The following is a 226,745-nucleotide window of genomic DNA, read 5'->3' on the forward strand; positions in this document are numbered from 1 at the left end:
CAAGCCCTCGTCTCGCATTCTCAACAGGAGGGATTGGCAAGTTTCTTCACGCGCAACATTGGCGCGTTTCATGAGCTCATATGTTTTGAGCAGCTTCTTACGCAGCCATTTTGAGCGGCTTCTCGCGCAGCGCGCTCAGGATATTTTCTCGATCTTTCGGCAAGACTGTACTCGTCCAACCGCCCTAAATCACTGAGAATACGAAAGCTGATCTTCCGTAACCACTCGCTCAATGTTCCCTGATTTGCTCTTGATGCGGTATCTAAGCCGTCCGTCTGCCTCAATGGGCATGCGTTGAACGATTGTGTAAATCATTGGTGGATCAGTTGCGGCACGACCTTGTGGACCTTGGGGCTGGTGGTGAACGTCTTCATTCAGCTTATAGGCATATGACATTTGTCTACCTCTGAAATTTATGGCTGCTCTAGTGTAGACCATGCTGTGATGCAATGCACGCTGTTGTCCTTCCAGCGCAGGCTCATGCTGCGCCAGCAGCGCGCCCGCCCATGTCACTACGATCGAAGCTGAAGGGATGCAGTCAGGTGCGAGCCGACAGATTCAAGAAGAAGATGATATGCTCGATCGACGATTTCGTCCAATGAGCGGGTGCGTGTGAACATGGCTTGGGCCTGACCGAGTAACTCGTTGCGAGTCGGCATCCTGTTCAGATGAACGGCCGTCAGTGCGTCGCCGATATGGCACTTTGCTTCGTTAAGCGCCCCCCGCAGGCTGGACAATTCGGATGCGTGCATCGCCGATGTAATAGCCAGCGCAATCCGCTCAGGATTGAAATGTTTGGCAAGCTGCTCGGCCGCTCGATTGATGGCCCGCGCTCCGAGTCGATGTTCGTTGCGCCTGACCTGCTCGGGCGGCGCCTTCAGGTCCCAGACGATTCCAAGATAAGATAGCGCCTTCAAGATGTAGAAGGTCATATCAATTTCCCACCAACGAAACCCTTGGCGAACGCTACTTTGGTAGGCGTGATGATTGTTGTGCCACCCCTCACCCATCGTCACCAGCGCCAGCAGCCAGTTGTTGCGAGAATCATCCCCGGTGACATACCGCTTACGTCCGTGAACATGCGCGAGAGAGTTGATGCAAAAGGTCGCATGATAAAGCAGCACCGTGCTCCACAAGAATCCAACCACCAGGCCGGACCAACCTGCGACGAGAAAACAGCAAGCGGCGAGCGCTACCGCGGGCAAGACCTCAAACTTGTGCAACCATCTTAATTCGGGAAACGATGCCAGGTCCGCGACCTTCACCAGATCGGTCGCATCGTGTTTTCGCGCGAAGATCCAGCCAACGTGGCTGTACGCGAAACCTTTGTGCCGCGGCGAATGCACATCGCGATGAGTATCCGAATGCAGATGGTGGTGCCTGTGTTTGGCCGCCCACCACAGAACGCTCTTTTGTGCGCTGCTTTGAGCGAGCGCGGCAAGGATGAATTGAAATAGCCTGCTGGTAGAGTAGGACCGATGCGAGAAGTACCGATGGTACCCCGCGCCGATCGCGAACATGCGTAGCCAGTATATCGCTATGCCGATAACGATTGCCTGCGATGTGATGCCGGACCAGAATGCCGCGGCACATCCCAGATGGATCAATGCAAATGGGAGAGCGGAAGGGTAGACGATGTCATCGTGCTGGTCGTCGACGTCGATGTTGGACATATCAATTATTCTCAGTTCCTCATGGCTTCTATCGGACGCACGAAAGGCGCCCAAGGCCGACTCAAACGTGTTTGCAGGGCGCCAGCATTTGCTCGGCAAAAAGAACCCCGCCGCTGGCGGAGCCAGGTGGCGGGGTTCTCTATCAAAGGCTTTGCCAGTACATCCCTGGTCAAAGCGTTGATGGCGTGTGGGAGGCTTATACCGCGCGCAGATTTTCCGCAGCAGACTTGCCGGTCCGGCGGTCTGCGACGACTTCGAAGGAAACCTTCTGCCCCTCATTGAGGGTGCTCATGCCTGCACGTTCGACCGCGCTGATATGAACGAAGACATCCTGGCTGCCTTGGTCCGGCTGAATAAAGCCGAAGCCCTTTTGGTTGTTGAACCACTTCACTGTTCCCGTAGTCATGGGAGATCGTCCTTCGAGTGTGTGTAGTTGAGATCGCGCCAAACGCGATCGGTTAAGTCGAGATCTGGGGGAGGGTCGTCAGTCAGGCGCGCAATTTGCGGCGAGGCCAAGTCGTTCGGCCGAGGCTCGATGAACAACATATAGTTGTCATGCGATCGTATCGCAAGGAAATGTTTGGTTCCCCGACGAAATCGCGCACATTTGCTCAGGAACCGGACGCCAAAGGAGCCTCCAGAGTCTCGATACCCCCAGGCCCGATATGCCGCGCCACGAAACGAAACCGTTCAAAACCGCACGCATTTCAAGATCAACTTGCCGAAGCAGCAGTCAGGCTCAAGGCGCAAGCAGGCAAGTTACGGCGGGGAAAAAAGCGCGACGACGTACAGAGAACCCGCCTGATGCAGCCTTACTGAGCAGTGGCGTAGCTCCCGCCGCCGCGGTAGAACGTTATGGGGCGTTACAATTGGGGTCTGGGGGACGATGCGTCTGCCGATGCGTCTCAAAACTATTGCGATTGCGCTTGCGGTCCTCGCCGCTTCATTTGTCGTCAGCCTGAAGGTGATGGATTTCGTCGCGCCGCGCGCCACGAACCGGCCGCCGCCGCTTGCCGAATTGCCGCCGCTGCCGCCGGCCGCGCGCGCCTCCACCGTGATGGCCCCGATTGCGATTGCGCTGTCGGCGATCCGTGACGCCGCCGATCGCGGCGCGCCGCGCTCCTTCGCCGGCAAGGCGGACAATCCGGTCCCGCAGATCCTGCAGAACGCCGACATCGGCTGGACTGCCTCGCGCGGGCCGATCAGCGCGACCGGCGCGCAGGATGCACTGTCGCTGACGACGCCGCTGACGGGCACGCTGAACGTGACCGGCTCGCTGTCGGCCAAGGCAACCGACGCCATCGGCGATGCGCTCGGCGGCCTGCTCGGTGGCAATGCCGCCAAGCAGATCGGCAGCGTGAACATCAAGAACCTCAACGCCAGCGCCGAGATCAAGGGCAACGTCGTCATCACCTCACGGCCGCGGATCGCCGCGAACTGGCGCATCGATCCGAACCTCGCAGGCCAGGTCAATCTCGGTGACACCAGCCTCACGGTAGCGGGCGCGCGCGTCAACGTGCCGGCGCAGGTGAAGCCGTTGATCGATCAGAACGTCGCCGAACAGATCGCGCTGGTGCAGGCGCGCATGCGCAACGATCCGACGTTCGAACGCAACGCGCGGGCACAATGGATCAAGGCCTGCCGCTCGATTCCGCTGCAGGGCACGACCGCCGGCTCGACGATGCCGACACTGTGGCTGGAATTGCGCCCGACACGCGCGATTGCCGCGCAGCCGCGCGTCGATGCCGCCAACCTGATACTGACGCTCGGCATTGAAGCAGAGACCCGGATCACCCCTGGCGAAACAAAACCGTCCTGCCCGTTCCCCGCCACGATCGCTATCGTGCCGCCGACGCCTGGGCGGGTCGCGATTGGCGTACCCATCGACATGCCTTTCACCGAGATTACAAAGATCGTGGAGGCGCAGTTCGCCGGAAAGAGGTTTCCGGAGGACGGCTCGGGCGCGGTCGACGTCACCGTCAAGCGCGCCAGCGTCGCCGCATCCGGCAACCGCCTGCTGATTTCGCTGCTGGTGAGCGCCAAGGAGAAGAAGAGTTTTCTCGGCCTCGGTGGCGAGGCCAATGTGCACATCTGGGGCAAACCCGTGCTCGATCAGGCGGAGCAGACGCTGCGGCTCGCCGACGTCGAACTCGCGGTGGAATCGGAAGCCGCCTTCGGGCTGCTAGGGGCCGCGGCACGCGCGGCGATTCCGCATTTGCAGAAGACGCTGGCGGAAAAGGCGACCGTCGACCTCAAGCCGTTTGCGAGCAACGCGCAGAAGAAGATTGCGGCTGTCATCGCCGATCTGCAGAAGAACGAGGATGGCGTGCGGGTCTCCGCCGAGATCAGCAAATTGCAGCTCGCCGACATCGCCTTCGATTCCAAGACGCTGCGCGTGATCGCGGAAGCCGAAGGCGCGATCAACGTCAATGTGACCGCGCTGCCGGCGTTGTGACGACTGCTTCGATGCCGTAGGGTGGGCCAAGCGAAGCGTGCCCACCATCACCCAGCACAGTCTTGAAATGGTGAGGACGGCGCACGCGCGCCTTTGTCCACCCTACGCATCTACGCCCGCCGCTACGAACCCTCGAACTTGAACGAGAGGCTCAGCTTGGCGCGGTAGGCTTCGACCTTGCCACTGGCGTCCAGTTGCAGATCCAGTTTCATGACCTCCGCGACGCGCAGATCGCGCAGCGTCTCTCCCGCGCGGCCGACCGCGCCGGCGGCGGCCTTTTCCCAGGATTCCGTGCTGGTGCCGATCACCTCGATGACCTTGTAGACGCTGTCAGCCATGTCGTCCTCCCTTTGCTGTCAGGCAGGAGGCAGGTGCTCCTGCCGCTTGCAACGTAACATCGTAGGCCGCGCGCTGATAGGATGCGCCGCACCAATACGCAAAGAGACGTCCGCAAAATCAAATGGCCGGGCGGCATCACGCCGTCCGGCCATTTTGAGGAAACTTGACTTAAGGCTGTCAGCCTCAATCGGTCGTGTACTTGAACTCCGGCATCGCCTTCAGCTGATCCTTCGTTGCGCTGAACACGGCGTGATCAGGATACCAGGGATTCTTCTTGGGAGCAGGCGCCGCCGGTGCAGCACCCGTCGTCGTGCCTGTGCCCGTTGTGCCCGTGCCTCCGGGCCGTGCGCCGCCGGTCGCGGGCTGGGTCGAGGCGCCGGTATAGGCAATCGGCTCATCGACGAATTTCACCTTGTCCATCGGCACGGCAACCAGATGTTCGCCGACGCCGAGGAAGCCGCCGACGCCGATCACCACGGCTTTGATGTTGCCGCTCTTGTCGGTCAACAGATCATTGATCGAGCCGAGGCTTTCGTTGCTGTCGTTGTACACGTTCAGGCCGACCAGCTTCGAGGTCCGCCAATTACCCTTGAACGATGAGGGATCGGACGTCGCCGCAGGCGCGGCGGTGGTAGCGCGGTCCGTCGTTGACGACGGAGCTTGCGCAAACGCTACGCTTGCCAGCAGCGCGGAAGCCGCGAGGCCGGCTACGGCAGATTTGATCAACATATCGGTTCTCCTCAGTTCAGAAACGCAATGAGAAAACCCGGCACTTGAACAAGTGTTCCGTGCGTTCCATATGGAACACCCGCTGCGATGCGGTCAGAAGCCGCCCCAGTAGGGAGGCATGCCGTAGTAGCGGTGCAGTTCGGCTTCCTTTGCGCGATCGCCCCAGTCGAAATCCTTGTCCGCACGGAATGACGGTGCGCGCTTCAGCTCTTCATCATCGATGTCGAGCTCGTAGGCCTCGAACTTCGTGCTGTAGCGAAGCCGTCCCCAGGGCAACGGAATCAGGTTGGCTCCGATGCCGAGAAAACCGCCGAAGCTCAGGATTGCATAGGAAACCTTGCCGGTGAGCTTGTCGATCATCAGCCGTTCGATGTGGCCAATCATGTCCCCATTCGGCCGGCGCACCGCAGTCCCCTCGACGCGGTCGCTCGCGATCAGCGGATGAGGCGTGGCCATGACCTCTGCTGCCATCGGTCCCTCCACACGTAGATGGAGGAATCAACGTGCCGGCACGCGGCGGGTTCCCGCCCGGACAACAAGCGACAGCAAGCCTGCCCTATCGGGAAACGGCAAAGGCACCGACGCAACATCCGTCGGCAACGCGGATGGCTCCGCGTCAGATGCCCTTACCTCGAATGAAGATCGTGCGCCTCAAGCCGCGAGCGCGTCGGGATCGGCTTCCTCGTAGATCGCGATCGCTTCGAAGCGATAGTCGCAGGCGCGGCAGTACCAGAGGAAGGACGTCCGGCCCGGACTGCTCTCGACCCAGTCTGGTCTCGCGATCGGCTTGCCGCACTGCGCGCAGGGATTGCCGCGAGGCAGATAGCTGGAGTCAAGTCGAGCCATGGCGCATCTCCCTAGATTTCGGACGTCGCTAAATGACGTCTCGGTTTTTGCAATGTTGTTGAATGGACAGATTTGCTGTCGAAAAGAATTGGTTTTTGTCCCGCCGCCTTCTTTACACCTTGACTGCGTCATTTGCACGACATTCCTTGCGCGGCCGCATGACGCAGATTCGCGCTCGCAGACGCGATGCGTCGCACGCACAACGTCGGCGTCACCGCTGCTGCATTCGCTAACACGCGCATGCGCCGCAGATATCTCGCCGCGATGTCGTCCGTTTTTCGCCACATCTTGGCCCGGCCGCCACAATATCCGGGAACACGAAAATCGTAAACGCGTCCACCCGCCGAGATTGTTTTATGAAAAGTCTTCCGAAATTCGTCTGGCTCGCCGCCGCGGCGGCGCTGCTCGCCTCCTCAGGCGCAAGCGCGCAGAGCCGCGCCCAGTATGAAAGTATGGTTGCAACCCATGCGCGAGCCAATAACGTGCCGGAAGCGCTGGTCCACCGCGTGATCGTGCGCGAGAGCAAGTATCATCCGAACCTCGTCGGGCGCGGCGGCACGATTGGTTTGATGCAGATCAAACTGCCGACTGCGCGTGGCCTCGGCTACACGGGCGACGCCGCTGGCCTGCGCGATCCCGACACCAACCTCGCCTGGGGCATCAAATATCTCGCCGGCGCCTATCGCGCCGCCAATGGCGATCACAGCCGTGCCATGCGTTATTATGCGAGCGGCTATTATTACGCCGCAAAGCGCCAGCGGCAGCAAAAGCCGCTGCAGATCGCGCCGATGCTGGCGAGCGACGCGCCGCCGAAAATCGTCGCCGCGCCAGCAGCCGCCGACGCCAATGCGCTGCAGACTGCAAAATAACGACGCCAAAATAGCTACACCTCGTGTCCCGGGCGCGGTGCGGCGCGCAGCGCTGCTCCGCTGAACCGGGACCCACTAGCCCGTTTAGGCCCCGGCTCGGCAGCGCACCGCCGAGGCGCTGCGCTGCGTCCGGGGCACGAGGGACGCGCATAGTTCCCGCAAAGCGCGTTGACACCTCTCCCCAACCGCCTACATTAGACCTGTTCCGAGGGGTGCTCCGATGAGGAGCTGAGATATCGCAAGCTTGGGCAGTTCGGCCCGAGACCGCGGTGACCCTTTGAACCTGATCCGGGTCATGCCGGCGAAGGGACAGGGATGTACCAAAAGTCAGATTCGAGGGGGGATTCCCCCGTCTCCATCATCGGCGCGGGCATTGCCGGCGCATGGCAAGCGCTGTTGTTCGCACAGGCCGGCCACGCCGTCACTCTGTACGAGCGCAGTGACGCCGATATGACGCTCTCCACCAGTCATTGGGCCGGCGGCATGCTGGCGCCGTACTGCGAGGCCGAGACCTCCGAGCCCGTGATCGGCCGGCTTGGCCTGCGCTCGCTCGATCTCTGGCGCGAGCATTTTCCGAAAACCCCGTTCAACGGATCGCTGGTCGTGGCGCATGCCCGCGACCGCGCTGATTTCGAACGTTTTGCAAAACTCACCACCGGCCATACCAGGCTCGATGCGCGGGGTGTGAGCGATCTCGAACCGTCGCTGGACGGCCGCTTCCGCGAAGGCCTGTTCTATGCCGATGAGGGTCATGTCGAGCCGCGCAAAGTGCTGCCTGAGCTGCACGCGCGCATCCAGGCCGCCGGCGGCACCATCAAGTTCGACAGCGACGCGCGCGCGGAAGATCTCGATGGCATAGTGATCGACTGCCGCGGGCTTTCGGCGCGCGACGAGCAGCTCGAGCTGCGCGGCGTCAAGGGCGAGATGATCATCGTCGAGACGAATGAGGTCGAGCTGTCGCGCCCGGTGCGGCTGATCCATCCGCGCTGGCCGCTCTACGTGATCCCGCGCGGCGACGGCAGGTTCATGCTCGGCGCGACCTCGATCGAGGCCGAGGATACCGGCGTCAGCGTCCGCTCGGCGCTGGAGCTGTTAGGTGCCGCCTATGCCGTGCATCCGGCCTTTGCCGAGGCGCGCATCGTCGAGTTCGGCTCCGGCCTGCGCCCCGCCTATCCCGACAATCTGCCGCGCATCACAATTCAGAACGACAAGATCGCCGTCAACGGGCTCTACCGCCACGGCTTCCTGCTCGCGCCCGCGCTCGCCGAATTGACGCTTGCCTATGTGCAGCGCGGCGCAATTGACAATGAGGTGATGCGATGCGTGTGATGGTCAACGGCGAAGAGCGGGAGATCACCGCCGAGCGCGTCGACGCGCTGCTCGCCGAGCTCGACTACGAGGGCACGCATTTTGCGATCGCGCTGAACTACGACGTGGTGCCGAAAAGCCGCTGGGCCGAGACGCTGCTGAAGGCCGGCGACGAGATCGAGATCATCACGCCGCGGCAGGGAGGGTGAGGATGGGCGCTCCCTCTCTCCACCCGTCGTCCCTGCGAACGCAGGGACCCATAACCACCGGCGGTCGTTTGGAACGACGGCGTCTGCCACTGCCCCAAAAGAAAGATCACGCGGTATGGGTCCCTGCGTTCGCAGGGACGACCAATTGAGAGTTTTGGACACCATGCTCAACTTCTACGGCAAGACCTTCTCCTCCCGCCTCCTGATCGGTACGGCGCTCTATCCCTCGCCCGCGATCATGCAGGACGCGATCCGCGCGTCGGGGGCGGGTATCGTCACCGTGTCGCTGCGGCGCGAGGCCGCCGGCGGCAAGACCGGGGATGCGTTCTGGTCGCTGATCCGCGAGCTCGACGTCACCGTGCTGCCGAACACCGCCGGCTGCCGCACCGTGCGCGAGGCGGTGACCACGGCAAAGCTCGCGCGCGAGCTGTTCAACACGCCCTGGATCAAGCTCGAAGTGATCGCCGATAACGACACGCTGCAGCCAGACGTGGTTGGCCTCGTCGAAGCCGCCGGAATCCTGATCAAGGATGGCTTTGAAGTCTTCCCCTATTGCACCGAGGACCTTTCGGTCGCGATGCGGCTGGTCGATGCGGGGTGCAGGGTGGTGATGCCCTGGGCCGCGCCGATCGGCAGCGCCAAAGGCATCACCAACCGCGACGCGCTAAAACTGATGCGCGAGCGCCTGCCTGATGTCACGCTGGTGGTCGACGCCGGTCTCGGCGCGCCCTCGCATGCGGCCCACGCCCTCGAACTCGGCTACGACGCCGTGCTGCTCAACACCGCGGTCGCAAAGGCCGCCGACCCCGTTGCGATGGCCAATGCCTTCCGCCTCGGCGTCGAAGCCGGCCGCACCGCTTACGAAGCAGGCCTGATGGAAGCCCGCGACTTCGCCTCGCCCTCAACCCCTGTGATCGGGACCCCGTTCTGGCATGCCGTATCCTGATAAATTTTACCCAGTCGTCGACAGCGTCGCCTGGGTGGCGCGGCTTGCCCTGCTCGGCGCCGGCACCATCCAGTTGCGCGCCAAGGATCTCGACGACGCCGAGGCGCTGCAGATCGTGACCGACGCGCTCGAAGCCATCAAGGGCACCGACGCCAAGCTGGTCGTCAACGACTATTGGCGCGCGGCGATCGTCGCCGGCGCCAAGCATCTGCATCTCGGCCAGGAAGATCTCGTCGGCGCCGACCTCGTCGAAATCCGCAAAGCCGGCCTGACGCTCGGCATCTCAACGCACGACGACGAGGAGCTCGCGACCGCGCTTGCCGCCAATCCCGATTACATCGCGCTCGGCCCGATCTTCCCGACCACGCTGAAAGCGATGCGCTTTGCCCCGCAGGGCATTGCAAAGATTACGGAATGGAAGAAGCGCATCGGCTCGATCCCGCTGGTTGCGATCGGCGGCATCAAGTTCGAACAGGCCGCCGAAATCTATGCCGCCGGCGCCGACTCCATCGCCGTCGTCAGCGACGTCACCCAGAACGCCGATCCGGATGCAAGGGTGCGGCAGTGGCTGGGCCAGAGCGCGGAGGCGGCGTGATGGCGGAAGAAATTTCCACCGGCGTCATTCCGGGGCGCGCGCGAGCGCGAACCCGGAATCTCGCTCAACAACCTCGAGGTTCCGGATCGGTCCGCTGCGCGGCCCGTCCGGAACGACGCCCATAAAACGGAGGATACAGTATGAACATTCGCTCCAATCCCGACACCACCCTGCCCGCCGTCACTACCGGCCCGCTGGCCTCGTCGCGCAAAATCTTTTCAACCCCCGACGCCGCGCCCGACCTGCGCGTGCCCTTGCGCGAGATCATCCTCTCCGAAGGCGCAGGTGAGCCGAACCTCCCCGTCTACGATACCTCGGGCCCCTACACCGATCCCTCCGTCGTGATCGACGTCAACGCCGGCCTGCCGCGCAACCGCATGGCCTGGGTGAAGGAGCGCGGCGGTGTCGAAGAATATGAGGGTCGCGCCATCAAGCCGGAAGACAACGGCAATGTCAGCGCCTCGCATGCCGCCAAGACGTTCACCGCGCATCACAAGCCGATCCGCGGCCTCGACGGCCACAAGATCACCCAGCTCGAATTCGCCCGCGCCGGCATCATCACCAAAGAGATGATCTACGTCGCCGAACGCGAAAACCTTGGCCGAAAAGCACAGCTCGAGCGCGCGGAAGCAGCGCTCGCCGACGGCGAAAGCTTCGGCGCCTCGGTGCCCGCCTTCATCACCCCGGAGTTCGTGCGCAGCGAGATCGCGCGCGGCCGCGCCATCATCCCTTCCAACATCAACCACGCCGAACTCGAGCCGATGATCATCGGCCGCAATTTTCTCACCAAGATCAACGCCAATATCGGCAACTCCGCAGTTACCTCCTCGGTGGAGGAGGAAGTCGACAAGATGGTGTGGGCGATCCGCTGGGGCGCCGACACCGTGATGGACCTCTCCACGGGCCGTAACATCCACACCACCCGTGAATGGATCTTGCGCAACTCGCCGGTGCCGATCGGCACCGTGCCGATCTACCAGGCGCTGGAGAAGTGCGACGGCGATCCCGTCAAGCTGACCTGGGAGCTGTACAAGGACACGCTGATCGAGCAGTGCGAACAGGGCGTCGATTATTTTACGATCCACGCCGGCGTCCGCCTGCCCTACATCCACCTCACCGCCAACCGCGTCACCGGCATCGTGTCGCGCGGCGGCTCGATCATGGCGAAGTGGTGTCTGGCGCATCACAAGGAGAGCTTCCTCTATACGCATTTCGAGGAGATCTGCGACCTCATGCGCAAGTATGACGTCTCGTTCTCGCTCGGCGACGGCTTGCGCCCCGGCTCGATCGCCGATGCCAATGACCGCGCGCAGTTTGCCGAGTTGGAAACGCTCGGCGAGTTGACAAAGATCGCGTGGGACAAGGGCTGCCAGGTGATGATCGAAGGCCCCGGCCACGTGCCGATGCACAAGATCAAGATCAACATGGACAAGCAGCTCAAGGAGTGCGGCGAGGCTCCTTTCTATACGCTTGGGCCGCTGACGACCGACATCGCGCCGGGCTACGACCACATCACCTCAGGCATTGGCGCGGCCATGATCGGCTGGTTCGGCTGCGCCATGCTCTGCTACGTCACCCCGAAGGAGCATCTCGGCCTGCCCGACCGCAACGACGTGAAGACCGGCGTCATCACCTACAAGATCGCCGCCCACGCCGCCGACCTCGCCAAGGGCCATCCCGCCGCACAGCTCCGCGACGACGCGCTTTCGCGCGCGAGGTTCGACTTCCGCTGGACCGACCAGTTCAACCTCGGCCTCGATCCGGATACCGCCCGCCTCTTCCACGACGAGACGCTGCCGAAGGAAGCCCACAAGGTCGCCCACTTCTGCTCAATGTGTGGGCCAAAGTTCTGCTCGATGAAGATTACGCAGGACGTGCGCGACTACGCGGCGACGCTGAACGATCCGGCGAGTGTTGGGATGTCGGTAAGCGGTACCATCGAAGATGGCATGGCGGCGATGAGCCAGAAGTTCAAGGAGATGGGCTCAAATGTGTATCTCGATGCGGAGAAGGTGAAGGAGAGCAATCGCGTGTTGTGACGACGGCGCGCGCATCCCGAAAGCAATGACCGACAGCCTGACCGGTGTCTGGGACGGCACCTTCGTTCAGCGGCACGTTGGCATGGTCACGTTTCTTGCAACGCTCATCGAATCCGGTGGCGCGCTCACAGGAAACGTGACCGAACCCTGCACGGTGCCGGGTTGTCCGATAAGCACCCACAACGCGTCGATCGCGGGTCATCGAACCGGCAGCGCCGTCTCATTCATCAAGCGCTACGAGCCACCCGGCCACGGCTATGGCACCGTCGCTTACGAGGGCACGGTCAATGCCGAGGCGACGGAAATCGACGGGCGGTGGAAGCTGCCGGGCACGACGGCGTCGGGGACGTTTTTGATGGTGCGGTCGGGTAAGCCGGCGGAGGCGGTCGTGGTCGAAGAACGGGCGAAGGAGCCGGCGCGGTAGCGAGTAGCAAGTAGCCCGGATGAGCGGAGCGACATCCGGGGTTAGGACGTCCCGCATATCGCTCCGCTCATGCGGGCTACGGCCCTGTGCGGATGCGGCACTCGAGATCATCTGCCTGGTGTTCATACCTCTGGGTGTGCCGAACAGACATCAAGACCTTTCCGTGCCCATTAATCTTCCGTTAACCATTCGCGGCCACGCTTCCCGGCGGCTGGGGGAAGTGATTCCTGATGTTTCTGCTCCGCGTTCCGGAGCAGGCGTCGATCGGGAGGTGTAGATGCCCCGGGAGTATAGTGACCTTTACCTTGGCGTGGACTGTGTCCCCGTCCCCGAGATTCCGCAGTCGGAGTCTCATCCGCCCTCACCCCATGAGATTGTGCCAATGCTGATCGGCTCGACGGTCGAGGCGATCGAGCGCGAACTCGTGCTGCAGACGCTGGCGCGCTGTCACGGCAATCGCACGCACGCCGCGAACATGCTCGGGCTTTCGGTGCGCACGATGCGGAACAAGATCCGGCAGTACGCGACGGATGGGGCCGACATACCCCGACACTCCTAGCTGGTGCAGGACGACAAGCGTCCTTGTCTCGCGGTAGATCGAAGAGCGAAGGCGGAAGCGTGTCCACGATCATGAGCACAGCACATGCTGGGCACGCTTTGCTTTGCCCACCCTACGGGTCCGGACTGATTTGCTTTCGCTCGCAAGCGCAAATTCCCGTGCAACGCTGCGGCATTTCAACGCGACCAGCAAATCACTTCTGATTTTCAGAAATCATGTCAAGCCTCGGAATCAAAAATATTCCGCTTTCGTTCTCACCCAAATCAGCGGCATAACTCCGTCCGTCTCACCGCAAGATGAGGGGCGCTCGCGAACGTCACGAACGCGCAGTGAGATGTGATGGACGCAGATGGCGCGAAAGACGTTGCGCGCCGGAGGCGTACGGCGAAGTCGTGTGGTTCGAATGTCGCGGTGCTGGCATGAAGCCGTCGAGAAGCGAAAGCTTCTCGGGGGCGACGGAGGCAAAAGAGCCGTTCTCCGGGAAGAGCACGAAGTAAGCCGTAAAGCCATTGCGCAGGGAAGGCCGGGATGCTCCCGCCGAACCTGTATGCTCGTGTGCGCGTTCCTTATGCGCACCTGCACACGAGACCGCGGGTGCGGCGCGCACCCGGTCTTCCCTGCGCCCTCTGATTTCGATGAGGGCAAACGAGATGCAAACCTCGGGCAAAGTATGTCGCGAGAATGGAAAGCTGTATCCACCGTCATTGCGAGCGCAGCGAAGCAATCCATCTATCCCGACGCCGAGACGTGGATTGCTTCGCTTCGCTCGCAATGACGCTGATGGGCCGCAGGCGACGGCCCCCTGATGCCATCACAGGCAATGGACTATGTTCTGCGACCGATCCAGCCTCATGATGTTCCAATTGGAAACTCAAATGACCGGGCCACATCAGAACTATTTTAGTGTTTGCTCGTGGAGATTGAAATCGGTTGACTTAATTTCGACGCACAGAACACCAAGAGAAGAGCTGAGATCGCGGGTCGCAACAAAGATAAAGTCCGTGCCAGGGAAGGACGAACGTGGGTGAACTTCTGGGCTCGATAGCCTTCACTTTGATCGTTATCGCCGTGATCGCCGGCGCATGGGCCTGGATTTCCACGCTATTCAGGAAAGGTGTCATGGCGCTGATCGGATTTGACCGGGTCTGCGTCCAGCAGTTCGAGACCGTGCTGCTCTACCGGAGCGGGCGTTTTGAAAAAGCCCTCACCCCCGGCCGGCACCGGATCAGAGCCGGCAGCCGGCAGCTCGCGCGGATTGACTTGCGCCCCGAGGTGTTTCGCTTCAAGCAAGGCGCCGTCTCCGCGGACCGTTTTGCTCTCAACCTCATTTATGTCGTGCGGACCCAGATCATCGACCCCCGCGCCTCGTTCGAAAGCACGCAGAACTACCGCGACGAGATCTGCATGCGCCTGCAATCGGTGGTGAAGGCGATGTGCAGCCGCAAGCCCCGCCTCGAAATTCAGATGGATCACCAAACCTTCGGCCATAACGTTCAGAAGGCGGCCAACCAGGTGTTTCGCTCGATCGGTTGCGAATGCCTGACGTTTGAGCTGATGCAGGTCGATATCGTCGGCCTCGCCGTCGAGCTGGACAACAGGCGAGCGGGCGTTGCGGCGCATGCGCCCGGCGTGGTCGAGAAAGGCGCGTTCGCTGCAATGTGATCACGCCGGGCTCTCAGGCCGATCGGTCGGGCGCGCCGCCGGTCGACACCGGCCGGAATGCCCTGGGCCATCGGGCTACCTGACGGGAGACGGCCCATACTGTGCCGCTCCCGATTTTCGAATAGATCATTCTACGCGGCGCCCCGGCAGCGTAGCGCGACGGCGTCATAAAGCTGGGGCCCGTGCGCAGCTCGTCTGCGCAAGCCGAATGGCTCGGGGATTGCGCAAATGGCGGCAATGCCCAACTGTTCCATCATCATTCACCCGGACCTATCAGACATGAGCCAGACCAGACTGTTCGAGCCCTTCAAGCTTGGCCCGATCACGCTTCCCAACCGCCTCGTGATGGCACCCTTGACCCGCAACCGCGCGGTGCCGCCGGGCATGGTGCCGAGCCCGCTCGCGGTCGACTATTACGGCCAGCGCGCCTCCGCCGGACTATTGATCACCGAAGCCAGCCAGGTCTCGCAGCAAGGCCAGGGCTATCAGGATACGCCCGGCATCTATTCGAAAGAGCAGGTCGAGGGTTGGCGCAAGATCACCGACCGCGTGCATGAAAAAGGCGGCCGCATCTTCATCCAGATCTGGCATGTCGGCCGCGTCTCGCACACCGCGCTGCAGCCCGGCGGCGGCAAGCCGGTCGCCCCAAGCGCGATCCGCGCCAAGGGCAAGACGTTCGTCAACGGCACCTTCACCGAAATCTCCGAGCCGCGCGCGCTGGAGCTCTCGGAGATTCCAGGGATCATCGACGACTTCAAGCGCGGCACGGAGAATGCGCTGGCCGCCGGTTTCGACGGCGTCGAAATTCACGGCGCCAACGGCTATCTGCTCGATCAGTTCGCCAAGGACGGCACCAACAAACGCACCGACGCCTATGGCGGGGGAATCGAGAACCGCGCCAAGCTGATGCTGGAAGTGTCGAAAGCGGTCGCCGCGATCGCAGGCCCCGAACGCACCGGCATCCGCATCTCGCCGGTGACGCCGGCCAATGATGTCTCCGATAGCAATCCGCAGCCGCTGTTCGACTACATCGTGGATGGGCTGAGCGCGCTGAAGCTGACCTACATCCACGTCATCGAGGGCGCCACCGGCGGCCCGCGCGACAACGCGCCGTTCGACTATGCATCCTTGCGCAAGCGCTTTGGCGGAGCCTACGTCGCCAACAACGGCTACGATTTCGATCTCGCGACGAAGGTGCTCGATGCCGGCGCCGCCGATCTCATCGCGTTCGGCAAGCCGTTCATTTCGAATCCCGACCTGGTCGAGCGGTTGAAGAAGGGCGCGCCCTTGAATGAGTGGGATAAGGCCACCTTCTACGGCGGCGGCGCCAAGGGATACACGGACTACCCGACACTGGCAGCCGCGCAGGCGGCGGAGTGAAGGGCGACGCCCTCTCCCCGTCATTGCGAGGAGCAAAGCGACGAAGGAATCCATGCCTCAGCAAGCGGCGAAATGGATTGCTTCGCGGAGCCTGTCATCGGGCGCGCATTCGCGCGACCCGTTGGCTCGCAATGACGGCGGAAAGAAAAAGGCCGGGATCGCTCCCGGCCTTCGTTTTCCCTCGTCATGCCCCGCGAAAGCGGGGCATCCAGTACTCACGGCCATCAGCGATAGAGCCGAGAAGCCGCAGCGTACTGGATCGTCCGGTCAAGCCGGACGATGACGCCGGGGGGTCACTTCGCCTCGGCCCGCTTCGGCGGGGTGGCGGGCCACGACTTGATCAGCGCGTCGTAGTCGACCGTCTCGCCCTTCGGCTTCTCGTTGGCCAGCTTGCGGGCCGGCGCGATGGTCTTGTCCTTCTCGGCCTTGGCGAACCAGAACTCGGCCGTCTCCTTCTTGTTCAGCTTCGGCCCGCAGGCGCCCTGCACGCCGCTCTTCTCGAGACGTTCGAGCACGGAGTCCTGGGCTGCGGCCAGCGCATCCATCGCCTGCTGCGGCGTCTTTGCACCGGACGACGCATCGCCGATGTTCTGCCACCACAATTGAGCCAGCTTCGGATAATCAGGCACGTTGTTGCCGGTCGGGGTCCACTGCACGCGCGCGGGCGAGCGGTAGAACTCGATCAGGCCGCCGAGCTTCGGCGCACGCTCGGTGAACGACTTGTCCCAGATGTCGGATTCACGCACGAAGGTGAGGCCGACATGGCTCTTCTTCAAGCTGACCGTCTTGGAGTTGATGAACTGCAGATACAGCCAGGCCGCCTTGCGGCGATCGGGCGGGGTCGACTTCAGCAGCGTGGCGGAGCCAGCATCCTGGTAGCCGAGCTTCATGCCCTCCTTCCAGTACGAGCCGTGCGGCGACGGCGCCATGCGCCATTTCGGCGTGCCGTCCGCGTTCACGACCGGGATACCGGGCTTCACCATGTCGGCGGTGAAGGCGGTGTACCAGAAGATCTGCTGGGCGATGTTGCCCTGCGCCGGCACCGGGCCTGCCTCGGAGAAGGTCATGCCCTGCGCTTGCGGCGGGGCATATTTCTTCAGCCAGTCGAGATATTTGGTGATGGCATAGACCGAGGCGGGACCGTTGGTGTCGCCGCCACGCTCGACCGAGGAGCCGACCGGACGGCAGCCTTCCATGCGGATGCCCCATTCGTCGACCGGCAGGCCGTTCGGGATGCCCTTGTCGCCGTTGCCGGCCATCGACAGCCAGGCGTCGGTGAACCGCCAGCCGAGCGAGGGATCCTTCTTGCCATAGTCCATGTGGCCATAGACCTTGACGCCGTTGATCTCCTTGATGTCGTTGGTGAAGAACTCGGCGATGTCCTCATACGCCGACCAGTTCACGGGCACGCCGAGCTCATAGCCGTACTTGGCCTTGAACTTGGCTTTGTATTCCGGATTGGAGAACCAGTCGTAGCGGAACCAATAGAGGTTCGCGAACTGCTGGTCGGGAAGCTGATAAAGCTTCTTGTCCGGGCCCGTGGTGAACGACTTGCCGATGAAATCGTCGACGTCGAGTTGCGGATTGGTGACGTCCTTGCCCTCGCCGGCCATGTAATCCGACAGGATCACGGTCTGGCCGTAGCGGAAGTGGGTGCCGATCAGGTCGGAATCGTTGATCCAGCCGTCATAGACGTTCTTGCCGGACTGCATCTGGGTCTGCAGCTTCTCGACCACGTCGCCTTCCTGGATCAGGTCGTGCTTGACCTTGATGCCGGTGATCTCGGTAAAGGCTTTCGCAAGCGTGCGCGCTTCATATTCATGCGTCGTGATCGTTTCCGACACGATGTTGATTTCCATGCCCTTGAAAGGCTCGGCGGCCTTGGCGAACCACTGCAGCTCCTTCATCTGCTCGGCTTTCGACAGGGTCGAGGGCTGGAATTCGCTGTCGATCCAGCGTTGATTGACGGCGTCGTCCGCACGCGCGGGCGCGGCAATGGTCACGGAAGCGGCGATCAGCGCGGCCGCACTGGTCATCGTCAGAAAGCTCTCCTTGGTCAACGGACCATTCCTTCCTCTCAAGCGTCGCATGTTGGATCCTCCGGTTGCAGCGACAGACACATATTTCAGGCCCGGGTTGATCCCGGATCTGCTCTTCTTCGCTCGTCAGACGGTGCGGAAAATCGCAACGGCCGAAACGAGCGAAATCAGGGTTGCGAGCCACAGGCTCGATATTTCAACGCCCTCCTCCCCGATCGGGAGAGTCGCGATCGGGTCGGTGCCGACAAAGGCAATCCACAGCAAATGAATGACGGCAGCGAGCACTAGCGAAATGAACAGCCGGTCGCCGCGCGTGGTCGGAATGCGCAGCACGCCGATACGTTCGGCTTCGGGATAGGCGGCTGCGAGCCACGTCATCACGCCCAAAGTCAGCGCCAGCATCACGAAGAAGATCGCGGTCGGCAGCGTCCAGGCCATCCATGCGATATGTTCCATGCGCGCCCCCTACACCCGGCCGAGCGCGAAACCACGCGCGATGTAGTTGCGGACGAACCAGATGACGAGCGCGCCCGGGATGATCGTGAGCACGCCGGCGGCGGCGAGCAGGCCCCAGTCCATGCCGGCAGCGGAGACGGTGCGCGTCATGATCGCCGAGATCGGCTTGGCGTTGACGGACGTCAGCGTGCGCGCCAGCAACAATTCGACCCAGGAAAACATGAAGCAGAAGAACGCGGCAACGCCGATGCCGCTCGCGATCAACGGCACCAGGATCTTGACGAAGAAGCGCGGGAACGAATAGCCGTCGAGGAACGCGGTCTCATCGATCTCGCGCGGCACGCCGGAGACGAAGCCTTCGAGAATCCACACCGCCAGCGGCACGTTGAAGATGCAGTGCGCCAGCGCGACCGCCCATGGCGTATCGAACAGGTTGATCGCCGAGTAGAGATTGAAGAACGGCAGCGCGAATACCGCGGCCGGCGCCATGCGGTTCGACAACAGCCAGAAGAACAGATGCTTGTCGCCGAGGAAGCGGTAACGCGAGAAGCCGTAGGCGGCCGGCAGAGCCACCGCGATCGAGATCACGGTGTTGATCATGACGTATGTCAGCGAGTTGATGTAGCCGGAATACCAGCTCTCGTCGGTGAAGATGCGCCTGTAGTTCTCCAGCGTCGGCTGATGCGGCCACAGCGTCATCGTGGTGACAATCTCGCTGTTGGTCTTGAAGCTCATGTTTACGAGCCAGTAGATCGGCAACAGCAGGAAGATCAGGAATAGCGAGATGATCAGGCGTCGTCCGGGAATCGAATGCATCAGGCGCCTCCCTGCTTGGCGGGACGCTCAACCCCGGCGTTGGTCATCACGGTGTAGAACACCCAGCACACGATCAGGATGATCAGGTTGTAGACCAGCGACAGCGCGGCGGCCTTGCCGAGGTCGAACTGCCCGAGCGCGATCTTGACCAGCTCGATCGAGACGAAGGTGGTCGAGTTGCCGGGCCCGCCGCCGGTGACGACGAACGGCTCGGTGTAGATCATGAAACTGTCCATGAAGCGCAGCAGCACGGCGATCAGCAGCACGCGATTCATCTTGGGCAGTTGGATCGCCTTGAACACTGCCCAGCGCGAGGCACCGTCGATCTGCGCCGCCTGGTAATAGGCGTCGGGAATCGACTTCAGGCCGGCGTAACAAAGCAGCGCAACGAGGCTGGTCCAGTGCCAGACGTCCATCACGATCACGGTGGCCCAGGCGTCGAACTCGTTGGAGACGTAATTATAGTCAAAGCCGAGGCTGTTGAGCGTATAGCCAAGCAGGCCGATGTCGGGCCGGCCGAAGATCTGCCAGATCGTTCCGACCACGTTCCACGGGATCAGCAGCGGCAATGCCAGGATCACGAGACATACGGCGACTGTCCACCCCTCGCGCGGCATCGATAGCGCCACCACGATGCCGAGCGGCACCTCGATCGCCAGGATGATCGCGGAGAACAACAGGTTGCGGCCGAGCGAAGCTAGGAAACGACTGCCGAGATCGGTAGAGGGATCGAGCAGCTCCTTGAACCAGCCGACGCCATTCCAGAAGAACTGGTTGTTGCCGAAGGTGTCCTGCATCGAATAGTTCACCACCGTCATCAGCGGCAGGATCGCGGAGAATGCGACGACCGCGAACACGGGCAGCACCAGGAACCAGGCTTTTTGGTTGATCGTCTTGTCCATCAGGCAACCCCCTCGACCAGACGGCTGTCGGCGTAGACGTGAACATGGGCGGGATCGAACACGAGCCCGACCATGTTGTCGGGCACGGAAAATCCTGGCGGCACGCGTGCGGCAAACTTGGCATCGCCGACGCGAATGCGTGCGAAGCGGACGCGCCCGAGATCGTCGATGCGCTCGATCGTGGCCGACAGCAGACCGGATGCAGGAGCGGCAACGTTGACGAATTCCGGCCGCACGCCGATCTCGATCTTCGCGCCCGCCGGCAGCACACCGTAATTGCGATGCAGACCAATGATATGACCGTCGATGCGCGCCTCGCGCCCACTGACGACAGCCGGCACAATGTTCATCCCGGGCGAGCCGATGAAGTAACCCACGAAGGTATGCGCGGGCTTGTCGAACAGTTCGGCCGGCGTGCCGCTCTGCACGACTCGGCCGTCATGCATGACGACGACAGTATCAGCAAAGGTCAGCGCCTCGGTCTGGTCATGGGTGACGTAGATCATTGTGAGATCGAGCTCGCGGTGCAGCGCCTTCAGCTTCGAGCGCAACTGCCATTTCAGCTCGGGGTCGATCACCGTCAGCGGCTCGTCGAACAGGACAGCGGCGACGTCGGAGCGGACGAGGCCGCGGCCGAGCGAAATTTTCTGCTTCGCGTCGGCGGTCAGACGCGTTGCCTTGCGGTCGAGATAGAACGTGAGGTCGAGCAGATCGGCGATCTGCCTCACCCGCGCCTCGACCTCGGCCTTCGGCACGCCGCGATTCTGCAGCGGGAATGCGAGATTCTGCCCGACCGTCATGGTGTCGTAGATCACTGGAAACTGAAACACTTGCGCGATATTGCGCTTCTGCGTTGACAGCGGCGTGATGTCGGTGCCGTCGAACAGGATCTTTCCGCGCGACGGCGTGACGATGCCGGAAATCAGGTTCAGCAGCGTGGTCTTGCCGCAACCGGAGGGGCCGAGCAGCGCGTAGGCGCCGCCCTGCCGCCATGTCATGGTTACGGGCTTCAGCGCAAAGGATTCCGCCGGCGCATCATTGCCGCTGTAGGAGTGCGCGAGGTCGACGAGGTCAATGCGGGCCATGGTGCATCTCCCTCAGGCGCTCGATCTTTTTGACGCGTTTTCTTCACGCGAAGGGCGATACACCTCGCTCGAAAGCGCTCTGCCCGGCGCAGCAACCAGACGGTCGGCGGCGTCGAACACGAAAACATTGTCGGGGTCGAGCACGGCATCGAGCGTCTGGCCGGGCTCGTACTCATGCACGCCCTGCAGCACCGCGACCCAGTTGGACGAATCGCGGCTGAGATGAACGAAGCTTTCCGAGCCGGTGATCTCGGTCACGGTGACGGTGGCGTGGAAGGCATGGCGCCCGGCGACACCATTGGCGACTTCGAGCTGATGGGCGCGGAAACCGACGCGATAGGGGCCGTCGGCGAGCGTTGCATAGAGGCCGGTAGCCGGCGCCTTTATGCCGCCGGCATATTGCACGAAGCCGTTCTTCTTCTCGATACCGACGATGTTGAGCGGCGGATCGGAGAATACCTGCGCCACCCGCAGCGTATCAGGCTGGCGATAGACCTTCGAGGTATCGCCGGCCTGCAGGACCTCCCCCTCCCACATGCAGACCGTATTGCCGCCGAGCAGCAGCGCCTCCGACGGTTCGGTCGTTGCGTAGACGAAGATCGCGCCCGACGCTTCGAAGATACGCGGCAGTTCGGCGCGCAACTCCTCGCGCAGCTTGTAATCGAGGTTGGCGAGCGGCTCGTCGAGCAGCACGAGGTCGGCGCCCTTGACCAGCGCCCGTGCGATGGCGGTGCGCTGCTGCTGGCCGCCGGAAAGCTGCAGCGGGGTGCGCTTCAGATAGGGTTCAAGCCGCAGAAGTTTGGCGGCCTCCTGGACGCGCCGGTCGATCTCCTCCCGCGGCCGCCCCTGTACCCGCAGGGGCGAGGCGATGTTCTCATAAACCGTCAGCGAGGGATAATTGATGAACTGTTGATAGACCATGGCCACAGATCGTTGCCGCACGTCGGCGCCGGTAACATCCTTGCCATCGACCAGCACGCGGCCGGTGGTGGGCTTGTCGAGTCCGGCGAGTAGCCGCATGATCGAGGTCTTGCCCGACAGCGTCGGCCCGAGCAGCACGCTCAGCGTGCCGCGCTCGAGCGTCAGCGAGACATCGCGAATGGTCGGGATGCCGTCCACGGATCGCGTGACATGTTCGAGCGTGACGCTCATGGCCGTCCTCCTGCTTCACGCAAGGGACGTTCACCGGAGGTGCGATGGGCTTTCATCCATTCGTCGAGCGCAGCGATTTCATCCGCCGACAGCCGCAAACCGAGCTTGGATCTTCGCCACACCACGTCTTCAGCAGTGCAGGCCCATTCGTTCAACATCAGGTACCGGACCTCGCTCTCGGTCAGGGTAGCGCCAAATGACAGGCCGAGATCGGCCAGTGACTTCGCATTGCCGAGCAATTTTGTCGCACGCGTACCGTAGGCATGCGCGAGCCGGCCCGCATGCGCCCGGCTGAGAAATGGATACTTCCGCGTCAATTCCGTGATCAGCGCGGCGACCGCCGAAACGTCCATGTTGCCACCGGGCAGCGGCGCCTTGCCCGTCCACCCTTCTTTCTCTTTCTCGCTACGAAGGTAGGGCGCGAGCCGCTCCAGCGCTTCTTCCGACAAGCGGCGATAGGTTGTGATCTTGCCGCCATAGATCGACAAGAGCGGCGCGCCGCCAGGCGTATCGAGTTCGAACACGTAATCGCGGGTCGCAGCCTTGGCTTCGCTCGCGCCGTCATCATAGAGCGGCCGCACGCCGGAATAGGTCCACACGACGTCGGTCGGCAGCACCGGCTTTTTCAGATACTCGCTCGCGGAGGCGCAGAGATATTGGATCTCCTCGGGGCTGGCTTTCACCTTGGCCGGGTCGCCGTCGTAATCACGATCGGTGGTGCCGATCAGGGTGAAGTCATCCTGATAGGGAATGACGAAGATGATGCGGCCGTCGGCGTTCTGGAACATGTAGGCGCGATCGTGCTCATAGAGCTTGCGCACCACGATGTGCGAGCCTTGCACGAGCCGGACCTTTGCCCGTGCGTTAACGCCGGAGCCCGACGACAGCACCTGTTCGACCCACGGACCGCCGGCGTTGACCAGCGCGCGGGCCTGAATGGTAGTGCGCGTGCCGCTGATCGTGTTCTCGACCGTGACGTGCCAGATGCCATCGATCTGCCTGATCTCGACTGCCCGCGAACGGGTGTGGATTTCGGCGCCGCGATCGGCAGCGTCGCGCGCGGTCAGCACGACGAGGCGCGCGTCATCGACGAAACAATCGGAATATTCGAAACCGCGTTTGTAGCGGTTGGCGATCAAGGGCTTGCCCACCTCGTCATGGACCAGATCGACCGAACGCGTCGGCGGCAGCAGATGACGGCCGCCGATATGGTCATAGAGAAACAACCCTAGCCTGAGCAGCCAAGCCGGCCGCAGGCCCGAGTGGTGCGGCAAAACGAAACGTAGCGGGCGGATGATATGGGGCGCGATCTGCCAGAGGACTTCGCGCTCGATCAGTGCCTCGCGAACCAGCCGGAACTCATAATATTCGAGGTAGCGCAGCCCACCATGCACGAGCTTGGTCGACCAGGACGACGTCGCGCTCGCTAAATCGTTCATTTCACAAAGGAAAACGGAATTGCCTCGGCCCGCCGCATCGCGCGCGATGCCGCAGCCATTGATGCCGCCTCCGATAATGGCGAGATCGAATACCCTATCCAACGAAACGCATCCCCCGGCGATCGCCTCTTCGCTTCGGCGACTTCGCTTTCGGATGCGGAGTTAAACACAACCAAAAGCGAAAGCAAGCCGAAAGCGAAACGAAAGTGGGAACCGCGTTGCCCGACGGACAGGCCCGACGCCCCGTTGAGGTTGTGGGAATTCAAACGGCAACTCGCGGGCGCCTTTAGGCCGTCGCCTAGGCTGCGGCAACAGCCTCGATTTCGAGAAGCCAAGCTTCATCGAAGATTCCAGCAATGACGACGGTCAGTGCGGTTTCCCGCCCGCCAAGAACTTGATTCCGCACAGCGCGATTGACAGTCGTATAGCGGCGATCGGCGAGATAGGTCCGATGCATCACCAAATTGTCGAGTGTCATGCCGGCTGCGCTAAGCTGCGCTTCGACATTGCTCCATGCGAGCCTGCATTGCGCTTCAAAATCCTCGGGCACGCTGCCGTCAGCCGCGACAGGAATTTGGCCGCTGATGAAAAGCGTGCGTGTATGCCCGTTGACTTCGATCGCCTGGCTGTAGCCAGTCGTCGGCACGAGGGCGGTTTCGGCGTTGATGCGTCGGATCTGCATTCGATTTTCCCTTTCTTGAGGCATCACCTCGTGCATCGCCGCGCTGCTATGGCGCAAACCATTTTTCCTGCAGCATCGCGTTAGATTTTCTAATCCAAGGACGACCTGCTGGCCGCGCATGTCGGCGACAGCGGATGCTGACGTGCGCACGCTGTGGACAGAGGTATCGAGGCTTGGTGTTTCTGCGAAGCGCGCGCTACTTCAGCCGCACCACGGTTGATGCCGTCTCGCCGCCGGGATCGTCGATATCCGTCGTCGGCTTCTCCATCGCCTCGACCACCTCGATGCCGCGATGATGGCAGATATTGGCAAGACCTGCGGGCAATGGCGCATCGGTCACGAAGGTCTGAATCTGGCTGAGATGGGCGATGCGCACCGGCGCGCTGCGCCGAAGCTTGGTCGAGTCCGCGACCAGCATGACGCTACGGGCGTTGGCGATGATCGCCTGCGCCGCCTGCACCTCGCGATAATCGAAGTCGAGCAGCGCGCCCTCCTCGTCGATCGCGGATGCGCCGATGATGGCGTAGTCAACCTTGAATTGGCCGATCAGGCTGATCGCGGTCGAGCCAATTACGGCGCCGTCGGCGCGCCGCACCGCTCCACCGGCCACGATCACCTCGATGCGCGGATGCCGATAGAGCAGCATCGCGACGTTAAGGTTGTTGGTGATGACGAGCAGATCCTCATGCGAGGTCAGCGCGCTCGCGACCTCCTCGGTCGTGGTGCCGATGTTGATGAACAGCGAGCAGCCGTTCGGAATCCTTTGCGCCGCCGCAAGGCCGATCGCCCGTTTCTCCTCGGCCGCCACGAAGCGGCGTGCCTCATAGGCGAGGTTTTCCACGCCGGAGGCGATGATGGCGCCGCCATGAATGCGGGTCAGCGAGCGCTGGTCGCAGAGGTCATTGAGGTCCTTGCGGATGGTTTGCGCCGAAACCTCGAAGCGTTTAGCGAGGTCTTCCACCATCACCCGACCAAAGGCGCGGGCGATATTGAGGATTTCAGTCTGACGGTGAGACAATCCGGCCACGGTGGCACCCTTGCTCTTAGACTTGGGGCACAAAGTTGCCGTTATGGTGCGGCTGATTGGGGCCGCGGTCAACGAGGGAGATCGGGGGCGAGAACGGCTGAAAGGGCGAAACAACGAATCCTGGTTAAGGCGACCGCGCCCGAAACCGTGCGAGCCGCACTACTCGACAAGGCAATTTGTGGCTGCAACACTGTGATCACAACCAGAAACAAATGGAGGAAACCATGAACATCGATCGCCGCCAGCTCGCCTTGCCCGTACTCGCACTTGGGCTCATGAGCGTCGTCCCGGCCTTTGCCGGTGCGGACGAAGATGCCGTCGCAAAAAACGTCGAAGCCTTCCGTGCGGCGCAGGCGGCCGGCAATGCCGAGGGGATCGCCTCACTCTGCGCGGAAGAGCTGAGCTACAGCCACTCGAACGCCAAGGTCGATACCAAGGCGGCACTTCTCGACGGCATCGCCAAGGCCAACTACAAATGGACGTCGCTCGAATACAAGGATCCCACAATCCGCGTCGTCGGCCCGACTGCCATCGTCCGCTTCAACTTCGTCGGCGAGCAGGAGTTCACCGACGGCAAGAAGACGCCACAGAACCTGCACATCCTCATGAACTGGCAGAAGCAGGGCAACGACTGGAAACTGCTGTCGCGGGCCGCCACCAAGCTCTGACCACCGAACGACCGGCGCTGGCGGTCATGCCGCCAGCGTCATCCCGCTGGCGAGCTGCCTGGCGGCGCGTTCGGCCTCGCGTGCATTGCGAAATATCTGTCCTTCCAGACGGTTGAAATGGTGCGAAGCGGCGAAAAACTGGTAGCCGCCGGGGGCGCGCACGATGATCCCAGCCGGCTGCGAGCCGACTTCAATAATGTAGGTGTCCGACATGGCCCAGCCTTTGATTTCTTCCGGGCCTACAACGGGTTGCAGCGCAAATCGTTCCGCGCTTCCACCGTTGCGCCGCAAGGCCAACCTATGTCAAAGCTGGTTCCGGAATACGGCGAATCGCTCAAATGGCTGGAGAAACTGACATGATGCCAAAATTCGCGATCTCGATGCTGGTCGCCCTTGCGGTTTGCGCACCGTTCCAGGAGGCGGCGGCGCAGGAAAGCACCCTTGGGGGCGCGCTGTTCGGCGGCGCCGCCGGCGCCATTGTTGGCGGCGCACTCGGCGGCGGCCGTGGAGCCGCGATCGGCGCCATCGTCGGCGCAGGCACCGGGGCAGCGATCGGCGCCCAGGGCGAACCGCGGCCGGGCGGCTATCGCTGGTATCAGGGCGGCTGCTACATGGAGCAGCCGGAGGGCTGGGTCGCGGTTTCGCCGCGCTACTGCGGTGTTCAGGCGCAATACGCCCCTCCGCCGCCGCGGTATTATGACGATACGCCGCGCTGCATGCGCTCGCCGAGCTATGACCCGCGCCGTGGCACGTTCATCGGCCGCGACGGGTACGAGCGTCCCTGCCCGTAAGCGCTCAGGTCTTGATAACGCCGTCCGGGGTGACCGGCTGCGGACGGCCGTTGTCGTCGATTGAAACGTAGGTGAAGTTGCCGTCGGTCACCAGGATCGACTGCAACTCCCTGCGACGCACGACCCATGCTTCCAGATGTACCGTAATCGAGGTGCGTCCGACCCGCACCAGATTGGCGTAAACGGACACGAGATCGCCGACATAGACGGCTTTCCGGAAATTCATCGCCTCGATCGCAACCGTCACCGTGCGCGACTTGGCGATCTTGGAAGCGAACACACCGCCGCCGATATCCATCTGGCTGAGCAGCCAGCCGCCGAAAATATCGCCATTGGCGTTGGTATCGGCCGGCATGGCCAGCGTGCGGATGCAGAGATCGCCCCGCGGCTCGGTCTCGGTGTTGACCGGCGCGTGCACATGGGTTTCGCTCACTTGAAGTTCTCCCAGCCGGCGTCGGGCGTAAACCGGCCGCCAAATTTGTCGGTCAGGGCATCCAGCGTCGAGACCACGTTCTCAACTCCGCGGGTTCGCGCATAGTTCAAGGGGCCACCACGGAACGGCGCGTAGCCGGTGCCGAAGATCATGGCGCCATCGACCACGTCGGGATTATCGACGATGCCCTCGCGCAGGCAAGCGACACAGACATTCGACATCGGCAGGATCAGCCGGTCGATCATTTCCGCTGACGGCTCCGAGATCGCCGACATGCCGCCGGTGTCGGCCTTGCCGTCCTTCCAGGTGTAAAAGCCCTTTCCGGTCTTGCGGCCGAGTTCGCCCCTGGCGACCTTCTCGCGCAACCAGGCTGGCGTCGATGGCAGCGCAGCGCCAAATTTCGAGCGCAGCATGTCGCCGACGTCGAGGCAAATGTCGAGGCCGACCTGGTCAGCAAGTTCAATCGGGCCCATCGGCATGCCGAATTTTTTCGCAGCGGCGTCGATGACAGTCTTATCGATCTTCTCGTCGAGCATCATCATCGCTTCGAGCATGTAAGGCGTCAGCGCGCGGTTGACGAGGAACCCGGGCGAGGATTTCACCGGCAGCGGCAGGCGATCGATGGCGCCGACGAAGGCGAGCGCCTGCTTCAGCAGCTCAGGCTCGGTGCCGTCATGGCTGACGACTTCGACGAGCTGCAGGCGCGAGACCGGATTGAAGAAATGCAGTCCGAGCAGCCGCTCGGGCCTCGAGAGCGTGGTGCGCAGATCTTGCAGCGGAATGCTTGAGGTGTTGGTCGCAAGGATGGCGCCCGGCTTCATCTTCGGCTCGATGCTGGCATAGACCTTCTGCTTCAGCTCCAGCTTTTCCGGCACGGCCTCGATGATGAGATCGGCGTTGCGGACGCCTTCGGCCTGCATATCCGGCATCAGCCGATCGAGCGCGTCCCGCACCGCGGTGCGCTTGCGCAAGATCTTGCCGTACAGATCGCCGGCGCGTTTGATCGCGCCTGCGATCGGCTCCGGCTTCATGTCGGCGAGCGTCACCCGCAAGTCCTGGCCGGCGCACCAGGCAGCGATGTCGCCGCCCATCGCGCCCGCTCCGATGACATGGATATGCTCGATCTTGTTGCCGCTGCCGGCGAGCTTCTTCATCTGCTCGCGCAGGAAGAACACGCGGATCAGATTCTGCGCGGTCGGCGTCACCATCAACCGCGCAAACGACGCCTTCTCGGCCTTGAGCATCGCGGCGCGGTCGCCACCGTGCTTTTCCCAGAGATCGATCAGCGCGTAAGGCGCGGGATAATTCGCTTCCGGCGCAGCCTTGGCGGCCTCGCTCCTCATCCGCCCGGCGAGGAAGCTCCTGACAGGACCGAGGCTGAAAATATTGTTGAACAACCCGGGCTGCGCGCGCTTGAGACGGCCGGATACGGCGTCCTTGACCGCATTGCGCACGTGGCGCTCCTCTGTCACGGCGTCGACCAGGCCGAGCGATTTAGCCTTGCGCGCATCGATGGTCTTGCCGGTCAGCATCAGCGGCATCGCCTGGATCGGATTGACGAGCTGCGTAAAGCGCGCGGTGCCGCCAAGGCCGGGATGCAGGCCGAGCATGACCTCGGGAAAACCGAACCGCGCGTCCTCGATTGCGATCCGCATCTGGCAGGCGAGCGCGACTTCAAGACCGCCGCCGAGGCAGAAGCCGTGGATTACCGCAACGTTCGGAACGCGTAGCGCCTCGAGGCGGTCGATCACCGCATGCGCGCGGCCGATCTCGATCTCCACTGCCGCCACATCAGTCGCGCCGCGAAAGGCGTTGACGTCGGCGCCGGCAATGAAGCCGGATTTTTTGGCGGAGCGGATGACGAGGCCCGTCGGGCGCTGGGTTTCCAGTTCTGCCAGCACCTTGTCGAGTTCTTCGATCAAGTCGGCCGAAAGCGTATTGGCGCTGGTACCCTCGCGGTCGAACAATAGCCAGGCGACGCCGTCGCTGTCGCGCGTCAGCCTGAAATTCTTGTACGGGCCATCGGCATCCGGCTTGGGCCCGAGTTCGAGCACGCGGTCGCCGAGAACGTTCATGATCTGGCTATCCATGCTCACACCGTCTCTATCAGCATCGCGCCGCCCTGCCCGCCACCGATACATTCGGTGGCGATGCCGCGCCTTGTGCCCAACCGTTTCATGGCGTTGACGAGGTGCAGAACGATGCGGTTGCCGCTGCAGCCCACGGGATGGCCGAGGCTGATCGCGCCGCCGTCGACGTTCAATTTGCTCTGGTCAAGTTCGCCGGCCGCACTGTCGAGACCGAGAATCTCCTTGCAGAATTTCTCGTCTTTCCAGGCGGCAAGGCAGCCCAGCACCTGGGTGGCGAACGCTTCGTTTAGCTCCCAGGTCTCGATATCGGCGAGGGTCAGCTCGTTGCGCTTCAAAAGCTCCGTCGCCGACAGCACCGGCCCCAGGCCCATGATGCCGGGATCGAGCGCGGACCATTGGCTGTCGAGGATCGCCGCCTTGGGCGTCAGCCCGTGTTTAGCAACGGCCTCTTCGGAAGCCAGGATCACCCATGACGCGCCGTCGGTGATCTGCGAGGAATTGCCTGCGGTGACCTTGCCCCAGGGGCGCTCGAACACCGGCTTCAGCTTTGCCAGCGACTCCGGCGTCGAATCCGGCCGCACGCCGTCATCGTGATCGTAGAACTTGCCGTCGCGGGCGAACGCGGTCTCGACCTCGCCCTTGAGCCAGCCTTCGGATTGCGCTTTCGCCAGCCGCCGGTGGCTCTCGGCGGCGTAAGCATCCGACTGCGCGCGCGTGACGCCGAAGAGATGTCCGACCACCTCAGCGGTCTGGCCCATGTTGAGTTCGGTGATGGGATCAGTGAGCCCACGCTCCAGCCCGATGATCGGCTTGAAATAGCCGGGCTTCACTTTCAGCGCGGCCATGATCTTGGCGCCGATGCCCTTGGCGCTGGCAAGACCAGCGAACCAGCGGACGCCTTGTTGCGGCCAGACCAGCGGCGCATGGCTCAGCGCTTCGGCGCCGCCGGCCAGGATCAGATCGGAGATGCCTTCGCGGATGTAGCGGTAACCCGTATCGATCGACTGCATGCCGGAGCCGCAATTGATCTGCATGGTGAAGGCGACCATTTTCTCACCCATGCCGAGCCGCAGCGCGGCGACGCGGGCCGGATTCATCTCGTCGGCAATGACATTGACGCAGCCGAGGATCACCTGATCGAAGGCATCTGGCGCGAAAGGCTGCCGCGCCAATAGCGGCCGGCCGCATTGCACGGCAAGATCGACCGGCGTGAACGGGCCGGGACCGGAGCGCGCTTTCAGGAACGGCGTCCGGCTGCCATCGACGATAAAGACCGGTCTTGCCATCAGCTTGCCGCCCTCTGCTCACCCAGTTCCTGGAAGAACTGATGCACGTCGGCGTCCTTTCTGTAAATCGGCGACAATGCCTCAGGCGCGAAATCATCGACCTCGATCACCTTGGCAACGGCCTCATGCGCGGCCTGAAGCTTCTCGCCATCAGCCTGGGTGATGACGCCCTTTTTCACCGCTTCATTCCAGTCATGCAGCCGCGCGGCACGCATGGTCCTGGCGATGTTCTCGATCTCGGCCACTAGGCGGAAAGCCTTCTCCAGCCGTGCGATGCCGCCATCATCATCGACAGCGGCAAGGTCCGGCGTGAGCCGGTCGCGCGCCGCCGACGGCTCCAGCACGAGTTCGGCGCATTGATGCACGACGCGGTCGGATGGGCCGGTTACCTTTGCGCCGAACGGCTGGATCAGGAATTTGAGGATGACAGCTACAAACCGGTTCGGCAAATTGGCGAGGATTTCTGCAAAGCGATTTTCGATTGTGCGGAAACCACTTGCCATGCACCATTCAAGCGCAGCGAAATCTTCTCGCTGCCGGCCCTCGTCCTGCCAGCGCTTCAGCGCAGCCGACAACAGATAGAGTTCGGACAGGATATCGCCAAACCGCGCCGAGAGCATTTCCTTGCGCTTGAGCGCGCCGCCGAGCGTGAGCAGCGCCATGTCCGCGCACAGCGCAAATGCAGACGAGTAGCGCGAGAGCTGGCGATAGAACCGCGTCGCCTCCCCGGCATCGGGCGCCGGTGCGAACAGGCCGCCGGTCCAGCTACGGCTCCAGGCTCGGAACATGGTTTTGAAGCTGTGGCCGACATGGCTCCAGAACGCCCTGTCAAAGGCATCTAGGCCTTTTGTGCGGTCCGCTTCACCCAACGCATTCATTTCGTCCAGCAGGAATGGATGCGCGCGGATCGCGCCTTGGCCGAACACGATAAGATTTCGCGTGAGGATATTGGCGCCCTCGACGGTGATGCCGACCGGCACCGCACGATAGAGGCTGCCCATGTAATTCTGCGGCCCGTCGATGACAGCCTTGCCGCCATGGATGTCCATGGCGTCGTCGATCACGATCCGCATCCGCTCGGTGGCGTGCAGCTTCATGATTCCGGAAATGACGGCGGGATGATGCCCTTGATTGAGCGCCGCGCAGGTCAGCCGGCGCGCGGCGTCGAGCAGATAGGCGGTGCCTGCGATGCGGGCGAGCGGCTCCTCAATGCCTTCGAACTTGCTAATGGAAATGCCGAACTGCTCGCGGATGCGGGCATAGGCGCCAGTGGTGCGCGCCGCATAGGCCGCACCTGCGGCAGAGAGCGAAGGCAGCGAGATGCCGCGGCCAGCGGCGAGCGCCGTCATCAACATCTTCCAGCCTTGTCCAAGACGCTCCTGGCCGCCGATGATGTAGTCCATCGGGATAAAGACATCGCGGCCCCAGTTCGGGCCATTCTGGAAAACCTGCATCGCCGGCAGATGGCGGCGGCCGATGTCGACGCCGGGCAGATGGGTCGGGACCAAGGCGACCGTGATGCCGAGTTCCTCCTGCTGACCCACGAGATGATCGGGGTCATAGGCCTTGAAGGCCAGACCGAGCAGCGTCGCCACGGGTCCCAGCGTGATGTAGCGCTTGTGCCAGTTCAGCCGCAGGCCGAGCACTTCGCGGCCCTCGAAATCGCCCTTGCAGATGATGCCGGTGTCGACCATCGAGGCGGCATCCGAGCCCGCTTCCGGGCTGGTCAGGCCGAAGCAGGGAATGTCGCGGCCATCGGCAAGGCGCGGCAGCCATTTGTCCTGTTGCTCTTTGGTGCCGAAGCGCATCAGGAGTTCGCCAGGTCCGAGCGAGTTCGGCACCATCACGGTGACAGCCGCGGTCAGCGAACGCGAGGAAAGTTTCCGCACCACTTCCGAATGCGCATAGGGCGAGAAGCCAAGCCCGCCAAACTGCTTTGGGATGATCATGCCGAAGAATTTGTGGCGCTTGATGAAGGACCATGCCTCGGGTGGCAGATCGCGCCATTCCCAATTGATCTTCCACTCGTCGAGCATGGCGCAGAGCTCGTCGACGGGGCCGTTGAGAAAGGCCTTTTCTTCGTCGGTCAAAGTGGCCGGCGCGACGGCCAGCAATTTCGACCAGTCGGGATTGCCGGTGAAGAGGTCGGCGTCCCACCAGACGTCGCCCGCCTCCAGCGCCTCGCGCTCGGTGTCGGACATCGCCGGCATGGCGCCGCGCGCGAACGCGAAGATCGGCTTGCTGATGAAATCGCGGCGGAAGCTCATGGCGACCTCCTCATGATCGGGGCGCGACGTCACGCCTCACCTGTGCCAAACGCTGATATATTCTAGCTGAAAAGCGCGGGATTCGGGGCAGTTCGCGCCGGGAATGAAGCGAAATTGATAAACCGGAATATAACGACAGAAGTCCCCGGCCGTTCCAGTACGGTTGCACTATCCGGCATTTGAGGACGGGCGGTTGAGAGCGAGACGCACGACACGCGGTTCGTGCGGCTCGCCCTGCGCGGCAATGGTCTACGAATAGCGCTTACCGCGTCGTCGTTCGTTCGGAACGAACACAGCGAACACTTCTCTGACGCGAACGGCAGGCGTGACGTCGCGAGTAAAGCGTACTTCCGCTGTCGTGGAAGTTTCTTCCACCCGAGGCGCGTAGAGCGCACTCTCGTACAGCGAACCGTCAAACCGCAGATTGCTGTCGTCGTCAGTGAGGTAAGCGTTTGAAACAATCAAAAATACGAGCAGCGTCGATCCAACGGCGGTAAAGTATTTGAAAATGGACATTGATGGACGAGCCTCCCTTCTTGCAAGGGAGCGTGATCGCTCGCCATAAAGGCTCGGTTTAAGCCCGTCCAGCTTTTGCCGGATCGGTTTTTCGCGGGTTGTCAGTTTGCGACAAATTTTAATGAAAGCTGGCGCGACGGGCTGCAAAGCAATGAAGCGCCGGCGGTTCATGCGGGCGCTTCTACTTATCGCGCGAAGCAGAGGCCGCTAACCAGGCCCTGCCCCTTGCGTGGCCGTATATACGGCGTAAAGCGACTGACTCGCAGCCATGAACAGACGGTTACGCTTGGGGCCGCCGAAGCAGACGTTACCGCACACCTCGGGCAGACGAATGCGGCCGAGCAGCTTGCCCTCCGGCGAGAACACTATCACGCCGCTATAGCCAACCGCGCGGCCGGCGTTGCTCGAACACCACAGGTTTCCATTGACGTCGCAGCGCAGGCCATCGGGTCCGCATTTCACACCATCGATCATGCAATCGCTGAAGCGCTTGTGGTTGGAGAGTTTGTTATCGGTCCCGACATCGAACACGAATATCTCACCCTTGCCACCCGGACCGGTATCGCCCGGTCCCTTGCCGGTGGAGGCGACATACAGCTTCTTGTAATCGGGCGAGAAGCAGAGGCCGTTGGGATCGGGCACCTGCTCTTCCGTCACCACGAGGTCGATACGGCCGGACGGATCGATACGATAGCAATTGGTCGGCAATTCGCGCCTGCCCGGCACGAACCCGGCCGGCTGACCAATCCGCGGGTTGAGCTTGCCGCTGAGATTGCTCGGGCCGCCGGCGACGTCCGGCTCACCCTCATAGAGCATGCCACCATAGGGCGGGTCGGTGAACCAGTAGCTGCCGTCCGGATGCGCGACGACGTCGTTGGGAGAATTGAGCTTCTTGCCGTTGTAGGAATCAGCCAGCACGGTCGCGGTGCCGTCGTGTTCATAGCGCACGACGCGCCGGGTGAGATGTTCGCACGAAAGCTGCCGTCCCTGGAAGTCGAACGAGTTGCCGTTCGAGTTATTGGAGGGCGCGCGGAAGACGCTGACGTGGCCGTCATCCTCCGACCATCGCATCTGCCTGTTGTTGGGGATGTCGCTCCACAGGAGATAACGTCCTTGCGAACTCCAGGCCGGGCCTTCGGCCCACAACAGGCCGGTATGGAGACGCTTGATCGCGGTGTTGGGCTGGGCGAGATCGTTGAAGGAAGGATCGACGGCGATGATGTCGGGGTCCCAGAAGTAGGTGGTCGGCGCGCCGCGCGGACTGAAATCGCGCGGCGGGCTGGTCACTGTGGAGGGAGGCGCCACCGGGCCGCTCTGGGCCAGCGCGCTGCTCACTCCCGCCACGGTGGCGCCGGCGCAGGCGGCCAGGCCATGGACAAGCGTTCGTCGGGAAATCGTGACTTCTGGATCAAGCTGCTGTTCTGGATCGCGCCGCTCTTGGCGTATCATCGCATCCTCCCAATATGTTCGCCGGCCGTTGACCCGGCCTGGCAACTCAAGGTTAATCCGGACGGCGTCCGGTTGCGAGCCGCTTTTCAATTCAGCCCGCGCCTCAAGCTCGCGGTGGAGAATGGCATTGCCTCGTCCAACGCCTGAGGTGTCGCGACACTTCCACATTGCGGCGATTGCCCACGTGGCGACCAGGTAGCTGACATGCTAATCTTTCGCCGGTCGTCAGTTCTTCGGCAAATCAATCAGTCCGCGGGCAAACCAAAAATGAAGACGCCGACTAAACAGATATTGCATCGCACTGCGAGATGGCGCGCCGGAGAACTTTTTGCTGCAGCCTTGTCATTTTCGATTTGGACCAACACGGCCGCGGCCAACCAAGCGGAGAACATTCCCGCCCCCTCTCCGCACAAGCTCGAGCGCATCACGGAGTTCTTCAACAATGAAGTTGCGACCGGGAAATTGCCCGGCGCCGTCGTGCTGATCCAGCAGCACGGCAAGCCAGTCTATCTGAAATGCTTCGGCGTCCAGGACGTTGCGACCAAAGCTCCGATGACGCCGGATACCATCTTTGCGCTTCACTCGATGACGAAGCCGATCACCAGTGTCGCGGCGATGATGCTGATCGACGCCGGCAAGCTTTCGCTCACCGACCCCGCCTCCAAGTTCATTCCGGCGTTTGCCGACGTCAAGGTCGGAGTGCCGTCGACTGCGGCTGATGGAACGCCCTTTCTAAAACTTGTCCCGCCGGACCGGCCGGTGACCATCGAGGATCTGCTGCGCCATACGTCGGGCATCACCTACGACTATATCGGCGGCAAGCTGATCGATAAGGCTTATAAGGACTCTGGCCTTTTCGACGGCAAGTTCCCCAACAAGGTGTTTGCTGAACGCATCGCCAGATTGCCGCTTTCAAGGCAGCCCGGCACGCTTTGGCGCTATGGCCACTCCACCGATGTGATCGGCCGCATCATCGAGATCGTATCCGGACAAACGCTCTATCAATTCGAGAAGCAGCACATCCTGGATCCGCTTCGTATGACCAGCACCAAATACGTTCTGGACAGCGCCGACGAACGGGCGCGGATGGCGGAGCCGCTGCCGAGCGATACCATCCTGCTAGACTCGGAACGTGAACGGCGCGCTCACCCGGAATGGGAATCCGGCGGCGGCGGGCTGGTCTCGACCCTGAATGACTATGCGCGCTTTGCCCAGATGATTCTCAACGGCGGAGAGCTCGACGGCAAACGTTATCTCAGCCCGGCAGCATTCAAGGCGATGACGACAGACCACGTCGGGCCGGGCTCCGGTGTCGCGCGCGATTATTTCTACTTTCCCGGCGACGGCTTCGGCTATGGCTATGGCCTTGCTGTACGCACCGATCCGGGGAACGCCAAACCGCCGCCGCCAGGCTCAATCGGAGAACTCAAATGGGACAGCGGCAGCGGCACCTATTTCGGCGTCGATCCCAGCCTGAACATGATCTACATCATGCTGGAGCAGACCCAGAACGAACGTGGCCGCATCCTGCCCGCCTTCAAGGCGCTGGTTTACGATGCGTTCGCCGCGGATAAATGATCGCTACGTCAAACCTTCATCTGGAATATTCAGCACGGTGCCACAGGCCTTGCAGTGGACCGCATCGCTATCATGGCGCTGGAGTCCACAGGTCGGACAGGAAAACCGCACCTTGGTGGGCGAGAGCAGCGCACGGGCCAGATTGAAGAACAGCGTGACGCCGAAAATCATGATGACAACGGTGATCATGCGGCCGGCTGTCCCTTGCAGGGTGATGTCGCCGAAACCGGTGGTCGTCAGCGCCGTCACCGTGAAATACAGCGCATCGGCATAATTCGAGATCTGCGGATTACGGAATTTCTGGGTCTCATAGACGATTGCGGTCATCACGAAGATGAACACCGCGAGGTTGGTAACGGCGAAGATGACTTCCTCGTTGCGCCGGAAGAACGTAGAATCTTCGCGCATCCGCGCCAGCATCTGGTAGTCGCGCAATAGCCGCAGCGTTCGCAAGATCCGCAGGAAGCCGCCGGCTTCGCCGGCGAGCGGGGCCAAGAACGATATGATCGCGATGACGTCGGTCCAGGTCGAGAAGCGGGTGAACTCGAGCAGGCGGTGTCGGCTGACGAAAAGCCTCGCGGCGAAATCGGCGAGAATGACGACACCAAAAACGACGTCGAGCGCTTCCGTGATGTCGTTGGAAGGCAGGAACGAAGTCGCAATAATAAACAGGACCGTGACGATGTCGAACGCCAGGAGCGCGTAGCGGAAACGAACACCCTCCGGTGTCGCTCCTTCGTACAGCTCCGTGATATTTCTTCGAAGTGAGGCGAACGACATGACACTATATTTGCCGCTCGCACGTCTCATTGCAATCATGGACGTATCCTGGCGCAGGGATGGTGGCCGGCTGTCGCAACGAACTTATTTGCGGTTCGCTGTCGCATGCTCGATGAACGACACCTCCGTCCCCTTCTTCACAAGCTTGGCCAACTTATCGACATCCCAGTTGGTAAGACGGACGCAGCCGTGCGACTCCGCCTTGCTGACTTTCGATGGGTTCGACGTCCCGTGGATGCCATATCCTTCCGCCGAAAGCCCGATCCAATAAGTGCCGGCGGGGTTATTGGGGCCCGGCTTGATGGTGAAAGCTCGCTTGGACCTGACTTCCTTGAACTTGTAATCGGGGTTGTAGCGGTAATGCGGCGAAGCATCGATCGAGGTCACCTTGAGCGTGCCACTTGGAGTCGGCTTTTCCTCGCTGCCGACGGTTGCCGGAAAGAAGACGATCAGTTGGGTATCCGCGAATGCCTTAATCGTTTGCGCCGATTTGTCGACCTCAACGCGCGTCACAGCCGGTTTGGCCCCGTTGGCCTTCGTCTCGTTCACCGCGACGTTTGCCACCGAGATGGTTTGCCCCGCCTCGTCGAATTTCTTGCCAGGGTTTAGCGCGGCGAGAAGCGCCTCGCTCATGTGAAATTTCTCGGCGATGGCTTCGCGCGGACTAGTGTAGCCCAGCGACTTCAAGCCTTTCATGTCCTCCATCTTGGCCGGAAGCTTGTCCAGGAACGGCCCCTTTACGTCCTTTTCGGCGATCTTGTAGTCTACGATGACAGCATCCGCACTGGTCGCGACCAGCGCACCCCAAATTTCGGGCGTGAGGGCCAGCTTGTTCACGGCCAAGCCCTTGGCTTCGGCAAACGCCCTGAGGGCTTTCTCGGCATTCTCGCCAACCTTCCCGTCGATCTCACCGGGCGAGAAATTGGCGCGGTCGAGCAGTACCTGCGCCTTGACGACGGCCGGGTGAATCTTGTCGTCGGTCGGCGGCTTGCCGTTGAACTCCGCGTTGTTGATCGTGGCTGCGTCGGGGCCAGCAATGGCGGGACAGACCGGGCACGCGAGGAAGAATAGTCCGGCAAACAAGCGGATCATCGGCAATCTCCCAAACAACGTTTGATAAAGATTTGGACGGGCCGGAGTTCCGAGAGAGCCGCGTAGCCCGATGATCGCGAGACCCACACCCCGGCCTTCTCTCCCACGAGAGAGGGGCGAAGGAGAAATCCCGTCGATCAATCCGGGCGGATCATCTCGAACATGTTTTCCGGCTTGATCTCGAAATAGTCGCCGCGGCGGCCGGCGCGGACGATCGGGTGGGCGAGCCCGGTCTGATAGACGCCGTCCTTGATGAAGGCCTTGTCGATATGGACGGCAACGACCTCTCCGAAGGTCACCCAAGCCTGCGCTTTCTTGCCGTCAGCGCCCTGCAGCTGGATGATCTGGGTCAGCTTGCACTCGAAGGCGACAGGACTTTCCGCCACGCGAGGCACGTTGACGAGCTTGCAGGGCTCAGCCGTGAGACCTGCGAGCTTGAACTCGTCGACGTCACGCGCGACGTGGGCCGCGGTTGCGTTCATCTGCTTCGCCAGATCCATGGTGGCGAGATTCCAGACGAACTCCCCGGTATCCTGGATGTTGCCGGCGCTGTCCTTCCAGTTCGTCGAGGAGAAGCCGATGATCGGCGGCACATAGCAGAAGGCGTTGAAGAAGCTGTAGGGCGCCAGATTGACGTTGCCCTGACCGTCGCGCGAGGAAATCCAGCCGATCGGGCGCGGCGCGATGATGGCGTTGAAGGGATCGTGCTTAAGGCCGTGGCCGTTCTTCGGCTCGTAGAAATGCAGATCTTTGGTGGTCACGCAGGATTATTCCGTCATTGCGAGGAGCGAAAGTGACTTAGCAATCCATGCCACGTCGCGCGGAACCAATGGATTGCTTCCGCCTTAGCCAAGGCTACGGCGGACAAGTCGCTTCGCTCGCAATGACGGCGGAGTCAAGTGACGAAAGGGTCAATGCGCCTTGGCGCGCGGTGACAGGCCGGCAATGATGAAATCGATCATTTCGTCGATCGTAGGACCCGGCTTGGTGGCGCATTGGGCGATCATTTGCGGATGGAAGAACCGCATCATGCCGGTGCATGTACACATCGCAGCAGTTTGCAAGTCGGCGACCTCGAATTCGCCGCTGGCCGCACCTTGGGCGATCACGCTGCCGATGATCTCAGTGACCAGCTGCATATGGGCGACGCAGACTTCCCAACTCTCTTCCATCGCGATCTCGACCATCTCATGCAATTTGGAATCGCCGACATAGCGCTCCGAATTCATGCGATGAATCGTCTTCATGAGCTCGCGCAGGCGGGGCGCCGCCGGCCCCGGCCGATTTGCGATCGACTGAGCGGCTTCCTCCACCTCGCCCATGAGCGTGCGCGCCACGCCTTCGTGGATCGACTTCTTCGAATCGAAGAAGCGATAGACGTTGGCGGGGCTCATCCGCAGTTCCTTGGCGATGTCGGCGACCGTCGTCTTCTGGTAGCCCATCTGCCTGAACAGACGCTCCGCCACCACGAGAATCTTTTCCCGGGTATCGGTTTCGATGTGTTCTGAGACAAGCGTCATGTCAGCTCTCAATGTTCAATTATTCTGCGGCGTCGGCAAGAGGAATCGCGTGCGGTCCCTTCGGATGCAACTTGGCCTCATGCTGCGCCGCAAGATCGGCCTGATCGGCCTGGCCGCTTTCTTCCAGGCTCTTCCTGAACCACAGGGCATAAAGGCCCGGCAGGTACAGCAAGGTCAGGAAGGTTGCAACAAACAAGCCGCCCATGATGGTGATCGCCATCGGGCCCCAGAAGGCGGAGCGGGACAGCGGGATCATGGCCAGGATCGCCGCCAGCGCGGTCAGTACCACCGGCCGGGCACGGCGGACCGTGGCCTCGACAATGGCTTCCTTCCGCGTCATGCCCTGGGAAACATCGGCCTCGATCTGATCGACCAGGATCACCGTGTTGCGCATGATCATGCCGGCCAGCGCGATCAGGCCGAGCAGCGCCACGAAGCCGAACGGCTGGTTGGCGACGTTGAGGCCGAGCGAGGCGCCGACGATGCCGAGCGGGGCGGTCAGAAACACCAGGATCAGGCGCGAGAAGCTCTGCAACTGGATCATCAGCAGGGTGAGCATCACCAGCGCCATCAGCGGAAACAGCAGGGCGATCGAGGCGTTGCCCTTTTCGGATTCCTCGAACGCGCCGCCCGGCTCGATCCGGTAGGCCGGCTCGAGATGGTCGCGGATTTCCTTCAGTTTCGGCCAGATCTGGTTGGTGACGTCGGGCGCCTGCACGCCGTCGACGACATCGGTCCGCACCGTAATCGCCATATCGCGGTTGCGCCGCCACATGATCGGCTCCTCGTGGGCATATTCGATCTTGGCAATCTGCTGCAACGGCACCGCAACGCCGTTGCGCGACGTCACGGTCAGCTCGCCGACGCGGCCGAGGTCCAACCGTTCCGACGGTACCGCGCGCGCGACCACGCCGACCTTCTCGATGCCGTCGCGGATGGTGGTGACCGGCGCACCGGAGATCAGCATAGCGAGGGATTGCGAGACGTCCTGCGGGGTCAGGCCGAGAGCCCGTGCTCGGTCCTGATCGACCACGAGCTTGAGATAGGGCGACTGCTCGTTCCAGTCGAGCTGCGGCTCCACGACATTGGGATTCTGCTTCATGACGTCGCGAACCTTGTAGGCGATGTCGCGAACGGTATTGGCGTCGGGGCCGATCACGCGGAACTGGACTGGGAAGCCGACCGGCGGACCGAAATTGAAACGGTCAATTCGTACACGCGCTTCCGACAGTTCGCCCTCGGCGACCGCCTTCTCCAGCCGCGCCTTGATGCGCTCGCGCGCCTCGACGTCCTTGGAGACGATCACGATCTCGGCAAAGGCCTCGTTGGGCAGTTGCGGGTTGAGGCCGAGCCAGAAGCGTGGCGAGCCCTGACCGACATAGGCGGTGTAGGTCGCGATATCCTTGTCGTCCTTCAAGAGCGCCTCGGCCTTCTTGACGGACTTTTCCGTGACGTTGAAGGCGGTGCCTTCCGGCAAGCGTAGCTGCAGGAACAACTCCGGTCGCTCCGATAGCGGGAAGAACTGCTGCTGCACATGGCCGAAGCCCACGATCGATAGCGCGAACACGCCAACCGTCGCCGCCACGACTTTGATCCGGTGGTCGACGCACCACTGAATCACGGCGCGCAAGCCCCGATACATCCGCGTCTCGTAGATCGCGTGCGGATCGTGGTTGTGGTGGACGGCAATGTTCGGCAGCAGCTTGACGCCGATATAGGGCGTGAAGATCACCGCCACGAACCAAGAGGCGACCAGCGAGATCGCCACGATCCAGAAAATACCGCCGGCATATTCGCCGACCGCCGAATTGGCAAAGCCGATGGGGAGGAAGCCAGCGGCCGTGACCAGCGTTCCCGTGAGCATCGGAAACGCAGTTGATTCCCAGGCAAAGGCGGCCGCGCGAACGCGGTCCCAGCCCTGTTCCATTTTCACCACCATCATCTCGACGGCTATGATGGCGTCGTCGACCAAGAGGCCAAGCGCAATGATCAGCGCGCCGAGCGTGATGCGGTGCAGGTCGATCGACATCGCATTCATGACGATGAAGACAATGGCGAGCACCAGCGGCACCGATGTTGCCACCACGATGCCGGTGCGCCAGCCGAGCGCCACGAACGAGACGAACAGCACGATCGCCAGCGCTTCGACGAAGGAATGCACGAACTCGCCGACCGCGCGCTCGACCACCTTTGGCTGGTCGGCGATCTGTTCGACCTCGATGCCCTGCGGCACGGCCTTCATGAAATCAGCGGTCGCCTTCTCGACATCCTCGCCGAGCTGGAGGATGTTGGCACCCTTGGTGGTGACGACGCCGATGCCGATCGCGGGCTTGCCTTCCTGGCGGGCAACGAAGGTCGGCGGATCGACGAAGCCGTGGGTGACGGTCGCGATATCGCCGAGCCGGAACACGCGGCCATTGCTTTCGACCGGGGTTTCCGCCACCGCCTTGACGCCGTCAAGCGCGCCGGTGACGCGGAGCGGCACGCGCTGCGAGGAGGTTTCCACCGTGCCTGCCGGCGTAACGTTGTTCTGCTTGGCGAGCGAATCGAACAGCGCCTGCGGCGTAATGCCGAGTGTTGCCAGCTTGGCGTGGGAAAATTCGACGAAGATGCGCTCGTCCTGGGTGCCGTAAAGATTGACCTTGGTGACGCCGTTGACCTTCAACAGCCGCTGGCGCATGCCCTCGGCGGCCTTCTTCAACTGTGCGTAATCGGCGCCGTCGCCGGTCATCATGTAGAGAATGGAATCGACGTCGGAGAATTCGTCGTTGACATTCGGACCGAGCAGACCTGCGGGCAACTGGCCCTGTACGTCTACCAGCTTCTTGCGCAACAGATAGAACAGGTAGGGCACGTCCTTCGGCGGGGTCGAATCCTTGAAGGTAACTTGCAACGCCGTGAACGATGGCTTGGAATAGGTCTGCACCTTCTCGAAGAACGGCAACTCCTGCAGCTTCTTCTCGATGGGGTCAGCGACCTGGGTCTGCATTTCCTGCGCGGTGGCGCCGGGCCATATCGCCGAGACGTTGACCACCTTTACCGTGAAGAACGGGTCCTCGGCGCGGCCGAGCCGCTGGTAGGAGAAGAAGCCGGCGACGCTGAGCGCGATCATCAGAAACAGGACCAGCGTGGGATGGCTCACCGCCCAGCCCGAGAGATTGAAGCGCTTCATGTTACTCTCCAACTTCGAAATTCGTTTGCTTCGTCATTGCGAGCGAAACGAAGCAATCCACCTATCCGATTGAGGCGCTATTGATTGCTTCGTCGCTCCGCTCCTCGCAATGACGGGACCAACTCGCAACGACGGTGGAAAACTCAGAACGACAGCGACGAGACGACGCGGACTTTCTGCGTCGGGTCGAGTTTCTGCACGCCGAGCGCCACGACCTTTGCGCCTTCATCGACGCCGCCTGAAATCACGACGGAATTGCTCTCGTAGGATTTCACGACCACGGGCTTCAGCGTCACCGCACCGGCATCGTCGACGATATAGAGCGAGGGATTGCTGCCCTGGCTGAACAGCGCCGACAGCGGCAGTTTTGCCACGCGCTCGGAGGCGGCATCCGCCAGTGTCAGCGTCGCGGTCATGCCGAGCGAGACCTTGTCGTCGGCTTCCGGCAGCGAGAACTTGGCGAGATAGGTCCGCGTCGCCGGATCGGCGGAAGGTGCGATCTCGCGCAGCTTCGCCGCGTATTTCTTCTCGGCGTCCGACCACAGCGTCACGGAAGCCGTGCCTGATTTGGCGCGGCCGACCAGCGTCTCGGGAATAGCGACTACGGCTTCCTTCTCGGCAAAGCGCGCGACGCGGACCGCAGTCTGGCCGGCGGCGACCACCTGTCCGGGCTCGATCAGGGTGGCGGTGACGACGCCACGGGTATCGGCGACCAGCGTCGCGTAGGAGAGTGAGTTCTTGGTGAGTTCGACCTGCCGCTCGGCGCGGTTAAGGCGTGCGCGCGCTTCATCGGCGGCGGCGCGGCTCTGATCCATCTGGGCGTCGGTGGTCCAGCCCTTGGCGCGCAGATCCTTGGCGCGCTGCTCGGCGGCGCCGGCTTGGGCCAGCACGCCAGTGGCGGCGCGGAATTCGGCCTCCGCCTGCTCGGCCTGCAGCTTCAGATCGACCTCATCAAGGGTGGCCAGCGGCTGGCCGACTTCCACGGTCTGGCCGACCTCGACCAGGCGCCGGGCGACCTTGCCGGGGACCCGGAAGCCCATGTCGGTCTCGATCCGGGGTCGGATCGTGCCGACGAAGCTGCGCTCGGGTGTCTCGGCCGCATAATGAACGGTGGCGATCAGGACCGGACGTCCGGGGGCGGGCGCTTCGGCCGTCTTTTCATTGCAGCCGGCCAAGGCAAACACCGCAAATGCCAGCGACGCTCCCGTCAAGAGCCTGTAATAGCTAGAAAAAATCGAACGGGCAAACATCGAGCTCTCCATCGCAGGTGTGATGAAGAGTATTGAATGGCGACTGACGAATGTCAATAATCGTCAGTGATCATGAATTCGTGAGCGGATACTGGGTTAAGAAGTAATTGCTTTCTGTAAGGAACTGCCCCCTCGGCTCTCGGCCCGGCGCAATCCCGCCGCAAGCTAGGCGTGAGCGAGGACATCGACCGGGCTCTTCCTCACCCATTCGAAGCGGGATCCATCGCGCCCGCTGCCGCGCCGGACTTTGCGGTCAGGTGCGTCGAGCCTTGCGGGTCTTCTTCGGGCTCTTCTTGCTCGCCGCCTTGCTCGTAGCTCTTGATTTCTCGCGGCTCGATTTCGCTGCTGATTTTTTCGCCGTCTTCTTTGCCGATCGGGCCGTTGCAGCTCGCGCTGTTGCAGCCCGAGTCTTGGCAGTTCGAGTGTTGGTAGTTCGAGCCTTGGCAGCTCGAGCATTGGCAGCTCGAACCTTGCCGGTTCGGGCCTCACCCGTTCGGGCAGTTGCGGCTCTAGACATGGCTTTCGCTGTTCGGGCCTTGGCAGCCTCCGCTTTCCTCGGTTCGCCACCGCGTTCCTTCACCGCCCGCTTGCGCCGTTCAGGGGCGGCTGCAACCGGTGGCACCATCTGCGGATCGGAAACGAGGCCGTCGGCAGCAAGCGGCACATAAGCCGCCGCGCGTTCATCAGCCTTCAGGGCTGGTTCGTCCGTCTTCAACGCCTTGCTTGCGGCTTCCGTCGCCGTATTGGCGATCTCCTTCACCGTATCGGTGAACTTCTCCGCGATAGATTTGTCCTTGTCGCTGTCGTCCATGTTGCCCTCCCGAGCTTTGCACACAGAACTAACCGACCCGATGGCGCGGGGTTCCTCGATGGAAACCCTACTCTGCCAGCTGAAACCGCTCGAAGCGGTGTAGCTCTTCCTCGATGCGGCGCTTGTAGTCCTTGCGTGCGCCCTTCGCCGCGCCCTTGCCGACCCAGCTCCATTTCTGCATCAGCAGCTTCTTGTTCTGGCGGTCCGTCTTCAAGTCGATGGCGGCCACGATGTCTTCGCCGACCAGCACCGGCAGCGCGAAATAGCCGAACACGCGTTTTTCCTTCGGCACATAGGCCTCGAAGCGGTGGCCGTAACCGAAAAACAATTCGGTACGCTTGCGCTGGATAATAAGCGGATCGAACGGCGAGAGGATGTGAACCGGCCCCTCGCCCGCCTCTGCCGGTAGGCCGGCCTCCAGCACTTCCGGCCGGGCCCAATGCTCCTGCTTGCCGGCGCCTTCGAGCGCGAGCGGCACCAGTTCCTTGCGCCGCACCCGCCCCTCGATCAGCCGCCGCACCGCCGGCTTGCTCGGCGCATCGAGATGGCAGATCGAATCGAGGCTGACGACGCCTTGCGAGCGCAATGCGCGGTCGAGCAGATAGGCGGTGATGTCAGCCGAACTGGCTGGCTTTGGCGGCTTGTCCCAGCCGAAATGCCGCGTCATCAGCTCATACGTCTTGAGCATGCCGGTGCGTTCGGAGATCGTCACCTCGCCGGTATAGAAGGCAAGTTGCAGCGCCCGTTTCGACGGTTTGCGGCTCTGCCAAAGGTGCTCTTTCTCGGTCAGAACGTCGTCGTCGATGTCGCGGATGGTCAGCGCGCCGCCCTGCCGCAACAGCCGCATGACCTTGCGGGTGTCCTCGGGCTTGACGGAAGCAAACCATTTGTGACCGTTGCGGCGGTGCTCTCGCATCGCCGGAATGAAGAAACGAAAGTCTTTCGCCGGCACGTAGGACAGCGCATGCGTCCAGTATTCGAAGACGCTCTTGTCGACGCTCTGCGCATGCCGCAGGTCGGCGCGGGCGTAGGCAGGGATGCGGCTATACAGAATGTGGTGATGGCAGCGCTCGATGACGTGGATAGTGTCGATCTGGACGTAGCCGAGATGGTCGACCGCCGCCGCGACGGCCTCGGGGCCGGCGCCGAACGGCTCGCTGGTATCGAGCCGCTGGGCCTGCAGCCAAATTCGCCGGGCCTCAGGCTTGGTCAGGGGATAGGAATCAGTCGCACGGGGCATCGCGCGGCAATGTAGCGGGATTCGCGCGTGCTGGGAGTCCCGGTTCCCGGGCCGCCGCCTCGCCGCGAGCTTACCTCACCGCTTCTGCCGCTCGTTGACGCTGCCGGTTGCGATTTCGCCCTCGCAGGAGGCGCGGCCGGGCTGGGGCGCATGACATTTGTAGACCTGGCCGGTAAGCCGATCGACCAGCCACGCGCTCTCCTCTGTCGGGCTTTCGAACCCGACATAGCGGCTGCCGAGCGAGTTGATCAGCGTCGACAGCAAAATTGCAGCGGCGATCATCGCCGCGCCGATCAGTGTTGGCATAGAACTTCCGGAACCGGCTGGCTCCGATGCGCTGGCACGATAGCCTAGATACTCACGCTGACGTTTGACTGACTGTAACACCGCCCCGTCCGTTTGGTTGCCCCGAACGATTTCTTCTTCAGATTTTTTTGTGAATGGTTTTGCTAGAGACGCATCTGGCCGATTTGTTGTCCACACATCGGCACTAGAGCGACGGTCCACTTTTTTCTTTTCTGAAGCAGGGAGCGCGACGACTCTCTGGCCGGATGCGGGCTGTTCGTTCCGTAAAATTACGTGCTGCCATGCTTTGCCGTACAGAGCACGCGCGAATCTCAAATCGACTTGCAGGAAGCTTTCATGCCGAAGTCGGCGCCGATCGGGACGTTCGATGTCGGGGCGCTGGCGCTTGGCCGAGGTCGACGCCCCCAAGTGCTGTCCTTGTAAAAAAGGTTAGGCCATTCCACCCGATCGAGTTCGTGATTCAAATCACGCTAGCAAGGTAGAGCGAAGCAACCTGCCGCCGACATGACGGCGAGCAAAGCGACCTTGCGCGGACTTCAACACCCTGCAGGATCTATTGAAAAGTCCGCTTCGGCGCAAAGCTGGGTCTTCACCAATGTGATTTGAGTCACATTGGTTGCTTTGAACCCGTCCTATCATCGCAGCATCAAAACGTCATGCACGCCGGTTTGCAGGCGTTAACAACTTAAGGAATAGGACAATGACTCGCTATCTTGGACTTTCAATCATGACTGTCGGCACCGCGCTGTCGATGACGGCGGGCCTGGCCGCCGCCGGCGACACCGTTTCGGCCGACAAGATCCTGGACGCCCTGAAGCCGAAGGCTGGCGCGACCCGCGGCCTCTCGACCGGCCCGCAGCAGCCGGTGGATGCCACCGCCAAGGCCAAGGAGATCAACTTCGTCGACTCCTTGCGCAACCGCAAAACCCGATCGCTGTCGCTCGGCGAGCGCCAGGAGATTGCGGAACTTGCCGCGAGCAAGCCGAAGATCGACCTCGAAATCCAGTTCGACTACGACTCGGCCGACATCAGCAAGAGCTCGGTTTCCGCGGTGCAGGAGCTCGGCAAGGCGCTGTCCGATGCGAGCCTGAAGGGTTCGACCTTCGTGGTCGCCGGTCATACCGACGCGATCGGCGGCGAAGCCTATAACCAGGACCTTTCAGAGCGCCGGGCCGATACGATCAAGAAGTATCTGACCGAGAAGTACGGCATTGCCGGTTCCAATCTCGTGACCGTCGGATACGGCGAGAGCCGGCCGAAGGATCCGAACGCGCCGATGGACCCGACCAACCGCCGCGTCCAGGTCGTCAACATGGATAACAAGACCGCCTCGAAGTGAGGCTCTGAATGCCGATCCGCCTGCTGCTTGCGGCAGGCGGATTTTTTTCTGGCGGTGGGTAATGGCTCAGGCGCGGGCCCGTTGCAGTCTAGGCCTCGATGCAACGGCCGCTCAAATCCAGTTCTGGAAGATCATCAGGCGGCTGAACGTCGCCATCGACGTGCCTACGAACGCGGCCGATATCGGCAACATTGCGGCAAAGCCGGCAAAGCCAATTGCGACATAGCCCCATAACAGCCACCCAGGCATGCCGCCGCGTTTCAAGGCATACACCAGTGCAAAGCTCGCCGTAGTCGCCGCCGGCAGATAGTAATAAATGAAGCCGAGCGTTCGCGGCAGCAATGCCCATGCGAGATATGGGCCGAAGTAGAACGCCAGTATCAGGAAGGCATCAACCCGCCGCGTCACGATCCAGTCGCGCAGGCAGATCGCGACCGCAAGCAGCGCCGGCCACAGGATCACAGGATTACCGAGAAAGACCACCGCGGCGATATGGTCTTCGTCGATCTTGTCGAAGAGATACCAGACCGGACGGACCAGGAACGGCCATGACGGCCATGAACTCATATAAGTGTGTCCGGAGATCGCGCTGGTCGTGTTGTCGTTGAAGATCCGCCGTTGCGCTTCCAGGACATCCGAAACGGAAAGTCCGTAGAGCGGAATGAACGTCGCGAGATAGACGGCGGCCGGAATCAGAACAAAGCACACGGCGAAGTGCCAAGCTCTGAAGTCCGGCCAGAGGTCGGGCCGGTACCAATCTTCCGGTCTGGCGTCGGCGAATTGCGTGCGCCAGCTTTGCATCAGGCGGATCGCCGCGATGATAACGATGCAGACGGTGAGCACGAACAGCCCGCTCCACTTGCAGGCGGCGGACAGGCCGAAGCCGACCCCGGCAAGGGCGAACCACAGATGCGGCCGCTGTTTTCGAAAGCCATGTATGAACGCGGCGATGGCAAACAGACTGAAGGCGAGCCCAAAAATATCCAGCATCGCGATCCGCGACTGCACGAACAGCATCTGGTTGAAGAAGGCGAGCAGGCTCGCCGCGATGGCCGGCCCCTGAGCCGCGAACAACGCCACGCCGCACAGATACACCGCGACGACGGCGAACGATCCGAACAAGACGCCCGGATAGCGCCAGCCCAGCGGTCCGTCACCGAACGAATGGATCGACAGTGCGATGAACTGCTTGGCGAGCGGCGGATGCATCGGATTGAGTATCGGCTCGCGCATTACCGGCTCGACCATCTGCCGCGCCGCCGGTACATAATGAACTTCGTCGAAATAGAATTTCTCCGGCGTGGTGACGCCGATCAACAGCGCGAAGTGTGCGAGAACGAAAAGAACTGCCGCAACGATGCCCGTGCGCAACGTCGAGTCGGAAACAGAAACTGATTGGGTTGCTGGCTTCACGGAAGATCTGACAGGAATCAGGGACTAGACGACATTGCGGCAAATTGAGTGTGACGGCTCCAGATTCTTATGTCCATCGCATTGAACGAGCGAGAACTATGCAGTTTGTGGCCGCACCGGTTGGATGAGCCTTCTGTCACCGCGCGATGAGGTGGCGGCTTCCGTCGAGGTCTGGCAGCTATGGCAGCGGGTGAAGGGCGACACGGATCCATCCGTCGCCTTCAATCCGTTCGACGCTTCGATCGGCGATGGCACCGATCGCACCAATCTCGTCAAGATCGGCGGACAATGGACGCATCTGTTCGGCTCAAGTGTTGAAGTCAATATCAACGGCGGATGGGTGCAATCTTTCGGAACGAAATCCGGGATTGTCGCCACGGTGATGGGCGACGACACCATCGTGCCGACCATCGGCAATCAGGGCTGGTTCGAGTATGGCGACCGGCTTGGCTTGCGCATCACCAAGGGCTGGATTGCGGACTTGTTCCTCAACGGCACCGCTGGTCCGCAGCCGGTCGGCAATACGCTTCACGGCGGTGTGGGGCTGCGGATCAGTTATTAGATGGGAATGTAGGGTGCGCAAAGGCGCTTGCGCCGTGCCCACCATCTATCAGCAGACGGTCCTCATGAATGGTGGGCACGCTATCGCTTTGCCCACCCTACATGATCCGCTCGAATGGTCAGGCGCTGGCGGGCTGTGCGGCGGTTGCAGCCGCGACGTCCATCCACATCACTTCCCAATGGTGACCGTCCGGATCTTCGAAGCTGCGGCCATACATGAAGCCATAATCCTGCTTCGGCCCTGGATCGGCGCTGCCGCCCGCGCCTTGGGCTTTGGCAACCATCTCGTCCACGGCGCCGCGGCTGTCGGCGGATAGGCAGAGCAGGACCTGGCTCGTGGCCTTGGCGTCGGCAATCTTCTTCGAGGTGAACTGGCGATATTTTTCGTGGGTCAGCAGCATCGCGTAAATGGTGTCCGAAATCACCATGCAGGACGCCGTGTCATCGGAGAATTGCGGGTTCTTTTCGGCGCCGATCGCCTGATAGAAGGCGGTCGAGCGGGCGAGATCGCTGACCGGCAGGTTGACGAAGATCATTTTGGCCATCTGGGACTCCTTTTTCGCGGGTTCGTGCCAAGGACGAGCGGGCCAAGGCGGACCCGACATCCGGTTTGAATTATTTGAAGCGCGAGTGCCGGCGCCAAAGCGGGTAATTTCGGGAACCAGCCGTCAGCCTACCTGCCCTTGAAGTCTGGCTTGCGCTTTTCGGCGAATGCCTTCACGCCTTCTTTCAGGTCTTCGCTGTCCCTGATGGCATCGAGCATCCTGCGCACCTCGGCGACCGTTTCCAACGGGCCTTTCGGCATGGCGTCGCGGGCAAGCTTCTTCAATGCCCGGACCACCAGGGGCGCATTGGCGGCGATTTTGGCTGCCATCTCCTGGGCGAGTGCGACGTGCTGTCCCTTCGGCACCACCTTGTTGACGAAGCCGATCTGGTACGCGCGCTCCGCCGACATCTCCTCGCCAACGAGAAGAAATTCCATCGCGATCTTGTGGGGCATCCGCGCCATCACCGAGGAGACGCCGCCGGCGGTGGTGCCGATCTTACCCTCGGGATAGATGAAGCGTGTCGTTTCGGATGCCACGCACATATCGGCCATCTGCACCAGCACGAAGGCGCCCCCGACGACCCAGCCTGACGTCGCGGCGATCACCGGCTTGTCGAGCTCGACGCCCAATCCCGGCACGGTATGCCACATGTTGACTGGGAGATCCCTGACGTCGGCGCCGACCGAAAAATACTTCTCTTCGGACGACGCAAGCACCGCAACACGGTCGTCGCTTTCGTGAAAGCGCAGCCACGCTTCGCGCAGCTCATCGCATAGGGCGTTGTTGAGTGCATTGTGCGCGGACGCGCGATCCATCGTGATGGTGGCGACGTGGCCTGCGCTCTCGTAGCGAACAAGCTTCATGGCATTCCCCCGCGACGTCAGCCCGACGGCGACGATTTTCTTCTTTACTTCCTCTCAGCGGGATCGCGGTGCACCGGATCGACCCACAACACCGTCTCCGGCTTCTCCACCGGCTCGATGTCGAGATTGATCGCAACCGCCTCGCCGTCGCTGCGTACCAGCACGCATTCCAGCACCTCGTCGGGGCTGGCGTTGATCTCCTGATGCGGCACATAGGGTGGCACGAAGATGAAGTCGCCAGGGCCGGCTTCGGCGGTGAATTGCAGATGCTCGCCCCAGCGCATCCGCGCCTTGCCTTTCACGACATAGATGATGCTTTCGAGATGGCCGTGATGATGCGCGCCGGTCTTGGCGTCGGGCTTGATCGTCACCGTTCCCGCCCACAATTTCTGCGCGCCGACCCGAGCGAAATTGATCGCGGCCTTGCGGTCCATGCCGGCGGTCGACGGCACGTTAGGATCGAGCTGATTGCCGGGAATGACACGAACGCCGTCATGCTTCCAGCGCTCGTCGTGATCGTGGGCGTGGTGGGAATGGGTGTGGTCGTGGGTGCCGGTCATTGGGCGCCTTCTCGAAAGATCGTTTTTCCGGACGGTATCGAAAAGCAGGGCGACAAACCAGAAGATTAAGGGAGCCTGCGGCGCATGGGCGCCCCGGATTTCGTCATGGCCGGGCGCGTTCCCACCTGCTCAACGCCTTCTCGACATCACATCCGGATTGACGATATTCGTCGGCGTTCCCGCGGCGTAGGCCAGGATCTGATCGAAAATATCGGTGAACTGGATTTCGTATTCGTCGCGCGAGACATAGCCAAGGTGCGGCGTGCAGACCACGTTGTCCATGGTCAAGAGGGGATCATTGACGTCGCGCAGCGGCTCTTTTTCATAGACGTCGACCGCGGCCATGCCGGGACGTCCGGCGCGCAGCGCGCTGACGAGTGCATTCGGCTCGATCAGCGGCGCGCGGCTGGTGTTGACCAGGAGCGCTGTAGGTTTCATGCGCGCGAGATCTTCCGCCTTGACGATGCCTCGCGTGGCATCGACGAGCCGCATGTGCAGCGAAAGCACGTCGCATCGCTCGAAGAAATCGGACTTGCTCGCAGCGGTCTCATAGCCGTCGGCACGCGCCTTCGCCATGGCGGGTTCCCGCGCCCATACCAGCACGTTCATGCCGAACGCCTTGCCGTAGCCGGCAACGACGGCGCCGATGCGGCCGTAGCCATAGATGCCAAGCGTCTTGCCGCGCAGCGTGTGGCCGACGCCGATCTGCCATTTGCCGGCCTTGAGCGCTGCCATCTGCTGCGGGATGGCGCGCATCGCCGCCAGGATCAGGCCCCAGGTGAATTCGGCGGTCGCATAGGAGGGCGTATCGGCATGCTGGCTTGACGACACGACAATGCCGAGCCGGGTGCAGGTGTCGATATCGATATGCGGATAGACGCTGCGCTGACTGATCAATTTCAGCTTCGGCAGGCGTTCCAGAAGCGGTGTGCGGATCTGCGTGCGCTCGCGGATAAGCACCAGCGCCTCCGTATCCTTCAGGCGCTCCGCCAGCGCGTCGACGTCCTGGACGTGATCGTTCCAGATAGTGACGTCGTGGCCGGCAAGCTTGCCAAAACAATCGAGGGTGCGCAGCGTGTCGAAATAGTCGTCGAGGATCGAGACCTTCACGACGCGCCTCCCCCGCTTGCGCCTTACTTCACCGCCAGCAGTTCCACATCGAACATCAGCGTCGCGTTCGGCGGGATGACGCCGCCGGCGCCGCGCGCGCCATAGCCGAGCGCGGGTGGAATGATCAGCGTGCGCTTGCCGCCGACCTTCATCGATGCGACGCCCTCATCCCAGCCGGCGATCACCTGCCGCTGCCCGATCTTGAATTCAAACGGCTCGTTGCGGTCCACGGAGGAATCGAATTTCTTGCCCTTCTGGCCGTTCTCGTAGAGCCAACCGGTATAATGCATGACGCAGGTCTGGCCGGCCGTCGGCGACGCGCCGGTCCCGACCTTGCTGTCGATGATCTGCAAGCCTGAAGCTGTGGTCATGGGTTTTCCTGCAGTCTGGGCCCAAGCCATCCTGGTGGCGATGGGCGTGGCAACCGTGCCTGCCATGGCGGCAAAGGCGGTCCGGAAGATCGTGCGTCGCGAAAAGCGCATCGGTTGAACCTCTTTCTGAAGAGACAGAGCTTCTAGACGCTCAATAGCCCAGCGCGCAACCGTCCTTACGCGGATCGGAGCCGCCGGTGAGCGTGCCCTTTTCCCAGTCGATCCAGATCGCCTGTCCGCCGCCGAGCGGGCCGACTACGCTGGTGGTCTTGTGACCGATCTTCTTCAGGCCCTCGACGATTTCGGCCGGCATGCTGTCCTCGAGCTGGTAGACGCCTTCGTAATGCAGGCCGCGGGGCATATCGATGGCTTCCTGCACGTCGCAGCCATAGTCGAGGATGTTGGTCAGCACATGGGTCTGCCCCACCGGCTGATACTGGCCGCCCATCACACCGAACGGCATCACCGCGCGGCCATTCTTGGTCGCGAGCGAGGGAATGATCGTGTGCAGCGGCCGCTTTCCCGGCGCGATGCAGTTCGGGTGGCCGGGCTGAATGCGGAAGCCGCCGGCGCGGTTCTGCAGCAGGATGCCGGTCTTGTTGGAGACGATCGCCGAGCCGAACGAGTGCGCGATTGAGTTGATGAAGGAGCAGACGTTGCGGTCCTTGTCGACCACGGTGATGTAGACGGTGGACGGATTCATCGGCGGCGCGACGTTGGGCAGTTCGAGCAGCCGGTCCATCCTGATGTTCTTGATGTGCTCCTCAGCGAACTCCTTGGCGAGGATGCCGGCAACATCGACATGCACCTGCTGGGGATCGCCGATATACTGCTCACGCATCATGTAGGCGATGCGGGCGGCCTCGGCTTCGAGGTGGAAGCGCTCGACGCTGAGCGGTGCGAACTTGGCCAGGTCGAAGCGGGAGAGGATGTTCAGCATCACCAGCATGGTGATGCCCGGGCCATTCGGCGGGCACTGCCAGACGTCGTAGCCCTTGTACATGGTGCCGATCGGCGATGTCGTCTCGGTCGTGTGCGCGGCAAAATCTTCCAGCGTGTGCAGGCCACCAATGCCGCGCAGGGTCTCGACCATGTCGGCGGCGATCTCGCCGGTGTAAAACGCATCGCGACCATCCTTGGCGATCGCGCGCAGCGTCTTGCCAAGCTCCGGCTGATGGATCACATCGCCAGCCGCCGCAGGCTTGCCGTGCGGCAAGAGATAGCGCTCTGTATTGGTTCCGTTCTTGAGCTTCTCGAACTGGTTCTTCCAGTCGAAGGCTACACGGGGGGCGACGACATAGCCTTCTTCGGCGGCCTTGATCGCAGGCTGCAGCAGTGTGTCGAGCCCCATCTTGCCGTGGTCGCGCAGGATCGTGTCCCAGGCGTCGATCGCGCCGGGAATGCTCACCGAATGGGCCGAAGTCAGCGGCACCGAGTGGATCTTGCGCTCCAGGTACCATTCCGCCGTAGCGGCCATCGGCGCGCGGCCGGAGCCGTTATACGCAACGATCTTGCCCTCGCCCCTCGGCTGGATCAGAGCAAAACAATCACCACCGATGCCCGTCGATTGCGGCTCGATGACGCCGAGCAGCGCGCAAGCTGCCACCGCGGCATCCACCGCCGTACCGCCTGCCCGCATGACGTCCATCGCGGTCATCGCGGCCGCTGGATGCGACGTCGCCACCATCGCATTCTGGGCATGGACCGTGGAGCGGCCGGCAAAATGGAAATTCCTCATCGCGGGTGCTTTCTTTCAGCGTTTCTTGTCAGCGTTCTAGGGACATCCCGCAAAGAAGGCATCGGGCGGGCTGGCTAGCGTTCTTGGCACATTCATCCCCGGCAGGGCAATGGCTGGCATGCCAATGCAGTGTCAGGGGCAACGCGCGGAATATGCAGGGCTTTGCGGGGTTTTCCCTCCCCGGCCAGCCTGATAAACGATCGCCATGCCGCTCAAGGTCGCCGCCTTCTATCAGTTCGCCGCGCTGCCGGACTTCCGGGAATTGCGCGAGCCGCTGCGCGCGCTCGCCGCTGGCCTCGGGATCAAGGGCAGCGTTCTGCTTGCGCATGAGGGCATCAATGGCACGGTTGCGGGCAGCGATGAGGGTATCGACGCGCTCATCCGGGAGTTGCAGCATGGCGACCTTTTTGCCGGCCGGCTCGACAATCTCGAGCTCAAGTTCTCGCGCGCTGCCGAGATGCCGTTCCAGCGGCTGAAGGTGCGCCTGAAGAAAGAAATCGTCACGCTGGGTGATGCTGCCGTCAATCCGACGCGGCAGGTCGGCATCTATGTCGACCCGTCAGAGTGGAACGAATTGATCGCCGCGCCCGATACGCTTGTCATCGACACCCGCAACGCCTTCGAGGTGGCGATGGGCACGTTCGAAGGTGCAGTCGATCCCGGCCTCAAGAGCTTTGGCCAGTTCAAGGATTTCGCAGCGGAGAAGCTTGACCCGGCCAAGCACAAGAAGATCGCGATGTTCTGTACCGGCGGCATAAGATGCGAAAAAGCCAGCGCCTATCTGCTGGCCCGCGGGTTTGATGAGGTCTATCATCTGAAGGGTGGCATCCTGCGCTATCTGGAAGGCATCCCGGAAGAGGAAAGCCGCTGGCGCGGCGAGTGCTTCGTATTCGACGAGCGCGTGGCGCTGGGGCATGGCCTGCGGGAGCACAAGATGAACGGCGGCTCCGATGAGTGATGTCAACGGCTTAAGCGAACGCATCGATGCGCTGGAGATGCGCCTAGCCTATCAGGATGTGACCATCGAGACGTTAAACCAGACGATCACGGCGCAATGGACCGAGATCGACAGATTGACGCGTCAGGTCGCTGAATTGAAGGAGCGCGTGCGGGAAGCGGAAAGTAACATGCCCGGCCCGGCGAACGAGCCGCCGCCGCACTATTGAGATTTGCGTTAGCGGACGGCGCGGACCTTGCCCCGCAGTGTTTCGTTTGCGTGATCGCCGTCGGGTTTCGACCGCGCCGGCTGTGCGGCGCTCACGGGATCGGATGCCGGGAACGTGTCGACCAGCCCGGCCTCGAGCTTTTCACGGGTTTCCCGATCTGCCTTTAGCGCGTCCCGGGGATCTTCCGCGTGCTTGTCATGCGCCGCGGGATTGAATTTCTTGGGCATATTGTGCCTCCGTCTCTTGAGGTAACGCCGCGGATCTCGGCCAGTTCCACATCTCGCTTGGCCAAGCCGGAACCTGCGTGTATCAGAAGCCCCGAGATCAGCAGCCCGCGCAGGAACTTTTCGATTGCCCCAGAAATCCGCCGTGAAACCTCTTATCGAAGTGCTCTCCGGCCGCAGGCAGGCGGTGCCACCCGTATGGATGATGCGCCAGGCCGGCCGCTATCTCCCCGAATATCGCGAGCTGCGCGCCAAGGCGGGGAGCTTTCTCGATCTCTGCTTCACGCCTGAATATGCCGCCGAGGTGACGCTGCAGCCGATCCGCCGTTTCAACTTCGATGCAGCGATCATTTTTTCCGACATTCTCGTCATCCCCTATGCGCTCGGTCGGTCGGTGCGCTTCGAGGCCGGCGAAGGCCCGCGGCTCGATCCGCTGGACGCGCCGGAGAAGGTGGCGACGCTGGCGCGCAACGCCGATTTTGGAAAGCTCGAGCCGGTTTATGAAGCGCAGCGCCGCGTGCGGCGTGAACTTGCATCCAACATCGCGCTGATCGGTTTCTGTGGCGCGCCATGGACGGTGGCAACTTACATGGTCGCCGGCCAAGGCACGCCGGATCAGGCGCCAGCGCGGATGATGGCCTATCGCCATCCGGAAGCCTTTGCAGAGATCATCGATGTGCTGGTGGAGAATTCGATCCAGTATCTGCTCGGCCAGCTCAAAGCCGGGGCCGATTGCCTGCAAATCTTCGACACCTGGGCCGGCGTGCTGCCGCCGCGCGAATTCGAGCGATGGTCGATCGAACCGGCGAAACGCATCGTCGCCGGCGTGCGCGCGAAAGTGCCCGATGCGAAGATCATCGGCTTTCCCCGCGGCGCGGGCGCATTGCTGCCGGCCTATGTGGAGGCGTCAGGCGTCAACGCCGTCAGCATCGACTGGGCGGCCGAGCCGTCATTGATCCGCGAGCGCGTGCAGAACCGCGTTGCGGTGCAGGGCAATCTCGATCCGCTGGCGCTGATCGCAGGTGGGGCTGCGCTGGATCGCGCCGTCGACGACGTGTTGGCGAATTACGGACAAGGGCGGCTGATCTTCAATCTCGGCCACGGCATTCTGCCGGAAACCCCGATCGCGCATGTCGAACAGATGATCAAGCGGGTGCGGACGTGGAAGGGGTGACCCAGGCCGTCATACCCGCGAAGGCGGGTATCCAGTAATCGCCGGCCTGAGTTTTGAATTGCACCGCCACGGAGTACTGGATCATCCGCCGGAGCCTGTCATCGGGCGCGCATTCGCGCGACCCGTTGGCGGATGATGACATCGGCGTTTGCCGCCGTTGTCTACCTCGCGTCCTCCAGAATCATGTCGGAAGCCTTTTCCGCGATCATGATGGTCGGCGCGTTGGTATTGCCCGACATCAGGTCCGGCATGATGGACGCATCGACCACACGCAAGCCGTCGATACCGCGCACACGCAGCCGCTGGTCGACGACGGCAAGCGGATCGTTGCCCATCCGGCAGGTCGAGGTCGGGTGATAGACGGTGCTGCCGGTACGTCGGCAGAAATCCAGCAGTTCATCGTCGCTCTGCGCCTTCGGACCGGGATCGATCTCCGCGACCGCGTAAGCCTTCAGCGCCGGTGCTGCGAGAATTCTGCGCAGGATGCGGATGCCATCGATGAAGGCACGGCGATCGGTCTCGGTCGCGAGATAATTGATGCGGATTTCCGGCGGCTCGGACGGATCGGCGCTTCTGATGCGCAGTGAGCCGCGGCTCTCGGGACGTAACTGGCAGACCGATGCCGTGAAGCCGGAAAGCGAGTGCAGCTTCTCGCCCATCTTGTCGGTCGAGAACGGCAGGAAGTGAATCTGGATGTCGGGCGAGGCCAGCCGCGGGCTGGTCTTGAAGAATGCACCCGAGGTGCCGGCAGCGATCGTCAGCGGTCCCTTGCGCAAGGCGGCATATTGAATGCCCGCCATCACCCGGCGAACCGGATTGTTGACCACATCATTCAGCGTCACTTTTTGCGCGCAGCGCGTGATCAGTCGGACCTGCATGTGGTCCTGCAGATCATTGCCGACGCCGGGAGCGTCGAGCACGATTTCGATGCCGTGCTGCTTCAGAAGATCCGCCGGTCCGACGCCCGAGAGCTGCAGCAGTTGCGGCGAATTATATGCGCCGCTGGAGACAAGAATCTCCTTGCGCGCCCGTGCGGTGCGCACGCGGCCGTCCTGCTTGTATTCGACCGCCTTGGCCCGACGACTTTCGAACAGGATGCGCTGCGCCAGCGCGGAAGTCTCTATATGCAGGTTAGGCCGTTTCCTGGCGGGCCGCAGGTAGGAGAACGCCGTGCTGGCGCGGCGGCCGCGCCTGGTCGTGGTCTGGAAAAATCCCGCGCCTTCCTGGGTAGCGCCATTGAAATCGGGATTGGTCGGAATACCGACCTCGGCGGCGGCGACCACAAAGGCTTCCGACAAGGGGTCGTGATGCCGCCAGTCGGATACCGGCAGTGGACCGCCGGTGCCGTGATATTTGTCGGCGCCGCGCTGCTGGTTCTCGGCCTTCTTGAAATAGGGCAGCACGTCGTCATAGCCCCAGCCGGCATTGCCGCGCTGGCGCCAGCGGTCGTAGTCCTCATGCTGGCCGCGCACATAGAGCAGACCGTTGATCGAGCTGGAGCCGCCGAGCACCTTGCCGCGAGGTTGGAATACCTGCCTGCCATTCAAACCGGGTTCCGGCTCGGTCTGGTACATCCAGTTGACTGACTTTTCCTTGAACAGCCTTCCGTAGCCGAGCGGCACGTGGATCCAGAGATTGGTATCCTTCGGTCCGGCCTCCAGCAGGAGGACGGAGTGCTTGCCGTCGGCGCTCAAGCGATTGGCGAGCACGCATCCGGCCGAGCCGGCGCCGACGATCACATAGTCGAATTCGGAAGCTTCATTGTTCTTGTTCATTCGTTTCCCCCGCACGCAACCCAAAACAGGTAGCGGGACCGCCACCGGCGGTCAATTGCCTCGCGCTCGCGGGCGGGGAGAAAGCGGTTACGCCGGCTAGCTCGCGAGTTTCAGGAAGTCCGGCGGCCGGCGCTCGGCGAACGCGACGAAAGCCTCGCGCGCCTCGGCGGTCGTCAGGCGTTCCGCGAACTGCTCGCTCTCCGCCATGATCTGCGCCAGCAGCAGTTCGGGGTTGCGCATTAGGCGCTTGGTGATGCTGATGGCACCCGCTGGCTGTCTCGCCAGACGCGAGGCGAGAGCCTTTGCCTCTGCGTCGAGCTTATCCAGCGGCACCACGCGGTTGGCGAGCCCCCAAGCGAAGGCGGATTTGGCGTCCACGGCCTCGCCCAGTGCGAACATTTCATAGGCGCGCGCATAGCCGATGCGGAGCGGCATCAGCAGGCTGGAAGCAGCTTCCGGCACCAAAGCGAGATTGACGAACGGCGTCGACAGCAGCGCGTTCTCGGCCAGCAAGACCAGATCGCAATGAAGCAGCATCGTGGTGCCAATGCCGACAGCGCGTCCCTGTACGGCGGCGACCAGCGGACGGCTGGATTTCGCGAGGGCCTGCACGAAACGGCTGACATGCCGCTCGCCCTGAAATGCGCCCGTCGCCATGGCCGCGAATTCGCCGACGTCGTTGCCGGCGGTGAACATGTCGCCCTCGCCCCTGATCAGCAGCACACGCACGGATGGATCAGTCTCGGCCGCTTCCATCGTATCGGCTAGCACGCCGTACATCGCGTTGGTCAGCGCATTCTTCTTGTCGGGCCGCGCCATCGTCAGGCTTAGGATCCCGTCGCTCTTCTCGATCTTGATATGCTCGGTCATTCGTCTTCTCCTTTGGGAAATTTGCCCTGCAGGCTGGCGAGCCAGCGCGCGACGACATCGATCTCGGCTTCAGTAAATCCGTCCGTGAGGCGCGCATTGATCTCGGCAAGCCCGGCCTTCGACTGCGCCAGCGCGGCGCGCCCGGCCGGCGTCAGCCATAGCCGCCACGCGCGACCGTCATCCGGATCGGCGCGCCGTTTGATCAGGTTCGCTGCCGTCATCCGGTCCACCAGTCCGCTGATCCCGGGCGGGCCGAGATCGAGCGCCGCGCCTGCCTCGCCCATCAGCACGCCATCGCGCTGACCAAGAACGAACAGCAATCCCGACTGCGCCGCTGTAACCCCGTTTCTCTGCGTCTGCGCTGCAATCCAGCGCTGCAGCCGCCGCTGCGCCACGTTGAGCAGGAACACCAGGCGATGTTCGCGGCGCGGGCTCATATCGGCAAAGTCGATTTATTTCGCATGCGAACTATCTATCCAGATGCCGGAGGCTTGTCACGCGGGAAATCACGTCAACCAAGGCATCCTGAAATCCGCATTGGAACAAAGCCTTATCAAAAAAATCGATTTTCGATTGACGGCTTCACCGTCTCTCGCCACTCTGCGCCGCCATGAGCAGTATTGGGTTGAGTTTTAGTGACCGCACCGAAGAACGGCCTCGAAGCCTGACGTCCGCCGTTCAGGAGCGGCTGCGCGCCGACATTCTCTCAACCCGGCTATTGCCCGGCCAAAAGCTGCATATTGCCGGGCTCGCCAAGCAGTTTTCCGTCAGCCTTGCCGCGGTGCGCGAAGCGCTGTCGCGTCTGGTTGCGGACGGATTGGTGCAGGCCTCCGATCAGCGCGGCTTTCGCGTCAGTCCGGTATCATCAGCCGATCTCCGCGACGTGACGCAAACCCGCGTCGACATCGAGGGACTGGCGCTGCGCCGTTCGATCGAGCGCGGCGACGCGGCCTGGCTTGCCTCAGTCGAGAAATCGTTCGCGGCGCTTTGCGCCGTGCCCTACACCTATCCTGACGATCCGACGCATCATTACGAGGAATGGGTGGTGCGGCATCGCGTCTTCCATCGCACACTGGTAAATGCGTGCGGGTCGCAATGGCTGCTCGGCTTCCGCGACGTGCTGCATGAACAGAGCGAGCGCTATCGGCGGCTCTCGATCCGGCGGAACAACGAAAAAACCCGTGATGTCGAAGCTGAACACGCCGCCATCGTGCATGCCACGCTCAAGCGCAATGCCGATGCGGCGGTCGCCGCGCTCTCGAAGCATTTCATGACGACCATGCATCTCGTCGAACTCGCCACACCAAAGGCTGCCGGAGGTCGCGACGTCCTCTGATCGTTCGAAGCCCTAACCAATCAAGAAAAGCAAAGGGAAACGTCACAATGAAAATCACGCGACGCCACATTCTGGCAACGATCACGCTGGCGACCACGCTCGGCGCAACTTCCATGGCGCAGGCCGCCGACAAGGTCCGCATCGGCCTTCCCACCAAGACCTATTGGCCGACCACGATCGCGGAAACCGCAGTGCGGCAGAAGCTGTTTGAGAAGGAAGGCATCGCGGCCGAACTGACGATCTATCGCGGCGGCGCCGAGACGTTCGAGGCGATGGCGGCGGGCGCCGCCGACGTCATTCTCGATGCCACCTCGCTGGTGTCGGCCGGACGCAAGAAGGGCGTGAACTCGAAGGTGCTCGCGAATGCCGCCATGGGCTATTACGGCTGGCAATTGATGACGCTTTCGAAATCGACGCTCGGCGTCAAGGATCTGAACGGCAAGAAGGTCGCCATCACCTCCGCAGGCTCCGGCTCCGATTTGCTGGCGCTGTGGACGCAGCAGGACAAGAAGATCGAATTCACCCGAGTTCCCGTCGGCGGTGGCGGCCTGGTGCCGAACCTGCTGGCCGGGAATGTCGACGCGGCGGTGGTCTATTCGCCGCTGAGCTTCCAGATCTCGAAATCGGGCGAAGCACGCACCATCCTCGACTTCTCCAAGGAAGTGCCGCCGAACCTCGCGGCCGGCTGGATCGCGCTCGACAAATACGTGCAGGAAAAGCCGCAGCTCGTGCAGAAGACGCTGAACGCGCTCTATGGCGCGCTGATGTACATGCGCGCGAACAAGGACGCCTCTGTCAAGCTAATCACCGAGCTCTATGAAATTCCGGCCGAGATCGCGGCGCTGGAGTATGAGACGATCATGAAGCTGGAGACCGACGGCAGCATGGACGGGCCGAAGATTGCGGAGCAGCTTCAGCTCGCGCTCGATATGGCCAAGGCCGGCGGCATGAAGGATCTGGTGCCTGCGGCGGAGATCATCTCGACGCAGTTCAAGCCGGTTCCAACCAAGTTCTAAAGGCTGGCGCGATGCAAAGCGGGCTCGGCGTAAAGGCGGCTCGGGTCGCCATCGTGGTGGCGCTGTTTGCGATATGGGAAATCCTGTCGCAGACCGGCATCGTCAACCCGCGCCTGCTTCCTTCCGCCTCCGACACGCTTGTGACGCTCGGTGACCTCCTGCAGCGGGCGAGCGTGCGCAAGGATCTAGCGGTCACAGCAACTGAGGTGGTGACCGCGTTTGCGCTCGCCGTTCCCGTCGGCGCGATGATCGGCTTTCTCATTGCTGAGAACCGCTACTTTGCCGACGTGGCAAAACCGCTGCTGTTCTTTGCCTTCAGCATTCCGAAATCGATCTTCCTGCCGATGTTCATCCTGGTGTTCGGCGTCGGCTTCTCGCAGAAGGTCGGCTTCGGCTTCTTCTCGACAATCTTTATCGTGATCATGTCAACGACTACCGCGGTGGAGTCGGTCAAGGTCGAGCATCTCACGATCGCCGCTCCTACGGCGCGACGCCGATGCAGACTGCGTTTCGCGTGTACTTGCCGAGCATGCTTCCCGTTCTGCTGGAGGCGCTGCGGATCTCGATGATTTTCAATCTCACCGGCGTAATTCTTGCCGAGATGTATGCCTCGCGCGACGGCATCGGTCATCAGATCGCGACCTGGGGCGAAAACTTCCAGATGAAGCAGTTGCTCGCCGGCGTGGTGATGATCGCCGTGATCGCGATTGCCTTCAACGAGCTGGTCAGATGGGTGGAAACACGATGCAGCCATTGGCGAACATAACCCCGCTGAAGCCGGCCGGCGCGATCGAAGTCCGCAATGTCGGCCAGATCTTCAAGACCACGACGCAAGACGTCGTTGCTCTGGAGAACGTCTCGCTGGACGTTAAACCCGGCCGTTTCGTCGTGCTGGTTGGCCCGAGCGGTTGCGGCAAGTCGACCCTCCTGATGATGATGGCCGGTCTGCGCCAGCAGACTTCCGGCACCATCACCGTCAGCGGCGCGCCGATCCCGGAGCCCGATCCAAATCGCGTCGGCGTCGTGTTTCAGGAAGCGAGCCTGTTTCCCTGGCTGACGGCTGAAGAGAACGTCGAATTTCCGCTGGCGCTCCGCGGCGTCGCGAAAGGCGATCGCCGCGGCCGGGCGCAGGACGCGCTGAAACTCGTTGGCCTCGACGGCTTCGGCAAGCGTCATCCGCACGAATTGTCCGGGGGTATGAAGCAGCGCGTCTCGATCGCGCGTGGTCTGGTGCAGGACCCGCCGGTTCTGCTGATGGACGAGCCGTTCGCGGCGCTGGACGAACAGACCCGCATGACCATGGGCGACGAACTGCTGCGGATCTGGGCCGCCACGGGCAAGACAGTGGTGTTCGTCACCCACAGCCTGACGGAAGCGGTCTATCTTGCCGACGAGGTGATCGTGATGTCGCCGCGGCCCGGCCGCATCGTCGACCATTTGCAGGTCTCGCTGCCCCGTCCGCGCACTTATGAGATGCTGAGCGGCGACACGTTCGGAAGCCTGCGCGACCGCATCTGGCGCCACATTCGCAAATCGGCGTGAGGCTAACATGAGCGCAGCAGCCCTTCGCAGATTGATCGTGATCAGCCTCATCGCCCTGTGGGAGATCCTGCCGCGCGCCGGCTTCATTCCCGAATTGTTCCTGCCATCGCTGTCGTCGACGCTCGCCGCCGGCTGGAACGAGGCCGGCGAGTACGGTCATGCCCTTGCCGTGACGCTCTACGAGATCGCGATCTCGATGGCGTTCGCCTGCGGCGGCGGCATCCTGCTGGGCGCTATCGTCGGCAGCCTGCCGCGGCCGCGCATCCTGATCATGCCGATGGTATCGAGCCTCTATGCGGTGCCGCTGGTCATCCTCTATCCGGTATTCACCGTCTGGCTCGGTATCGGCTCTGAATCCAAGATCGCGTTCGCCTCGATCTATGGCTTCCTGCCGACGATGCTGGCGACCGCCGCCGGGATCCAGACCATCGATCCGCAACTGTTGCTCGCCGCCCGCAGCATGGGCGCGACGCTGAGCCAGCGGCTGGTGCGCGTCATCATCCCGGCCGCGATCCCGACCGTGTTGTCCGGACTGCGCGTCGGCGGCGCGCTTGTCATCGTCGGCGTAGTCGTCTCGGAGATGCTGATTTCGTCCGCCGGGATTGGCTATCTGATTTCGCGCTACCGCACTATTCTGGATAGCCCGCATGTGTTCGCCGGCGTGCTCCTGGTACTGGCGATGGCGGTCGCCTTCAACGCCGCAATCAAGTGGATCGAGCGCAAGGCCGCGATCTGGCAGACCGGCACCCGCGCCGGTCAACGCGCGGCGGAAGAAATCGCGCCCACGGCGCTGCAGCCAGCGACCTGACGGAGTGACGGCGTTGTTCGACCTGACGCTGACATTCGACAATGGTCCCGAGCCGGGCGTGACGCCGCGCGTGCTCGATATCTTGCGCGAACGCGGTATCAAAACGACTTTCTTCGTGATCGGCGAAAAACTTGGCGACGCCGAACGCCGCCGACTTGCCGCGCGGGCGCACGACGAAGGCCACTGGATCGGCAATCACACCTTTACGCACACGGTGCCGCTCGGCCAGCAACGCGACCCGGACGCTGCCCAGAATGAGATCGGGCGCACGCAGGCCGCGATCGGTGAGCTCGCGCACGCCAAGCGCTGGTTCCGGCCGTTCGGCGGCGGCGGCAATCTCGACGAGCGGCTGTTGAAGCCGTCCGTGGTCGACTATCTCACCCGTAACAAGCATAGCTGTGTGCTCTGGAACGCGATTCCGCGCGACTGGGACGATCCTGACGGCTGGGCCGAGCGAGCCCTCGAGCAGTGCCGGTCGCAGCCATGGAGCCTGATGGTTCTGCACGACCTTCCGAGCGGCGCGATGGACCATCTCGAACGGTTTGTCGATTCCGCCGAGAAAGCAGGCGCGCGCTTTCGTCAGGATTTTCCGGCCGAATGCGTCCCGATCCGCTGCGGTGAAATCGTGCGTCCCATCGAATCCTATGTTTCCTCCATCGAAGAAAGTACCAGACAATGAAGATTGCGAGTTTCAAGGCAGGTCAGACGGCAACCTACGGCCTGGTGACCAATGCCGGCATCGTCGACGCCGGCAAGCGACTGAAGCAGTGGCCGACGCTGAAGACGTTGCTGGCGAACGGATCGCTCGACGCCCTGAAAGTGCTGCAAGGCGAACGTCCCGACTATGCGCTGGCCGAAATCGAGTTACTGCCGACCGTCCCCGACCCGGACAAGATCTTCTGCATCGGCGTCAACTACGCCACGCATCTCGCCGAAAGCGGCCACCCCACCCCGCCGCATCCGATGATCTTCACTCGCTTCGCCAACAGCCAGGTCGGCGGCAACCAGCCGATGATCCGGCCGCTGGAGTCCGAGCGGTTCGACTATGAGGGCGAGATGGCGGTCATCATCGGCAAGGCCGGCCGCCGCATCGCGCGCGAGGCGGCGCTCGCGCACGTCGCCGGCTATGCCTGCTATAATGACGGCAGCATCCGCGACTGGCAGCGCCACACCTCGCAATTCGCGCCAGGCAAGAACTTTGTCGGCACCGGCGCCTTCGGCCCGTGGATGGTCACGACCGACGAAATCCCTGATATCAGCAAGCAGACGATCGCGACCCGCCTCAACGGAGTCGAGGTGCAGGCGGCGCCGATCTCGGACCTCGTCTTCGACGTCCCTGCCTTGATCGCCTATTGCTCGACATTCACCGAACTCGTCCCCGGCGACGTCATCGTCACCGGCACCACGGGTGGTGTCGGCGCCTTCCGCACGCCGCCGCTGTGGATGAAGGATGGCGATGTGGTCGAGGTCGAAATTTCCGGCATCGGCGTGCTGCGCAATCCGGTCAAGGACGAGGTTGCGGCGACGGCGACGCGCGCGGCCTGATATTCTTTTTTGACGCGTTTTCTTCACGCGAACCGGTACCCACTTCGCTCGAAAACGCTATCGAAAACGCAATAACAAGAGCACGGAGACGATCATGAACCTGCCGAAGCATCTGCTGCCGACCACCGTTGTCGGCAGCTATCCGCAGCCGGAATGGCTGGTCGATCGTGCGATGCTGTCGAAGGTGGTGCCGCGCACGCGCATGCATGCGATGTGGCGGTTGCCGGCCGAACATCTTGAAGAGGCGCAGGATGACGCCACCATCGTTGCGATCCGGGATATGGAGCGGGCCGGCATCGACATAGTGACTGACGGTGAAATCCGCCGTGAAAGCTATTCCAACCGCTTTGCCACCGCACTGGAAGGCGTCGATGACGAAAACCCGGCGATGATCACCTCGCGCAGCGGGCACCAGACGCCGGTCCCCCGCGTCGTCGGTCCGGTGAAACGCCGCGGCCCGGTCGAGCTACATGACATGGAATTTCTGCGCCAAAACACCGATCGCGCGGCCAAGATCACCCTGCCTGGCCCATTCACGATGAGCCAACAGGCGAAGAACGAGTTCTACAAGGACGACGAGGAGTTGGCGATGGCGTTTGCCGAAGCCGTCAACGCCGAGGCGCTGGATCTGCAGAGGGCCGGCGCCGACGTGATCCAGCTCGACGAGCCCTGGGTGCGTAACAATCCTGATTTGGCCCGGCGCTATGCCGTGAAGGCGATTAACCGCGCGCTGGAAGGCATCAGCGTGCCGACCGTGGTGCATCTGTGCTTCGGCTATGCCGCGGTCGTGCCCGGCTCGACCAAGCCGGCCGGCTATTCCTTCCTCGCCGAACTCGCCGACACCAGGGCCGAGCAGATCTCGATCGAGGCGGCGCAGCCGAAGCTCGATCTCGGCGTGCTCAAGGATCTGTCGTCGAAGAAGATCATGCTCGGCGTGCTCGACCTCGGCAATCCTGAGATCGAACCGGCGGAGGTCGTGGCGGAGCGCATTCGCAACGGGCTGAAGCACGTCGCCGCGGACCGTCTTGTCGTCGCGCCTGACTGCGGCATGAAATACATGCCACGCCATATCGCGTTCGGAAAGCTTAAGGCGATGTGCGAAGCGGCGGCGATCGTTCGCAAGGAGATTAGCTAAGCGGCTCGCCCCGCAGCCATGCCGCGCCCCGCGCGTACAAGGCTTCGACTTCAGGCCCTTTCAGGCCCGGCATGTCGCGCTTCACCGTGTAACCGATGCGGGTTTGCAAATATGCGAGGTGGCGGTAACCCGGCGGAAACTGCTCGAGCAGGGCTTTGTCGAGGACGGGCATCGCGCCGGGCGTGACGGGGTCCATGCGGTCCTTCTCATAGATCGGCTGGCGCAGCACGATGCCCCAGCGTCCGTCGCACTTTTCCAGAAAATCGTAGAACCGGCCGGTGCAGAGCACGTCGCACAGCACGCCTTCGACCTCGGCACGCTGCGAGATCGTCATCTTGGTCTGCGAGATCGCGCGGTGGCCGGCGAGGTCGACCGAGATGCCGCCGAGAAAATGCAGGATGCTGACGCCCTTGGCCCAGGCCTTTTTGCTGATTTCGATGAACTCGTCGCCGGTGCCCTGCGTCCAGGTCGCCATCATGCGGCCGTCCGGATGCCAGACGGTGCGGAATCGCTCCCAGTCGCCGGCATCGCGCCAGATTGCCCAGTTCTGCAACAATTCGCGGATCAGGCGATCGTCTTCAATCTCGGCGTGGCTTGCGGGCATGCGAACGTTTCCTTCGGATGTACTTCTCGAGGCATACCGGCGTCCGGCTCTGCTGCCAAGACGAACCGAGCGGGAGGGGACCGCCGGCGCGATAGCTTCACAACAGCCTGGCGCGGACGAACAGCACCCGTAGTGCGTCGGTCGCCTGCACGGTCAGCATCGCGTTGCCGGCGGCGCGCTGCAGCGAGCTGACGGCATCGGCGTGCAGCGCACGGAATTCGATCCATTCGATCGTACTGAGACTGGTGATGAAGCGATAGGCCTGGCCAACGGTCGTGATCGATACCGACTTACCGTTCAGGTTGATCTGGAAAACCGCGCGCAGTGGCGTGTCGGAATCGGAAACGTCGCCCGCAATCGCGGTCATGACGCAGACGGTGAACGCCGCGACGCGGTGAGGCCTTCGCGCAGGCTCGGCACGACGACGAGACGTTTAACCTCGCCGTTCCGGTAGGCCTGCAAGAATCTGTCATAGTCTTTGATAGAGACGCAGCCGTTGGAATCGCCGTTTGGCCCGAGCAGGTAGCTGTGCACGAGCAGGCCCGTTCGGCCGTGCATCTCGTTGTCGCCCACCGGCGTCATGCGCAGCGCCGCGACACCGTGAAACAGCTTCTCGCGCGGTTTCAGATCATAGACGTTCGGCGGCGTCGCGCCGACCATGCGCCGGTCAACGTGGGCCGGATTGTCCATCAGGCTGCCTAGTCCCGAATGCGCCTCGAGTCGCGTGCCGTTGGGCAGGTACACCGTCCGGGCCGAAATATCGTAGACCGCGGTCTGGCTGTCATAGCCAAGCGCCCCCAGATCCGCGCGCTCGCCGAGTCCGTCGCCCGGCGTCAGCGAGGCCAGCGAGAACTTCATCGGCACGAGATCGGCGAGCTTCTCGAACATCGTGCGATTGTCGGACGAGACAGTCGGTGGCTCGCTCCGCATCGGCTGAAGATTGGCCAGCACCGGCCGGGACCTCGGCAGCGGAATTGCCGCTTCGACCGTCGGGGCGGGCGGCGTGGGCTGAACCTCGTCCTGCGCCTCACGCAATTGCCAGCCCAACTGGTTTTCGATGTGGCCGAATTCCGCATCGAAATCTGCACGCTGCGAACGGGCGGCGGAACGCCAGGGATAGCTGATGGCCAGCGAACGGCGCACCGAGCTTGGCCCGAACCGCTCATCGAATGAGGGTGCGCTGCTGGCGACATTAGCGGATGCGGGATTGATCCAACCGGCCAGATCGAAATCGGTCACCCAGGCAGCAAGCCCCAACGCCATGGCGAGCGCCGCCGTGCCGAACGCCGCCTCGCGGAGCAATCGGCTACCACGGCTCGAAGCAAGCCCGCCTGCGCTGGTCTTCGACCTACCCATCTATCCCCGGCTCGGCGCTTTGGAATCACGTCTGATTCCTAGGATTCGCCGAATAACCCCACCATAATGGAAACCAAAGTAAGGCATAATCGAGACGAGCGGAAGCGGCATCGTAAGAGGCTGAATCCGTGAGACTCCGGCCCAGTCATGCGGCTTTTCCGGCCGCGAAAGGGGGCTGTCAGGGCCGGAGAAGCGGATTGGTATTGGGCACCGGCGCCTGCTCCATCTCGGCATGTTCGGGCAATTTGTCGCCGTGCACGGCGAGCGCCGGCCCGATCCAGATCGGGTCGGCCAGATGGTCCCTCCGCGGATTGGTCGTATTCGGGTGGACCAGAACGCTCAACTTGCCGTGGTTGAGCATGAGCCAGGGCACCAGTTCGGCGAAGATCTCGCGGGCAAAAGCCACCTGGTACATGGCCTGATCATGCGGGCCAACCTTGACGTCGTGCCACCGTCCGAGCGTGACCGAGAAGCGCTCGCCAATCCAGGTACGCAACTGCTCGGCTTCGGCCTTTGTTGTCGCCGGATCATAGTAGATGTGGGCGTGATAGCTGGCGATTTCACGTAGGGGTCGCGGACCGGTCGTTTTCGGCTCATCCGTCATCTCAGGCGCTCCACGCCGATGCCTCTTGGACCGGCGGATGATCGCCGCAACGGGTGGAGCGGTCAATGCGTGCTAGCAGCCCGGGCGCCGCCTCTTCGACGATCTCTACCGCCAGCGTGACGGCCTGAAAAGGACCGGCGATCAGCCCGTTCGCTTTTTGCCACCCTCAAAGACGGTCATCCCGGCGGCGGGGTCGAGGTCCACTTCGGTTGCCTCTGTCAGGCGGGCCATCGTCATGTAGAAGCCGATCGCGAGGATAGACTCAACGATTTCCTGCTCGCTGAAATGCTTGCGCATGGCGGCAAAGACCGGTGCCGAAACGCGCACGTTCTCAATGACCTCGCGGCCGAACGCCAGTAGCGCCATTTCGGCTGCATTGAACGCGGCATCATCGTATCTGCTGTGTTCGATGCAATCGATCTGCCGCTGCGTGACGCCGACGCCGAGCGCGATCGGCACATGCTGCCGCCACTCATATTCGCCATGCTCCCACTGCGCGACCTGGAGGATCAGTAGTTCGCGATTGATGTGACTGAGCTTCTGGCGGTGCAGGATCGAATTGGCGAACCGCATCGCCGGAATGAAATTGGCCTCGGCATGCGCCATCATCCTGAAGATGTTCAGGACGACCGGCATCCTGTCAAAGGAAGCGCGGATGTCGCCGTTGGTTGTCGCCGGGTCGATCAGGGGAAGTCTTGCCATCCGGTTTTCCTTGCATTTGTTGTTTCGTGCCTGCGCGCTGGTTCTATCGCTGCTGATGGCACGCACCGCTCAGCGACCCCCGACTTGGCGGATCGGATCGGAGCCGTCCCAGCTGGCAGCGACCTTGCGGATGTGTTCGAAGAAGCTGCCCTTGCTGCCGCTGATGTCAGAAATCTCCACAACAGTGCCGGGATGAGCCTGTGTGTCGAAATAGGCAAAGCGGCCTTTCTCGCCACCGATCTGTCCCTCGTGGCCCACCTTGTAACCGAGCGACAGCGCGCGGTCATAGAGAGCCTGGTAGTCTCGCGTCCAGTACGACATGTGCTGCAAGCCTTCGCGGCCGGAATCGAGAAACTCCTTGTACATCGAGGGCGCATCGTTGCGCTGCTGGATCAGCTCGATCTGGAGATCCCCGGAATTGGCGAGCGCCACGCTCATCTCCATGGCGGAGTCGTGACCACGGTGGCGGAAGTAATCGGTCTTGACCCTGTCGATATAGTACCAGGGGCCAACGCCCATCACATTGACCCAATGATCCATGGCGGCGCGGATGTCGCGCACGACGTAGCCGTTCTGGCAGACTGCACCAAAGATACGACTCATCACGACCTCCCGTCCGCTTGCCGGCGGCAGATCTTTCCGCCTGTTGTTGTTCCTATCCCGCCGTTCAACCGATCGATCTGCCGCCATCGATCACGAGCTCGGCGCCGGTGACATAGCGGCTTTCATCGCTGGCGAGCCACAGGATTCCATTTCGCGATATGGAGTCTCTGAGTGAGGCCGACATCTCGAAAAACTGCTGGCGCTCGGCATCTACGCGGAGTTCATCGCGGTAGACCAGCAGCGCGACATCAATGCCCGCGACATCGACGCCTCGAAGAAAGTCGCAAGCGACGCGAAGATCGAGATGAAGTAGCAGTGAAACGCGTGTCCCGGATGCGGTGCGGCGCAGCACTTCGTGCCGCGCTGCGTCCGGGACACGACACTATCGACACCGAATGCTCAGTTCGTCTTTCCGAACAGCAGCGGCAACTGACGCGGGCCGCGAACGGTGCCCTCCGACCACGTCACCTTGCCGGCCGGATCGAGCCTGAAATCCGGAATCCGCTTCAGCCACTCCTCGATCGCAACAGTCATTTCCATGCGGGCGAGGTTGGAGCCGACGCAGCGGTGAATGCCGAGGCCGAATGCGGCGTGGCGGTTCTCCTTGCGGTCGATCACCACCTTGTCGGCGTCGGGGAACATCGCAGGATCACGGTTCGCGGCGGGGAAGGACAGCAGAACCATATTGCCGGGCTTGATCGGGCAGCCGCAGACGGTGGTTTCCTTCATCACCTCGCGCGCCATCGTCACCGGCGAATAGGCGCGCAGCAGTTCTTCAACGGCAAGCGGCATCAGTTCGGGCTCCTTGACCAGGCGCTCGCGGTCATCGGGCGTCTTCGCCAGATGCCACAGCGAGGAGCCGATCGCGCTCCACGTGGTGTCGATGCCGGCGATCAGCAACAGCCGCAGCGAACCCAGCACGTGTTCATCCGGCAGCGGATTCCCGTCCTTGTCCCTTGCCTTCATCAAGGTCGAGATCAGATCGTCGGTCGGATCTTTCCTGCGCTGCTCGAGATGAGCGGCGAAGTAGCCGGTCATCTCCCTCACCGCCTCCATCAGCGCATTTTCGTCCTTGATGCCGAGTTCGAGGATGCTGTGAATCCACTTGATGAAGAGATCGCCGTCTTTCTCGGGAATTCCGAGCATATGCGCGATCGCGCGCACCGGCACGTGCTTGGTGTAGCGTGCGGCGGCATCGCATTTGCCGTCGGCAATGAACTCGTCGATCAGCTCGTTGCAGATCGCGCGCACCCGCGGCTCGAGCTTCTTCATCGCGTCCGGCGTGAACGGCGGCAGCAGCAATTGCTTGGCCGGCTTGTGCTCGGGGGGATCGGACGTGATCGGCGGCGCCCGCGCCGTGATCTCCGGCCGCACATCGCGCACGATGACACGCCGGGATGAGAAGTGCTCGGTGTCGTAGGCGATTTCCTTCACCGCCTGGTAGGTGGTCGGCATGTAGCAGCCGAGAAAGCGCTCGGTGTGGACGACCGGGGAAGCTGCCCGCAATTTTTCCCAGATTGGAAACGGGTTCTCCGTCCATGCCGGATCGGTGTGGTCGAAATCGTTGATCCAGTCGGTGACCGGCGGATGTTCAGGCATGATGCTGGCGGAATCGGACATCGGAGCAATTCCTCTGCTGGGTTCGTTCAGATCTACGCGGGCTACATCGATCTCGGAGCGGACTATTCTTCGGTCACCTCGATGGCAATTTCCGGACAGTTACTCTGGGCGAGGTAAGCCTTGTCTTCCAGGCCTGCAGGCACGGTGCCGTCGCCGGCTTCGTGCGCATTGCCGTATTCGTCGAGATCGAATAGTTCGGGTGCCAATGATTTGCAGCGCGCGTGTCCCTGGCATTTGTCCTGGTCGACGCGGATCTTCAGCTTTCCAGCCATCGCAGCGTTTCCCTTTTTGTGGCGCGCATTATCCTGCACTGCCTTGCCTCGGACGCGGCGGATCAATCCCGCCGGCTGAGCGCGAAGTTATATCATATTACATTCGCGTTGCCGTTGTGCTGTCAAGGCAAAAGTTATAGATGGAACCAAATGCCGCCACGACCTGCACGCAAGGCGCTGAACGCCTATCACCATGGGGATCTCCGGGATGCCCTGGTTCAGGCCGCGCTGCACGAAGTCGAGCTCGGCGGACCCGAAGCGGTCAGCATCAGTGCGCTTGCCAAGAAGCTCGGGGTCTCTCAGCCGGCGCCCTACAAGCATTTTGCCGATCGCGAGACGCTGCTGACGGCTGTTACGGCTGAAGCCTTCCGCCAGTTCAGCGCCATGATGCGTGCGGCGATTGAAAAGCCGTCAAAGCAGTCGAAACTGTCGCGCTTCGCGCAGCTCACGCTCGATTTTGGCCTGCGCCGCAACGGCATCTATCGCCTGATGTTCGCGTCGAGAACCATGGCATGCGCACCGAAAGGCAGCGAGCTGCACAGCGCGGCCATGGAGACGTTCGAGCTGCTGGTGGAGGCGCTGGAGGCGCCGGCCGTCGGCCTGTTGCGCGAGCGCAGCGCCCTGAAGATCTGGGCCTCTCTGCATGGTGTCGTCATGCTCGCCGAACAAGGATTGCTCACCGGCCAGGTTGCCCATGTCAGCCGCGAGGAGCTGGTCGAAGACATCGTGCAGGAGACCAAGCTCGCGCTGTCGGTCGCCATCGAAGCGGCCGGCAAGGCCGGCTCGTGATAGCGAAGGCTCCACGAGAGGCTTCTTCCGCCGCCGACAATACAGACCATTAGTCGGCAAGTCGCACAGAACGTACCTCTGGCGACAACACGTCGTGAGACGCACCTCCTCGCTCCCCCCGCACCGCGCAAATGCGCCACACCTGCCACAGGATCGAACGCCCGTCGCGCACGGATGCTTGTATTCTCCATGGCCAAATGGTCATCTCGGCCGATCAAAGGCGGCATTGATTTGAGCACCGGTTTCACCAATTTCCCCGTATCTCGCCGTCTGCCATTCGGGCGGAAGTGGCTCGTCAGAAGCACGGTGCTCGGCGCGCTGTTCACATTGTGCCTATCCGGACTCGCCCTTGGAAACGACGAGACCGACGACGAGGAGGATGAGGCCCCAACCAAGCCGACCCTGCCCAATCTCTACCTCGACATGAGAATCATCTACTCGACGCTACCCGCCGGCTCGCTTTCGATCGGCTTCGCCGCGCCTCCATTACTATCAAGGCTGACGAACCTTTCCTCGCTGCGAACCCAGACCCTGCCGTCCAGCCAAAGCCTCTCGACCGACCTGCCGTTGACCGTCGATGTCAACGACCGGCTCTCGGTCTATGGCGGTGTCAGCGGAGCTACTTCGCAGGCGGGCACCGATCCCTGGACGACGTTCTCGATCTACGCTTTCACTGTCGGATTCCAGGCCGACATCTATCAGCAGAACGGCGGAACGTTTCCGACGATCACCGTTCAAGCGAACGCGACGCGATCGACTTCCGAAGCGCCGCTGGCTACGACCGCTTACAACACCATCCTCGAGGCGAGCTACGCGCTGGATGCGGATGAGACGCGCGGGCTGCTTGCTGGCGCGCAATACACCCGCGTCCTGGTCGATACGCCGCTCGCCCGCGTCAGCCCCGATATCATGGGCTATGTCGGCGGCTATTATCAGTGGGACAACAATTGGAAGTTCACCGGCCGCGTCGGCGTGCAGTCCTTCGGTGGCGCGCAGATTCTGAACCTGACGCCGTTTCCAGCGTTTACGCAGCCGATCCTGCGGCTCGACCTCGACCGGATGGACGACGACGACAATCGCCTGTTCGGTATCACCGCGCAGATCGCCTGGGCACCGAAGCCGTCCTATCAGCTCACGCTGCGAACGCCGCTTTACGCGATCAAGAACTAACAACGAAGCCGGAAAACACCGATCGATCGCTGTGGCCAATGTGACCGTTCAGAACGGCGGACCATTCAGTCTGCCTTCATGCCGGATGCGGGTCGCGCACCGCCGCGCCGCGTAGCAGCTTGCCGATCTCCGGCTTGCAGGCCCCGCAATTGGTGCCGGCCTTCAGGCAGGTGCCGATATCGTCGACACTGGCCGCCCCTTTGCGAATTTCCGCCGAGATCTGATGCTGCCCGACGCCGAAGCACGAGCAGACGATCGGCCCGACGTCCTGGCCGGCATCCAGCGGCTGCCCCGTCAGCAGCGACATCCGCGCATTCGCGGACAAGGCCGGCTCCGCCAACAGGCCCGTCAGCCACGACCGCGAGACCAGCTTGTGATCGGGTGCGATGAAAACGCAGCCCTCCAGCCGGCCGTCGCGAACGGCGGCGTAACGGAAGCGGCCGGCCTTCGGATCGCGATAGGCGATCCATTCGATATCGTGTCCGACGCGAAGCTGCTCCCGCGCCCAGTCGCGCCAGCTCGGCTGCCGCTCGTCGAAGGCCAGCTCCATCCGCCAACAGGTCCCCGAGCGACCACCGACCCAGTACCCCGCGGCGGGACGTTCGATCTCCCGGCGGCTGAGGATGAAGACATGCCATTTCGGCAAATAGGCTGCCGCCCTGACCGGCGTATGCTTGGACTCAGGCTGTCCAGAGATCGGATCAGTCGCCGGATTGACTAGCGCATTGACCCGGCCATCGCCGGCATACTCGCCATTCCAATGCATCGGCACGAACACGCAGCCGCGCCGCTGCTCGGCGGTGACGACAACGCGCGCCACCATCTCGCCCCACGGGCTGGTCAGCCGGGCGAGTGCGCCATTCTCGACGCCGGCCATACGCGCATCGTCAGGATGGAATTCGGCATAAGGCTCGAAAACATGTGCGAGTAGCCGCGGCGATTTTCCAGTCCGCGTCATCGTATGCCATTGATCGCGGACCCGGCCGGTATTGAGCACCAGCGGATAGTCGCGGCTCGTTGCGTTCACGGAGGCGCGCGGCGTCACCGGCACGAAACGGGCCTTTCGATCGGGAGTGAAGAACTCGCGCGTTTCGAACATCCGCGGCGTGCCGGTCGGATACTCCCGCGTCACCGGCCACTGGATCGGGGTCAGCGCATCATAGGCGCGATCATCGAGCGTCCGTAGCGCCGAGAGATCGAAATCACGCGTCCCGTCATTCTCGAAACTGGAAAGGCCCGCGTGCTCGCGGAAGATCGCAGCAGCGTTCGAATAATCGAATCCAGAAAAGCCCATGCGCCGGGCGACGTCGCAGACAACCTGCCAATCGGCCCTTGCAGCACCTGGCGTGGGCAGGAACCGCCGTTGCCGGGAAATGCGGCGTTCGGAATTGGTGACGGTACCGTCCTTTTCGCCCCAGGTGAGCGCGGGCAGCAACACATGGGCATGACGCGTGGTGTCGGTGTGGCGCATGCAATCGGAGACGACAACAAGTTCGCATGCATCTAGTCCGCGGCGCACGCGATCGGCATCCGGCAGGCTGACCAGCGGATTGGTCGACATGATCCAGAGCGCCTTGATGCGCTGGTCGGCGATCGCGTCAAACATGTCGATCGCCTTGAGGCCCTGCTTGTCCGCGACGACAGGCGATTGCCAGAACCGCTGGACGATGTCGCGATGCCGCGAATTCTCGATGTCCATATGCGCGGCGAGCTGATTTGCCAGCCCGCCGACTTCCCGGCCACCCATGGCGTTGGGCTGTCCGGTCAGCGAGAACGGCCCCATGCCGGGCCGCCCGATCCGGCCAGTCAGCAAATGACAGTTGATGATCGAATTGACCTTGTCGACCCCGCTGCTCGACTGATTGATGCCCTGCGAATAAAGCGTGACGACGCGTTCGGTCTTGGCGAACCAGTCGAAGAACAACGCCACGGCGCCTTCGGACAGGCCGCAGATGTCGGCAGTCTGGGCAACCGTCTGGCCGGCGACCTGCTTGAGCGCCGCTTCGGCGCCGGTGGTGCAGCTCTCCACGAATGCGCGGTCGATGGCACCGCGCGACGCAAGATGCGCGAGCAGCCCGTTGAACAGCACCGAGTCGCTGCCCGAGCGAAGCGGCAGGTGTAGATCGGCGCCATCGCATGTAGCCGTGTGCCGCGGATCGATGACAACGATGCGGCACGCGGGATTGCTGGCCTTGGCGGCCATCATGCGCTGATAGAGGATCGGATGGCACCAGGCCGCATTGGAGCCGACAAGGACCAGGAGATCGGCGCTTTCGAGATCCTCATAGCAGCCCGGGACGGTATCGCTGCCGAACGCGCGCTTGTGGCCCGCCACGCTCGAGGCCATGCACAGCCGGGAATTGGTATCGATGTTAGCCGTGCCGATGAAGCCTTTGGCGAGCTTGTTGATGACGTAATAATCCTCGGTGAGGATCTGGCCGGAGACGTAGAAGGCGACCGCGTCAGGCCCATGCTCGCGAATGATCTTGCCAAATCCCTCCGCGACGTGATCGAGCGCAATATCCCAGCTGGTTTCCTGCCCGTTGACGATGGGCGCAAGCAGCCGTCCCTCAAGGCCGACGGTCTCGGCGAGCGCCGATCCCTTCCCACACAGCTTTCCAAAATTAGCGGGATGAAGCGGATCGCCACGGACGGTCACCGCGCCAGTGGCATCCCTGTCAGCGAGAACGCCGCAGCCGACGCCGCAATACGGACAGGTTGTCTTCACGGGCACGGGCGATCACCCTCACTCGGCGGGCACGGTTGCTACCGCCTGCACGCCAAGCCAGACGATGCCGTTCTCCACTTTGGTCGGGTGCGCGCGCGTACATCCCTCATCAGGCGCGACCGCCATGCCGCTTTTGAGCTCAATGACGAAATTGTGCAGCGGACAGGTGACGCGCTTGTTGTGGACGATGCCTTGCGACAACGGCCCGCCCTTGTGCGGGCAGCGATCATCCAGCGCGAATACCTCGTCATCGCTGGTCCGGAATACCGCGATGTTGCCAGAGGCGGTCCGCACCACGCGCGAGCCGAGAACGGGAATATCATTCAGAGTCCCGATTTCGATCCATTTGGTCATGCGAGTTCCAACTCCGCCAGCGGGGTGAATTCGTTGCGATCGACGCCGCGCTCGGCGCGCGCCGCCCAGGGATCGCTCTGCGAGAATTGCTGCGAATGGGCGAAGCGGCTGAACAGCGCCTTGCGGTTGGCGACATCGTCGACCACCTGCTTGCGGATCGCATCGAGACCGACCCGATCGCACCACTTGTACATGCGCTCCAGATACCAGCCCTGCTCGCGATAGAGCTGCGTCAGCGCGGCGATGATTTCGAGCGTCTCCTCTTCAGTCGCCACCTTGGTGAGGAACTCCGTCCCCTTGATGTGCAGGCCGGCCGCGCCAGCGAAATGGATCTCGTAACCGGAATCGACGCAGACGACGCCGACGTCCTTGCAGGTAGCCTCCGCGCAGTTACGCGGACAGCCTGATACCGCGAGCTTCACCTTGGCCGGCGTCCATGAGCCCCACATGAACTTTTCGAGCTTGATGCCGAGGCCGGTGGAGTCCTGCGTGCCGAAGCGGCACCATTCCGAACCGACACAGGTCTTCACCGTGCGCAAGCCCTTGGCATAGGCATGGCCCGATACCATCCCGGCCTTGTTGAGGTCGGCCCACACCGCGGGCAGATCCTCCTTCTTGACGCCGAGCAGATCGATGCGCTGTCCGCCCGTCACCTTGACCGTCGGGATGTTGAACTTGTCTGCAACATCAGCGATGGCGCGGAGTTCATCTGGCGTGGTGACGCCACCCCACATCCGCGGCACGACCGAATAGGTCCCGTCCTTCTGGATGTTGGCGTGGACGCGCTCGTTGATGTAGCGCGACTGCTGATCGTCGCGGTACTCGCCGGGCCAGGTCGCGAGCAGATAATAGTTCAGGGCGGGCCGGCAGGAGTGGCATCCGTTCGCCGTCTTCCAGTCCATGAACTTCATGACGTCGGGGATGGTCTTCAATCCATTCTCGACGATGACACGGCGCGCGTCGTCATGGCTGTGATCGGTGCAGGCGCAGATCGGCTTGACCTTCGGCGCTGCCGAATAGTCGCCGCCGAGCGTGAACGCTAGAACTTGCTCAACGAGGCCGGTACATGAGCCGCACGAGGACGATGCCTTGGTGTGAGCGCGCACATCATCGATCGTAAACAGCTTCTTTTCGCTGATCGCCTTGACGATCGTGCCCTTGCAGACGCCGTTGCATCCGCAGATTTCCGTATCGTCGCTCATGGCGGCGACCGAATTCTTGCCGCTGTGGCCGCCATCGCCGAGATTGGCGGCGCCGAACACCAGCCGCTCGCGCATGTGGGACACGTCGGTGCCGTCGCGCAGATGCTGGAAGTACCACGGGCCGTCGACGGTATCGCCATAGAGCACGGCGCCGACGATTCGCTTGTCGCGCAGGATGATCCGCTTGTAGACGCCGCGCGAGGCGTCCTGCATCACGATCTCTTCCTTGTCCGCGCCTGGCGCGAAGTCGCCGGCGGAGAACAGGTCGATCCCGGTCACCTTCAGCTTGGTCGAAACGACCGAACCGTCATAGGTGGCAAAACCCTTCATGGCGAGATGATTGGCGCAGACCTTAGCCTGGTCGAACAAGGGCGCCACGAGGCCGTAGGTTTGGCGGCGGTGCTGCACGCATTCGCCAACCGCATAGATGCGACCATCGTAAGTCTGCATGGTATCGGAGACGACGATGCCGCGCTCGCAGTAGAGGCCGGCCTTGCGCGCCAACTCGACATTCGGGCGGATACCGACCGCCATTACGACGAGATCCGCCGGAATCTCCTCGCCGTCGGCAAAGCGCACGCCGGTCACGCGATCCGTACCCAGGATCGCTTCGGTCTGCGCAGGCATCTTGAACACCATGCCGCGCTCTTCCAGCGACTTGCGCAAGAGTCCGCCCGCGACCTGATCGAGCTGACGCTCCATCAGCGTGTCGAGCAGATGCACGACGGTGACGTTCATGCCGCGCTTCATCAGGCCGTTGGCCGCCTCGAGACCGAGCAAGCCGCCACCGATCACGACGGCGTTCTTGTAGCTCGTCGACGCCTTGACCATGTGCTCGACGTCCTGAATGTCGCGGAAGCCGATGACACCAGGCAGATCCTTGCCCGGAAGCGGCAGCATGATCGGGTTGGAGCCGGTGGCGATCAGCAGGCGATCATAGGGCACCCGCGCGCCCTCGGCGGTGACGACCTCGCAGGTGCGCCGATCGATCATCTCGATCATCTCGCCCTTGCGCAGCGTGATCCCGTTATCCTCGTACCACTGCTCCGTGTTCAGCATGATGTCGTCAACGGTCTTCTCGCCGGCGAGCACGGGCGACAGCAGAATGCGATTGTAGTTGCCGTATGGCTCGGAGCCGAAGACGGTGATGTCGTAGAGATCAGGCGCGCGATCCAGCAGCACTTCCACGGTGCGAATGCCGGCCATGCCGTTGCCGATCACCACCAACTTGGGCTTATTCACTTTATCGAGCATGCTCTCTGATCCAGGTTCCGACGGCCCCGCTCGGCGACGCAGCCCTGCATCGGCGATCGGCAAATAAGATTGGTTGATTGGGGGTGCCCATCGGCGGGCAGAGACTCGTCGGCTATGACGATCGAGATCTCACGTATTCAAGAGGCGTGCCAACAAGGGATCCGTAATTTTTCGGGCAGAGCGCCCGACTTCGGACGGTGGATCAGTCGGTTGGCTGCTTCAGTGCGTGCATGAATGCCCAAAAATCATCCACGCGGGTTATCCATTGTGCACAGCACCAATACTTAACCATGATTGCGCGCCAACGTGCCCGAGAGATTGGCACGGCAGAGGAAACCGGCCTTTCAAGCGCGCATCCTCAGCACAGCATAATAAAACACCAGTCTGCACGTTCGGGCGGCTGCTTTTGCCAAGAATCGGAGCAGCGGCCGCATTCGCGGCGGCTTCTTGGCCCCCGGCAAGCTACTGCAAAACCTCGCGAAGCGGCGCGTCGGGTTTTTCTGGCACACGAATTGCTGACGTTAAGGGCGAGAGTGCGCCTCAACGACGAGACGACTCGCTTCCCAACATTAACTTCCTCTGTGCCGAGATTGCCGCGCGGCTTGCGTGGTGTCACGCGCCGATGTCCGAGGCTGCTCGATGAAGTTTGCTGAATTCAAGAAGGCTGGCCACTGGCCCACGCTGCTCGCCGCCTTTCTCTACTTCGATATAAGCTTCATGGCTTGGGTCGCGCTCGGTCCGTTGATCGTTTACATCGTGCGCGACATGAACCTTGCGGTCGACGAGAAGTTTACGCTCGTCGCCATCCCGGTTCTGGCTGGCGCGCTGCTGCGGGTGCCGATGGGCCTTCTTGCCGATCTGTTCGGCGCCAAGCGAACCGGAATTGTGGCGCAGCTCATCGTCATCGCTGCGACCTCCTGGGTCTGTTTTTTCGGACTTCCGAGCAAGCTGTCGATTGAGCTGTTCGGCCTCGCGCTCGGCATCGGCGGCGCTTCATTCGCGGTGGCACTGCCGCAGGCGAGCCGGTGGTATCCGCCGCAATATCAGGGCGTGGTGATGGGAATCGCCGGCGCCGGCAACATGGGCGTCGTGCTCGACACGATGTTCGCACCGACAATCGCCGAGCATTGGGGCTGGCAGGCCGTATTCGGCGTGCTGCTCGTTCCGATGGTGCTGATCCTCGCCTACTACATTTATGCCGCCAAGGATGCGCCCGGAGAGCGGAAGCCGGTTTCGCTGAAGGCCTACGGTACGCTGCTGCGCGATCCCGACAGCCGCTGGTTCATGTTCTTCTACTTCATCACCTTCGGCGGCTTCGTTGGTCTCGCCAATGCGTTGCCGCTTTACTTCACGGTGCAGTATCACGTCTCGGGCGTTGCGGCGGGCCTCTTGGTCTCCTTGATCGTCGCTTTCGGTTCCGGTTTCCGCCCCGTCGGCGGCCTGATTGCCGATCGCATCGGCGGCATCCGCTCGCTGTCGATGTTCTTTGGCGTCGTCGTGGCGGCGTATCTCGTCATCGCCTTCATGCCGGAGGGGCCGGCCGCGCCGGCGGCTGCGGGCTGGGCGCTCACCGAGATGCCGCGGATCGCCTGGATGTCGGTTTTGCTGTTCTCGATCGGCGTCCTCGCGCTCGGCATGGGCAATGGCGCCGTGTTCCAGCTAATCCCGCTCCGCTTCCGGCAGGAGATCGGCCTGATGACCGGCATGGTCGGCTGCGCCGGCGGCATAGGCGGTTTCTTCCTTGCCAAGGCGCTCGGCGTCGCGAAGGGAATGACCGGCGGCTTCGGCGCAGGCTTCCTGTTTTTTGGCGTGCTGGCGTTGCTTGGTTTCATCGGACTTGCCATGGTCAAGGTGCGCTGGCGCACCACATGGGGCGCCGCATCGGGAGCGCGGGTCTGACGACCGGCGCTGCCATAGCGTTTTCGAGCGAACTGGTTACCGGTTCGCGTGAAGAAAACGCGTCAGTAGCAAAAGGCTTGGCAGGCTTCGCGGGTGACCATCGGTTCGCAACGTAATCTCGGGGTTCGCGTCGGCTTCGTCAGCGAGACCGGCAAGCGCTCCGCCAATGAGGATTACGTTGGCACCTGCCTCGGCCAGCCCGGTGTGAATAACCGCGACATTGTCGCCGCCGTCGCTGACGGCGTCGGCGGATACAAGGGCGGCCGCGAAGCCGCCGAGCTCGCGGTTCGATGCTTCATCGATGCCTATTATTCCCTCCCCGAGACGCTCGGCGTGCGCCGCCGGGCGTCGCGTTCGCTGGAAGCTGCCAACAGCTGGATCTACACGCAGGGCCGAACCGACCCGCGGCTCAGCGGCATGAGCTGCGCCTTCTCGTCGATCATCCTGTCGCGGCGGCTTTGCCACGTCATTCACATCGGCGACACCCGTGCCTATCGCCTGAGCGAGGGGCGGCTGGAGCGGCTGACCACGGATCACATCGCCGGTCGTGGCGACCTTGCTCACCTGCTCAACCGCGCCATCGGCTTCGAGGACTTCGCCCGCTTCGATTACGCTACAGTTGGATTACGCCAACACGACAGGCTTCTGGTCTGCAGCGACGGCGTTCATGGCGTACTGACCGATCACCGCCTCCAGCTACTCCTAAGCGAGCGCACCTCGCCGGAGGAATCCGCCCGCGCCCTGGTCGACGCGGCGCTCGATGCCGGCTCGACCGACAATATGACCGCGCTGGTGCTCGATGTCGTCGACCTGCCGCCTGCCGATCGCGACGAACTCACTCACTCGATCGCAACGCTTCCGATTCTGGATCTGCCTGAAACCGGTGATGTCATCGACGATTTCACGCTCGGCGAAATCCTGTCGGATGGCCGCTATAGCCGGCTGTTCAAGGCTGTCGACAAGCGGCAGGGCCGCGAAGTCGTGCTGAAGTTTCCGCATCCGCGCGTCGCCAGCGAGGGCTCGTATCGCCTCGCCTTCGTCCGCGAGGCGTGGGTCGCGGCGCGCGTGCGCAGCCTGTGGATCGGCGAGATCATCGAACTGCCCGCCGAGCGGCAGACCCGCCTCTATTCCGTGATGCCGCTTTATGAGGGTGAGACGCTGGAACAGCGGCTCAATCGGCCGCCGCAGCTTTCGCTGGCCGAAGGCATCGGGATCGCGACCAAGCTGGCGCGCGCGGTCGCGACGCTGCACCGGGCCGGTATCATTCATCGCGACATCAAGCCTGACAACGTGATCCTGCTGAAGGGCGGCGGATTGCGGCTGGTCGATCTCGGCGTTGCCCGCGTGCCGCTGCTGGAGGATTTCCCGGCCGAGGATATTCCGGGGACGCCGAGCTACATGGCGCCCGAGCTGTTCGGCGGCCGGCCAGGGGACGAATTTTCCGATCTCTATGCGCTCGGCGTCACCGTGTATCGGATGTTTACCGCCGCCTACCCCTATGGCGAGATCGAGCCGTTCTCGCGCCCCCGCTTCGGCAAGCCTGCCTACCTCTCGCGCTATCGTCCCGACCTGCCGGCATGGCTGGACGCGGTGATCGGCAAGGCGCTCCACGTCGATCGGGCGCAGCGCTACGGCGATGTCATCGAGTTCTCGCACGAGCTCGAGAATGGCGCGATGTGGGCAAAGCCGGCCGTCACGTCACGGCGCTCGCTCTATGATCGCGACCCGCTTGTCTTCTGGAAGAGCCTCTCCGCAGGACTGGTCGTGCTCGTCATCCTGCTTCTCGCATGGATCGTAAAAAGTTAGCCCGACGCTCCCTGGAGCGTCGGGCTATATCACGTGAGCGAAGCAAGCCGCGCCGGCTTCGCTAGTCTGGTTCACACCCCGGTCTGGGTGATGAACTTGGTGTTGAAATAGCCTTCCATCGCCTCGGTGCCGCCTTCCGAGCCGTAGCCGGAATCCTTGACGCCGCCAAATGGCACTTCGGGCAGCGCCAGGCCGAAGCTGTTGATCGAGACCATGCCGGCTTCGATCGCAGCACCGATCGCGGTCGCGGTCTTGGTCGAGCTGGTGAAGGCGTAGGACGCAAGGCCGAAGGGCAAGCGGTTGGCTTCCTCGGCAACCTCGTCGAAGGTGGAGAAACGGGAGATCAGCGCCAGCGGCCCGAACGGCTCCTCATTCATGGCGCGGGCGTCCTTCGGCACGTCGCTGACAACAGTCGGCTCGAAGAAGTAGCCTTTGTTGCCAACCCGGTGGCCACCGGTCTCGAGCTTGGCGCCCTTGCCGACGGCGTCTTGCACCATGCCCTCGATCGCCGTGACGCGGCGCGGATTGGCGAGCGAACCCATCTTCGATTCCGGATCGAGGCCATTGCCGACCTTCATCGACTTGGCGCCCTCGACGAACTTGTCGACGAACTCGCGGAACACGTCATCCTGCACCAGCATGCGGGTCGGGGAAATACAGACCTGGCCGGCATTGCGGTACTTCGCCGCCGCGAGAATTTTCGCCGCCGATGTGACGTCGGCGTCCTTGAACACGATGGCCGGTGCATGGCCGCCGAGCTCCATGGTGGCGCGCTTCATGTGCAGGCCCGCCAATGCGGAGAGCTGCTTGCCGACAGTGGTGGAGCCGGTGAAGGAAATCTTGCGGATCACCGGATGCGGAATGAGATATTCCGAAATTTCCGACGGCACGCCGTAGACCAGGTTGATGACGCCGTCGGGCACGCCTGCATCAGCGAATGCCTTGATGAGCTGCGCGGGCGATGCCGGCGTTTCCTCGGGCGCCTTGACGATGATGGAGCAGCCGGCCGCAAGGCCTGCGGAGAGCTTGCGGACAACCTGGTTGATCGGGAAATTCCACGGCGTGAAGGCCGCGACCGGGCCGACCGGCTCCTTGACCGCGATCTGGTAGATGCCGGGACCACGGGCCGGGATCACTCTTCCATAGGCGCGCTTGGCTTCCTCGGCAAACCACTCGATGATGTCGGCCGCCGCCATCGCTTCGACCTTCGCTTCCGCCAGCGTCTTGCCCTGCTCCATGGTCAGGAGCGGCGCGATCTCCTCATTGCGCTCGCGCATGATCTGAGCCGCCTTGCGCATGATCCGGCAACGGTCGAACGGTGCTACTGCCCGCCAAGCCTTGAAACCCTTGGCGGCGGCTTCCAGCGCCTCGTCGAGATCGGCGCGGTCGGCGTGGGCTACGGTGCCGATTTCCTCTTCGGTCGCCGGGTTGAGCACGGGAATCGTCCTGCCCGACTGGCTCGGGCGCCATTTGCCGTTGATGAAGAGTTGGGTATTCGAATATGCCACGAGACTTTCTCCCTGAGCTTATTGATCGCCAAATGGCGCGCGGCGGAAATTCAGGCGCCTATATGATGGAAGCCTTATCGAATTGCAAAGCCGATTCAGTGGTGTGCGCCTGCGCGACCGACGCATAGCGCCTCCGCGGCCCGCATCATTTCCGGACCCAGATAGCTCTGGAACCTTGGGTGGCCGGTCAGGCTCGCGAAATCCGGATGCCGGGTAACGCCGCCGTCGCCCACCAGTAGGTATTGCTCGGCAATCTCGGTCAGGACTTCCAGGTGCCAAGCCGCGGTCGGATGCAGGCACAGTACCACCAGCCGGCCCTCGGCCCGCAGCTTGCGGAAGAAATCGAGCATGAAGCCGATATAGCCGTCCTGGAGATTGAATTGCGGCTCGTCGAACAGATGCACCATGGGCGCGGCAGTCGGAGACTTCTCGAGCAGCACTGATGGCACCAGCTTGCTGAACCTGCGAACCTGATAGGACTGGTGATAATGGATCGCCAACCGATCGCGCTCGCGATACTTGACCCGGTGGATATCGGCGCCTGCGACATAGACATGGCCAGAAGACGGCGCATTGGATCCGGTCATCATCTCGAACAGCGTGGTCTTGCCGGCTCCGTTCGGGCCGATTACGCCAACGATCGAGGGGTCCTCGATTGCGAGATCGGCTTCGAGGGTGAATGTCGGGCGGCGAACCACGCGCCCGCGTGTGTAGACCTTCCGGACCTGATCAAGAACGAGCAATGGCGCCATCAGTGAACTCCGAGCAGAGTTTGGCGGAGTGCGCGATCTTCGCGCAGCGCGGCAGCGTCTCCACTCCATGCGATCCGGCCGCGGTCGATGACGGCAGCCTGGTCAGCGACCGAGAGCGCGATCTCGGCATTCTGCTCGACCACAAGCGAGGCCACGCCTTCGTCCCGCAACCTGCGGATGGTCGCCAACACGTCGCTGACAATCTTCGGCGCCAGCCCCTGGCTTGGTTCGTCGAACAGGATCAATCCGGGCGCTCCGACCAGCGCGCGGGCGATCGCCACCATCTGCATTTCGCCGCCCGAAAGATTTTCGCACTCGCGCTCCATCAGATATTCGAGCGGCGAGAAGATCTCGCAAGCTTCCTTCACGGTCCAGCTTCGGAATCGCGTACGCTTCTGCGCGATGCCGAGATTGCGGGCTACCGAAAGCGTCGGACACAACCGCCGGTCGTCCGGTACCCAGCCGATGCCGGCGCGGGCGATTTCGTGTGTCGCGCGATGGGTTACGTCGCGGCCGTCAAACCGGACAACGCCGCGCCGCGCCCGCGTCAATCCAAGGATGGAACGCAGCAACGTCGTCTTGCCCGCACCGTTGGGGCCGAGCAAGGCGAAGACCTTGCCGCGCTCGACGGCAAGCGACGCACCAAACAACGCCTGGGTTTCGCCATAGAAAGTATCGACGGCGTCGACTTCGAGAATCATGCGAAACGTCCGAGGTTGGAGCGTTTGACCCATTCGTTCTGCTGCAGTTCCTGCGGCGCGCCGCGCGCAATCACCTGACCCCAGTGGATCACCGAGATTCGATCGGCCAGCGAGAACAGGAATTCCATGTCGTGCTCGATGGCCACGATCGTGAGCTTGCGCTTGAGTTGGCTGACCAATTGAGACAGCCGCTGCACACCATCGGTGCCGAGCCCGGATGTCGGCTCGTCCAGACAAAGCACACGCGGGTTCTGTCCTAGCGCAACGGCGATTTCCAGCGCGCGGCGGTCGCCATAGGAGAGATCCTTGGCGCGGACGTCGGCCCTGTCGGTGAGGCCGACCATCGCGAGTATGTCTGAAGCTTGCTCGGCAAGGTCACTATCTGCCGAGGCCGCGCGATGCATGTCGAAGCCACGGACGCGAAAGGCCGGCAGACCGACCATGATGTTCTCGCGGGCGCTGAAGTCGTCGAACAAGGTCATGATCTGAAAAGAGCGGGCGACGCCCTTAGCGGCGATAAGCTGCGGACGAAGGCCGGTGACGTCCTCGCCGGCAAGCCTGATCGAGCCGCGACTCGGCTTGACGCGGCCGGTCAGTACATTGAAAAAAGTGGTCTTGCCGGCGCCGTTCGGCCCCATCACGCCATGGAATTCGCCCTCCGGTACAGCGAGGTCTATGCTTTCCAGCACGACACGGTCGCCAAAACGGACGTGTACTCCCTCAACCTCGATCAACGCCATCGCCCGCCTCCGAATAACAGACGCAACGCCGAGCCGCCCTGACGCCGCATCGAATACAACGACCGGTTCTGCCAGGCCGCAGCAACGGCTCCGGCCACCCCCTCAGGCCGGAACAGAACGACAGCCATGAACAGCAAGCCGAAATACAGCATCCAGGCGTTGGTGAGCGCGCCGATCACATCGCGCGCGGTCAAGAACAGGAAGACGCCGACCACCGGTCCCCAGAAGCTGACGAGGCCACCGCCGACGAGCGTCATCATCACCACATAGCCGGATTGATGCAGGCTCATGACATCCGGGAACGCCGCGAGCTGCGCCATCGCGAACAGGCCACCAGCAAATCCCGATATGGCTGCCGAGAGCGTGAAGATCGAAGCTTTGTAGAGCCAGACATTGTAGCCGAGATGCGCTGCTCGGGTTTCGCTTTGCTTGATCGCCGCAATCACCCGGCCATAGGGCGAATGCACCAGCCGCCACATCGCAATAACCGCAACGCCGAACACGAGGAGAACGAAGTAGTAGAATGAGACGTTCCCGGCGAGATCGATCGATGCAAATCCGAGATCGGCCGGCAGCCGTGCGATCTTCAACAGCCCATCCTCGCCGCCGGTGACCTTGTGCGACTTGATCGCGACCGTCCAGAAGATCTGCCCGAACGCAATCGTCATGAAGGCATAATAGATTCCGCGCCGGTGCGAGATGAACAACGCCACCAGCGCGCCGGCCAATCCGGCGATGACGAACGCAGCCGCCAGGCAGACCCAGAGATTGGCGACCACATTGAACTGACAGAGGCCAAAAGCATACGCGCCGATGCCGAAGTAAGCTCCGTGCCCGAACGATGGCAGACCTGCCGTCCCCAGCACGAGGTTGAAGGCCAAGGCATAGATCGACCAGATCAGAATCTCGATGCCGAGATAAGGATAGAGTCCGATGCGCGCGATCCACAGTGGCACGGTCGCCAGCGCGAGGAACAGCCACATCATGGTGGGCGTGATCAGCCGCGCGGAGTCGGATTGGTATGTCGCAATCATGCTCAGGCCTCAAGCACGCTTTTCTTGCCCCAGAGGCCCCGTGCTCTGAAGGTTACGACCGCGACCAGCAGCACGTACATCGAAAGCAGCGACCACTCGGAGGCGTAGGCGCCGGACAGACCGACGGCGAGACCAACCAGGAGCCCCGCCACGACGGCGCCCCAAAAGCTGCCGACGCCACCGAGCACGATGACCAGGAATGCCGGAATGACGGCATCGACGCCCATATGGGGGCGAATGCCCCAGATCGGCGCCACGATGATGCCGGCGATTGCTGCCAGCATCGTGCCGAATACGAAGACCAATAGCCGCAGCCGCGTCAGATTGATTCCGAGCGCGCGCACGATCTCGCTGTCATGCGCGCCTGCCTTGACGATCGCGCCAAACGGCGTCTTTTCGATCAGAAGCCAGACCAGTCCGATGATAACAGCGGAGATTCCCGCGGCATAAAAGCGGTACGTCGACCAGATCAGATCGCCGAACAGAACCCCGCCATTGATCGCTTGCGGTACCTGCAGCACGTAGTCGCGTGTGCCCCAGATCAGGCGGATCGTCTCCTCGATCACCATGGCCGCGCCAAAGGTGAGCAGGAGACCGTACAAGGGATCTTTGCCATAGGTTCGCCGCATGCAGAACTCGATCGCGATCCCGATCGCACCGGCCGCCATAGGCGCGATGATTAGCGCCGCGGCATAGCGCCAGCCGAGCGGCAGCGCGAGCCAGGCGCTCGCGATGTCCTGCGGCAACGGTGGACGGGGCCCCATCAGCTGCATGGCGAAATAGGCGCCGAGTGCGAACAGCGAGCCATGCGCCAGGTTGATTTGCTCCATCAGACCGACGATCAGCATGAAGCCGAGCGCGATCAGCGCGAACAGCAGGCCAAGCGTGAGGCCGTTCAGGATGTGGGGTAGGAGATCAAGCAAGCTGAATTCTCCCAACTGGATTGCAAGGCAGCGGGCGCATTCGCGTCCGCTGCTGATTGATTCGAGCCGCGATCAGGAATCCACCGTCGGGATCTGCTCGTAGGGAACGAGCTTGCACTTGGCGGCTGCATCGGTATCGGCGACAGCCTTCGGCTCGGTCCAGCTGATGATCTCATACAGATCGGTGCTATCGGACGGTTTGGCGTTTCGCCGCGCCAGATAGATCGTCTGCTGCATCTGATGCGTCACCGGATCCATGTAGGCATCGAAATGCTGCATGCGGTCGGTTGCCGATACCTTGAGGTTCTCCAGCTCCTTGATGATCTTGACGTTGTTGGTCGAGCCTGCGCGTTCGATCGCGCGCAATAGCTCGCGCGTCGCCATGTAGCCGTTGTAGGAGACATTTCCGGGCACCGGTATCGGGCCCTCCTTGTTGGCGGCTTGCCATTTCTTCACAAAGTCGGCGACGCCGGGCAGCGCCAGCTTGTGATACCAGGTGGTGCCAAACACACCGAACAGGCTGTTCGGTGCGCCCCAGACATCGGGCCAGTCCTGCTGGTTGTTGATCCAGGAAGGCTTGCCGTCGAGCTTGAGCTGGGTGACCTGCTCGCGCAGCGCCTTGATGTCGTCGCCACCGATCGCGGTTGCGACCACATCCGGCTTTGCCTGCTGGATCTTCAGGAGATAGGCGGTGAAGTCGCGGGTATTCTGCGGCACCAGCAGATTGTCAATGATCTTGCCGTCGGACGCTTCGACCTGAGTTTTGGTCGCCGCCGAAGTGGTGTGGCCCCATACATAGTCGTTGGTGAGCAGCATCCAGTTCTTGCCGATGGAACTGACCGCGTTCCGGACTGACGCCTTCGAAAAATTGGTGCCGTTGCCGTCCCAAACGAACTTGATGCGCGAGCAGTTTTCTCCGGCTTCGCTGGGCGCCGAGGAATTGGTGTTGAGATAGATGACGCCGTTCTTGGCGGCGACCTGGGTGATGGCGTTGGCGACGCCGGAATGAACCGCGCCGATCAGGATCGTGCAATCCTCACGCGTGATGAATCGTTCGGCGATGCGGCTGCCGGTAGCCGGCGTGGTTTCCGTGTCAGCCGTGATCCAGGTAATCTTGCGGCCGAGCACACCGCCTTTGGCGTTCGCCTCGTCGATTGCCATCTGAATACCGCGCAGATCGTCCTGGCCGCTGTTGCCGTATTGACCGCTCGCGTCGCAGGTCAGGCCGAGCTTGATCGGCTTGGCGCCCTGCCCCCAGACCCGGTTTTCCGTCCAGGGTCCGAAATAGCTTGCCGTACCCGCCAGGGCGGCGGCCATCAGGCTGCCCTGCAAAACGCTTCGACGCGAGATCTCACGCTGTTTCATGGCTCCCTCCCGAGCAGGCTCGTTTTCTTGTTGCGGCACTTAGAATGAACGTTCTATTATCCCGTGTAAAGTGGAATATTTGAACCGGTCGCAGAACGGCCGCGATGGGATAGAGCTGACGCCATGGACAAACCTGCCGGCACGGCGATGAGTTATGACGAACTGCGCGGCGCGATTGCCCAGCGACATCGCGCTTTATCAGGCCGGCTGCAGCAGATCGCTGAATTCGTCCTGGATCATCCGACCGACGTCGCATTGGGCACGGTCGCCGAGATCGCTGAGCGCTCCGGCGTGCCTCCCTCGGCCATCGTTCGCTTCGCCCATGCTTTGGGCTTTGGCGGCTTCACCCAGATGCAACAGGTGTTTCGAACGCGCCTCGTGGCCGGCGTGGCGCCGAGCTACAAGGCGCGGCTGGCGCGCATGAAGAGCGAGGAAAAATCGGTCCTCGGCCGCAAACCAGCGGCAGTACTGGGCCGCTTCGTCGCGGAAGCCCAATCAAGCCTGGTGGCACTGAGCCAGTCGGCCCATGAACAGCAACTCGAAGCCGCCATCATGATATTGGCGAAGGCGCGCGACATTTATCTCCTGGGACTTGGCGGCTCGTTTCCGGTGGCAACGCATCTGGCCTATGTGCTGCGAAAACTCGGGCGGCGCGTGGTGCTGCTGGACGGCACCGGCGGCAGCATCCACGAACAATCCCATCCGGCGACTTCCGAGGATGCGCTGGTTGCCATCAGCTTCCGCAACTATTACCCTGATACCGCGCGATTGTTTCCCGAATTGGTGGCGCGCAACGTGCCCGCGATATCCATCACCGACAGCCTCTTGAGCCCGGTTGTCGAGGGCGCATCGGTGGTCTTCGAGATCCAGGACATGCCTGAGCCAGCCTTGCGAACGCTGGTTGCGCCGATGTGCCTGGTGCAGGCGCTCGCGATCGGCCTTGATCTTGCCGGCGACTGACACTTTTCGCAAATCAGGAGAACAAACCTCATGGGACAACACGACGCCGTGCGGGTATTGAAGGGCAAGGTTGCGCTGGTGACCGGTGCGGGACGTGGACTCGGACGCGCCTTCGCCGAACGGCTGGCAGCGATGGGCGCCGATGTCGCCCTGCATGGCATGCGGGAAAACGGTCCGGCGGAATATGGCGAGGGATCGACGCTGACGGCGGTCGCGGAGCAGGTCGCAGCGACGCATGGCGTACGCACCATCCGCGTGCTTGGCGATCTCACCAATGGCGCTGATATCGCGCGGGTGGTTGAGACCACGACGCGGGAGTTAGGCCCCATCGACATTCTCGTCCACAACGCCGGCGGCGACATCGCGGCCAAGGGCGGCAAGCCTGATCCGAACGATGCGATCAGTATCCGCGAAGAAGACGTGCGCGCCGTACTCGATCGCAACCTGCTCTCGACCGTCCTGACCTGCCAGGCGGTGGCCAAGGAGATGATGCCGCGCCGTCAGGGCCGCATCGTCACCATCGGCTCGGTTGCGGCCTTCAAGGGCCGGACCAACGGCTCGATCTACGCGGTCGCGAAAGCAGGCATGACGCACTATACGCGCTGCCTCGCCGATCAGCTTCGCTCGTATGAAATCACGGTGAACTGCATCGCGCCGGGCGATACACGCACCGGCCGCTTCATGGGCACCCGTGCGGTCGATCAAAGCCGAATGATCGAAACCGGCACGCTCGATCGAATCGCCACCGTCGACGAGGTGGCGCGCGTCGTGGAAGTGTTCGCGGGCCCGTTGGGCGCGTTCGTCTCAGGGCAGGTGTTGCGCGTCGACGGAGGTGGACAGTGCTGGGCGGCGTGAGGCGCCAACGCCGCTGTTCGGAAAAGCCGGCCTGGCGCTTCCGGCAGTGCTGTCCGCTCGCCGCCACATCCGGAATGGATACCGAACGCGTCGCGGCGTAAGCCCCATTCCGGCTCCACGCTGCGCGATCTCAGCGAGGTGCTCGTCGCCACATACGGGACCGATTACGGGATTCACAACCCCGTCTCGATCTCGAGGTTCACCGACATGACCAGGCAGGCGGCTTCCTATCGCAGGGGACGGGTGCTGCTGGCGGGCGACGCCGCGCACGTGCATTACCCGGCGGGCGGACAGGGCCTCAACATCGGCGTACAGGATGCAGTGAATCTGGGCTGGAAGCTCGCCCAGGTCGTCAAGAAGATTTCGCCAGAAAGCCTGCTCGATACATACCATGCCGAGCGGCACCCGATCGCTGCCGCCGTCTTGCGAAACACGATGGCGCAAGTCGCGCTGCTCCGCCCGGATGACCGCACCAACGCACTTCGCGACGCGATGTCGGAGCTGCTCAAAATGGACCAGCCGCGCAAACGGTTCGCCGCGATGATGTCTGGTCTCGACATTCGTTACGACCTCGGCGAGGGACACGAGCTGATCGGACGTCGCATGCCCGATCTCGAGCTCGTTACCGCCAATGGACCGCTGCGGGTCTTCACCCTGCTGCACCAAGGCCGGCCCGCACTGCTCAACCTCGGTATTACAGGCGGCCTCGATATCACGCCCTGGGCGGACCGGGTGCAGCAGATCGACGCCAGTTATTCCAGTGCGTGGGAGCTTCCGGTTCTCGGCGCGGTCGCTGCTCCCGCGGCGGTATTGATTCGGCCCGACGGATGTGTGGCTTGGGTTGGAGAGCGAACCCAATCGGGGCTCGTTGACGCACTAACCAACTGGTTCGGACCGCCTGCCGCGGCATAGCAAAACGGAGCACGCTGCATCTGCGGAAATAGCGCTGCAGCACTTCTGCGTTCTTATGCAGATGCCTCAGGAGGCAGCGCCTGTCAGCCGTGATACGCAAACAGCTCGATCGGGTCGCTAAAGCCTCGTACCGTATGTTCGCCGACGCGTTCGAGCTCGAAATCGCCTTGAACCAAATCGGCGAAGGCGCGGGATAGCAGCACCTTTCTGCCCAGTTGCTTGGTCAGGGCTTCGAGACGCGAAGCCATATTGACGGCAGGGCCAATGACGGTGAAGTCGAGCCGGGTGCGCGAGCCGATATTGCCGTACATGACGTCTCCGACGTGGACGCCGATGCCGTAATCCAGCGGCGCGCGACCGGTTGCACCATTATTTTCGCTGACAGCAGCCAGTGCCTGACGGGCTTCGGCCACGGCGTGCAGCAGATTTGCGCAGGCCGAGGGCTGGGTGAGCGGAAAAATGGCGAGCAGGCCGTCGCCGATGAATTTCAATATTTCCCCGCCATGTCGCGCGATCGGCTCCGACATCGCGTCAAAATAACTGTTCAGGAGATCAATGACGTCATCGCGCGGCCAATTATCGGAAATTCTGGTGAAGTCACGCAGATCGCAGATCATGATGGCCGCGCTTACCGTCGTCCCGCTTCCGCGCCTGGTGGCGCCGGCCAGGATCATTTCGCCGGCATGTGAGCCGACATAGGTTTCGAGCAGTGTTCGCGCCAGCCGATTCTTGATGCGGATTTCGCTGACCAGCGCCAGAATCGGCACCAATTTTTGCAGGCGCTCGACGTGCGTATCGTCGAAACCGCCGGCTCGATCGGTCGCAAACGTCACAAGGTGCCGCTTGCCGAGCGTGTGGTATAACGGCCACGCCACATAGTCGGTCAGGCCTTTGGCCCGCATCTCGTCATAAATGGCGTGCTTGCGGCCGTGCGACGGATCGCGTTCGAGATTTTCGCGCACCTCGGCGGCACCCTCATGAATTTCGTTGGCGGGGCTGCCGATGTATTCGGATCGCCCTCTGACATCGTAGTCGACCCTGGCAATCTCGGCTTCTCGCATTCCGTCGGCCCATACCATCCGCGCGCCAAGCCATTGCGGATGGTGGATCAGGAAATGAAGCGTCGCCCGCTTGACCGGAATGCCCGCCCGCTGAAGACGTAGGCACAGCTCGGCGAAAATATTGTCGATGAAGCGCTCCTCGCGCGTGCCGTTTGTCAGCCAGTGCACAATGTCGCTGTCGGCATACGCGGTGCCGGGATCGTTTGGCGGCGAGTTCATGTCGTGCTCTCGGAGGTGACGCGGATCGGCGGTACGGGGTATATCGTGTCCCCGCTCGAGAGATTCAATTAGGCCTTTCCGCAATTGCCCCGCCAGACGGCTGGGAGTAGCCTTTGTTGCGAAGGCCATCGCCCTTGATCCCACATCCGCCCATTCGGCCGCAGATTTATGGACAAACTACGGGTTTTCTCCGAGCGCCGGCAGCCGGGACCTGTCTGGCGGCGCGCTAGAGCGAGGTCTTGATGCGATCGCTGATTGCCGCTGTCGAAATTCCATATCTGTCATGGAGGGTCGGCAATGCGCCGGCGGCGAGAAACTCGTCGGGTAATGCAATCTGGCGAAAGGCCGGATGAACGCCGGATCGCATCAACAAGCCGGCGATGGCTTCGCCGAGGCCGCCGATCACCGTGTGGTTCTCGGCAACAACGACCAGGCGGCCTGGCTTGCCGGCTTCGCGCAGGATCGCCTCGGCATCGAGCGGCTTGATCGTGGGAACGTGCAGCACGGCGGTGTCCACGCGGTCACCGACAAGCTTCTTCGCGGCCTCGAGCGCGCGCATGGTCATGAGGCCGGTGGAGATGATCAGGACATCGCTGCCGTCGCGGATCAGGGCCGCCTTGCCGACCTCGAACTTGTAGCCGTACTCGTCCAGCACCACCGGGACCTGGCCGCGCAGCAGCCGCACATACACCGGGCCTTGACGGGCCGCAACAGCAGGCACGACCTGCTCGATCTCGTGCGCGTCGCAGGGATCGATCACCGTCATGTTCGGCATGGCGCGGAAGAGCGCGAGATCCTCGGTCGCCTGATGACTGGGGCCATAGCCAGAGGTCAGGCCGGGCAGCGCGCAGACGATCTTCACGTTGCGGTCTTCCTCCGCAATCGTCTGGTGGATGAAATCGTAGGCGCGACGAGAAGCAAACACCGCATATGTCGTAGCGAAGGGCGTAAAGCCTTCGGCAGCCAGCCCCGAGGCGGCCCCGAACAGCAACTGCTCGGCCATGCCCATCTGATAGTACCGATCCGGGAATGCCGCGGCGAAGATATGCAGGTCGGTGTACTTGCCGAGATCGGCGGTCATGCCAATCACGTCGGCGCGGTTGCGCGCGAGTTCGACGAGCGCGTGCCCGAAGGGTGCAGGCTTCGTCCTTTGTCCTTCGGTCGCGATCGAGGCGATCATGGCCGAGGTGGTCAGGCGCGGCTTGCCGGGCGGCGTTGCTGATACGGTGGGATTCATGACTGCTTCCCCGCTTCAAGCGCGCCAAGCGCAAGTTGCCATTCGTGCGGCTCGACACGGATGAAGTGGTTCTTCTCCCGCTGCTCCAGGAACGGAACGCCTTTGCCCATCAGCGTGTCGGCAACGATGATACGGGGCTTGGCCTGCCCGTGGGACTTGGCGGCATCGAATGCCGCCACCACTGCATCGAGGTCGTTGCCATCCACGCGCTGCACGAACCAACCGAATGCGTTGAGCTTATCCACCAGCGGCTCGAACGCCATCATTTCCGTCGAAGGACCGTCGGCCTGCTGGTTGTTGACGTCGACGATGGCGATCAGGTTGTCGAGCTTGTGGTGAGCTGCGGACATGATCGCTTCCCAGACGGAGCCTTCGTCGAGCTCGCCGTCGGAGAACAGCGTGTAGACCCGCGCGCTGGAATTCTTGCGCTTCAGCCCAAGCGCCATGCCGACGGCGATGCTCATACCGAGCCCGAGCGATCCGCCCGACATCTCCATGCCGGGCGTGTAGGAGGCCATGCCGGACATCGGCAGACGGCTTTCGTCGCTGCCATAGGTACCGAGCTCTGCTTCCGGGATGACGCCGGCCTCGATCAAGGCTGCATAAAGCGCAATCGCATAGTGACCGTTCGAGAGCAGGAAGCGATCCCGTCCGTACCAGGACGGCTCCTCCGGCCGGTAATGCATGGCGTGGAAGTAAGCGACGGCAAGCACGTCGGCGATGTCAAGCGCCTGCGCGATATAGCCCTGGCCCTGGACTTCGCCCATCCGCAGCGCGTTGCGGCGGATGTTGTGGGCACGCTGCGCCAGCGTCGGCGCGTTTGCAATCGTCGGAGCCGTTTCCATGGCGATCTCCTCCTCCCGCGCTCAGTGGATGAGCATGCCGCCGTTGACGTCGATCACTGCGCCCGTGACATAGGCGGAGAGGTCGGAAGCAAGGAACGTGTAGATTCCCGCAACGTCCTCCGCTTGGCCGAGGCGGCCGAGCGGAATGCCCTCGAGTATCTTCGCCTTCATCTCGTCGGTGAGCTTGCCGGCCGTGATGTCGGTTCCGATCAGGCCGGGCGTGACACAATTGACGCGAATGCCATCGGGTCCGAACTCACGGGCCATCGCCTTGGCAAGGCCGAGCACGCCGGCCTTTGCCGCGGAATAATGCGGGCCGCCGAAGATGCCGCCGCCGCGCTGCGCTGAGACCGACGACATACAGGCAATCGAGCCGGACTTGCGCCGGCGCATGTGCGGGATCACCGCCTGGGAGAGAAACAGCACGCCCTTGAGATTGACATCCTGGATGCGCTCCCAGTCCGCGGGCGTGATTTCGAGCAACTTCACCGGCTGGGTAATACCGGCGTTGTTGATCAGGATATCGATCTGGCCGAAGGCGCCGATCACGGCGTCGGTCGCATTCATACAGGATTTCCGGTCGGCGACGTCGCAGGCGAGGCCGAGGTGGGATCCGCCCGAAACGACTTCCAGGCTCTTTGCGGCGAGTTCGGCCGCGGCGCCGTCGATGTCGAGGATCGCGACCCGGGCGCCTTCTGCCGCAAACCGCCCGGCGGTTGCCAGGCCTATTCCGCGCGGCGAGGCCGCGCCCGAAATAACCGCTGTCTTGCCGCGTAGCAGCATGTCTCCTCCTTGGCATTGATCCGAGACGCCGTCGACCGGCACCTGTTTCCTTGATCCTATCGACTATTCCGGGGCCGCGATGGCGACAAACGCGCAGTTGTCGCCCATAGGTGAATCTGGTTCACTTATGGCATGTTGCTGTCCAGTATCCCGATTTCGGCGATCCGCGCCTTCGAGGCGGCCGCGCGCACCGGCTCGTTTCGTGACGCCGCAAACGAACTTCATTTGACGCCGAGCGCCGTCAGTCACGCGATCCGCAAGCTGGAAAGCACGATGAGCACGACGCTGTTCGAGCGCAGCGCCCGATCGATCCGATTGACGCCGGCCGGACAAAACCTGATGCGTCACGCCGGCGCCGCATTCGACAATCTGCGGCGCGGAATCGAGGAAGTGGCCGGCCGCGGGCCGCAACTGCTTCGGGTGCATTGTGCGCCGAGCTTCGCGGCGCAGTGGCTGGCGCCGCGTCTCGGCCAGTTCATTGCCGCCGAACCCAAGCTGGAAGTGCGGCTCGCCGCCAGCACCGAATATGCCCGCTTTGGCAATGACGATTTCGATCTCGACATCGTCTATGGACAGCCGAGGAGCGAGTCTCTGGAAATCATTCCGCTCGGCGAGGAGACCGTTACGCCCCTGTGTACGCCGGCGCTTGCAAAGAAGATCCGCAAACCGAAGGATTTGTTCAGCCACGTGCTTATTCGTTCAGAGGTCAAGCAGGTGCAATGGCACCAATGGTTTGCCGCGAATGGGCTTGAAGCGCCGGCCATTCATGGGATGCGTTTCGACCGCAGCTTCCTGGCGATTGCTATGGCTTCAAGCGGTCTCGGCGTCACCCTGGAATCCACGCGACTTGCCGAGCGCGAAATCGAGACGCGCAGACTGGTCGCTCCGCTCGCCGGCAGGGCGGTCGATATCCGCTATGTCGGCCACCATCTCGTGTTCCCCCGCGCCAACCGGCAGCGCCGCGCGGTAAGGGCGTTCGCCGATTGGATTATGTCGGAGCTTGATCGGACCACACGGCCCTAGGAGCGCTAAATGGACATTCTGCCCCAACATCCAGCCGAAACGCACCAGCGCCGCCCAGCGTGCTCGGCTTCGTTCTCTCGATCACCCGCCGGGCGCAACAACTGGCAGTGCCAGCCTCCGCGCCAGAAAGGTTAACCGCCGAGGCGGCCCGGTCACCGAATTCAAATCGCCGTTGTGTTCAGTCAACATCTGATTATACTACTGTCTCAGCCGCAACCGCTGCTGAGATTTCATTGTTGGTGACCAGGCCCGTCTGCTTAGGCGGGCCGTCGCCGTTTCAGGGTTCGTGGCGATGACTCGTTCCAATCGGATTGATCATATTCGCATTACGTCGCACCCGGCACCGGGTGCCAAGCTGAAATTCCCGATCACCTGGGGCGCAGCCAGCGCCCGCGAACGCGGACCGGTCATTGGCACCGTGTCACGCCCGGCCGACCGTAACGTGATCGGTACGCATGGCGGCTCCTACTCGATCTACCGCGCGCTCGCCGTCTCATCCGGCGCACTCGATCCCCTGAGGCGCCCGAACCTCACGAATACTCACCCCGCCGAAACGATCGGGCCATTTCCACAATGGACCGAGCCGCAGCGGATCGTCTCGCTCGATCCGTGGGGACATCTTGCCGCGGAAAGCTTCGCAACCGAGATCGCCGAAGGCGTCGACATCCGTCCGAGCATTGCCGTCACGCGCGCCCGTCTCGATCTGCCCGAACTGCAAGCCGCGGTCGAAGCCGGACGGCTCAAGCAGGATGGCGAAGTCGTGCATGGAAATGGCAGCGTCTCCGTGGTGAAGATTGCGATCGACCCGGTCTGGTATCTGCCCGGCCTGGCGGCGCGCTTCGCCACCACCGAGAACAATCTGCGTCGACAATTGTTCGAACAGACGGCAGGCATGTTTCCGGAGCTGGTGACACGGCCAGACCTACAGGTTTTTCTGCCGCCGATCGGCGGCACAACAGCCTATCTGTTCGGCGACGTCACCAAACTGCCCGACCACCGAACCGAGATAACGTGCCGTGTACATGACGAATGCAACGGTTCGGACGTATTTGGCTCTGACATCTGCACCTGCCGTCCCTATCTGATTCACGGCATAGAGGAATGCGCACGCGCAGGCCAAAGCGGCGGGCTCGGCGTCATCATCTACAATCGGAAGGAAGGCCGCGCGCTCGGCGAAGTCACGAAGTTTCTCGTCTACAACGCCCGCAAGCGTCAGGAAGGCGGCGATGCCGCGGCCCAGTACTTCGAACGCACCGAATGCGTTGCCGGCGTGCAGGACGCCCGATTCCAGCAACTAATGCCGGATGTGGTGCACTGGCTCGGCCTGAAGCGAATCGACCGCTTCGTTTCCATGAGTGACATGAAACACGATGCGCTGACCGCTCAGGGTATCGAAATCGTCGAGCGCATACCGATTCCCGACGATCTCGTGCCTGCCGACGCGCATGTGGAAATCGCAGCAAAGAAAGCCGCAGGCTATTACACGCCCGAGCCGCAGCGAGACGCGGACAACCCGGTCGGCCGTCCGCTCGAAAATTATTGAGTGAGGTGGCGGCCTTGTCCCTTGCCGACCCCGAGGCGTCAGCCGCTTGGACGTTGTTGAGCGCGAAAGCTGTCCGCGAACGCGCACATCGCCTGCTCGCGATCGGCCTGGACCACCAGCTTCCGAGCTTCCGCATCGACCTCGATCGCCTGGACGGCGCAATCGATCTGGTGCTGGAAACAACGCGCAAGGCCTATCCTTCGCTCGACGTTCCGTTTCATTCGCGCTGGCGTCACTTCGTCGCCAACGGTGACGATCGCTGGGCTGCCGCAGTCGACCAGGCCGATTGGTCCGATCGCGCGGCCCGAGCTAGATCCGAATTCGATCTGGCCATCGTCAGCGTCTTTCTTGATGCCGGCGCCGGTCCATCCTGGCGCTACCGCGATCCTAAAACCGGATCCGCCATCGGCCGTTCGGAAGGGCTGGGGCTGGCCAGCCTTGCCATGTTCACAGGCGGCGCATTCTCCGCCCTCCCCCTTGAGCCCTTGCGAGCCGATGCCGGTGCGCTTGCGAATTTTGGCGTCGCCGACCTCGAGCGCGGCATGCAGGTTTCGGCTGCCAATCCGCTGGTCGGATTGGACGGCCGTGCGGACCTATTGCGTCGCCTGGGCCGGCTGGTGGCCTCGAAGCCGGATGTATTCGGCAGCCGCGACACGCCGCGGCCTGGCGGCCTGTTCGACCGCCTTGAGATGCTGGCAGAAGGTGGAGAGCTGCCCGCCCCGACGATTTTGACGGAATTGCTGCATCAACTCGGGCCAATCTGGCCATCGCGGCTGACGCTGGGAGGGATTTCGCTCGGCGACTGCTGGCGGCATCCGGCATTGATGACTTCGGATGCAACCAGCGGCATGGTGCCACTGCACAAGCTCTCGCAATGGCTGGCGTATTCTCTCATTGAACCGCTGCAAACGTCCGGCATCAGCGTCACCGATATCGATGGCCTCACCGGCCTTGCGGAATATCGCAACGGCGGCCTGTTCGTCGATACTGGCGTGCTCGCGTTTCGCGATGCAGAAGCAGCGCAGCAAGAGCACAAGGTCGCGTCACCGCTTGTCGTGGAATGGCGAGCGCTGACGGTGGCGCTGCTCGACCGCCTCGCTGATGGCTTGCGGCGACGGCTTGGACACGACGCCACGTCGATGCCGCTGGCGAAAATCCTCGAAGGCGGCACGTGGGCTGCGGGCCGACGGCTGGCTCGCGAACGCCGCGCCGACGCGTCGCCTCCGGTGAAAGTCGTCAGCGACGGCACGGTTTTCTAGATCCGAGGTCACAGACATGGACGGCGTTACAATCGTTAGTCACCCGCTGGTACAGCACAAGCTGACGCTCTTGAGAAAGAAAGATATTTCAACCAAGTCGTTTCGCGAACTCCTCAAGGAGACCGGGATGCTGCTGTGTTACGAGGTCACCCGCGATCTGCCGCTGGCCGATATCGAAATCGAAACGCCGCTTGCGCAGATGAAGTCGCCGCAGATCGCGGGCAAGAAGCTGGTGTTCGCACCGGTGCTGCGTGCCGGCGTGACCTTTGCGGAAGGCATGCTCGACCTGGTACCGACTGCACGAATTGCGCATATCGGTCTTTACCGCGAACCGGAAACCTTCACTGCGGTGGAATATTTTTTCAAGGCGCCGAGCGATCTGCACGAGCGGCTGGTGATCGTGATCTCGCCTGTATTGGCGACGGCGAACTTGGCCATCGCCGCGGTCGATCGGCTGAAAGAGCGCGGGGCGAACGATGTTCGACTGGTATGCCTGATCGGCGCGCCGGAAGGCGTCGAACGCATGCGCGGCATTCACCCTGATGTTCCGATCTGGCTCGCGGCGATCGACCAGGGGCTGGACGGCAACGCCTACATCCTGCCGGGCCTTGGTGACGCCGGCGACCGCGCCTACGGCACGAAGTAGGTTGGCGATCGGTTCGGCCGCAGCAATCGCATCCGCGGCGTCTGATCTGAATCGACGACTTGCCGAGGTACATCACGTCGTTTAACCAATCCTCATTTGCGCAGCCGGTGTCCGATCAACCTCGGAAGCAACGTCGGTTATTATCTCGCGCAACCACGCCAGTGCGGGATCCATGTGGAACGATGCCGGCCATTGCAGGGCCTCCCGAAATGCCGGGATGCGGACCGGGGCGCGCAGCAGCTTCAGCGGAAAGTTTCGCGCGAAGATCGCAGCCAGCCGATGATGCATGGTTGCGATACGGTCTGTCCCGATCACCATGGCAGCCATCGCGGTAAAGTTCGGGGCAATCACCTCGATGCGACGCTTATAGCCTAGCTGGACGAGCGCCCGTTCATCAAAGGACGCCCCGCCCATGAGCCCGAGTTGCGCCGTTATATGTCCAACCTGAAGATAGCGCCGGAGTGAGATCGAACGGCCGATCTGCCTGCTTTCCCGCCAGGCAACACAGCAGAATTCGTCCGCGAACAGACGTTGGCTGGGATGGCCATCAATCAGATTCGTATCGGGAATCACGACGAAATCGACCTCCCCCCGCTGAAGCTGGTCGTCGACCCGGTCACTGAAAGGAAGAATTTCAAGGCAAACGCGCGGTGCGGCCGCATAGACGCGCTTCATCACGGCATGCATCAATACAATGCTCGCATAATCGGAAACGACCAGCCGAAAGCGCCGCTCTGAGCTAGCCGGGTCGAACTTCGGGGGCGAGATCAGATTAGCCCGGATACGCAGCAAGATGTCCCGCGTCGGCTTTTCCAGCGATTGCGCCAGTGGCGTCGGCACCAGCTTTCGCTGTGAAATCGTGAAAATCTCGTCATTGAAATACTGACGCAACCTTCCAATGGCGGCGCTCATTGCCGGCTGGCTGAGATGCAGGCGCCGACTGGCTCCCATGACACTGCGCTCTTCAAGGATCGCATCGAGAGCGATCAGGAGATTTAGATCCAGGCCTTCGAACCGCATTGGCCGACATCCATGATGTAAATATCACGGATCAATATAATCGATTTTTCAAATTTCAAAAATTCGGGTAATCGAGAAATGCGCCGCTCAAGAAGCCACCAATCAATAAACATATGCCTTGGGAGAAACACACTTTGATCAAGCCATGGATTTTCGAATTCATGCAAGCCCCACACCCGAGTGATGGGGAGGCTCTCTCCGGCACTGTGTCTGCCGTGTTCAACGAAGGTTATGCATTCTGGCTCGAAGCGGAACGGCTCGGATTCGAAGGAATATTCTTCAGCGAGCATCACTTCGGTCACTCACTGAGCCCCTCGCCCAATCTCCTGATCGCAGCTATCGCTCGACATACCACCCGGCTCCGCCTGGGCACGATGGGCAATGTCGTGCCGTTCTATGAGCCGTGGCGCCTCGTCGAAGAACTGACGATGCTCGATCACCTGACCAATGGCCGCCTCGAGATCGGCTTTGCAGCGGGCGTGCCCCAGGAACTGCAGCGGATAGGCTTAGGGATGGAGGAGGCCCGCGAGCGGTTCAACGAGGCTCTGGAAATACTTGATGCTGCCCTGGTGAACCCCGTCGTCAGCCACAGCGGAAAATACTGGAAGTTCGAAAACCTCAATCTGATGCCAGGCGTCTTCCTGCAGCCTGCGCCGCCGAAATGGACAACCGTCGTAAGCACCGGATCCGCGCAGAAATCAGCCCAAAGGCGATCCAAGATTTGCACCGGCTTCGAATCGGTCTCGCGGATATCGGAAATCTTCGACGTATATCGAAGTGAATGTGACCGATTGGGATTGCCGGCAGGGCCCGATCAGCTCGCCATCCGGCGCAATATCTCCATTTCGCGTGATGCAGCCGAGGCGCGGGAAGAATCTCAGGCCGCAAAGGCGGCGACTCTGAAAATCGTAGCTGGCGATCCGCGCGTCACCGACCGCGCATCATCAACACTCGATGCGCCGAAGGCCGGAGCTGGATTTTCGCTGCATGACGACGACTACATCGCAGGCACGCCGGCGCAAGTCGCGGAGCAAGTCATCGATCAATGCCGCAAATGTGGCGCAGGCCATTCTCTCGCAATGCTGGGCAGGAGCATTTCACCGCGTCGCCGCGAGTCGCTTGCCCTTTTTGGCGAGGAAGTAATTCCGCAGATGCGTCGCGCGCAGATCGGTTCATGAACCCGATCGGATCGGGCGAGCATCAATCGGCTGCACGCGCAACAACAGCGGCATTTCCGAACGGCATGTCCGGCAAGTCGTGAAAGGACGGGTCGCTAGCGGAACAACAGCTGGAGCAGAGGATGATTCAGGATAGACCTCTCATTCTCGGGATTGGCGGCACGCCGCGGCGCGGGTCGTCATCCGAACGCGCGCTCGCGATCAGCCTCAAGGCGGCCGAGGACAGGGGCGCCAGGACAATTCTTCTCTCGGGCGCAGAACTGCTTCTGCCGATGTATATGCCCGGACAGCAGCAGTCCGATCAGGCTTCACGCCTCCTGTCCGCGCTTCGCGAATGCCAAGGCATCATTATCTCGTCGCCTGCTTACCACGGATCAATATCCGGATTGATCAAGAATGCTCTCGACTACGCAGAAGAACTCAGGGCCGACGCGCGCGCTTATCTGGACGGGATACCAGTCGGCTGCATCGCATGTGCCGGCGGATGGCAGGCGGTTGGGCAGACATTAGCCGCTCTCCGCACGATTGCTCACTCGCTCAGAGGCTGGCCCACGCCGCTTGGGGCGATGTTGAACACGTCCACGGCCCTGTTCGATGCCAACGGTAATTGTACCGATACGGCAACCAAGCATCAGCTCGAGACGGTGGGGCACCAGGTGATCGACTTCGTGCGCACGCAACGTCTTGGCAGACAGAGAACACAATCCACTCCGGCAGACACAAGGGTCTAACCATAGTCCCGGCGCACCAGGCAGGCACGAGGTCAGCAAGGAGTTTGACGTGACATTCGAAACGATAAAGCTCGAAGTTGATGGCGTCGACACAGTGGTAAAGGTCATCGGAAGGGGGCCTGCTGTCCTGGCGCTCCACGGCGCAGCAACAATCGAGGGGCAAGAATGGGCGCGCGGCTTGGCCGACAGGTTTCGGATCTATCTGCCGTTTCATCCCGGCTTCGGTGAAAGCGGGCCGGCGCCGCACATCTGCGGGATGCAGGATTTGATCGTTCATAACCTGCGGCTCATCGCAACACTCGGGCTGGATCGACCGCACCTCGTGGGGCATTCCATGGGCGGGTGGATGGCAGCGGAAATGGCCGTGTTCGCCGGTGAACGTTTTTCTCGTCTGGTGCTTAATGCGCCTGCCGGCCTCAACGACCCTAATCATCGCGGCGCCGACATTCGTCAGATCGCGCCTCAGGATCTGCCTCAATACCTGGCTCATCGTACGGAAGTTGCATCTCAATACTTCCCTGGAGGTCCGCTTGCACCTCCGAAAGAACAGTTCGTCGCGGCTAGGGAAAGAGAGAGCAAGGCGCTGAGCAATATTCTGAAGGCCCACGGCGTGGGACACCCGAATCTTCGTCGATGGCTAAGCCGGATACCGAACGAAACTCTCATCTTATGGGGCGACAGGGACAGGATTGCACTTGCCAGCCAGGCAGAGCTCTGGGCGAGAGAGATTCCGAAAGCTCGCATCCATATTGTGCCTGATGTCGGGCACTTCGCCATGCAGGAAGACCCGACCTGTGTCACAGCGATTGGCAATTTCCTCGCGGGCTGAGCGCAAGTTGCTCGAGCCTCTCTCTTACACAGCGAGCGCGATCCTAAGGACGGACCGACGATCCACTACTTTGCTTCCAAGAATATAACCCAGGGAGATAAACATGAGGGCCATTGTGGTCGCGCTCGCTTTCGCTGCGGGCATGATATCTACATCGCTGGCGCAGACGTGGCCCACTCATCCCATCCGCCTCGTCGTCAACTTCCCGCCGGGAGGGGCAGCCGACCTGCTGGCGCGCCTCATAGGTCAGTCTCTCAGCGAAGCCTTAGGCCAGCGGGTGGTGGTCGAAAACAAGGGCGGAGCGAACGGAAATCTCGGCGGAGAAATGGTGGCCCGATCCGCGCCAGATGGCTACACCTTGCTTATGTCGTCAGGCTCGATGGTGGCGATCAATCCGCATCTGTATGCGAAAATGCCTTTCGACCCGGCAAAGGATCTCGTTCCCGTCGCTTCGGTCGCGCGCGTGCCCTTCTATCTCGTCGTCAGGACAGACAACCCGGCGCAGGATTTCAGGGCATTTGTCGCCGACCTCAAGGCCAACCCGGGAAAGCGCAATTTCGGATCGCCTGGCATCGGCAGCTCTCCCCATCTTGCGGCAGAACTGCTGAAGAAGATGACCGGCACGGATGCCGTGCATGTGCCCTATCGTGGCGCAGCACCTGCGCTCAACGACCTGCTTGCAGGGCAACTCGACTTTCTGTTCGACCCTGGCATTGCCATCGAGCACGTGAAGGCCGGCAAGCTGCGGGCCCTTGCGATCGGCAGCCCCCAGCGCTCGCCTCAGCTTCCCGACGTGCCGACGCTCGAGGAGCTCGGCCTCGCCGGCTTTGATGCGGACGCCACTTTTGGCGTTTATGCACCTGCCGGAACCCCAGCCGATATTATTGCGCGCTTGAATACGGAGATTAATCGGGCGCTCGCAGCTGCTGCGTTGAAGGAGCGCATCATGGCAGTCGGCAATGTGCCCGCGGCAATGTCCCCTAGTCAGTTCGGGGAAAGAGCCCGCGAGGACTCGAAACGGTTCGGCGCAATCATCCGCGAGCGCGGAATCACGGCCGGCAACTAGCACCGCAGTTCAAATCCCGGAGGGCGAGAAAGATCGTCATATCTGCACCGCGCTCACGCAGCAGGCGAACTGATTGGTGGCAATCGTCTCGCGTATCTCGTTGTCCGATATTTTGGGACAGGAGAGACGCGTTCCGCTTCCCGCAGCAAAAGCGATCTGCGCTGCACGGAACGCATGATGAGACCGTCCGCTGCGATCAAAGCTTCCCCAGATGAGCGCAATAGTCGAGCAAAACACTCACGATTATTCCCTGTGCACAGAATATGGATCGCCCGACGACGTCATCGTGACGAATGACACCCAGCAGGCACTCGACATCATCGCTCGCGTGCTTCTCGAGCCCAGCGATGTCGTTGCGGTGGAGGATCCGGGCTATCGGCCTCCCAGGTACTTGTTCAAGACGCTGGGCGCGCGCGTGATCGGTGTGCCGGTCGATAGCGAAGGTCTGGTCGTGCAGGCGCTGCCGGCCGGCGCAAAAGCCATCTACGTGACGCCGTCGCGTCAGTATCCCCTCGGCGTGGCGCAGAGCGCGCTGGCGCAGTTCATCGATGAGGTCGACGGCCTGCTGTGAAGTTGGCAGCTTGATGCAGAAGGGCGCCGCGGGTGCGGCTTCTTGCCCGGTCGCTCGCACGGCCTTACGACAGCGAATGCAAGAGACGAACCGGTTGGAGCCCGGCAAAGCACCAGGGGACGATACACCCCGATGCACGTCGGGCCGCTGGGGGCAGACGCAAGCCCGCCTCAGTGGGCCGCCTCTTTCATTTCGAAGATCACCTGAGGCCGCCTATCTGCGATAGGTGCCGACGAGTTCCGCCTGGCCCGAGCATGTTCTTCTCTGCCGCCTTCCAAATCTCGGCGACCGGCATGCTGGGTGAACGCGAGAACTCATCAACGTCCAAAGCCGCGAGCTTGAAATGGTAGTGATGGGTCCCGTGGCCCTTTGGCGGGGCGGGCCCGCCGTAACCCAGCTCGCCGAAATCGTTCATACCCTTGCCGAGGCGCTCGGTCTTCGGACCGTGGCCAATGCCTTCGGGTAGCAATGTTCGCTCGCCCATGATGTTGTAGAGACCCCAATGCCGAAACGTGCCGGACGGCGCATCGGGATCCTCGACAATGAGCGCAAAGCTTTTGGTTCCCGGGGGCGGGTCGGACCACTCCAGAGGCGGCGACAGATTTTCACCATCCGCGGTGTATTTCGTAGGAATCTGCTCCCCGTCACGAAACGCGGAACTTGTCAGGCTGAAGGCCATAAATGCCTCCCCTCTTCTACATAGCCGTCGGGCTCGTTGAAACCGAGGCGAACTCCTTCCGGAGCAACCCAGCCGCGCCCGTTGGTAGTTACGAAATAAGAAAAGAAAGGAAAAATGGTTGCTCGTTCCCGACTAGAACAGAGCGGTGAAGCGCGAGACGTTTCCATTTCGTGTCCGATCTCCTTAGATCGAGTACTTGGGAAGCCGACCACGTACGGTCTCTCTCTGCTCTGAAGTCTTTCCATTCTGAAGTCCTCCCATCACAGACCCCAGGGCCCGCGCCCAATGCGTCCATCTCTGCCTCCTCTGCCAATCCGGAGGCTTCGCCGCAGAGGCACCAGCTATTGCCATTCGCCCTTGATCAGCGGACCGATCGGATGTTCGCGCGGCGACATCTTGAGTTGCCGGAAGATGTCGGCATTGCGGGCCGTCTCGTGTTCGGCCTCGATATCGACCGCATAGGCGCGCTCGGGATCGACGCGCGCGCCGATCAGGATGAACTCAGCGCCTTCGTAGTCGAGCAGGCGCGGATCTTCCGACGCAAAGCGCCGGCCGCGGAATTCCTGCTCGAGCGGTTTCGGGTAGCGCGCCTTTGACCGTTCCGACAGTCCCGCACCAGGCGGCGATCCCGCCTCGGGGTTCTTGATGGAAAGAATGTAGGCCGCTTGGCGCTCAATATTCAGCTCCTCCTGAACTTCGCCGGGCCGACGTGGCAGTTCAAGTTCATAGCTCAAGTGGAGATTGCGGCCGCGCTTGATCAGCGCATAGACCCCTTCCCCGGCGGGCCGGACCGCGGGCAGCTGGCGCTCACCGCGCGTCGCGGTCGCATAATGCCGCTCACGGAATTCGTTTTCGACGGCGGGGCCGGACTTGACCGCCTCGATGAACCCCCAGATGCGTTCATGATCGCCCGCCTCAGGCAACCGCTTGCGCCCAAGCACAGCTACACGAAGCCGGGACTGCCCTTCCGGCTTCAGCACCATGTAAAAGCGCTGGACGTCAGCTAGGCCTTCGGCCTTGTCTTCCTCGATGCGGGGTCGATAGGCAAAATAGATGTCGCCTTGTTCGACGATCTCCTCCGAAACCTTAGCCTGCGGGTCGCCGCGCCTCCGTCGCACAGAAACCATGTCACAGCCGATCGTGCTCAATTCTCCTGCCCTGCAGTTCAACGGAATGCAAACGCGCGCGTTCCCAAGTTCCGCTGGGCCAGGGTGCGGCTGTGCAATTCCTCGGAAGGGGCCGGGTGAAGGAGCTTTAGGAACGACCAAGGCTTAGGCGGCGTTGCTGGTCCGATGACCCATTTGGCCCAGACCAAGCTGCATTCCTGCAACAGACCTTGAACGGAAAGGTGTGGATGCTGCCTGCATAGCTGAGGTTTGCGCGGCGTCCAGAGCCCAAACGGTTGGTCAGCTACGCGGGCTGCGGACCCGCTGAGGCCGCAACCGAAAATTCGCCATGGCAGAAGAACGGATCAGCGGCAGCACGTCGAGATATATATCCCGGGCGAGACGGCGATTGAGGCGCAGCTCAGCCCGGCACGCTGCCTCACGCTTGGCGGCACTGGAAAAGTCAAGATATGGAAAGCGGACCGGCTTCTTCAGCTTGTAGACCTTATCGCCGACGAGAAACACCCATGACATGTGTGTCTCCCGAGTTGCAACGGTCGCTGCACCCTCGGGATACCCATTCCGTCGGCTAAGAAAGTCCACCTTATCATGCAGCGGCAGATCGCGGAGTTCACTCTCGATTTGCTCTTGCGCTTCCATTGCTGTCGCCATGGCTGCAGGACGGCACACTCAAGACCGGCGGTCGCCGCATTGCATTGGTCGGCTGCATCCTGACAGCCTCCGTCCGCCCTACCCGAGCGACGCGAGGTGGTCGATACCATCCTGGTGGGTTCCGGCTCTCGCCCGGGCCTGTTGGAAGCGATGCGAGCGGCCTTCCCGGAAACCAAAGCCAGCCGCGCCCGTTGGTAGCCAGGAACAAGAAATGAGAGAGAAAATGGTTGCTCGACCGAGACAGAGCGGCGAGGTGCGGGACATTTCCATTCCGCCCAGCGGGCTTGCCGGCACATTGCATATTCCCGAAGACGGCCGTCTTCGCCCGCGGAACCGGATCAAGTCGCTTCAGTCCGCGCAATACAGCCGTTGCCGTCGCCCTTAATCATCGCGTGCTTGCGACCTTGCTGCCATCTCTTTCCGGAACCGGCAGCCATGGAACAGGTGACAGACCACGCAGCACGATGGTTCGAGCACGACCTCACTCGTTCGTCCCCAAGAGCAGGCTCGAGAATGGAACAGCAACATGCCGTTCAAAGATAGAGTCGAAGCAGGTCGAAAACTGGCGGCAGCCCTAGCCACATACGAAAATCAGCGCCCGGCCATTCTGGCGCTCCCCAGAGGTGGTGTACCGGTAGCCGCAGAAGTCGCAGCCGCGCTGCATGCGCCGCTCGACCTTATCCTGGTCCGCAAGATCGGCGTCCCCTTTCAAACCGAGTTGGCGATGGGGGCCGTCGTCGATGGCCATACACCGATCGTGGTGCGCAATGATGATGTCATTCGGCTCGAAGGCGTCAGCGAGGCTGATTTCGAGGCCGAGTGCAGCAAGGAGATTGCCGAGATCGAGCAGCGGCGTCGGCGCTACCTGGGAGATCGTCAACGCCTGGAGATTTCCGGTCGGACCGCAATCGTCGTCGACGACGGGATAGCGACCGGCGCCAGCACTCGGGTCGCCCTGCAGGCGGTGCGACGACGAAATCCAAGCCGGCTCGTGCTGGCGATCCCCGTTGCGCCGACCGCGACCGTCCCACGAATGCGCGCGGAATGTGATGATTTCGTGTGCCTTGAGGAACATGCCCCGTTCGGGGCTATCGGTTATTTCTACCGCGATTTCGCGCAGGTCTCGGACCAGGAAGTGCTCGAGCTGTTGCAGAAATTTCCGGCTTCGTCCGATGCGCACCAACCCACCGGCTGACTGCGAGCCTACAAGCTCCGTCCGCTGCTAGCGTGCCGGTCCGCCCCTCAGTTTCGCGGAGCGGCAGAGGACCCTAACGATGGTCACTTGTCCTTTTTGCAAGATTGCCCGCGGCGAGCTTCCGTCGACGATAGTATACGAGGACGAGGAGTATTTCGCCTTTCTCGACATCCATCCGCAGTCGCCGGGTCACACTCTTATCATCCCGAGAAAGCACCATCGCTGGGTCTGGGATGTGCCGAACGTTGGCGCGTACTTCGAAGTCGTACGGAAAATTGCGCGCGCAATGCAAGAAGCATTTTGTGAGGAAATACATTCCCGCATCATGGGCGAAGAAGTGCCGCATGCGCACATTTGGCTGTATCCTGCTCCAGGCAGGGCAACAGGTGATCCGAGAGATTTTGAACGGAATGCGAAAATGATCCGCGAAGCGCTTGGCGCAGCTGGCTCCTAGAGACATGTCGGCTCAGTCAGCCCTCGTGAACACATGCGGCATGCCGGCGATGGAAGGAAAGCGCGGATCGGCCACGTTTTCGTGCGATCCCACCACCAGAAATCCATTGGGGACGAGCCGCGCAGCGAACACCCTTAGGATCCTCTGCTGCAGAGACGGTGCGAAATACGTAAAGGCGAGATAACGACAGAGAATCAGGTCGAACGGGCCTGGCGGCGCCTCGGAGCGCAGATCCTGTTTCAGGAATATCACGCCCTCACGATACTGCGCCTGGATGCAGAGCCGTGATCCTGTTTGCTCGAATGCGCGCGCAATCAGCTCAGGTCGCACCTCGCGCAGGCTGGAGCGGCTGTAGCATCCATCGCGAGCGCGCGCGAGTAGCGCATCGTCAATATCCGTTGCGACGATCGACATTTTCGTTCTGGGATTTCCGCAATCCAATTCGATATCCCAGAGCATCCTGATCGAATAGGGCTCCTCGCCAGATGCGCAGCCGGCCGACCAGCAACGTGCGGCACGCCGTTCCGAACGAGCACGTTCGGCAACGGCCGGCAGTATGCTGGTCCGCAAGTGGTCGAAGACGCCACGATCCCGGAGAAAGCGCGATATCGTAATGTGGCAGAATTGGTCGAGGACCTGCCATTCTTGTGCGTCACCCTCCAGGCGTTCGCGATATGCGGCAAATCCACTGAGCCCGAGGGCGGCGATGCGTTGTCTCATCCTCTTGCAGACCTGACGCCGCACCTTGCGAAAGCCCGCCCAATTCAACTCGAGCTGCGGCAGGGCCCATTGCAGAAACGCCGTGCAATCAGCATCGCGCATGGCCAGGGCTGACGTTCTCAAGACCTCGTGCCGCCCCCGCATAACGAACGTGGCGGCCATCAATGCGGATTAGCCGCGCTCTCGATCGAAATGGTCGCATAGTCGGTGTCCTTTTCAGCCGCCTGCTCGCGAGGGTCAACGTAACAGCGTAGAGACGGTTGCTACATGCCATCCGCACGGGTACCAGAGCGGCAAGGCGAGGCGTTTCGCGCTCCGAATCAAAAATATGGAAAACAACCCCATGCAAAGTAGCAGGTAGCCGCAGGCACAATGCCTTGAGCAGTTGACACGTCGGGCAAATCAGCGGCACCATTCCATCGTCGCGCAATCTGTTTTCGCAAAGACTGGACGCCGCGAATAACTGGCGCGAGTTGCTCCGAATCCCAGCTATCTTGGACTTGCCGCGGACGCATCGGGTTCATTCGGCTGCTGACCCAAGGTCACGCTTAATGAACTCTCTTTTCCTTGCCGAAGCACCGTGAGCTGGGTCGAAGAGCCCGGCGCCATCGCACCGACTTTCTTGGTTAGCTCGTTGGCGTTCTTGACTGACTCACCACCCACCGAGGTGATCACGTCTCCGCTTTTTAATCCGGCTTTCGCAGCGGGACCATTGTCTTGAACCGTTGCCACGATTGCACCGCGGAGATTGCTCAGTCCGAGGCCGTCGGCAAGTTCAGGAGTGACCGATTGAACCTTGGTCCCTATCCATCCGCGCGTGACCGCGCCCTTCTCTTTCAGTTGCGGTATCACTGCCTTGACGGTATCGGCGGGGATCGCAAAAGCAACGCCCACCGAACCTTGAGAGGGTGAAAAGATCATGCTGTTGACACCGATGACATCGCCACGGGTATTGAAGCTCGGGCCGCCAGCATCGCCGCTGTTGACTGCCGCATCGATCTGGATGAAGTCCTGCGCTGAACCGCCCTCGATGTCGCGCTCACGCGCAGAAATAATACCGGCCGTCACGGCGCCTCCGGCCGCGAGCGGATTCCCGGCGGTAAGCACCCAATCACCCACGCGCGGCGGCCGGTCAGAGAGATTCACGTAGCTGAAGTCCGTTCGCCCGTCGACTTTGATCAGGGCGATATCACTCCACGAGTCCCTTCCTATGACTCTTGCCGAATAGGCCTTGTTGTCGCTGGTTCGGATCTCGGCCGCGTCGTTGTCTTCCACGACGCGACTGCTGGTCACGGCGTAGCCGTCCGAAGAGATGAAGAAGCCTGATCCTGCACTGATCACTTCGAGGGTTTTCGGTGCCTTCCCTCGATCGGGCGCATCCGGACCCGCCCCTTTTGAACGCACCCCAATCACGGCCGGTTGAATTTTTTCGGCGAGGTCGGCGAAGACGCCAGGTCCACCACCAGCTTCAGGACCAGCAACCCGATCGATCAATGCCGCCGGCCTGCTCACCAAAGAAGCCTGGCCTGGAGAATTTACCGTTGCCTGCGCGATGTTCGCGATCACCGGAATCGCGAAAGCGATCGTCCCGCCCATCATCGAGGCCCGGCGCCAATCGAAAACGAAATCTCCACGAGCCATGTGCGCTTCTGTAGCCTGTCATCGCATCACCGCGATTTTACGTCAGACGCTCGCCGTCAGTTCTGTGAGAACGCTCGACGCAACCGCAACTGTGGGCTCAACAATCTGCAGCGCTAGCAGTTCCTTTCCGAGCCAAGGTGGATAAGGAAGGGTCATCCAAATGCCGCAAAGCCACGCCGACTGACCGCCTCGTCACCGAAAACCCCGCATGGCCCCTAACGTGATCTTCCGTACGGCCGCAGTTCCACCAGGAAGCACAGGCTCGCCTCACCTCTATCCGTTCACCGCGGCGCCCGCTGAACTTGCGGCGAACCCCTGCAACTTTCTTTGAACGGTCGGCCCTTGTGTTAGGATGGATGTGCCACGACAACCGAATTGAACCGATTTCGGTGGAGGCAGGCTGTGATCAAGGTCGAGCGAGCCAGCGAAGGCGATCCACTCGAATTCGAGGTCATCGTCCGTGCGGGAAACGGCGAGACGCGCCATCACGTCACGATGGGAAGAGATATTTGCGAACGGCTGACGATGGGCACGCACACGCCCGAGGGCTGCATCGAGGCAGCGTTCAAATTTCTGCTTGATCGCGAGCCCCAGCGATCGATCCTGCAGCGTTTCGACATCGCTGTGATCTCCCGTTATTTTCCCGAGTTCGAGCGCGAGCTGCCACGCTACTTCCCTCAATCCTGATTCGGCCGCCATATTCGGCAGGAAGAGCAATTGGCCATGCTGGTCCGCGAAAGCACGGGGAAATCGAAGCAAGGCGTGGGAAATCGTAGGTCTGGTAGCGGGGGGATCGCTACGAACGGCTCCTCACGGCAACACGTGTCTACCTCTCTTCAACTTCGATTTTGCCGCGAAGGAATTCAGCCGCCTTGGTCACAGCACGCAAGACGTCGGACTCGGCCTCACTCCATATCTCAACACCGCCTCTCGAATCCCCAACACGAGACAGACCGCTTTGTGCAACACCGGCCCGGGCAGGCGGGCGCTCGAACACCAGTGAGGCGTGCAATGGCTGGTTCCGAGGTGAGTTGGGGTTGCCCGATCTCGCATGCTTGAAGGCATGCGCTACCCGATCCACTAGTGCAAAATCCTTGCTCTCCTTTCTGAACTGATCCCGGAGGTTCTGCGATCTGTGCGCCATGTAATCGATGCAGTGAAAAGTTGCGACGCACGCCAAGAAGGCGCGACGGCGGGATGAGGGGTCATCGCGGAATTCCGCAATCGTCGGAGCGACGATTTCGCTCAAGTACGCACTAGCGTTGGCTTTCATCTCGCTCGGCTCTTAACATCTTGAATCAGACAGGAACACAGTGACAACGTCCTCGGACGTTAACATAAGCGGCAGGGCACGCGCCGTCACCGGCGGAAGTGGAGCGACCGGGCCCGCAAATCTTCGAAGCGATCCAGAGCGGGATTGGGTTTGCCTGAGTGAACTGCACTTTCAAAATGCCGAGGCCTTATCGTGAAAACTGTCGATCCTCAACGTCAACCCGTATAACAGGCGGTTGGTCACTCTATTTTGGACCTCGGGATGATAGAAGCAATGATGATCCAAGCTCTAGCTGTTCGTCTCTGTGAAGTGGAAAAGCTTTCGGCCCTTTATCCGCTCTACCATCGTCTATTGCTCGCCTCTCTCTTCGCTCATTGCGAACCCCGCCAACTATGGACTCCTTGAAAGACCACCTAGTTCGTCCAGCATTTTGTATCCGATTTCTTCAACCACGCCAAAGTCAGCAAGCATCTGAACATGAAATGCGAAATGCGCGGTGGTTTCTTTGATCGAGTGTGTAATCAGGGGCTCGAACACCAATAGCTTCTTTTGTTCAGCCGACAATCGCTCGTATTCAAAGCCATCGCCGCGCACAGAGAGTGCATCTGTCATTCGCCGCGAGAGATCATGATACAAGTCAACATTCTTCGTAGGTACACCTCCCGGCGGGATGTAAAGCGGAATGCGGTGAGCCAATGCATCCCTGTACTCAACAAGGTAATCCAGCCAAGGGTCAACCTCCTGAAGATATGCTTGCAAGTGGGTGCTTAAGGTCGCGCGCACTTCAGTGTGCTTTGCTCGCAACCCCACTCGATTACGGTGGATTCTTCCACTCAGCCCGCTTTCGTAAACCCAGACCCAAGCAAGATTGTCGATGCCGCCGTAAACATTCGCGAAGAATGCTTGAATGTTGATCTGTGCATCATGCAGCACATCGCGATCCGGAACACGGTCCATCTCTGGCGGGATGAGCGTGAACACATTCTCTATGCACCGCCGTATCGTGCCCAGCCGCCGCATGTACCCGTGGTGGGCGTATTCTGCGGCCTGTTCACTATTAAACTCACGCTGTGCGAATGTGAGAAGCAGGCGATTGCATTTCGGTTCGATTTCGCCGAGCTTCTCTTCAATTCCCGCTATCTGCTCGGGCGTAAGATACGCCATAGCTATTCTTTTTTCGCTCAGTTGCTGCTAGTTACCCGCCGCGGAGGCGCATTTGACGTGGAGATCAAAGGCCGCCCGCAGGAACTTCTCGGAACGCCGTTCTTGAAACGTGCTGTGGGTGGGGGACCGTTGGTACCGGGGAGCGCTACCGCCCTTCCCCACACCGACCAGATGTACGATATCTCATCCAATCCTTCGCAGTTCATGAACCGCACCGCGTTCACGTTACGGCCTTTGATATGCGCGCAGAAGTGGACACGAACTGCGTGGGGCATGTTCGGGCCGCCGCGCAGCGGGCTGCGTCCCAGAAAGCTGAACTGCGGCGTCGTCAACGTTTCGCCGACTGTTCTTCGAAAACTTTGACAGATACGTTCGCCACTTGCCGCAACGCTTCGCGATCGGCGCCTGATGATGCCATCACGCCCATGCCGGCGGACACCGCCGAGAGATAGCGCGCCAGCGCGGCAGCGTCGGCGGTCGGCTTCAGATCGCCGTCCTTCTTCGCCCTGACGAAGCGTTCGCGCAACTGATCTTCGGTCAGTGCGCGGCGCGCAGCGAGCTCAAAGGGAACATTCTCCGAACCGGTACCGCAGGCAAGGCCGCCTTGCACGAGCAGGCAACCAGGCGGATTGTCAGGATCGGTTTGGCTGTCTGCGGTACCCATGAGCATCCGCTCCGCGACGTCGCGGGCGGTCGGCGCGCTCAAAACCTCCTCCATCCAGGCCGCACGTTTGGCCGTGTACCGATCGAGAGCAGCCTTCAGAAGGCCTTCCTTGTTTCCAAATGCCGCATAGAGGCTCGGCGGGTTGATGCCCATCGCCTCGGTCAGCTGCGCAATGGTCGCACCCTCATAACCATGCCTCCAGAAGACTTCCATCGCCTGATCCAATGCGGCATCGGCGTCGAATTCTCTCGGGCGCCCCATGGCCATCGCGTTACTCCCTTGAAGCCGACGCCGTTTTGAGCCCGGCGTTCAATCCTTTAACCTTCTGATCTATCGTGGTTCTTTTATTTGACTTCCAGTCTTGCAGCTTGCGACATAAGATTTTCGTAGTATGCAGTACATAAGTGTCTTGCAGACTGCCGTCCAGCTCCACATCTGTAGCGAACGTTACATTTATGGAGCGCGCAAATGCCCCCACCCGCTAATACTTTCCGTTCCGGCCGTTTCCGACGCGTTGTCGGCGGCGTTGCTATCATCGGCGTCCTCGTGGCGGCTGGTTCAATCGTGAGCGGCCGCTACTTTTATGCAGCCCAGGCGACCACAGGGACCGCACCCGAGCAGGCAATCTCCGTCACGATCGCGGTGATCGAGCCGCGTCGGACCGCGCTGTGGGACGACTTCTCTGGACGTCTCGAAGCCGTCAATCGCGTCGAGATCCGCCCACGCGTCGCTGGCGCGATCCTGTCGGCCAATTTTGCCGAGGGCGCACTCGTGAAAGCCGGCGATGTCCTGTTCAAGATTGACCCCGCGCCTTACGCCGCCGAAGTGGATAAGGCCAGCGCCCAGCTCGAGGCTGCAAAGGCGCGTGCGATCTTCACTGCCAGCGAAGTCGAGCGCGGCGCGCAGCTCGTCGGCAATGCCGTCGTCACGCGGCGCGATTTCGATCAGCGCGAGAACGCCAATCGCGAAGCGATCGCCAATGTGAAGGCGGCCGAGGCGACGCTGCAGACTGCGAAGCTCAATCTGAACTACACCGAGGTCCGCGCACCCGTCGATGGCCGCGTCGGCAAGATCGAGGTGACCGTCGGAAATCTGGTGGCCGCAGGGACGGCCTCGCCGGTCCTAACCTCTCTGGTCTCGGTCAACCCGATCTATGCAAGTTTCGATGCGGACGAAGAGATCGTGCTGCGGGCGCTGAATTCCATTGCAGATAGTTCGGGCAAGCGCGGCAATCTTGATCAAATACCCGTCGAAATGACTACCTCTGGCGGCACATCGGCCAAAGGCCATATCCAGTTGATCGACAACCAGGTCAATGGTCAGAGCGGCACGATACGCGTCCGCGCGGTATTCCGGAACGATGATGGCCGCCTCATCCCCGGCCAGTTCGCGCGAGTACGGATGGGCCAGCCGCAGCAACAGACACTGGTGATGATCGACGAGCGAGCCATCGGCACCGACCAGGACAAGAAGTTCGTCATGGTGGTCGGCGACGACAACCGTGCAGTCTATCGCGGAATAACGCTCGGTGGCTCCGTCGACGGTCTCCGAATCGTGACTGATGGCCTGAAATCCGGTGACCGCATCGTCGTCAATGGCCTACAGCGGGTACGCCCGGGTGCGCTCCTTAAGACAGAAATTGCGCAGATGGGCTCGCGCGGACCGCAGCAAGCATCGAACGACGGCAGCCAGCAAATCGTGCAGCGCTAACTACCCGCAGCGCTTGGGGCATAGCAATGAAACTTTCAAAGTTCTTCATCGATCGGCCGATCTTTGCCGGCGTTCTTTCAATCGTGATCTTTCTGGCCGGCCTGATCTCGCTCTTTGCCATGCCGATCTCGGAGTATCCGGACGTGGTGCCGCCCTCAGTGGTGGTGCGCGCGACCTATCCTGGCGCCAATCCGAAGGTGATCGCGGAAACAGTTGCAACGCCGATCGAAGAGCAGATCAATGGCGTCGAGAACATGCTCTATATGAGCAGCCAGGCAACTACCGACGGGGCGATGACGCTGACCGTGACGTTCCGCCTCGGCACCGACCCCGACAAGGCGACGCAGCTTGTGCAGAACCGTGTGCAGCAGGCGGAGCCGCGCCTGCCGGCGGTTGTTCGCCAGCTCGGCATTATTACCAAGAAGAGCTCGCCCGACCTTACCATGGTCGTGCATCTGCTGTCGCCGAACAATCGCTACGACATGACGTATCTCCGTAACTACGCGGTGCTGAACGTCAAGGACCGTCTGGCGCGGATCGACGGCGTCGGTGATGTCCAGCTCTACGGTGCCGGCGACTACTCGATGCGCGTCTGGGTCGACCCGCAGAAGACCGCCGAGCACGGCCTGACCGCAAACGACATCGTGAGGGCGATCCAGGCGCAGAACGTCGAGGCCGCCGCCGGCGTGGTCGGCTCCTCGCCGAGCGTCAAGGGCATCGACCTTCAGATGTCGGTCAACGCCGAAGGTCGGCTCGCAACGGAGGAGCAGTTCGGCGACATCGTGGTCAAGACCGGTTCGCGTGGCGAGGTGGTGCGATTGCGCGACATCGCACGCATCGAATTAGGTGCGTCCGGATACGGCCTGCGCTCGCTGCTCGACAATAAGCCGGCAGTGGCGATTCCGATCTTCCAGGCGCCGGGCTCCAACGCCCTCCAGATCTCCGACCACGTTCGCGCCACCATGGCCGAGATCAAGAAGAACATGCCAGAGGGCGTATCCTACCAGATCGTCTACGACCCCACACAGTTCGTGCGCTCGTCGATCGAGGCGGTGATCCACACCCTGCTGGAAGCGATCGCGCTGGTGGTACTGGTAGTCATCCTGTTCCTCCAGACCTGGCGGGCTTCCATTATTCCGCTCCTGGCCGTGCCGGTGTCGATCGTCGGCACATTCGCCGTGATGCACGTGTTCGGCTTCTCGATCAATGCGCTCAGCCTGTTCGGCCTGGTGCTCGCGATCGGCATCGTCGTCGATGACGCTATCGTCGTGGTCGAGAACGTCGAACGCAACATCGAGGCCGGGCTTTCGCCGCGAGACGCCACCTACCAGGCAATGCAGGAGGTCTCCGGCCCCATCATTGCGATCGCACTGGTCTTGGTTGCCGTATTCGTTCCCCTCGCCTTCATCTCCGGCCTCACCGGGCAATTCTACAAGCAGTTCGCGCTGACGATCGCGATCTCGACCGTAATCTCCGCGGTCAACTCTCTGACGCTGTCGCCGGCGCTGTCGGCGTTGCTGCTCAAGGGCCACGATGAGCCCAAGGACAGGCTAACCCTCATTATGGAAAAAGGGCTCGGCTGGTTCTTCCGCGGCTTCAACCGCGTCTTCGCGCGCGCCTCGGAGAATTATAGCGGCAGCGTGTCCAAGGTGATCTCCGGCAAGGCCGCGGTGATGGGAGTCTATGTGCTCCTGATCGGCCTGACCGCCCTGCTCTTCCAGCAGGTGCCGAGCGGCTTCGTCCCAGGTCAGGACAAGCAGTACCTTGTCGGCTTCGCACGCCTGCCCGATGGCGCCACGCTCGACCGCACCGAAGACGTCATCCGCAAGATGAGCGACATTGCGCTGACGCAGCCCGGCGTCGAGAGCTCGGTGGCATTTCCCGGCCTGTCGATCTCCGGTTTCACCAACTCCTCTAACGCCGGAATCGTGTTCTCCACGTTGAAGCCGTTCGACGAGCGCAAGGATGCCGCGTTGAGTGGCCCCGCTATCGCGGCCGAGCTGAACAAGAAATATGCCGGGATCCAGGAAGCCTTCATCGCCATGTTCCCGCCGCCACCGGTCAACGGGCTCGGCACCATCGGAGGCTTCAAGCTCCAGATCGAGGACCGCGCCGGCCTTGGCTACGAGGCGTTAAACGAAGCGACTAAGGCGTTTATGGCCGCGATGCAGAAGGCGCCGGAAATCGCCGGCGTGTTCTCGAGCTTCCAGGTCAACGTGCCACAGTTGTTCGCCGACATCGATCGCACCAAGGCCCTCCAGCTTGGCGTTCCGGTGACGGAAGTATTCAACACGCTGCAGATCTATCTGGGCTCGTACTACGTCAACGACTTCAACAGGTTCGGGCGCACCTATTCGGTCTATGTTCAGGCTGACGCGCCGTTCCGTGCGCGGGCTGACGACATCCGCCAATTGAAAGTGCGCTCCGCATCCGGCGACATGATCCCGCTCTCGGCACTCCTGAAGATCTGCCAGAGCGCCGGGCCGGAGCGCGCGATTCGTTACAACGGGTTCCTGTCCTCCGACATCAACGCCGCCGCGGCTCCCGGCTATTCCTCGGGACAAGCGCAGGCCGCCGCCGAGCGCATCGCCGCTGAAGTACTGCCGCCCGGTTTTGCTTTCGAATGGACCGACCTGACCTATCAGGAGTTCATCGCAGGCAATTCCGGCATCTGGGTCTTCCCGCTGGCGATTCTGCTGGTGTTCCTGGTGCTGGCAGCGCTCTACGAGAGCCTGACCCTGCCACTGTCGATCATCATGATCGTGCCAATGGGGCTGCTTGCCGCGATGTTCGGCGTCTGGATCTCGAAGGGCGACAATAACGTCTTCACCCAGATTGGTTTGATCGTGCTGGTAGGATTGTCTGCCAAGAATGCGATCCTTATCGTCGAATTCGCACGCGAGCTGGAATTCGCGGGCCGTTCGCCGATCCGGGCAGCGATCGAGGCGAGCCGCCTGCGGCTGCGTCCGATCCTGATGACCTCGATGGCATTCATCATGGGCGTCTTGCCCCTGGTGCTCTCGACCGGTGCCGGTTCGGAAATGCGCCGAGCTATGGGTGTCGCCGTCTTCTCGGGCATGATCGGGGTCACGGTATTTGGCCTGTTCCTGACACCCGTATTCTATGTTCTGCTGCGCACCGTCACGGGACTGAAGCCACTGACAAACCATTCCGCCAGTGTAGCGGCCGGTCACGCGTCGGAGCCCGGTCGCTAGTGCAGGGCCACGCCGATCGAACCTCATGGAAGCGACCGAGCAGATCGGGACGCGGAAGGCACCGCACACGGCGAGCTTCTCCGCGGGCATTGTAGAACCGGGATGGCACCGCGATAGCTGGCGGAGGCCGCTCTAGGATGGTATTGTCTTGAGGAGCTGTTGAAGCTTCGAGACCGAGGATTTCGCTTACGCGATCAATCGCGGTCGAGACTATGGCGCTCGAAGAGATGCACTCCAAAGTCAAGCGGACGATCGCGCCTGCGGTCGGCTGGCGCGGAAAATGGAGGACGTTATGGCGTCCTGGCGTGACGACAGGGTCAGGGCAACCCTGATCCGCGATGCAGCGGGAAGCGTCCAGCCGAGCAAGACACCACGGGCTTTTGCCGAGCTTCTATTCGGCCACACCAATAGCGAGGATCTCACCAGCTACGATGCCGCGTCCCTCGCCTTCCTGGCGGAGCAGGCTTGGGAGCATGTGCAGCAACGCGCGGCAGGCCGTGCCGATATCCGCGTCATCAATCCAATGATGCCGGACGGGCGCGAGATTTCCGTGCTCGAAGTTCTCAACGACAATATGCCCTTCCTCTTCGATTCGACCATGGCGGAACTCGCCGAGCAGGGCATCGAAGTCACGCTGGTCGCCCATCCGATCGTAGCCGTCGAGCGCGACGCGTACGGCAAGCTGCTGCGTTTCTATGGCGAAACACTGCCCGAAGGGTCAAAGGGCGAGCGCGAAAGCCTCATCCATCTGCATATCGCCCGTCTCGACGCCGCTGACGACCGGCAGAAACTGATCGACGGCCTCACCAAGACGCTGAACGACGTGCGCGCTTGCGTGACCGACTGGCGAGCCATGCGCGCCCGCGTCGAAGGGGCGATCAAGACCTTGAGCTCCAATCCGCCGCCGCTGCCGATCGACGATGTCGCCGAAGCCAGCCAGTTCCTGCAATGGCTGTGCGCCGACAATTTCACCTTCCTCGGCCTGCGCGAATATCGCTTCTCGCCCGACAGCGCTGCGTCGGACGAGATCAGCAGCGGCGAAGGTCTCGGCATCCTGCGTGATCCTGATGTGAAGGTGCTGCGCCGCGGCACCGAAATGGTGGTGATGACACAGGAAATCCGCGAGTTTATGCGCGAGCCGACACTCCTCATCGTTGTCAAGGCCAATGTCAGCAGCCGCGTCCATCGTCGCGTCCGGATGGACTACGTAGGCATCAAACTGTACACGCCGGACGGCCGGCTCGAGGGCGAACTGCGCCTCGTCGGTCTGTTCACCTCGGGCGCCTATACTCGTTCGGTGCGACAAATCCCCTACGTCCGCCACAAGGTGGCGCAGGTGCTCGAGCGCGCCGGCTTCGACCCCAACAGCCATTCCGGCAAGGCACTGCTGCATATCCTCGAAGAATATCCGCGCGACGAGATCGTCCAGGTCGATGTTGAGACGCTCTATAATTTCGTCATGGAAGTCCTGATGCTTTATGAGCGCCCTCGCTTGCGGGCGTTGGCACGAGTTGACAAATTTGACCGCTTCGTCTCCATCCTCGTGTTCATTCCGCGCGAGAAGTATGACACCGAGGTACGGACGCGTGTCGCCGCCTTCCTGGCCCAGGTGTACAAGGGGACCTTGGCAGCCTCCTACGTGTCCTTCCCCGAAGGTCCGCTTGCGCGCGTCCACTACATCATCGGGCGCTATGAAGGCAAAACGCCGGTCGTCGAGCGCGCAACGCTTGAAGGCGGGATCAGCGCAATCATCGCAACATGGGGCGACAAGCTGAAAGCCGCGCTTGCGGCCACCACTGACGGCATGCGAGCTCGCCTGCTCGCCAATCGTTATGCCCGGGCCTTTACCGGCGGCTATACGGAGATCTTCGACGCGCCACAGGCCATCACTGACATCGCCACCATCGAAAAGCTCAGCGCCGCTCGTCCCGTGGCGCTTTCGGTTTACCGCATCGACGGTGATGATCCGAGGCGTTTCGGCCTCAAGGTCTTTTCGCGCGGCACGCCGCTATCACTGTCCTATCGCGTCCCGGTGATTGAAAATCACGGCCTGCGCGTCGTCAACGAGCGCACCTTTCAGATTACGCCCAGCGCCACGCCTGCACCCGCACCGGTTTGGCTACATGACATGACGATCGAGACCAATGACGGCAAGCCGATCGTTATTACCGAGGAATTCGGTCGTCGCCTGGAAGCCTCGATCATGGCGGTGGTGGGCGATCGCGCCGAATCCGACGGATACAACGCCCTCATCCTGCGCACGGGCTTGAGTTGGCGCGAAGTTTCGGCCATCCGCGCCCTCTCCCACTATCTGCACCAGATCCGCGCTCCGTTCAGCCAGGATTATATGTGGGGAACGTTGCGCAAGAACAGCGCCATCACCACCACCATCGTCGCGCTGTTCCAGGCTCGCTTCGACCCGCGCCTCGCCGTCACCAATGCCGAGCGCTCGGCGCGCGAGACGGCTCTTCTCGCCGAGATTGAGGAGCAGCTCAAATCCGTCGCCCTGTTAGACGAAGACCGCATCCTGCGCCGCTTCACCAATCTGGTGCAGGCCATCGTCCGCACCAACCTGTGGCAAATTGGCCTGGACGGACATCCGCGTCCGGTGATTTCCTTCAAGTTCGACGCCCGCAAAATCGATGACCTACCGGCTCCGCGACCGCTCTACGAGATCTTTGTCTATTCGCCGCGTGTCGAAGGTATCCATCTACGTTTCGGCAAGGTCGCGCGCGGCGGCCTGCGCTGGTCCGACCGGCCGCAGGATTTCCGCACCGAGATCCTCGGTCTTGTCAAGGCACAGCAGGTCAAGAACGCCGTCATCGTGCCGGTCGGCGCTAAGGGCGGCTTCGTGCCCAAGCGCCTGCCGCCGCCCTCCAATCGAGAGGCCTGGATGGCGGAAGGCACCGAAGCCTATCGCATCTTCGTTCGCTCGCTGCTCGAACTTACCGATAATCTCGATGGCGACGCGATCGTGCCGCCCGATGACACCGTGCGGCACGACGAGGATGATCCGTATCTCGTCGTCGCGGCCGACAAGGGCACGGCGACTTTCTCGGACATCGCCAACGCGATCTCAGTCGAGAAGGGCCATTGGCTCGGCGACGCTTTCGCCTCCGGCGGCAGCCAAGGTTATGACCATAAGAAGATGGGCATCACCGCGCGCGGTGCGTGGGAAGCTGTCAAGCGCCATTTCCGCGAGCTCGGCACCGATATCCAGACCATGCCCTTCACCGTTGCAGGTGTCGGCGACATGTCCGGCGACGTCTTCGGCAATGGCATGCTGCTTTCGCCGGCGACAAGGCTGGTGGCGGCTTTCGACCACCGGGACATCTTCATCGATCCCTCGCCCGACCCTGCCATCAGCCACGCCGAGCGCCTGCGCTTGTTCAACATGCCGCGGTCGAGCTGGCAGGACTACAACAAATCGCTGATCTCGCAGGGCGGCGGCGTGTTCTCGCGTTCGCTCAAGGCAATTCCGCTCGCACCGGAGGTGCGGGCCCTGCTTGATCTCGACAAGACGCAAGCCACGCCTTTCGAGGTGATGACGGCGATACTGAAGGCACGGGTCGACCTGCTCTGGTTTGGCGGCATCGGCACCTACATCCGCGCGTCGATCGAAAGCGACGACCAGGTGGGCGATCGCGCCAACGATCCTATCCGTGTCACCGGCTCTGAAGTCCGCGCCCGGGTGATCGGCGAAGGTGCCAATCTCGGCGTGACCCAGCGCGGCCGCATCGAAGCGGCGCAGAGAGGCGTCAAGCTCAATACCGACGCCATCGACAATTCGGCGGGAGTGAACACTTCCGACGTCGAGGTCAATATCAAGATTGCGCTGGCACGCCCCGAACGCGACGGATACCTCAGTCCGACTGACCGCAACAGCCTGCTTGCCGCGATGACCGACGAGGTCGGCACGCTGGTGCTTCGCAACAATTACCTTCAATCGCTGGCGTTGTCGCTAGCCGAGCGCAAGGGCGTGGCCGACAATGGCTTCCTTGCCCGCCTGATGCAATCGCTCGAGCGGCGGGGCCTGCTCGACCGCGCCGTTGAGTTCCTGCCGGACGACGTCGCAATCGCCGCGCGCACGCAGCGCGGCCAGCCCTTCACGCGGCCGGAACTCGCCGTGCTGCTCGCCTACGCCAAGCTCACCCTTTACGATGATCTGCTCGTCACGAGCGTGCCGGACGACCCTTATCTCACCGGCGAATTGTCAAAATATTTCCCGCAGGAGATTCGAGACAAATTCCCCGATGCCATAAAAAGCCATCGTCTGCGACGGGAAATCATCTCCACCAATCTTGCCAATGCCGTGATCAATCGCGGCGGCCCGACCTGCATCGGGCGCCTAATCGATGAGACGGATGCCGACGTATCCACCATCGCCATGGCTTTCGTGGCGGTGGAGGAATCTTACGGTCTCGAGCGGCTGAACAACGCGATTGATGCGCTTGACACCAAGATCAACGGTCAAGTGCAACTCGGCCTTTACGCGGCGATTCAGGATCTCCTGCTCTCCCGCATGGTCTGGTACGTGCGCAACGTTGATTTCAAAGCCGGCCTGGACGCGGTGATCTCGCGCTTCGGCCCGAGTATCCGAGAGATCGCCGTCGGGCTCGACAACGCCCTGCCGCAGGAATTGCAGGCTGGCCGCAGCAAGCGGCGACGTGACCTGGTCGATGCCGGCGTCCCCACCGACCTCGCAAACGAACTCGCCGATCTCGACGCCTTGCTCTCCGCACCGGATATCGTGACAGTTGCCGAGCGCACCACCCGCGCGATTGGCGACGCCGCCACGACCTTCTTCGCTGCCGAGGCCAATTTCCACCTTCATCCCATTATCGTCGCCGCGCGCAGCATTCCGGCAAACGATCATTTCGAACGTCTCGCCATCGACCGCGCGGTTGACCAGATCGCAGCAGCCGAAAGAAGATTGGCCGCGGACATGCTGACAACCGGCCAATGCGGCCGTCAGGCTACCGAAATCTGGTTCGCGGCTCATCCTGAAGCGACGCGTGTCCGCCGCTCGGTCGAGGAGATCGCTGCCAGCGGACTGACGCTTGCCAAGCTGACCGTGACGGCCAACCTGCTGGGGGATTTGGTGAAGGGCTAAGGGGGCGCGCGGCGGCGATACTAATGTGCGATGGCGAACCATCAACCTGCCGGACTGGATTGCACCAAGTCGCGGGCGCCTGGAAATTCGCTGATTGGTAGCGGGGGAGGGACTCGAACCCCCGACCCCAGGATTATGATTCCCGTGCTCTAACCAGCTGAGCTACCCCGCCAAGGCATCGCAATCGGCGGCAGGAGGTGCCGCGGGCGCGAATGCGGGGGCATATAAGGAGTGGGTCAAGCCCCTGTCAAGCAAAGCGAACCCGCCGGACCGCGCCTGCAAAATGGCGCTATTTCGGCCGGATTGTCGGGTCGCCGCCGGGGCTGCCGGGCGGTGGAATCACCGGCGTCTTGCTCCCATCCGGCGGCGTGGGTGCATGCATTTCGGGATCGACGCCTGGAGGCGGACACAATACGCCCTCCGAGCGGGCCAGCTTGTCGCCGAGCGGCTCGGTCCGCTGGCCGGTGGTCGTTCCCTCCGGAGCCTTCTCGCCGGGTTTCGGCACCTGCTGCATTGGCGCGCAATCGGCGGCGCGCTGCGGCGATGGCGGCGCGGTCTGAGGCGGCGGCGTGGTCGGACTCGGCGGGGCCTGTGCCCCCGCCACGCCGACGGCCGCCATCAACATACATGAGATCAGAAAGGCGCGTTTCATTGCCATGCAGGGAAAACGGCCTGCACTTGCGGAGGTTCCGCAGTCAATCCATCGCGTGTTTCACGATTTCCGATAACGGATCAGCGAAAAATGTCCCATCGGCGGCATCGGCCGCCGCTCGGTCAAGGTAACGCCACCGTGTTTGGCGGCCCAGTTGCTCAGGCGCTCCCATGGAAATTCCGGACGCCAGCCGAGCCGTCGCGCCAGCGGTGCGAAGGCCAGTTCGAAGATGCGGCGCGGGCCGCTTTCGGCGCCGATATGATTGACCAGGATGAGCTCGCCGCCCGGCTTCAGCACGCGGATGAAATCATCCAGCGTCGCCTCGGGATCGGGCACCGCCGTGATGACATATTGCGCCACCACTGCGTCGAAGAACGAATCCGGAAACGCCAGGTTCTTGGCGTCCATCACCGCGAGCGTTTCGACATTGGTCAGCCCGAACTCGCGCACGCGCTTGAGCGCGCGCCGCAGCATCGGCTCGGAAATATCGACGCCGCATAGTTTCGTATTGCGCGAATATTCCGACAGCGACAGCCCGGTGCCGACGCCGACGTCGAGAACGCGTCCGCCGATCTTGTCGGCTTCGGCGATGGTCGATCGCCGCCCCTCGTCGAATACCTTGCCGAAAACAAGATCGTAGATCGGCGCCCAGCGTCCATAAGCCTTTTCGACCCCCTCGCGGTCGATGTCCCCAGCCATTTCCCCTGCCTCGATTTTTTCTTAAGTGCGCATCACCTCGGCGAGCGGCGCAGCAGGCTTTTCCTGCACCCCTGCCCTCACCGGATGTCGTGCGCTGGCGCTCTTGATGAAGCCGCCGCCGAGCACGCGCGCCTGTCCTGAAGGCGCATCGTAGAACACGCAGGCCTGGCCGGGCGATACGCCCTCTTCGCCCGCAACGAGTTCGACCTCATAGCCGCCATCGACCGCGCGCAGCCAGGCCGGCTGCGGCGCACGCGTCGAGCGCACGCGAACGAACATCTCGATGCCGTCGCCGATCACGCGATCGAGCGCGCCATCGCCGATCCAGTTGACGTCACGCAGCAGGATGCGATCCATACGCAACGCCTCGCGCGGGCCCACCACGACGCGGCGGCTGGCCGCGTCGAGCTTGACGACGTAGAGCGGCGCGCCCGCGGCAATGCCCAGTCCCTTGCGCTGGCCGACGGTGAAATGAACGATGCCTTGATGACGGCCAATCACGCGGCCTTCGAGATCGACGATGTCGCCGGGCTCGATCGCGCCAGGCTTGAGCCGGCCGATGATGTCGGTGTATCGCCCGGTCGGCACGAAGCAGATGTCCTGGCTGTCCTGCTTCTCCGCGACCTCAAGGCCGAAGCGCCGCGCCAGTTCGCGCGTCTGCGGCTTGGTCATGTCGCCGAGCGGAAAGCGTAAGTAGTCGAGTTGCTCGCGCGTGGTCGCGAACAGGAAATAGCTCTGGTCGCGATCGGCGTCCGCCGCGCAGACCAGCGCGCGCGACCCGTCGGCGAGACGGCGCGAGGCAACATAGTGACCGGTCGCAAGCGCCTGTGCGCCCAGTTCGCGCGCGGTCGCCAGCAGGTCGCGAAACTTGATCGATCGGTTGCACTCGATGCAAGGCACCGGCGTTTCGCCGTGCGCGTAGCTGTCGGCGAAATTATCGATCACGGATTCGCGGAAGCGGCTTTCATAGTCGAGCACATAGTGCGGAATGCCGATCCGTTCGGCGACGTTGCGGGCATCGTGGATGTCGCGCCCGGCACAGCAGGCACCCTTGCGATGGGTGGCCGCGCCGTGGTCGTAAAGCTGCAGCGTGATCCCGACCACGTCGTAGCCCTCGGACTTCAGCAAGGCAGCCGTCACCGACGAATCGACGCCGCCGGACATGGCGACGACGACACGCGCGTCCTGCGGACGACCTTCGAGATCCAGACTGTTTCGCATGCCAGGGGTCATCGACTTCAATCGCGGATCGCGCCAGGCGCCCCGCGGTCAGGGTTGAAAAGCCTTTATACATAAGGCTTTAGGGTGTCATCCGGCCATTCCGGACCGGATTGGACGCCGCTCTTTAATATAGGCCGTATTCCTGTGAGGCAATCAGCCGAACCCCATTTTGGAGCGGGTCCAGGACGGCAAATCTTGCCGCCGGGCAGAAAAGGCGGTCGAAACCATGCCACGCCACTAGGCCACACTGTATGTAAGCATTTGAAATTACAAGGTAATATTTGCACCGCCAACTGGCCCGGTCCTTGCTGAAGGGTAGCTGAGAGCTCAGCACGAGGGTCGCCCGTGGTAAGTGTCACGTCAGAAGTATTGGCAAACGCTTCTTTCCACAGCGCGGCGGCGAAGTCCGCCCGGCCGGACCCCGATCCCCCGGCCGGAAACGACAGCTTCGCGGCGCTGGTCGACAGCAACGCGGCGGCGAACCGCAACGATAACCGCGCGCAGGAGTCAGCGCCCGCGCCACGCCGCTCCGACGACACGCCGGCGTCCGGCAACCGCCAACGCGATAACGCGGCCGCATCTGACAAGGCGGACAAGGCTGCGCGCAATGATGATCGCGACGCTGCCGCCAAGGCCCGTAATGACAAGGCCCGTAACGACGACAACGCGCGCGAAGACGGCAAAGCCGACGCCAAGACCAACACCGACAACACGGCCAACACCGACAGCAAGACGACAACAACCCGCCGCGGCAAATCGAAGTCCGACGCGCCGACGTCCGACAAGGCGACGTCTGACGAGACGGCGCAGGCGTCTTACGGCGACGCTTCATCGGGAGCCGATCAGACCGAGACGACGGCACAGAACGGAACGGCCGTGATGACGGCCGACGCCGTCGCCGCCGCAATCCCCGCTGCCGAGGCGCCGGCGACTTCCGCGACACCCGCAACCGACAAGGCTGCAGCCCCGCTTGCTATAGCAGCAGCTGCGATCGCAGCTTCCGCTTCGATTGCCGCCGAGACCGCACCGGCCGCGCCCGCCGCGGGAACAACCTCACCCGCAAGCACGAACACCGCGCAGGCAGACACCGCCGTCAAGGCAAACGCGCAAGGCGGCGTAGGCCAGGCTGTCAGCGCGCAGGCCACATCCGGCGATCCGTCCGTCACAGGTGGCCTCGCCCATGCTGCTTCGGTCGTCGCGGCGACGCCGGCCGCAACAAGATCCGCCGTGCTATCCAAGGGCCCCGATCTCGACAAGAAGAGCGCCACGACGGTCGTCGAGCAGCCCGGCACCATCGACGCCACCGACACCGCGTCATCTGCCGCAGACACCATCGTGTCCGCCGTCACCGCGCCGACAGAAGCTGTCGCCAAGCCGAAGGCCGAGAACGGTATCGCCGACGGCGTGAAGGCCGACGCGTCAGCCAACTCCATCGCACCGCCGTCCAGCCACGCGAGCCCCAATGCCAACGCGCATCTTGCGGCTCCTGACATCGGCCAGACACCGGTCAATGCCTTGGGCAATGGCCTGCAGGCGACCGGCACGATCCCGACGCAGCCGTCAGCCGCTCACACCACGACGCCCGTCGCCACTTCTCAACTCACCGCGACCGCCGCCACCGGCGCCGCCGTGCCGGTGAGCGGGCTTGCGATGGAAATCGCCGCATCTGTCAGAAGCGGCAAGACCCGCTTCGAGATCCGGCTCGATCCTGCCGAGCTCGGTCGCATCGATGTGCGCATCGATGTCGATCGCAATGGCCAGGTGACGTCGCACCTGACTGTCGAACGCCCGGAGACGCTCTCGATGCTGCGCCAGGATGCCAACCAGTTGCAGCGTGCACTCGACAACGCCGGGCTCTCGACCGGCAATGGCGGCCTGCAGTTCAGCCTGCGTGACCAGTCCTCGCAGGGCCAGAATGACGGCAACCAGTCCAATCCCAACGCGCATCGCATCGTCGTCAGCGAGGAAGACAGCGTGCCGGCTGTCGTCGCCGGCCGCAGCTATGGCCGCATGCTCGGCGCGAGCGGCGGCGTCGACATCAGGGTCTAAGCGGAGATCACCATGGCAGTTGATGCAACCATGCCGACGCCCGTCGTCTCGGCACCTGGAACCGGAAGCGCGACGAGCAACAATACCGCGTCGGAAAGAACGACGGGTATCGCGGATAATTTCCAGACTTTTCTGACGCTGCTGACCACGCAGCTCCAGCACCAGAATCCGCTGGATCCCCTCGATACCAATCAGTTCACGCAGCAGCTTGTGCAGTTCGCCGGCATCGAACAGCAGCTCAAATCGAACGAACAATTGAAGGCGCTGGTGGAGATCGAAAAGAGTGCACAGGCAACCCAGGCGCTGGTCTATGTCGGCAACACCGTTGCCGTTGATGGCAGCAAGGCGCAGTTCGACAAGTCGGCAACCTGGAATTTTAATTCCGAGAAAGACACCACCGCGACCATCACGATCACCAATTCAGCGGGACAGACCGCCTATACCGGCAACTTCACGCTCAAGAAGGGCGGCTCCAGTTTCGTCTGGGACGGCAAGGGCAATGACGGCGTGCAGTGGCCGAAAGGCACCTACACTTTGACCGCCACCGGCAAGGACAGTTCGGGCAACAACGTCGCGATTTCCACCGAAGTCCAGGGCATTGTGGATTCGGTGGACCTCAGCGCCTCCCCGCCGCTGCTGTCGATCGGCGGCCAAAGCTACACCACCGACAAGATCAAGCGGGTGGTCCGCCCGAGCACCTCGAGCTGACCCCTTCGCCCGTCGTATCCCTTAATCCACCCCTTCCAACCCGGTCTTCCAGCGAACGCAAAAGCGGTTCCCGGAAGCCCGGGCCGCAGCCATTTCCAGTCATTTTCAAGGAGATTCGTATTGAAGCCGTAGGCTTAGGTAAATTTTAAGCCGACGGGCGTAGGTTACCGTGGTGAGTTCAGTGGTTGAGAGTTTGTGAGTACGCCATGACAGAACCCCATCGCCCGAGGGTGAAATACGTCATCGGGCCTGACGGCAGTCCGTTAACAATTGCTGACCTGCCCGCGCCCGGCACCAAACGGTGGGTGATCCGACGCAAGGCCGAAGTTGTCGCCGCAGTCCGTGGTGGCCTGCTTTCCCTCGAAGAAGCCTGCAGCCGCTACACGCTGACCGTCGACGAATTCCTCTCCTGGCAGTTCTCCATCGATCAGCATGGGCTGGCAGGCCTTCGGACCACCCGGATCCAACAATATCGGCAGTAAGCTCGCCTGAACCGAAAGATTTGATGAAAACCGGCTTCGTTTTGCGAAGCCGGTTTTTTTCATGCCGGGAACTATTAGCGGCGCTTTAACCGTCGTTAACCATATGGAAACCATCCCCTAGGCAATAATTGCCCAGTCGGTCCCTGGGGCCGAATCCTGGGGGCGGTTGGTGCAAAGTCTCGTTGCTTTTCTGAAAGGCCTTGGCGCGGCACGGCTGATGGCCATGGTCGCGGTGACGACCGCGCTGATCGGCTTCTTCGCCTTCGTCATCATGCGCGTCACCACGCCGCAGATGACCACCCTGTTCACCGACCTCTCCTATGAAGACTCCTCCAGCATCATCAAGGATCTGGAACGCCAGGCCATTCCCTTCGAGCTGCGCAACGAAGGCGCGGTCATCATGGTGCCGAAGGACAAGGTCACGCGCCTGCGGATGAAGCTTGCCGAAAGCAATCTGCCCAAGGGCGGCGGAGTCGGCTACGAAATCTTCGACAAGTCGGACGCGCTCGGCACCACAAGCTTCGTCCAGAACATCAATCACCTGCGCGCGCTAGAGGGCGAACTCGCCCGCACCATCCGCGCCATCGACCGCATCCAGGCCGCTCGCGTCCATCTGGTGCTGCCGGAGCGCCCACTATTCGCGCGCGAGGCGCCGGAGCCGTCGGCCTCGATCGTGGTGCGGGTGCGCGGCAGTCTCGAGCCGCAGCAGATCCGCGCCATCCGCCATGTCGTCGCCTCAGCCGTCAACGGGCTGAAGCCGCAGCGGGTCTCGATCGTCGACGAAGCCGGCCGCCTGCTCGCCGATGGCGCCACCAAGGATGCCGAAATCGCAGTTGGCGACGAGCGCCGCACCGCCTTCGAAAAGCGCATGCGCAACGAAGTCGAGGCGATCGTCTCCTCGGTGGTCGGCCAGGGTCGCGCCCGCGTCCAGCTCACCGCCGACTTCGACTACAACAAGATCACCCAGACCTCGGACAAGTTCGATCCCGAAGGCCGCGTGCTGCGCTCCAGCCAGACCCGCGAAGAATCCTCCGCCAGCGCCGGCGACGGCGGCCAGGTGACCGTCAACAACGAGCTGCCCGGCAATCAGGCCAACAGCACCACCACCGCCCGCGACCAGAGCAAGAAGAGCGAAGAGACCAACAATTACGAGATTTCGCGCGTCACCAAGACCGAAGTTACCGAAGCCGGACGCGTCAACCGGATCTCGGTCGCGGTGCTGGTGGACGGCTCCTACACCAAGAACGAAAAAGGCGAGATGGTCTATCAGGACCGTAGCAAGGAGCAGCTCGACCGGATCGCCGCCCTGGTGCGCTCGGCAATCGGCTTCGACCAGAAGCGCGGCGACCAGGTCGAGGTCGTCAACCTGCGCTTTGCCGAAGCGCCGACGGTGCCCCCGGTCGTCGAGCCCGGCGGGCTGCTCGGCTTCCTGCAATTCACCAAGGATGACGTGATGCACGTCATCGAGCTCGGCGTCATGATGCTGCTCGGCCTTGTGGTGCTGTTCCTGGTGATCCGGCCGCTGGTCAAGCGCATCCTCGCCGCCGAAGTCGTCCCGGGGCTGACCGAAGCGCCGGCCTTGATCGAGGGCAGCGGGCCAAACGGAGAACTCGGTCCCGGTCAGGCGCTGATCGCCGGCACCAGCGGCACCGCCCAGTTGATCGACGTCGCGCAGGTCCAGGGCCAGGTCCACGCCCAGGCCGTGCACCGGGTCGGCGAACTGGCCGAACGCAATCCAAACGAGACCGCCTCCATTGTTCGGCAATGGCTGAGCGAACCTGCCGAGACCTGACATGGCCGCCGTACCCCAGCAAGCCAGCAACGCCAACGACATCACCACCGTCATCTCGGCGCTGGCGAGCCGTCAGAGCAACCGCCCCAAGACCAAGCCGCTGAGCGGCCCGAAGCGCGCCGCGATCCTGATGCTGGCGCTCGGCGAACAATATGGCGGCAAGGTGTGGTCGCTGCTCGACGACGACGAGGTGCGCGAACTGTCGATCCACATGTCGACGCTCGGCACCGTCGAGGCCGAAGTGGTCGAGGATCTCTTGCTCGAATTCGTCTCGCGCATGTCCGCCTCCGGCGCGCTGATGGGAACCTTCGACGCCACCGAGCGGCTGCTGCAGCAATACCTGCCGGCCGAACGCGTCACCGGCATCATGGATGAAATCCGCGGTCCCGCCGGCCGCAATATGTGGGAGAAGCTCTCCAACGTGCAGGAAGAGGTGCTCGCCAACTACCTCAAGAACGAATACCCGCAGACCATCGCGGTGGTGCTGTCAAAGCTGAAGCCGGAGCACGCCGCCCGCGTGCTGGCGATCCTGCCCGAGGACCTCGCACTCGATGTCGTCGGCCGCATGCTGAAGATGGAAGCGGTGCAGAAGGAAGTCATCGAGCGCGTCGAGCAGACGCTGCGCACCGAATTCATGTCCAATTTGTCGCAGACCCGCCGCCGCGACGCGCACGAGGTGATGGCTGAGATCTTCAACAATTTCGACCGCCAGACCGAGACTCGCTTCATCACTTCGCTGGAAGAGGAAAACCGCGAATCCGCCGAGCGCATCAAGGCCCTGATGTTCACCTTCGACGACCTTATCAAGCTCGATTCCGCCTCGGCCCAGACGTTGATGCGCAATGTCGACAAGGACAAGCTCGGCATCGCGCTGAAGAGCGCCAACGAGGAGGTGCGCGCCTTCTTCCTCGGCAACATGTCGTCCCGCGCCGGCAAGATGCTGCTCGACGACATGGCCGCGATGGGGCCGGTGCGGCTGCGCGACGTCGACGAGGCGCAGGCACTGCTTGTCAACCTTGCCAAGGACATGGCGGCACGCGGCGAAATCACTCTGACCAAGAACCGCGCCGACGACGAATTGGTGTACTGATGGCCGCGCCCGCAAAATTCCTGTTCGACACCGACTTCGCCGCACCCGACAAGGCGCGCGAACGCGCGGCAACCGCCGCCGAGATCGCGCAGAAGGTCGCGGAGGCCGAGGCACGAGCCTACCGCGCCGGCTACGAAGCAGCCCAGCACGAAGCTAAGGTCGAGAGCGATCGCCGCTCGGCGCTGGCGCTGGAAGAGATCGGCATCACGATTAAGGGCATCGCCACGCGTTTCTCCGCCATCGAGGCCAAGATGGAGACCGAGGCGGTCGAGGTCGCGGTTGCGGTGGCGCGCAAGCTCTGCACTGAACTGGTCGCCCGCGAGCCGCTCGGCGAGATCATGGCGCTGGTCAGCGACTGCTTCTCACACCTGGTTGCTACCCCGCATCTCGTCGTTCGCATCAACGACCAGCTCTATGAAGCCACCCGCGAGAAGATCGAGCGGCAGGCGGCGCAAAGCGGCTTCGAGGGACGGCTGGTGATCCTGGCCGAGCCCGGCATCGCCACCGGCGACTGCCGGATCGAATGGGCCGACGGCGGCGTGGTACTGGAACGCGCGGCCATCGAGGCGAAAATCAGCGAACTTGTCGGACGCTATCTGGCGTCCCGCGATCAGGCCGGAATGTGAAGGCCATGAGGACTGAACCATGAATGACATCGACGCACAGGTACCGCTTCCCGATCTCAACGCCGCCGACGCGCCGCCGGTCGACGACCTCGCCTACAACGAGGACGAAAATGCCTCGCGCATCGCGGCCGACCTCGAGGCCGTGTTCGACGTCCCCGTACAGGTATCGGCCGTGCTCGGCCGCTCCAAGATGGATGTCGGCGAGCTGCTCAAGCTCGGTCCCGGCACCGTGCTCGAGCTCGACCGCCGCGTCGGCGAAGCCATCGACATCTACGTCAACAACCGCCTGGTGGCGCGCGGCGAGGTCGTGCTGGTGGAAGACAAGCTCGGCGTGACCATGACCGAAATCATCAAGGCTGAACGCAACTAACAATTTTGGCGATACGCGCTCCGATGGCGCGCACAGACGGACAGGAGACAGACATGCGGCTTCTTATCGTTGGCACATTGAAGGGCCAGCTCACGACCGCCACCAAGATCGCGATGGCAAACGGGGCGTCCGTGACCCATGCCGAAGCGATCGAACAGGCGATGGCCGTGCTACGCGGCGGCAAGGGCGCCGACCTGCTGCTGGTCGATGTCGGCCTCGACATCCGTGACCTCGTGATGCGGCTGGAAGCCGAGCACATCCACGTCCCAATCGTGGCCTGCGGCATCTCGAACGACGCCCGCGCCGCGGTGGCCGCGATCCATGCCGGCGCCAAGGAATACATCCCGCTGCCGCCCGATCCCGAGCTGATCGCCGCGGTGCTCGCCGCCGTCGCCAACGACTCCCGCGATCTTGTCTATCGCGACGAAGCCATGGGCAAGGTGATCAAGCTGGCGCAGCAGATCGCGGGCTCGGATGCTTCCGTGATGATCACCGGCGAATCCGGCACCGGCAAGGAAGTGCTGGCGCGCTATGTCCACTCCCGCTCGAACCGCGCCAAGCGGCCGTTCATTTCGATCAATTGCGCGGCGATCCCCGAGCATCTCTTGGAATCCGAATTATTCGGCCACGAGAAGGGCGCCTTCACCGGCGCGGTCGCCCGCCGCATCGGCAAGTTCGAGGAAGCCTCCGGCGGCACGCTGCTGCTCGACGAAATCTCGGAGATGGACGTTCGCCTGCAGTCGAAACTCTTGCGCGCGATTCAGGAGCGCGTGATCGACCGCGTCGGCGGCACCAAGCCCGTCCCGGTCGACATCCGCATCATCGCTACCTCGAACCGCAACCTCGCAGACGCCGTGCGTGAAGGCTCCTTCCGCGAGGATCTGCTGTTCCGCCTCAACGTCGTCAACCTGAAGATCCCGCCGCTGCGCGACCGCCCGGCCGACATCCTCGAACTGGCGCAGCATTTCGCCAAGAAATATGCGGAAGCCAATGGCGTGCCGCTGCGCCCGATCTCGGCCGACGCGCGCCGCGTGCTGACCTCGAACCGCTGGCAGGGTAACGTTCGCGAACTGGAAAATACCATCCACCGTTCGGTGCTGATGGCGCAGGGCGACGAGATCGGTCCCGACGCGATCGTCACGCCCGACGGCGATCGCCTCGATCTCGCCAAGACCCCGCCTGCGGTAGCGCATGCGACCTTTGCCGCCGAGCAGGTCACCCGCGCGCTGGTCGGCCGCACCGTCGCCGACGTCGAGCGCGACCTGATCCTGGAGACGCTCAAGCACTGTCTCGGCAACCGCACCCACGCCGCCAATATCCTGGGCATCTCGATCCGCACGCTGCGCAACAAGCTCAACGAATATGCCGACGGCGGAATCCCGATCACGCCAGCCGGTGCGGGCGGCGAGCACCAGCGGTTTGTCACGGCGGGCTAGCAGTCCCCGCCGTCATTGCGAGGAGCGCAAGCGACGAAGCAATCCATGCCACGGCATAACGGATAGCTGGATTGCTTCGCTACGCTCGCAATGACGTTGAAACAGCCGAATAACTCGGCGCATCCGGCTTGCGGAAGATGTGAATGGGATCGCCAGGCTGCAAATCGCGCCCGGTGAAGACGGCATAGGCATACAGCGCGAGGTAAGCGACCGCTATCGCGCCGACTGCGTAAAAGACCCAAACTCCGATCCGCTTCATGGCGGATATCTAGAATGCCAGGCCGCAAATAGCCAGCCCGTCCGCCAAGTGATATCGGCGGAAAATCCTACCCCGCCGCTAACTTGGCCGCCGGCGCGACGTTGATCGCTAGCTTGCCGTAACGATCCCTAAACGCCTCGGTGTCGATCTCCTCGAGCTGGATCGCCCCGCTCAGCACGCCCTTCTTCCATTCGTCATGCTCGGGGTCGTGCTGGAACTCGGGCATGACCTCTTTGGCGAACAGCTCGAGCGACTCGCAGATATGCTCGTGGGTATTCTTGCCGGCCTGATTGAGCAGGATCACCTGGTCGATGTGCGAGGTGCGGAAACGCCGCAGCTTTTTGCGGATGGTTTCCGGCGATCCGATCAGGCCGCCGCGCAGCGCCGCCTCCTGCGCCGCCGGATTGTCGCGCTTCCATTTGTTGTACTCGTCCCACATGTTGACGGTGCCGGGATCGGGCCGCTGGCGGTTCTGCGACTGGCCGTAATAGCGCAGCGCGAACTGGAAGAAGGTGGCGCCGTCGGCGCGGCGGCGCGCCTCCTCATCCGTTTCGGCGCACATGAAGAACGACACCAGCGCCATGTTCGGATTGATTTCGTAGTCGGCAAGCTTCTTCAGCCGCTTGGTGATCGCGTTGTAGTAGGCGTGCACCCAGGCGTGCGCCGCTTCCGCACTGACGAACTGGAAGCCGAGCGCGCCAAAGCCGTTCTGGCCGGCACGTTCGATGGTCGGCAGTTGCGAGCACGCCATCCACAGCGGCGGATGCGGCTTCTGCACCGGCTTCGGCACCACGTTGCGCAAGGGAATGTCGAAATACTTCCCATGGTGCTCGGTGCCGACCTTGGTGAACATCGGGAAGATCGCCTGCACCGCTTCCTCGAACACCTCGCGCTTGGTTTCCATGTCGCGGCCAAACGGCGTCAGCTCGGTGATGGAGGCGCTCTCGCCCATGCCGAACTCGCAGCGCCCGTTGGAGAGGAGATCGAGCACCGCGACGCGCTCGGCGACGCGCGCGGGGTGATTGGTGGTGAGCTGGAAAATGCCGTGGCCGAGCCGGATGTTTTTGGTTCGCTGGCTGGCGGCGGCGAGAAAGGATTCCGGGGCGGGCGAGTGCGAATATTCCTCGAGGAAATGATGTTCCACAACCCAGGCATAGTCATAGCCGAGCCGGTCGGCGGTCTCGAGCTGCGTCAGCGCGTTCTGGTAGAGCCGGAGCTCGTCGCCTTCTTGCCATGGGCGCGGCAGTTGCAGCTCGTAAAAGATGCCGAATTTCATGACGCCTCCCAAGGACTGCTTGTTGTTTTCAATCAGTGTATTCCCAACGCGCCCCAAGTCCAGTCTCGACCGCGCGACGGCAATTCCGTGACGCGGAAGCAGCCTTGCATGGAGCGCGCGAATGGTTAGCTTTACGCTTCCATTGAGTCGCGGCCTTCCGCCCGCTGCTCTTTTCATCCGGACCACATGACTATTTTTACGCCGCATCAGGACTCCGCGCTGAAAGCCGTCGGCGACTGGCTGAAGGCCAAGCCCGGCCGGAACGGCACGCCGCCGATCTTTCGCCTGTTCGGTTATGCTGGCACCGGCAAGACCACGCTGGCGCGGCATATCGCCGAGGGTGTCGATGGTGAGGTGAAGTATGCGGCCTTCACCGGCAAGGCAGCGCTCGTCATGCGCAACAAGGGTTGCGACAACGCCTCCACCATCCACTCGCTGATCTATCGCGCCAAGGAATCCGGCGTCGAGCAGCCGAGCTTCGAGCTCTGGGACGATGCGCCGGCCTCGAAGGCGAAACTGATCGTGATCGACGAGTGCTCGATGGTCGACGCCGAGCTCGGCCGCGACCTGATGTCGTTCGACTGTCCGTTGCTGGTGCTCGGCGATCCCGCGCAATTGCCGCCGATCCAGGGCGGTGGCTTCTTCACCAATTGCGAACCCGACGCGATGCTGACGGAAGTGCATCGCCAGGCGCAGGACGATCCGATCGTGCGGATGTCGATGGATATCCGCGAGGGCCGCGAGCTCGAAATCGGCCGCCACGGCCAAAGCGAGGTGGTGCCGCGCAGCGAGCTTGACCCGGAGCGCGTGATGAGCGCCGACCAGGTGCTGGTCGGCCGCAACAACACCCGCCGCGCCTACAACATGCGCATCCGCCAGAAGCAGCACATCGAGGATCCCCTGCCGGTTGCCGGCGACAAGCTGGTCTGCCTGCGCAACAATCGCAAGAAGGGCCTGTTCAACGGCGGGTTGTGGCGCGTGAAGTCGCGCACCCAGCCGCGGTCGAAATCACAGATCCTGACCATGCGGCTCTCGCCCGACGAGGAGTTCGGCCACAAGCTCACCAAGGTCTCGGTGCGCCATGATTGCTTCGAAGGCGGCATCGAGGCGATCCCGTGGGAGCAGCGCAAGCCTTATGACGAGTTCGACTACGGTTACGTGCTCACTGTGCACAAATCGCAAGGCTCGCAATGGGACGACGTCGTGCTGTTCGACGAGAGTTTTGCATTCCAGGACAGCCGGGCGCGGTGGCTCTACACGGGGATTACGCGAGCGGCGAAGCGGCTGAGTGTCGTGGTGTGACTTGTCGTGCCACAAGGAGGTCCTCATCCTGAGGAGCCGCGAAGCGGCGTCTCGAAGTATGGGCGGCTACGGACCGCATGGTTCGAGACGGCGCTAAAGCGCCTCCTCGCCATGAGGGTTGAGAGAAGCGCGCGCCTCCCCACAATGACGCTGGCGCGTCACTTCCCCGCCACGAAGTAAAAATCCTCGCGCCCGGGCAGCGAGCCTTAGGTGAACCGCTGCTGCGTCCGGTTGGTCGCCTTCCAGACATCGTCGCGGACGATATCGAACAGCTTGCGAACTTCGATCTTCGGCTCTTCAGGCTGATCATCCCCGGTTCATTGTGGGAAGACAGGCCCGCAGCGGTCAAGCGGGACCGATCGCCCTGCCCTTAAGGCCTTGCGCGGGCGCAACCTTATTCACGAACTCGTGTGACGCCGCCCGTAACATTCCGCATCCCCCGCCGTATGTTGGTCATCGGAAAGAATTGAGCCGATTGCGAAACGCCTGACACGCTCTAGACTGCCCCACAACCATTGCCGAAAGAGGAAACCATGTCCCCTCGCCATTTCAGCCGCTTATCGCTGTGCGCTGCCGCCATCGGCGCGCTGGCCATTGCCGCTGTCGCCATCAGCCCCGCGCGCGCCTCCTCGGAAGCCGTCATTATTCCGCCTCCCGCTATCGACGTTCAGGCCGCCGACGGCATCCAAACCGCGGTGATCGCCGGCGGCTGCTTCTGGGGTGTGCAAGGCGTCTATCAGCACACCGCCGGCGTGCTCAACGCAGTCTCTGGCTATTCCGGCGGCAGCAAGATGACCGCGAACTACACCATGATCGGCACCGGCACGACCGGCCATGCCGAGGCCGTCGAGATCAAGTACGACCCGAAGAAGATCAGCTATGGCAAGATCCTGCAGATCTTTTTCTCCGTCGTGCATGACCCGACGCAACTGAACCGCCAGGGCCCCGACGTCGGCACGCAATATCGCTCGGCGATCTTTGCCGTGAACGACGAGCAGAAGAAGGTGGCGGAGGCCTATATCGCCCAGCTCAACGCCGCCAAGGTCTACAAGAAGCCGATCGTGACCAAGGTCGGCCCACTGCAGGCGTTCTTTCCGGCGGAGGACTACCACCAGGACTACCTGACCCTACACCCGAACCAGCCCTATATTGTCTTCAACGATCTTCCGAAGATCGAGAATCTGAAGAGGATCTTTGCGGAGAATTATATCGAGAAGCCGACGCTGGTGAGCAAGGCCAAGGCTACGAATTAAGGCAACGAACTAAGGAGGCTGAATGTCCGACACCAAAACGTCCGGCAAGGTCGTCAAGAGCGAGGCCGAGTGGCGCCGCGAACTGACGCCGATGCAGTATGCCGTGCTGCGCGAGAAGGCAACGGAGCGTCCCTTCACCGGCGAATATGAGCACGAGCACCGCAAGGGCACCTATGTCTGCGCCGGCTGCGGCCAGACGCTGTTCGAATCCGATGCCAAGTTCGACTCCGGCTGCGGCTGGCCGAGCTTCAGCTCACCTGCCGTGGAGAGCCATATTGACGAGGAGCGCGATTTCAGCCACGGCATGATTCGCACCGAAGTCCTGTGCTCGAAATGCAACGGCCATCTCGGCCACGTCTTCAATGACGGCCCCGGCCCGACCGGCCTGCGCTATTGCATCAATTCGGCAGCGTTGAAGCTGCAGCCGAAATAGCTCCAGTAACGCTCGAACCTGCTCCATACCCCGCGCGACCAAAGGCTGGTCGCGCGGGGTTTGTTGTGTGGTGGGACGCGTTCCGGCCAGCCCGGCGCGCAGACAAGGATGAATTTCGACATGCCCACTTCCAAACGTCTGCTGCTCGGTCTCGGGCTAGCTGCCCTCATCATGGAGAGCGTTGTGATCCAGCCCGCACTTGCCGCCGACAAGGTCTCCCTGTTCAAGGTCGTCACCACCAAGGACGAGATCGTGATCGGAATCAGCGAGGGCGACCTTGCCCAGATGGAAGGCCAGAACGCTGGCGGCGTCGCCAAGGCACTGGTCGCCAAGGGTTCGATGAGCGTGTGGCAATACGCCGTGCGGAAGTCCGCGAGCGGCGACCTCGAACAGTCGCCGCTGCACAAGATCGGCCTGATCGCCAGTGACTCGCTACGCGTCGAGCCTTATGCGACGCCGCTGAAGGTGCTGCCGATTGACGAGACAAAAAAATAAGTTTCCTGTCATTGCGAGCCAACGGGTCGGCGCGAAACGCCGCACGATGACAGGCTCCGCGAAGTAATCCATAGCGCCGCGCGTGGAAGCATGGATTGCTTCCCGGATTTGCTCCTCGCAATGCGGGTTTTCCGGCAATCTATTGCCGACAACTCCCGTTTCCGGCGGATCGGCCAAGGACTCGGGTCCCGGACTGTGCTTTGATCCGACCTGCGCGGGAGCGTTCTTCCTCACTTCCTGCGGGCCTTCGGAGCGCGCGTCATGACGCTTGGCACGATCCTCGTCATTATCTTGATTATAGTCCTGCTGGGCGGCCTCTCCGGCCGCATCCGCGGCTATGGCTACGGTTATGGCCATCCCGGCATGGGGCTCGTCGGCGTGATTTTGATCGTGCTCCTGATCCTGCTGTTACTCGACAGGATTTAAGCCAATTAAGTCATTGAAAAAACTTGATTAAATTTTGGTTCCCCGCAGCCATGCGTGGATTCATTATCACCCCCGATGTGCGCCCTCGGGAGTCGCATTTCTGTCAGATAAGCTTATATTGTCCTCTTGAAATGACGTGCACGGCGCGCCGCCCATCTGTGGCCCACCGTCATCCAATCCCCATTGCTCGCAGACAAGAGCCGAAAAAGATTGAGGTCACCGACCATGCGTCCATTCAGCTACAACACCGCCGCCGAACTGTTTCCCGCCGCGATCCGCAAGAAGAAGCGCGCCGGGTTTGCCTATCGGCGTTTCGGCACCGCGGCGGAAGCGGTTCGCTTCGCGATCGAGGAACTGCCGGCGGACTCGCTGAATGGCGCCTATCTGCAGGTCGAGGAAGCCCGCTTCGACCAGAGCGGCATCCGCTCGCTCTATGAGAGCGACGCCTTCCCGCTGCCGCGCCGCAAGCGCCCGGCCGCCAGCAGCGACGACAAGGCCGACGCGGCCTAAAAGGCTTTTACGTTGCAAACAGCACGCCTCCGGACTTCATCCGGGGGCGTTTTTTCTTAAGTTTCCTATTGGCGCGGCTGCCGATCGAGCCAGCGTTTGAGCATGCGCACGTTGCGGACGTTGGCGCGGAACATGACGTCGAAGGCGTCGCCCGCCACCGGCACCAGGCCGATCGCGCCGTCAACCGCGACATTAGCGAGCATCCGCGCCGTGATGTGCCAGGGCGCGCCGAGCGCGCGCGCCTCGCGCACCAGCCACAGCGAAATCGCCGTCGTGATGATGTCGCCGACCACGGGGATCAGCCCGATCAGCCCGTCGATCCCGTAACGGAAATTGGTGCCGGGCACGATGAACGCGACGTCCAGAAGTTTTGCGATGGCATCGAGCCGCGCCAGCCGCTGCTCGCGCGTCAGCTCGCCGAACGGATTGGCGGCGGAGTGGCCGAAGTCGAACCGCAGACCCACGAACCGGGTGTGCAGATCAGGTTCGGGGAGTTCGCGTCCCTCCTGGTCGATAACGGGTCCACGGCCGGGCGCGCGCTTCCGGGAGGACTGCTCGTTACGTGACCGCGGTGGCGTATAGATATCGTCGTTTGACATGGTCATCACATGGTAACGCGAACGCGAGGTGCAAGTTGCGTCACGCGGTCTCACCTTGTCGGCGAGCCGGGGATTAACTGTCGGCAATCTTTCCGGGAGTTCGTCATTTAATCTGCGAAAGGCGATCAACTGCGGCTTATCGGTTCACTCACTGGCCCCGTGACAGATATCATCCACAGCAAATCGCGAGGTCTTCACGTTGCTGCTGAGACGCGCCCGCTTCAAAGGGATCGATGAAGTGACTGCGACCATATCGAGCCCCGGCAGGTGGCGTACCGCAGCCGGCGTCGTCACGCTTCTGGCTTTGTTTACGGCGCAGCCGTCATTCGCCCAGAAAATATACTTTTACGAACCGCTGATGATGGACCCCTACTCGACCATCTATGTCAACGACGGCTCGTGTTCAGCAGGCAAGGTCCTGAGGGTGCAAGGTGCACCCAAGAATCAACGCCGGAAGAAAAGCTGCGTGCCGATGAGTGATCTGCAAGCCGTGCCGCGCCCAGGTGCCGCCAGATAGCCGATATCAATCTATCAAACGCTATTCCTCAGATCCCAGGGCAATCACCTTGCGAACAAGATCGGCAAGATTCTTTGCGGCCATTTTTTCCATCATCCACGCCCGATAATTTTCGACCGTACGGGGACTAAGATTGAGTTTGTGCGCAATTTCCTTGTTCGAAAAGCCGTCGGCCACCAGTTGCATAACTTCGATCTGGCGCGGCGAAAGTTCGGCGACGCGGGCTTTGAGCAACGCTCGTTCGCTCTGCTCGACGCTCCGGCGATGGCCGCTTTCGATTGCCTGTGAAATGCTTTCAATCAGCCGTTCGTCGTTAAACGGCTTCTCTATGAAATCAAAAGCGCCCTGCTTGATCGCCTGCACGGCCATCGCGATATCGCCGTGACCTGTGATCAGAATAACCGGTACCGCCGAGCCGCGTTTCTTCAGTTCCTGCTGCAGCTCTATGCCGGACATTCCCGGCATGCGGACATCGGAAACGACGCATTGCGGCGATGGCGTGACGCTTGCCGCCAAAAAGCTCTCGGCCGAGGCATAAGGGCTCACAGGGATGCCGCGACTTTCCAGCAGCATACTCAGGGAACGCAATATGGCCTCATCGTCCTCGATCAGTGCGATCGTCATGAGCTGGCGCTCCGGTCTTGATCAATCGGTAGCGTAAAAGACGCGCAGACGCCGCTCGAAGTGCCTTCGATGTGCAACTGTCCACCGTGTGCTTCGATAATCGAACGCGAAAGCGACAGCCCCAATCCCAAACCGTCGCGTTTCGTCGTCGCAAACGCCGTGATCGGCTGCATTGCAAGATCGGGATCTAGTCCCGGGCCATTGTCGATCACGCTAATAGTAATCACTTTCTCAGACCGCATCGCAGCTTCAATGACAATCCTGCCGTCATTGCGGCCCGCATTCGTCAGGGCCTCCACCGAGTTACGAACGAGATTCAAAATCACCTGTTCGATCTGTAACGCGTCAGCGACCACCGGAGGAAGGTCACGCTCGAGCTGCTTCGCACAAACGATACCACGGCGATCCAATTCGGGCCGGAAGATTGACAGCGCTTCATCGATAAGCGTGCTGACGGTCGCCGATTGTGCTTCGACCCGTCCAACGCTGATGAAGTCCCTCAGACGGTTGACGACCTCACCTGCGCGTTCGACCTGGGCAATCGCCTCCCCGCTGGCTTTTGCTACTGCTTCCAGGTCAGGCGGGTTACGCGCGACCGCAAGTTTGGCGAGTCGCGCATAGTTGCCAATGGCGGTCAGCGGCTGGGTAATCTCGTGAGCGACGGTGGCCGCGAACTCCCCCATCGTTGCAACGCGCGACGCGCGGTGAAGCGCATCCTGATGCAAGCGAAGTTGATTCTGTGTCTGCCGTTGTTCGGTAACGAGAACTCCGACGGCGAGACCGGTCATAGCCAAAATCACCATCAGTGCTTGGTACGCGACAACGTCGCTAGTACTTTGGTCCGTCAGCTCAATCGACGTGATAAGGCCGATCTGCGTGATGACCAGCCCTGCGGTCGCGCCCGGAAGACCGAACCGCACTGCGATCCAGACGATTGGCAGAAATAATACGTAGAAGAGCTGAAAGCGATAAGGCTGACTCAGGCTCAAAATGCCCCATAGGGCAGCGAGGGTGATCAGCATGAGTGCGCCCATTTCCCAGGAGGGCGCTGGAAACTGCCTGCGCGTAAATGCAATCAATAAGAAGGGAGTGAACACCATCACGCCGATCAGGTCGCCAACGAATGCCCGGACGAAGACTTGGCCCAGATCGTCCTTCGCAACAAAACCATGCAGTAGAAGTATCAGGACATAGCCAACCGAAACGAGCACGATGCTGGCTACAGCAACCCCTATGAGCCACAGCATGGCACCACGGGACGAGAGGGTGAGATCGAACTTTATGCGGGGCGATGTCAGTAGCAGAGCGGCGGTGCCGTAACCGAGCCCGGTAATAAGCACGATGGGAAACTCGGCCGTGGGAGGAAGTGGCAGACGGCGCACGAACAGGTCTGCGACCAACTGCGCAGCGAAGAGCCACGGCAGATATCGACGGCCGAACAACAGAATTAGCGCGAAGCTCAATCCAGTCTGCGGGTTCCAGGGTGTAATGCCAAATACCGCAAACGGATGAATATAGCTCAGCTTATCCAGCACGACGTAGCTGGCGACATAAGCAAGTCCGACCGCAAGGTATGAGCGCGACATTCGATGCACCAGTTGCGTCCCGGAGCCGACTTCCTCCAGCCGCGGCAGCTGCATCTCCTCATACTCCTTCTGGCAAAGGCCCCGGCATCCGTAGTTCTACTCTAGGAAAGACCCCCTGGGGGAGTACCGAGAGGTTTTGCTCTCAATTGCTCGCGACGCAGCGGCGGACAACCTTACTCGAGGTGTAACGTAGGGAAGCGAACCGTGCCGGACATCGCGCCTGATGGGCTCGCTGTGGCTGCGGCAGCAATCTTTGCGCTTGCGGTGGTTCACACCTTTTCGACACGTTCCATAGAACGGCTGGCCCACGCACAACCTCGTCACGCTGGGGTCTGGCACCTTCTCGCGGAAGTCGAAGTCGTGTTCGGCTTCTGGGCGGCAGTTCTCATCGCCTTCATGGCAATCAAGGTCGGCACTAGTGGTGCGCTTGCCTACCTGGAAAGCCGCAACTTCACTGAACCGGCGTTTGTCTTTGTCATCATGGTCATTGCTGCGAGCCGGCCTGTGATCGACGCGGCAGCCGCGCTGCTACGATTTGTATCATTTCTCATCCCGGTGTCTGCTCCTTCAGCGTATTACTTTACGCTCCTTTCAATTGGGCCATTGTTGGGTTCATTCATTACCGAGCCAGCGGCAATGACGCTGACTGCCTTGCTTCTGAAGGACCGCTATTTCGACGGGAAGGCACCAAACAAATTCAAGTACGCAACCATCGGTGTCCTGTTCGTGAACGTCTCGATAGGCGGAACATTGACGCCATACGCTGCTCCGCCGGTCCTGATGGTGGCCGAACGCTGGAACTTCGACCTTCCATTCATGCTGCAAACGTTCGGATGGAAGGCTGCGCTTGCGGTCGTCATCAACGGTGCTGGCATCACCATCGTGTTCCGCCATTTCCTGCGCTCCCTTCCGAAGGAGCCGGCATCGCTTGCGGTGCTGGATGTTCCTGCCTGGATTGCTGGAGTGCACTTGGTTTTCTTGGCGGCAGTGGTCGTCTTCAGTCATCATCCGATCGTCTTTCTGGCGCTGTTCATGTTCTTCCTGGGCTTTGCCGAAGCTTACAAGCGCTTTCAGTCACCACTCATTCTTCGCGAAGGTCTTCTGGTCGCGTTCTTTCTTGCAGGACTCGTTGTAATTGGCGGCCAGCAGAAGTGGTGGCTCGAGCCGCTTCTGAGCGACTTGGGACCAACGGCCCTGTTCACGGGTGCAACACTGCTTACGGCGATCACTGACAACGCCGCCCTGACTTATCTCGGCTCTCTGGTCGATGGCGTTTCTGATGAGTTCAAATACTCCCTCGTTGCAGGAGCAGTGACGGGAGGTGGCCTGACTGTCATCGCCAACGCACCGAACCCGGCGGGCTACGCGATTCTCAAAGGCAGCTTTGAAGACGGCACGATAAGCGCGGCTGGCCTCGCCGTCGCCGCGCTCATTCCAACCCTCGTCGCCGCTGCGGCCTTCCAGCTGCTGCCGTGAGTCTGGAGGATAGAAGCCATGACAGCGCTTGGCAACGGAGCACCGACATTCAGCAACTCACAGTCTGCTGCTCGCGTACGCGCAGCGAAGCTCTTGCGTCTTCTCGCGGTCGTTGACGGCACCGAGTCAACGAATCGCATTGTGGATTTCATTACCGCGTTCAGCGAAGGCCGAGCCGCAACGGAGGCTGTAGTCCTCAACGTGCAAAGTAAACGGCTCGATGCACGACTGCGCGGTTACCAAAACTTCAAGAAGGATGAGATCGATGATCGGCTAATCAACGAACTTGCTCTTCCGATCCTGAACAGTGTCACCAGTCGACTTGAGAAAGCCGGCATTCTTTGCTCGTCCAAGGCTGAAATAGGTGATCCGGTTACGACGATACTGCGCTGTGCGGCTGAGAATGCTTGTAATGTGATCTTAGTTGGCGCGCAGCCTTCGAAGGCTCTCGATAGCTGGATGCCCGATACGATGCGCGCTTGGCTACGCGCGGATCTGGCGTTGCGCCTGATCGCGCTAGCGCCTGCGTCTATCGTGGTGGTGAAGTAGGGTGAAGACCGCATCGAGCCGAGCTCGCCTCACCGGCATCTCCGCATCGTGCGGGGTAGGGACAAATCTCGGAAATTCGATTGTCCGATTGGCCGGTGGAAGGCATCGGCCGATTCAAGCACCGGAGCCGGAGCCTCAAATCTCCTCAAATCTTGCGGCATGAACTCACGGACTTTGAATGGCTGCCATCGAGTCGTTCGGCGAGCTTTTTTGCGGTTATGGCCGCCGTGAGAACGAGAGCTGCAAGAAGCCAGACGCCCTCCTTCGGCCGGCTTGAACCCGGGGAAAGCCTGCTCCCCAACATCACAGCTGCGCGCATATCTTCTTGCCGGCAATAACGGACAACCCGACGCGCTCCCTTACGTTGAATTTCCAGATCGGATCAGCTCGTTATTGTTCTGCCAAGCATCATATCAGCGGGCATCGGTCAGGAAATTCCTGACGCCGCGGTCATTTATAGTTCCGGCCGACAAGCAGGCCCAGGAGAAATGCGAGCAGCGTGCCCGCGGACAATCACGTCGAATGCACCGTCTGTGGCTCGTCCGCATATTTGTGCGCCAGCCACGACGACAGCATCGCCGGCACCATGCCGACAGCGCCGTAAAGCACGAACTGCAGCACACCCGTATCCGGCCCGCGCGAGCCATACAGCAACGAGGCGGCGACAAAGCCGATGGCGGCCACGATCAGCAGCCGCACCACGGGCGCAATGCGCTTGACGTGATAGAGAATGTCGTCGATGGCGCCGACCATCAACGCCGGCACGATGCCGAACAGGTAACTGTACTGCAGCGTCTTGAAGAACGCGCCGAGGAATTTCCCGATCTCCGTCCAGTTGGTGTCGATCCAGTAGCCAGAGGTCAGCGTGGTCGCAAACAGCATCAGGAATCCGCCGACGAACGGGCCGATCGCTCCAAAGATCAGATAGCGTTTCATGGAACTGCCTCCTGGCGCTGGACATTCCAATATAGCACCGCCAGAGCCAAGTAAATTTGCCCGGCGGCCTCCCCGCAGCGCGACAATTGCGGCAAGCGCATCGGGCGCGGCAGGTCAATGAACGGACGTTCAGCAAGGTTAAGCAGGTCGTCTCAGACGTAAGGCCAAGGCAACTTTCGCACGCTTTCGGACTTATCGGTGATGGGAAAAAGCGGCATGCCCCCCAGCGCTCGACGGCCATGGGAAGCGACATTGCCGCAATGCGAGAACCCGGAAGGCTACCCTCGATGTCCATGCTTGCTCCTGCCGTTCAACGTTCCACCCTCGGGCTTCATACGCTCGAGCAGTACGAGCCGCTGATCGGTACCGCCGCGGTCGAGCGCATCGCGACGAAGGCCGACCGGGTTCGCACGATGCGCGTCGCCCATATCAGTTCGACGTTCTACGGCGGAGGCGTCACCGAACTGCTCACACCGCTTACGCTGATGATGAACGCGAGCGGCATCGAAACCGACTGGCATCTGATCCAGGGCACGCCGGGTTTCTTTGGCTGCACCAAGAAGCTGCACAATACGCTGCAGGGCGAGAGTTTTGAGTTTTCCGACGCCGAGAAGACGATCTACGAAGAGGTGGTGTTCGAAAACGCCACGCGGCTTCATCTTGATGACTGCGACGCCGTCATTGTGCATGATCCGCAGCCGCTGCCGCTGATCACGCATTTTTCCGACCGCGAGATGCCGTGGCTCTGGCAATGCCACATCGATCTGTCGTCGCCATACGCCCCGGTGTGGGCCTATCTGCGCAAGTTCATCGAGCAGTATAACGCATCGGTCTTCTCGCTCCCCGAATACGGCCAGGATCTCGGAATTGACCAGCACTTTGTCACGCCCGCGATCGATCCATTCTCGGCGAAGAACCGGGAGCTGTCCGACCGCGAGATCCGTGAATTCCTGGGCAATTACAAGATTCCAACCGATCTTCCGCTGGTGACGCAGATTTCCAGGTTCGACCGGTGGAAAGACCCGACGGGCGTCATCGAGGCCTTCCGCAAGGCAAGGGAGCAAGTGGATTGTACGCTCGTGCTCGTCGGCAACAACGCATCCGACGATCCGGAAGGCGAGTTGATCCTCGAGGAGATCAGGGAGACTGCCGATGAGGGGATCATCGTTCTTTCCGTCGATGATCCAACGCTGGTGAACGCGCTGCAGCGCTCTGCCGCCGTGGTCCTGCAGAAGTCGCTCCGCGAAGGTTTCGGTCTCACCGTCACCGAGGCAATGTGGAAAGGCGCCGCCGTCATTGGCGGCGAGGTCGGGGGGATCAAACATCAGATCAAGGACGGCTGGAACGGCTTTCTGGTGAGCACGCCCGATCAGGCGGCGGCAAGGATGGTTCAGCTCCTGAAGGAGCCCGAGCTGCGGAAGCAGATCGGCTCGCGCGCCAAGGAAAGTGTCCGACAGAACTTTCTGATGAGCCGGCTGTTAGAGGACTGGCTCGACCTGCTCGCCAGATACGAGCGACCGGTGACTTGAAGGGGAGATTCGACAACCTCGGGGCATCTTAAGGGGTGCACGCTGATGCGAATTGCCCAGATGGCGCCGCTCGCCGAAAGCGTTCCGCCCAAGCTTTACGGCGGCACCGAGCGCGTGGTGGCGTGGCTGATCGATGAGCTGGTGAGCCTCGGGCATGACGTGACGCTGTTTGCCAGCGGGGATTCGAAGACATCAGCCAAGCTCCACGCCGCCTGGCCAAGGGCGCTTCGCCTCGGCCGCCCGCGAACGGATCCGATGGTGGCGCAGGCGGCGCTGCTTGAGGCCGTGGCCCGGCACGCAAGCGAGTTCGACGTCATTCACGCACATATCGACTGGCTGCACCTGCCGCTGTTCAGCCGGCTCGGGGTGCCCTTTCTGACCACCTGCCATGGGCGCATGGACCTGCCGGGTTTTCCGGACGTTATCAGCCGCTTTCCCGACGCACCGTTCGTCTCGATATCGGACAATCAGCGCACGCCCTTGAGCGAGGCAAGGTGGATCGGCACCATCTATCATGGCCTGCCGGCCGACCTGTTCGGCCCATCTTTCGAGACCGGCACCTACCTCGCCTTCCTTGGCCGGCTGACGGCGGAGAAGGGACCGGAAGCCGCGATCCGGATCGCGCGCGCCGCCAAGATGCCGCTTCGTATCGCCGCAAAAGTGCCGCGCGGCGATCGAGGCTACTTCAAGGAACAGCTCGAGCCGCAGATCGACGGCGAAGAGGTTCAGCTCACCGGCGAAGTCAATGACGACGCGAAGCGGCAGTTTCTGGCTGATGCCGCGGCGCTGTTGTTTCCGATCGACTGGCCGGAGCCGTTCGGCCTCGTCATGATCGAGGCCATGGCCTGCGGCACGCCCGTCATCGCCTTCAAATCAGGTTCGGTGCCTGAGGTGATCGACGACGGGATTACCGGCTTCGTCGTCAGGGACGAGGCCGAAGCCATCGAGGCGATCAAAAGACTTCCCGAGCTTGATCGCAGGCAAGTGCGCGCGCATTTCGAGAAGAGGTTTACCGCAAGACGGATGGCGGAAGAGTATCTCCACCACTATATGACGCTGGCGTCGACGCGAGCGAGGCCGTCCGCGCCGGAAGCGGCGTTGGCGCCGTAATCAATCACATATCGAAGTTGGAGGGCTGCCGTGGCGTGAGATCCCGCTTACTTTCTAGCCGCGATAGGCTCGCTCTTCTTTCCGAGAATCCGGTCGGAGCCGAACCTGATAGTCCATTGCGCGACCGACAGCAGCAGCGATTCATAGATCGCGACGCATTGTTCGAGCTCGCGGTCCGTGGATGGCGGGCAATCCGGGCGGTTGCGAACGATCATCGTCGTCGTCGACCAGCTCAGCCGCGCCGCCTTGCAGGCGACGATCAGCCCATACACCCGCTCGGGTTCGAGGAAGGGCTCGATCGCCTCGACCTTGACGTCGGCCTTCAGGGCAAGGGCAGCGACCACGAGGTCGTATTCACCCCGCACCGCGAACCGGTTGACGGTCATGTCGTTGAGCTTGCCGGTGCGATTGAGCGCAACGACCTCGTTGTGCGCCTTTGTATAGTCGATCTTCTTCCGGGGCGCGGCCGGTGCGGCGGCTGCGGAGCCCTGAATCTTCTTCCGCGCGACCGGCCGCGACGCGGTCAGGAACTTGGCGCGAACCACGTCGGCGACCTTGCCGATGAGCTCGCGCAGCAGGTTGCCGGGAATGTCCAGGCGAAGGCCGAGCTTCTCGGCAAGGGCTTCGTCGCGCTCCGCCCGGCCGACCAGCGTGGCGTAGCCGCATTCGGAGAAGCGCGCGCCGGCATTCCGGGCGAGCGCGTTCGAGACACTGACGTCACCAAATCTCATCAGCGCATCCGTCAGCGCTTCGTTCAGCGCCTTGCGGTCGGAGATCGCGAGCAGATGCTGCTGGCTGCGGCTGCGGGCGATTTCAAGCAGATCCTTTTCCGACAGGCAGACGGAGTGCCTCAGGACAGGCCCGGCGACTGCAACGTCGTTATGAAAAGCGAGGTTGCGGACGGTCTGGCGCGGCGCTTGCTCGATCGTGGACAACTCTTCGCTGAGCTCGACCAAGCTTGCGGCTGCCACCCGCTCGATCAATTTAGCGAGAACGGCGTCGACGGCGGCGATCTGGGATTCGCTGAGCCGGTCCACGTTGGACAGGAACAGGTCCGTCACCTCCCCGAACACCTGGGCATCGTGCTCGGGCCCGCCCTTTTCGGCGCCGTTCAGCTCCTTGCGCAGTTCAGACGATGCGGCAGGCATGGCTATGCCACCTCCGAGCGGAGGCTTCCGGTTCGTCGCAACGCCGCCGACAGCGGCCATGCCATCGCGCGGATGGCCGGCACGTCAGTGGATCCATCGGCAGCAGCGGTAGGATTAAACATGTGAGCGCCACTCGAAAGGCCGGTTTCGGCAGCCTTTTCACTCCGACAAAAGCAATGAAAACCGCGCGAGCAATAGCGCCCGATCGTACTCAAGCTTCCCTAACGGGTGGTTGTTCCGGCACCCGGATTTTCCGCATTTATACGGGGTTTTGCGGGAGCAGCAGCGCGGCCGGCCATCCGGGCGGCCGGCCAAGCGATATCAGCTGCGAGGAGCCTCGCCCCGTCGCAGTCGTTAACGACGCCGGGCCTTGAGCAGCGCGTCTGCCGATGACGTTGCGGCGTAGCAAGACTCACCGCGCGGTTGCACGTAAATTCGTGGCGCGCCCGCAACAGTCCAGAGAAGTATTGATGTGAGCATTGCAGCTTCAATGGATTGGCGCATAATTCGTGCGGGGCGGCGCAGCACTTTCGATTCGGACATCGACAGAAATCGAGCAACCACACCGGGTAACATCCCGCGTGATGGATGACGCGTGCGGCAATGCAAACCGCCTGCAGCGCCCCCAATGAACAGCGGCCAGCGCCGCACACAACCTTTTGGGGAACAGGTCAATGACTTCCTGTCATGCAAGCAAGATCGCGCTGCTCTTCGCCATCGCCGCCGCCGCGACGGCGCTTTCCGCAAGCCCGAGCCTCGCCTTCTCGTCGGAGGCGCAGCAGATGTGCACCGGCGATGCCATGCGGCTCTGCGGCCATGAAGTTCCCAACATCCCGCGAATCACCGCCTGCATGGCCAGGAACCGCGCGCATGTCAGCCCGGGCTGCCGCGCCGTGATGGATCGCGAAGGCGCCGCACGGAGACGCGCTGCCGCCTCCGACTGACGGATCCGCTCAACGACGAACGCAGAACGGCCTCAGCATCGGGATGAGCGATGCTGAGGCCGTTTCTTGTCAGAGAGTGTTCGACGCCCTTATGCTGCGCGGCGGGCTACTCGCCCCACGCCACGAATGCGTCGTTGAACGCCCGCTCGCCCGGGGAGCCCTTTTCGATCGCGATGATGGCGCGGCGTTGGTTGACGTAGACCAGCGGCACGTCGAACCAGGAGCGCTCTTTCAGGAGCTGCAGATTGCGCGAGCGGTCGGAATCGACGTTGGAGAGGCCGACGAGGAAAAATCCATCCGTGACTTTCACCGCGAGGCCGGCCAGCGGAGTACCGCGCGCCTGCTCGTTGGACTTCATCAAGATGCCCGGCACGTTGCCGACGCCGCCGCCGGAGAAATCCTGCGGCAGGATGAAGGTCAATTCCGCGGTGTGGCTCGCCGGCAGCGACGAATCGGTATTGCGGCGGAACGACATCGTCATCTTGAACTTGCGGTCGGGAATCTCGATGTCGGCGCGCACGGCGATATCAGGCTTCTGGTTGCCGCTCGCCTTGATCGGTTCGGTGCGCCAGATCACCGAGCCGACATATTGCTTGCCCTTGGGATCGGACGGATCCTCGTCATAGAGCACCACGCGCTGCGCCACCGGCGCGACGTTCTCGCCGGGCGAGGGCTGGCCGACGCGATCGGGAATCTTCGGGCGCGACTGCGGAGCGGCCGGATCCTTCGGCGCTTCCACAACGGGGGAGGATTTGAACAGGCCGCTGACAGCCGTAACCACCTGCTTGCCCCACAGGATGCCGGCGCCGACCAGAATGAGGACGATGCCGACCGCGATGGCGCTCTTGAACGGAAATGCGGCGCCGGTGCGGACGCGCTTCGTCGGGGGCTCGCGATCCCGGTCCTGCGAAAGCCGCGGGCGGTCGCGCAGCGGCGGCGGCGCGTAGCGGTCGGCCTCCGCCTGCGACTCGTCATACGAATAGGGCGCCTCGGGATCGGCGCCGCGATTTTCCATGCTCGGCTCGAGCCGGTCGAATTCCGGCGAGGGCGACGGCACGTTGGCATAGGTCTTTCGCGCATTGCGATTGGCCTGCGCGGCGGCGCGGCCGAGGTCGTCGGCGTCGGCGGCGATGTCGCGGAAGCCGCGCACGCCCGGCGGCTGCGGCGGCTGACCGCCATTATCGGGACCGCGGCGCGGGCCACCCCCACGCGGGAGTGGCGGCGGCGGGCCGGCATCCTGCTGCATCGGAATCGGCGGCGGCGCATCGGCGCGCAGGTTGCGTGGCGGACGCGGCTCTTCCTGGCCAAGCGGCGGACGGCCCTCGCGCGCGGGGCCTTGCGGAGGACGCGGGCGCGGCGCGCCCGGCGGCGGCGGCGCGGAAGAGGATGGTCCCTCCGGCGGACGGGCATTGGCGCGGCGGAAGGCATCGCCCGAACCGCGCGGAGCGCCGCCCGGCCGCGATGCCTCGCGGGCGCGCTGGGCCGCTTCCGATTCCACCTTGCGCACGGCCTCTTCCAGCGACAGCCGCTCGCGGGTGATCTCCGATTCGGAAAGCGGCGGCTGAACGCTGCGCAACTGCGCGATCAGCGCCGTGCGGGCCCGCTCATAGAGCGCGCGACGGCTCTCGCCTGGAGCATTGGGGTCCAGGCCGGCGATAGCGCGTGCGATCAGCGGGTAATAATCAGCCATTTCTCTTCAATACTGCTGGCCCGGCCGTAACATCCCGTTAAGCCTCGAACGGGTTCTGCACTAGTATAGTATCCTCGCGTTCGGGGCTGGTGGAAAGCAATGCAATTGGACAACCCACGAGTTCCTCAACCCGCCGGACATATTTAATCGCTTGGGCCGGCAGGTCCGCCCACGACCGTGCATTTGCGGTCGGCTCTTTCCAGCCTTCGATCGTTTCATAGACCGGGACCACCCGGGCCTGGGCGCCCTCGCCCGCCGGCAGATGGTCGATTTCCTTGCCGTCCAGCATATAGCCGGTGCAGACCTCGATGGTGTCGAAGCCATCGAGAATGTCGAGCTTGGTCAGCGCCAGCCCGCTGATGCCACAGGTGCGGACAGTTTGCCGCACCAGCGCAGCGTCGAACCAGCCACAGCGGCGCGGCCGCCCGGTATTGGTACCGAACTCGCGACCGCGCTCGCCGATCTTGCGGCCAATCTCGTTGTCCTGCTCAGTCGGGAACGGGCCCTGGCCTACGCGGGTCGTATAGGCCTTGCAGATGCCAAGCACATAGCCCACCGCGCCGGGCCCCAGTCCCGTGCCGGTCGCGGCTTGCGCTGCCACGGTGTTGGACGACGTGACATAGGGATAAGTGCCATGATCCACGTCGAGCAGCGCGCCCTGTGCGCCCTCGAACAGAATGCGCTTTCCTTCGCGGCGCTTGATGTCGAGCAGCCGCCATACCGTGTCCGTGTAGGGCAGAAGCTTTGGCGCGAGCGCCGTCAGCTCCTTGAGAATCTCCGCGCTGTCGAATTCCGGCAGATTGAGGCCGCGGCGTAGCGCGTTGTGATGCGACAGAAGGCGGTCGATCTTGTGCGGCAGCGTCTGGTGGTCGGCGAGATCCATCAGGCGGATGGCGCGGCGGCCGACCTTATCTTCATAGGCCGGGCCGATGCCGCGGCGGGTGGTGCCGATCGCAGTTGCCGCGCTGGCAGATTCGCGCAAGGCGTCGAGCTCGCGGTGCAGCGGCAGAATCAGTGTGACATTCTCGGCGATCCGTAAGTTGTCCGGGCTGACGGCGACGCCCTGCCCCCTCAGCCGCGCGACTTCATCGAGGAAGGCCTGGGGGTCGAACACAACGCCATTGCCGATCACGGCAAGCTTCGAGGGACGCAGCACGCCCGACGGCAAAAGCGCCAGCTTGTAGGTCTCGCCATTGATGACAAGCGTATGGCCGGCATTGTGGCCGCCCTGGAAGCGCACGACGATATCGGCCTGCTCCGACAACCAGTCGACGATCTTGCCCTTCCCCTCGTCACCCCATTGGGCACCGACGACGACAACATTGGCCATTTTTAAGGTGTTCCCTGCAAATCTCTTGGTTCCAGCATGACTTCACCGGAGAACCGGTACCCAACTATCCGAACCATGCTCTATCTCGCCCAGCCAAAATCGCGGCCGGGGCCGTTCGCATGCAGGGCGCCCCACCGGATAAAGGAAGCAGGTCATCTAGGCAAGCAAGAAGGCGGCTTTATGGGGGCGTTAGAACAGCTCCAACCCTTTGATATACCCGTAATATTTGGGGGCTCCCAGGGGCCCTCGCATTAACATCCGGCAATAACGGAAAGGCCATGTCGAAAACCACCCGTGCGACGCAAGCGCTGGAGAAGCTGGGCGTGAAATTCACCGTACACGCCTACGACTACGATCCCGACGCGGCGAGCATCGGATTGCAGGCGGCGGAGGCACTCGGCGTGCCGGCTTCCCGCGTGCTCAAGACGCTGATGGCGGAGGCCGACGGCAGGCCGGTGTGCGCCGTGGTGCCGTCCGATTGCGAGGTCAGCATGAAGAAGCTCGCCGCCGCCTTCGGCGCCAAGACGGCGAAAATGATGCGGCCGGCCGATGCCGAACGGCTGACCGGTTACCATGTCGGCGGCATCTCACCATTCGGGCAGAAGAAGCGCGTGCCGGTCACCATCGAAGCCATGGCGCTCGGCCATGCGACCGTATTCCTCAACGGCGGCCAGCGCGGCCTGCAGGTCGAACTCGACCCCAACGATGCCGTAAAGGCCGCTGGCGCAATCGCGCGGCCGCTCGTGGCATGAGCGGCAATTCGCTTCGTCAAACCCTACTTCGTCAGTTTGGGCTGCGTCTGCGCCCACAACATCGCTTCGATGATGGCCTCGCGCAGTTTCGGGCGCTGCTCCTCATCGCATTCGATGAACGCCAGAATGGAATTGGCGCGAACGGCAAATTGGTGACGCGTTTCAGCTTCGGCTTCTTCGGCCGGTATCGGCTTGTTCAAGGAATGATCCATCATTTCTAGAAATTCGACCTCACGGTTAGAGGAAACTGCGGCCAGCGCAGTCGCCCCTCAGCCCCGTGATCCCAACGATCGAACGAACGCCCGCTAGTGAAATAAACCCGGAACAATCACACGCGACTCAAAAAACAAACGCAGGTTGGGTCGCGTGAATCAATCGTCCTTTGATTGCATATTCACCCACCCGCTGGCAACCCCCAACAACGCGCGAAGTGCCTGCATGGTCGCGATGCATCCTGCACCATTGATGAGCAGGGTAATTCCGTGTCTGTGACAGGGGCCGGGCCACTTTCCGGCCCGGCGACACGCGACCGGGCGGGGCTGCGGCGCCATGAAGTGGACTGTGCCCTCGAATGTCGGCTACCGAACAGCCCTCACGCGCATCATCCGGGAACTGGTTCGCCAACCAGCCTTATCTCCTGCTCAGCATCACCGCGCTGTGCTGGGCCGGTAACGCTATCGTCGGGCGGCTTGCAGCCGGCCACATTCCACCGGTGACGCTGTCATTCCTGCGCTGGTCGTTCGCCTTCCTGATCATCCTGCCGTTTGCGTGGCGGCACCTCTTGCGCGACTGGGAGCTGATCCGAGGGCACCTCGGCATCATGATCGTGCTCTCGGTCACCGGCATCGGCGCCTTCAACACCCTGCAATACTGGGCGCTCGAACATACCCAGGCGCTGAACACGCTGCTGCTGCAGTCCGCCGGTCCGCTGGTCGTCGCGGTGTGGTCGCTGTTGCTGCTCGGCGTGCGGCTGACGCTGGCGCAGGCGGGAGGCGTTCTATTGTCGATGGCCGGCGTGGTGATCATCCTGATGCATGGCGACCTCACCAAGCTGTCCAACATCGAATTCAACCGCGGCGATCTCATCTTCCTCGTGGCGCTCGCGATCTTCGGACTTTATTCGGTGCTGTCGCTGAAACGGCCGGCCATCCATGGGCTGTCGTTCGTCGCCTTCACCTTCGGCGCCGGCGCTGCCTGCCTGATCCCGCTGTTCATCTGGGAATTGTTCGCGCGGCCGGTGATGCAGATCAATACGGCGAACCTCCTGACGCTCGCCTATGTCGCGCTGTTTCCCTCCACGCTCGCCTATCTCTGCTTCAATCGCGGCGTGCAGCTGATCGGCGCCAACCGCGCCGCGCCGTTCTTTCACGTGGTGCCGGTGTTCGGAACCGTGATGTCGATTGCCTTCCTCGGCGAGCATCCGCAAGTGTTTCACTTCATCGGCTTCACGCTGGTGCTGACGGGGGTGTTCGTCGCGTCACGGAAGCCTCAAACTGCTTAGGATGTGTACTGATAAACGGCCGATGTCCGATTTCCGAGCTCAAGCGGGCTCACGTTTGACCACAGGTGGATGCCCGCAACTGACCCGTAGCGGCTGACGTGGGTAGCGCTGATATCCGGTTCGACCTTAGGACTGACGATCTGCCCTGTAAGGTGCGTCATGAGCAGGCGAAGTCGTAGGAACCGTCCTCAGGCGCGACCGTTTCCCACGCATGAAGAAACCTTTAGCGCCCCGCCCAGAAGCTGCGCCGGGGCTGACGCCCGCCCTCGAGCGGAACATCCATGCGCTAGTCGAACGAAGGAAGCGCGAGCAATCCGATGCGTCCATCCAGCAAAAGGTTGCCGATGCGATAACTTCGTTCACCGGCAGCATGCCGTTTGTTTACCTACACTTATTTGTTTTTGGATTTTGGATAGCCGCAAACGTCCGCTGGCTCCCAGGAATTTCGCCATGGGATGAAAGCTTTGTAGTGCTCGCTATGGTCGCCTCTGTAGAGGCAATCTTTCTTTCGACCTTTGTGCTGATCTCTCAAAATCGTATGGCGGCCGAAGCGGATAGAAGGGCGGAGTTGGATCTACAGATCAGTCTCCTCACTGAACATGAGATTACGAAAGTGGTCGCGCTCCTGAACGAGATAGCCCCCAAATTGGAGATCGATCCCCGGCAGAACGAAGAGTTTCAGGAAGCTGCCTCAGATATCGCGCCGGAGCGAGTTCTCGATAAAATCGAAGAGACTAAGGGCTAAGTAGGCGCAACAACGCTCCCTGTCGCGAGAAGCCAGAAGCCGGAATGACTGATTATGGCCCTAGGCTTCGGATGGTCGGACGCGGTGACTTGCCACGGCAAATCCGCTATCTCTTGAGGTACTTCGTAAGGACGTTCGATGAAGGTTCGCGCCACCAATCTGATGATCGGCACGCTGACCCTGGCCCTGATCGCCGGGTCGCTTGGTGCATGGCTGAGCTACCAGAAATTCGCCGGCATCAAGCAGAAGGTGCCGTTCCGTGTGATCTTCGAAGGTTCGGCGTCCGGCCTGCGCAATGGCGGCAGCGTGAACTTCGCCGGCATCCGGGTCGGCGAGGTGGTGTCGCTGAAGCTCGACCATCCGCGCCGCGTGGTCGCGCTCGCCCTGATCGACGGCAACACGCCGGTGAAGAGCGACACGCAAGTCGGCCTCGAATTTCAGGGCCTGACCGGCATTGCCGCGATCTCGTTCACTGGCGGCTCGGACGAGGCGCCGCCGCCGCCAAAGGGCGCGGACGGCATTCCGGAATTGACAGCCGACCGCGAAGGCACGCTCAACACCCAGGAGAAGATCCGCGTCGCGCTGCGCAACGTCGACCGCGTGATTGCCGATAACGAGGTGGCGATCAAGGACACCTTGCGGAATTTCGAGACGTTCACCGCCTCGCTGTCGGGCAATGGCGAGAAGATCACGTCCGTCATCGCGACCGCCGAATCCGGCGTTGCCGCCGTCGATGGCGCGATGGACAAGACCAAGGATTTCCTCGGCCGCCTCGCCAGCGACAAATATGGCGGCGAACTGTTGCCGACCGTGATCTCGATGCGCGAACTGATCGAAAGCTTTGACAAGAAATCCGGACAGGTGCTGGCCGACGCACGCAAGATGCTCGGCGAAGTCAGCGCCGCCATCAACAAGTCGGATCCGAGACCATCTGCCGCACCGCCGCCCCGCCGCCGCTGAGCTCACCCACATAACAACAAGAATGGAACGCCCAACGTGCTCGACAAATCCGCAAGCTTGACCGCGCCGCCTCCGACCGTGAGTCGACCCGAGAGCGCGGTGCCACGGGCCTTGCAAAAATATCTCTCGCTCGACGATTTCGAGCCGGTGGCGAGGCGGCGAATTCCAAAATTCCTCTATGGCTATATTTCCGGCGGCGCGGAGACCGACGCGGCGCTGCGCGACAACCGCAGAGCCTTCGACGAGTACGGCTTCGTGCCACGCGTGCTCAACGACGTCTCCGGCCGCGACCAGACCGCGACCTTGTTCGGCAAGACCTATGCCTCGCCGTTCGGCATTCCGCCGATGGGCTCTTCGGCGCTCTGCGCCTATCGCGGCGACATCGTGCTGACAGAGGCCGCCAAGGCCGAGAATGTGCCGATGATTCTCAGTGCCTCCTCGCTGATCACGCTTGAGGATGTGCGCGCCGCCAATCAGGACGCGTGGTATCAAGCCTATCTCGCAGGCCTGCCGGAGCGGATCGAACCGTTGGTCGATCGCGTGGCGGCGGCCGGCTATGACACTTTCGTCGTCACTGCCGACGTGCCGGTGCCGCCGAACCGCGAGAACAACATCCGCAACGGCTTTCAGGTGCCGCTTGCGATCACCCCGCGCGTATTCTGGGACACCGTCACGCATCCGCACTGGCTGTTCGGCACCTGGGCGCGCACGTTGATGAATCACGGCATGCCGCATTTCGAGAACATGGATGCGCAGCGCGGTCCGCCGGTGCTGGCGAAGAACCTGATGCGCAACATCGGCGCCCGCGACCAGCTCGCCTGGAGGCATGTCGAGATGATCCGCAAAAGGTGGAGCGGCAAGCTCGTCGTCAAGGGCTTGGTTTCGCCGGCAGACGCGCGCATTGCCCGCGAGAGCGGCGTCGACGGCGTGATGCTGTCCAACCATGGCGGCCGCCAGCTCGACTATACGATCTCGGGGCTGCGCACGCTGCCGGAGATCGCGGCCGAGGCGAAGGGCATGACCGTGATGCTCGACGGCGGCATCCGCCGCGGCACCGACGTGATCAAGGCACTTGCGTTAGGTGCGCATTTCGTCTGGGTCGGCCGCCCCTTCCTCTATGCGGCGATCGCCGGCGGGCAAGGTGGCGTGCAGCGCGCGATCTCGCTATTGAAAGCCGAGATCGACCGCGATCTCGCACTGCTCGGCATCCGCAAGCTCAGCGAGATCACGCCGGACCTGGTGCGGAGGTTTTAGAGCTTGATGAAGCACACCTGAAGCAATGTGATCCGTCACCCTGAGGAGCGCGAAGCGCGTCTCGAAGGGCGACGGCCACCAGCGGGCCGTGCATCCTTCGAGGCTCGCTTCGCGAGCACCTCAGGATGACGGGGATAGCGCAAGCGCCCTGCTCGACCCAATCCCATCCTGCTCTAGCGGATCACCTCTGCCCGTCGTGAACTGAAATCTGGTCGACCGAGAGGCCGCCGATGCGCGCATGCGTCCGCCCGCCGGTCGCCATGACAAGGCCGAACACAATCTCGTCGCGCCGCGGGGCGTCCCAGATCGTCATCTCGGCCGTGCCGAAATGGCTGCGCACATAAGCCGCTTCGATGTGGCCGAGCGGGACCATGATCCGCGTGCCGATCGCACCGACGGTCTTGGCCGCCGGCACGATCGCCTTGGCATGCGAGATCACCTCGCGGATCGCCGCCCCGCCCGCTTCGTGCCAGACCGCGCCGTGCTCCAGTTCGCCGTCGCCGCCGACGATCGCGCCTTTGCCATAGGCTTCGATGACGTCTCCGCCGCCCAGCCGCTCACATAGCGTGCGGGCAAGCTGGTGGCCGAGATCGCGCAAGCCGGCCTGAAACGCCATCAGGTCCGGTTCATAATGGCCGGAATAGGGATTGTTGATGACGGCGAGCGCGGTGCCGATCAACAGCGGCTGCGCCCGGCGTGGCCCGCGCTCGTGCCAGACTTCCTCGACCGAGACTTGCGTCTTCCTGATGTCGTAGGCCGTCACTGCGCGGCCTCGTCGACCACGGGGTTACGCAGCACGCCGATCTTCTCCACCTCGACTTCGACGACATCGCCCGGAGCAAGGAACATCGGCGGCTTGCGCGTGAAGCCGACACCGGCCGGCGTGCCGGTGGCGATGACATCGCCCGGCATCAGGTCGAAGATCTCGGAGGCGTAGTTGATCAGCCGGGGAATCGAGAAGATCAGGAATGAGGTATCCGACTTCTGCACGGTGTTGCCGTTGATACGGGTCTCGAGCTTCAGCTTGGTCGGATCGGGCAACTCGTCCGTGGTCACCATCCACGGCCCGAACGGTCCGGTGCCGACAAAGTTCTTGCCGGCCGCGATCTGCTGCGCATGCATCTGATAGTCGCGCACGCTGACGTCGTTGTAGATCGAATAGCCGGCGACATGGCCCATGGCATCCGCCTCGGAAATGTAGCGGCCGGGCTTGCCGATGATGACGGCGAGTTCGCCTTCCCAATCGAGATGCGTCGACACTTTCGGCCGGATCACCGGCGCGTTGTGCCCGACCTGTGAACGCCAGACCCGCAGGAAGATCGGCGGGAACGCCGTGATCTCCCGCTTCATGCCGTGGGCCACCGCCTCCTGGTGATGGTCGAGATAGTTGCGCACGGCGCATACGATCTTTTCGGGGCGCGGAATCACCGGAAGATATTTGACGTCTGACAGCTTCAGGTCCGGCGTGTGGCCGGCCACGAGTTGATCGCGCTTTTCGAAATCAGAGCTGGCGATGAAGTCCTGCAGCGTGGCGTGGGAAAGCTTGCTGCCGAGGTCAACCACGCCGTCGCCGAGAACCACTCCCCAGGTTTCCTTGCCGTTGTTCAGAAATGAAAGCAGCCGCATGCGACCGGTGTCCTCTTGTTTGGCGATACTGAATTTCGTTCAGGCGCACTATTTTCGAAAATCTTGCCGAACGCAACCCAAATCCATCTCCTAAAGGGTCTCACCGCGCACCTTTTTGAAGCTGTGGCGCTGCCCGCCCGCCCGCTGGGGATCAGCCGGCGCTGATCACGCCGGCGGCGTATTTGGCGACGTTGTTAGACGTGGTCTGGATGTGGCTGCGGATCAGATCGCACGCCTGATCGGCTTTCCGGCCGATCGCGGCCTGCATCAGCGCGCGATGTTCGCCAACTTTGTCGCGCGGGTGCGGCCTGAACATGGCCGACAGATTGCGGTAGCGCTCGGCCCGATCGAACAGCGAGTTTCGCACGGCAAGAAGCGTCGGCGAGCCGGAGGCGGAAACCAGAGCTTCATGGAATTGGCGATGCGTCGCCTTCCATTCGGTATTGCTCGCATAATCTTCCGGAGCCCGCTCCTCGATGCGGGCGAGCCGGTGAAGTGACGAAATAACCCTTATTTCCCAGTCGTCGTCGCCCTTTTCGATCGAGCGGCGCATCAGATCGACCTCGATCAGGATGCGGGCATGCGTCAGGTCGTGCAAATCCTCCAGCGTTACCGGCGCGACCTTGTAGCCGCGCTGCTCCTCGGCGACGACGAGCCCCTCCGCCACCAGCAATGTCAGCGCTTCGCGTAGCGTCGTGAAGCTCGCGCCGAACGAGAGGCGCAGCGCATCGAACTTCAGCGATTCATTCGGCTTGAGCTGGCAGGTGACGATCTCGTTCCGCAGCCGGTGGGCGATGTCGGAGGCGAGCGTCTTGCCGAATTCCTTGCGCGCCTTGAGGGCTGTCGTTGTCATTGATTCTTCTCGCGATCCGCAGGCCGCGATCCTAGCCCAAAAGAATCCCGTTGCAATAATTTTCGCAATGGTAGATATTTTCGAAAATAGTTGAAATTGGGGAGGCCGCCTGCATGAAGGCTGTTCTGGTGCATCGCCCTGGGGGCCCGGAGGCGCTCGATTATGCCGAGGTGCCAATGCCTGATCTGGCTGAGCGGGACGTTCTGATCCGCGCGAAGGCCTTCGGCGTTGGCCAGCCTGACAAGCTGATCCGCAGTGGCGTCTACAAATGGATGCCGCCGCTGCCGGCCAATCCCGGTAATGATGTCGCAGGGGTCATCGAAGCGGTCGGCGCAGAGGTGAGCGGGCTCTCCATCGGCCAGCGGGTGCTCCTGAGCGCACGCGACCTTGCCCAGCGCGGCGGGTGCTACGCCGAATATGTCGCTGCTCCCGCGGATGCCGTGCACGTCCTGCCCGAGAATGTCGCGTTCGAGGACGCCGTCTGCCTGCCGAACTACCAGGTCGCCTGGGCCCTGCTGCACAATTGCGGCTCCAAAACGCCGGCCCACTCCGCCCTCATTATCGGCGCCGCCGGCGGCGTCGGAACGTCGCTCGTGCAGCTGGCGAAGCTCGCCGGGATGAAGGTGATCGGAACGGTCTCTACGAGCGAGAAGGCCGCCTTCGCGAAGGAGATGGGCGCGGACGAGATCATCTTCTATCGCGACGAGGACGTCGTCGCCCGCACCCGGGCGCTCACGGGCGGGCGCGGCGTCAGCCTCGTGCTCGACCACGTCTGCGGCCCCGAATTCTATTCCTATCTCGGCGCGCTCGATAGATGGGGCACCATCGTCTCCTACAACGCGTTCGCGGGCCTGCCGGCGGAAAACGCGATGGGCGAGATGCGCAAGTATCTCGACATCTGCCCCGCGATCCGCTGTTTTTCCTTCCACATCTACGATCAGGACCGCGAAGGCCGCCGCGAGATCATGCGAACGGTGATCGGCCACCTTGCCGACGGCGCGATCCGTCCCTCGATCTTCAAGCGCTTCAAGCTCTCGGAAGTGCGCGCCGCGCATGAGCTGCTCGATTCCGGTGCGGCGTTCGGCAAGATCGTGATGACCCCGGATTGAGCGGCGCGATGCCTTCAGTCCAAGCCTTTGCGCGAATCCAGGAGATCACGAGATGATCAAGGTCAAGCGGCTGCGACACGCCACTTTCACCAGCCCCAACATCGAGGCGCAGCTCGACTACTACCAATCCATCATCGGGCTCGGCGTCATCGCGCGCAGCGACGGCCGCATCCTGCTCGGCACTGAATCCGACGAGCTGACTCTGGTGCTCGAACGCAGCCCGGCCTCGCAGTTGACGTCGATCGCGTATGAAGTGGCGCCCACTCTCGAGCTGGCCGATTTGCAGAAAACGTTGGCGAGCCACGAGATCAAATCAGAGATCAGGAGCGATACGGCACCAGGCATTGCGAAGTCGGTGGTGTTCGACGATCCGGACGGGCACCGGATCGAGTTGTTCTCCAGATGGGAGTTCTGCAAGGCGATTGAGCCGATCCGCGGCCTTGCCGTCGCAAAACTCGGCCACGTCGCGCTGCATTCGCCCGATCCCGAGCGAACGGCCAAATTCTTCGGCGACGTGCTCGGCTTCCGCGTCTCCGATCGCATCGAGGAAAATTTTGTCTTCATGCGCTGCGGACCCGAGCATCACGCGATGAATTTTGCCCGCGGCACCGACGGCCGTCTGCATCATCTCGCCTTCGAGCTGCGCGACGCCTCGCACATGCACCAGGCCTGCGACCTGCTCGGGCGCAACGGGTTTCAGATTCTCTGGGGGCCTGTGCGGCACGGCCCCGGCCACAACGTGGCGGTCTACCATCACAATCCCGATCGCCATTTGATCGAGCTCTATTACAGCATGGACGTGATGCTCGACGAAGAGCTCGGCTATTTCGAGCCCCGTCCCTGGCACCGCGACCGTCCGCAGCGGCCGAAGACCTGGGTCGGCCTGCCGCGCGACGTCTGGGGCGTCGGGCCGGCCAAGGAAGCAAGCGAATTTTCTCCGGCGATGCGCGGCGTGAAGTAACCGCGCCGCATCAACACCGCCGGAGCCGACGTTCAAAAACAAAACTATCATGGGATGAAACAGATGGCTCGATCTTTGAACGTGCTGCGCGGACGATGGTTTGCCCTGCGCTGCTGCATCGTTGCCGCGTCGCTCAGCTTCACCTGCCTGGCGCCTTCCGTCGCCGGCGCGCAGACCTATCCCAATCGGTCAATCCGGCTGCTGCACGGCTTCGCGGCGGGCGGCGCAGCCGATACCATGGCCCGCATCGTCTCGGATGGGCTTTCCAAGCGGCTCGGGCAACCAGTGATAGTGGAAGCCAAGCCGGGCGCCGGCGGCAATCTCGCCGCGGACGCCGTCGCCAAATCGGCGCCGGACGGTTACACGATCGGCCTCGTCACGGGAGCGCACGCGATCTCGGGCGCATTGTATAAGCAGCTGGCCTATAGCCCGATCGACAGTTTCGAGATGCTGTCGACGATGGTGTATTACGCGCTGGTGATCGCGGTTCGCGCCGATCATCAGGCGAAGACGCTGGCAGACCTGATCGCGATGGCGAAAGCCAAGCCCGACGCCCTGAGTTACGGCTCGGTCGGTTTCGGCAGCACGCATCATCTTGCCGGAGAGCTGTTGAACATCACCGCCGGCACCAAGATGGTGCATGTTCCCTATCGCGGCGACTCGCTGACCGTCACCTCCCTGCTCGCCGGCGACGTTCCCGTGATCGTCGGAACGACCGTGCTGCTCGCAAGCCAGATCGAAGGTGGCGCCATTCGCGGCCTCGCAGTGACCTCGCCCGCGCGGACGAAACTGCTGCCGAACGTGCCTTCGGTGCAGGAAGCCGGTGTCAAGGATTTCGACGTCCGAACCTGGGCGGGGCTAGTGGCTCCAAAAGGCACGCCACCCGAGATCGTCAAGCGGCTGCATGCGGAGATCCAGTCGATGCTGGCCGATCCCGCGACCAAGACGACGCTGGAAACGGCGACCGGCGGCGAAGTCCGCGGCAGCACGCCGGAAGAGATGCGTGCGCTGATATCAGCCGAAATCGGCAGATGGACGAAGGTTATCAACGATGCCGGCATTCCGCGTATCTGAGGAATTGGGCCGGGGTTGGTGGAAAGCTCTGAGGCACCGCGCTCTCAGCGACAAGACTGTCGTCACCCGCGAAGGCGGGTGGTCCAGTATTCCAGAGACGTTCGCGGTCAATCGAAAGGCCGCGGGCGTACTGGATACCCCGCTTTCGCGGGGTATGACAGGGAGGGGTGCTACTCGCAGTGCCTGTCACTGTTCCGCAGCGGCAAAAGGCGAAAGCGCAATGCATAAGGCATTGTAGCATTGCGCGCGCGGGACTTGTCGCGTGGCGGAAAATCCGGCCCTATTCCGCCCTGCGATATGACCAAACCCGCACCAGCGCCGCCCGCCTTTCGTCCGGTCCGATGGCTGACCAACCAGCCTTATCTGCTGCTGAGCCTGACCTCGCTGTTCTGGGCCGGCAACATCGTGCTGGCGCGCCATGTCGCCGGCCATGTGCCGCCGCTGACGCTATCCTGCATCCGCTGGATCGGCACTTTTCTCATTCTCTTGCCCTTTGCCTGGCCGCATCTGAAGCAGGACTGGCCGGTGCTGCGCGCGCATCTGCCGATGATGCTGTTTCTGTCGCTGGTCGGATTCGCCTATAACAACGCGATTTCCTACTGGGCCCTGCAATATACCGAAGCACTGAATGCGCTTCTGATCCAGTCGGCGGGGCCGCTGTTCGTCGCGCTGTGGTCGCTGGCGCTGTTCGGCGTCCGCCTGGCGGGTGCGCAGCTCGCGGGCATCACCATCTCGCTCGTGGGCGTCTTGACCATCATCCTGCGCGGCGATTTCAGCGCGCTCGCCGGCATCAGCTTCAATCGCGGCGACCTGATGTTTGCAAGCTCGCTGGTGTCATTCGGCCTCTATTCAGCGCTGATCCCGCGCCGGCCGGTGACACACGCGCTGTCGCTGATTTCGTTCACCACCTGCTGCGGCGCGCTGATGCTGGTGCCGTTCTCGATCTGGGAATATTCGACCGGGGCCACGCTGAAATTCGACCTCATCTCGATGGCGACGCTCGGCTATGCCGTGATCTTTCCCTCGACGCTTGCCTACCTGTTCTTCAACCGTGGGCTGGCGCTAATCGGGCCCAATCGTGCTGCGCCGTTCTTCCACCTGGTGCCGGTATTCGGTTCGGCGATGGCAATCCTGTTGCTCGGCGAGCAGTTGCGGTTATTCCATCTCGTGGGCTATGCGCTGGTACTTGCCGGCGTCGTGATCGCATCGAGGCGGACTTCGGCAGGCAAGACCTAGCAAGCCTGCCGCGTGGTATCCTGCGGGCTTCCACTTTGTCCTCCGGCGGGCTAGCTTGCCGGCCATTTCAACATAAGAACAAATGAGGAAACGACTAAATGTTCGCGTTATTGAAGCGGTACCGGCATGTCGCAGCAGCGGCTCCCCTGATGCTGGCGATGATCGCCACCGCTACCGCGCAGGCGCCCTATCCGAGCCGCAACATCACGCTGGTGCTCCCCTTCGCCGCCGGCAGTGGCACCGACACCACCACCCGCATCATCTCGAAGGAGCTCGGCACCGCGCTCGGCACCGGCATGGTGATCGAGAACAAGGCCGGCGCCAACGGCTCGATCGCGGCCAGCTATGTCGCGCGCTCGGCGCCCGACGGCTACACGCTGTTCGTGACGACCAACACGTCGCATTCGGCCAATCCGTACCTGCTCAAGAACATGACGTACGATCCGATCAAGGATTTCACGCCGATCGCGCGCACCGGCGATCTGCCCTTCATGCTGGTGATTCATCCGGACATTCCGGCCAATTCCGTCGCCGAGCTGATCGCACTCGCCAAGAAGGAGCCGGGCAAATACACCTATGCCAGCGGCAGTTCGGCGGCGATCGTCGCGGGTGCGACCTTCGCGCGTCTCGCCGGCATCGACCTGTTGCACGTTCCCTACAAGAGCTCGCCGCCGGCGCTGACCGACCTGATCGCCGGCCGCGTCTCCATGATGTTCATCGACGTTCCGACCGGCCTGCCCCACGTCAACGCCAAGGCGCTGAAGGCACTGGCGGTGACGACCAAGAAGCGCTCGGCGTTGCTGCCCGACCTTCCGACGATGGACGACACCGTGAAAGGTTTTGATATCACGTCATGGCAGGGCTATTTCGGCCCGGCCAACCTGCCGAAGGACATCGTCACCAAGCTCAACGCGGAGATCCGCAAAGTCGTCGAACGGCCCGACATCAAGAGCCAGCTCGCCGAGCGCGGCATGGAGGCCTTCTCCGGCACGCCGGAAGAGTTCGATGCCTTCGTCAAGGAGCAGCTCGTCGTGTGGGAGAAGCTGATCACCGCGGCGGGGATCGAGAAGCAGTAGCGGAGCTGCGCCCTCTCCCCGTCATTGCGAGCGCAGCGAAGCAATCCATGCCTCAGCACGGGGATAGATGGATTGCTTCGTCGCTGCGCTCCTCGCAATGACGGATGGATGCTGCCCACCCTTCGGTCCTCGTGTCCCGGACGCGGTGCAGCACCTCTTGGTGATGCACCGCAGAGCCGGGACCCACGGCGCGATGGACCCCGGATCAGCAGCGCATCACTTCGCGCTGCGCAGCATCCGGGGAACGCAGGACACGGCGAGATCCTACGCCGCGCGCACCTTGACCAGGAATTCGTCGACCGCGCTGCGCAGCATGCCTGATTGCGTATCGAGTTCGCGGGCGCTTGCTAGCACCTCGGTTGCCGCCTTGCCCGTGGCCTCGGCCGCGGTGGTGACGCCGCCGATATGGGCCGAGATCTCGTTCGATCCGGCCGCCACCGACTGGATGTTGCGGGCGATTTCGCGCGTCGCGCCGCCCTGCTGCTCGACGGCAGTCGAAATCGAGACCGTGATCTCGCTCATCTGCGCGATGGTTTCGGTGATGCCGCCGATCGAGGCGACCGCCTCGCTGGTGGACGCCTGCATGGCGGCGACTTGAGAGGAGATTTCCTCGGTTGCCTTCGCGGTCTGGTTGGCGAGCGCCTTCACCTCTGACGCCACGACCGCAAAGCCGCGGCCGGAATCGCCGGCGCGCGCCGCTTCAATGGTGGCGTTGAGCGCGAGCAGATTGGTCTGCGCGGCGATCGAATGGATCAGCTTGACCACTTCGCCGATCTTCTCGGCGCCGGTCGAGAGCGCGCCGACGGTGGCGTTGGTGCGTTCGGCATCGCTGACGGCCTTGGCGGCGATCTCGCTGGAGCGCGTCACCTGGCGGGAAATTTCCGTCACCGAGCTCGATAGCTCTTCCGCGGCCGAGGCCACCGTGCCGACATTGTCGGACGAGCGCTGCGATGCCGCGCCGACGGTTGCAGCGCGCGCGCTGGCGTCGCTGGCGGTCGAGGTCATCGACTGCGCCGTGCTCTGCATGCCGGCGGCCGCCGTCGAAACCGAGCGGACGATGCCGGTCACGCTGCGCTCGAAGTCGCTGGCGATGCTTTCCATCGCCGCGCGCCGTTCGGCCTCCGCGCGCGCCTGCACCTCGGCTTCCTTCTTTTCGAGCCCGCGGATGCGCAGCGCATTGTCCTTGAAGATTTGGACGGTCGCGGCCATCGCGCCGATCTCGTCGCCGCGGCCGATGCCGGGAATTTCGCCGTCGAGCCGGCCCTCGGCGAGGTCCTGCATGCGGGCACCGAGCTGGCCCAGCGGCTTGGAAATGCTGCGGCCGATCATCCAGGCGATGCCGCCGGCCACCAGAGCGATGCCGAGAACGGCAAGCCCGAGCAGCGCCGCGAGCGGCTTCATCTTGGCGTCGAGGTCGTCGAGATAGGCGCCGGTGCCGACGAACATGTTCCAGCCGGGGATCGGAACCGCGTAGGAGAATTTGCGAATCAGTTCCTCTTGTCCGGGTTTACGGAATTCATAACGCAGCATGATTTCGCCGTTCGCCGCGACGCCGTCGCGCAGCTCGCGCACCAGCTTGCGGCCACCGGTGTCGATGTCCATGCGGTTCTGGCCGATCTGGCTGGGAACCGGCGCCAGCACGGCGACACCGTCCATCGTGTAGGCGAACACATAACCATTGCCGTTGTCGAAGGTCAGCGTATTGCCGCGCTTGCTGAACTCGGCAATGGCCTGCTCCTTGGTCATCTGGCCCGCGGCGACCTGCTTCTGCAGCCCGAGCGCCATGTTGCGCGCCATATCGACGACCGCCTTGGTCTGCTCGATCCGCGCATTGAGCATCTCACGCTGCATCAGATAGCCTGCGAGAACGCCGGCGGCGCACAGGCCGAGCAGCGTCACGCCCACCAGAATGCCGAGCTTGGGAGTGATCTTGAGATTGGTGAGCTTCACGACGGTCTCCAGAAATAGGCGCGTGGCACGCGATTTGGCCGATTGATTTCGCGCACAATATCGTGAGACCCTTTAGCGCTTTGTTACGAAGACGGCGGAAGACGGCGCTTTCCGATAGGAGATCAACCGACGATTGTAGCAAGCGACGACCAGGTCGCGTAAAAAGGGAACTTACGTCAAAGAAGAAAGTGGCGGCGCTCGCCGCCTCAAACCAACACCGAAAATAAATCGGGAGAGCAGGAAATGCCGAAATTCAGGGTGGTCACGCCAAAGGGCGCAAGCTTTACGGTCGCCGGCGGCGGCTACGATTATGAGAAGGAAGCGCTCGATCCAATCGGGGCCGAAATCATCGAGGCGCCAGCCAACGAGGCCGAATTCATCGCCGCCGCAAAGACCGCGGACGCGATCTACGCCAAGGGCATGCCGATCACGAAGGCGATCATCGACGCGCTCGAAAACTGCAAGGTAATCACGCTCGGCAGCGTCGGCGTCGACAGTGTCGACGTCAAGGCCGCCACCGCCCGCGGCATTCCCGTCACCAACGTCCCCGATACTTTCATCGAGGAAGTCGCCGACCATGCCATGATGCTGCTGCTGGCGGGTTTTCGCCGCCTCGTCGAGCAGGACAAGATGGTGCGCACCGGCCGCTGGTCGGAAGGCCGCCCCGCTTTGTTGAAGATTCCGCGCCTGATGGGCCAAACGCTTGGCTTCATCTCCTTTGGCCGCGTAGCGCGCGCGGTCGCCAAGCGCGCCGCTCCTTTCGGGCTGCGCATGATGGCCTACGACCCCTTCATCCAGGAAACGCTGATGTACGACCACGGCGTGATCCCGGCGACGCTGAACGAAGTGCTGCAGCAGTCGGATTTCATCTCCATGCATGCGCCGGCGCGGCCCGAGGTGCATCACATGCTCACCGAGAAGCATTTCCGCCAGATGAAAAATTCCGCCATCTTCATCAACACGGGCCGCGGCGCCACGGTGGACGAGGAATCGCTGATCAAGGCGCTGCAGGAAGGCTGGATCGCGCATGCCGCGCTCGACGTGCTGGAACAGGAGCCGCCGTCGCACAACAACCCGCTGCTCTCGATGGAAAACGTCACCCTGACCGCCCATGTGGCGTCGGCCTCGGCACGTTTTGACGAAGCGCGCAAGCGCCGTGTGGGCTACGAATTGTCACTGGTCCTCTCCGGCATGTGGCCGGTAAGCTGCGTCAATCCGTCGGTGCTGCAGAACACCTCGCTCCGGCGCTGGCAACCTGTCAGCATGGATCGAGGGCCCAACAGCTAACAACGGCAAGAAGCGTTTTTCGAACGACGTGGTTCACCGGCGATCAACGCCGGGAACCGATACAGGGAGAGAAGCATGAGGAACGACATCACCCGTCGTGAGGCGCTGGTATTGGGCGCATCCGCTGCTGCGCTGGCTGCGACCGGCGCATCGGCGCAAACCGCGTCCACCATCAAGGCCGCCGACGTCCCCGCCCCCAAGCGCGAGATCGAGAAGGGCGCGACCTTGCGCATGCTGCGCCCGGTGCGCTTCGTGCAGGCCGACGAGGACGTGTTCCGCGCCAATGCGAAGGCCTTCAGCGACAAGACCGGCGTCGAGGTGAAGGTCGATTTCGTCGGCTGGGAAGACATCAACCAGCAGACCGCGGTGACCTCGAACTCCGGCGCCGGCCCCGACATCATCATCGGCTTCTCCGATGCGCCGCACATCTATATCGATAAGCTAGTCGAGCTGACCGACGTCGCCGACTATCTCGGCAAGCGCTACGGCGGCTGGCTGCCGCTGGCGCAGAAATACGGCAAGCGCAACAAGAGCGATGCCTGGATCGGATTGCCGTTCGGCGCCACCGCCGGCCCGCTGATCTACCGCAAGTCGGTGCTGCAATCGGTCGGCTATGACAAGGTTCCGGAAGATCATGCCGGAATCCTCGAGCTGTTCCAAAAGCTGCAGAAGGCCGGCAAGCCGGCCGGCTTTGCACTCGGCAATGCCAAGGGCGACGGCAATGGCTTCGCCAACTGGGCGCTGTGGTCGCACAACGCTTCCCTGCTCGATGAGGAGGGCAACGTCATCATCAACAGCAAGGAGACCATCGCCGCACTGAAGTGGGTCAAGGACCTCTACCCGACCTTCATTGCCGGCACGCCATCCTGGAACGACGTCAGCAACAACCGCGCCTATTCCTCGCAGGAAATCTCGCTGACCGCCAACGGCGTCTCGCTGTACTTCTCGCTGAAGAACGATCCGGCGACCCGTGCGATCGCCGAGGACAGCGAGCATCAGCTCTTGCCGAAGGGCGTGGCCAAGGTCTCGCCGATGGCGGGCCTGACGCTGAACGCGATGCTGTTCAAGCACAGCCCCTATCCCAACGCCGCGAAGGCCTTCCTGCAATTCATGCTGGAAAAGGAACAGTACGAGCCGTGGCTCAACGCCAACTCCGGCTACTGGTCGCAGCCACTCGCGGCCTATGCCGAAGCCGGCGTCTGGTCCAGCGATCCCAAGGTCAAGATCTTCAAGGACACGATGCTGAGCACCTACTACGACGGCTACAAGGGTCCGATCTCGACCGCCACCGGCGCGGTCAGCGCCGATTACGTGCTGATCCAGATGTGCGCGGCCGTCGCGACTGGCGCCTCGACGCCGGAGGCTGCGGCCGCGGAAGCGGAGCAGCGTGCGAAGCGGTATTTCCGCCGGCAGGGGCGCGGCTGAACCGCAAATCTGGTCACCGTCATTGCGAGCGAAGCGAAGCAATCCATAGCGCCACAAAAGAGGAATGGATTGCTTCGTCGCTTCGCCCCTCGCAATGACGACGGTGGATGAGAATTCAATGTCCGTAACCACCCTCCCCTCGCGCAGCATGGCGCTCCGGCAACCCGGCTGGATCGCGCGGCTGTTCGACTACAAGCCATTCCTGATCGTGATGTGCCTGGCGCCCGCGATCGGGTTGCTCACCGTATTTCTCACCTATCCACTCGGCCTCGGCGTCTGGCTCGCCTTCACCGATACCACGATCGGCCAGCGCGGCATCTACATCGGCCTTGAGAACTTCCAGTACCTGCTCAAGGATCCGCTGTGGTGGAACGCGGTGTTCTACAGCATCTTCTACACCGGCATTGCTACAATCGGGAAATTCGCGCTCGGCTTCTGGCTGGCGCTTCTGCTCAACAACCATTTTCCGTTCAAGAGCCTTCTGCGCGCCATCGTGCTGCTGCCATGGATCGTGCCGACGGTGCTGTCGGCGCTGGCGTTCTGGTGGATCTATGATCCGCAGTTCTCGATCATTTCCTATCTCCTGGTCGACGTCTTGCACATCCGCTCCACCAATATCGACTTCCTCGGCACGCCCTGGCCGGCGCGCTTTTCGCTGATTGCAGCCAATATCTGGCGCGGCATTCCCTTTGTCGCGATCTCCCTGCTGGCGGGGCTGCAGACGATCTCGCCCTCGCTCTATGAAGCCGCGATGCTCGATGGCGCCACCGCCTGGCAACGCTTCCGCTACATCACTCTGCCCATGATGATGCCGATCCTCGCGATCGTCATGACGTTCTCGATTATCTTCACCTTCACCGACTTCCAGCTCGTCTACGCCATCACCCGGGGCGGGCCGGTCAACTCTACCCATTTGCTCGCAACGCTCGCCTTCCAGCGCGGCATCGCCGGCGGAGAGCTCGGCGAGGGCGCGGCGATCGCGGTGTCGATGATTCCGTTCCTCGTATTCGCGACCTTGTTCAGCTACTTCGGCCTCGCGCGCCGCAAATGGCAGCAGGGAGAAGCCAATGACTGACGTAGCCGCCTCGCCCGGCAACAGCAATGTCGCCAGCGCCACGCCCGATACCATGTCGTGGGATTCCCGCGCGCGTCGGATGGTGATGATCTATCTGCCGCTGGCCTGCTTCGTGATCATCTTGCTGTTTCCGTTCTACTGGATGACGGTCACCTCGTTCAAACCGAACGCGGAGCTTCTGAACTACAAGGAGCACAATCCGTTCTGGATCTCCTCGCCGACGCTGGCGCATATCAAGCACCTTCTGTTCAACACCGCCTATCCGACCTGGCTGAAGACCACGATGCTCGTGGCGATCGGCTCAACCTTCCTGTCGCTGTTCGCCTCGACGCTCGCAGCCTATGCGATCGAGCGCCTGCGCTTCCGCGGCAGCCCCTATGTGGGCCTCGGCATCTACCTCGCCTATCTGGTGCCGCCCTCGATCCTGTTCATTCCGCTGGCCACCGTGATCGTGCAATTCGGCCTGTTCGACTCGCCGCTGGCGCTGATCCTGGTCTATCCGACCTTTCTGGTGCCGTTCTGCACCTGGTTGTTGATCGGTTATTTCAAGTCGATCCCCTATGAGCTCGAGGAATGCGCGCTTGTCGACGGCGCGACGCGGCTGCAGATCCTGCGGCGGATCACGCTGCCGCTCGCTGTGCCAGGCCTGATCTCGGCCGGCATCTTCTCGTTCACACTGTCGTGGAACGAGTTCATTTACGCGCTCGCCTTCATCCAGAGCGGCGCCAACAAGACGGTGCCGGTCGCGATCCTCACCGAACTCGTCACCGGCGACGTCTACCAGTGGGGCGCGCTGATGGCGGGCTCGCTACTCGGCTCGCTGCCGGTCGCGCTGTTCTACTCGCTGTTCGTGGATTACTACGTCTCATCGCTGACCGGCGCGGTGAAGGAGTAAACCGCTTAGCGGGGCTTGAACTCCACCGGCACGTTGAAGGGCATCGACCCGTAGGTGATCTCGGGCGGAAACGCCGGGAATGGCGAGGCCTGGCGGATCATTGCCATGGCCTGTGCATCGAACGCCGCAACGCCCGACGAGCCGCCGAGACGGCTGGACTGCACCTGACCACTACGGTTCAACGTGAAGCTCAGCCGGGCGACGCCGCGCTGACCATTGCCACCCGACGGATACTGGTGGAAGCGCATCAGATGCGCCCGGACGCGCTGGCTGTAAGCGGCCATCGCCGATGCTGCCGCGCCCGCGCTGATCGCCGACGCGGCAGGCGCCTGGCGCTCGGCGCGTGGCGGCGCGCTGGTGCGTGGTGCGGGCGGTGCCTCCGACGGCTTCTTGGCATCCGGCCGGACGACTTTTGGCTTGACCGGGATCGGCTTCTGATCCGGGACCGCTTGCGTCGGCTCCGGCTTTTGCGGCGTCGGCTGCTGTTTCTGCTCCGGCGGCGCAACGACCTCCGGCTTTTCCTGTGGCGGGGTCGGAGCGATCTGTTCCTGCACGAGCTCCGCGGCCGCCGGCTCGGGCGGCGCCGCGTCCGCCTGCTGCATCTCAGGTCCCGGCGTTATGTCCATCGGCGCGGTTTCCGGCGACGAGGTGACTGGCGCGAGATCGATCATGATGGCAGGCATCGACACGCCGGGCGCCGGCCGCTGCGTGTGCCAGTTCATGGCCAGCGCAATCAGCGCGGCATGCGCTGCAAGAATCGCAAACGCCGAGGCCCCCCAGCGCCGCATATCGGCCTGGTCGGAGACGTCGTGGAGCGCGAACGCGTTCATGGAATTAGCTGCGGCCGTCGAGGCCGACCAGCGCGATCTTGAGATAGCCGGCGTTGCGCAGAAGGTTCATCACCTCCATCAGGTCGCCATAGCTGACCGCCTTGTCGGCGCGCAGAAAAATGCGCTCGTCTTTCTTGCCATGCGTGGCGCTGTCGAGCGTGGAAGTCAGTGCATCGCGCGCGATGATGTCCTCGCCGACCGCGACCGAAAGATCCGGTTTCACGGTGACGAATACCGGCTGGTCCGGTCGTGGCGACGGCTCGACGGCGCTGGCAGGCAGATCGACGCCGAGATCGACGGTTGCGAGCGGCGCGGCGACCATGAAGATGATCAGGAGCACCAGCATCACGTCGATGAATGGCGTGACATTGATCTCGTGAGCCTCGACAAGATCGTCGCCGCCGCCGCGCGTCCGTCCGCCGACTGTTTGCCCGAGCTTCGCGCCCATCGCGTTACTCCGCGGCGCGCGCGAGACGGAACGTGCCGCGGTCGCCCTCGCGGCTGATCAGGAGCAGCACAAGCGCCGAGGCATCGCCGAGCAGCGCGCGGTGGGCCGCGATGGTGCGGGTGAGATGGTTGTAGATCACGACCGCCGGGATTGCCGCGACGAGACCAAGCGCGGTCGCGAGCAAGGCCTCCGCGATGCCGGGCGCCACCACGGCGAGATTGGTGGTCTTGGCTTCGGAAATGCCGATGAACGAATTCATGATGCCCCAGACCGTGCCGAACAGGCCGACGAACGGCGCGGTGGCGCCGATGGTCGCGAGCACGCCGGTGCCGCGCGCAATCTGCCGCGACATCGCCGCTTCCACCCGCTCCAGCCGCAGCGCGACACGCTCCTTGAGGCCATCGTCAAAATGGCCGCCGGAAAGGCTGGCCTCGCGCGCGGCCGACTGAATGATCTGCGCCACGGCGTCGTTGCCGCCGCGGGTCTCCTGTTCGGCCTTGGCCAGCACCGTATCGCTTTCCAGCAAGCCCAGTCGCCGTTTGGCGGTCGCCGTCTTGCGGTGTATTTCGATGGTTTTTGCCAGCCAGATCGTCCACGTCACCAGCGAGGCGAAGGCGAGCCCGACCATCACCGCCTGCACCACCACGTCCGCATTCACAAACATGTTCCAGGGCGACAGGTTGCGCGGCAGCAGCGCGGTATCCATGGCAGCGAGCGCTGTACCCGGCGAGATAGCCGCGGCGATCGCGCCACACCAACGGATCATAACGTCCAGCACTCGTTGCTGCATGATCGTCTCCCGGGTTGACAATGCGGATCGGTTTTACGCCGCGCGGGCGGACGCGATCCTCTCGCCAAGCGCATGAAAGCGCTGCAACTGGTCAACGCGCAGCGCACGCGTCTCGTCGCGACCGACGAACACCTTGAACATGATGCCGCCATCGACATTGATGAACGCGATGAAGGCCGACGACTTGCCCATGAACGGACGCTCGACGAAAGCGATCGCCGCGCAGCGCTCATGCCGCAAATGGCCGTGCAGCCCCTTCGGCTGCATCAGGTTGAAATAGCCGCGGCCGACTTCACCCGCCGGCACGCTGCCGGTGAACTCGAAGATCGCGTCATCGGTATGGACGATCAGCGTCACCTCGCCCCACTGCGCGACGTCATTCATCGCGGCGGCGAATTCACTGCCGGGACCGAAACGCACCATCGTATCGGGCAGCGCCTCCAGCACGGCGCGCGGGGTTACCTTCCGCTGCCGCGCCACGTCCTCGATCACCGCGCCCGGATTGTCAGCCATGTAGGCCTTGAGATCGGCGAGATCCGTGTTCAACATGAACAGCCCTCCCCGTCAGGCGGCGGCGCTGGATTTGCGCTCGCTCAGGATCACTTCAAATCCTTCGAACTTGGGATGGCCGAGATAGAGGCTTTCGCCGGTCTTGTTGTCGGCGCGGGCATGCGCGCGGCGGAATTCTTCCGAGCGGGTCCAGGCCTCGAACGCGGCCTTATCGACCCAGACCGTGTGCGACGAATACAGCGTGTGATCTTCGGCGACGGGCCCCTTGAGCAGGTGAAACTCGACGAAGCCGGCCATGTTGCTGAGATAGGACTCGCGCGTGCGCCAGACATTCTCGAAGGCCGCTTCGGAGCCAATCTTCACCTGGAACCGGTTCATCGCGATAAACATTTGAAATCTCCTTAGCTGGGTTGCTGGGGTGCGCCTGGCGTACCGTTTGAGTTGGTTGGAAACAAGAACGCGCCGAAGCCGCGCTGGAGCATCAGCGCGGCCCGGTGCAACTTTAGTGGTTTGTCAGCTCGTCGAACTACACTCCGCCAAAGTGAATCTTTAGCCCGGCCTTGTAGACCCTGCCCGGTCCGGGGCTCGACCACAGCACATCGTTTTGGTTGGTGCCGTCGGTGGAACTGCCGGGGATGGCATAGGGCCGGTAGTACTGGTTCAAGAGATTGTCGATCGAGGCCGTGAAAACAACGTCCTTGGTCGCGTTCCAGGTCAGGTACAGATTGACCAGGTCATAGCCAGTTGCGGGCAGATAGCCGGGGGGCACGTCGTTGTTGGGACCGAACGAGGACCATTGCGCTGCGAGGATCAGTCTACGATCGAGCAGGCGCACACCGCCGGTCGTGGTGATCTTGCGCGGGGTGATGGTCGCGAGCCCGACATTGGTGGCGACGTTCTTGCCCTGCATCAGGTGACCCGAGAAACCGACATACCACAGGCCGGTGTCATACGCAGTTTCCCACTCGAAGCCTTCGATCCGGGCGTGCGCGATGTTCTGATACTGATAGAACTGGCTGAACAGGCCGGGGACCGGGACCAGGATGGCTGGCCGCGGGGTCGACGCGACGAGGTCGATATAGCCATCGACGTCATTGCGGAAGACATTGAACTTGCCGCGGAAGCTGTCGCCAGCCGCGAACACGTCGTTGTACTTGAGATTAACGCCGACTTCCTTGTTCTTGCCGACCTCCGGCCTCAGGTTCGGATTGGACAGGAAGCAGAACAGGCCGGCAGTGCCGCCCGGGCACGGGAAGAGCGGGGGACCACCGCCTGTGGCATGCGCGCCGGCGATCAACGTCTCGGTAATCGCGGGCGCGCGGTAGCCTTCGGCATAGCTGGCATAGGGCGTGAAGCCGGGCACCGGCGTCACGCCGACCGTGAACTTCGGCGAGAACCGGTCGCCACCGCCGCCGGTCGCAACAAACGGCGAATGAAGGTCGTAACGGTCGTAGCGGATCGCACTGATGGCCTCGAACCAGGTCGAGTAATTCTGCTTCAATTGCGCGAACCCGCCGGACACGGTGCGCAGGCCGCTGGGCGTAGTGACGTTGGAATTGCCGCGGCTGTCGAAGGTCCTCACGTCATCCTGAAACGCATCGAGGCCAAGCGTAACCGCGTTACGCCAATCGCCGACATTGAACCTCGTCGTGTTGTTGACGTCGATCCCGAGCGTATCGAGCACATAGCCGCGCCTGTCGCCGACGCAGCCCGAGATGTTGTTGCCGAATGCGCCACCGCAGATCGCAGGAGCGCTCGTGCTATTATGATGGGTCTTGACCTGGTCGTTGTCGGTGCGGTTACCGTACAGCGACATATTCCAATCCCAGAGATTGTCGTCCGGCCTGGCGTACTTCCAGGTCAGCGTTCCCGTGTAGTTCTTGACGTCGGATGCGTAGACCGACGAACCCTGGAAGAGCGCGCGTTGCGCCGCCGTCAGTACCGGCCCGCGGTTGAACTGGCCGATGTTGTATTGGTAGTCCTGAAAGATGCCGCCGAGCTTGATCTCATGGCCTTCCGCGGGACGGACGGTGACCTTCATCAGGCCAGCCGCGATCTCGTTGCCGGTATTGCCGATCTCGGTGCCGTTGCCATCCTTGTAATTGCCCTGCGTGCGATAGACTGCGCCGCCGAACACGTCGACATTGGGATCGGCGCGTACACCGCCGAAGATCGAGCCGAGGCCGCGAGCGTTGTTGGTGCCGCCAGAGCCGGTCATGTCGACGCCCCAGCGTTCGCCCGGGCGCACCACGTCATCGATGTCCTTGGTGCGGAACGAGACAACGCCGCCGATTGCACCAGAGCCGTAGATGTTCGCGGTCGGACCGCGCACGACGTCAACGCCGCCGACCAGCTCGGGATCGAGGAAGAACGAGCCGTTGGCGTTGTGACCGGTACGCTGATAGTTCTGCCGCGCGCCGTCGACGACAACGGCAACGCGGCCGAAATCCTGCAAGCCGCGAATGTTGATCACGGTCGAGGGATCGTCACCGCGCTCCTGGACCGACACGCCAGGTATTTGGTACAGGATGTCGGACAGTCGGTTCGGCTGCAGGCCCTGGATCTGTTCGAGCGTCACCACGCTGACGGGAGCGAGCGCGTCGATGGCGCGCTCCTCGGTCTTGGTCGCAACTGCCGTAATCGTATCGAGCGACTGCACCGGCGCGGCTCCAATCTGCGCCCGCGCATTCATTGCCGGCGCTGTTGCCTGCTGATCCTGCGGCGGCTTCGCCGGCTTGCGCCGCGACTGCTTCTGCCGCTCGGACGAGCCGCTCGCAGCCTGCGTATCCGCCGTCTGCGCGTTGCCGGCTTCCCCGCCCAGCAATGCAATTGAAAACACCGACGCGCCCAACAAGAGGGCGCGCGAAATCCTAGCCCCATCAGCCATACAGCCCCGACCCCGATATCCGTTCTTGGGTTTGGCTGGCGGGCGCTGCGCGTAAGTTGCGAGCTGCTTGCTGGCTACCACATTCTGGACGCAGGCATTTCGCCTGCATCATGTCATGCTTTGGTTACGTGGCGGGTTCCCGGCGGTCAAGAACCGCATCAGGCACTTTATATCAATTGTAAACTGCCACAGTTGGATTGCGGCGCATCGCACCTGTACAAACGGGCCTTCACATAGACCTCTTCGGGGCGCCACAGACGACATGTCCGCAGCAACAGGAGACAAGTTCAAAGACGCCCGGACACAAGCCGGCAATTCCGCTTCTGCTGCGAGGTCACTTGCCATCAGCGGCAACCGGATCGACAGCCGCGAACTGTTCGCGAGCGAGCGCGAGATCATCATCGCGCATGGCGCGGACAATTATCGTCTGCGGCTGACGTCGCAGAACAAGCTGATCCTGACCAAGTGACCGATCAGGTAAACTGGTAATGGCAATTTGTCGCACGCTCGCATGGTCGGCCGCCTGCTTCCTGCTCGGCGGCGCCGCGCTGGCCGAGGGCATTACGGTGCGTGATGCACGCAACCGCGACGTCACGATCAGCGACCCTGCGCGGATCGTCTCGATCGGCGGTGCGATCACGGAAATTCTCTATGCGCTGGGCTTCGAGGATCGCATCGCCGGCGTGGACTCCACCAGCTTCTATCCTCCCGCAGCGCTGCGCGACAAGCCGAATGTCGGCTATATGCGTCAGCTTTCGGCCGAGGGCGTCCTTGGGCTCAATCCATCGCTGGTAGTGGCCGTGCAGGGATCCGGACCAAAGGAAACCATGGACGTGCTTGAGGCGGCCAGGGTGCCGCTGGTGCTGGTGCCCGAGACTTTTTCGGAAGCGGGTCTGATCGACAAGATCAAGTTGGTCGGTCACGCCATGGGCGCGGACAAGCGCGCCGAATGCCTGACGACGGCGGTTTCCGGCGATCTGGCCCAACTGCGCGAGCTGCGCGCCAAGGTGACCAAGCCGGTCCGCGTCATGTTCGTGATGTCGCTGTTGAACGGCCGCGCGATGGCCGCCGGCAAGAACACCGCGGCGAACGAGATCATCGCGCTTGCCGGCGGCGTCAACGCCATCGACGGCTATGACGGCTACAAGATCATCAATGACGAGGCGATCGTCGCGGCCAAGCCCGACGTGGTGCTCTCGATCCAGCGCGGCAAGGACTCGGTGGCTGCAGAAGCCGTATACGCCCATCCCGCCTTCGCGCTGACCCCGGTCGCGGCCAACAAGACCTTCATCTCCATGGAAGGCCTCTATTTGCTCGGCTTCGGTCCGCGCACCGCTGCCGCCGCCCGCGATCTTTCGGTCAAGCTCTATCCGGCACTGGCGCCCCAGGCGGAGAAGTTCAAGCCGGCAGCGCTCACTGCCGATTGCCGGCAATGACCGCTGTCACTGATGCCGGCGCGAAGCGCCGCAGCGGTTATGCGTTGCGGCCGCCCGCTTCTCTGACGTTGCTTTGCCTGCTCGCCGCGCTTGCCGGCGCGGCTTTGGTCGCGCTCACGGTAGGCGCGGCCGGAATTCCGCTGACGCGGCTGCCTGCCGCGCTCGGCCTGTGGGCGGATGCTTCAGCCAGTCCAACGCTTGCGCGCGACCAACTCGTGCTGTGGTCGATCCGGATTCCCAGGATCGGCGCCGCGGCGATGATAGGCGCCTTGCTCGCGGCGTCGGGGGCCATCATGCAGGGGCTGTTTCGCAACCCCCTCGCCGACCCCGCGCTGGTCGGCGTTTCCTCCGGTGGCGCGTTTGCAGCTGCGGCTGCGATCGTCATCACCGACAGCCAGATCGGCCAAAGCCTACATTTCCTGCAAAATCAGTTGCTGCCGATCGCGGCCTTCGCGGGTTCGCTGCTCACGACGATCATCCTCTATTCGATCGCGAGCCGCTCGGGCCGGACCTCGATTGCGATCTTCCTGCTGGCCGGCATTGCCATCGCGGCCATCGCCAATGCCGGTATCGGACTGCTCGTGTTCATCGCCGACGACCGCCAGCTTCGCGACATCACGTTCTGGCTATTGGGCTCGCTAAGCGGTGCGACCTGGCCCAAGCTCGCCACGCTGGCGCCGGTGCTGGCGTGCACGGCGATCGCATGCGTCTCGATCGCGCGCGGGCTCGATGTCATCGTGCTCGGCGAAGCTGAGGCGTTCCACAGCGGCGTCGACGTCGAGCGGCTAAAGCGGATTTCGATCGTGCTGGTGTCGGCGATGACTGGGGTTGCGGTTTCGGTCTGCGGCGTCGTCGGCTTTGTCGGCATCGTGGTGCCGCATCTGCTGCGGCTGGTGATCGGGCCCGCGCACCGGCTGCTGCTGCCGGCGTCCATGCTGCTCGGCGCGGTGCTGCTGGTGGGCGCCGATACATTGGCCCGCACCATCGTGGCGCCGGCGGAAATGCCGATCGGCATTCTCACGGCCGCGGTCGGCGCGCCGTTCTTCCTCGCCATGCTGCTGCGCCAGCGCGGACTGGTCTCACTATGAGCGCGCTTCTCGAAGCGCAGTCGGTCTCGATGATGGTCGGCGGCGCCACGCTGGTCGATAACATTGATCTGCGCGTTCAGGCCGGCGAGATGGTCGCGATCGTCGGCCCCAACGGCGCCGGCAAATCGACACTGCTGCGGATGTTATCCGGCGATCTCCGCCCGACGAAGGGCCGCATCGAGCTGAAGCAGCGCGACATTCACGGCTATCCGCCGCGCCTTCTCGCTCAACATCGCGCGATGCTGTCGCAGCATGTCAACGTCACCTTCCCGTTCACGGTCGAGGAAATCGTCCATATGGGTGCCGGCGACAGCGGCCGCGCGACCGCGCAGCGGCTGGTTGACGCCGCGCTCGCCGAGGTCGATCTGGCGCATTTCAGCCAGCGCCAATTGCCGACGCTCTCGGGCGGCGAACAGCAGCGCGCGCATTTCGCCCGCGTATTGGTGCAGCTCGCCTGCGGTGAGGCGCAGCATGGCCCGGGCCTTCTCTTGCTGGACGAGCCGACCTCCAGCCTCGACATGCGCCACCAGATTGATCTCGTGGAGATCGCAAAGCAGCGCGCGCAGAACGGCACGGCTGTGATCGCGGTGCTGCATGACCTCAACCTTGCCATGCGCTTTGCCGACCGCATCGTGCTCTTGCATCGCGGCCGCCTTGCCGTCGATGGCGGCCGCGCCGAGGCGATCACGGCCGAGACCATCCGACGGATCTTCGAGGTCGACGTCCGCATCGACTACACCGACCAGGGCGTGCCGTTCCTGCTGCCGCAAACCATGCGGCCCGTCGGCGCGCCCTAGAGCCCGGTTCTGATTGAATCAGAACCGGGGCTCGAGGGTTGTTTTGGACGCGTTTTCTTGACGCGAACCGGGCCCACTTCGCTGGAAAACGCTCTGACGGCATAACGCCGCAAGCCTTATCCCGCGGCGTTACAGCTTCTTCACGGAACTGTCAGCCAACTGTAACAACCGCTCCGCAAGACAGGCACGTCATCATCACAGGAGGTCCGCCATGCGCATGTCGTTGCTCTGCTCTGTCGTATCAGTCTTTCTGACCGGCGCCGCCTTCGCCCAGGGAGAGGGCGAGTTTCCCGCCACGCTGAGGGGGCACGCGGTGCTGCCGGCCGAGACCTTCATCGAGGCGCCCGCCGACGCGCCGGCCGATCTCAAGACCGCCGGCAAATACACCACCGGCAAGCGCGTCGACGCCGCCGGCACGGTGATGGGCAAATCCTATGAGCGCCCGACCGGCGTGTCGCTGCCATTCAAGGGCCAGCCGCTGCAGGGACATTCCGGCGTCAAGGTGATGCCGGACGGCACGTTCTGGGTGCTCACCGACAACGGCATGGGCTCGCGCTACAACTCGGCCGACTCGATGCTGTATGTCAACCGGCACAAGATCGACTGGGCGAGCGGCAAGATCGAACGGCAGGAAACCATCTTCCTGCACGATCCGGACAAGAAGGTGCCGTTCCGCATCGTGCACGAGGACAGCGCCAAGCGTTATCTCACCGGCGCCGATTTCGACACCGAAGGGTTTCAGATCGTCGGCGACACCTTCTGGATCGGCGACGAGTTCGGGCCCTATGTGCTGAAGGCAGACAAGACCGGCAAGGTTTTGGCCGTGTTCGAGACCACCGCCGACGGCAAGCCGGTGCGTTCGCCCGATCACTGGTCGGTGCAGTCACCGGCAGCGCCCGGCGCAAGCTACACCACGGTCAATCTGCGTCGCTCCAAGGGCTATGAAGGTTTTGCCGCCTCGAAGGACGGCAAGTTCCTGTACGGCCTGCTCGAGGGTCCGCTCTGGGATGCCGAGAAGAAGGACGTTGAAAAGGTCGACGGCAAGGAAGCCGCGCGGATCCTCGAATTCGACGTCGCCGCCGAAAAGTTCACCGGCCGCTATTGGCATTACGTGTTCGAGCAGAACGGCCACGCCATCGGCGACTTCAACATGATCGATGCGACGAACGGCCTCGTCATCGAGCGCGACAATGGCGAGGGCACCGCCGACAAGGCCTGCCCGCAAGGTCAGCGCGGCGATAACTGCTTCCCGGATCTCGCCAAGTTCAAGCGCGTCTACAAGATCGAACTCTCCGACGCCAATGTCGGCAAGCCGGTGCGCAAGATCGGCTATATCGACCTGATGAAGATCAAGGATCCCGACAAGAAGGCCCGCAAGCCGCTCAATGACGGCGTGCTGACCTTCCCGTTCTTCACCATCGAGAACGTCGATCGCGTCGACGACACCCATATCATCGTCGGCAACGACAACAACCTGCCGTTCTCGTCGAGCCGCGACCCGAATAAGGCCGACGACAACGAGTTCGTGCTGCTGGAAGTCGCCGAGTTCTTGAAGGCGAAGTGACGCCGTCACTCCCTCTCCCCGCCCTTTCGCGGGGAGAGGGTCGGGGTGAGGGGCTCTCTCCGCGTAACGACTACATCATCGAGTCCGTGGAGACAGCCCTCACCCCTGCCCTCTCCCCGTAAGAACGGGGAGAGGGAGATGAGCGACCGCGTACGTGCCTGGCGGCTCTCCTGAAAGCGAAGTGACGCCGCCGCTCCCTCTCCCCGCCGTTCGCGGGGAGAGGGTCAGGGTGAGGGGCTCTCTCCGCGTCATCACGACATCATCGGATTTACGAGGATGGCCCTCACGCAGTCCTCGACCACCACAATCGCTTCAAGCCGTCGGCGCCGCACCTTTATTTTGTGCGCCTCGATCCCCATGTTGGACGCATGTCGACATTTCTGGGGATGCCGGCTTGACCGAGCAGCTCTCGCTTTTTGCGCCAGAGAAAACCGCGCCGGAGGGACTTCGCTACGCCGCGGAGTTCATCGCGCCGGCGCTTGAGCGCGAGCTCATCGGCCAGATCTCGGCGCTGCCGCTGCAGCCGTTCCAATTCGGCGCATTCGAGGGCAAGCGCCGCGTGGCGTCTTTCGGGTTCCGCTATGATTACACGCTGCAACGGTTGCAGTCGGCCGAGCCGATCCCTGAATGGCTTCTGCCGCTGATCGAAAAGGTCGAGGCCTTTGGCGGGCCATCGACGAAGATCGCGCAAGTGCTCTGCACCGAATATGACGTCGGCGTCGGGATTGGCTGGCACCGCGATAAACCACATTTTGATCGGATCTTCGGCCTCTCGCTGGGATCGCCGTGCAAGTTCCGTTTCCGCCGCGCGATTGGGGAAAAGTGGCAGCGCTACACGCTCGAGGCCGCGCCGCGCTCGCTCTACATGATGGCGGGCGAATCCCGGCGGGTCTGGGAACACAGCATCCCCGGCGTCGAGGCGCCGCGCCGTTCGATCACCTTTCGTACGATGGCCGACCAAAAGCGGTAGCGGCGCTCACGTGTCGGCTCTGATAGAGTACGCCTGTTCAGAATCGCGTGAGACCAATGGCAAGACGCACCGGCAGTGCCGATCTTCCCCTGCATGGCGGCCGCGTGCCGCCATGGCTGGCGACGCGCATGTCCTCGCTCGGCGCCATCATTACGCAAGCCATCGTGCATCACTACGGCCGTGATGAATTCCTAAGACGGCTGTCGCATCCGTTCTGGTTTCAGTCGTTCGGCGCGGTGATGGGAATGGACTGGCATTCGTCCGGCATCACCACCAGCGTCATCGGCGCGCTGAAACGCGGCCTCAAACCCATGGGGCACGAGCTTGGCATCCGCGTCTGCGGCGGGCGCGGGCAGCACTCGCGGAAGACACCGGATGAGCTTCGGCTGATCGGCGAGCGTATCGGCTTCGATAGCACGCCATTGATCCGCGCCAGCCGCCTCGTCGCCAAGGTCGACAGTGCCGCAGTCCAGGACGGTTTTGATCTTTACCTGCACGGCTTTTTCGTCACCGACGATGGCAGGTGGACCGTCGTGCAGCAGGGCATGAATGGCGACAAACGTCAGGCGCGGCGTTACCATTGGCATTCGCAACAGCTAGCCAGCTTTGTTGACGAACCGCACAGCGCGATCGATGGCCCGGTGCAGGGCGAGATCGTCAATCTCACCGATCACCGCGCCGAGCGATCGCGCGCGGCGCAGCTTGAGCTGCTAAGCGAGATCGGTCCCGATGGCATCGTCAGCGAACTCGCTGCGATCGGCGACAAACAGCCGGCGCAGGCCATGCTGTCCCATCTCGTGATGCCCGCGCATCATGACGTGCGAGCAAGCGACGTGTTCAGCCGCCGCCTGCACGGCACGCTCGCCGCGGCGGCCGAGCGCGGGCCGGTCGACTTTGCCGAATTGCTGCTGACGCCAGGCGTCGGCCTCCGCACGGTGCGTTCGCTCGCCATGGTCGCCGAAGTCGTCCATGGCGCGCCCTACCGCTTCACCGATCCCGCCCGCTTCTCGCTGGCGCATGGCGGCAAGGACCGCCATCCCTACCCCGTGCCGATCAAGGTCTACGACGAAACCATCCGCATGCTGAAATCTGCGGTGCAGAACGCAAAACTCGGACGCGACGAGGAAATGCAGGCCTTGAAGCGCCTCGACGATCAAGCGCGAAAGCTCGAGCGCTCGGCCAAGGGCCCGTCACTTGAGGCATTCATCGCAGGAGAGCGTGCCGCATCGCCCGCGCTTGATGGCCGCTCCGTGTTCGGATGGGAAGCGGAGCTGAAGGCGGGCAAGGGCAATTGAGCGCGGTTACTCCCTCTCCCCGCCCTTTCGCGGGGAGAGGGTCGGGGTGAGGGGGCTGCTTCCGCATATTCACTGCATCATCGAGTCCGCGGAGCCAGCCCCTCACCCCTGCCCTCTCCCCGTGAAGAACGGGGAGAGGGAGAGCGGCAGCCTGCGCTTCTCGTTGATGCCGCGCCCTACCCCGCCGGCACCATCACGACGCCCTTGTCCTTGGGCCAGCGGATCCGCCAGGCGAAGTTGATGTCCCTCACCTCGCCCGCCTTGGCCTCAAAGGCCCATTCCAGCACGCCGCGCCGGTCGCGGATGTTGCTTGCGGTCGGCGCCGTCGTGGACGGCAGCATTTCGACCTGGATTTCCTCATTCTCGCTGACCGGCAACTGGTCCTCGATCGCGACCCGGATCGGGAAATCATGGCCGTTGCGCACGGTGGTCTTGAATGCACGTTCGTCGGTCTTCGACGTCGTCACGATCAGACCGGCCGAGCCCTCATTGCGCTTGAGGACAGTGCGCTCGATCTTGATCTTGTCGTCGGCGCCGAAGCCGAGCCGCACGGTCTCGTCCTTGGCCGCAGCCGCCATCTGTCCGCGGCCGACAAAGACCCCGTCGCGATAGATCGAGACCCGGCCCGCCAACAGCGGCGCGTCCTCGTTCTGCTTGAAGCTCGCTTCGAGGAATGCAGTCGGATCCTTCACCGGCGCGGCGCGGACCGAAAGATCAGGCGCGATGATCGCGGTGGAAACGCGTAGGCTCTTGGCGCCTTCACTGGCGCCGACGGAGACGCGGCCGGGAATCCTGAACACCACCTGGAAGCCGCTGACATCGGCCGTCGCCTGCTGTTCATCCGCTCGGTAGCGTTCCTCGAGCGCCTCCGCCACCCTAGATGCGGGAGCCGGTGCGCCACGCAATAATGGCCTGTTGCTGTCGAGCGCACCGCTGGCGGACGCCTGAGGCCGCGGCACTTGCGGATACTGCACGATCAGCGAACCGAGCTCTGGCGCGCTTCCGCCGCGCGCGGTGCGCACGGTCGAGACGCTAAGTGCGACGTTGGACCAATCCTCACCGGTCGATTGCGTGATTTCGGCGCGGCGCACCAGTTCGAGTGTGGGCTTGCGGTCTTTGGCGCCGGTGTCAAGCCGGGCATCGTAGAGCGGCGTCCAGCGCGCGTTGCGCACCGCATAGGTCACCCGCAGCGTCGCCTTGGTCGCGGCGGCGGCAGCGAGTTCGATCCGCACTTCCAGCTTGCTCGGCGGCTTCTGCGCCCGGTCCTGTTCGAGCCGCGCGATTTCACGGTCGAGCTCGCGCTGCTTGCGCTGGGCATCGCGGATGGCGGCGTCGGCGCTGGCGATTTCTTCGCCGACCGCGGCAAAGGCCGCGCGCCATTCGGCAACCGGCCGCGCCTCACCCTTGTCGCCGATCCCCGCAGGAGAAGCGTCGGCAAACCGCTCGGCGAATTTGCGCCGCGCATTGGCCGCATCGATCGCGCCCTGCAGATTGGTCCGCTCGTCCTTCAGCGCCTCGATGCGCTTATCGAGTTCGGGCAGGTTGACGGGCGGCGCCGCGCGCGGCGGCTTGGCGTCGATCGCGCCGATCGTAAGCCTTGCACCCGCCTCACCCTCGACCCGGAGCGAGGACGGATCGAGCGTGAGCGGAAAATCCCTGAGCACGGCCGAATTCTCGCCCGCGGGAAGATCCAGCGTAATGACGCGCGTGACGCTCGCGCCATCCGGATAGACGGTGACCGCATCAACCGCCGAGCGGGCATCAATGTCGGCCGCCCGCGCCTCGCCGGCGACAGCCGCCGTCAGCACGACGAGACTCGTCGTCAAAAAAGCATTCGCAATCAATCGCATGGATAACCCTCCTGAACCGTCGCCGGTCGGCGACGCAGCACAAACCCCACCACTCCCCGTCATGAGACGCAGCGAGGCAGAGCCTGGTTCGATCGGGATTTCCATTGGTCGCCGCGGCGGACCGCGGCGACGCACCAGCCCTCTAGGACAGCTTTCTCTAAACTAGAATACCAGCGCCTTGGCCTGCTTCACCTGAGGCAGCTTCTGCACCTTGGCCAGCACCTCTGGCGGCACAGGGCCGTCGATCTCGACCAGCGCGATGGCGTCGCCGCCCTGCTTGACGCGACCGAGATGGAAAGTGGCGATGTTGATCTTCGCGTCGCCGAGCAGGCTGGCGAAGCTGCCGATGAAGCCGGGCTTGTCCTCATTGGTGACATAGATCATCGACTTGCCGAACTCGGCGTCGACGCGGATGCCCTTGATGTCGACCAGCCGCGGCTTGCCGTCGTGATAGACGGTACCGGACACCGAACGCTCCTGCCGCTCGGTGATGACCGTGACCGTGATCAGGCTTTCATAATCGCTCTGTGCCGCGCGCACGATCTCGTCGACCACCATGCCGCGCTCCTTCGCGACGACGGGCGCGGAGACCACGTTGACCTCGCCCAGCATCGGCCGCAGCAGGCCCGACAGCACCGCTGAAGTGATCGCCTTGATCTTCATCCCGGCAACCGCACCCTCATAGGTGATCTGGGTCTTGAGGATCCCGCTCTCGGTGAGCTGGCCGGCGAACGAGCCAAGCTTTTCGGCAAGCTCGATGAACGGCTTCAGCTTCGGCGCTTCTTCCGCCGTGATCGACGGGAAATTCACCGCGTTCGAGATCGCGCCGGTGAGGAGATAGTCCGACATCTGCTCGGCGACCTGCAGTGCCACGTTCTCCTGCGCTTCGGTGGTGGAGGCGCCGAGATGCGGGGTGCAGATCACGTTGGGATGGCCGAACAGCACGTTGTTCGTCGCCGGCTCCTCGATGAACACGTCGAAGGCGGCGCCCGCGACATGCTTGGAATTCAGCGCATCGACCAGCGCCTGCTCGTCGACCAGACCGCCGCGGGCGCAATTGATGATGCGCACGCCCTTCTTCATCTTGGCGAGCGCCGCCGCGTCGATGATGTTCCTGGTCTTCTCCGTCAGCGGCGTGTGCAACGTGATGAAGTCGGCGCGCTTGAACAATTCGTCCAGCTCGACCTTCTCGACGCCGATGTCCTTGGCGCGCTCCGGTGACAGGAACGGATCGAAGGCGACCACCTTCATTTTCAGCCCCTGCGCGCGATCGGCAACGATCGAGCCGATATTGCCGCAGCCGACCACGCCGAGCGTCTTGCCGGTGATCTCGACGCCCATGAAGCGGTTCTTCTCCCACTTGCCGGCTTGCGTGGAAGCGTCGGCCTGCGGAATTTCACGCGCCAGCGCCAGCATCAACGTAATGGCGTGCTCGGCGGTCGTGATCGAATTGCCGAACGGCGTGTTCATCACGATGATGCCCTTGGCGGTCGCCGCGGGTATCTCGATATTGTCGACGCCGATGCCGGCGCGGCCGATCACCTTCAGCCTCGAAGCCTTGTCGATGATCTTGGCGGTCGCCTTGGTCGCGGAACGGATCGCAAGGCCGTCATAGTCGCCGATGATCTCGGCGAGCTTGTCTTTGTCCTTGCCGAGATTGGGCTGGAAGTCGACCTCTATGCCGCGATCTTTGAAGATCTGCACCGCGGCGGGAGAGAGCGCGTCGGAAATGAGAACTTTGGGTTTGGACATTGGTGTGTTCCTTCACACCTTCCCCTGAAGGGGAAGGTCGGCGCGAAGCGCCGGGATGGGGTGAAGCTGTCGATTGAAATTCGCTGTGCGCCGGGTTGAGAGACTTTCATCCCACCCCGACGCACCTTTCAGGTGCGTCGACCCTCCCCTCCAGGGGAGGGTCAGCGTCAAGCCGCCTTCGGCAGCGCTGCCTTGGTCTCGGCGAACGCCCAGTCGATCCATTGCGTCAGCAGCGCGACGTCTGAAGCTTCCACGGTAGCGCCGCACCAGATCCGCAAGCCTGCCGGCGCATCGCGGTAATAGGCGAAGTCGTAACCGGCGGCTTCCTTCTCGACCAGCGCAACGAGCTTCTTGGAGAACTCGGCCTGCGCGTCAGGGGTCAGCGAGGTGATCGCGGGATCTGTGAACTTCAGGCACACCGAAGTGTTGGAGCGGGTCGCGGCATCCTTCGCCAGGAAGTCGATCCACGGCGTCTTCGCCTTCCAGTCCGACAGCACTTTGGTGTTGGCGTCGGCGCGCGCGATCAGGGCTTTAAGCCCGCCGATCGACTTCGCCCAGTTCAGCGCATCGAGATAGTCCTCGACGCACAGCATCGACGGCGTGTTGATGGTCTCGCCCTCGAAGATGCCCTGATTGAGCTTGCCGCCCTTGGTCAGGCGGAAGATTTTTGGCAGCGGCCAGGCCGGCTTGTACGTCTCAAGCCGCTCCACCGCGCGCGGCGAGAGGATCAGCATGCCATGCGCGGCTTCGCCGCCCAGCGCCTTCTGCCAGGAGAACGTGACCACATCGAGCTTTGCAAAGTCGAGTGCTTGCGCGAATGCGGCCGAGGTCGCGTCACAAATCGTGAGACCCTGACGATCAGCCTTAATCCAGTCGGCGTTCGGCACGCGCACGCCCGAGGTGGTGCCGTTCCAGGTGAAGACGATATCGGACGCCGGATCGACCTTGGAGAGATCAGGAAGATCGCCATAGCCGGCATGCAGCTTGGTGACGTCCTTGAGCTTCAATTCCTTGACGATGTCGCTGACCCAACCTTCGCCGAAGGATTCCCAGGCGATCGTGGTGACGGGGCGCGCACCGAGCAGCGACCACAGCGCCATTTCGACCGCGCCGGTATCGGACGCGGGCACAATGCCGATCTTGTAGTCATCAGGCACTTCAAGCACTTCACGCGTCAGTTCGATCGCGAGCTTGAGCTTGGCCTTGCCGAGCTTCGCGCGATGCGAGCGACCGAGGGCTGCGTCCTTGAGATTTTCGGGATTCCAGCCGGGGCGCTTGGCACAGGGGCCGGAGGAGAAATGCGGCACGTTCGGCCGCGCAGCGGGCTTCGCTACGGTCATGATCTATCCTTCCAGATAGTAAGCCTCCCGTTGGGGGGAGGTGTCCCGCGGCGGTCATTAAGGGAATCGTGCCCGATCGTCAAGAAACTTCGGGCGTATCACGCCCGATTGATGCGCCCTCGTCCGCGTCACGCGCCGGCTCCTGCTGCAGCAATACGGCGGCATCGGTGACCAGTTTGGCGGCTTCCCGTCGGCTCGAGACCTTCAAAACCCTGGCCTCGCCAGCCTGTACGACATATTCACTTCCGACCCGGACAATCGAATATTTCTTCATCGGAAATCCCCAAGCTGCCCAAGCCCCGAGGGAGACGCCGGAATAGCGGAGACGTTCCTGTCCGTAAAATCACGGACGCACGCGTAGTTTATCGGTTGTTAACCGGATAGTGCAGCGACGACTACCTGAAGGTTTTGTCGCAAAGTCGCTTCAACCGCTGTTGGTGACTTTATTCCGACGCGTTTCCTTTACCGAAACCGGTTTCCACCCATGGGTCAAGCCGAGGGCAGGCTTCGCTCGAAAACGCTACGGCGATCAAAAGCGCAACGTCATGCCGACATGATTGCGCGCAAAGCCCAATCGCTCGTAAAATCGCTGCGCATCGACACGGGTATGATGCGTCAGTAGTTCGACGAGCTTGCATCCGTTCGCCCGCGCTTCTGCGACCGCCCACTGCACTAACTGCTCGCCGATGCCCCGGCTGCGGCAATGGCTGGCGACGCGGACATCCTCGATCAGGCCGCGCGAGGCGCCCTGCGAGCTCAGGCCCGGCAGAACGCAGAGCTGCAGGCATCCGACCACGGCGCCCTCGCCGTCCTCGGCAACGACAAGCTGGATATTCGGGTCGCGCTCGATCCTCTCGAACGCCGCGAAATAGCGTTGCGGCAGCGGATCTTCGATCCGCTCGCGCGGCCCGCCAAGCGGATCGTCTGCCAGCATGGCGATGATGGCGCCGATGTCCTCGCGGCGCGCGCGGCGGATGGTGGCCTTCGCAGTATCAGCCATGATGCATTCCGGTGAAGTCAGCGCGCCGGCGGCAGCCCAAGGAATTTTTCGCTCTCGCCGATCCAGCGGCGAACCGCGGCATAGTCACCGAGATCGAAGCCGCCCTCATGCGCCACGCGCGTATAGGCCAAAAGCGATATGTCGGCGAGCGTGATCGCGCCGCCAGCCAGAAACGGCGTGATGGCGAGCTGGTGCTCCACCCGTGCCAGCGCCGCATAGCCGCGCCTGACCTTCTCGGGATCGAGGTCGGAAGCCGGCTTCTTCAGATAGAACATCTGGAAGCGGCACACCGCGATATAGGGCTCGTGGCTGTACTGTTCCCAGAACAGCCACTCGTCCATCTTCGCCTGCGCAAACGCATCCGAAGGGATCAGGCTGGAGCCACGGGCAAGATAGCGGATGATCGCATTGGACTGCGCCAGCGTGCGGCCGTCATCGAGCTCGATCGTCGGCACCTGACCGGCGCTGTTGAGCTTGAGAAATTCCGCGGTCCGCGTCTCGCCCTTGAGGGTATCGATCGCGATCCAGGTGTAGGGCAGCGCGAGATGATCGCACACCCACTTCACCTTCAGACAATTGCCGGAATTGGTGTCGCCGTAGACTTTCATGTGCCGCCCTCGTTCCGGCGACAGTGCAACAGGCGGCGGCCAATCTGTCAACGGCGCCCCGCATCGGGGCGCCGCGGCAGGATCAGAACTTGTAGCCGAGGCCGAGGCGGACGGTGTTGATGTTGGATTCGATATCCGACGTCACCCGCCGATATTCGTATTCGGCGCGCATGAAGAGACCGGCGACCAGCATCACATCGACGCCTGCGCCTGCGCTGTAGCCGTAGACCAGCTTCGTCTTGCTGGCCGAGTCGACCGGCGTCATCACCGGCGGCGGGCCCGCCGACACGGTGCGATCAACCGTCTGGCTGCCGAAGCCGGTGCCGACAAACGCATAAGGCAGAAAGCATCCCATCACGTATCCACCGCGGATACGCAGCGATCCGAAGTCGGAGAGTTTCACGACCGCAGTGGAATGAGTCATGCTCCGCACCGTGACCAAATCGGGCTCATAGCGTATCCCGACCGATTCCGAAATCGAGCGGAATCCGTCATGGATGTAATTCCCTTCCACGCCGAGAACCACGTCATCCCATTGCGTGTTGTAGCCGAAAAAGCCGCCGAAGCCGGTGCGGCTGTCGTGGGCGTTGGGCAGCGGCTGCCAGAGGTAGCTAACGCCGGCCGGCGGAATGAAAGTCGATTGCAGATCGCTGTTGGCACCGGACGCCACCTTGGAGGTAACCGAGCCGTAGCTCACCTGGCCACCGACATAGAAGCCCTGCCAGTTGACCGGGGCGCTGCTCAGGCCTTCGGTGACACTGCCGCGGAGAAACGGCATGTCGGCGGCTTGCGCGCCGGTCACAGCTCCACACACCAACGCCACAGCCAAGAATCGACGCATCGCAACGCTCCATCAGCACACCCTGAACTTGCGTTGATCATCGCCTGTTAACCTTAACCAATCGTTGTCGCGTGCACCGATTGGACGCAATCTTGCCTAAAAGCCGGCAACATTTTTCCGCGAGCCGCGCGGCTCGTGCATCGCTTGCGAAAAGCAAACGGCGCGGGAGACCCCGCGCCGTTCGGCAACCGTTAACGAATGGAAGTCGCAATTAACCTTTGCGCACCAGCGGCGGCGGCGCATAGACCTGCGGGCTGGTCAGATCCCAGCGCACGCCGAGCTTCAGGTCGTGCGAGGTGATGTTCTTGAAGGTCATCGGGTTATTGATGTTGTTGGTGCCATCGAAGGTGCGGAGATCGCCGGTCATGCCGTCACCCATATCGAGATAGCGATAGGCGAGTTCGACGGTGAAGTTCGGCGTGACCTTGTAGGCGAGACCGGCATGCACGGCCCAGGCGAAATTCCACTGCGCGAAGCTGTCGCCATAGGCGAGACCCGGCAGCGCACCGCCGCCATTGTTGGCAATGCTCTGATCGGTGAATCCGTTGATCGCAACTCGCGCGCCGCCGACGCCGGCGCCGATGAACGGCGTGATGCACCACCAGGTGCCGAGATCGACATAGGCGTTGGCAAGAACGACCCACTCGTTCTTGGTGGCGTGATAGGTATCGGTGCCGACGCCGCCGACATAGGTGATGCGGTCGGTGCCGAAGAACTGTGAATTGCCGCGGTACTCACCGGTGACGTCGGCGCGGAACCAGTTGTTGAACTTGTAACCGACGCCGAGGCCGAAGATGCCGGCGGTGTTGAAGTTGTTATTCTGCACCGACGACGTAAGCGTGGCATCGAGCGCGTTGTTCAGACGGTCGACGCGCTGATTGGAGAAGCCGATGTCGCCGCGCAGATACCAGCCGCCGAAATCCTCGACTACCGGAGCCGGCGCATATGGAGGAGGCGCAATGGCCATGTCGGCAGCAAACGCTGCCGAGGACAACAAAGTGGCCGCACCGGCGGCAATGAAAGACTTAACGCTACGCATTGGCTTCGTCCTTTGTCCGGTGAGGCTGACTGCAAACGGGCCCCACTTCAAAAACTCACGGACGGACGATCGCATTAAATGCTTAAGCGGCGCTTAACCCTAATTTTTAAGGTTGACAATCTCTGACTTTTTTCGCGATGCCGTTTTCGGCGCGAGTCGAAATGCATTCGCAACACATGATAAATCAGCGGACGCCGCCATACGTCCTAACGATGTGTTGATGAAGAGCGAGTGGCGAATAGCGAGTGGAGAAGCACCTCGTTTCTTGTGCGCTACTCGCCACTCCCTATTCGCTACTCGCCGGCCGAATCTTCGGCAGGAAGACTGCGAGCAGACCGAGCGCCGGCAGGAACGCGCAGAGGTGATAGACGAACGCAATGCCGGTATGGTCGGCGAGCTTGCCGAGCACGGCTGCGCCAAGTCCGCCGATGCCGAACGCGACGCCAAAGAACACGCCCGAGATCATGCCGAAGCGATGCGGCATCAATTCCTGCGCGAACACGATGATCGAGGACGTCGCCGAGGAAATGATCAGGCCGATGAACACCGTCAGCACGGCGCTGCCGACGAGGCCGACGTAGGGCAGCGCCAGCGTGAACGGCAGCGCGCCTGCTATCGAGAACCAGATGACGTATTTGCGCCCGAAGCGATCGCCGAGCGGCCCGCCGAAGAATGCGCCCGCCGCATTGGCGGCGAGAAACAGGAAGAGGTAGAGCTGGGCTGCCTGCGTCGACACCTGAAACTTGTCGATCAGATAGAAGATGTAATAGCTCGACAGGCTCGACACGTAGAGCTGTTTCGAGAACAGCAGTGCCACCAAGACCGCGAGTGCGATTTTGACGCGCCGGGAATCCGGCAGGCCCGGATGCCGTTCCACCGCAGCCGATTTCTTCGTAGCGATCTGCGGCTTGTACCAGACGCCAATGCGCCACAGGATCACGATCGCCAGAAACGCGATCGACGAGAACCAGGCGATCGACGGCTGTCCGAACGGCACCACGATCAGCGCCGCCAGCACCGGCCCCATCGAAGTGCCGAAACTGCCGCCGAGTTGAAACACCGATTGCGCCATGCCGTAGCGGCCGCCGGACGCAAGCCGCGCGATCCGCGCCGATTCCGGATGAAATACGGCAGAGCCAAGCCCGACCAGCGCCGCCGCGATCAGGATGATCGGATAGAGATGCGCGACGCTGAGCAGCAGGAGGCCGACGACGGTGAAGCCCATGCCAATCGCCAGCGAGAACGGCTGCGCCTTCTTGTCGGTGAAGTGCCCGACCACCGGCTGCAGCAGCGACGCCGTGAACTGGAACGCCAGTGTGATCATTCCGATCTGCGCGTAGTCGAGCGCGTAAGCATCCTTCAGGATCGGATAGACCGAGGCGATCAACGACTGCATGGTGTCGTTGAGAAAATGCGAGAAGCTAATTCCGGCGAGCACGACATAGGCCGGCCCCGCGGCGGCCGTCTTGGCGGCCATGCTGACGTCCGCCACCACCACCGGCGCGGTCTCTGTTTCTTCCGGCACGATGACGGGCTTGTTCAACGGCGGATTCCCAAAAAGCATTCGCAGCAGGCAATGCTGCTTTCTACGCCGCACGCGCCGTTGCGACCAGCATCAATGGCCGATGGCTGCGATGCGCTACTGCGCACCGCCGATCAGCAGTTCTGCGTCGTCAGGATAAATCGCGCTTATGCCGCCGCGGCGTGACCAAGCGCGTTGACGATCTGGTCGACGACTTCCTCGACCAGATCGCGATCGTCGCCCTCGCCCATCACGCGGATCACGGGTTCGGTGCCGGACGAACGGACCAGAAGGCGGCCGTGACCGTTCAGGCGGTTCTCGCCGTCTGATATCGCCGACTTCACCTCGGCATTGTCGAGCGGCTTGCCGCTGCGATAGCGCACGTTCTTCAGGATCTGCGGCAGCGGATCGAAGCGGTGGCAAACTTCAGAGACCGGACGCCGCAGTTTCTGCACCACGGCCAGCACCTGCAGCGCGGCTACGAAACCGTCGCCCGTCGTGGCGTAATCGGAGAGAATGATATGGCCGGAGGGTTCGCCGCCGAGATTGTAGCCCTGCGCGAGCATCTGCTCGAGCACATAGCGGTCGCCGACCGGCGTGCGCACCATGCCGAGGCCCTGCCCCTGAAGAAAACGCTCGAGCCCGAGGTTGGACATCACGGTGGTGACGATGCCGGGCTTGGCAAGACGGCCTTCTTCGTTCCAGCTCTGCGCGATCACGGCGAGCAACTGGTCGCCGTCGACGACATGGCCGCGCTCATCAACCAGGATGACGCGATCGGCGTCGCCGTCGAGCGCAATTCCGATATCGGCGCGCATCTCGCGCACCTTCTTGGCAAGCATCTCCGGCGAGGTCGAGCCGCATTCCTTGTTGATGTTGAAGCCGTCGGGTTCGACGCCGATCGCGATGACATCAGCACCCAATTCCCACAGCGCTTCCGGCACCACCTTGTAGGCGGCGCCGTGCGCGCAATCGATCACAACGCGCAGGCCGTCGAGCGACAGCTCGCGCGGCAGCGTGCGCTTGGCAAATTCAATGTAGCGGTCGTGGACGCCGTCGATGCGGCGGGCGCGGCCGAGGCTGGCGCTCTGCGCCAGGCGGCGCTCGATCGGCTCGTCGAGCAGCTGCTCGATCTGCATTTCGACTTCGTCGGAAAGCTTGAAGCCCTGCGGGCCGAACAGTTTGATGCCGTTGTCCTCGAACAGATTATGCGAGGCCGAAATCATGACGCCGAGATCGGCGCGCATCGACTTGGTCAGCATCGCGACCGCCGGCGTCGGCATCGGGCCGAGCAGCAGCACATCCATGCCGACCGAGGTGAAGCCGGCCACCATGGCGTATTCGATCATGTAGCCGGAGAGCCGCGTGTCCTTGCCGATCACGACGCGGTGGCGATGATCGCCGCGATGGAACACCAGGCCGGCCGCCTGCCCCACCTTGAGCGCGAGCTCCGGCGTAATCAAACCATTGGCGCGGCCCCGAATTCCGTCGGTACCGAAATATTTGCGGCTCATATAACCCCCAGCCATTCCAGGTCTTCTTCAGGCCACATGGCCACGAATCCCCGAACACCCACCCATCGTAGCGTGCAGCGTGGTTATAGTCTCTCGGCCGCCAAGATGGCTTCAAAAAATATGATGAATCATTACGGCCAGAAGCGGCCGCGGTTGTCACCTAACCATTTGGTATGAGTGGACATTTCCCTAGAACGGCGGCGGCCGCTCCCGCCCGCTAGTTCCGCCGCTTGACGTAATGGTCGCCCTTCGAAGGCGGCGGCTGCGTGACATTGACCGGATCGGACGCCGGAAAGGTCTCCTCCAGCCCCTCCTCCAGGGCATCGTCAAGCCGTCGCTTTTCCTCGGAAGCGGCCGAACTAGCTTTATCGGATGCAGCGGTGCGCCGTCCGGTCATGGGATGTCCTCCCCTCGGGATGCGCCTCGCGAGATGCGATTTGGCTGGCCACCCAACCATGCTAGATGACGGCACGGTTGCGAAATTCAAGAAGGGGCCGCGACGTCCATGAAGCACATCACCTGCATTGAGGATCTGCGCCAGTTGCACAAGCGCAGGGTTCCCAAGGCGTTTTTCGACTACGCCGATCGCGGCTCCTATACCGAGGACACGCTGCGCGCCAATTCCGAGGATTTGCAGCAGATCAAGTTCCGCCAGCGCGTCCTGGTCGACGTCTCCAAGCGCGATCTCTCCACCACCATCCTCGGCGAGCCCGCCGCGATGCCGCTGATCCTGGCTCCCGTCGGCCTGCTCGGCATGCAGCACGGCGACGGCGAAATTCTCGCCTGCCGCGCGGCGCAGGCGGCCGGCATTCCCTTCACCCAGAGCACGATGTCGATTTGCTCGATCGAGGACATCGCCGCCGCTGTCGACAAGCCGTTCTGGTTCCAGCTCTACGTCATGAAGGACCGCGGCTTCATCAAGGCCCTGATCGAGCGCGCCATCGCGGCGAAATGCTCGGCGCTGGTGTTGACTGTCGACCTGCAGGTGATCGGCCAGCGCCACCAGGACATCAAGAACGGCATGACCGTGCCGCCGGAATGGTCGCTCGCCAAGCTGATCGATTTCGCGACCAAGCCGGCCTGGGTCTCCGGCGTGCTGCGCGGCAAGCGCCGCACCTTCGGCAATCTCGCCGGCCATCTGAAGGTGAGCGAGGACATCACCTCGCTGTCGACCTGGATCAACTCGCAGTTCGACACCACGCTGAACTGGAAGGACATCGACTGGATCCGCTCGATCTGGCCAGGCAAGCTGATCCTCAAAGGCATTCTCGACGTCGAGGATGCCGAGATCGCCGCCAAGACCGGCGCGCAGGCGATCGTCGTCTCCAACCATGGCGGCCGCCAGCTCGACGGCGCGCCGTCGTCGATCGAGGTGCTGCCTGAGATCGTCGATAACGTCGGCTCGCAGATGGAAATCATGTTCGACGGCGGCATCCGCACCGGCATGGACGTGGTACGCGCGCTCGCGCTCGGCGCCAAATCCTGCATGATCGGCCGCGCCTACGCCTATGGGCTCGGCGCGGCCGGCCAGGCCGGCGTCGCCAAGGCGATCGACATCCTCGCCAAGGAAATGCTCACCACCATGGGCCTGTGCGGCGTCAACACGATTGCCGAAATCGACGACAACGTGCTGGCGGTTTAGCCCTCATCCGTCGTCCCGGAGAGGCGAGGCTTTCCTTTCGCCCTCCCCTGGAGGGGCTCTCCAGGGGGGTGGACTTCACGGCTAGCATTGCACGCAACGGGAGAGGGTAAGCAGCGCGTCACATCGGCGGCGTAATTCCGTCACGGCCGACATTGACGCGGTTGGCTTCCAGCGTGCCGTCGTCTTTCTTCACCGCGCCGAAGATGATGATCTTCGCGCCCGGCTTCAGTTCGGACTTGTCGCCGGCGACGAAGGTGACAACGGGCGTATCCGGCGGCACCACGACTTTCTTTTCGCCGTCCTTGTATTTGACCAGGATGTTCTGGCCCTCGGTACCCTTCACCGTCTGGGCAACGGTGGCGTTGGTCATGGTCGAGTTCGGCCGCGCGTCCCACGGCCGAAAGCCTTCGGCGGCGCCGCGCTGGTTTTCGGGGAAGATATGCACCGCGACGGCCCGCTGCGTGCCGTCAGGTTCCGGCATGCCGGTGACGCCGATATAGGAGCCTTCCTTGATTTCTGACAGTTCGGTCTTCACGACGGCGAAGACGGCGACGTTGTCAGTCATCCTCACCTTCATGTCAGTGCCCTCGCGCGACTTGATCGACAGCATGGGCCCGTCGACGGCTTCGATGGTGCCGCGAATGCGGACCGTCGGCGGCTGCTGGGCCGAGGCTTCCATCGCAAACAGAGTGGCAAGGCCCAGCGTGGCCGCGAGCAGGCGCAGCCATGAAGAAGATTTCGGCATGGTATTCCTCCCGGTGTTTCGGCGCCCAGCTTTACGCAAACCCCGGGAGAAGATGCCTATTCCATGCCGCGCATCGGCGGCCGATCATCAAGGCGTGATCGGCCGCCTCGCGGGAGCGATCAGCTATTCGCGAGATCGGCTTCTACGAGCGCGCGAAGCTCCGCCGTCACCTCGGGACGCCGGCCGAACCACAATTCGAAGCCGCGTACCGCCTGATGCAAGAGCATGCCGAGCCCATCGGCTGTCTTCAAGCCACGCTCGCGCGCAGCCGTCAGCAACGGCGTGTCGAGCGGCACGTAAACGAGATCGGCGACGACGGCTTCTGGCGGCAACAGCGCCACGTCGACTTGCAGCGGCGGCTGGCCCCTCATGCCGAGCGATGTCGTGTTCACCAGGAGGCCGGCACGAGGCAGGAGATCACCGATCGTCTCCCATGCCACGGGCACAATGCTCGGACCAAACTGATCCGCCAGCGCCTGCGCGCGCGCCATGGTGCGGTTGGCAAGATGTACGCGCTTGATGCCGCGCTCAAGCAGGCCGAACAGCACCGCGCGCGACGAGCCGCCGGCGCCGAGCACCAGCGCTTCCTCGCATTTGTCCCATCCCTGTGCGCAGGCGTCGAGATTGTTGATGAAGCCTTCGACGTCGGTGTTGGTCGAGCACAATTCGCCGTCGGCGAACCACAGCGTATTGGCCGCACCGACCGCGCGGGCGCGCTCATCCGGCTTCGACAGCGAAAGCGCCCGCTCCTTGTGCGGAATGGTGACATTGGCGCCGACAAAGCCGCGCAGCGACAGGCGGAAGATGAAATCCTTGAACTCGTCCGGCGGCACCGCCTCGATGACATAACCGCCCTCGATGCCGAGCGTGCGCAGCCAGTAATGATGGATCAACGGCGAGCGCGAATGCGCGGCCGGCCATCCGATCAGGCAGGCGGCGCGGGGTTTCGTCACGACAACAACCTCCTCAAAGACGTCGATGGCCGGGATAAACCCGGCCATGACGATCAATTTATCTTCCGTGGAGGCATGTCAAGCCAAACACAGGTCACCGCGGCCGATCAGGCCGTAGCGATACTGCCGGGAGCTACGCCGCGACGCGATGCGCGGCGATGATCTGGTCGGCGGCGCGGCCCGTGACCTCAGCCATGCGGTCGAAGGTGCGCGTAAAGCTGCCGGCGCCGGCGGTGGCCGAGCGCAGTTCGACGATCAGGTCGCCGATCTCCGCCTCCGGCATGGTGGCGCGGACGCAGTCCCAGCCCGGCCAGCCCTCGCGGGTGTCGAAGCCCAGGATCTGGCCGCGCCGCGCCGACAGGATGGCGTTGATCTTCGCCGTGGCGTCGGTCGGGCAGACGATCTCCACCATGTGGATCGGCTCCAGCAGCACCGGCTGGCACTGCGGCAATCCTTCGCTCATGCCGATCCGCGCCGCCGTGCGGAAGGCGAGATCGGAGGAGTCGACGCTGTGATAGGAGCCGTCCGTCAGCGTCACCTGCACATCGATCACGGGGAAGCCGAGCGGTCCCTTGGCGAGGCCGTCGACCACGCCCTCTTCCACCGCGCCGATATAGTTGCGCGGCACCGCACCGCCGACCACGGTTTCGTGGAACTCGAAACCTGAGCCGCGCGGCAGCGGTTTGATTTCCAGCACCACGTCGCCGAACTGGCCGTGGCCGCCGGACTGCTTCTTGTGGCGCCCGCGCTGGGTGATCGATTTGCGGATGGTCTCCTGATAGCCGATCGCCGGCGGCTGCGATTTGACGTTGACGCCGAAACGATCGCGCAGGCGCTCGAGCGCGACACGCAGATGCATCTCGCCCTGCCCCCACAACACGGTGTCGTGGGTGCGCGGATTCTGGATCATCGTCAACGACGGATCCTCTTCGTTCAGCCTGAGCAGCGCCTGGCCGAGCTTGACGTCATCCTTGCGGTCCGTCGCCGAGACGGACATGGCGAGCACCGGCGGTGCCGGCGTCACCTGCACCAGCGCGGGCGGCGCGGTCTTGCCGCCGGACAGCGTGTCGCCGGTCTTGATGGCGTCGAGCTTGCCGAGCGCGATGGTCTCGCCGGCCTCGGCCGAAGGCCGCTTGGTGTCATACGCGCCGTTGACGGCGAGAATGCCGGACACGCGTCCGGATTCGCCGGAAGAAGATTGCAGCGTAGCACCGTCATCGAGATGGCCGGCGAGCATCCGCACCAGCGACAGCTTGCCGCCGTGCTGCAGATGCACCGTCTTGAACACGTAGGCCAGCGCGTCCTTCTCCGACGATGCGCCGAGACGCTTTGCCGTCTCGGCGACGCCCGGCGATTCGTGGCGCAGCGCCTTCATCAGCCGCAGCACGCCGTTCTCACGCGCGGCTGAGCCGAGCAGCACTGGGCAGATCAGGCCTTCGCGCAATTCGCGGGCGAGATCGTCAAATACCGCATCGCGCGGCGGCTGGATGTCTTCGAGAAGTTGCTCCATCAGCGCGTCGTCATGGTCGGCGAGCTTCTCTAGCATCGAGAAGCGCGCTTCCTTCTCGCGGTCGAGATTGCCGCCTTCCAGCGCAATGACTTCCGACGGCTTGTGCTCGCGGTAAACAAAGGCGCGTTCGAGCGCGAGATCGACAAAGCCTTCGATCAACTCGCCGTTCCAGATCGGAATCTGCCGCAGCACCAGCGGCACGCGCGAGGCCGGCTGCAACGTCGCCAACGTCTCGCGGATGCGCTTGTTGGCGCGATCAATTTTGTTCAAAAACAGAAAACGCGGAATACCGAGATCCTCCAGCTCGCGCAGGATGATCTGCAGTTGCGGCAGCTTCTTCTCGTCCGCCTCGCAGACCACGACCGCGGCGTCGACCGCGGGCAACGCGGCGCGCATATCATGCGCGAACTCGACCGAGCCGGGACAATCGATAAAGGTGTAACTATCGCCCATGAAGGTGGTGGTGGGGGCGCTTAAGCCTACCCCCATTTTGTGATGGCGCGCCTCGGGGGTGGCATCGCCCACGGAGGTTCCGGCATCGACGCTGCCGGCATTTTTAATGGCGCCCGTTCGCGCCAGTATCGCTTCCAAAAGTGTGGTCTTACCGCTTTGGAAAGGGCCCACCAGCGCGATGCACCGTGGACCACGGGGACTTCTGACGTCTTGTCCCATTGCCGCCTCCTTATCTTTGGAGCTCGGCCCATGATTGGGTCGGCGACCTCTGATGCTCCGCCTGTCCGGACGATTTGGCAAGCGAGAAAAATTCGCTGCGGTGCGGGGTGAAGTTAAGGCATCCATATTGCCGTCATTGCGAGGAGCGAAGCGACGAAGCAATCCATCTATCCCCTTGCGGAGACGTGGATTGCTTCGCGGAGCCTGTCATCGGGCGGCGCTTCGCGCCGACCCGTTGGATCACAATGACAGCGGAGGATGACGAAAGTTAACGTCCCGGCCGCAGTTCCAGGGCTTGCAATCCGGCAGCAATGCTGACGCCAACCTGACCCTGCACGCTCAAGGGTTGCAACGCGATCGAATTGGCGGAGCCGCCGACCAGCACGTTGCCGCCGACGCCGACACCTAGCGTCGCGCTACCCTGCGCGCCGACATAGTCGCCGGAAAGGCCGCCGGGCCCGAGTTGCGCGACCGGTGCGAACACGGCCCAGGCCAGCGCGGATTCCTGGGTGATGCCGAGATCAAGTCCGACCTTGCGGATGGTGGCGATGTAGCGATCCTCCGGCATCCCGTCGGCGCGCAGCACGCAGCCGAGATTGGTGACGGAACCGACGATGAAGCCAACGCTGGCGCCGCCGCGGCACTCCAGCACGCCCACCTGCACGCGCTGCCCCTGCTGCGCGCCGGCGCCGCCGATTGACGAAGCCAGCGTGGCGAGCGCGACCGCGGCAAAGGTGAGAGAACGCATGAAGTAATCTCCGGCTGAAACTGTGATGCGGGCAGAGAATAACAACAAGGCCGTGACCGCGCCGCTCGCCCGTTCTATGCCACAACGTATCGGGCAGTTCCAGAATTTGCGCTGCTACGTCATTCCGGGGCGATGCGCAGCATCGACCCCGGAATCTGGATCGAGTGAAATGACCTCTAGATCCCGGGTTCGCGCTTCGTGCGCCCCGGAATGACAGTGGCTACCAACAAAAAAAGGCCCGCTTACGCGGGGCCTCTTCCTTAGCGTGTCACCGTCAGCCGCGGCGGTGATGCCTGCGGTGGCCGTGGCGGCGCGGGCCGTTGCCGTAGAACGGCTGCAGCTCTAAGCCGGCGATGCCGGCGGTAACATTCAGCCCGGTCTGTCCCTGCAGGCTGATCGGCTGCAGCGCGTAGGCATTGGCGGGACCACCGACCAGGAAGTTGCCACCGCCACCGATGCCGATCGATGCGTTGGCGCCAACGCCGCCATAGCTGCCGGCGAGTTCGCCGCGGCCGAGCCGGCTCGTTGGCGCATTCACGGCCCAGGACAATTGGGTCTGCTCGGTGATGCCGAGATCGAGACCGATGCGCTGCACCCTGGCGATATAAGGTTCGGGCCGGCGGCCTTCGCTGCGGAACACGCATTCGAGGCTCGTCACCGAGCCGACCACGAAGCCGACGTTCTGCCCGCCCTGGCATTGCAAGATGCCGGCGCGAACCGCGGGCGCCGCGTCAGCGCTTGCAACCGGCGCAAGCAGCGCGAGCGTGGCGAATGTCAATGTCAGGAATCGCATGTGTCCCAGTCTCCGCGATGTTGATGAACAGATTTAGCGGAGCGGACAGGATGGAAGCGCTATGTCGAAAACATGGCGCTTCCTCAAGAAGCCGTCAAAACATCGCGCTGAATTTCACGCGCGATGTGATTTGACTTATTTCAAATTCCCGCAAAAGCGCTGGATACGCTTGCAGGCGTCCTCGAGGTCCGAGGTCTTGGTCGCGTAGGAAATCCGGAACGCCGGGCCAAGCCCGAACGCCGAACCCTGCACGACGGCTACGCCTTCGCTCTCGAGCAGTTCGGTGACGAAGTCCTCATCATTGGCGATCACCTTGCCGGACGGCGAGGTCTTGCCGATGGTGCCGGCGCAGGATGGATAGACATAGAACGCGCCCTCCGGCCGCGGACACTCGATGCCCTTGGCCTGGTTGAGCATCGACACCACGAGGTCGCGCCGCTCCTTGAACACCTTGTTGTGCACCGGGATGAAGTCCTGCGGACCGTTCAACGCCTCCACCGAAGCCCACTGCGCGATCGAGGACGGGTTCGAGGTCGACTGCGACTGGATCGTCGCCATCGCCTTGATCAATTCGGCCGGGCCGCCGGCATAGCCGATGCGCCAGCCGGTCATGCAATAGGCCTTCGAGACGCCGTTCACCGTCAGCGTGCGCTCGTACAGTTTCGGTTCGACCTGCGCGGGCGTTGCAAACTGGAAGTCGTCGTAGACGAGATGCTCGTACATATCGTCGGTCATTACCCAGACATGCGGATGCTTCACCAGCACGTCGGTGATCGCCTTCAATTCGCTGCGCGTGTAAGCGGCGCCGGTCGGGTTCGACGGCGAGCACAGGATGATCCATTTTGTCTTCGGCGTGATCGCCTTTTCCAGATCCTCGGGGCGCAGCTTGAAGCCGCTCGATGCCGGGCACACCACCGGCACCGACTCGCCGCCGGCGAGCGCCACCATCTCGGGATAGCTCACCCAGTACGGCGCCGGGATGATGACCTCATCGCCGGGGTTAAGCGTCGCCATCAGTGCGTTGTAGAGCACCTGCTTGCCGCCGGTGCCGACGATGATCTGGTTCGGCTTGTAGGTCAGGCCGTTCTCGCGCTGAAACTTGGCGATGATCGCTTCCTTCAGCTCGGGAATGCCGCCGACATCGGTGTACTTGGTCTTGCCGGCTTCGATGGCGCGGATCGCCGCCAGCTTGATGTTGGCCGGCGTATCGAAATCCGGCTCGCCGGCGCCGAGGCCGATGACGTTGCGTCCCGCCGCTTTCAGCGCGCGTGCTTTATCCGTGACCGCGATAGTCGCGGACGGCTTCACACGGGCGAGCGAGGCAGACAGGAAGGGCATCATCATCTCCTGGCAAACGTCGTGAGCGCTGAAATTCACGATTCTTTTTGATGGGAACGCCGTACCCTAAGGCGCTGGGCGCTGCACCGCAAGAAGCTTGGCCGAATACGGGTAAAACTTTGGCGCACCCGGCGCATGCTCGGTGCGATCGGAGCAATGTCAGCGCAATATTCGCAAAGTTCCGCCGGCGATTGGCTCATATCTGACAAGCCGCGGCTGGCGCTCCGCGCGCGGGTGCTTTCTACGGCAAGCTGGGGGCATCCTCCCCCGCCTGCCAGGGGCGGATACCGCACTCAACGTCAGGCTGTCTCGCGGCAATCATGGGTCCCGGCTCTGCGCCGCGTCACTGCGTGCCGCATCGCGTCCGGGACACGGAAGGCTCTCGGGTCAACTGGTCCCCGTTCCCCGGACGCTGCGCAGCGCCACAAGCACGTTCACGCGCGTCTTCGACGCGCTATGGCGGTGCGCTGCAGAGCCGGGCCCACAGTAGATCCCGCATCATCACCCGATGCGGCACAGCAGTTTCATCGCGAAGGCTTGAGCATGCCGGCCCATCCACTCTCGACCACGTGACTCCCGCGTCGTAGCAAGTCATGCTGCGCGCGTGCAGTGCAGTAGAGGTTTTCGACTTTTTCCATTGTGCGGGCCTTGCGACGCATTCGTATCGGCATCATTGTTTAGCCGCGTTGCGGCGCGAGAGCCTTTGCGCCATCTGCCCACCACGTGCGCCCCACGACCGGAGTGAAGCCAACACGATGTACAAGCTCTATTCGATGCAGCGCTCCGGCAACAGCTACAAGGTCCGCCTTGCGCTGGCGCTGCTCAACGCGCCCTATGAGGCGATCGAAGTCGACATTCTCCGCGGCGAAAGCCGCACGCCGGAGTTTCTGGCGAAGAACCCGAGCGGACAGGTGCCGCTCTTGGAAGTCGCCGAGGGACGCTACCTCGCCGAGTCCAATGCCATCCTCTGGTATGTCTGCGGCGGCACGTCGCTGGCCCCGGAGTCGCGGGTCGAGCGCGCCGAAGCCCTGCAATGGATGTTCTTCGAGCAGCACGCGCTCGAGCCCAACATCGGCGCCGCCTATTTCTGGCTGTCACTGGTCAAGGGTGGCCGCGACCTGCAGACGCACGCGCTGGAGGACTGGATGGAGCGCGGCTATGCGGCGCTTCAGGTGATGGAAAATCATCTCAAGACCCGCGCCTATTTCGCCGCGGGGCAACTGACGGTCGCCGATATCGCGCTGTATGGCTACACCCATGTCGCCGACCGCTGCGACTACGACCTCGCAACCTTTCCCGCCATCCGCGCCTGGCTGCGGCGGGTCGAGCAAACTCCCGGCTTTGTGACCATGGACTGGCGGCCGGAGACCGTGGACGACGACCAGGCGGGCGTCGCCGCCGGGGCGTAATCCGGTGCCGCGCCTGACGAACGGCCCGCTCACTTTCCCGCGAGCATGCCGCTAAAAGTTAACAATAGCGGGTATAACGTTAACCATTGCCGTGATTTGGCCATTTTCAACGTCGGGTCGCCGCAATGTTGCCGGTGATGATTGCAACGTTTTCCTGACACGCGGGTGATTCGGCCCGCGTTACAAGGATTTGGACCAATGATACGGTCACCCGGCACGGTTGGCTTCGAAGGCAATCGTGCGCCCGTTGCATCTTCCAGACTGCTTGGTGCCATCGCCACCTCGCTCGCGATCGGCACGCTGTCGCTTTGCCTCGTGGTCACCTTGACGGTGCTGTCGATCAAGGCCACCGTCGCGATGCCCATTCCGTGACATCAGCGGCCTTTTGTTTGCATCATTAGCCAACGCGCGATGAGTGGCATCGCGATGTGGACCAGGATGAAGACACCTGTCGGCCTTGTGACCGCCGCGTTGACGGTAGCGATCCTGCTTGCCCTCTCGTTCCTGATCGCCACCGGCACCCGCGGCGAGCAGCCGGCGTTCGACTCCTCGGCAGGCGAGCTCGAGGTCCGGACCATCGCGCGGGGCCTCGTCAATCCCTGGGCGCTGGCATTTCTGCCTGACGGAACGATGCTGGTGACCGAGCGTCCCGGCCGCATGCGCATCGTTTCGGTGGAAGGACAGGTTTCGGCACCGCTCAAGGGCGTGCCCGAGGTCTGGGCGTCGGGCCAGGGCGGCCTGCTCGACGTGGTCACTGACAAAGCCTTTGCGCAGAACAGGACCATCTATTTCTGTTATGCCGAGCGGACCGAGGGCGGCGGACGCACCACGGTCGCGCGCGCCAAACTCGATGGCGGCAGGCTCGACGAGGTCAAAGTTATCTTCCGTCAACAGGGACCCCTGTCGTCAGGCAATCATTACGGCTGTCGCATCGCGCAGGCCGACGACGGCAATCTGTTCGTGGCGCTCGGCGATCACTTCACCTACCGCGACCAGGCACAAAACCTCGGCAATCACCTCGGCAAGATCGTCCGGATCGCGCCCGACGGATCGGTACCATCGGGCAATCCGTTTGCCGGTCGCGCCGACGCCAAGCCGGAGATCTGGAGTTACGGGCACCGCAACGTGCAGGCGCTTGCAATCCATCCGACGACCGGCGAGCCCTGGGAGATCGAGCACGGCCCGCGCGGCGGAGACGAGGTCAATATCGCCGGCAAAGGCAAGAATTACGGCTGGCCGGTGATCGGCTATGGCGTCGATTATTCCGGCGCGAAAATCCACAACGCGACAGCCAAAGACGGCATGGAGCAGCCGTTGAAATACTGGGTGCCGTCCATCGCACCGTCAGGCATGGCGTTCTATACCGGCAAGCTGTTTCCAAAATGGAACGGCAGCCTGTTCACCGGCGCGCTGCGCAGCGCGCTGCTGGTGCGGCTGACGTTGAACGGCAATACGGTGACAGCGGAAGAACGCCTGCTGCAGAACCTGCACGAGCGGATCAGGGACGTCCGCCAGGGGCCGGACGGCGCGCTGTGGCTATTGTCAGACAGCTCCAACGGTCGGGTATTGCGGGTAGCGCCGGCGACGAAATGACGATGATCTGAACAAGAGCGCTCACCATTTGTGAAAGATCAGGAACGCGCCGATCGCGATGAAGAGAAAGCCGAGCGCGTGATTCCACCCCAGCGGCTCCTTCAGATAAAGCGCAGAGAAGCAAGCGAACACCACCAGTGTGATCACTTCCTGCATGGTCTTGAGCTGTGCAGCCGAGTACACCGCGCTGCCCCACCGGTTGGCCGGCACCGCCAGCCAGTATTCAATAAAGGCAATTCCCCAGCTCGTCAGCACGACGACCGGCAGCGAGCTTTCCTTGAATTTCAAATGGCCATACCAGGCAAAGGTCATGAAGATGTTGGAGGCGAACAGCATCAGGACCGGCAGCAGCGTAGGCGAAACAGTGGGCATCAATGTCCTCTTGCAAGATGGCGTGCGCTAATCGTTGAGTAACGCATCGCGGTCCTCACTCGATATCATTTGGTTTCAATTTTGCGAAAGCCCGAAACATCCGCACAACACTCCCTTAAGACTGGCGGCAAAAAGGCGTGCACAATCGCAACAATCGGGCATGCTTGAGCCTTATTCCCGGCAAGTGGCGAGAACGGGCATGCAGTTAAACTGGCGCGCAATCTCCGGTCCGGCTCTCACGACAGCGACGGCGCTGGTCGCCTTCCTGGTCGATCGGCATCTTTTTCCTCTTCCCAATCCCGCACCGCTATTCGTCTGCATCGTTGCGCTTGCCGCTTCCATCAGCGGCATCGCCTCCGGCATGGCGAGCGCTGTGATTGCGGTAGCCTCTTCCGCGCTGTTCTTCCTCACCCACCGCGCCACGCCCGGCTACGACATGTCGGATCTGGCGCGCATGCTGCTGCTGGCGGCCACCGCCGGCGCCACCGCGCTGATCACCGGGCTGCTGCGGCAAAAATGGGTTGATACGCTCGCCTGGGAGAAGAAGCATCACGCGACCGCGGAACGACTATCGGCCGCGCTCGATCAGGTCGATATCGGCATCGTGCTGCTCGATTCCGACACCCGCGCCGAATTCATCAACCGCGCCTTCCGCGATTATTTCAAGCTGTCGGACGAGCAGGCCGACAGCAAGCCGCCCTTCATCGCGCTGATGTATCACGGCCGCGACACCGGCGCCTGGCAACTGCCCGAGGACGAGCTCAGCACCTTCATCGCCAAGCGCACCGAAATGATCCGGGCCGGCGATTCCACGCCGATCAACCTCAACTTGGCCGGCGGAGAGGTGCTCCGCTTCATCTGCACGGCGCTGCCCGATGGCGGACGCATGCTGAGCTACACGCCGGTCACCGATCTCGTCCGCCACTCCGACGATCCCGGCAGCGCCGACTATTATCGCGCGCTGCGCGGCACCCACCGCAGCCTCGCCCGCCATCTCGGCGCCGCGGAATAGCGGCGCGGTATAGAGGCCACGGCTCTCTCGCTCCCTCTCCAAAAGTTGATCCCCTGCTAATGCGTCTGTATTAATGGACAGACGCAACTCCTCGCCTTCCCTCACCACAACGGAAATCCCGCAATGCCCGGCGACCTCACCATCCGCTTCGTCACCCGCCAGGACTATGCGCAATGGCTTCCGCTGTGGGACGGTTACAACGCCTTCTACGGCCGCTCGGGTCCGACCGCGCTGGCAAGCGAGATCACCGCGATGACGTGGGCGCGATTCTTCGACGCCTACGAGCCGATGCACGCGCTTGTCGCCGAGAGCGGCGGCGAGCTGCTCGGGCTAACGCATTACCTGTTTCACCGCTCTACGACCATGATCGAGCCGAACTGCTATTTGCAGGACCTCTTCACCAGTGCCACGGCGCGCGGCAAGGGCGTCGGCCGCGCGCTGATCAACGGCGTGTACGAACAGGCGAAGCTTGCAGGATGCTCCCGCGTCTATTGGCAGACCCACGAGACCAATCACACCGCGATGCAGCTCTACGACAAGGTGGCGGAGCGCTCGGGGTTTGTCGTCTATCGCAAGATGCTGTGACGCCTGCGACTACGGCCGTCCGATCTGTGGATAAGTTCAGGCGTCACGCGCGCGTAACAATACGGGGCTAGCCTCCGCCTGCGTTTGATCAGGCCCCCCGTCTCAGATCACGCGCCCCCAGCGGTCCCCGTCAGTCGCCGCGTCTGGCCGGGGCCGCATCTTTTTGGCCGCATAGCTGCCAAGCGCGCACCGATCGTCCCGCTTCTTGCGACCTGGCGCCGTGCGAGCCAAAATGCCGGCCCTCTCGCGCCCTTCCCACAGGATCGATCCATGCAAATTCGCAACCTCGGCGGCTCCGGCCTGCGTGTTTCCGCCGTCGGCCTCGGCTGCAACAATTTTGGCCAGCGCACCGACCTCGAGACTTCGCGCAAGGTCATTCACAAGGCGATCGACCTCGGCATCACCCTGTTCGACACCGCCGACATCTATGCCGGCATGGGCGGCTCCGAGACCGTGCTGGGCAACGTGCTCGGCGATCGTCGCAAGGACATCGTGCTGGCCACGAAATATGCCAAGCCGATGGCAACCGACGGCACCAAGCAGGGCGCCTCGCGCCGCTACATCATGTCCGCGGTCGAAGCCAGCCTGAAGCGGCTGAAGACCGATTACATCGATCTCTATCAGCAGCATGAGTACGATCCCTTGACGCCGATGGAAGAGACGCTGCGCGCGCTCGACGATCTCGTCCGCCAGGGCAAGGTCCGCTACATCGGCAATTCGAACTTTCCGGCGTGGCGCATTGCCGAAGCCGAAATGCTGGCACGGCAGATGAATGTGGGCCGCTTCATCTCCTGTCAGGATGAATACAGCCTCGTGGTGCGCGATATCGAGAAGGACCTCTTGCCGGCAGCCCAGGAATACAAGCTCGGCCTGTTGCCGTTCTTCCCGCTGGCCAGCGGTCTCCTGACCGGAAAATACAAGCGCGGCGTCGCCGCCCCCGCCGACACCCGCTTCGCCAAGGCACCGGCGCTGAAGGACCGCTACGCCACGACGCGTAACGAGGACATCGTCGAAAAGCTTCAGGCGTTTGCGTTGGAGCGCGGTCATACCCTGCTCGAACTCGCCTTCTCCTGGCTCGCCCAGCGCCCGCAAGTCGCAAGCATCATCGCCGGCGCCACCCGCGTCGAACAGGTCGAGCAGAACGTGAAAGCGATCAGCTGGACGCTGAGCGCGGAGGAGATGGCGGAGGTCGATCGGATGACGAGGTGAGGGTGCGCACGGCCTCTCCGCTCCCTCTCCCCGTTCTTCACGGGGAGAGGGTTGGGGTGAGGGGCTGCCTCCGCAAGCTGTGAACGCGGTGAGACCTGTACCCCCTCACCCGGCTCGCAAGAGCGATCCGACCTCTCCCCGCAAGCGGGGCGAGGTTAAGGGGAACGAGCGGCTCGATCTGAAAGCTCCGCGTGAAGGACCCTCAGCACACCTTCGATATTCTCGAGGACATCGTTGTTCCAGAACCGAAGCACCTTGTAACCTTGCTCCATCAAACGACGGTCGCGCGCCGCATCCGCTGCTGATTCATTATGCTGCCCGCCATCGACCTCGACGACCAAATCAAGCTCGCGGCAAACGAAGTCGCAGATGTAGCCGCTGATCGGCACTTGCCGTGCAAACTTGTGCCCGTCGATCTGCCGGTTGCGGATACGATTCCAGAGGACAGTTTCCGCGTCTGTTTGATTGACGCGCAATTGTCTTGCGATTCGGATGGTCTTTTCATTGCGGCCACGCATTGCCCTGCCCTCACCCGCCGCGCAATAGCGCGGCGACCTCTCCCCGCATAGTGCGGGAAGAGGTTAAGATACCAACCCCTGCATCGGCTTCACCGCGGCACTGTCCGGGAACACGCTCTCCGCCAGCACCTTGTCGGCGAGCCCGAACTGGTCCTTCAGCACGCCCTTCATCACCGCGCGCAGATCTGTAGTCGGCGCAAGATCGCGGCCCTGGTAGAGATTGTCCGGTTTCAGCCCGGGCCAATCTGCGATCACGCGGCCGCCTTTCACCGCGCCACCGGCGAGCAGCGCGACTGTGCCGGTGCCATGATCGGTACCCTGCGTGCCGTTGATGCGCGCGGTGCGGCCGAATTCGGTGGCGACCACGATCACCGTATCGCGCCAGCGCGGCCCCATCGCGGTCTGGAATTCGGCGAGCGCGCCGTCGAGCCCGCCAAGCAGTTGCGCGAGCCGGCCGACCGGGCCGCCTTCATTGGCATGCGTGTCCCAGCCGTCGAAGGCGAGCGCGCCGATCCGCGGGCCGTTGTCGGCCGCCATCAGCCGCGCGGCGCCGCGCGCCACCAGGCGCATCGCGGCCGGCCCGTTGGCTCCGGGCTTCGGTTTCATGTCGTCGCCTTGCGCCATCTTGTCGAGCGCGAGGCCCTGCTTGAGCGCCGCGCCCAGCGCGGCATCGCGGTAAGAATAGAGTTCGAGGAGCCGCATCGCGGTATCCTCGCTCGCCTGCGGCACCGCAAGCGGCGCCCAGCCGACAGTCGGCGCCGCGCCGCGCAGCACCAGCGGCGTCGTCGGCCCGACCGCAAGTCCGCTCGTCACCCGCTCGCCCTTCGGCAGGCCTTCCAGCGCGCGGTTGAGCCAGCCGGATTGCACCCGGCCGGGTCCGGCAAAGCCGCTTTCGAGCACGTCCTGTCCATCGAAATGTGAACGGTCGCGATAGGGCGTCGCTACTGCATGGATCACCGCCGCTGTCTTCTCGCGACACATCCGCGCGAATTCCGGCATCGCCGGATGCAGCGAAAAGAAATTGTCGAGCGGCAACGCCGCATTCGGTCCGCTCGCAGACAGCGCGATCGCCCCGTGCAGGCCGGCATAATCGGGGTCACCGATCGGCGCGACCGTCGCAAGCCCGTCCAGCGCGCCGCGCAGGATGATGACCACGAGGCGCGGATCGCGGCCGTCGGCAGCGCGCGCGAATTTCGGCAAGTAAGCCCATGCCGCAAAGGACGCGCCGCCGAGCAGCACGGCACGCCGCGACGTCACCAAAGATCGCATATCTTCGCAGCAATCCGTTGTCGTTTCCATTGGTGTCATCTCCTCTGGAACTCCGGCGACATCAGTAGCAGCGCGAGCGCCTGCTGCCGCGATTCCGCGCGTTCAATGGTGCGCCGTGTTTCCACTGACGCCGTATCGGCCGCTGCGATTTCGAGCAGGTCGCGCGGATCGACGCCTTCGGGAATCCTCGATGCGATCTGCGTCGCGATGTCGAGGCGCAGCTTGATCCCTTCCGGCGCCAGCCATGCGCCGTTGGTATCGGGGAAACCGTTCGGCCCGGCCGGCGACCATAGTGGCTGGCCCAGTGTTCTCAGGCCGCTGAGATAGGGGCTGGGATTATTCGGAATCTGCGCCAGCAGGCGGCCGGCCGCGATCAGGAATTCATACGGCGAGCGTATCTTGGCGAGCGGCGCTTGCCAGGCTTCGTCGGAATCCACCAGCGCCATCGCCAGCGCCTTGAGGTCGCCATCGGTTTTGGTAAAGACATCCGCAAGCCGCGCCACCAATGAAGGCGGCGGATCGTCGGCCACGAAATGACGTGCGAACTTGCCGGCGATGAATCTTGCGGTCGACGGATGACGCGCGAGATCCGCCAGCACCGCCTCGCCCTGCGTCACGTCGGCCGCGTCGTAGATCTTTCCCAGCACCTGCTGCGCGCCCGGCTGATGCGCATTGGCGTTGAACACGAAGCTGCCCGGCGCGCCCAACTGGCCGAGCCTTCCCGCATAGGTCCACCCCGTGATGACGTTCGCCAGCGCCGTCACGTCGCCTTGCGAATAGCCGCCGCCGACGCCAAGCGTGTGCAGTTCGAGGATTTCGCGGGCGAGATTCTCGTTCAGTCCGCGGTTGCGATTCTTGCCAGCGCGCGAGTCCGGCCCCAGCGATTGCTGGTTGTCGAGAAAGAACAGCATCGCCGGATGCTGCTCGACCGCCCTGAGCATATCGGCAAAGCGTCCCAGCACATGCGGCCGGATTGCCTCGCGCTCGAACGAGCCGGCCCACATCTGCGCCGGCCCGCCCTTGCTGGCGGAGATGCAGAAATGATTGGACCAGAACACCACCAACCGCTCGGCAAATCCGCAATCGGCCATGACCGCCCGTTGCAGCCGCGCCAGCGCCTCAGCGCGAAACGTCTTCTGGATAATGTTGAGCTCTGCCGCGCGCGGCGGCGATGGTTTCGGCGCATTTGATGGCATCGTCTCGGCGGGCGCCATCGCCGCGCCTTCCGGCGGCTTGGCGGGCGGCTCCTTCGGCGCCATCTCCATCGTGATGTTGTTGAGCGAAAGATTGCGCCGCTGCGCCTTCGCATCCGGCGGCGCTCCACCTTCAGGAGTCGCCGGCGGCGCAGCCGATTTGCCGGCAGCTTCCCGCGCCCGCTGAATCTCGAACTGATAGTCAAACACAGCCTTGCCGAGCGCCGGTGTCGACTGCAGTCCCGGCACTTCGAGCAGCACGCCGCTCCGACGGGCGAGATCCGCCTTGACGAAACCGCGCGGATCGGACGCTGCATTGAGAAAATCGCCGGACGCCCCGCCCCGCGCGCCGAAACCGAAGCGATTGAGCGCAACAAGGGCTGCTTTCGAATCGCGGGCCATCGGATTTCCCTTGTCAGGTTTCGCTTGTGAGATTTCCCTTGGAGTTCCGCGGGGCGTATAGTGATCGCAGGAATATAGCGTGCTTCGGCGTGAACCCGGGATTAATTCCGTGTCAGGATGTGGCCTCGTTGATGACAAATCGTTTGGAAAATCAGCCTCCGCGCCGCCTCGCCTGCGAAGCTTGCGGCACCGAGTTCGGCTGCAACCTGTCCGGCCCCTGCTGGTGCAACGACGAGGCGTTCCGCATGCCGTTGCCGGTTGATGGCAGCGACTGCCTCTGCCCGGACTGCCTGCGCAAGCTCGCGAAGCAGCACGCGGGTGCGGCGTGACCGCAAAATGGAACGTCAGTGCCGTCCTCCTCGATATGGACGGCACCCTCGTCGATACCGAGCGGGTTTACTTCGACAGCCTCGTCGCGGCGCTCAATGCGGCCGGCTACGCTGATGATTCCGTCGCGCTGTGCCACGCCATGGTCGGGCTTCCCGGGCCGGCCTGCGAAGCGATGCTGCTCGACCACTATGGCGCGGACTTTCCGCTCACTGAGGTCAACCGCGCCTTCCTCGCCAACCGCGACCGGCTGATGGAGGCAGGATTGCCGCTCAAGCCGGGCACGCTGGAACTGCTCGACGCACTTGCCGCCGCCAATTGCCCGACCGCGATCGTGACTTCATCGTCGCGGCGCTCCGCCGAACGCCATTTGTCGCTCGCCGGAATCCGTGCGCGCTTCGACACCATCCTGACGCTCGACGATGTCACGCGCGGCAAACCGAGCCCGGACCTTTATCTCCTTGCCGCGACACGCCTTGGGTTTGCGCCGCAGCTCTGCGTCGCGGTGGAAGACTCCAACCACGGCGTCGCCGCCTCCCACGCCGCCGGCGCGATCACGATCATGGTGCCTGATATGACGCCGCCTACCGAAGAGACGCGCGCAAAATGCGCGGCCGTGTTGCCGGATCTGAATGCGGTGCTGGCGATGCTGCACGAACGCGGTGCGTTTGGGCGCGATTAGTTCCGGCCGCATTGCGAGGATGTGTAGGGTGGGCAAAGACGCTCTTTGCGCCGTGCCCACCATTTATCACCGCGCTCGTGATGGTCGACGCGCTTCGCTTTGCCCACCCTACGAAGCTTACCGTCATTGCGAGCGAAGCGATCCATCGCACCGCAAGCGTAGACATGGGTTGCTTCGTCGCTATCGCTCCTCGCAATGACGAAGCGTTACCACCCTCGCCGCTTCTTGCCCGCCGGAAGCGCCGCCTCGATCAGCGCATGCGCCGCCTCACCCGCCGTTTCCATGTAGCTGGAATCGCGATGCAGCAGCACGACGGCGAAAGAGCCGTCGAGCAGCAATAGGATTTGCCGTGCGAGCCGCAACGGCTCGGCGATGCCCTCCGCCTCGAAGGTCGCACGCAGCCATTCCTCGAACTTTTTCTTGTGTGCGGCACCGATTCTGATTGCGGGATGGCCCGGCATGTTGGCAAGCTCGGCCGAGGTGCGCAGGAAGCCGCAGCCCTTCCACTTCGGATGCCGCGCCGAGCGCGCCAGATTGCGAAAGATTGCCTCGACCTTCGCCGGCAGACCGCCCTCTGCTTTCGTAAACCATTGCCTGAACAGCGCAAGATTGGGCTGATCGCGCCCCGTAAGATAGGCCGCGACGAGATCGTCCTTGCTCCTGAAGTGATAGTACAACGTCCGCTTGGTGACGCCGGCCTTCTCGGCCACGGCATCGACGCTGACGCCGCGGATGCCGTCATTGTAGAACAGCGCGTTGGCTGCCGAGATGATGCGTTCGCGCGTCGAAATACCGGATCGTGCCATGCAGCCTATGTATACTAACCAGTGAATATACACAACGCGGCCGGACTTTTAGGCTGTCTTCGCAATCAGACCTTTTGCGGAGCCTTCCAATGTCCGAACCCATCCTGCTGGAAACCAGCGAAGGCATCGCGCTGATTACGCTGAACCGTCCGGGCAAGCTCAATGCGCTGAACTATGCGCTGATCGACCGCCTGATGGCGGTGCTGGATGCGATCGAAACCGATGCCGCCGTTCGTGCCGTGATCCTCACCGGCGCCGGCGAACGCGCCTTCTCGGCCGGCGCCGACATCCACGAATTCGCAGGCAGCGTCCGACTCGGCCGCGAGAGGGCCGTGCAGGATTTCGTGAGGCGCGGACAGGCCATGACCGCGCGGCTGGAAGCGTTCAGGAAGCCGGTCATCGCGGCCGTGAATGGCCTCGCGTTCGGCGGCGGCTGCGAGATCACCGAGGCCGTCCATCTCGCCATCGCCAGCGAGCGCGCGCGTTTCGCCAAGCCGGAAATCAATCTGGGCATGCCGCCGACCTTCGGCGGAACGCAGCGGCTGCCGCGACTCGCCGGCCGCAAGCGCGCGCTCGAACTGCTGTTGACCGGCGATCCCTTCTCGCCAGAGCAGGCGCTCGAGATCGGACTGGTCAACAACATCGTGCCGCACCAGGCGTTGCTGCCCGCCGCCCGCGAACTGGCGCGCCGCATCATCAGGCATTCGCCGCTCGCGGTCGGCAGCGTCATCACCGCGGTGACGCGCGGGCTGAACATGGCGATCGCCGAAGGGCTGCAAGTCGAGAGCGAGCAGTTCGCGGCGCTGGTGCCGACCGGCGATCTCGGCGAAGGCATCAATGCCTGGATCGAGCGCCGGCCGCCGGTCTATCGCGGCTCCTAACGCGGACCGCAATACGCAGCGGCAGGCTTCTTCCGGCTAGGCGGCGTGTTTGGTCGCGATTATGGTCCGCATGTCGTCAGCCAGTTCGCGATAATGCAGGCCGAGGCGCAGATATAGCTCGCGCTTCGCCGTATCGTTCGTCAGCTTGCTGATCAAATCGCATTCGGCTGCGAGCGTCTCAAATCGCTCCAATCTGGCTTCAAACTCGGTCATGACGCGTCTCCCCTGAACGGCCATTGGGGAGACAGCTTACGCCCTGGTTTTACGTCAGAGCTAACATCGTTATTGGATAAAACTAATTTACAATCTCAGAGATTGCTCTGATGGCTGCGCAATCATTGCCTGCTGTTTCGAAGGCGAAGCTCGCCGCTCGCGTACGTTAGTCGTGATATCCCGGCGACCTTCGCGCCAGGCCGTCGAACGCGTCGAACAGCCGCTCGCGCCAGGCATGGACCGGATCGTCTTCCATCAGCAGCTTGAAGGGGCTGACCACCCGCGCCCACTGGAATGCGCCGAACACGATGTAGTCCGCGTAGTTCGGCGCCGTGCCGCCGATGAAAGGCTGCGTCCGCAGCGTCAGCCGCAGTGGATCGAGACTCCTGCGAAAACCTTCGACCGCTTCGTCGCCGCTTGCCATGATCTCTTCCAGCGGCTTGCCGAAACGCGCCTCGCGGGTCCGCCGGAAATAGGCGGCGTCTTCAGGCTTCAGGTTGAGCGGGATATCGGCAATGATCAGCGGAAACATGCCGCCGATCACCCCGTCGCCCCACCAGTTCAGCATCCGCGCCATGGCGCGGCCACCTTCGCCGCCGAACAGCGACGGCCGGTCCGGATATCTGTCTTCCAGATAGTTTGCGATCGCCCAGGAATCGACGACCGCATGATCGCCGTCGAGCAGCACCGGCACCTTTTCCGAGCCATGCGGCGCGATCGCCTGTTTGTCGGTGAAGCACCACGGAATCGTTTCCGACGGCAGTCGCTTGTGTGCCAGCGCCATGCGCGTCCGCCAGCAGAACGGGCTGAACGGACGGGATGGATCGGTGCCGACGAGTTCGAAGAGCCTGATGGACATTGGCGACCTGTTCGAAAAATGATCGCCAGACTAGCCGTCATTGCAAGGAGCGCAAGCGACGACTTGTCAGCCGGGCCACGGCGAATGACACAGACGCCCGAAACATGAGTGCGATTGCGCAGCCTTGACGCCGCGCAATCGTAGGGGCCATTCCGGACGTTGGCGTGAAGAAACTAGACCGTCGAAATGCCGTCGATCGGGCTGATATCACCGACGAACCTCAAGAGGTCGGCCATGGTGAATTCGCCAGCAGTTTTTGACGGCAGCGTCGGCTTCCAGTTCTTGCCCTTCAGCCAGAGATACGACTGACGGTCGCCGTGCACGAGGCCGACGAACACTTCCGCCACGATCGTGGCCCCGACCGGCCCGAGCTTTTCGCCGCCGCCGCGCTGCTCTGCCTCCTTGAGGATGTAGTACCAGAGCGGCGTATGCTCGTGCAGACCGTGCTTCTTGGCGACAGCGCCGTCCGTCCCCTTCGCGATCTCGGCCGGGGTAAGCGGATTCTTGATCTTCATCGCCTTGGCGACATCCTGTCCCGACGGCAGCCCCAGCATGACGCCACGCTTGAGATTACGGAACGGCAGGCTGCCGCCACCGCCCGGCAACTCGTGCAACTGCGGGATCAGGAATGGATCGATCTTCCGCGAGGGATTGAGCCGCACATTGGGAGGATTGGTCGCCAGCACCTCGTGGTAGCGACGCCAGTCGATGATCCAGTTGCTGGAAAGCACCGGAATGGGCAGCGGCGGCTGCACCGGATCGGGCGCGAGGTCGCCGATGATTCCGCCCGAAAGGCCGGTGAACCTGAACAGCAGATCGAGCGTGGCAGGAGCGACGCCACCGGGCCCGGGCGTGAACTTACGATTGTGGCTGTAGACCTCGCGCACCATGCTATGACCGAACCGGTATGCCGCTGCAGAAAACTCGACCGGCATGTAGGGCGTTTTCTTGAAGCGGTAGAAGCGACGTCCCTGATCGAGGATCTTGGCGACAATTCCCTTCTCGGTGATGCGCTCGACGAAGTCATGCAGCACCATCCATTGATAATGCCAGGTCACCGTCTGGCGCGCCTGTGCGAATATCTCGCCGGCCGGCACCCCTGACGCCGCGAGACGGTCGCAGACCTTGTTGTGGAACTTCAGCATCGCCAGGTGCGTCTGCGCGACCACGAGATTTTCGTCATTGCGATGATCGCCAATCAGCGCAAAACCTTCGGGGTTGCGAGGCAGGTCGTTGCGCGGCGTGATGGTCACATCGTCAACGCTGATCGTCTTGCCGAGCAGGAGTTTCGGACCGGGCGTCTTGCCGTCGGCATCGCCGGGATTGCGCGCGTAAAGCTGCCGGCTGCCGTCGGGACCGAGACCATAGACGCTGTCGAGATCGAGCGCCGGCGTCCGGAAGTTTTCGACTGCCGTCGGGTCGGCTTCCTTGTCGCCGAACGAGGTGAGATCGAGCGTGATGTCATGATCGACGAACTGTCCGAGATAGGTGAATCCCGCGGGGATCTTGTCATTGTTGCCGGCCGCGCCGCCGGGATCGGCATCCTTCATCGCATCGGCAAGCTCCTGCAGGGGCGCGTCGTCGACGGCGAGCGGCTCCAGATTCGGAAACATCCGGCCGAACATCCCGGGATCTTCATGCCCGGAGAGCGAATCCAGAAACTGTCGGGTCGGTTGGCGGCCAGCTTTGCCGTGGCCAGGCTGAACATTCACTTGAGTCGCCATCACTTCCTC

Annotated in this window: 223 protein-coding genes, 1 tRNA gene, 3 pseudogenes and 1 riboswitch; of the genes and pseudogenes, 102 read left to right on the forward strand and 125 right to left on the reverse strand. The window is 62.5% G+C overall.

Going from position 1 to position 226,745, the window contains the following annotated elements; genetic code table 11:
• Positions 1–512: 512 nt before the first annotated feature.
• Together J6524_RS06355 and J6524_RS06360 are read right to left on the reverse strand one after the other, a co-directional pair.
• Positions 513–1,673 carry an acyl-CoA desaturase gene (locus tag J6524_RS06355; RefSeq protein ID WP_225669525.1) on the reverse strand — a complete coding sequence of 387 codons (1,161 nt, stop codon included), beginning with the start codon at positions 1,671–1,673 and terminating at the stop codon, positions 513–515.
• A 196-nt stretch (positions 1,674–1,869) separates the two neighbouring features.
• Positions 1,870–2,079, reverse strand: a complete 210-nt coding sequence (locus J6524_RS06360) for a cold-shock protein (protein WP_225669526.1) — start codon at positions 2,077–2,079, stop codon at positions 1,870–1,872.
• A 480-nt stretch (positions 2,080–2,559) separates the two neighbouring features.
• On the opposite strand from J6524_RS06360, the gene J6524_RS06365 reads away from it, so the two are divergent.
• Positions 2,560–4,128 (forward strand): DUF4403 family protein, encoded by a 1,569-nt coding sequence (locus J6524_RS06365; RefSeq protein WP_225669527.1) that lies wholly within the window; start codon positions 2,560–2,562, stop codon positions 4,126–4,128.
• Between the two features lie 122 nt (positions 4,129–4,250).
• Here J6524_RS06365 and J6524_RS06370 read toward each other — a convergent pair whose 3' ends face one another.
• From J6524_RS06370 to J6524_RS06385, 4 genes are all read right to left on the reverse strand, one after another.
• Positions 4,251–4,466 (reverse strand): dodecin family protein, encoded by a 216-nt coding sequence (locus J6524_RS06370; RefSeq protein ID WP_225669528.1) that lies wholly within the window; start codon positions 4,464–4,466, stop codon positions 4,251–4,253.
• 184 nt (positions 4,467–4,650) lie between these two features.
• Positions 4,651–5,196 carry a PRC-barrel domain-containing protein gene (locus tag J6524_RS06375; protein WP_225669529.1) on the reverse strand — a complete coding sequence of 182 codons (546 nt, stop codon included), beginning with the start codon at positions 5,194–5,196 and terminating at the stop codon, positions 4,651–4,653.
• A gap of 93 nt (positions 5,197–5,289) precedes the next feature.
• Positions 5,290–5,667 carry a PRC-barrel domain-containing protein gene (locus tag J6524_RS06380; RefSeq protein WP_225669530.1) on the reverse strand — a complete coding sequence of 126 codons (378 nt, stop codon included), beginning with the start codon at positions 5,665–5,667 and terminating at the stop codon, positions 5,290–5,292.
• 180 nt (positions 5,668–5,847) lie between these two features.
• Positions 5,848–6,042, reverse strand: a complete 195-nt coding sequence (locus J6524_RS06385; RefSeq protein WP_225669531.1) for a hypothetical protein — start codon at positions 6,040–6,042, stop codon at positions 5,848–5,850.
• Between the two features lie 356 nt (positions 6,043–6,398).
• On the opposite strand from J6524_RS06385, the gene J6524_RS06390 reads away from it, so the two are divergent.
• The 10 genes from J6524_RS06390 (at position 6,399) to J6524_RS06435 (ending at position 16,033) form a co-directional block, all read left to right on the forward strand.
• Positions 6,399–6,911 (forward strand): lytic transglycosylase domain-containing protein, encoded by a 513-nt coding sequence (locus J6524_RS06390; RefSeq protein ID WP_225669532.1) that lies wholly within the window; start codon positions 6,399–6,401, stop codon positions 6,909–6,911.
• Positions 6,912–7,109: 198 nt separating this feature from the next.
• Positions 7,110–7,239, forward strand: a riboswitch (TPP riboswitch).
• Positions 7,227–8,240 (forward strand): FAD-dependent oxidoreductase, encoded by a 1,014-nt coding sequence (locus J6524_RS06395; RefSeq protein WP_225669533.1) that lies wholly within the window; start codon positions 7,227–7,229, stop codon positions 8,238–8,240. (Overlaps the previous riboswitch by 13 nt.)
• Positions 8,231–8,428, forward strand: a complete 198-nt coding sequence (gene thiS / locus J6524_RS06400) for a sulfur carrier protein ThiS (RefSeq protein WP_225669534.1) — start codon at positions 8,231–8,233, stop codon at positions 8,426–8,428. Before J6524_RS06395 ends, thiS begins: the two co-directional genes overlap by 10 nt.
• 163 nt (positions 8,429–8,591) lie before the next feature.
• Complete coding sequence (locus tag J6524_RS06405; RefSeq protein WP_225669838.1) at positions 8,592–9,374, forward strand: thiazole synthase; 783 nt, start codon at positions 8,592–8,594, stop codon at positions 9,372–9,374.
• The gene (locus J6524_RS06410; RefSeq protein WP_225669535.1) at positions 9,361–9,969 is read left to right on the forward strand and encodes a thiamine phosphate synthase; all 609 of its coding nucleotides are present in this window, start codon (positions 9,361–9,363) and stop codon (positions 9,967–9,969) included. The genes J6524_RS06405 and J6524_RS06410 overlap by 14 nt, the downstream gene beginning before the upstream one ends.
• 140 nt (positions 9,970–10,109) lie before the next feature.
• Complete coding sequence (thiC, locus tag J6524_RS06415) at positions 10,110–12,008, forward strand: phosphomethylpyrimidine synthase ThiC (RefSeq protein ID WP_225669536.1); 1,899 nt, start codon at positions 10,110–10,112, stop codon at positions 12,006–12,008.
• 25 nt (positions 12,009–12,033) lie between these two features.
• Positions 12,034–12,432: a hypothetical protein gene (locus J6524_RS06420; protein WP_225669537.1), complete on the forward strand. Its 399-nt coding sequence runs from the start codon at positions 12,034–12,036 to the stop codon at positions 12,430–12,432.
• A 277-nt stretch (positions 12,433–12,709) separates the two neighbouring features.
• Positions 12,710–12,991 (forward strand): helix-turn-helix domain-containing protein, encoded by a 282-nt coding sequence (locus tag J6524_RS06425; protein WP_225669538.1) that lies wholly within the window; start codon positions 12,710–12,712, stop codon positions 12,989–12,991.
• Positions 12,992–14,011: 1,020 nt separating this feature from the next.
• On the forward strand, positions 14,012–14,653 hold the full coding sequence (locus J6524_RS06430; RefSeq protein WP_225669539.1) for an SPFH domain-containing protein: 642 nt from the start codon (positions 14,012–14,014) through the stop codon (positions 14,651–14,653).
• Positions 14,654–14,932: 279 nt separating this feature from the next.
• The gene (locus J6524_RS06435) at positions 14,933–16,033 is read left to right on the forward strand and encodes an alkene reductase (RefSeq protein WP_225669540.1); all 1,101 of its coding nucleotides are present in this window, start codon (positions 14,933–14,935) and stop codon (positions 16,031–16,033) included.
• Positions 16,034–16,326: 293 nt separating this feature from the next.
• Here J6524_RS06435 and J6524_RS06440 read toward each other — a convergent pair whose 3' ends face one another.
• The 9 genes from J6524_RS06440 to J6524_RS06480 all read right to left on the reverse strand — a co-directional run bounded on the left by J6524_RS06440 (position 16,327) and on the right by J6524_RS06480 (position 25,631).
• Complete coding sequence (locus tag J6524_RS06440; RefSeq protein ID WP_225669839.1) at positions 16,327–18,069, reverse strand: ABC transporter substrate-binding protein; 1,743 nt, start codon at positions 18,067–18,069, stop codon at positions 16,327–16,329.
• Positions 18,070–18,198: 129 nt separating this feature from the next.
• Entirely contained in the window at positions 18,199–18,528 is a 330-nt protein-coding gene (locus J6524_RS06445) for a DUF2160 domain-containing protein (RefSeq protein WP_225669541.1), read from the reverse strand.
• A gap of 9 nt (positions 18,529–18,537) precedes the next feature.
• The gene (locus J6524_RS06450; protein ID WP_225669542.1) at positions 18,538–19,344 is read right to left on the reverse strand and encodes a carbohydrate ABC transporter permease; all 807 of its coding nucleotides are present in this window, start codon (positions 19,342–19,344) and stop codon (positions 18,538–18,540) included.
• Positions 19,344–20,246: a carbohydrate ABC transporter permease gene (locus J6524_RS06455; RefSeq protein WP_225669543.1), complete on the reverse strand. Its 903-nt coding sequence runs from the start codon at positions 20,244–20,246 to the stop codon at positions 19,344–19,346. The genes J6524_RS06450 and J6524_RS06455 overlap by 1 nt, the downstream gene beginning before the upstream one ends.
• Positions 20,246–21,331, reverse strand: a complete 1,086-nt coding sequence (locus J6524_RS06460) for an ABC transporter ATP-binding protein (protein WP_225669544.1) — start codon at positions 21,329–21,331, stop codon at positions 20,246–20,248. The genes J6524_RS06455 and J6524_RS06460 overlap by 1 nt, the downstream gene beginning before the upstream one ends.
• 12 nt (positions 21,332–21,343) lie before the next feature.
• Positions 21,344–22,483, reverse strand: a complete 1,140-nt coding sequence (locus J6524_RS06465) for an ABC transporter ATP-binding protein (RefSeq protein WP_225669545.1) — start codon at positions 22,481–22,483, stop codon at positions 21,344–21,346.
• Positions 22,480–24,024 (reverse strand): glycerol-3-phosphate dehydrogenase, encoded by a 1,545-nt coding sequence (gene glpD / locus J6524_RS06470; protein ID WP_225669546.1) that lies wholly within the window; start codon positions 24,022–24,024, stop codon positions 22,480–22,482. Before glpD ends, J6524_RS06465 begins: the two co-directional genes overlap by 4 nt.
• A gap of 196 nt (positions 24,025–24,220) precedes the next feature.
• Entirely contained in the window at positions 24,221–24,661 is a 441-nt protein-coding gene (locus J6524_RS06475) for a RidA family protein (protein WP_312002350.1), read from the reverse strand.
• A 139-nt stretch (positions 24,662–24,800) separates the two neighbouring features.
• Positions 24,801–25,631: a DeoR/GlpR family DNA-binding transcription regulator gene (locus J6524_RS06480; RefSeq protein ID WP_225669547.1), complete on the reverse strand. Its 831-nt coding sequence runs from the start codon at positions 25,629–25,631 to the stop codon at positions 24,801–24,803.
• 224 nt (positions 25,632–25,855) lie between these two features.
• On the opposite strand from J6524_RS06480, the gene J6524_RS06485 reads away from it, so the two are divergent.
• Positions 25,856–26,299, forward strand: a complete 444-nt coding sequence (locus J6524_RS06485) for a nuclear transport factor 2 family protein (protein ID WP_225669548.1) — start codon at positions 25,856–25,858, stop codon at positions 26,297–26,299.
• 24 nt (positions 26,300–26,323) lie between these two features.
• Here J6524_RS06485 and J6524_RS06490 read toward each other — a convergent pair whose 3' ends face one another.
• Positions 26,324–26,512 (reverse strand): hypothetical protein, encoded by a 189-nt coding sequence (locus J6524_RS06490; protein WP_225669841.1) that lies wholly within the window; start codon positions 26,510–26,512, stop codon positions 26,324–26,326.
• A gap of 143 nt (positions 26,513–26,655) precedes the next feature.
• On the opposite strand from J6524_RS06490, the pseudogene J6524_RS06495 reads away from it, so the two are divergent.
• Positions 26,656–26,955: pseudogene (locus tag J6524_RS06495) on the forward strand (YMGG-like glycine zipper-containing protein); the annotation flags it as partial.
• 139 nt (positions 26,956–27,094) lie between these two features.
• Here J6524_RS06495 and J6524_RS06505 read toward each other — a convergent pair.
• The 6 genes from J6524_RS06505 to J6524_RS06530 form a co-directional block, all read right to left on the reverse strand.
• Entirely contained in the window at positions 27,095–27,523 is a 429-nt protein-coding gene (locus J6524_RS06505) for an acyl-CoA thioesterase (RefSeq protein WP_225669549.1), read from the reverse strand.
• Positions 27,520–29,613, reverse strand: coding sequence for a 3-hydroxyacyl-CoA dehydrogenase NAD-binding domain-containing protein (locus J6524_RS06510; RefSeq protein ID WP_225669550.1), 2,094 nt, complete (start codon positions 29,611–29,613; stop codon positions 27,520–27,522). The genes J6524_RS06505 and J6524_RS06510 overlap by 4 nt, the downstream gene beginning before the upstream one ends.
• Before the next feature lie 2 nt (positions 29,614–29,615).
• Entirely contained in the window at positions 29,616–30,899 is a 1,284-nt protein-coding gene (locus tag J6524_RS06515; RefSeq protein ID WP_225669551.1) for an acetyl-CoA C-acetyltransferase, read from the reverse strand.
• A complete protein-coding gene (locus tag J6524_RS06520) occupies positions 30,899–33,166 on the reverse strand; it encodes an acyl-CoA dehydrogenase (protein ID WP_225669552.1) in 2,268 nt (755 codons plus the stop codon). The genes J6524_RS06515 and J6524_RS06520 overlap by 1 nt, the downstream gene beginning before the upstream one ends.
• Before the next feature lie 249 nt (positions 33,167–33,415).
• On the reverse strand, positions 33,416–33,853 hold the full coding sequence (locus J6524_RS06525) for a hypothetical protein (RefSeq protein ID WP_225669553.1): 438 nt from the start codon (positions 33,851–33,853) through the stop codon (positions 33,416–33,418).
• Positions 33,854–33,889: 36 nt separating this feature from the next.
• Positions 33,890–35,131: an SMP-30/gluconolactonase/LRE family protein gene (locus J6524_RS06530; protein ID WP_225669554.1), complete on the reverse strand. Its 1,242-nt coding sequence runs from the start codon at positions 35,129–35,131 to the stop codon at positions 33,890–33,892.
• Between J6524_RS06530 and J6524_RS06535 the strand changes: the two genes are divergently transcribed.
• Together J6524_RS06535 and J6524_RS06540 are read left to right on the forward strand one after the other, a co-directional pair.
• On the forward strand, positions 35,054–35,278 hold the full coding sequence (locus J6524_RS06535) for a hypothetical protein (RefSeq protein WP_225669857.1): 225 nt from the start codon (positions 35,054–35,056) through the stop codon (positions 35,276–35,278). The two genes, J6524_RS06530 and J6524_RS06535, sit on opposite strands and share 78 nt — an antisense overlap.
• Before the next feature lie 141 nt (positions 35,279–35,419).
• Positions 35,420–36,709, forward strand: coding sequence for a serine hydrolase domain-containing protein (locus J6524_RS06540; RefSeq protein WP_376711987.1), 1,290 nt, complete (start codon positions 35,420–35,422; stop codon positions 36,707–36,709).
• A gap of 3 nt (positions 36,710–36,712) precedes the next feature.
• On the opposite strand, the gene J6524_RS06545 is transcribed toward J6524_RS06540, so the two are convergent.
• The 9 genes from J6524_RS06545 to J6524_RS06585 form a co-directional block, all read right to left on the reverse strand.
• Positions 36,713–37,489: a potassium channel family protein gene (locus tag J6524_RS06545; RefSeq protein ID WP_225669843.1), complete on the reverse strand. Its 777-nt coding sequence runs from the start codon at positions 37,487–37,489 to the stop codon at positions 36,713–36,715.
• An 84-nt stretch (positions 37,490–37,573) separates the two neighbouring features.
• Positions 37,574–38,581, reverse strand: a complete 1,008-nt coding sequence (locus J6524_RS06550; RefSeq protein ID WP_225669556.1) for a L,D-transpeptidase family protein — start codon at positions 38,579–38,581, stop codon at positions 37,574–37,576.
• A gap of 137 nt (positions 38,582–38,718) precedes the next feature.
• Positions 38,719–39,342, reverse strand: a complete 624-nt coding sequence (locus J6524_RS06555) for a flavin reductase family protein (RefSeq protein ID WP_225669557.1) — start codon at positions 39,340–39,342, stop codon at positions 38,719–38,721.
• 150 nt (positions 39,343–39,492) lie between these two features.
• Complete coding sequence (locus tag J6524_RS06560) at positions 39,493–40,101, reverse strand: TetR/AcrR family transcriptional regulator (RefSeq protein ID WP_225669558.1); 609 nt, start codon at positions 40,099–40,101, stop codon at positions 39,493–39,495.
• A gap of 19 nt (positions 40,102–40,120) precedes the next feature.
• Positions 40,121–43,273, reverse strand: coding sequence for an efflux RND transporter permease subunit (locus tag J6524_RS06565; RefSeq protein WP_225669559.1), 3,153 nt, complete (start codon positions 43,271–43,273; stop codon positions 40,121–40,123).
• A 143-nt stretch (positions 43,274–43,416) separates the two neighbouring features.
• Positions 43,417–44,523, reverse strand: a complete 1,107-nt coding sequence (locus J6524_RS06570) for an efflux RND transporter periplasmic adaptor subunit (protein WP_225669560.1) — start codon at positions 44,521–44,523, stop codon at positions 43,417–43,419.
• Between the two features lie 253 nt (positions 44,524–44,776).
• Positions 44,777–45,334 carry a hypothetical protein gene (locus J6524_RS06575; RefSeq protein ID WP_225669561.1) on the reverse strand — a complete coding sequence of 186 codons (558 nt, stop codon included), beginning with the start codon at positions 45,332–45,334 and terminating at the stop codon, positions 44,777–44,779.
• Positions 45,335–45,401: 67 nt separating this feature from the next.
• Entirely contained in the window at positions 45,402–46,574 is a 1,173-nt protein-coding gene (locus tag J6524_RS06580; RefSeq protein WP_225669562.1) for a winged helix-turn-helix domain-containing protein, read from the reverse strand.
• Positions 46,575–46,649: 75 nt separating this feature from the next.
• Complete coding sequence (locus tag J6524_RS06585) at positions 46,650–46,880, reverse strand: hypothetical protein (RefSeq protein WP_225669844.1); 231 nt, start codon at positions 46,878–46,880, stop codon at positions 46,650–46,652.
• A gap of 700 nt (positions 46,881–47,580) precedes the next feature.
• On the opposite strand from J6524_RS06585, the gene J6524_RS06590 reads away from it, so the two are divergent.
• A complete protein-coding gene (locus J6524_RS06590) occupies positions 47,581–48,219 on the forward strand; it encodes an OmpA family protein (protein ID WP_225669563.1) in 639 nt (212 codons plus the stop codon).
• 111 nt (positions 48,220–48,330) lie between these two features.
• Here J6524_RS06590 and J6524_RS06595 read toward each other — a convergent pair whose 3' ends face one another.
• Positions 48,331–49,590, reverse strand: coding sequence for a phospholipid carrier-dependent glycosyltransferase (locus J6524_RS06595; protein ID WP_225669564.1), 1,260 nt, complete (start codon positions 49,588–49,590; stop codon positions 48,331–48,333).
• 130 nt (positions 49,591–49,720) lie between these two features.
• On the opposite strand from J6524_RS06595, the pseudogene J6524_RS06600 reads away from it, so the two are divergent.
• A pseudogene (locus J6524_RS06600) lies at positions 49,721–50,194 on the forward strand (hypothetical protein); the annotation flags it as partial.
• 118 nt (positions 50,195–50,312) lie between these two features.
• Here J6524_RS06600 and J6524_RS06605 read toward each other — a convergent pair.
• The 6 genes from J6524_RS06605 to ggt all read right to left on the reverse strand — a co-directional run bounded on the left by J6524_RS06605 (position 50,313) and on the right by ggt (position 55,383).
• Positions 50,313–50,738 (reverse strand): VOC family protein, encoded by a 426-nt coding sequence (locus J6524_RS06605; RefSeq protein ID WP_225669565.1) that lies wholly within the window; start codon positions 50,736–50,738, stop codon positions 50,313–50,315.
• A gap of 128 nt (positions 50,739–50,866) precedes the next feature.
• Positions 50,867–51,604, reverse strand: a complete 738-nt coding sequence (locus J6524_RS06610) for an enoyl-CoA hydratase/isomerase family protein (protein WP_225669566.1) — start codon at positions 51,602–51,604, stop codon at positions 50,867–50,869.
• Between the two features lie 44 nt (positions 51,605–51,648).
• Positions 51,649–52,164: a cupin domain-containing protein gene (locus J6524_RS06615; RefSeq protein ID WP_225669567.1), complete on the reverse strand. Its 516-nt coding sequence runs from the start codon at positions 52,162–52,164 to the stop codon at positions 51,649–51,651.
• 129 nt (positions 52,165–52,293) lie between these two features.
• Positions 52,294–53,274 (reverse strand): D-2-hydroxyacid dehydrogenase family protein, encoded by a 981-nt coding sequence (locus J6524_RS06620; RefSeq protein ID WP_225669568.1) that lies wholly within the window; start codon positions 53,272–53,274, stop codon positions 52,294–52,296.
• Between the two features lie 23 nt (positions 53,275–53,297).
• Positions 53,298–53,675, reverse strand: a complete 378-nt coding sequence (locus J6524_RS06625) for an FKBP-type peptidyl-prolyl cis-trans isomerase (protein ID WP_225669845.1) — start codon at positions 53,673–53,675, stop codon at positions 53,298–53,300.
• A 121-nt stretch (positions 53,676–53,796) separates the two neighbouring features.
• Positions 53,797–55,383 (reverse strand): gamma-glutamyltransferase, encoded by a 1,587-nt coding sequence (gene ggt, locus J6524_RS06630; RefSeq protein ID WP_225669569.1) that lies wholly within the window; start codon positions 55,381–55,383, stop codon positions 53,797–53,799.
• 205 nt (positions 55,384–55,588) lie between these two features.
• Here ggt and trhO point away from each other — a divergent pair, with 205 nt between their 5' ends.
• Positions 55,589–56,341, forward strand: a complete 753-nt coding sequence (trhO, locus tag J6524_RS06635; protein WP_225669570.1) for an oxygen-dependent tRNA uridine(34) hydroxylase TrhO — start codon at positions 55,589–55,591, stop codon at positions 56,339–56,341.
• A complete protein-coding gene (locus J6524_RS06640; protein ID WP_225669571.1) occupies positions 56,334–56,549 on the forward strand; it encodes a SlyX family protein in 216 nt (71 codons plus the stop codon). The genes trhO and J6524_RS06640 overlap by 8 nt, the downstream gene beginning before the upstream one ends.
• A gap of 8 nt (positions 56,550–56,557) precedes the next feature.
• On the opposite strand, the gene J6524_RS06645 is transcribed toward J6524_RS06640, so the two are convergent.
• Entirely contained in the window at positions 56,558–56,776 is a 219-nt protein-coding gene (locus tag J6524_RS06645) for a hypothetical protein (RefSeq protein WP_225669572.1), read from the reverse strand.
• A gap of 124 nt (positions 56,777–56,900) precedes the next feature.
• Here J6524_RS06645 and hemE point away from each other — a divergent pair, with 124 nt between their 5' ends.
• Positions 56,901–57,947, forward strand: coding sequence for a uroporphyrinogen decarboxylase (gene hemE / locus J6524_RS06650; RefSeq protein WP_225669573.1), 1,047 nt, complete (start codon positions 56,901–56,903; stop codon positions 57,945–57,947).
• A 161-nt stretch (positions 57,948–58,108) separates the two neighbouring features.
• On the opposite strand, the gene J6524_RS06655 is transcribed toward hemE, so the two are convergent.
• The 3 genes from J6524_RS06655 to J6524_RS06665 form a co-directional block, all read right to left on the reverse strand.
• A complete protein-coding gene (locus tag J6524_RS06655; protein ID WP_225669574.1) occupies positions 58,109–59,722 on the reverse strand; it encodes a GMC family oxidoreductase in 1,614 nt (537 codons plus the stop codon).
• A gap of 96 nt (positions 59,723–59,818) precedes the next feature.
• On the reverse strand, positions 59,819–60,592 hold the full coding sequence (locus tag J6524_RS06660) for an enoyl-CoA hydratase (RefSeq protein WP_225669575.1): 774 nt from the start codon (positions 60,590–60,592) through the stop codon (positions 59,819–59,821).
• A complete protein-coding gene (locus tag J6524_RS06665) occupies positions 60,589–61,029 on the reverse strand; it encodes a MarR family winged helix-turn-helix transcriptional regulator (protein ID WP_225669576.1) in 441 nt (146 codons plus the stop codon). Before J6524_RS06665 ends, J6524_RS06660 begins: the two co-directional genes overlap by 4 nt.
• 188 nt (positions 61,030–61,217) lie before the next feature.
• On the opposite strand from J6524_RS06665, the gene J6524_RS06670 reads away from it, so the two are divergent.
• The 9 genes from J6524_RS06670 (at position 61,218) to J6524_RS06710 (ending at position 67,974) form a co-directional block, all read left to right on the forward strand.
• A complete protein-coding gene (locus tag J6524_RS06670) occupies positions 61,218–61,928 on the forward strand; it encodes a GntR family transcriptional regulator (protein ID WP_225669577.1) in 711 nt (236 codons plus the stop codon).
• A gap of 47 nt (positions 61,929–61,975) precedes the next feature.
• Positions 61,976–62,944, forward strand: a complete 969-nt coding sequence (locus J6524_RS06675; RefSeq protein WP_225669578.1) for an ABC transporter substrate-binding protein — start codon at positions 61,976–61,978, stop codon at positions 62,942–62,944.
• A gap of 11 nt (positions 62,945–62,955) precedes the next feature.
• The gene (locus tag J6524_RS06680; RefSeq protein ID WP_225669579.1) at positions 62,956–63,513 is read left to right on the forward strand and encodes an ABC transporter permease; all 558 of its coding nucleotides are present in this window, start codon (positions 62,956–62,958) and stop codon (positions 63,511–63,513) included.
• Positions 63,474–63,710 (forward strand): ABC transporter permease subunit, encoded by a 237-nt coding sequence (locus tag J6524_RS06685; protein ID WP_249789324.1) that lies wholly within the window; start codon positions 63,474–63,476, stop codon positions 63,708–63,710. The genes J6524_RS06680 and J6524_RS06685 overlap by 40 nt, the downstream gene beginning before the upstream one ends.
• Positions 63,689–64,486 (forward strand): ABC transporter ATP-binding protein, encoded by a 798-nt coding sequence (locus tag J6524_RS06690; protein WP_225669581.1) that lies wholly within the window; start codon positions 63,689–63,691, stop codon positions 64,484–64,486. Before J6524_RS06685 ends, J6524_RS06690 begins: the two co-directional genes overlap by 22 nt.
• A 7-nt stretch (positions 64,487–64,493) precedes the next feature.
• Positions 64,494–65,294 carry an ABC transporter permease gene (locus J6524_RS06695; RefSeq protein ID WP_225669582.1) on the forward strand — a complete coding sequence of 267 codons (801 nt, stop codon included), beginning with the start codon at positions 64,494–64,496 and terminating at the stop codon, positions 65,292–65,294.
• A gap of 13 nt (positions 65,295–65,307) precedes the next feature.
• Complete coding sequence (locus J6524_RS06700) at positions 65,308–65,973, forward strand: polysaccharide deacetylase family protein (RefSeq protein WP_225669583.1); 666 nt, start codon at positions 65,308–65,310, stop codon at positions 65,971–65,973.
• Complete coding sequence (locus J6524_RS06705) at positions 65,970–66,839, forward strand: fumarylacetoacetate hydrolase family protein (protein ID WP_225669584.1); 870 nt, start codon at positions 65,970–65,972, stop codon at positions 66,837–66,839. The genes J6524_RS06700 and J6524_RS06705 overlap by 4 nt, the downstream gene beginning before the upstream one ends.
• A 94-nt stretch (positions 66,840–66,933) precedes the next feature.
• Positions 66,934–67,974: a uroporphyrinogen decarboxylase family protein gene (locus J6524_RS06710; protein ID WP_225669585.1), complete on the forward strand. Its 1,041-nt coding sequence runs from the start codon at positions 66,934–66,936 to the stop codon at positions 67,972–67,974.
• Here J6524_RS06710 and J6524_RS06715 read toward each other — a convergent pair.
• From J6524_RS06715 to J6524_RS06755, 9 genes are all read right to left on the reverse strand, one after another.
• Positions 67,967–68,578, reverse strand: a complete 612-nt coding sequence (locus J6524_RS06715) for a nuclear transport factor 2 family protein (protein WP_225669586.1) — start codon at positions 68,576–68,578, stop codon at positions 67,967–67,969. The two genes, J6524_RS06710 and J6524_RS06715, sit on opposite strands and share 8 nt — an antisense overlap.
• 97 nt (positions 68,579–68,675) lie before the next feature.
• A complete protein-coding gene (locus J6524_RS06720) occupies positions 68,676–68,945 on the reverse strand; it encodes a hypothetical protein (protein WP_225669587.1) in 270 nt (89 codons plus the stop codon).
• Entirely contained in the window at positions 68,942–69,934 is a 993-nt protein-coding gene (locus tag J6524_RS06725; RefSeq protein WP_225669588.1) for a DUF2778 domain-containing protein, read from the reverse strand. Before J6524_RS06725 ends, J6524_RS06720 begins: the two co-directional genes overlap by 4 nt.
• Before the next feature lie 178 nt (positions 69,935–70,112).
• Complete coding sequence (locus J6524_RS06730) at positions 70,113–70,538, reverse strand: DOPA 4,5-dioxygenase family protein (protein WP_225669589.1); 426 nt, start codon at positions 70,536–70,538, stop codon at positions 70,113–70,115.
• Positions 70,539–70,679: 141 nt separating this feature from the next.
• Positions 70,680–71,240 (reverse strand): carboxymuconolactone decarboxylase family protein, encoded by a 561-nt coding sequence (locus J6524_RS06735; protein WP_225669590.1) that lies wholly within the window; start codon positions 71,238–71,240, stop codon positions 70,680–70,682.
• Positions 71,241–71,309: 69 nt separating this feature from the next.
• Complete coding sequence (locus J6524_RS06740) at positions 71,310–71,843, reverse strand: VOC family protein (RefSeq protein ID WP_225669591.1); 534 nt, start codon at positions 71,841–71,843, stop codon at positions 71,310–71,312.
• Between the two features lie 64 nt (positions 71,844–71,907).
• Positions 71,908–72,195, reverse strand: a complete 288-nt coding sequence (locus tag J6524_RS06745; protein WP_225669592.1) for a hypothetical protein — start codon at positions 72,193–72,195, stop codon at positions 71,908–71,910.
• A 47-nt stretch (positions 72,196–72,242) separates the two neighbouring features.
• Positions 72,243–73,463 carry a cytochrome P450 gene (locus J6524_RS06750; RefSeq protein WP_225669593.1) on the reverse strand — a complete coding sequence of 407 codons (1,221 nt, stop codon included), beginning with the start codon at positions 73,461–73,463 and terminating at the stop codon, positions 72,243–72,245.
• Between the two features lie 62 nt (positions 73,464–73,525).
• Entirely contained in the window at positions 73,526–73,735 is a 210-nt protein-coding gene (locus J6524_RS06755) for a ferredoxin (protein ID WP_225669594.1), read from the reverse strand.
• 150 nt (positions 73,736–73,885) lie between these two features.
• Here J6524_RS06755 and J6524_RS06760 point away from each other — a divergent pair, with 150 nt between their 5' ends.
• On the forward strand, positions 73,886–74,524 hold the full coding sequence (locus tag J6524_RS06760; protein WP_225669595.1) for a TetR/AcrR family transcriptional regulator: 639 nt from the start codon (positions 73,886–73,888) through the stop codon (positions 74,522–74,524).
• 231 nt (positions 74,525–74,755) lie between these two features.
• Positions 74,756–75,694, forward strand: a complete 939-nt coding sequence (locus J6524_RS06765; protein ID WP_225669596.1) for a hypothetical protein — start codon at positions 74,756–74,758, stop codon at positions 75,692–75,694.
• Between the two features lie 76 nt (positions 75,695–75,770).
• On the opposite strand, the gene J6524_RS06770 is transcribed toward J6524_RS06765, so the two are convergent.
• From J6524_RS06770 to nirB, 3 genes are read right to left on the reverse strand one after another with little or no spacing between them, the layout of a single operon-like run.
• On the reverse strand, positions 75,771–78,428 hold the full coding sequence (locus J6524_RS06770) for a nitrate reductase (protein WP_225669597.1): 2,658 nt from the start codon (positions 78,426–78,428) through the stop codon (positions 75,771–75,773).
• A gap of 12 nt (positions 78,429–78,440) precedes the next feature.
• Positions 78,441–78,776 (reverse strand): nitrite reductase small subunit NirD, encoded by a 336-nt coding sequence (nirD, locus tag J6524_RS06775; protein WP_225669598.1) that lies wholly within the window; start codon positions 78,774–78,776, stop codon positions 78,441–78,443.
• On the reverse strand, positions 78,773–81,232 hold the full coding sequence (nirB, locus tag J6524_RS06780; RefSeq protein WP_225669599.1) for a nitrite reductase large subunit NirB: 2,460 nt from the start codon (positions 81,230–81,232) through the stop codon (positions 78,773–78,775). The genes nirD and nirB overlap by 4 nt, the downstream gene beginning before the upstream one ends.
• Before the next feature lie 639 nt (positions 81,233–81,871).
• On the opposite strand from nirB, the gene J6524_RS06785 reads away from it, so the two are divergent.
• A complete protein-coding gene (locus J6524_RS06785; RefSeq protein WP_225669600.1) occupies positions 81,872–83,131 on the forward strand; it encodes an MFS transporter in 1,260 nt (419 codons plus the stop codon).
• A 93-nt stretch (positions 83,132–83,224) separates the two neighbouring features.
• Positions 83,225–84,937 (forward strand): bifunctional protein-serine/threonine kinase/phosphatase, encoded by a 1,713-nt coding sequence (locus J6524_RS37595; protein WP_225669601.1) that lies wholly within the window; start codon positions 83,225–83,227, stop codon positions 84,935–84,937.
• A 71-nt stretch (positions 84,938–85,008) separates the two neighbouring features.
• On the opposite strand, the gene J6524_RS06795 is transcribed toward J6524_RS37595, so the two are convergent.
• The 7 genes from J6524_RS06795 to J6524_RS06825 form a co-directional block, all read right to left on the reverse strand.
• Positions 85,009–86,445 (reverse strand): NAD-dependent succinate-semialdehyde dehydrogenase, encoded by a 1,437-nt coding sequence (locus J6524_RS06795; RefSeq protein ID WP_225669602.1) that lies wholly within the window; start codon positions 86,443–86,445, stop codon positions 85,009–85,011.
• Positions 86,446–86,540: 95 nt separating this feature from the next.
• Positions 86,541–87,197 carry an ATP-binding cassette domain-containing protein gene (locus tag J6524_RS06800; protein WP_376711984.1) on the reverse strand — a complete coding sequence of 219 codons (657 nt, stop codon included), beginning with the start codon at positions 87,195–87,197 and terminating at the stop codon, positions 86,541–86,543.
• Positions 87,197–87,898 carry an ABC transporter ATP-binding protein gene (locus tag J6524_RS06805; RefSeq protein ID WP_225669603.1) on the reverse strand — a complete coding sequence of 234 codons (702 nt, stop codon included), beginning with the start codon at positions 87,896–87,898 and terminating at the stop codon, positions 87,197–87,199. Before J6524_RS06805 ends, J6524_RS06800 begins: the two co-directional genes overlap by 1 nt.
• Positions 87,895–88,638, reverse strand: a complete 744-nt coding sequence (locus tag J6524_RS06810) for an ABC transporter ATP-binding protein (RefSeq protein WP_225669604.1) — start codon at positions 88,636–88,638, stop codon at positions 87,895–87,897. Before J6524_RS06810 ends, J6524_RS06805 begins: the two co-directional genes overlap by 4 nt.
• A complete protein-coding gene (locus tag J6524_RS06815) occupies positions 88,629–89,672 on the reverse strand; it encodes a branched-chain amino acid ABC transporter permease (RefSeq protein ID WP_225669605.1) in 1,044 nt (347 codons plus the stop codon). Before J6524_RS06815 ends, J6524_RS06810 begins: the two co-directional genes overlap by 10 nt.
• 2 nt (positions 89,673–89,674) lie before the next feature.
• Complete coding sequence (locus J6524_RS06820; RefSeq protein WP_225669606.1) at positions 89,675–90,595, reverse strand: branched-chain amino acid ABC transporter permease; 921 nt, start codon at positions 90,593–90,595, stop codon at positions 89,675–89,677.
• A gap of 72 nt (positions 90,596–90,667) precedes the next feature.
• Positions 90,668–91,960, reverse strand: coding sequence for an ABC transporter substrate-binding protein (locus tag J6524_RS06825; RefSeq protein WP_225669607.1), 1,293 nt, complete (start codon positions 91,958–91,960; stop codon positions 90,668–90,670).
• A 123-nt stretch (positions 91,961–92,083) separates the two neighbouring features.
• Between J6524_RS06825 and J6524_RS06830 the strand changes: the two genes are divergently transcribed.
• The 3 genes from J6524_RS06830 to J6524_RS06840 all read left to right on the forward strand — a co-directional run bounded on the left by J6524_RS06830 (position 92,084) and on the right by J6524_RS06840 (position 94,687).
• A complete protein-coding gene (locus tag J6524_RS06830; protein ID WP_225669608.1) occupies positions 92,084–92,920 on the forward strand; it encodes a MurR/RpiR family transcriptional regulator in 837 nt (278 codons plus the stop codon).
• A 30-nt stretch (positions 92,921–92,950) separates the two neighbouring features.
• The gene (locus J6524_RS06835) at positions 92,951–93,775 is read left to right on the forward strand and encodes an SDR family NAD(P)-dependent oxidoreductase (RefSeq protein ID WP_225669609.1); all 825 of its coding nucleotides are present in this window, start codon (positions 92,951–92,953) and stop codon (positions 93,773–93,775) included.
• Between the two features lie 78 nt (positions 93,776–93,853).
• Positions 93,854–94,687: an FAD-dependent monooxygenase gene (locus J6524_RS06840; RefSeq protein ID WP_446479899.1), complete on the forward strand. Its 834-nt coding sequence runs from the start codon at positions 93,854–93,856 to the stop codon at positions 94,685–94,687.
• Between the two features lie 83 nt (positions 94,688–94,770).
• Here J6524_RS06840 and J6524_RS06845 read toward each other — a convergent pair whose 3' ends face one another.
• From J6524_RS06845 to J6524_RS06860, 4 genes are all read right to left on the reverse strand, one after another.
• The gene (locus J6524_RS06845) at positions 94,771–95,967 is read right to left on the reverse strand and encodes an adenylate/guanylate cyclase domain-containing protein (RefSeq protein ID WP_225669610.1); all 1,197 of its coding nucleotides are present in this window, start codon (positions 95,965–95,967) and stop codon (positions 94,771–94,773) included.
• A 226-nt stretch (positions 95,968–96,193) separates the two neighbouring features.
• Positions 96,194–97,204, reverse strand: coding sequence for a transketolase family protein (locus tag J6524_RS06850; protein WP_225669611.1), 1,011 nt, complete (start codon positions 97,202–97,204; stop codon positions 96,194–96,196).
• On the reverse strand, positions 97,201–98,049 hold the full coding sequence (locus J6524_RS06855; protein ID WP_225669612.1) for a transketolase: 849 nt from the start codon (positions 98,047–98,049) through the stop codon (positions 97,201–97,203). Before J6524_RS06855 ends, J6524_RS06850 begins: the two co-directional genes overlap by 4 nt.
• Before the next feature lie 21 nt (positions 98,050–98,070).
• Complete coding sequence (locus tag J6524_RS06860) at positions 98,071–98,832, reverse strand: SDR family NAD(P)-dependent oxidoreductase (protein WP_225669613.1); 762 nt, start codon at positions 98,830–98,832, stop codon at positions 98,071–98,073.
• 135 nt (positions 98,833–98,967) lie between these two features.
• Here J6524_RS06860 and J6524_RS06865 point away from each other — a divergent pair, with 135 nt between their 5' ends.
• From J6524_RS06865 to upp, 4 genes are all read left to right on the forward strand, one after another.
• Positions 98,968–99,855 (forward strand): LysR substrate-binding domain-containing protein, encoded by an 888-nt coding sequence (locus J6524_RS06865; RefSeq protein ID WP_225669847.1) that lies wholly within the window; start codon positions 98,968–98,970, stop codon positions 99,853–99,855.
• A 292-nt stretch (positions 99,856–100,147) separates the two neighbouring features.
• Positions 100,148–101,398 (forward strand): GTP cyclohydrolase II, encoded by a 1,251-nt coding sequence (locus tag J6524_RS06870; protein WP_225669614.1) that lies wholly within the window; start codon positions 100,148–100,150, stop codon positions 101,396–101,398.
• Positions 101,399–101,412: 14 nt separating this feature from the next.
• Complete coding sequence (locus tag J6524_RS06875) at positions 101,413–102,657, forward strand: URC4/urg3 family protein (protein ID WP_225669615.1); 1,245 nt, start codon at positions 101,413–101,415, stop codon at positions 102,655–102,657.
• 16 nt (positions 102,658–102,673) lie between these two features.
• Positions 102,674–103,303, forward strand: coding sequence for a uracil phosphoribosyltransferase (gene upp / locus J6524_RS06880; RefSeq protein WP_225669616.1), 630 nt, complete (start codon positions 102,674–102,676; stop codon positions 103,301–103,303).
• A gap of 81 nt (positions 103,304–103,384) precedes the next feature.
• Here upp and J6524_RS06885 read toward each other — a convergent pair whose 3' ends face one another.
• Complete coding sequence (locus J6524_RS06885; protein ID WP_225669617.1) at positions 103,385–104,323, reverse strand: LysR family transcriptional regulator; 939 nt, start codon at positions 104,321–104,323, stop codon at positions 103,385–103,387.
• 161 nt (positions 104,324–104,484) lie between these two features.
• Here J6524_RS06885 and J6524_RS06890 point away from each other — a divergent pair, with 161 nt between their 5' ends.
• The 5 genes from J6524_RS06890 to J6524_RS06910 all read left to right on the forward strand — a co-directional run bounded on the left by J6524_RS06890 (position 104,485) and on the right by J6524_RS06910 (position 108,698).
• The gene (locus tag J6524_RS06890) at positions 104,485–105,501 is read left to right on the forward strand and encodes an LLM class flavin-dependent oxidoreductase (RefSeq protein WP_225669618.1); all 1,017 of its coding nucleotides are present in this window, start codon (positions 104,485–104,487) and stop codon (positions 105,499–105,501) included.
• Positions 105,502–105,623: 122 nt separating this feature from the next.
• Positions 105,624–106,232: an NADPH-dependent FMN reductase gene (locus J6524_RS06895; protein ID WP_225669619.1), complete on the forward strand. Its 609-nt coding sequence runs from the start codon at positions 105,624–105,626 to the stop codon at positions 106,230–106,232.
• A 49-nt stretch (positions 106,233–106,281) separates the two neighbouring features.
• Positions 106,282–107,061, forward strand: coding sequence for an alpha/beta fold hydrolase (locus J6524_RS06900; protein WP_225669620.1), 780 nt, complete (start codon positions 106,282–106,284; stop codon positions 107,059–107,061).
• 103 nt (positions 107,062–107,164) lie between these two features.
• Entirely contained in the window at positions 107,165–108,127 is a 963-nt protein-coding gene (locus J6524_RS06905; protein WP_225669621.1) for a Bug family tripartite tricarboxylate transporter substrate binding protein, read from the forward strand.
• A 286-nt stretch (positions 108,128–108,413) separates the two neighbouring features.
• Positions 108,414–108,698, forward strand: a complete 285-nt coding sequence (locus J6524_RS06910) for a hypothetical protein (RefSeq protein WP_225669622.1) — start codon at positions 108,414–108,416, stop codon at positions 108,696–108,698.
• Positions 108,699–108,897: 199 nt separating this feature from the next.
• Here the strand turns inward: J6524_RS06910 and J6524_RS06915 are convergent, their stop codons facing one another.
• The 3 genes from J6524_RS06915 to J6524_RS06925 all read right to left on the reverse strand — a co-directional run bounded on the left by J6524_RS06915 (position 108,898) and on the right by J6524_RS06925 (position 111,143).
• Positions 108,898–109,377 carry a YbhB/YbcL family Raf kinase inhibitor-like protein gene (locus tag J6524_RS06915; RefSeq protein ID WP_312002352.1) on the reverse strand — a complete coding sequence of 160 codons (480 nt, stop codon included), beginning with the start codon at positions 109,375–109,377 and terminating at the stop codon, positions 108,898–108,900.
• 341 nt (positions 109,378–109,718) lie between these two features.
• Positions 109,719–110,504, reverse strand: a complete 786-nt coding sequence (locus tag J6524_RS06920; protein WP_225669623.1) for a hypothetical protein — start codon at positions 110,502–110,504, stop codon at positions 109,719–109,721.
• 279 nt (positions 110,505–110,783) lie between these two features.
• Positions 110,784–111,143: a hypothetical protein gene (locus J6524_RS06925; protein WP_225669624.1), complete on the reverse strand. Its 360-nt coding sequence runs from the start codon at positions 111,141–111,143 to the stop codon at positions 110,784–110,786.
• Between the two features lie 538 nt (positions 111,144–111,681).
• Between J6524_RS06925 and J6524_RS06930 the strand changes: the two genes are divergently transcribed.
• Together J6524_RS06930 and J6524_RS06935 are read left to right on the forward strand one after the other, a co-directional pair.
• Complete coding sequence (locus tag J6524_RS06930; protein WP_225669625.1) at positions 111,682–112,350, forward strand: phosphoribosyltransferase; 669 nt, start codon at positions 111,682–111,684, stop codon at positions 112,348–112,350.
• A gap of 79 nt (positions 112,351–112,429) precedes the next feature.
• Entirely contained in the window at positions 112,430–112,804 is a 375-nt protein-coding gene (locus J6524_RS06935; protein ID WP_225669626.1) for an HIT family protein, read from the forward strand.
• A gap of 12 nt (positions 112,805–112,816) precedes the next feature.
• Here J6524_RS06935 and J6524_RS06940 read toward each other — a convergent pair whose 3' ends face one another.
• From J6524_RS06940 to J6524_RS06960, 5 genes are all read right to left on the reverse strand, one after another.
• The gene (locus J6524_RS06940; RefSeq protein WP_225669627.1) at positions 112,817–113,686 is read right to left on the reverse strand and encodes a CheR family methyltransferase; all 870 of its coding nucleotides are present in this window, start codon (positions 113,684–113,686) and stop codon (positions 112,817–112,819) included.
• Between the two features lie 327 nt (positions 113,687–114,013).
• Positions 114,014–115,165 carry a S1C family serine protease gene (locus J6524_RS06945; protein ID WP_225669628.1) on the reverse strand — a complete coding sequence of 384 codons (1,152 nt, stop codon included), beginning with the start codon at positions 115,163–115,165 and terminating at the stop codon, positions 114,014–114,016.
• Positions 115,166–115,438: 273 nt separating this feature from the next.
• A complete protein-coding gene (locus tag J6524_RS37600; protein ID WP_312002353.1) occupies positions 115,439–115,882 on the reverse strand; it encodes a hypothetical protein in 444 nt (147 codons plus the stop codon).
• A 109-nt stretch (positions 115,883–115,991) separates the two neighbouring features.
• On the reverse strand, positions 115,992–116,438 hold the full coding sequence (locus J6524_RS06955; RefSeq protein ID WP_225669630.1) for a hypothetical protein: 447 nt from the start codon (positions 116,436–116,438) through the stop codon (positions 115,992–115,994).
• Positions 116,439–116,828: 390 nt separating this feature from the next.
• Positions 116,829–117,371: a hypothetical protein gene (locus J6524_RS06960; protein WP_225669631.1), complete on the reverse strand. Its 543-nt coding sequence runs from the start codon at positions 117,369–117,371 to the stop codon at positions 116,829–116,831.
• Between J6524_RS06960 and J6524_RS06965 the strand changes: the two genes are divergently transcribed.
• Positions 117,363–117,965 (forward strand): hypothetical protein, encoded by a 603-nt coding sequence (locus J6524_RS06965; protein ID WP_225669632.1) that lies wholly within the window; start codon positions 117,363–117,365, stop codon positions 117,963–117,965. The two genes, J6524_RS06960 and J6524_RS06965, sit on opposite strands and share 9 nt — an antisense overlap.
• On the opposite strand, the gene J6524_RS06970 is transcribed toward J6524_RS06965, so the two are convergent.
• Positions 117,931–118,533, reverse strand: coding sequence for a TetR/AcrR family transcriptional regulator (locus J6524_RS06970; RefSeq protein ID WP_225669633.1), 603 nt, complete (start codon positions 118,531–118,533; stop codon positions 117,931–117,933). The two genes, J6524_RS06965 and J6524_RS06970, sit on opposite strands and share 35 nt — an antisense overlap.
• 201 nt (positions 118,534–118,734) lie before the next feature.
• On the opposite strand from J6524_RS06970, the gene J6524_RS06975 reads away from it, so the two are divergent.
• From J6524_RS06975 to J6524_RS06985, 3 genes are all read left to right on the forward strand, one after another.
• Positions 118,735–119,976 (forward strand): efflux RND transporter periplasmic adaptor subunit, encoded by a 1,242-nt coding sequence (locus tag J6524_RS06975; protein WP_225669634.1) that lies wholly within the window; start codon positions 118,735–118,737, stop codon positions 119,974–119,976.
• 26 nt (positions 119,977–120,002) lie between these two features.
• Positions 120,003–123,191, forward strand: coding sequence for an efflux RND transporter permease subunit (locus J6524_RS06980; protein ID WP_225669635.1), 3,189 nt, complete (start codon positions 120,003–120,005; stop codon positions 123,189–123,191).
• A 280-nt stretch (positions 123,192–123,471) separates the two neighbouring features.
• Positions 123,472–128,304 (forward strand): NAD-glutamate dehydrogenase, encoded by a 4,833-nt coding sequence (locus tag J6524_RS06985; RefSeq protein WP_225669636.1) that lies wholly within the window; start codon positions 123,472–123,474, stop codon positions 128,302–128,304.
• Positions 128,305–128,399: 95 nt separating this feature from the next.
• Here the strand turns inward: J6524_RS06985 and J6524_RS06990 are convergent.
• The 4 genes from J6524_RS06990 to mnmA all read right to left on the reverse strand — a co-directional run bounded on the left by J6524_RS06990 (position 128,400) and on the right by mnmA (position 130,876).
• Positions 128,400–128,476 (reverse strand) — tRNA-Met (locus J6524_RS06990).
• Between the two features lie 117 nt (positions 128,477–128,593).
• Positions 128,594–128,962, reverse strand: a complete 369-nt coding sequence (locus tag J6524_RS06995) for a hypothetical protein (protein WP_225669637.1) — start codon at positions 128,960–128,962, stop codon at positions 128,594–128,596.
• A 54-nt stretch (positions 128,963–129,016) separates the two neighbouring features.
• On the reverse strand, positions 129,017–129,655 hold the full coding sequence (locus J6524_RS07000; RefSeq protein ID WP_225669638.1) for a class I SAM-dependent methyltransferase: 639 nt from the start codon (positions 129,653–129,655) through the stop codon (positions 129,017–129,019).
• Positions 129,656–129,676: 21 nt separating this feature from the next.
• The gene (gene mnmA, locus J6524_RS07005) at positions 129,677–130,876 is read right to left on the reverse strand and encodes a tRNA 2-thiouridine(34) synthase MnmA (protein WP_225669639.1); all 1,200 of its coding nucleotides are present in this window, start codon (positions 130,874–130,876) and stop codon (positions 129,677–129,679) included.
• Between the two features lie 369 nt (positions 130,877–131,245).
• Between mnmA and J6524_RS07010 the strand changes: the two genes are divergently transcribed.
• The 8 genes from J6524_RS07010 (at position 131,246) to flbD (ending at position 139,429) form a co-directional block, all read left to right on the forward strand.
• The gene (locus J6524_RS07010; protein WP_225669640.1) at positions 131,246–132,925 is read left to right on the forward strand and encodes a flagellar hook-length control protein FliK; all 1,680 of its coding nucleotides are present in this window, start codon (positions 131,246–131,248) and stop codon (positions 132,923–132,925) included.
• Between the two features lie 12 nt (positions 132,926–132,937).
• Positions 132,938–133,633: a flagellar hook assembly protein FlgD gene (locus tag J6524_RS07015; protein ID WP_225669641.1), complete on the forward strand. Its 696-nt coding sequence runs from the start codon at positions 132,938–132,940 to the stop codon at positions 133,631–133,633.
• A gap of 206 nt (positions 133,634–133,839) precedes the next feature.
• On the forward strand, positions 133,840–134,115 hold the full coding sequence (sciP, locus tag J6524_RS07020) for a CtrA inhibitor SciP (RefSeq protein ID WP_002714638.1): 276 nt from the start codon (positions 133,840–133,842) through the stop codon (positions 134,113–134,115).
• 169 nt (positions 134,116–134,284) lie between these two features.
• Positions 134,285–135,907 (forward strand): flagellar basal-body MS-ring/collar protein FliF, encoded by a 1,623-nt coding sequence (gene fliF / locus J6524_RS07025; RefSeq protein ID WP_225669642.1) that lies wholly within the window; start codon positions 134,285–134,287, stop codon positions 135,905–135,907.
• A gap of 1 nt (position 135,908) precedes the next feature.
• On the forward strand, positions 135,909–136,997 hold the full coding sequence (gene fliG, locus J6524_RS07030; protein WP_225669643.1) for a flagellar motor switch protein FliG: 1,089 nt from the start codon (positions 135,909–135,911) through the stop codon (positions 136,995–136,997).
• Positions 136,997–137,623 carry a FliH/SctL family protein gene (locus J6524_RS07035; protein ID WP_225669644.1) on the forward strand — a complete coding sequence of 209 codons (627 nt, stop codon included), beginning with the start codon at positions 136,997–136,999 and terminating at the stop codon, positions 137,621–137,623. The genes fliG and J6524_RS07035 overlap by 1 nt, the downstream gene beginning before the upstream one ends.
• A 19-nt stretch (positions 137,624–137,642) precedes the next feature.
• Entirely contained in the window at positions 137,643–137,993 is a 351-nt protein-coding gene (gene fliN, locus J6524_RS07040; protein ID WP_225669645.1) for a flagellar motor switch protein FliN, read from the forward strand.
• A 53-nt stretch (positions 137,994–138,046) separates the two neighbouring features.
• On the forward strand, positions 138,047–139,429 hold the full coding sequence (flbD, locus tag J6524_RS07045) for a sigma-54-dependent transcriptional regulator FlbD (RefSeq protein ID WP_225669646.1): 1,383 nt from the start codon (positions 138,047–138,049) through the stop codon (positions 139,427–139,429).
• 79 nt (positions 139,430–139,508) lie between these two features.
• Here the strand turns inward: flbD and J6524_RS07050 are convergent, their stop codons facing one another.
• Both J6524_RS07050 and J6524_RS07055 read right to left on the reverse strand, forming a co-directional pair.
• Positions 139,509–139,688 (reverse strand): hypothetical protein, encoded by a 180-nt coding sequence (locus tag J6524_RS07050; RefSeq protein WP_225669647.1) that lies wholly within the window; start codon positions 139,686–139,688, stop codon positions 139,509–139,511.
• A 67-nt stretch (positions 139,689–139,755) separates the two neighbouring features.
• Positions 139,756–140,964, reverse strand: coding sequence for an LLM class flavin-dependent oxidoreductase (locus tag J6524_RS07055; RefSeq protein ID WP_225669648.1), 1,209 nt, complete (start codon positions 140,962–140,964; stop codon positions 139,756–139,758).
• Between the two features lie 186 nt (positions 140,965–141,150).
• Here J6524_RS07055 and J6524_RS07060 point away from each other — a divergent pair, with 186 nt between their 5' ends.
• The 6 genes from J6524_RS07060 (at position 141,151) to J6524_RS07085 (ending at position 145,383) form a co-directional block, all read left to right on the forward strand.
• Positions 141,151–142,266 carry an ATP-dependent DNA helicase gene (locus tag J6524_RS07060; protein WP_225669649.1) on the forward strand — a complete coding sequence of 372 codons (1,116 nt, stop codon included), beginning with the start codon at positions 141,151–141,153 and terminating at the stop codon, positions 142,264–142,266.
• A 533-nt stretch (positions 142,267–142,799) separates the two neighbouring features.
• A complete protein-coding gene (gene msrA, locus J6524_RS07065; protein WP_225669650.1) occupies positions 142,800–143,519 on the forward strand; it encodes a peptide-methionine (S)-S-oxide reductase MsrA in 720 nt (239 codons plus the stop codon).
• Between the two features lie 22 nt (positions 143,520–143,541).
• Positions 143,542–143,952, forward strand: coding sequence for a peptide-methionine (R)-S-oxide reductase MsrB (msrB, locus tag J6524_RS07070; RefSeq protein ID WP_225669651.1), 411 nt, complete (start codon positions 143,542–143,544; stop codon positions 143,950–143,952).
• A gap of 120 nt (positions 143,953–144,072) precedes the next feature.
• Positions 144,073–144,447: a hypothetical protein gene (locus tag J6524_RS07075; RefSeq protein ID WP_225669652.1), complete on the forward strand. Its 375-nt coding sequence runs from the start codon at positions 144,073–144,075 to the stop codon at positions 144,445–144,447.
• Between the two features lie 261 nt (positions 144,448–144,708).
• Positions 144,709–144,873 (forward strand): DUF3309 family protein, encoded by a 165-nt coding sequence (locus tag J6524_RS07080; protein ID WP_225669653.1) that lies wholly within the window; start codon positions 144,709–144,711, stop codon positions 144,871–144,873.
• A 225-nt stretch (positions 144,874–145,098) separates the two neighbouring features.
• Positions 145,099–145,383, forward strand: a complete 285-nt coding sequence (locus J6524_RS07085) for a hypothetical protein (RefSeq protein WP_225669654.1) — start codon at positions 145,099–145,101, stop codon at positions 145,381–145,383.
• A 65-nt stretch (positions 145,384–145,448) separates the two neighbouring features.
• Here the strand turns inward: J6524_RS07085 and J6524_RS07090 are convergent, their stop codons facing one another.
• Positions 145,449–145,988, reverse strand: a complete 540-nt coding sequence (locus J6524_RS07090) for a DUF4112 domain-containing protein (protein WP_225669655.1) — start codon at positions 145,986–145,988, stop codon at positions 145,449–145,451.
• Positions 145,989–146,181: 193 nt separating this feature from the next.
• Between J6524_RS07090 and J6524_RS07095 the strand changes: the two genes are divergently transcribed.
• Positions 146,182–146,499, forward strand: coding sequence for a DUF6719 family protein (locus J6524_RS07095; RefSeq protein ID WP_225669656.1), 318 nt, complete (start codon positions 146,182–146,184; stop codon positions 146,497–146,499).
• Positions 146,500–146,520: 21 nt separating this feature from the next.
• On the opposite strand, the gene J6524_RS07100 is transcribed toward J6524_RS07095, so the two are convergent.
• Both J6524_RS07100 and J6524_RS07105 read right to left on the reverse strand, forming a co-directional pair.
• Complete coding sequence (locus J6524_RS07100; RefSeq protein WP_225669657.1) at positions 146,521–147,123, reverse strand: response regulator transcription factor; 603 nt, start codon at positions 147,121–147,123, stop codon at positions 146,521–146,523.
• On the reverse strand, positions 147,120–148,763 hold the full coding sequence (locus J6524_RS07105) for an MASE1 domain-containing protein (RefSeq protein WP_225669658.1): 1,644 nt from the start codon (positions 148,761–148,763) through the stop codon (positions 147,120–147,122). Before J6524_RS07105 ends, J6524_RS07100 begins: the two co-directional genes overlap by 4 nt.
• A gap of 150 nt (positions 148,764–148,913) precedes the next feature.
• On the opposite strand from J6524_RS07105, the gene J6524_RS07110 reads away from it, so the two are divergent.
• The gene (locus tag J6524_RS07110) at positions 148,914–150,185 is read left to right on the forward strand and encodes a putative Na+/H+ antiporter (protein WP_225669659.1); all 1,272 of its coding nucleotides are present in this window, start codon (positions 148,914–148,916) and stop codon (positions 150,183–150,185) included.
• 18 nt (positions 150,186–150,203) lie between these two features.
• Entirely contained in the window at positions 150,204–150,734 is a 531-nt protein-coding gene (locus tag J6524_RS07115; protein ID WP_225669660.1) for a universal stress protein, read from the forward strand.
• 513 nt (positions 150,735–151,247) lie between these two features.
• Here the strand turns inward: J6524_RS07115 and J6524_RS07120 are convergent.
• On the reverse strand, positions 151,248–151,670 hold the full coding sequence (locus tag J6524_RS07120) for a DUF5413 family protein (protein ID WP_225669661.1): 423 nt from the start codon (positions 151,668–151,670) through the stop codon (positions 151,248–151,250).
• Between the two features lie 287 nt (positions 151,671–151,957).
• Between J6524_RS07120 and J6524_RS07125 the strand changes: the two genes are divergently transcribed.
• Together J6524_RS07125 and J6524_RS07130 are read left to right on the forward strand one after the other, a co-directional pair.
• Positions 151,958–153,199, forward strand: coding sequence for a glycosyltransferase (locus J6524_RS07125; RefSeq protein WP_225669662.1), 1,242 nt, complete (start codon positions 151,958–151,960; stop codon positions 153,197–153,199).
• Between the two features lie 45 nt (positions 153,200–153,244).
• Entirely contained in the window at positions 153,245–154,309 is a 1,065-nt protein-coding gene (locus tag J6524_RS07130) for a glycosyltransferase family 4 protein (RefSeq protein WP_225669663.1), read from the forward strand.
• Positions 154,310–154,356: 47 nt separating this feature from the next.
• Here the strand turns inward: J6524_RS07130 and J6524_RS07135 are convergent, their stop codons facing one another.
• Positions 154,357–155,457, reverse strand: coding sequence for a DUF2336 domain-containing protein (locus tag J6524_RS07135; RefSeq protein WP_225669664.1), 1,101 nt, complete (start codon positions 155,455–155,457; stop codon positions 154,357–154,359).
• 674 nt (positions 155,458–156,131) lie between these two features.
• Here J6524_RS07135 and J6524_RS07140 point away from each other — a divergent pair.
• On the forward strand, positions 156,132–156,401 hold the full coding sequence (locus J6524_RS07140) for a hypothetical protein (protein WP_225669665.1): 270 nt from the start codon (positions 156,132–156,134) through the stop codon (positions 156,399–156,401).
• 106 nt (positions 156,402–156,507) lie between these two features.
• Here the strand turns inward: J6524_RS07140 and J6524_RS07145 are convergent, their stop codons facing one another.
• Both J6524_RS07145 and J6524_RS07150 read right to left on the reverse strand, forming a co-directional pair.
• Positions 156,508–158,091, reverse strand: a complete 1,584-nt coding sequence (locus J6524_RS07145; RefSeq protein ID WP_225669666.1) for a hypothetical protein — start codon at positions 158,089–158,091, stop codon at positions 156,508–156,510.
• A gap of 37 nt (positions 158,092–158,128) precedes the next feature.
• Entirely contained in the window at positions 158,129–159,421 is a 1,293-nt protein-coding gene (locus tag J6524_RS07150; RefSeq protein WP_225669667.1) for an adenylosuccinate synthase, read from the reverse strand.
• 278 nt (positions 159,422–159,699) lie between these two features.
• On the opposite strand from J6524_RS07150, the gene ybaK reads away from it, so the two are divergent.
• Positions 159,700–160,173 carry a Cys-tRNA(Pro) deacylase gene (gene ybaK, locus J6524_RS07155; RefSeq protein WP_225669668.1) on the forward strand — a complete coding sequence of 158 codons (474 nt, stop codon included), beginning with the start codon at positions 159,700–159,702 and terminating at the stop codon, positions 160,171–160,173.
• 23 nt (positions 160,174–160,196) lie between these two features.
• Here ybaK and J6524_RS07160 read toward each other — a convergent pair whose 3' ends face one another.
• Positions 160,197–160,373 (reverse strand): hypothetical protein, encoded by a 177-nt coding sequence (locus tag J6524_RS07160; RefSeq protein WP_225669669.1) that lies wholly within the window; start codon positions 160,371–160,373, stop codon positions 160,197–160,199.
• A 371-nt stretch (positions 160,374–160,744) separates the two neighbouring features.
• On the opposite strand from J6524_RS07160, the gene J6524_RS07165 reads away from it, so the two are divergent.
• The 4 genes from J6524_RS07165 to J6524_RS07180 all read left to right on the forward strand — a co-directional run bounded on the left by J6524_RS07165 (position 160,745) and on the right by J6524_RS07180 (position 164,633).
• Complete coding sequence (locus tag J6524_RS07165) at positions 160,745–161,674, forward strand: DMT family transporter (RefSeq protein WP_225669670.1); 930 nt, start codon at positions 160,745–160,747, stop codon at positions 161,672–161,674.
• A 211-nt stretch (positions 161,675–161,885) separates the two neighbouring features.
• On the forward strand, positions 161,886–162,419 hold the full coding sequence (locus tag J6524_RS07170; RefSeq protein ID WP_225669671.1) for a DUF1003 domain-containing protein: 534 nt from the start codon (positions 161,886–161,888) through the stop codon (positions 162,417–162,419).
• Positions 162,420–162,557: 138 nt separating this feature from the next.
• Complete coding sequence (locus J6524_RS07175; protein ID WP_225669672.1) at positions 162,558–163,379, forward strand: MlaD family protein; 822 nt, start codon at positions 162,558–162,560, stop codon at positions 163,377–163,379.
• A 99-nt stretch (positions 163,380–163,478) separates the two neighbouring features.
• Entirely contained in the window at positions 163,479–164,633 is a 1,155-nt protein-coding gene (locus tag J6524_RS07180) for an alpha-hydroxy acid oxidase (RefSeq protein WP_225669673.1), read from the forward strand.
• Between the two features lie 181 nt (positions 164,634–164,814).
• Here J6524_RS07180 and J6524_RS07185 read toward each other — a convergent pair whose 3' ends face one another.
• The 3 genes from J6524_RS07185 to J6524_RS07195 all read right to left on the reverse strand — a co-directional run bounded on the left by J6524_RS07185 (position 164,815) and on the right by J6524_RS07195 (position 167,112).
• The gene (locus tag J6524_RS07185; protein ID WP_225669674.1) at positions 164,815–165,396 is read right to left on the reverse strand and encodes an amino acid synthesis family protein; all 582 of its coding nucleotides are present in this window, start codon (positions 165,394–165,396) and stop codon (positions 164,815–164,817) included.
• The gene (locus J6524_RS07190; RefSeq protein ID WP_225669675.1) at positions 165,393–166,259 is read right to left on the reverse strand and encodes a fumarylacetoacetate hydrolase family protein; all 867 of its coding nucleotides are present in this window, start codon (positions 166,257–166,259) and stop codon (positions 165,393–165,395) included. The genes J6524_RS07185 and J6524_RS07190 overlap by 4 nt, the downstream gene beginning before the upstream one ends.
• A 151-nt stretch (positions 166,260–166,410) precedes the next feature.
• Positions 166,411–167,112, reverse strand: a complete 702-nt coding sequence (locus J6524_RS07195; protein ID WP_225669676.1) for a GntR family transcriptional regulator — start codon at positions 167,110–167,112, stop codon at positions 166,411–166,413.
• A gap of 113 nt (positions 167,113–167,225) precedes the next feature.
• On the opposite strand from J6524_RS07195, the gene J6524_RS07200 reads away from it, so the two are divergent.
• The 5 genes from J6524_RS07200 to J6524_RS07220 all read left to right on the forward strand — a co-directional run bounded on the left by J6524_RS07200 (position 167,226) and on the right by J6524_RS07220 (position 172,568).
• Entirely contained in the window at positions 167,226–168,221 is a 996-nt protein-coding gene (locus tag J6524_RS07200; protein WP_225669677.1) for a zinc-dependent alcohol dehydrogenase family protein, read from the forward strand.
• A gap of 52 nt (positions 168,222–168,273) precedes the next feature.
• Positions 168,274–169,182: a VOC family protein gene (locus J6524_RS07205; protein WP_225669678.1), complete on the forward strand. Its 909-nt coding sequence runs from the start codon at positions 168,274–168,276 to the stop codon at positions 169,180–169,182.
• Between the two features lie 63 nt (positions 169,183–169,245).
• The gene (locus J6524_RS07210) at positions 169,246–170,256 is read left to right on the forward strand and encodes a tripartite tricarboxylate transporter substrate binding protein (RefSeq protein WP_225669679.1); all 1,011 of its coding nucleotides are present in this window, start codon (positions 169,246–169,248) and stop codon (positions 170,254–170,256) included.
• Between the two features lie 297 nt (positions 170,257–170,553).
• Positions 170,554–171,492, forward strand: a complete 939-nt coding sequence (locus J6524_RS07215; protein ID WP_225669680.1) for a DMT family transporter — start codon at positions 170,554–170,556, stop codon at positions 171,490–171,492.
• A 149-nt stretch (positions 171,493–171,641) separates the two neighbouring features.
• Positions 171,642–172,568: a Bug family tripartite tricarboxylate transporter substrate binding protein gene (locus tag J6524_RS07220; RefSeq protein WP_376711988.1), complete on the forward strand. Its 927-nt coding sequence runs from the start codon at positions 171,642–171,644 to the stop codon at positions 172,566–172,568.
• 264 nt (positions 172,569–172,832) lie between these two features.
• Here the strand turns inward: J6524_RS07220 and J6524_RS37840 are convergent, their stop codons facing one another.
• Both J6524_RS37840 and J6524_RS37845 read right to left on the reverse strand, forming a co-directional pair.
• Positions 172,833–173,897 carry a methyl-accepting chemotaxis protein gene (locus J6524_RS37840; RefSeq protein ID WP_376711989.1) on the reverse strand — a complete coding sequence of 355 codons (1,065 nt, stop codon included), beginning with the start codon at positions 173,895–173,897 and terminating at the stop codon, positions 172,833–172,835.
• A 78-nt stretch (positions 173,898–173,975) separates the two neighbouring features.
• A pseudogene (locus J6524_RS37845) lies at positions 173,976–174,419 on the reverse strand (cache domain-containing protein); the annotation flags it as partial.
• A gap of 342 nt (positions 174,420–174,761) precedes the next feature.
• Here J6524_RS37845 and J6524_RS07230 point away from each other — a divergent pair.
• From J6524_RS07230 to J6524_RS07245, 4 genes are all read left to right on the forward strand, one after another.
• Complete coding sequence (locus J6524_RS07230) at positions 174,762–175,805, forward strand: C-terminal binding protein (RefSeq protein ID WP_225669683.1); 1,044 nt, start codon at positions 174,762–174,764, stop codon at positions 175,803–175,805.
• A 75-nt stretch (positions 175,806–175,880) separates the two neighbouring features.
• Complete coding sequence (locus tag J6524_RS07235) at positions 175,881–177,230, forward strand: ABC transporter substrate-binding protein (RefSeq protein WP_225669684.1); 1,350 nt, start codon at positions 175,881–175,883, stop codon at positions 177,228–177,230.
• 118 nt (positions 177,231–177,348) lie between these two features.
• Positions 177,349–178,305 carry a carbohydrate ABC transporter permease gene (locus tag J6524_RS07240; RefSeq protein ID WP_225669685.1) on the forward strand — a complete coding sequence of 319 codons (957 nt, stop codon included), beginning with the start codon at positions 177,349–177,351 and terminating at the stop codon, positions 178,303–178,305.
• Between the two features lie 52 nt (positions 178,306–178,357).
• Positions 178,358–179,200, forward strand: coding sequence for a carbohydrate ABC transporter permease (locus tag J6524_RS07245; protein WP_376711990.1), 843 nt, complete (start codon positions 178,358–178,360; stop codon positions 179,198–179,200).
• A 5-nt stretch (positions 179,201–179,205) separates the two neighbouring features.
• Here the strand turns inward: J6524_RS07245 and J6524_RS07250 are convergent, their stop codons facing one another.
• The 6 genes from J6524_RS07250 to J6524_RS07275 all read right to left on the reverse strand — a co-directional run bounded on the left by J6524_RS07250 (position 179,206) and on the right by J6524_RS07275 (position 184,665).
• A complete protein-coding gene (locus J6524_RS07250; RefSeq protein WP_225669687.1) occupies positions 179,206–180,030 on the reverse strand; it encodes an energy transducer TonB family protein in 825 nt (274 codons plus the stop codon).
• Between the two features lie 4 nt (positions 180,031–180,034).
• A complete protein-coding gene (gene exbD / locus J6524_RS07255; RefSeq protein WP_225669688.1) occupies positions 180,035–180,478 on the reverse strand; it encodes a TonB system transport protein ExbD in 444 nt (147 codons plus the stop codon).
• Between the two features lie 4 nt (positions 180,479–180,482).
• The gene (gene exbB / locus J6524_RS07260) at positions 180,483–181,268 is read right to left on the reverse strand and encodes a tonB-system energizer ExbB (RefSeq protein ID WP_225669689.1); all 786 of its coding nucleotides are present in this window, start codon (positions 181,266–181,268) and stop codon (positions 180,483–180,485) included.
• Between the two features lie 33 nt (positions 181,269–181,301).
• The gene (gene hutX, locus J6524_RS07265) at positions 181,302–181,817 is read right to left on the reverse strand and encodes a heme utilization cystosolic carrier protein HutX (protein ID WP_225669690.1); all 516 of its coding nucleotides are present in this window, start codon (positions 181,815–181,817) and stop codon (positions 181,302–181,304) included.
• A 15-nt stretch (positions 181,818–181,832) separates the two neighbouring features.
• Positions 181,833–182,168 carry a heme-degrading protein HmuQ gene (gene hmuQ, locus J6524_RS07270; protein WP_225669691.1) on the reverse strand — a complete coding sequence of 112 codons (336 nt, stop codon included), beginning with the start codon at positions 182,166–182,168 and terminating at the stop codon, positions 181,833–181,835.
• 136 nt (positions 182,169–182,304) lie between these two features.
• A complete protein-coding gene (locus J6524_RS07275; protein ID WP_225669692.1) occupies positions 182,305–184,665 on the reverse strand; it encodes a TonB-dependent hemoglobin/transferrin/lactoferrin family receptor in 2,361 nt (786 codons plus the stop codon).
• A 262-nt stretch (positions 184,666–184,927) separates the two neighbouring features.
• On the opposite strand from J6524_RS07275, the gene J6524_RS07280 reads away from it, so the two are divergent.
• The 7 genes from J6524_RS07280 (at position 184,928) to J6524_RS07310 (ending at position 191,815) form a co-directional block, all read left to right on the forward strand.
• Positions 184,928–185,134 carry a hemin uptake protein HemP gene (locus tag J6524_RS07280; protein WP_225669693.1) on the forward strand — a complete coding sequence of 69 codons (207 nt, stop codon included), beginning with the start codon at positions 184,928–184,930 and terminating at the stop codon, positions 185,132–185,134.
• Positions 185,135–185,153: 19 nt separating this feature from the next.
• Positions 185,154–186,101: a heme/hemin ABC transporter substrate-binding protein gene (locus tag J6524_RS07285; protein WP_225669694.1), complete on the forward strand. Its 948-nt coding sequence runs from the start codon at positions 185,154–185,156 to the stop codon at positions 186,099–186,101.
• Positions 186,098–187,189: a FecCD family ABC transporter permease gene (locus J6524_RS07290; protein ID WP_225669695.1), complete on the forward strand. Its 1,092-nt coding sequence runs from the start codon at positions 186,098–186,100 to the stop codon at positions 187,187–187,189. Before J6524_RS07285 ends, J6524_RS07290 begins: the two co-directional genes overlap by 4 nt.
• Positions 187,186–187,986, forward strand: coding sequence for a heme ABC transporter ATP-binding protein (locus J6524_RS07295; RefSeq protein WP_225669696.1), 801 nt, complete (start codon positions 187,186–187,188; stop codon positions 187,984–187,986). The genes J6524_RS07290 and J6524_RS07295 overlap by 4 nt, the downstream gene beginning before the upstream one ends.
• Positions 187,987–188,197: 211 nt before the next feature.
• Positions 188,198–189,550 carry an esterase-like activity of phytase family protein gene (locus J6524_RS07300; protein ID WP_225669697.1) on the forward strand — a complete coding sequence of 451 codons (1,353 nt, stop codon included), beginning with the start codon at positions 188,198–188,200 and terminating at the stop codon, positions 189,548–189,550.
• Positions 189,551–189,944: 394 nt separating this feature from the next.
• Positions 189,945–190,520, forward strand: coding sequence for an alpha-ketoglutarate-dependent dioxygenase AlkB (locus J6524_RS07305; protein ID WP_225669698.1), 576 nt, complete (start codon positions 189,945–189,947; stop codon positions 190,518–190,520).
• Positions 190,521–190,576: 56 nt separating this feature from the next.
• Positions 190,577–191,815: a DUF763 domain-containing protein gene (locus J6524_RS07310; RefSeq protein ID WP_225669699.1), complete on the forward strand. Its 1,239-nt coding sequence runs from the start codon at positions 190,577–190,579 to the stop codon at positions 191,813–191,815.
• Positions 191,816–191,991: 176 nt separating this feature from the next.
• Here the strand turns inward: J6524_RS07310 and J6524_RS07315 are convergent, their stop codons facing one another.
• From J6524_RS07315 to J6524_RS07365, 11 genes are all read right to left on the reverse strand, one after another.
• Complete coding sequence (locus J6524_RS07315; protein WP_225669700.1) at positions 191,992–193,665, reverse strand: mucoidy inhibitor MuiA family protein; 1,674 nt, start codon at positions 193,663–193,665, stop codon at positions 191,992–191,994.
• A gap of 162 nt (positions 193,666–193,827) precedes the next feature.
• Positions 193,828–195,417: a phosphoglycerate dehydrogenase gene (gene serA, locus J6524_RS07320; protein WP_225669701.1), complete on the reverse strand. Its 1,590-nt coding sequence runs from the start codon at positions 195,415–195,417 to the stop codon at positions 193,828–193,830.
• 167 nt (positions 195,418–195,584) lie between these two features.
• Positions 195,585–196,757 (reverse strand): phosphoserine transaminase, encoded by a 1,173-nt coding sequence (locus J6524_RS07325; protein WP_225669702.1) that lies wholly within the window; start codon positions 196,755–196,757, stop codon positions 195,585–195,587.
• A 79-nt stretch (positions 196,758–196,836) separates the two neighbouring features.
• On the reverse strand, positions 196,837–197,031 hold the full coding sequence (locus J6524_RS07330) for a hypothetical protein (RefSeq protein WP_225669703.1): 195 nt from the start codon (positions 197,029–197,031) through the stop codon (positions 196,837–196,839).
• Positions 197,032–197,286: 255 nt separating this feature from the next.
• A complete protein-coding gene (locus tag J6524_RS07335; RefSeq protein WP_225669704.1) occupies positions 197,287–197,757 on the reverse strand; it encodes a GNAT family N-acetyltransferase in 471 nt (156 codons plus the stop codon).
• Positions 197,758–197,774: 17 nt separating this feature from the next.
• Positions 197,775–198,365: a glutathione S-transferase family protein gene (locus tag J6524_RS07340; protein WP_225669705.1), complete on the reverse strand. Its 591-nt coding sequence runs from the start codon at positions 198,363–198,365 to the stop codon at positions 197,775–197,777.
• 82 nt (positions 198,366–198,447) lie between these two features.
• Complete coding sequence (locus J6524_RS07345; protein ID WP_225669706.1) at positions 198,448–199,206, reverse strand: outer membrane protein; 759 nt, start codon at positions 199,204–199,206, stop codon at positions 198,448–198,450.
• Between the two features lie 211 nt (positions 199,207–199,417).
• The gene (locus tag J6524_RS07350; protein WP_225669707.1) at positions 199,418–200,245 is read right to left on the reverse strand and encodes an outer membrane protein; all 828 of its coding nucleotides are present in this window, start codon (positions 200,243–200,245) and stop codon (positions 199,418–199,420) included.
• Positions 200,246–200,531: 286 nt separating this feature from the next.
• Entirely contained in the window at positions 200,532–201,788 is a 1,257-nt protein-coding gene (locus tag J6524_RS07355; protein ID WP_225669708.1) for an MFS transporter, read from the reverse strand.
• A gap of 146 nt (positions 201,789–201,934) precedes the next feature.
• Positions 201,935–203,281 (reverse strand): phosphoglucosamine mutase, encoded by a 1,347-nt coding sequence (glmM, locus tag J6524_RS07360; RefSeq protein WP_225669848.1) that lies wholly within the window; start codon positions 203,279–203,281, stop codon positions 201,935–201,937.
• 217 nt (positions 203,282–203,498) lie between these two features.
• Positions 203,499–203,678 carry a hypothetical protein gene (locus J6524_RS07365; RefSeq protein ID WP_225669709.1) on the reverse strand — a complete coding sequence of 60 codons (180 nt, stop codon included), beginning with the start codon at positions 203,676–203,678 and terminating at the stop codon, positions 203,499–203,501.
• Positions 203,679–203,786: 108 nt separating this feature from the next.
• On the opposite strand from J6524_RS07365, the gene J6524_RS07370 reads away from it, so the two are divergent.
• Entirely contained in the window at positions 203,787–204,923 is a 1,137-nt protein-coding gene (locus J6524_RS07370) for an alpha-hydroxy acid oxidase (protein ID WP_225669710.1), read from the forward strand.
• A gap of 118 nt (positions 204,924–205,041) precedes the next feature.
• On the opposite strand, the gene J6524_RS07375 is transcribed toward J6524_RS07370, so the two are convergent.
• The 6 genes from J6524_RS07375 to J6524_RS07400 form a co-directional block, all read right to left on the reverse strand.
• Positions 205,042–205,668: a single stranded DNA-binding domain-containing protein gene (locus tag J6524_RS07375; RefSeq protein ID WP_225669711.1), complete on the reverse strand. Its 627-nt coding sequence runs from the start codon at positions 205,666–205,668 to the stop codon at positions 205,042–205,044.
• A gap of 119 nt (positions 205,669–205,787) precedes the next feature.
• Positions 205,788–206,669 carry a shikimate dehydrogenase gene (locus J6524_RS07380; protein ID WP_249789326.1) on the reverse strand — a complete coding sequence of 294 codons (882 nt, stop codon included), beginning with the start codon at positions 206,667–206,669 and terminating at the stop codon, positions 205,788–205,790.
• Between the two features lie 85 nt (positions 206,670–206,754).
• Positions 206,755–208,803 carry an elongation factor G gene (locus J6524_RS07385; protein ID WP_225669713.1) on the reverse strand — a complete coding sequence of 683 codons (2,049 nt, stop codon included), beginning with the start codon at positions 208,801–208,803 and terminating at the stop codon, positions 206,755–206,757.
• A gap of 268 nt (positions 208,804–209,071) precedes the next feature.
• Positions 209,072–209,551, reverse strand: a complete 480-nt coding sequence (locus tag J6524_RS07390) for a DUF992 domain-containing protein (protein WP_225669714.1) — start codon at positions 209,549–209,551, stop codon at positions 209,072–209,074.
• Positions 209,552–209,825: 274 nt separating this feature from the next.
• Entirely contained in the window at positions 209,826–210,344 is a 519-nt protein-coding gene (locus J6524_RS07395; protein WP_225669715.1) for a DUF992 domain-containing protein, read from the reverse strand.
• A 135-nt stretch (positions 210,345–210,479) separates the two neighbouring features.
• Positions 210,480–211,682 carry a pyridoxal phosphate-dependent aminotransferase gene (locus tag J6524_RS07400; protein WP_225669716.1) on the reverse strand — a complete coding sequence of 401 codons (1,203 nt, stop codon included), beginning with the start codon at positions 211,680–211,682 and terminating at the stop codon, positions 210,480–210,482.
• 755 nt (positions 211,683–212,437) lie between these two features.
• On the opposite strand from J6524_RS07400, the gene J6524_RS07405 reads away from it, so the two are divergent.
• The 3 genes from J6524_RS07405 (at position 212,438) to J6524_RS07415 (ending at position 214,684) form a co-directional block, all read left to right on the forward strand.
• Positions 212,438–213,091, forward strand: a complete 654-nt coding sequence (locus J6524_RS07405; protein ID WP_225669717.1) for a glutathione S-transferase family protein — start codon at positions 212,438–212,440, stop codon at positions 213,089–213,091.
• A gap of 198 nt (positions 213,092–213,289) precedes the next feature.
• The gene (locus J6524_RS07410) at positions 213,290–213,463 is read left to right on the forward strand and encodes a hypothetical protein (RefSeq protein WP_225669718.1); all 174 of its coding nucleotides are present in this window, start codon (positions 213,290–213,292) and stop codon (positions 213,461–213,463) included.
• 66 nt (positions 213,464–213,529) lie between these two features.
• On the forward strand, positions 213,530–214,684 hold the full coding sequence (locus tag J6524_RS07415) for a PQQ-dependent sugar dehydrogenase (protein ID WP_225669719.1): 1,155 nt from the start codon (positions 213,530–213,532) through the stop codon (positions 214,682–214,684).
• 21 nt (positions 214,685–214,705) lie between these two features.
• Here the strand turns inward: J6524_RS07415 and J6524_RS07420 are convergent, their stop codons facing one another.
• Positions 214,706–215,056, reverse strand: coding sequence for a DMT family protein (locus J6524_RS07420; protein ID WP_225669720.1), 351 nt, complete (start codon positions 215,054–215,056; stop codon positions 214,706–214,708).
• 199 nt (positions 215,057–215,255) lie between these two features.
• On the opposite strand from J6524_RS07420, the gene J6524_RS07425 reads away from it, so the two are divergent.
• The 3 genes from J6524_RS07425 to J6524_RS07435 all read left to right on the forward strand — a co-directional run bounded on the left by J6524_RS07425 (position 215,256) and on the right by J6524_RS07435 (position 217,862).
• Positions 215,256–216,068, forward strand: a complete 813-nt coding sequence (locus J6524_RS07425; protein ID WP_225669721.1) for a PAS-domain containing protein — start codon at positions 215,256–215,258, stop codon at positions 216,066–216,068.
• A 123-nt stretch (positions 216,069–216,191) separates the two neighbouring features.
• Positions 216,192–216,653, forward strand: coding sequence for a GNAT family N-acetyltransferase (locus J6524_RS07430; RefSeq protein WP_225669722.1), 462 nt, complete (start codon positions 216,192–216,194; stop codon positions 216,651–216,653).
• Positions 216,654–216,923: 270 nt separating this feature from the next.
• A complete protein-coding gene (locus J6524_RS07435) occupies positions 216,924–217,862 on the forward strand; it encodes an aldo/keto reductase (protein WP_225669723.1) in 939 nt (312 codons plus the stop codon).
• 155 nt (positions 217,863–218,017) lie between these two features.
• Here J6524_RS07435 and J6524_RS07440 read toward each other — a convergent pair whose 3' ends face one another.
• The 3 genes from J6524_RS07440 to J6524_RS07450 form a co-directional block, all read right to left on the reverse strand.
• A complete protein-coding gene (locus J6524_RS07440) occupies positions 218,018–218,380 on the reverse strand; it encodes an endonuclease domain-containing protein (RefSeq protein WP_225669724.1) in 363 nt (120 codons plus the stop codon).
• A 63-nt stretch (positions 218,381–218,443) separates the two neighbouring features.
• Entirely contained in the window at positions 218,444–219,679 is a 1,236-nt protein-coding gene (locus tag J6524_RS07445; protein ID WP_225669725.1) for a DUF1501 domain-containing protein, read from the reverse strand.
• 5 nt (positions 219,680–219,684) lie between these two features.
• A complete protein-coding gene (locus J6524_RS07450; protein WP_225669726.1) occupies positions 219,685–221,244 on the reverse strand; it encodes a DUF1800 domain-containing protein in 1,560 nt (519 codons plus the stop codon).
• A 131-nt stretch (positions 221,245–221,375) separates the two neighbouring features.
• On the opposite strand from J6524_RS07450, the gene J6524_RS07455 reads away from it, so the two are divergent.
• A complete protein-coding gene (locus J6524_RS07455; RefSeq protein WP_225669727.1) occupies positions 221,376–221,573 on the forward strand; it encodes a cysteine-rich CWC family protein in 198 nt (65 codons plus the stop codon).
• On the forward strand, positions 221,570–222,253 hold the full coding sequence (locus tag J6524_RS07460; RefSeq protein WP_225669728.1) for an HAD family hydrolase: 684 nt from the start codon (positions 221,570–221,572) through the stop codon (positions 222,251–222,253). The genes J6524_RS07455 and J6524_RS07460 overlap by 4 nt, the downstream gene beginning before the upstream one ends.
• A gap of 206 nt (positions 222,254–222,459) precedes the next feature.
• Here the strand turns inward: J6524_RS07460 and J6524_RS07465 are convergent, their stop codons facing one another.
• Positions 222,460–223,059, reverse strand: coding sequence for a TetR/AcrR family transcriptional regulator (locus J6524_RS07465; protein WP_225669729.1), 600 nt, complete (start codon positions 223,057–223,059; stop codon positions 222,460–222,462).
• A gap of 89 nt (positions 223,060–223,148) precedes the next feature.
• Here J6524_RS07465 and J6524_RS07470 point away from each other — a divergent pair, with 89 nt between their 5' ends.
• Positions 223,149–223,940 (forward strand): crotonase/enoyl-CoA hydratase family protein, encoded by a 792-nt coding sequence (locus J6524_RS07470; RefSeq protein WP_225669730.1) that lies wholly within the window; start codon positions 223,149–223,151, stop codon positions 223,938–223,940.
• Positions 223,941–223,976: 36 nt separating this feature from the next.
• Here J6524_RS07470 and J6524_RS07475 read toward each other — a convergent pair whose 3' ends face one another.
• The 3 genes from J6524_RS07475 to J6524_RS07485 all read right to left on the reverse strand — a co-directional run bounded on the left by J6524_RS07475 (position 223,977) and on the right by J6524_RS07485 (position 226,736).
• Positions 223,977–224,153 carry a hypothetical protein gene (locus J6524_RS07475; protein ID WP_225669731.1) on the reverse strand — a complete coding sequence of 59 codons (177 nt, stop codon included), beginning with the start codon at positions 224,151–224,153 and terminating at the stop codon, positions 223,977–223,979.
• A gap of 166 nt (positions 224,154–224,319) precedes the next feature.
• On the reverse strand, positions 224,320–225,012 hold the full coding sequence (locus J6524_RS07480) for a glutathione S-transferase family protein (RefSeq protein ID WP_225669732.1): 693 nt from the start codon (positions 225,010–225,012) through the stop codon (positions 224,320–224,322).
• 173 nt (positions 225,013–225,185) lie between these two features.
• Positions 225,186–226,736 carry a peroxidase family protein gene (locus J6524_RS07485; RefSeq protein ID WP_225669733.1) on the reverse strand — a complete coding sequence of 517 codons (1,551 nt, stop codon included), beginning with the start codon at positions 226,734–226,736 and terminating at the stop codon, positions 225,186–225,188.
• Between the last annotated feature and the right edge of the window lie 9 nt (positions 226,737–226,745).

The organism is Bradyrhizobium hereditatis (genome assembly GCF_020329435.1).
In the GTDB taxonomy this organism is placed as follows: Bacteria; Pseudomonadota; Alphaproteobacteria; order Rhizobiales; family Xanthobacteraceae; genus Bradyrhizobium; species Bradyrhizobium hereditatis.

Coding starts and splice junctions, on each gene's coding strand:
- J6524_RS07250 (WP_225669687.1), bottom strand. CDS start 180,030: ATGAACGCGTTCGCGCTCCACGACGTCTCCGACCAGGCCGATATGCGG.
- J6524_RS07130 (WP_225669663.1), top strand. CDS start 153,245: ATGCGAATTGCCCAGATGGCGCCGCTCGCCGAAAGCGTTCCGCCCAAG.
- J6524_RS07145 (WP_225669666.1), bottom strand. CDS start 158,091: ATGGCTGATTATTACCCGCTGATCGCACGCGCTATCGCCGGCCTGGAC.
- J6524_RS06800 (WP_376711984.1), bottom strand. CDS start 87,197: ATGGCGCCATTGCTCGTTCTTGATCAGGTCCGGAAGGTCTACACACGC.
- exbD (WP_225669688.1), bottom strand. CDS start 180,478: ATGGGCGCGAAGCTCGGGCAAACAGTCGGCGGACGGACGCGCGGCGGC.
- J6524_RS07345 (WP_225669706.1), bottom strand. CDS start 199,206: ATGCGTCGATTCTTGGCTGTGGCGTTGGTGTGTGGAGCTGTGACCGGC.
- J6524_RS06955 (WP_225669630.1), bottom strand. CDS start 116,438: ATGAAAGCCAACGCTAGTGCGTACTTGAGCGAAATCGTCGCTCCGACG.
- J6524_RS06970 (WP_225669633.1), bottom strand. CDS start 118,533: ATGGCCATGGGGCGCCCGAGAGAATTCGACGCCGATGCCGCATTGGAT.
- J6524_RS07290 (WP_225669695.1), top strand. CDS start 186,098: ATGACCGCTGTCACTGATGCCGGCGCGAAGCGCCGCAGCGGTTATGCG.
- J6524_RS07280 (WP_225669693.1), top strand. CDS start 184,928: ATGTCCGCAGCAACAGGAGACAAGTTCAAAGACGCCCGGACACAAGCC.
- J6524_RS06520 (WP_225669552.1), bottom strand. CDS start 33,166: ATGAGCTTCCGCCGCGATTTCATCAGCAAGCCGATCTTCGCGTTCGCG.
- J6524_RS06715 (WP_225669586.1), bottom strand. CDS start 68,578: ATGCCCGCAAGCCACGCCGAGATTGAAGACGATCGCCTGATCCGCGAA.
- J6524_RS06905 (WP_225669621.1), top strand. CDS start 107,165: ATGAGGGCCATTGTGGTCGCGCTCGCTTTCGCTGCGGGCATGATATCT.
- J6524_RS07205 (WP_225669678.1), top strand. CDS start 168,274: ATGATCAAGGTCAAGCGGCTGCGACACGCCACTTTCACCAGCCCCAAC.
- J6524_RS06615 (WP_225669567.1), bottom strand. CDS start 52,164: ATGACCGGCACCCACGACCACACCCATTCCCACCACGCCCACGATCAC.
- J6524_RS06510 (WP_225669550.1), bottom strand. CDS start 29,613: ATGGATAGCCAGATCATGAACGTTCTCGGCGACCGCGTGCTCGAACTC.
- J6524_RS07000 (WP_225669638.1), bottom strand. CDS start 129,655: ATGGCTGGGGACATCGACCGCGAGGGGGTCGAAAAGGCTTATGGACGC.
- J6524_RS07390 (WP_225669714.1), bottom strand. CDS start 209,551: ATGCGTTCTCTCACCTTTGCCGCGGTCGCGCTCGCCACGCTGGCTTCG.
- exbB (WP_225669689.1), bottom strand. CDS start 181,268: ATGCAGCAACGAGTGCTGGACGTTATGATCCGTTGGTGTGGCGCGATC.
- J6524_RS06465 (WP_225669545.1), bottom strand. CDS start 22,483: ATGAGCGTCACGCTCGAACATGTCACGCGATCCGTGGACGGCATCCCG.
- J6524_RS07235 (WP_225669684.1), top strand. CDS start 175,881: ATGAGGAACGACATCACCCGTCGTGAGGCGCTGGTATTGGGCGCATCC.
- J6524_RS06810 (WP_225669604.1), bottom strand. CDS start 88,638: ATGGCGTTGATCGAGGTTGAGGGAGTACACGTCCGTTTTGGCGACCGT.
- J6524_RS06890 (WP_225669618.1), top strand. CDS start 104,485: ATGCAAGCCCCACACCCGAGTGATGGGGAGGCTCTCTCCGGCACTGTG.
- J6524_RS07100 (WP_225669657.1), bottom strand. CDS start 147,123: ATGACGATCGCACTGATCGAGGACGATGAGGCCATATTGCGTTCCCTG.
- J6524_RS06355 (WP_225669525.1), bottom strand. CDS start 1,673: ATGTCCAACATCGACGTCGACGACCAGCACGATGACATCGTCTACCCT.
- J6524_RS06735 (WP_225669590.1), bottom strand. CDS start 71,240: ATGGCAAGACTTCCCCTGATCGACCCGGCGACAACCAACGGCGACATC.
- J6524_RS06740 (WP_225669591.1), bottom strand. CDS start 71,843: ATGAGTCGTATCTTTGGTGCAGTCTGCCAGAACGGCTACGTCGTGCGC.
- J6524_RS06850 (WP_225669611.1), bottom strand. CDS start 97,204: ATGAATCCCACCGTATCAGCAACGCCGCCCGGCAAGCCGCGCCTGACC.
- sciP (WP_002714638.1), top strand. CDS start 133,840: ATGACAGAACCCCATCGCCCGAGGGTGAAATACGTCATCGGGCCTGAC.
- J6524_RS07140 (WP_225669665.1), top strand. CDS start 156,132: ATGACTTCCTGTCATGCAAGCAAGATCGCGCTGCTCTTCGCCATCGCC.
- J6524_RS06665 (WP_225669576.1), bottom strand. CDS start 61,029: ATGAGCCCGCGCCGCGAACATCGCCTGGTGTTCCTGCTCAACGTGGCG.
- nirD (WP_225669598.1), bottom strand. CDS start 78,776: ATGACCAAATGGATCGAAATCGGGACTCTGAATGATATTCCCGTTCTC.
- J6524_RS37840 (WP_376711989.1), bottom strand. CDS start 173,897: ATGATCGGCCGCAGCATTTCCAAGCCGCTGGGCCAGCTCGGTGCCCGC.
- J6524_RS06685 (WP_249789324.1), top strand. CDS start 63,474: ATGCTTCCCGTTCTGCTGGAGGCGCTGCGGATCTCGATGATTTTCAAT.
- J6524_RS06660 (WP_225669575.1), bottom strand. CDS start 60,592: ATGACCGAGCATATCAAGATCGAGAAGAGCGACGGGATCCTAAGCCTG.
- J6524_RS06720 (WP_225669587.1), bottom strand. CDS start 68,945: ATGACCGCGATTGCGGGCGACGTTTCCGATTCCGACACGCCACTGCGC.
- J6524_RS06925 (WP_225669624.1), bottom strand. CDS start 111,143: ATGGAAGCGCAAGAGCAAATCGAGAGTGAACTCCGCGATCTGCCGCTG.
- J6524_RS07295 (WP_225669696.1), top strand. CDS start 187,186: ATGAGCGCGCTTCTCGAAGCGCAGTCGGTCTCGATGATGGTCGGCGGC.
- J6524_RS06710 (WP_225669585.1), top strand. CDS start 66,934: ATGAACCTGCCGAAGCATCTGCTGCCGACCACCGTTGTCGGCAGCTAT.
- J6524_RS06380 (WP_225669530.1), bottom strand. CDS start 5,667: ATGGCAGCAGAGGTCATGGCCACGCCTCATCCGCTGATCGCGAGCGAC.
- J6524_RS06365 (WP_225669527.1), top strand. CDS start 2,560: ATGCGTCTGCCGATGCGTCTCAAAACTATTGCGATTGCGCTTGCGGTC.
- J6524_RS06680 (WP_225669579.1), top strand. CDS start 62,956: ATGCAAAGCGGGCTCGGCGTAAAGGCGGCTCGGGTCGCCATCGTGGTG.
- J6524_RS06965 (WP_225669632.1), top strand. CDS start 117,363: ATGCAGCACATCGCGATCCGGAACACGGTCCATCTCTGGCGGGATGAG.
- flbD (WP_225669646.1), top strand. CDS start 138,047: ATGCGGCTTCTTATCGTTGGCACATTGAAGGGCCAGCTCACGACCGCC.
- J6524_RS06370 (WP_225669528.1), bottom strand. CDS start 4,466: ATGGCTGACAGCGTCTACAAGGTCATCGAGGTGATCGGCACCAGCACG.
- serA (WP_225669701.1), bottom strand. CDS start 195,417: ATGTCCAAACCCAAAGTTCTCATTTCCGACGCGCTCTCTCCCGCCGCG.
- J6524_RS07210 (WP_225669679.1), top strand. CDS start 169,246: ATGGCTCGATCTTTGAACGTGCTGCGCGGACGATGGTTTGCCCTGCGC.
- J6524_RS06405 (WP_225669838.1), top strand. CDS start 8,592: ATGCTCAACTTCTACGGCAAGACCTTCTCCTCCCGCCTCCTGATCGGT.
- J6524_RS06460 (WP_225669544.1), bottom strand. CDS start 21,331: ATGGCCCGCATTGACCTCGTCGACCTCGCGCACTCCTACAGCGGCAAT.
- J6524_RS06945 (WP_225669628.1), bottom strand. CDS start 115,165: ATGGCTCGTGGAGATTTCGTTTTCGATTGGCGCCGGGCCTCGATGATG.
- J6524_RS07275 (WP_225669692.1), bottom strand. CDS start 184,665: ATGGCTGATGGGGCTAGGATTTCGCGCGCCCTCTTGTTGGGCGCGTCG.
- J6524_RS07055 (WP_225669648.1), bottom strand. CDS start 140,964: ATGAAATTCGGCATCTTTTACGAGCTGCAACTGCCGCGCCCATGGCAA.
- fliG (WP_225669643.1), top strand. CDS start 135,909: ATGGCCGCCGTACCCCAGCAAGCCAGCAACGCCAACGACATCACCACC.
- J6524_RS06590 (WP_225669563.1), top strand. CDS start 47,581: ATGACTCGCTATCTTGGACTTTCAATCATGACTGTCGGCACCGCGCTG.
- J6524_RS07090 (WP_225669655.1), bottom strand. CDS start 145,988: ATGACCATGTCAAACGACGATATCTATACGCCACCGCGGTCACGTAAC.
- J6524_RS07170 (WP_225669671.1), top strand. CDS start 161,886: ATGAAGAAACCTTTAGCGCCCCGCCCAGAAGCTGCGCCGGGGCTGACG.
- J6524_RS07400 (WP_225669716.1), bottom strand. CDS start 211,682: ATGCCCTTCCTGTCTGCCTCGCTCGCCCGTGTGAAGCCGTCCGCGACT.
- J6524_RS07350 (WP_225669707.1), bottom strand. CDS start 200,245: ATGCGTAGCGTTAAGTCTTTCATTGCCGCCGGTGCGGCCACTTTGTTG.
- J6524_RS07410 (WP_225669718.1), top strand. CDS start 213,290: ATGATACGGTCACCCGGCACGGTTGGCTTCGAAGGCAATCGTGCGCCC.
- J6524_RS07245 (WP_376711990.1), top strand. CDS start 178,358: ATGTCGTGGGATTCCCGCGCGCGTCGGATGGTGATGATCTATCTGCCG.
- J6524_RS06580 (WP_225669562.1), bottom strand. CDS start 46,574: ATGCCCCGTGCGACTGATTCCTATCCCCTGACCAAGCCTGAGGCCCGG.
- J6524_RS07450 (WP_225669726.1), bottom strand. CDS start 221,244: ATGGCCCGCGATTCGAAAGCAGCCCTTGTTGCGCTCAATCGCTTCGGT.
- J6524_RS07325 (WP_225669702.1), bottom strand. CDS start 196,757: ATGACCGTAGCGAAGCCCGCTGCGCGGCCGAACGTGCCGCATTTCTCC.
- J6524_RS06490 (WP_225669841.1), bottom strand. CDS start 26,512: ATGTCGGACACCTACATTATTGAAGTCGGCTCGCAGCCGGCTGGGATC.
- J6524_RS07175 (WP_225669672.1), top strand. CDS start 162,558: ATGAAGGTTCGCGCCACCAATCTGATGATCGGCACGCTGACCCTGGCC.
- J6524_RS06390 (WP_225669532.1), top strand. CDS start 6,399: ATGAAAAGTCTTCCGAAATTCGTCTGGCTCGCCGCCGCGGCGGCGCTG.
- J6524_RS07300 (WP_225669697.1), top strand. CDS start 188,198: ATGCGCATGTCGTTGCTCTGCTCTGTCGTATCAGTCTTTCTGACCGGC.
- J6524_RS07060 (WP_225669649.1), top strand. CDS start 141,151: ATGACTATTTTTACGCCGCATCAGGACTCCGCGCTGAAAGCCGTCGGC.
- J6524_RS06705 (WP_225669584.1), top strand. CDS start 65,970: ATGAAGATTGCGAGTTTCAAGGCAGGTCAGACGGCAACCTACGGCCTG.
- J6524_RS06560 (WP_225669558.1), bottom strand. CDS start 40,101: ATGACGCTTGTCTCAGAACACATCGAAACCGATACCCGGGAAAAGATT.
- J6524_RS07380 (WP_249789326.1), bottom strand. CDS start 206,669: ATGGCCGGGTTTATCCCGGCCATCGACGTCTTTGAGGAGGTTGTTGTC.
- J6524_RS06385 (WP_225669531.1), bottom strand. CDS start 6,042: ATGGCTCGACTTGACTCCAGCTATCTGCCTCGCGGCAATCCCTGCGCG.
- J6524_RS07475 (WP_225669731.1), bottom strand. CDS start 224,153: ATGACCGAGTTTGAAGCCAGATTGGAGCGATTTGAGACGCTCGCAGCC.
- J6524_RS07075 (WP_225669652.1), top strand. CDS start 144,073: ATGCCCACTTCCAAACGTCTGCTGCTCGGTCTCGGGCTAGCTGCCCTC.
- fliN (WP_225669645.1), top strand. CDS start 137,643: ATGAATGACATCGACGCACAGGTACCGCTTCCCGATCTCAACGCCGCC.
- J6524_RS06785 (WP_225669600.1), top strand. CDS start 81,872: ATGAAGTTTGCTGAATTCAAGAAGGCTGGCCACTGGCCCACGCTGCTC.
- upp (WP_225669616.1), top strand. CDS start 102,674: ATGGACGGCGTTACAATCGTTAGTCACCCGCTGGTACAGCACAAGCTG.
- J6524_RS06805 (WP_225669603.1), bottom strand. CDS start 87,898: ATGATTCTCGAAGTCGACGCCGTCGATACTTTCTATGGCGAAACCCAG.
- J6524_RS06485 (WP_225669548.1), top strand. CDS start 25,856: ATGAACATCGATCGCCGCCAGCTCGCCTTGCCCGTACTCGCACTTGGG.
- J6524_RS07335 (WP_225669704.1), bottom strand. CDS start 197,757: ATGGCTGATACTGCGAAGGCCACCATCCGCCGCGCGCGCCGCGAGGAC.
- J6524_RS06980 (WP_225669635.1), top strand. CDS start 120,003: ATGAAACTTTCAAAGTTCTTCATCGATCGGCCGATCTTTGCCGGCGTT.
- msrA (WP_225669650.1), top strand. CDS start 142,800: ATGTCCCCTCGCCATTTCAGCCGCTTATCGCTGTGCGCTGCCGCCATC.
- J6524_RS07190 (WP_225669675.1), bottom strand. CDS start 166,259: ATGCGGCTGCTTTCATTTCTGAACAACGGCAAGGAAACCTGGGGAGTG.
- J6524_RS07195 (WP_225669676.1), bottom strand. CDS start 167,112: ATGACAACGACAGCCCTCAAGGCGCGCAAGGAATTCGGCAAGACGCTC.
- J6524_RS06755 (WP_225669594.1), bottom strand. CDS start 73,735: ATGGCTGGAAAGCTGAAGATCCGCGTCGACCAGGACAAATGCCAGGGA.
- J6524_RS07105 (WP_225669658.1), bottom strand. CDS start 148,763: ATGCAGCTGCCGCGGCTGGAGGAAGTCGGCTCCGGGACGCAACTGGTG.
- J6524_RS06815 (WP_225669605.1), bottom strand. CDS start 89,672: ATGATTGCGACATACCAATCCGACTCCGCGCGGCTGATCACGCCCACC.
- msrB (WP_225669651.1), top strand. CDS start 143,542: ATGTCCGACACCAAAACGTCCGGCAAGGTCGTCAAGAGCGAGGCCGAG.
- trhO (WP_225669570.1), top strand. CDS start 55,589: ATGCCGCTCAAGGTCGCCGCCTTCTATCAGTTCGCCGCGCTGCCGGAC.
- J6524_RS06360 (WP_225669526.1), bottom strand. CDS start 2,079: ATGACTACGGGAACAGTGAAGTGGTTCAACAACCAAAAGGGCTTCGGC.
- J6524_RS07315 (WP_225669700.1), bottom strand. CDS start 193,665: ATGCGATTGATTGCGAATGCTTTTTTGACGACGAGTCTCGTCGTGCTG.
- J6524_RS06645 (WP_225669572.1), bottom strand. CDS start 56,776: ATGCCCAAGAAATTCAATCCCGCGGCGCATGACAAGCACGCGGAAGAT.
- J6524_RS06625 (WP_225669845.1), bottom strand. CDS start 53,675: ATGGCTTGGGCCCAGACTGCAGGAAAACCCATGACCACAGCTTCAGGC.
- J6524_RS06450 (WP_225669542.1), bottom strand. CDS start 19,344: ATGCATTCGATTCCCGGACGACGCCTGATCATCTCGCTATTCCTGATC.
- J6524_RS06915 (WP_312002352.1), bottom strand. CDS start 109,377: ATGGCCTTCAGCCTGACAAGTTCCGCGTTTCGTGACGGGGAGCAGATT.
- J6524_RS06825 (WP_225669607.1), bottom strand. CDS start 91,960: ATGAAACAGCGTGAGATCTCGCGTCGAAGCGTTTTGCAGGGCAGCCTG.
- J6524_RS06440 (WP_225669839.1), bottom strand. CDS start 18,069: ATGACCAGTGCGGCCGCGCTGATCGCCGCTTCCGTGACCATTGCCGCG.
- J6524_RS07485 (WP_225669733.1), bottom strand. CDS start 226,736: ATGGCGACTCAAGTGAATGTTCAGCCTGGCCACGGCAAAGCTGGCCGC.
- J6524_RS06445 (WP_225669541.1), bottom strand. CDS start 18,528: ATGGAACATATCGCATGGATGGCCTGGACGCTGCCGACCGCGATCTTC.
- hmuQ (WP_225669691.1), bottom strand. CDS start 182,168: ATGTTTATCGCGATGAACCGGTTCCAGGTGAAGATTGGCTCCGAAGCG.
- mnmA (WP_225669639.1), bottom strand. CDS start 130,876: ATGCGAAACAGTCTGGATCTCGAAGGTCGTCCGCAGGACGCGCGTGTC.
- J6524_RS07015 (WP_225669641.1), top strand. CDS start 132,938: ATGGCAGTTGATGCAACCATGCCGACGCCCGTCGTCTCGGCACCTGGA.
- J6524_RS06585 (WP_225669844.1), bottom strand. CDS start 46,880: ATGCCAACACTGATCGGCGCGGCGATGATCGCCGCTGCAATTTTGCTG.
- J6524_RS06395 (WP_225669533.1), top strand. CDS start 7,227: ATGTACCAAAAGTCAGATTCGAGGGGGGATTCCCCCGTCTCCATCATC.
- J6524_RS06930 (WP_225669625.1), top strand. CDS start 111,682: ATGCCGTTCAAAGATAGAGTCGAAGCAGGTCGAAAACTGGCGGCAGCC.
- J6524_RS06375 (WP_225669529.1), bottom strand. CDS start 5,196: ATGTTGATCAAATCTGCCGTAGCCGGCCTCGCGGCTTCCGCGCTGCTG.
- J6524_RS07420 (WP_225669720.1), bottom strand. CDS start 215,056: ATGCCCACTGTTTCGCCTACGCTGCTGCCGGTCCTGATGCTGTTCGCC.
- J6524_RS07115 (WP_225669660.1), top strand. CDS start 150,204: ATGACAGCGCTTGGCAACGGAGCACCGACATTCAGCAACTCACAGTCT.
- J6524_RS07385 (WP_225669713.1), bottom strand. CDS start 208,803: ATGGGACAAGACGTCAGAAGTCCCCGTGGTCCACGGTGCATCGCGCTG.
- J6524_RS07405 (WP_225669717.1), top strand. CDS start 212,438: ATGTACAAGCTCTATTCGATGCAGCGCTCCGGCAACAGCTACAAGGTC.
- J6524_RS07465 (WP_225669729.1), bottom strand. CDS start 223,059: ATGGCACGATCCGGTATTTCGACGCGCGAACGCATCATCTCGGCAGCC.
- thiC (WP_225669536.1), top strand. CDS start 10,110: ATGAACATTCGCTCCAATCCCGACACCACCCTGCCCGCCGTCACTACC.
- ggt (WP_225669569.1), bottom strand. CDS start 55,383: ATGAGGAATTTCCATTTTGCCGGCCGCTCCACGGTCCATGCCCAGAAT.
- J6524_RS07310 (WP_225669699.1), top strand. CDS start 190,577: ATGGCAAGACGCACCGGCAGTGCCGATCTTCCCCTGCATGGCGGCCGC.
- thiS (WP_225669534.1), top strand. CDS start 8,231: ATGCGTGTGATGGTCAACGGCGAAGAGCGGGAGATCACCGCCGAGCGC.
- J6524_RS06895 (WP_225669619.1), top strand. CDS start 105,624: ATGATTCAGGATAGACCTCTCATTCTCGGGATTGGCGGCACGCCGCGG.
- J6524_RS07440 (WP_225669724.1), bottom strand. CDS start 218,380: ATGCGTGGCCGCAATGAAAAGACCATCCGAATCGCAAGACAATTGCGC.
- J6524_RS06940 (WP_225669627.1), bottom strand. CDS start 113,686: ATGGCCGCCACGTTCGTTATGCGGGGGCGGCACGAGGTCTTGAGAACG.
- J6524_RS07200 (WP_225669677.1), top strand. CDS start 167,226: ATGAAGGCTGTTCTGGTGCATCGCCCTGGGGGCCCGGAGGCGCTCGAT.
- nirB (WP_225669599.1), bottom strand. CDS start 81,232: ATGCTCGATAAAGTGAATAAGCCCAAGTTGGTGGTGATCGGCAACGGC.
- J6524_RS06935 (WP_225669626.1), top strand. CDS start 112,430: ATGGTCACTTGTCCTTTTTGCAAGATTGCCCGCGGCGAGCTTCCGTCG.
- J6524_RS06830 (WP_225669608.1), top strand. CDS start 92,084: ATGGACAAACCTGCCGGCACGGCGATGAGTTATGACGAACTGCGCGGC.
- J6524_RS07150 (WP_225669667.1), bottom strand. CDS start 159,421: ATGGCCAATGTTGTCGTCGTCGGTGCCCAATGGGGTGACGAGGGGAAG.
- J6524_RS06855 (WP_225669612.1), bottom strand. CDS start 98,049: ATGGAAACGGCTCCGACGATTGCAAACGCGCCGACGCTGGCGCAGCGT.
- J6524_RS07330 (WP_225669703.1), bottom strand. CDS start 197,031: ATGAAGAAATATTCGATTGTCCGGGTCGGAAGTGAATATGTCGTACAG.
- J6524_RS07135 (WP_225669664.1), bottom strand. CDS start 155,457: ATGCCTGCCGCATCGTCTGAACTGCGCAAGGAGCTGAACGGCGCCGAA.
- J6524_RS06885 (WP_225669617.1), bottom strand. CDS start 104,323: ATGCGGTTCGAAGGCCTGGATCTAAATCTCCTGATCGCTCTCGATGCG.
- J6524_RS07240 (WP_225669685.1), top strand. CDS start 177,349: ATGTCCGTAACCACCCTCCCCTCGCGCAGCATGGCGCTCCGGCAACCC.
- J6524_RS06695 (WP_225669582.1), top strand. CDS start 64,494: ATGAGCGCAGCAGCCCTTCGCAGATTGATCGTGATCAGCCTCATCGCC.
- J6524_RS06985 (WP_225669636.1), top strand. CDS start 123,472: ATGGAGGACGTTATGGCGTCCTGGCGTGACGACAGGGTCAGGGCAACC.
- J6524_RS06545 (WP_225669843.1), bottom strand. CDS start 37,489: ATGTCGTTCGCCTCACTTCGAAGAAATATCACGGAGCTGTACGAAGGA.
- J6524_RS06605 (WP_225669565.1), bottom strand. CDS start 50,738: ATGGCCAAAATGATCTTCGTCAACCTGCCGGTCAGCGATCTCGCCCGC.
- J6524_RS07165 (WP_225669670.1), top strand. CDS start 160,745: ATGTCGGCTACCGAACAGCCCTCACGCGCATCATCCGGGAACTGGTTC.
- J6524_RS06530 (WP_225669554.1), bottom strand. CDS start 35,131: ATGATACGCCAAGAGCGGCGCGATCCAGAACAGCAGCTTGATCCAGAA.
- J6524_RS06690 (WP_225669581.1), top strand. CDS start 63,689: ATGCAGCCATTGGCGAACATAACCCCGCTGAAGCCGGCCGGCGCGATC.
- J6524_RS07215 (WP_225669680.1), top strand. CDS start 170,554: ATGACCAAACCCGCACCAGCGCCGCCCGCCTTTCGTCCGGTCCGATGG.
- J6524_RS06575 (WP_225669561.1), bottom strand. CDS start 45,334: ATGGACGACAGCGACAAGGACAAATCTATCGCGGAGAAGTTCACCGAT.
- J6524_RS07415 (WP_225669719.1), top strand. CDS start 213,530: ATGAAGACACCTGTCGGCCTTGTGACCGCCGCGTTGACGGTAGCGATC.
- J6524_RS07085 (WP_225669654.1), top strand. CDS start 145,099: ATGCGTCCATTCAGCTACAACACCGCCGCCGAACTGTTTCCCGCCGCG.
- J6524_RS06565 (WP_225669559.1), bottom strand. CDS start 43,273: ATGAAGCGCTTCAATCTCTCGGGCTGGGCGGTGAGCCATCCCACGCTG.
- J6524_RS06550 (WP_225669556.1), bottom strand. CDS start 38,581: ATGATCCGCTTGTTTGCCGGACTATTCTTCCTCGCGTGCCCGGTCTGT.
- J6524_RS07230 (WP_225669683.1), top strand. CDS start 174,762: ATGCCGAAATTCAGGGTGGTCACGCCAAAGGGCGCAAGCTTTACGGTC.
- J6524_RS07285 (WP_225669694.1), top strand. CDS start 185,154: ATGGCAATTTGTCGCACGCTCGCATGGTCGGCCGCCTGCTTCCTGCTC.
- J6524_RS06975 (WP_225669634.1), top strand. CDS start 118,735: ATGCCCCCACCCGCTAATACTTTCCGTTCCGGCCGTTTCCGACGCGTT.
- J6524_RS07370 (WP_225669710.1), top strand. CDS start 203,787: ATGAAGCACATCACCTGCATTGAGGATCTGCGCCAGTTGCACAAGCGC.
- J6524_RS07455 (WP_225669727.1), top strand. CDS start 221,376: ATGACAAATCGTTTGGAAAATCAGCCTCCGCGCCGCCTCGCCTGCGAA.
- J6524_RS07080 (WP_225669653.1), top strand. CDS start 144,709: ATGACGCTTGGCACGATCCTCGTCATTATCTTGATTATAGTCCTGCTG.
- J6524_RS06420 (WP_225669537.1), top strand. CDS start 12,034: ATGACCGACAGCCTGACCGGTGTCTGGGACGGCACCTTCGTTCAGCGG.
- J6524_RS07220 (WP_376711988.1), top strand. CDS start 171,642: ATGCTGGCGATGATCGCCACCGCTACCGCGCAGGCGCCCTATCCGAGC.
- J6524_RS06515 (WP_225669551.1), bottom strand. CDS start 30,899: ATGGCAAGACCGGTCTTTATCGTCGATGGCAGCCGGACGCCGTTCCTG.
- J6524_RS06525 (WP_225669553.1), bottom strand. CDS start 33,853: ATGAACCGCCGGCGCTTCATTGCTTTGCAGCCCGTCGCGCCAGCTTTC.
- J6524_RS07480 (WP_225669732.1), bottom strand. CDS start 225,012: ATGTCCATCAGGCTCTTCGAACTCGTCGGCACCGATCCATCCCGTCCG.
- J6524_RS06750 (WP_225669593.1), bottom strand. CDS start 73,463: ATGTCCGATTCCGCCAGCATCATGCCTGAACATCCGCCGGTCACCGAC.
- J6524_RS07445 (WP_225669725.1), bottom strand. CDS start 219,679: ATGGAAACGACAACGGATTGCTGCGAAGATATGCGATCTTTGGTGACG.
- J6524_RS06610 (WP_225669566.1), bottom strand. CDS start 51,604: ATGAAGCTTGTTCGCTACGAGAGCGCAGGCCACGTCGCCACCATCACG.
- J6524_RS06760 (WP_225669595.1), top strand. CDS start 73,886: ATGCCGCCACGACCTGCACGCAAGGCGCTGAACGCCTATCACCATGGG.
- ybaK (WP_225669668.1), top strand. CDS start 159,700: ATGTCGAAAACCACCCGTGCGACGCAAGCGCTGGAGAAGCTGGGCGTG.
- J6524_RS07425 (WP_225669721.1), top strand. CDS start 215,256: ATGCAGTTAAACTGGCGCGCAATCTCCGGTCCGGCTCTCACGACAGCG.
- hutX (WP_225669690.1), bottom strand. CDS start 181,817: ATGTTGAACACGGATCTCGCCGATCTCAAGGCCTACATGGCTGACAAT.
- J6524_RS06995 (WP_225669637.1), bottom strand. CDS start 128,962: ATGGCAATGAAACGCGCCTTTCTGATCTCATGTATGTTGATGGCGGCC.
- J6524_RS06570 (WP_225669560.1), bottom strand. CDS start 44,523: ATGTTTGCCCGTTCGATTTTTTCTAGCTATTACAGGCTCTTGACGGGA.
- J6524_RS06860 (WP_225669613.1), bottom strand. CDS start 98,832: ATGCTGCTACGCGGCAAGACAGCGGTTATTTCGGGCGCGGCCTCGCCG.
- J6524_RS07375 (WP_225669711.1), bottom strand. CDS start 205,668: ATGCCGAAATCTTCTTCATGGCTGCGCCTGCTCGCGGCCACGCTGGGC.
- J6524_RS06410 (WP_225669535.1), top strand. CDS start 9,361: ATGCCGTATCCTGATAAATTTTACCCAGTCGTCGACAGCGTCGCCTGG.
- J6524_RS07365 (WP_225669709.1), bottom strand. CDS start 203,678: ATGACCGGACGGCGCACCGCTGCATCCGATAAAGCTAGTTCGGCCGCT.
- J6524_RS06435 (WP_225669540.1), top strand. CDS start 14,933: ATGAGCCAGACCAGACTGTTCGAGCCCTTCAAGCTTGGCCCGATCACG.
- glmM (WP_225669848.1), bottom strand. CDS start 203,281: ATGAGCCGCAAATATTTCGGTACCGACGGAATTCGGGGCCGCGCCAAT.
- J6524_RS06920 (WP_225669623.1), bottom strand. CDS start 110,504: ATGGTTTCTGTGCGACGGAGGCGCGGCGACCCGCAGGCTAAGGTTTCG.
- J6524_RS06725 (WP_225669588.1), bottom strand. CDS start 69,934: ATGGGTAGGTCGAAGACCAGCGCAGGCGGGCTTGCTTCGAGCCGTGGT.
- J6524_RS06655 (WP_225669574.1), bottom strand. CDS start 59,722: ATGAACAAGAACAATGAAGCTTCCGAATTCGACTATGTGATCGTCGGC.
- J6524_RS07435 (WP_225669723.1), top strand. CDS start 216,924: ATGCAAATTCGCAACCTCGGCGGCTCCGGCCTGCGTGTTTCCGCCGTC.
- J6524_RS06535 (WP_225669857.1), top strand. CDS start 35,054: ATGGACAAGCGTTCGTCGGGAAATCGTGACTTCTGGATCAAGCTGCTG.
- J6524_RS06640 (WP_225669571.1), top strand. CDS start 56,334: ATGAGTGATGTCAACGGCTTAAGCGAACGCATCGATGCGCTGGAGATG.
- J6524_RS06425 (WP_225669538.1), top strand. CDS start 12,710: ATGCCCCGGGAGTATAGTGACCTTTACCTTGGCGTGGACTGTGTCCCC.
- J6524_RS06845 (WP_225669610.1), bottom strand. CDS start 95,967: ATGAACTCGCCGCCAAACGATCCCGGCACCGCGTATGCCGACAGCGAC.
- J6524_RS07035 (WP_225669644.1), top strand. CDS start 136,997: ATGGCCGCGCCCGCAAAATTCCTGTTCGACACCGACTTCGCCGCACCC.
- J6524_RS07125 (WP_225669662.1), top strand. CDS start 151,958: ATGTCCATGCTTGCTCCTGCCGTTCAACGTTCCACCCTCGGGCTTCAT.
- J6524_RS06835 (WP_225669609.1), top strand. CDS start 92,951: ATGGGACAACACGACGCCGTGCGGGTATTGAAGGGCAAGGTTGCGCTG.
- J6524_RS07395 (WP_225669715.1), bottom strand. CDS start 210,344: ATGCGATTCCTGACATTGACATTCGCCACGCTCGCGCTGCTTGCGCCG.
- J6524_RS06455 (WP_225669543.1), bottom strand. CDS start 20,246: ATGGACAAGACGATCAACCAAAAAGCCTGGTTCCTGGTGCTGCCCGTG.
- J6524_RS07430 (WP_225669722.1), top strand. CDS start 216,192: ATGCCCGGCGACCTCACCATCCGCTTCGTCACCCGCCAGGACTATGCG.
- J6524_RS07050 (WP_225669647.1), bottom strand. CDS start 139,688: ATGAAGCGGATCGGAGTTTGGGTCTTTTACGCAGTCGGCGCGATAGCG.
- J6524_RS06675 (WP_225669578.1), top strand. CDS start 61,976: ATGAAAATCACGCGACGCCACATTCTGGCAACGATCACGCTGGCGACC.
- J6524_RS06870 (WP_225669614.1), top strand. CDS start 100,148: ATGACTCGTTCCAATCGGATTGATCATATTCGCATTACGTCGCACCCG.
- J6524_RS06730 (WP_225669589.1), bottom strand. CDS start 70,538: ATGACGGATGAGCCGAAAACGACCGGTCCGCGACCCCTACGTGAAATC.
- J6524_RS07470 (WP_225669730.1), top strand. CDS start 223,149: ATGTCCGAACCCATCCTGCTGGAAACCAGCGAAGGCATCGCGCTGATT.
- J6524_RS07340 (WP_225669705.1), bottom strand. CDS start 198,365: ATGAAAGTCTACGGCGACACCAATTCCGGCAATTGTCTGAAGGTGAAG.
- J6524_RS07120 (WP_225669661.1), bottom strand. CDS start 151,670: ATGAAACGCTATCTGATCTTTGGAGCGATCGGCCCGTTCGTCGGCGGA.